This is a genomic window from Singulisphaera rosea (assembly GCF_054877945.1).
The window spans coordinates 1-230,686 of record NZ_JBTYIP020000010.1 but is presented as its reverse complement, the minus strand read 5'-3'; the positions used below and the strand labels follow the sequence as shown (position 1 = coordinate 230,686).

Sequence of the window (230,686 nt, the reverse complement as noted above, 5' to 3'; positions counted from 1 at the left end):
CGGCGCGGTCTTCGGCCGGGAGGTCGGCCTGGAGGAATCGCTCGTAGCTGCGGGTCTGGATCTCGGTCAGGTCGGGGACGGGGAACACATCATAGATCCGGCCGAAATTCCGTTGGTTGGCCGGGGTGATCCGACGCACGGTCGTCGCGGTGGGCATGAGCTCACGCTCCTCAAGGGGAGATGGGTGGGCGCCGGGGCCGGCCAGGCCGATCGGTCACGGTTGCCCCGCCGGGCGACCGTGCCGGTGAGGAGGATTATCTCCGCCGCCGGCGCGCCTAGACACCCCAGAGGCCGGCCAAGAGGCCGCCGTCCGGGGCGGTTGCGATCGTGGTCCGCGGCAAGCGACCTGCTCGAGGCCGGTGACCGGCTGAAGAAGGACGCCGTCGCGTTCAAGGTGACGGGTGCGTTGCGTTGCGGGTCCGGGTGACGAATCGGGACATCTCCCGACGGATTTCGGTGCGGCCGGACCGGCGAGAGAAACGGGGGGCGGCCCGAAGGGCACTCTCTCGGCCGATCCAAACGACCCTCGGGTTCGGGGCGAGGTTCGAAAGCGGGCCCGGGCCCTCGTTGAGGGCCCAGGTCTCTAACGTCCATCATCTCCGACCGGAGGTGTCGATGCAAACCGAAATCGCCAGGGGAGATAATCCCGTACTTGGCCGAGATCCTCGGCTTACTTGATCTTGACGGTGGCGCCCGCCTCTTCGAGTTCCTTCTTGAGCTTGTTGGCATCGTCCTTCGAGACGCCGGTCTTGACGGCCTTCGGAGCGGCCTCGACCGCGTCCTTGGCCTCCTTGAGGCCCAGGCCGGTGGCGGCGCGGACGACCTTGATGACGTTGATCTTGTTGGCGCCGATCGCTTCGAGGACGACGTCGAACTCGGTCTGCTCGGCGACCGGCTCGGCCGGGCCGGCGGCGGCAGCGACCGGACCGGCGACGACGGCGGCGGCGGCCGGCTTGATGCCGTGCACGACTTCGAGGTAGTCGCCCAGTGACTTGGCCTCGAGGACGGTCAGCTTGACGATCGAGTCACCCAGGGTCTTGATGTTGTCGGCGAAGCTCGCGGTCTCGGCGGTGGCCATGATCTTCAGATCCTTTCCTTACGCGGCGTCCGGGGCGATGGTTCGGTTCGTTCGGGCGCCCCGACGTGACGAAATTTGTTGGGTTCAGTGACGGAACGACAATGACGGTCTCGCGCCACCGCCCCCGGCACCTCGCCGGCGGGCGTTTCCTACAATGAAAGGGACCCTGACGGGGTCGGCGCTACGGGTTCACCACGGATCAGGCCTCGGCGTCGGGCGCCGGAGTTTCGGCATCGGCTGCCGGGGCCTCGGCGTCGCCTGTCGGCGCGCCCTCGGACAGGGTCTTCAGTTGGCTCATGAGGCCACCCGCGGGCGCATTGGCCAGCGAGACGATCCGCTGCGCCGGGGCGAGCGCCAGGGCCACAACTCGGCCGATCAAGGCCTCGCGGCTCGGGAGCTTGGTGATGTCCTCGACCTGGGACGGCCCGATCACGACGCCGTCGACGGCGCCCCCCTTGATCTCGGGCTTCTTGAGGGTCTTGACCTGGGTCGAGATCTCCTTCGCCAGCTCCGCGACGCCGTCGCCGCCCCAGACGGCGACCGACGGGCCTTCGAGGAACTTCGCCAGGCCATCCATCCCCATCTCCGTGAAGATGCGGCGGGCCAGCGTGTTCTTCAAGGTCCGGATCTTGATCGACTTCTTCCGCAGGTCCATCCGAAACTTGTGCTCGGCGACCGCGTCCAACCCTTTCAGGTCGAGGATCAGCACGGACCGGCTCCCGTCCAGGTCGGTACGGAGCTGATCCATCATCATTTCTTTGACGTATTTGCTCATGATTGCATCCGGTCCCTCAACGGGCGTTGGACGGTCACGCCTGGACCCGGATGCCCGGGCTCATGGTGGCCGAGATGGTGACCGACCGCAGGTACGTCCCCTTGGCGGCCGCCGGCTTGACCGTGCGCAAATGGTTCAAGAACGCGGTGATGTTCTCGAGGAGATCCGAGTCGGAGAAGCTGAGCTTCCCGACCGGGGCCGCCACGTTCCCGCCCTTGTCGTTGCGGAACTCGATCTTGCCCGCCTTGAACTCGCGGACGCCCGCCGTGATGTCGGTGGTCACTGTGCCCGAGCGGGGCGACGGCATCAGACCTCGGGGGCCGAGGAGCCGGCCGAGCGGGCCGACGACGCCCATCATGTCGGGCGTGGCCAGCGCGACATCGAAGTCGAGGAATCCTCCCTTGATCTTCGCCGCCAGGTCGTCGCCGCCGACGATGTCGGCACCGGCCGCCGTCGCCTTCTCGGCGTTCTCGCCCTGGGCGAAGACGGCGACCCGCACGGTCTTGCCGATGCCGTGGGGCAAGGCCACCGAGCCTCGGACGTTCTGGTCGCTCTGCCGAGGGTCGATGCCGAGGTTCGTGGACACCTCGACCGTCTGGTTGAATTTGGTCGTCCCGAACGTCTTCAACTGGCGGATTGCATCCGCCAGAGGGATCGGGTCGACCGTCTTGACCTTATCGCGCAAGGCGCGATACCGTTTCGATTGAGACGCCAAAGGTCGCGCTCCTTTCCGGAGGCTGCCGCCGTCGATGTCCCGTTTCACCTCGATCGTCGCGAGGTCCCGGCGGGCGGTCGCGCCAGGTCGGGGAGAGGTTCTTCCATCGGGAGGCCCGGGGTACAAAGCCCCCGTCGCATCACCCAAGGGTCGAGCCTGGATTGTAGTGATCTGCATTGCGGGACGGCGAAAACGGTGTCCCATACCAAACGCTCGCCAGCCAGTTAGCCGAGCAAGGCTTACCGATGGCGAAAGGTTGTCAGCCCTTGATGTCGATCCCCATGCTCCGGGCCGTGCCCGCGATAATGCGGCAGGCGTGCTCGATGTCGCGGGCGTTGAGGTCGGCGAACTTCGTCTCGGCGATCTTCTTTACCTGGTCGGGGGTGACGCTGCCGACCTTCGTCTTGTGCGGTTCGGGGGAACCCGAGGCGACGCCGGCCGTCTGCTTGAGGAGGATGGCGGCGGGCGGGCTCTTCGTGATGAACTCGAACGAGCGATCGGAGTAGATCGTGATTTCGATGGGGATGATGGTCCCCTTCATCTCCTTGGTCCGTTCGTTGAATTGCATCACGAACTGACCGATATTCACTCCGTGCTGGCCGAGGGCCGGGCCGACGGGGGGGGCGGGAGTCGCCTGACCTCCGGGGCACTGGAGCTTCACCTTCGCCGTCATCACCTTGGCCATCGCCTACTCTCCAGCGCGGGTGCGGATCCGCTTCTCGATTGATTTCCGGGAACGTCGCTCTCGACCGGGGTTCGCTCGGAGGAACCACGTCGGCCTCGACGAGCGGATTGGTCTCAACGGCCCCCGAAACTCCGACAGGGAGTTGGGGGCCTTTCGTCGGGGGCCTGTCGATCCGGTTAGAGCCGTTCGACCTGCCAGTATTCGAGGTCAACCGGCGTCGGCCGGTTGAAGATAATCAGCATGACTTTGACGAGGCCTCGGGCCTCGATGACTTCCTCGACGCTCCCCTCGAAGTTTTCGAAGGGGCCGTCCTTGATCTTGACACGATCCCCCCGCTCGACGTCGATCCGGACCTTGTTCGGTGGGGCGGTCTCCTCGCCGGTGCCGAGCATCTGCTCGACTTCCGTCGCGGTCATCTTGGTCGGAGTCCCGTGGGCTCCGACGAAGTCGCCGACCCCGGGGGTCTCGCGCACCGTGAACCAGGTTTTCTCGTTGAGCTCCATCTCGACCATGATGTAGCCGGGGTAGGTCTTCCGCTTGACCGTCTTCCGCTTGTTGTTGCGGATCTCGGTGAAGTTCTCGGTCGGGACCACGATCCGACCGAAGTAGGATTGCAGACCTTGGATCTTCACCCGCCGCTCGAGGGCGTCGCGGATCGTATCCTCGCGTGAGCTCTGCACCTTCAGGACGTACCAGACCAGCTCGGGGGCCGGCTCGTCGTCATCCGAAGGGGGAGGCGAGGCCGGGGTCGGAGGGGGCGTTGGTACCGTCGGGGCCGCGGCGACGGGCGCATGCGGCGCCGGCTCGTCGAGCCGGCCGCCGTCGGGCGTCTGTTCCTCGACTTCGAAATCCGGAACCTCGCCCATCGATGCGTCGTCAGACGCGGACGGATCGACCGGACTCTCGTCCTCGAGGCTGGAAGGGAGGGCCGGGTCGGGGATCTCGTTGCTCGGATGACTCATGCGACGCCACGCGGTGGAAGGAGATCAGCCCAAAAGGGAGGACAACGACTGAGGACGGGGTTGGCGAGCATCGCCCTTTGCGACTCGAAGGATCCGACCCACTCCGTGATCGGATCCCGCATTGAATTCGCAGGGGCGCAGGAAGGTCGAACGCGGAGCCGACTCAGCCCGCATTCGAACCGAAGGCGCCACCTCCGCCGAATTTCAAAACGCCGAGCAACTGGAGGAGGTTTGAGCAGAGCCAGTCGACGCCAAACAGGTAGACCGACATGAGGACGACGGTCACGAGCACCACCGAGGTCGCGCGATAAAGATCTTCGCGGCTCGTCCACGAAACCTTGTTCATCTCGGCTTCGGTGGCAATCAGGAATTCGACGAAGGGCGGGTACTGGACCAGCCGGAAGATCAACCAGCCGAAGACAAGGCCGAGGGCGGTCGGGATGCCGAACCGGGTCATCGGCGTGTTGGACATCAGGATTTCGTAGAGCCGCCAGAGGCCGAGGGCGACAACGATCCCAAGTCCGGCCGCCGTGTAGATCCGGGCGTACCGCCCTTGCATCGGCTTGTACAGACTTGCGCGGAACAGATTCGCCAGGAAGAGGGCAAAATCCTTTTGGCGCTTGGAACCCCCGACCGATCCCCCCTTCGAGGGCTTTGGCGCCTTTGACGCCGGCACTCCGTCTTTGACTTTGCCCATGGCCTCATCTCTCGCAGTGCAAAGGATACGGAATACGTCACGCGTCGTCGATCGACTGCGCCTGGCGAGCCAGCCCGAAGGAGACCGAGACGTAGAGGTCGGACTTGCCGAACGATTCGGGAGGGGCCGTCGAGGAGGAAATCCGGAGGAAGGATCGAATCAACTCGGGCAGCGAAGGAGCACGAGCGGAGGGAATCGAACCCCCAACCGCCGGTTTTGGAGACCGGTGCTCTACCAATTGAGCTACGCTCGTAGCGAACGTGCCCCCGGGTTGACTCGAACCTCCCGCGGATGACTTCGGTCGGTCGACCGCGACACCAATCAAAGGGACGGCCCGGCGGGGCAAACTCGCCGCCAACCGGGTCCGGTCGTCACTACACGCCGAATTCCGTCACTTCTTCCGCGATTCCTTGTGCGCCGTGTGTTTCCGCTCACGCCGGCAATACTTCTTCAGCTCGAGGCGGTCGGCCCCCCGCGTTTCCTTCTGGGTCCGGTAATTCCGATCCCCGCACGAGGTGCATTCCAGCCACACATATTCACGCATCAGACCGCTCCCGCACCGGGATCATACACGCACGGCGAGGCCCCATCAACGTCCCGAGGCGCGGCCTTTCCGCCTCGATGCGAGGGGGAAGGGCCGCACCCAATTCGGACGACGCGGCGATGGGGGCCGGGCCGGGGCGACCGGCGGCGCCCCGTTTGATCAAGTCAGATTACAGGAGAATCTTGGTCACGACGCCGGCACCGACGGTCTTGCCACCTTCGCGGATGGCGAACCGGAGGTTCTCTTCCATGGCGATCGGCGTGTGCAGCTCGACGGTCATCTTGATGTTGTCGCCGGGCATGCACATTTCGGCTTCGCTGTTGTCTTCCGACAGCAGGTTCAGCACCGAGCCGGTCACGTCGGTCGTCCGGAAGTAGAACTGCGGACGATACCCCTTGAAGAACGGGGTATGGCGGCCACCTTCGTCTTTCGAGAGGACGTAGACCTCGGCCTCGAACTTCGTGTGCGGGGTGATCGAGCCCGGCTTGCAGATGACCTGGCCACGCTCGAGGTCGGTCTTTTCCACGCCGCGGAGGAGCACACCGACGTTGTCGCCGGCCTGGCCCTGGTCGAGCGTCTTCTGGAACATCTCGACGCCGGTGATGGTCGTCATCTTGTTCGAGTTGAAGCCGACGATCTCGACCTGGTCACCGACCTTGACGATACCGCGCTCGATCTTGCCGGTACCGACCGTTCCGCGACCCTTGATCGAGAACACGTCTTCGATCGGCATCAGGAACGGCTTATCGATCGCCCGAACCGGGTCCGGGATGTAGTCGTCCATCGCCTTGACGAGGTCGAGGATCGGCTTGGCCGACGCCGGGTCGGTCGGGTTCTCGTAGGCGGGGCGGCTGCAGCCGCGGACGATCGGGATCTCGTCGCCGGGGAACTTGTAGTGGGTGAGCAGCTCGCGGAGCTCGAGCTCGACCAACTCCAGCAGCTCTTCGTCGTCGACGAGGTCGATCTTGTTGAGGAAGACGACCAGGGCGGGGACGCCGACCTGACGGGCGAGGAGGATGTGCTCTCGGGTCTGCGGCATCGGGCCGTCGGCGGCCGAGACGACGAGGATCGCCCCGTCCATCTGGGCGGCACCCGTGATCATGTTCTTGATGTAGTCCGCGTGGCCCGGGCAGTCGATGTGGGCGTAGTGGCGCTTGTCGCTCTCGTACTCGACGTGCGAGACGGCGATGGTCACCGTCTTGTTGGCATCGCGGACGGTCCCGCCCTTGGCGATGTCGGCGTAATCTTTCTTCTTCGCATGGCCATTGGCGGCCAAGACCGACAGGAGGGCGGCCGTCAGCGTCGTCTTGCCGTGGTCGATGTGCCCAATCGTGCCCACGTTGACGTGTGGTTTAGTCCTGGTGAACGTTTCCTTAGCCATTGCTCAACGCCTTACGGCATCCCTGGGTTCGATTGGCGGGGACCCGCCCGAGCCGCCCCACACGCCACGTCAACTGGGTCGAATCCGGGCGGGGATCCCAACGGCCTGGGGCTGACCCCTGGGTCCAACACACCACCCGAACTTGGGCCGCGCCCAAAAGCTACCGCTGGGACTTGAACCCAGGACCTCGTCCTTACCAAGGACGCGCTCTACCAACTGAGCTACGGCAGCAACTGCTTCGTCTGGCGAGATCGACGGGTCTTCGAGCGTGTCGACTTCCCTGAGTCGGCGATTCTCGTTCAAGGCCATCGGATGACCCCTCTCCCCGCGATTCTCCCCTTTATGTTTCGTGCTCCTGGCCTTTTCTCGAAGCCGGTCTCCTAAGTCGTCACTTTCGCGTGTCGTCTCCGTTACCGAGCGCCAGGTCCGAGAGCGGGTGATGGGAATCGAACCCACGTAGCCTGCTTGGAAGGCAGGTACTCTACCATTGAGTTACACCCGCGAGGGTCCGACCCTGGCCGCACCTGGGTGTTCGGCCCTGGCCGGGCGGATCGTCGGAGACTCGTCCCGCGACCCGATCAACTCTCCTGACCTCGCGTTCAGCTTTCGAGGCCGATGCTCTCCTCGGCGATCATGGATCTTCCTGCGACGGACGGTTTGAGGAGTGGGTGGAGCAGGATTCGAACCTGCGAAGGCATAGCCACCAGATTTACAGTCTGGCCCCTTTAGCCACTTGGGTATCCACCCGTGACTGGTTCGGAAAGCGTCCACCGGACCCGCGAAGTGCCGCATATGCATGCGAAGGCTTCAAGCAGGGTCCGTAGCTCCACTCCCGAAGCCGACAGAACAGAGCTGGCGGTGAGAGTCGAACTCACAACCGTCGGTTTACAAAACCGGTGCTCTGCCGGTTGAGCTACGCCAGCGTTCACGAGGCCGTGAAATTCCCAACTATAGCGGCGGAAGTTTTTCGTGCAAGGGATCTTTCCGCCTTCCGGTGGAATTTCCCGACGTCCGCAGTTCGTTGGAGTAGACACGGCGCGTTACCAGCCGGTTCGTCGCAATCCCAAGGTTCGCCAGCGAAGATGACCGCGTTCGGCCGGGGTACCCGATGTGGGAAACCACCGGTGGGACGCGGTCAAAGCAAGGCGGCTGCCCTTGGGGAGCGCCACGTGGATTATCCTAACCTTTCGCGGTCGGGTTCGGCAAGAGGATCGTGGCGAAAATAGCGGCGGAACTCTCCGAGTGGGAGCGAGGGTCCCGTTTCAGAGCATCGGGAGGTCGAGCTTCTCCTCGATGGCGATTTTGCGGAGCTTCTCCTGGGCCCGAGATTCGATCTGCCGGACGCGTTCCTTGGTGATCCCGAGCTCTCGGCCGAGTTGTTCGAGGGTCTGCTCCCCTGCCCCGTTGATGCCGTAGCGGCTGATGATGATCCGACGCTCGCGCTCGTCGAGGCGGCCGAGCATCCCTTTTACGGCTTCCTGGTTCCGCTTCTGGGCGGACTCGTATTCGTGCTCGTCGATCCGGGTGTCGGCGGCGGCCTCGAACATCTCTTCGTGGCCGGTGACGAATCGGTCGCGGCGGTAGTTCTCCTCGGGGATGGTGCGGGCGAAGTTCTTCATGATCGCCCAGCTCGCGTACGTGCTGAATTTGTTGCCGCGGGCGTAGTCGAACTTCTCGACCGCGCGAATCAGCGACATATTTCCATCACTGACGAGCTCGAAGAAGTTGTTTGATGGGCCGACGTGCCGCTTGGCAATCGAGACGACCAGCCGGAGGTTGGCTCGGATGATCTGGTTCTTGACGGCGAGGGCATCTTCCTGGAGCCGCTCGATCTCGTCGAGGTCGGTGGTCTTGGCACGGGCCGGGTCGATCTGCTCGCGGAGCTGGTTCGCGAGGAATTTGAGAAAGTTCATCTTCCGGAAGAGGTGGGCTTCCTGTTCGCGGCCCAGGAGTGGGACCTCGTAAAGGCTGGAGAGATAAGGGGGCAGGCCCTTCGGGGCCTTGGTCTTGCGCGGGGCCTTGCCGTCGGCGGGCTCGGGCATCGGCCCGAGGATCGTCGGCCGGGCGGCGGGGTCGTCGAAGGTCGCGTGCGCCATGTACTCGAGCTTCACGCTCAGGATTCGGAGCGCCCGCATCTCGTTGATGACCCGGTAGACGCTCGACCGTGTGCGGCCGAACTGGCCGGAGAGGACCTCGGCGGAGACCCCTCGGCGGTGGAGCCGGTAGATCTGGCCTTTCGCTTCGTCGTCGAGCGGGCCCGCCGTCGGGGGGAAGATGGCGCGGTCGGGATGCTCGCGGTCGTAGGCCTTGAGCGTGTAGCGGATGGCTTCCGTGGAGCGTTCCATTTTCCGAGCGATCCTCCGGGAGATCTCGACGAGCCCCCCTTGGCTGGCTTGTGCCATGCGGCGGGCGCGACGGACGATCTCGTCTCGCTCCGCGTCGGTCAGTTGTCGGAAACGAGTCCCGCGGTCGACTTGCTCGCGGTGTGCGTTGACGAAACGCGCGACGCTCGATTCGAGGAACCCGACCTTGGTCCGCCCGTCGATCACGAACCGGCGGGCGACGAGCCCTTGTCGTCGCCAGCGGGTGACCGTCCGCGTCGAGACGTTGAAGCGCTGGCTGACGGCGTCGACGGTCAGGACCGGCTCGGTGGCCTGCTCGGCGGTCTGGCCGACCGTCCCCGAGAGGTCTTCGATGAACAGGCGGAGGTCGTGGCGGATCCCGTTGCCGTCGAGCAACAGTTCCGGGGACGTCTCCGGTCGGTATCCCTTGATCCGATACCAGAGATACTCATAGGGATAGTGGCCGTCGGGGCGGATCTCGCCGAGCAGCGTCTCCGCCCGCTCGATCTGTTGAAGGCGTTCTTCCCTCGGCGCGAACCGAGCTTGTTGTTCCTTCAACTGCTTCAACGCGGGATGGCAATAGTTGCTTCCCATCCTCGACACTCTCCTCGCGATCGAGCCACCACGTTTCGACGTCGAGACCACCCTATTCCGGAATCGGAAATTCTCCGTTCCGCACGACGTAAAGACCCGTTTATCCACCCCTTGCAACGCCGGTAAGGATCCTACGAATCAACTAGGCCCGGTGGGACAGGTCTTGTTCGTCGAATTTACGCAATCTTCCTAGCCATTAGACGTCCGAGGTGTTGACAAGGTTCATTCCCACTCCTAGGAGCAAACTCGATGCCCGAGATGACGCGTCTTTGGAATCGCCTCGATTGCCCGTCGATTTTCGCAACGAGGCGAGGCTTGGCCGCGGTCCTGGGCCGTCTTTTTCGGCAGGGACTGCCCGGGAGTCGAGAATCGAGGCGAACGAGGCCTGCGGGATCGGGTCGAGTGCTCGGGTTGAGTGGGCCGTCTCACTTTTGAGACGTCGCTCCCTGCCTCGAAATCGCGCGAGCCCGAGCCTGAGGATGTGGGGGGGCGCGATTCGGGGCCGTTGGGCTTTCCCCGGATGTCGACGAACGGGAGAGGAGTGTCGGAGCGAGAGTTGGACGAGGCCTCGCTCCTCGACGAGCGGGGGCCTTCGAGATCGATCGGTCTGCTTCGTGAATTTTTTTGTCGACGGGGGGGGAATGCGATATAGTGAGTTTATCGCCAGATCGGGCCCGCGTTGCTCGATGTCGGTGAAGCGCCGCGTGATTTAGGACCTTGCCGCACAACGGCGGCTGCGACCCGACCTCTTGTTGCTTCTCTCGGAGACGCGACCGGAGAACGATTGGACGGTCGTCAGTCCGGTTGTTACGCATCCGAGCCCGACCCTCCTGAGCCCTATCCCGGGGTGGAGGAGGGTCGGGTTGGCTTTTGCTGGGACGCACGACCTGTTGTCTTTCCAACCTCGACACGAGGGCGAGCCTGACCTGGCGCGGTCCTGCTGTTGGGGGGTCGTCGTCTCGCTGGTCGCCTTGATGCCCGCCTTGACGGCGATCTGGTGGGTCCCCTGGTTCATCACCCAGGACGGCCCTGCCCACCTGTACAACTCGCACATCATCGAACGCTCGTTCGACCCCAATTCGCCCTTCCGCGACTATTACCGGGTGCGCTGGGATCCCCTCCCCAACTGGACGGGTCACCTGGCGATGGTGGGGTTGCTCAAGGCTTTGCACGAGCCGAGGCTGGCCGATCGCGTCATGACATCGGCGACCCTCGTCGGCTTCGCCGCGTCGATCCTCTGGCTCCGCTGGCGTGTCGCGGGCTGGCGAGGGATGCCGGCGGCCGGGCTCCTGGCGGCCATTCTCTCGTTGAATGTGACCTGGCTCCTGGGGTTCACGAGCTTCTTGCTCGGCGCCTGCCTCTTCCCCATCACGCTCGGCGTCTGGTGGTCGTTCCGCGACCGTTTCGGGCCGAAGCGGATCGCCATACTCTGGTTCCTCGTCATCCTCGGGTATTTCTCCCACCTGGTGAGCCTGGGGCTGACCGTCGCCGGCCTGATGATCCTGGCGCTTGGCTCGCCCCGAGAGGCGCGATGGGCCCGGGTCAAGGGGACTGCGCTCGGCCTCATCCCGCTGATCCCGCTCGGCATGATGTATGTCGTGCTCTCCCGACAAGGGGGGCGGATGCAGCCGCAGTGGCAGTTCTTGACCCCGCCGCTGGTGGCCCGGGCCTGGTTCAAGCAACTGGGCTGGGTCGACCCGATCTCGCTAGCGAGCAAGGTCATCCTGCCGTTCCTGGACTCCCCGAGCCTCTGGTGGGCGTGCTTGACCCCCGTTCTCTGGCTCGGGATCGCGCTCGTGCTGGCGTCGGCCTCGACGCGTTGGAATCTGCGATCCGACGACCGGCGGGGGTGGGCGATCCTGGCGGCCTTGCTGATGCTGGGCGGTCTGCTTGGCCCCGACACCTTGGGGGCCAGCCATGGCCACTACCTGCCGCAGCGGATCGTCCTGTTCGGCCTGGTGGCGCTCGTCCCGTTCCTCAACCTCGAGCTGAAGGGCTGGACGTCGATCGGGTGCGTGGTCGCGTTGATCTTGGCCGTGACGGTGCAGTCGGGCTTCGTCTGGGAGTACGCCGTCGCTTCGAACAACGTGGCGAGCGACGTCATGGCGGCCAAAGGCGCGGTGGGCAAGGGGCAGCGGATCGCGACGCTCCTGACCCTGACCCGGGGGCGTTTCCGCGCCAATCCCGTGCTGCACGCCGACAACCTGCTCGGCATCGGCACCGGGAACATCGTCTGGTCCAACTACGAGACGAGGTACTACTACTTCCCCGTCCAGTTCCTCAAGGACGAAGGGAAGCGGCCGGGGGCCGCCGACCTGGAGTGGATCGCGCTCCACGACATGCCCATGGATGCGGAGGAGCGGGTTTCGCGCTGGGCCTCGTTGATCGGGACCCACCTCGACGAGATCGACATGGTCGTGGCCTGGGGAGATGACACCGAATTCGTCCGGGTCAATCGGCGTTGGTTCGAAGACCCCGTGGTTTGGGGACAGATCCGGATCCTCCGGAAACGGGACGAGCCCGCCGGGGGATTGCGGCGAGGCTCGACCACGGGCACTATGGAGCCCCCCGACGTCAAGCTGGAGTGATCACCACGGAGGACTGCGTCGATGCGCGGAGCGAAGGGGCCAATCCTCGGATGGGCGGTTGCGTGCGCCGTCCTTCTGGCATCCACACCGGCCTGGGCCTCGGAGCCGAAGCCCGAGGACAGCCGGACCTTCCGGCCGACCGTCCTGATTCGCAAGGGGCGAGCCCAGGGTAGTGGCACCATCGTCTCCTCGGCCGCGAATGAGACGCTCGTCCTGACGGCCGCGCACGTGGTGGTCGAGCCCGGGCCGCTGTCAGTGGAGCTCCATCGCTACAATCTCGGCGTCGAGCGTTCCCGGAGGCCCGAGACCTGGCCTCGCTCGGTCCCGGCCGAGGTCGAGGCCTCGGACCGCGCCTCCGACCTCGCGGTCGTGCGGATCCGGGGGATGATCGCCCTGCCCTACGTCGCGCGGATCACCCCGGCCACGGACGCCCCGGCGCAGGGGACCGCCGTCACGTCGGTCGGGATCGACCTCGGGACCCACCTGAGCTCCTGGACGACCGAGATCCGCAACGTCGAGCGGTTCGCGATGGAGGGGGGCGGCGCCGAGCGTCAGTTCCTGGTGACGGCCAGGGCCCCGGAACACGGGCGTTCCGGAGGGGGCCTCTTCCTCGGCAACGGCGAGTTGATCGGCGTCTGCATCGGCCGCGCCGAGATCGTCAAAGGGCGGCAGTCGGGCATCTTCGCGTCGACCGCCAGCATCCGCCGCCTGCTCCACGAGAGCGACCTCGAAGCCGTGGTCGCCAATCCCAAGGGGCCCGTCCGGCGCACCCCGATCACCGCCACGCGGTCCCGCCCCTCTCGATGACGAGCCGCCTTCGGGGCCGAACCGACGCCTCGGATCGCTCGTATCAAAATCAAGTGGGGCTGTGATCGCCCTCGGGCCTTCGCCGGGCGTGCTTGTCAAAACCCGGCGATTGCTTCACAATATCAGCGAGTGACGGCGGAGGAATTCGCCCCTTCGGCCCGGCGCTCGACGCTTCGTGCGACGAGCGAGCAGACTCGCGAGGCGACGCAGCTCCGTTCTTGGGAGGAAGACCCTTGGCCAGCAGCAATCCCGCGTTCTCGAACGCGACGTTCGGCAATTTCGAGCGCGTATACGGCGGCACCCGGAGCACGGTCATGACCGTCCAGGGGACGGTCGGCAAGACCTTCGCACTCCTGGGCATCCTCTCGGCGACCGCGATCTGGTCGTGGAACGCCACATCGCAAGGCGAGCTCCAGCAGGCCGTCTTCCCCGGCGCCATGATCGGCGGGTTCATCCTCGCCATGATCACGATGTTCAAGCCCAGTTGGGCCCCCTGGACCGCGCCCGTGTACGCGGCCTTCGAGGGCGTCTTCCTGGGCATGCTCTCCTACATCATCGAGCACAAGCTCGGCAAGGCCTACCCGGGCATCGCCATCCAGGCGGTCTCGATGACCTGCGGCACGCTCTTCTGCATGCTCTTCGCGTATGGCTCGGGCCTGATCCGAGTGACCGAGAAGTTGAAGGCGGGCATCATCGCCGCGACCGGCGCGCTCTGCCTCGTCTACTTCATCTCGTTCCTCGTCGGCATGTTCGGCTACAACGTGCCGTTCATCCGAGGCGCCAACCCGATCAGCATCGGCTTCAGCGTCCTCGTCGTCGGCCTGGCCGCCTTCAACCTGCTGCTCGACTTCGACTTCATCGAGCATGGTGCCGAAGCGCAGGCGCCCAAGTACATGGAGTGGTACGGGGCCTTCGGCCTGATCGTCACCCTCGTGTGGCTCTACCTGGAAATCCTCCAGTTGCTCCGGAAGCTCCAGGACCGCCGCTGAGCTTCGGGCAAAGCACCGCAACCCGTTTAGACGAGCCACCGGCCCCACGCGGGCCGGTGGCTCGTTTCGTTGGAGCGGAGTAATTACGATTTCGTGATGCCATTTAATAAATGGATTGAAATGGTTTTATGATTTTCCGAAAGGCCGGGGTGTCGCAGGGAGCAGGCCGTCGTCCCCGGAGTAGGCGGAACCTCCTGTCTCACGTCCGGGGTGACCGTGATCCGTTCTCCGATATTTGTGTAAGAGTCATATCGAAGACATTGGCCCGTTGAAGGGTCGCCAGGAGCGCGTTACCCTAGTTGCTCGGGCGCGGGCCGGACCGCGGTCCGCCCGGGGCGGCGGTCGTCGACGCCCCCGGCGAACTCTGCTCGCCGGCCTCGGCCGCCGACTACTCAGGGCCCCTCGCCCGGCGCTGCGATCGACCTCTGTCCGGGACCAAGACGCCCCAAGGTCTAAACGCCGATGAAGAGATCCGCACCCCTGATTTTGGCCCCACTTGCCCTGGCGGGCGCCCTCTCCTGGGCGGACGGCTCGGCCGGTCCCGGCCAGGCCCTCGCCCAGTCCAGCCCCCGCCCGACATCCGCGGCAACCCGGGACGACGCCCGGGCGGCGGACCGGGCTGCGATTCGTGACTCCCTGCGTGCGTTCGCCAAGGCGTACGACGCCGGGGACGTCAAGGCCCTCGCCGCCCTGTTTACCGACGACGCTGAGAGTGTTGACAAGGACGGGGGCGTGGTCGAGGGACGCGCGGCGATCACTTCGCAGTTCGCCCAGATCTTCGCCTCCGACCCGGGGGGCAAGATCGCCCTCGACGTCGACTCGCTCCGGTTCCTCGGCGCCGACGTCGCCAAGGAGGAAGGCCGCTGTACCATCACGCCCGGCAGCGGCGGGGGCCGGCCTGAGACCGATCGTTATACCGTGCTATACGTCCGACAGGGCGGCCGGTGGCTCCAGTCCTACGTCCGGGAGTATGCCGGCCACGAGCCAAGCCCCCACGAGCGGTTGAAGGACCTCGAGTGGCTCGTAGGCGAGTGGGTCGACGAGAACCCCGACGCGGTCATGGCCACGGCCTGCCGGTGGTCGGACGACGGCAACTTCCTGCTGCGGACCTACCAGATCAAGGTGGCCGGCCATCTCGCCCTGTCGGGCGTGCAGCGGGTCGGCTGGGACCCGGCCAGCGGCCAGCTCAAGTCGTGGGTTTTCGACTCGCAGGGGGGGACGAGCGAGGGACTCTGGTCCCGCGACGGAGACAACTGGGTTGTCAAACTCTCGGGGCCGCTGCAGGGCGGCAAGACGTTCTCCGAGACGAACGTCTTCACCCGGGTCAACAAGGACCTGATCCGGTGGAAGTCGACCGACCGCACGGTCGCCGGCCACGTCGCCCCCGATCTCGGGGTGTTCGTCATCGCCCGCAAGCCCCCCGCGCCGCAGTCCGGGTCACACAACCAGCCGGTCACCCCAACACCTACCCCGAGGCCGCAATGAACTCTTCCAACCTGAGGCTGGCGTTCGTGGCGATCCTGACCGTGGGCTGGACCGCCCCCGCGGCGCTGGCCGGCCGCGGCGGGTTCCACGGCGGCATGAACGGCATGCCCCCCGGCATGAGCAGTCGAGGGGGGGGGATGAGTCCCGGCATGGGGGCGTCCGGCATGAATGGCATGCCTCCCGGCATGAGCAGCCGAGGGGGGATGAGCCCCGGCATGAGGTCGTCCGGCATGAACGGGATGCCCCCGGGCATGGGCAGCCGCGGCTACAATCCCGGTGCGGGACGCTCCGGCATGAATGGGATGCCGCCCGGGTCTTCCAGCCGCGGGGGGCAGGGCGCCAACGAGTATAAGGGCCCGGCCGGTGGCACCACCTACCGCGGCCCCGACGGAGGCGCCGCCTACCAAGGCCCCGGCGGCAACACCGCCTACCGAGGGCCGAACGGCGGGACGGGCGTCGACAACCGCAACGGCTACGGCGGTTACGGTTACGGCTGGGGCGGTCACGGCTGGGCGAACCCGTACAACTCGGGCTGGTACCACGGCGGCTGGAACACCAACTACGGCGGATACGGATACGGCACCGGCTACCCGATGGCCGGCTACGGCATGGGCGGCTGGGGCTACAGCCCGATGATGGGCGGCATGGGCGGCGCGGGCTACTCCAACCCGTACTACGCGGCGGCCGGGGGAGGGCAAGGCCAGGGCGCGGATCAGGCCCAAGCCCAGGGCTCGCCCGACTACTCGCAGCCGATCGACACCTCGACCCCGCCCCCTCAGAACTCGGCCACCGATCTCGCGGTGACGACGTTCGACCAGTCCCGGGCTGCGTTCAAGGCGGGAGACTCCAGCCAGGCGCTGTCGCTTTGCGACAAGGCGCTGGGCATGCTGCCGAACGACCCGACGATGCACGAGTTCCGGTCCCTGGTCCTGTTCGCGCTGGGCCGCTACGACGAGTCGGCCGGGACGATCTACGCGGTGCTCTCGGCGGGACCCGGATGGGACTGGACGACGATGGTGGGCCTTTATCCTGACGTCGACACCTACACTCAGCAGCTCCGCGCCCTGGAGGCGCACAGCCGCCAGAACGTGAACGCGGCGTCGGACCACCTCCTGCTGGGGTATCACTACCAGGTCCAGGGGTTCAACGCCCCCGCGGCCGAGCAGTTCCGGCTGGCGTCGAAGCTCCAGCCGGCGGACACGCTCGCGGCCGGGCTCGCCGCGTCCCTTTCGAAGGACAAAGCGGCCGCCCCGGCGGCCGACCCCGCCGCGGCCCCGGCCCCCGATTACAAGCTCGCGGGCACGTGGTCCGCGACCCCGGCCCAGGGTGCCTCCGTCGCCTTTAGCGTCCAGGACGACGGGCAGTTCACCTGGAAGGTCACCGTGAACGGGAAGTCGCACGAACTGACGGGCACGTCCACCTACACCGACCGCCAGCTCAAGCTGGAGAGCCAGGGCAACCCGCCGCTGGAAGGCCAGGTGACCTGGAAGGACGACGCCCACTTCCTATTCAAGGCGACGGCCGGCGGCCCGCAGGACCCCGGGCTAAGCTTCTCGAAGTAATCAGCCGCGCGGGTCGGCGGTTGGCGCCCCGGCCCGCCTTCCTGATGCCTCGCGTCAAGGCAAGGGGTCCGCGTCCGACAGCCATTCCCGCCGAAGCCCTTTCATAGGGGACGCCCGTGGCGGGTCCAGTCGTCGCCCAGGGCCGCGAGGCGGTGGACCAGCGGGAGGGCGAACGCAGCCGTCTTGCCGATACGGGTCGCTGCATGGCCGATCAGGTCACGCCACTGGGGCCGTGGGACGTCCGCCTCCCAATGGATCGGGGTCGGCACCCGTAGCCTAACTCGGAGGGCGTCCTTTGGAGGCTGTCTGAGTATTAGGCCCTAAAGTCCACAACCCCTTGGCGTTGATGGGCTTGCGGAATTTGAGCTTATTTTGGACAGTTCCTTTGTTGGCAAGGATTTACGTCGATTCGGAAGCGAATACTCGGACAGACTCCTAGCAGACGGGGATCCAGGCCCGGCACCGTAAACGGGCCCCCGGCTCCCGCGAGACTCAGACACGCCATCCCTCCCCCTCCGATCGAGCTCACCCCCGTCGTGACGCGCGATGCCGGGAGGAGGGGCCCAGGCTGAACGAGACTACAAACGGGTTCCGAACCCCGGAGCCGCGCGCCTCCCGGGCCGAGGTCAGGCCCCGGACCGCCGCCGGCACCGACACGAGCTTCTCGCGCGTATTGATCTGCCCGGGGCGAAGATCCCAAGGGCGTTCGGCCCTCGATTCGACCGGCCTTCGGAACGGACCCTATCGCGCATGGTGATATGTATGTAGATATTATAATAATATGATATGTTGTCAATTAAAAATGGTATCATCCAGTACCTGCTCCGGTCGACGATACCGAAGCAAGAACCGGCAGTTGCTGGACCTTGAGGCTGGCTCAGATGGGAGGCGAGTCCCGGCCGCCGCGTAGGACTCCGGATCACGACCTATGCTGGAGTGAAACCAGGCGGTTGATTCCCCTCGCGGTCGAGGCCAGGGACTCCGTCGGTCACCATGGAGTCGAGGCTGATGGCTGAACTTGCCCAGGAGAACGGGTGCTCGGTCGAAGCCGGGCCGGGCCTCTTGCAGGCCGCCTCGGCGGTCCCCGACAAGCCCGAGCCCTACCAGGGGCCGGAGCGACGGAAGAAGTTCCGCCCAGGCCGCCCGGTCGACCTGGCCTCGACCGGGCTCAACTCGGCGAAGCTCGAGGCGCTGATTCTCAAGCTCCTACTGGCCGACGGGCTCGCCACGGGCCGGACCATCTCCGCGCGGCTAGGCCTGCCCTTCGCTTTACTCATCGACGAGCTGCAACGGCTCCAGAAGCAGAAGCTGGTGACCTACACCAACGTCGCCGACATGGGCGATTACGAGTATATCCTGACCGAGGGTGGCCGGGCCCGCGGCCGCGAATATATCCAGGAGTGCGCCTACATCGGCGAGGCCCCTGTCTCCTACGAGGACTACCTGGCGGCCGTCAACGCGCAGACGATCGCGAACGAGCATCCCCAGGAGGCCGACCTCCGCCGGGCCTTCTCCGACCTGCTGATCTCCGACGAGATGCTCCGGATCCTCGGCCCGGCGATCAACTCGGGCCGGGGGATGTTCCTCTACGGGGCGCCCGGTAACGGCAAGACCAGCGTGGCCGAGCGGATCACCCGGTGCTTCGGCGAGTCGATCTGGATCCCACGGGCAATCGACATGTGCGGCCAGCTCGTCAAGCTGTTCGACCCCTCGGTCCACGAGATCGTGGCGAGCCAGGGTGAGGGGCCCTTCCGCCGGAGCGAGGACGACGGCCGGTGGGTTGAGATCCGCCGGCCCACCCTCGTCGTCGGAGGCGAGCTGACCCTGGACCAATTGGAGATCCGCCACGACCCGATCTCTCGGATCAGCGAGGCCTCGCTCCAGATGAAGTCGAACAACGGTACCCTCCTGATCGACGACTTCGGTCGCCAGAGGATGCAGCCGGTCGAGCTACTCAACCGGATGATTATCCCACTGGAAAAGCGGTATGACTTCCAGACGTTGAACAACGGACAGAATATCAAGATCCCCTTCGACCAGCTCACCCTCTTCTCGACCAACCTCGAGCCCAAGCACCTCGTCGACGACGCCTTCCTCCGGCGGATCCCCTACAAGATCCATGTGACCGACCCGGATGAGACGATGTTCAAGAAACTGATAAAGCTGGTCGCGCCCAAGCTCGGGTTCGACTCGCTGTCGGACGACCCGGTCGACTACCTGATCGAGCACCATTACCGGCGGGCCGGCCGCTGCTTCCGGAGCTGCCAGCCTCGGGACCTGCTACTCCAGGCTAGGAACTACTGTCTGTACAACGGCCTGCCGATCCAGCTGAACCGTGATGTCGTCGACTTCTCGGTCGGCTGCTACTTCACCACGATGTAAACTAGATCAGGCCCGGTAACCCGGCCACCTGACAATCCCGCCGGGCAGAGCGCCGGTGCACTTGAGTTCAAGTGGTCGTAGGGACGCGCGATCAAGTTGCTCGGGCTGGAATCATGTCGGACGAGCGTTCAACGGCGGGATTGATCCTGGTGAGTGACTCACGCGTTCTGGAATTGCACGCGTCGGTCCGACAAACCGACGCGGTTTCGGTCTTCTGTCGAGCATCCATTCGTCAGGTGGTCAATTAACTCGTCACGGATAGCCTGGATCTCGTTTGTTTGTTGAGTTGTCCAAATAAAGGTATCGATGGAAAGCCTGTAGTGCGTTGCTTTGGCTACGATTCCGTTGTGACCGCGGTGGATGTTAGCGCGGCGTGAGCTTCGGCCAGTCGATCTCGACTCCTTGGGCGATGAGGAAGGACTGGAACTCCTCGAGCCTCGCCGGGGTGTTGCGGATGGCCCTGGGGGTGAGCTTGCGGTTGAGGGAGAAGGTGGCGAGGAGGCCGGCGGCCTCGCCGATGGCCCATTCGACGGGGTGGAGGCGGTAGCAGCCGTTGGTGACGTGGGTCACGCCGAGGTTCTTGCAGGCGGGCAGGAGGTTTTCGACGCGCCTGGGGATCAAGGACCCGAGCGGGATCTGGAACGGGAGCGAGCTGACGTCGATGTAGTTGTCGCCGCCGGAGCTCGGGTGGAGGTCGATGCGGTAGCTGCCGATGCCGACGGAGTCGGGGAACCGCTCGGCGGTGACGTCTTGTCGGCCGAGGGCCTTGCGGCGGGCCTCGGTGCCGACGTGGCGTTCGAGGACGGTGAACTCGGCGCGGATCCGTCGGGACTCGCGGATATACGGGTGCTTGGCGAGGCCGTCGGCGGTGCCGACGAGGTCGGGACGGAGCCGTAGGCCTTTCCAGCCGGTGCCGCCGTCGGGTCGGGGGAACTCGGTCTGGAGCCAGTAGAGGAGGGAGAGGCTCAACTGCTTGGCTCGGGCGATGTGTCGATCGGCCTCTTCGGGGGTGACGCCGATCAGGTTGCCCAGCCAGTAGTCGTTCTGGGGCCAGTTGACGAGGGTGGTCCCGCCGGAGTAGGTCCCGGGGAGGAAGTTGCGCGGGTCGGCGATGCGGCGGTAGACCCAGAAGCCCTTGCCCGCACCCCTCGGGTCGAACTCGAGCGGCCGGCCTTTGAGCGTCACCGGGTTGGTCGCCTCTGGGCCGAGCAGCTTGCCCGGCCAGGGGGGAGTGAGCTTCGGCACGTACTCGCGCCAGAAGTCGTACTCGGCGGGGCGGTCGATCGTGTGGTCTTCGCCGTCGAGGTAGTCGGCGGCGAAGCAACAGGTGAAGGATTGCTGATTTTCTGGCTGCGCGACCTCGGGTGCCTTCTCGTCGCCCGTCTCGCTCTTGGCCTCGAACCCGGTGACGAACTCGACCCCCGCCAGGGGGAGGAGGTCGCCGAGCTCGGTCGCGTCGAGGATGTACGGGGCGACGAGCACGCGCTCGTCCCGGGTTTTGAGGTCGCGGACGGTGATGCTCCGGACGCGGTCTCCGTCGGCGTCGGCGCGGAGGGGGGCGTGCTCGAGGAGGACGGAGAGCTTGCCGGCGGAGGCGAAGGGGGCGAGGAGCTCGGTCAGGACCGCGAGCGCGACCCTCGGCTCGTGGCAGAGCTTGGAGACGCTGCCGTTCCCGGGGTTGAGGTCGCGACGGGCCAGGGCTTCGGCGGTGAGGGGATAGTGGTGGCGATAGTAGTCGCGGATCCCGCGGCGGAGCTCGAAGTAGGAGACGTTGCCGCCGAACTTCTCGATCCAGGGGTGTTCGTCGGGGGGCACGGCCTGCTGGGTGAGCTGGCCGCCGATCCAGTCGGTCGGCTCGGTGATGACGACCGTTTTTCCACGCCGGAGTGCCGCCAGGGCCGCGGCGCAGCCCCCGAGGCCGCCGCCCGCGATCACCAGGTCGGCCGCGATCTCTTTCGAGGTCGCGGCGAGGGCGACCGGGAGCCCCGCCCTCGCGGCGAGCATGCCGGCCAGGCCCACGCCACAGTTTTCGAGGAATGTTCGCCGACGCATATTAGCAAGCCCCTTCGGCAAGGTGACGCGGGCCTCGAGGGCGGCTGGCCCTCCAGGCGTCCGATTCCGTCCACCTCGTGAGGGTATGTGTCGACTGGGCCCGATGCAAGGACCTTGGCGAGGGCGAACGGCCTCAAGAAGACGACCAACGGCTCAGGGGCGCTTGGGCGAGGGCAAGGAGGAGGCGTTGCGGGCGGAGAGGGTGGTGTCGATCAGGAGTTGGTCGCCGGCGACGTCTTCCCAGGCGAAGAACTTGAAGTTCTGGCGGCCGGGGCTCTGGCCGTCCTGGACGACAAAGAGGCCGCGAGGGAAGAGGGAGGAGGTACGCTCGTTGGTGACGTCGATGCCGTCGGTTTCGGCGACGTCGTCGAAGGGCCCGGCCTTAGGGTCGATGGTGAGGACGTGGGCGTGGGATCCGCCGCGGTCATAGACGTGGAAGGTGTTCGTCCCCTGGCTCGAGGCGATGAGGTAGCCTTTGCCGCCCGGGGCGTAGTAGAGGGCAAGCCCTTCGACGTCATCGGCCAGGCCGTGATCGCCGACCTTGGCGACGAGCGTTCGGGAATCGCCGGAGTCGGGCTCGGCGCCGTATTCCCAGATCCCGACGTTTTCTTCGCCGATGTACAGGCGGCCGAGCTCGCGGTCGGCGACGCATCCCTCGGACTGGGAGCCGACGGCGAAGGCTCGGACCTTCGTGGCCTTGATCGAGCCGTCCGAGCCTTCGAGGCGGTACTGTTCGACCTTGCCGTCGTGGTCGGTGACGATGGCGTACTCGGCGCCATTGCGGGGGCTGCGGTAGGTACAGAGGCCGTAGGCGTCCTCGCCGCCGAAGGTCGCGAAGGTGCGGGCGGGGCCGAGCTCGGCGACATGGCCCGAGGTGGGGTCGATCGTCCAGACCTTGACCCCCGCCCTGCCCTTCCCGGCGCGGGTGCTCGCGACGGCGAGGTCGACGACCTTGTCGCCGAGCCGGAACCCATAGATCAGGTCGACGTTGTTCGGCCGAGAGTCCGTTGAGAGGATCTGTACCTGGCGGCCTTCGAGGGAGTAGACGTGGAGTCCTCCCTTCTTGTTGCTGCCGAGCACGAGGCTCCTGGCCGGGTCGTTGGGGTGGATCCAGATCGCCGGGTCATCGGCGGCGTCGCCGTCGCTGGGGACCGGGTCGGTCTGGGCTTTCGGTGCGGGGGTGGCGGGGGCGACCTCGCCCGACTGCCCTCCGGCCGCAACCGCCTGCCGCCCCGGGGAGAGCGAGGCGAGGACGACGAGGGCGACCGGCAGGATCAGGCGACGAGGGTCGAAGGGCGAGGTCATGGAGGCGATCCTTTGAGGCTCAGAGCCAGTCCCGAATCTCGGTTTTCCGAGGAGTCGGGTTTCCGCGGGAGTCGGCGTCGACGTCTCGCGGGCGAGGGGTCGACAGAGTCGACGGTGTCGGAAACCCGGCCTTGAAGAAAAAGCCGGGTTTCGGGGCAGGCACTCAGTAGGAGTCGGCCGAGATGACTTCGCCGCCGCCGATGGAGCCGAGGGCTCGCCAGGTCAGGCCGTCGACGGTGCTCTTGACGAAGCGGACGCTGCCGTCGCCGAAGAGCGAGTTGACGCCGCCGGGGTGATAGCTCCGGGCGGTGATCGCCGCGTAGGTCGGGCCGCCGTTGTTCTCGTCGATCGAGTCGAGGTCGTAGTCCTGCGCCGGGGTGCCGACGAGGGTGCGGGTGTTGGGCGGGAGGGCGGTCGTGAAGCCGTCGTAGCAGGCCGAGCCGATCGACCATTTGGCGTGGGCGCTGTCGACCTTGCAACCGATCGACACCGACGCGGCGATGATCGCAGCCGACGCGGTGGGGGTCGGGATGTTGTTCGGGTCGTTCAGGCCCGGCAGGGTCCCGCCGCTGCCGTTCGCGAAGCACGACTTGAGGATAGGCTGGTAGGCCTTCACCTCGGCGGCGACCACGGTGTTGCTCAGGCCGTCGGAGAAGGCGGCGTAGGGTCGGCTGATGTTCACGCAGAAGGCGTTGCGATTGGGCATGGCGCCGACGCCGCCGAAGACGTACCAGTCGCCGACGTTCCAGCCGTAGTTCGACACGCCGAACGCCTTGCCGGGCGTCCCGTTGGGGGCGGGGTTGATCTCGCTCGGGCAGATCAGGTACTTGATCGTCGTGTAGCTGACGGTCGTGTTGGTCGCGTCGCTGTACTTCAGGCTGAAGTTCATCGAGTTGTAGAGCGGCCCCAGCTCCATGTATGGGGCCAAGCGGGCGCTGACGCCCCACGAGGTGTACGAGGTCGGCTGCTTGTTGCCCACCTGCTTCATCGTCTGCTGGGGAGGCAGGGCGCCGTTGCCGCTCTCGTAGTTCGCGAGGCCGAGCCCGAGCTGCTTGAGGTTGTTGGTGCACTGGATCCGACGCGCGGCCTCTCGGGCCGACTGGACGGCGGGGAGGAGCAACGCGATCAGGACGGCGATGATCGCGATCACCACGAGGAGCTCGATCAGGGTGAACGCCGGACGTCGGACGGTGGGGGGGGAAAGTCTCATCGGCTGGGGGCCTCGACAGTGGGTTCGGTCGGGAGAGGCCGACCCCTTCGCAAACGTGCGGGAGATCCGGTCGCCCGAAATCGTGAGGCGAGGACGATAACGGAACTCCAACGGTGTCCCGGCAAAGGAATGAAGGGGATTTCATGAAATCGTGGCCACGGTGACGAGAGTTACCCGGGAAGGGGCAGAGATGGGGTGTGTGGCCTCTGGCCAGCGACAGAAGAGGGTCTTCCGCTTGGCGTGTGAAACGCAAACGCGAGGCGCTCGAGGCTGCGGTATTCCGGGAGGGGTCGGCGAAGACAGTGGCAGAAACCCGACTTTGAAGAAAAAGTCGGGTTTCAAAAGACTTCTCGCTTCTACGTATCTGGCGAGCGCCTACAAAACTTCTCCTCAAATGGTCGTCGGTCGGGTAACTTCGATCGGGCCCGCTTTCTAGGAAGTTCGGGCCGGCGTCGGGCGATCGCTCGAAAGACTTTCCAACGTCAAGAGATCCACCCCATGACAAGGTCCTGGATCATCGGCTCCAAGCCCGAGAGCGACCTGGTGGTGAACCAGCCGGCGGTTTCGGGGCAGCATTGTCGACTCACTCAAGACGACGCCGGTTTCGTGCTGGAAGACCTGCAATCGACCAACGGGACCTTCGTCAACGGGAGCCGAATCACAGGGGCGGTGCGGATCTCGAGCGGTGACCGGGTCACGCTCGGGCTATCCGCTCCGATGCCCTGGCCTGAGGACCAGGCGTCGGGCGCCCAGGGAGCTGCCTCGCGGTTCCCGGCCCTGACGTTCCGAGGCGAGCAGATGCTGGTCGGGCGGGTCGAGAGTTGCGACCGGGTGTTCAACTTCCCGATGGTCTCGAGCAAGCACGCGCGGTTTGTGCGTTTTGGGGATCAGATCCTCGTCGAAGATGTCGGCTCCGCGAACGGGACGTTCGTCAACGGCCAGCAGATCGCGAGGCCGACGCCGGTGCGGCCCGGGGACCTGATCAGCCTGGGAAGCTACACCGTCGTCTTTGCCATCGAGCCGTTGCCTGCGGTCCCGGCGGAGAAGCCGGTCGCCGCGACCGCCGTGATCCCCGCGGTCACCCCGTTCGGGAACTCGTCGCCCTTCTCGACGACACTCCCCCGGCCGTCGGAGGTCTCCCACGTTGCACTGCAACCCGAAGTGAGGGCGGGAGGCTTCGTCGGAGAGCTCACCGAGACGTTGCGGGCCCCCGTTCGGCTCGCGGTGCTGCTCGGGCAGGCGCCGTTGATGGCCCTGGTCTTGGTGGCGGTGCTTCGCGTCGATTCCCGAGGGCTGGCGACTCCCGAAGGCTGGGCCTCGGCGTCGGCCTCGGTGGCGGCGATCCTGTTCTGGCTCAGCCTGGCGGCGGTCTGGTTCGGGTTGTCCGACGCGATCCTCGGGACCACGCTCGGCGCTCCGGCGAAGGGCCGGGACGACGTCGGGCCGCGGGGGGCCGGGGTCGCTCGGGTCCTGGCACGATTCGCGGCTTTCGGGGGGCTCTGCGTCGTCCAGTGCCTCCTGGCGTGGGCGATCGTGTCGTTCGGGGCGGGCCTGGAGGGGGCCGGTCTTCCGTCGCTCGTCCTCCTCGTCCTGGCCTCGGTCGTGGGGCTGGCCCTCGGGCTGGTGGTCGTCGAGCTCGCCCCCACCCCGGCGCTCGCCTGGGCGTTCCTGCCGGTCGCCATGTTGCCCCTCTGGCTCCTCGGCGGCCAGGCGAAGGCCCTTCCCGAAATGGCCTCGTGGGCGAGGGTCGTCGCCAATGCCCTCCCCTCACGCTGGGCTTTCGAGGGTTTGCTGCTGCTCGAGTCGGAGCGGCATCGACCGCCCGCATCGGTGGCGACGACGCCATCGGCTCCGATGCCGGAGCAAGACCTCGCCGAGGGCTATTTCCCGGCGGAAGTCGACCGGATGGGGGTGAGGGCGTCGGTCATCGCCCTGGCGGCGATGTTCATCGGGCTGACCGCTTCCGCCGCGTTCATTTCTGAGGAAGCTGCAGGGTCGCGGCGAAGTCCTTGAGCTCGGCCAGGCGCTTTCGCGCCGCGGTGTGGGCCCGGAAATGATTGTCGACCAGGGAAGGGGTCGGTTCGCCGGGGATATCGGCCTTCGGGGGGGAAAGTTGCCGCCCCGAGGCGAAGCCGTTGTCCTGGGCGTATCGCTCGAATTTCCGGAGGAAGGCCAGGGAGTCGTGCCGGCTCCGGTCGAGGTCACGCATCATGTGGCGAAAGACCCAGGCATCGGCCCCGTATTCGAGCTTGTCCGGGTAGCCGAACGAGACGAGGAGATAGAACTGGGGGAGGGTCCCGAGCCCCCGCTTCTTCTCCTCGGCGTTGCTGGTCGCCACGCGCTGGATCGCGTGCCGGAGGTCGACGTGGGCGATCTCGTGGCCGAGGACGAACTCGAGCGCATAGTCCTCGTCTTCGCCGAGCAGGTTGAAGAGCCCTCGGCAGAGGTAGACATAACCGCCCGGGAACGAGAAGGCGTTCACCGCCTCGGAGTCGAGGAGGGTGAAGGAGTAGTCGATCTCGTTTCGTGACCGTTTCTTGAGCAACGGGCGGGCGACGTCCTCAACGCGCTGCTCCATGGCCCCGTTCTCCCATTTCCGGTTGTAGGTCAGGACCATGCGGTGGAGTTCCTGACCGAGCCGGCGTTCCTGCTCGACGCTGAGCTTGGCAAGGTCCAGGGTGTCGGCCCAGACGAATGCGGGGTCGGGCCCTTTGGGGGCGTCGGGCCCGGGGGCGGGTCGAGGGAGGCCTTTGGGGATGGTGTCGGCCGGATTGGCCGCGACCGCGGTTGGTGTCGGCCGGGTCGTCGAGGGTGCCGGGGGAGCGGGCGGCGGAGGCGGAAGGATCGGGACGTCCTTCGTCTTCGCGAGGTCGAGGACGGCGGGTGATTCGGAGGGCCTCGGCATGAGGGCTTGGGCCGGGGGCGTTGGCTCGCGCCCGGCGATCGTCGGCAAGGGCTCGGGGGGGGCGTTGGGAGTGCGGGCCGCGAGCCTTTCGCGGCGGCGGTCGCGACGATAGGCGTCCCCTTCGCTGTGGACGACCCAGGCCGTTGCGGCCACGTAGAGGAGGCCGACCACGGCGGCGATGAAGTATCGGCTCATGTCAGATCGATCCGGCTGGGTTCGTGTCGCTCTGGCGTTCGAGCTCGGTTATGGAGGTCCTGGTTGCGGAGATCGTCGGCCCTCAACGCTGGGGCCCACCATTCCCCGAGCTGGACACGAGGTCGAGCTGCTGCTTCATCTTCTCGTAGAGCTTGGGATACATCTCGCGTTCCGCCCCGATCGCGGCGACGCCGAACCGGAGGTTGTATTTCTGCATGAAAACCATGAGGTCATGAACCTTTGTTCCCGAATATCGGTCGATCTCGCCCAACATCTTCTCGATGTCGTGGATCTTGAAGTTCTCCTTCGCGTCCGTCAGCGTCTTGAGGTAGTTCTTCGCCTCGAGGTAGACCTTATCCCGGCTCGGCGGATTCACCTCGTCGAGCTTCAAGCTCAGTTCCTTCACGGCGAGCTCGACCTGGAGAATCGCGTTGTGCGAGAGCTTCCCGTCGAGCTGCTGGTCGAGGGCGTCGTCCAGCGCCCGTTCGTACTGCCGGCGTTCGCGGGCGAACGCGGCGTCCCGAAATCCGACCGGCCAGGCGTTCTTGCCCTTGTTGGCGAGCCGACGCATCGAGAACGTCGCGTCCTTGGGCCCGTAGAAGAACGGGATTTCGCGGATCATCTCGCCGGGGAGGTCGACGGGGAGGATGCGGAACGCCGAGTCTGCGATCTGGGGGCTGAGCAACTGCGTCATCACGTCGTTGAGGGCGTCGCCCTTCTCGAGGTCGTTATCGGTCGGATTCTCTCGGATCCGTTTGAGGATCTCTTCATAGTTTTCCAACTGACGGGCCGCCTTCTCGGCGCGATGGATCGCGTTCTCTCGGTTCTCGTTCTTCGCGACGTTCCAGATGTATTCATTCAAGCGGATCGAGGTGTCGACGTTGATCGAGTCCGCGACCGCCGCGTTGTACAGGAAGCTGCCGGCACCCTGGAGGAATATCCCCTGACCTCTGAGGATATCCCCCTGGGCTGTCGATCCTCCGCCGAAGATGAACATCTGGGCCGAGGCGGACTCCGCCGACAGGAGGAAAAGGGTCAGCCCGGCCAGGATTCTCGAAACCGTCGGATCCACGGTCGTCACCCTCGTATGGAATAGGGCCCCCGGTGATCGACCGAGGAGCTGTTCCCTCTCGCCCCGAGATTCTACGCGACGTGAGGTCCGGGACAAGCGGTGCCCCTGCCCCTGCCCCCTGCCCTCACGGATAGACCCGCTTCGGCTTCGGCATCTCGACCGGTGGGAGGGCGTTGTCCCGGACGGCCTGGTTGACCATCCGTCCCATCATGTTCTCGAACGCATTCCAACGCGCGTCGCTCATCTGACGTGTCTGGCTTTCGAGCAGATCCTTGAACTGGTTGGCGATGTGCTGCACCCGCTCCGGCTGTGCCCAGTCCTCGGCCTTGCCCTCGCCGCTCGCTTCGCCTTGGTCCGACGAGAAGGTCAGGGTCGAGTAGACAATCCTGCGCCTCTTCTTGTTGTTTCCGAGGGTCACGACCTTCGGGCCGATATTGGTGAGGAACTCGAACCCGATGATCCGGCTCGACAACGCGTTCGATGCCGACCCCTCTCGGGGGGTGATTCCGAGCGTCACGATCGCGACGTTGTTACCCCAGTTCGGCGAGGACGTCGGCATCTCCGTCGTCTGGCGTACCGCGCCCCTGCGGATGAGGTGTTCCGCCAACGCCGGGTCCAGGTCGAGCACGAAAGACTTGGACCGCTGGGTGACGATCTGCGGTTGATTGTTGCGGTATTGAAGATCCAGCCTCCCCTCGCAGATGGGGAGGAGGAACGTCCCGTCGGGTTGGCGTGAGACGGCGTTGCTGATGCAATAGGACTGGCTCAGGACGACCTTCTGATTGGCGAACGACTGCGGCGATTTGATCACCTTATCCAGGGGAGTGATGCCCTTGGCCGGTTTCAAGGGAGGCATCGGGATGCCGGCCGTTGCCGGCCCGGCGAGCCGACCCGTCGCTGGGCCGGGAGGCAACCCGCCGGGGGAAGGGAGGATCGCCTTGGCCAACTCCGCGATCGGCCTCCCGAACTCCTTGCGCGGGTCGCCCTTCATCGCGTTGATGGGAGCGGGTGTCTGGGCATTCCCCTCGTCCGGGGCCGGAGCGGGGCTGTCCTGAGCTTCCGGGGCCGTTGCGGGCGACCCGTTGGCGACGAGCTCGGCGCTCGTCGGCTCGTCGGCCGGTTTCGGCTCCGCCTCCGGGGTTGCGCCGGCCGGCGGGCGAGGTGGCATCGGTTTCGGGAGGGGCGAGGTTTCGGGTTTCGTCGGGAGGCGCGGGGCGGCCGCGATCGGCGGGATGGCCGGCGGAGCCTTCGCGTCGACCTTCTCGCCGCCCTTGCCCATGAACAGGAAGATCCCCACGCCCAGGACCACAACCGAGCCCGCGACCGATCCGGCAACGGCGATCCAGGGGAAGGACGACGCCCCCTCCTTCGCCGCCGGATGGACCGAGCCGCCGAGGTCGATGAACGTCGGAAGTTCTTCATTCGCCCGGCCTGAGCCGCGGCCCAGCCCGGGTTGCTCGACCATCGTGGCGGCAGGCCGTCTGATGCCGGGTTGTTCGACCATCGTGGCGCCGGGCCGCGTGATACCGGGCTGTTCGACCATCGTCGCCGCGGGTCGTTTGACCGCGGGTTGCTCGACCATCGTGGCGGCGGGCCGTTTGACTCCCGGCTGCTCGACCATCGTCCCCGACGAACGGGGGGCCGCGGGGGCGACCGGGTATTCGTCGGAAAGGCGAATCGCTCCGAAGGAGCCCGACTCGACGGTCGGTAGATCCTGACCCGAGGGGGCTGGGGCGGCGGTGGTGAGGTCGTCACGGGGAATGCTGATCGGGGCCTTGCACGCGCGGCAGGGCAGGCTCCGACCCGAGCGCCGGAGCTTCTCGTAATCCGGAGGGGAAATCGCGTGACTCTTCTCGCACGCCGGGCAACGGAACCGGGTTCGCTCCGGTTGGCCGGCGAACCCTGCTCCGATCGCGGCGTTGATGGCGTTCGCGAGGGCGACGCAGCTCCCGTATCGGTCCTTCGGATCCTTCGCCAGGCCCTTGAGCACGGCTTGCGAGAGGGGGGCGGGGATCCAGGAGCAGAGCTCGTTCAAGGCCGGGGACGGCCTGGTCGTGTGGAGCACGAGGACCTTGGTCGTGACGTCGTCCTCGAAAGGCCGACGGCCGCTGAGCATCTCGAAGACCGTCACGGCCAGGGCGTACTGGTCGACCCGGCCGTCGAACGCTTCCCCCATGATGAGCTCGGGGGCCATGTACTCGGCGGTCCCGACCACCATCCCGGCACCTGTTCTCGAAGCCCGGGTCTTCGCGTTCGAGTCGGCCGAGGACGCCATGACCTTGACCACGCCGAAGTCGCCGAGGAAGGGGTGCCCCTGGGCGTCGAAGAGGATGTTCCCCGGCTTGACGTCGCGGTGGACGAACCCCTGGGAGTGGACGTAGTCGAGCGCCGAGGCGATCCCCCCGACCCACTTCGACACCTCCCTCGGGTCGGCCGCGCCGAAGCTCCCGCCGGGACCAGCCGTGCGGCGGTCTTCCAGGGTCCGCCCGGGCAGGAACTGCATCACCGCGAACGGCAGGCCGCCCCAGTCGCCGACGTCGGAAATTTTGACGATATAAGGGTGCGATAATTTGACGAGCGAGCGGATCTCGTCCTTGAATCGCCGGGAAAACTCGGGGTCGTTGAGCATCGAGGCGAGCGGGACCTTGATCACCACGTCCGCATCGATGTTCTGGTCCCGGGCGCGATAGACCGAGCCCATCCCCCCTTCGCCCAGCTTCGCGGTGATCAAGTACCTGCCGTTCGCGAGGGCCGACCCGATCCAACCTGGTGTCTCGATTGCCATCGGCGGCTCCCTTGATCACGGGGCGTGAGATCTAACCTACGAAGAGGGGCGTACCTGCGCGGACGAGCCGTCGATCGATGGGGGGTGGTCCGGAGCCGCTGCACGTCCACCGTTCTCGAGGAGGATTCCCTCGAGGTGCGAAGGCGACTGGTACATGACTTTATCGCATCCCTGTCTCGAGGATGTATACTAACGATCCCAACCGAATGTCGTGAAGGAGAAAATGACAAAATTCGACGTTTCCGACTCTGGATCCCACAGATGGACGACGTCGGGGACGACAGACGAATCGCCCAAGGCCGTTCGCCAGCCGGTGGTTCGGCCCTCCGCCACGCGGCAGGCGCATCGGCCCGGGGACGCAACGCTTTGTCGAACTTTCACGCCTGAGAATGTCAGGGCTTAACACGAAACCCGGTTCATTGCGGGACGCCGGGTCTCGGATCAGACATTCATCGGAATCCGGCGCCGCCCATCCCTCCCATGCCGCCCATCCCACCTCCGCCGATGGGCTCTTCTTTCAGGCTTCCGGAGAGGAACTTGGGAGGAGGGAGGTCGCGGGCATACTCGAGCCGGAACTCGTAGTTCACGTCGATCATCTTGTCGCCGATGGCCCCTTGCGGGACGTCGATGTCCCAGCGCAACAGGTTGTCCATCCGGCCGCTACGCCCGTAGATCGCGTCGGTGCTCAGCGGTGTCGATGTACGGACCAGGTTGACGGCGGCCGACTCGCCCTGGGGCTTGGGGAGTCGATCCCAGAGTCGCACCTTGACCGGCGCTGGGCGGTAATTCCGGAGCGCGATCCGGAACTCATAGGTGAGGATCTGGTTCCCGCCCTGGATGATCCGGGTCTTGTTGAGGAGCCTTCGGCTGACCTGGAGTTGGGGATCGACCCCGAAGCCGGCGATGAAGGGCTCGCCGGCGGCCACGAGGGGGAGCCGCATCCGGCCGAGGAAGTCGCCGCCTGAGTAGATCGTGGCCTCGCCGGGCAGGAGCACGAACTCGCTGGTATTCGTCAGCTTGGCCAGGCGATAGACCCGAGGGGTTAATACAGGGGCGGCCTGTGCGTAGAACTCGGCCGGCAGCTCAAATCGGGCGACCTCGAGCGACTGCGGATCCTGACGCGACGGGATGCCGAGGTGGTCTCCGATGGGATAGGTGACGCTGGGGGTGTCCCGCTCGTCCGAGGCCGGGCCCGAGTTTGGACCGTCTCCGACGCGCAACTCCTGAGACTGGTCGTCGGCGGCCAGGTAGTTGAGGGTTTCGCCCGCCGCGCCCGGTTCGAGCTCTGACACGGACTCTCGCCGGCGCCGACGGAGGATCGGGGACTCGTGTTCCTCGCCGTCCGTCTCATCGGCCTGAGACATGGAGATCACCTTGACGACGCCCCCCTTGACCCGATAGGTCAGGCCGAGCTGCCCGAGGGCCAGGTCGAACGAGGTCTTCAGTGGGACTCGCGCCAGGTCGATGCTCATGGGCGACGTCATGGTCTTCTCCGCCTCCTGCAACCCGATGGGGTCGACATAGATCGGGATCCCTTCGGGAAAGGACTGGCTCGAAGTGACGGAACGGATATATTTGATCACGTCTTCGAGCGGCGTGTCATTCGGAAATTTCATGTCGATTGGGCTTTCCAACACGGCGATGATGTGCTGTGACCCCTCGTCTTTCGCGTCGGCCGGTTGGGGGGATGTGGCATTCGCGATGGCCATCTTGAGAGGGAGGAGCTCGGGTGGGGCGGCGTCGAGCGTGGGGCGGGCGGTGGAGAGGGTGAGCCGGACGTCGGTCCAGGGCTCGCCCGACTGCTGGGACACCTCGGCGAGGTAATCGACACGGACGGGGGCGTTGTCGGCCCCGGCCCGAAAGCGATACTTCGGCGTCCAGGTCGAGGAGTTGACGAGGTAGCCTAGCCGGACCGTGCCCGCCTCTCGCCGCGCCTTCTGTACCACGATCACGGCGTCGCGTTCGGTCCGGCTCGATCCGGCCGACAACTCGTTGAGTTGCCTCTCGGCGAACTCGACCGCCTCGGTGTTGGCCTGGAGCTTCTGCTGGAGGTCGACCTCGGCCTTCGCCATCTCGTCGCGATGTTCAAAGACGAACTGGCTGAGCGAGAGGATGGCCTCGCTATCGAGCCGGCCCTTCTCGGTCAGGCCCGTGAGTGCCGAGCCCGTGAACCCTTCGAGCTTCTCGAGGTACAGCAGGTCCTTTCGTCGGACGTCGAGCTCCTTTTGGAGCCGCTCGGCATCGAGGTGGAGTGTCTTGATCTGGTCCTCTTTGGCCCGCACCTCCCGCCGGGTGTCATGTTTGACTGCCCGGGTCCGGAACTGCGTGCTGAGCACGCGAAGACCGTCGGCCCCCTCGGTGAAGAGCGAGGTCTCGACGACCTGAGGTGGGAGAGGCGTGACGACCAGCTCGACGGTTCCCTCCCCTTCGGGAACATCCACCGCGCGAGTCACCAGGGCCTGGCCCTGGTAGATGGTCACCGCGACGACTTTGCTGTTCGCCGAAGGCCGGGACGAGGACTCGGCTGCGGCTTTGACGTTCTCGGTCACAGGACTAACGGGCGTCGATTTCGGATCCGGTCCGGCCTGCGCGCAGGCCAGGCCAGCCACCAGCCAAAGGGAGGCGGTCATACTTCGTCCTCTCTCCAGAAGAAAGAGTCTGTGGGAATCGGACGAAGCCCGCGAGCGTTCGAGTCCTTGATCAATCCGTGTCCTGCTTGACGAGCCGTGCGACGTGTTTATTCGGATGGGGCAAGGCGGGCCTCGGTCTTTTCGCACCGAGGCCCGGCCCCCGACGACATCAACGGTTTCTCGGGGAGTCCACTCGCTTCGCCAGGAAGTCCCGGATCAGCCGGGCGATCGTCTCCCCGTCTTCTTCCAGGGCGAAGTGGCCCGTGTCGAGCAGGTGGAAGTCCACATCCTTGAGGTCTCGGCGGTAGGGGTGTGCCCCTGCGGCCGGGAAAATCGCGTCGTTCTTGCCCCAGACGATCAGCGTCGGGGGCTGGTGCTTGCGGAAGTAGGCCTGCCACTCGGGATAGCGCGTCGGGTTCGACCCGTAGCTGAACAGCAGGGCCAGTTGGATCTCGGCGTTGCCGGGGCGGTCCAGGAGCGGCTGGTCCACGTTCCAGTTGTCCGGGCTGATCGCCTCGGGGTTGCGGACGCCGTTGAGGTACTGCCACTTCGTCGCCTCGAGGCTCACGAACTTCCGCAAGGGGGCGGCGTTCGCGTCGGTCCGGTCTTTCCAGTATGCCTTGACCGGCACCCAGAAGTCGTTGGCGATCCCTTCGTCGTACGCGTTGCCGTTCTGGACGATCAGGGCTGTGACACGCTCGGGGTGCTTCGCCGCCAGTCGGTAGCCGACCGGGGCCCCGTAATCCTGCACGTAGAGGGCATAGCTGGACAGGCCGACCTTCTCGACGAAGGCGTCGATGACACCGGCCAGGTTGTCGAAAGTGTATTCAAATTTGTCGATTGATGGAGCCGAGCTGTTACCGAAGCCGGGATAGTCGGGGGCGACGACGTGGAATCGGTCGGCCAGGGCCGGGATGAGGTTGCGGAACATATGCGACGATGTCGGGAAGCCGTGCAGCAGCAGGAGCGTCGGGGCGTCCTTCGGCCCCGCCTCCCGATAGAAGAGATCCAGCCCGTTGACCTTCACGGTGCGGTGGAGCACCTGGGTTGGTGACGTCGGAGTCGGCCGATCGTCGGCCCTCGAGGGGCTCGTGCCCGCCGTGGCCACGACCATCGCCGTCACGATCATTGCGGCCTTGTAGACACCCATCACAACGTCTCCTCGCGTTCGGCCCGAGTCGTCCGATCCCACCCTCCCGCCACGTTGGCGGAGTTGGTTTGGTGAGGTGGCCACGATCGGGAAAAATACAGAAAGGTCTGTATGTTTGCGGTCCCAAAAAAAATGCAACGACGCAACGTCGTGCGAGAAACTGCCACGGACGGAAGACGAGAATCTTTTAGCCACGGATGGAACACGGATGGAACACGGATAAATCAAGGGATCGGAGAATTTATCAACGGATGACGCAGATGGGCACAGATTGGAAAATAATAAAAAAACATAATGTGACGAATTTTCTATGTGTGTCGGTTTGTGTTGTCTGTTGATTTTCTTCCTTCTTCGGCTTATCCGTGTTTCATCAGGGGCTAAAAAATTCCTCGCTTTTCTCCCCGGTGGCGGTCACCTGTCCGTGGATTCGGATACCAGCCTTAGGGCGGCGTCTCGGGCCACGTCGGCCGGTTCGGACGAGCCCTGGAGCACGGCGGTGACGATCGCTCCTTCGATCAGCATGGCCACGGCCGGGGCGAATTGCGCCGCTGCCCTGCCCAGCGATTCCTCGATGAACCCGGCGAGGAATGCACGGAACCGCTGTTTGTGTTGTCGAGCGAAGGCGAAGCCGGGGTGGGCCGGGTCGGCCAGTTCGACCGAGGCGTTGATGAAGGCGCATCCCCGGAACGTCGGCGTCTCGAACCATTCCTTGAGCGCCCCGAAGAGAGTGCCGATCCGCCCGCCTTCGGCCTGGGCGTTCCTCTCGATCGCCTCGGTGAACCACGCCGTGAATTGCACTTCCCGAAACAGGAGGACGGCCAGGATGAGGTCGTCTTTGGACCGGAAGTGCGAGTACAAGGTCATCTTGGCGACCCCGGACTCGGCGATGATCCGGTCGATTCCGACGGCCCGCGTCCCCTCGGCGTAGAACAGACGGTCGGCGGTGTCGAGGATGCGCTGCTTGGCATCGGATATCGTCTTGGTGCGTCCCATGCCGCAATATTACAGACAGGTCTGTATAGAGTCAAGAATTATTACCAACCTGGCACCAGGCCGTACTTCGATCTCGAGATTCAACCCCCTCGGCTAGGGCGGGTGTTCTCAACCACGCGGCGACATCGATCGGGACGAGGAAGGGGCCGGCTGATCTCGTGATATCTGATTCCAAGGGCCGGTCGGAACCCAATGCGGCTTGCTTGGAGACCGTCGAGACGGCTCAGGGAGGGCAAATCGCCGAGGAAGAGATTCGCCGACGGCTTTGCCTCGACGGGTCGAGGCCATGCCGGTGCTCGAACGGTACGACGACCCGGAGGATGAGCCAGAAGTGGGTCAGGCTGCCTGCCAGGACAAACAGGTGGAACAGCTCATGGGGCCCGAAGAGTTCCGGCAGGAGGACCGGCCAGCGGAGTAGGTTGAACACCGCCCCCACGCTGTAGAGCAGCCCACCGACGACGAGCGGCCGCAAGTCGCGGTGCGACACGACCCGAGCCAGTTCGGCGTAGCAGGCGATGCTACCCCAACCCATCGCCAGGTACACCGCGGTGCCCAGGGGTGTCGGCAGCGGCAGGCCCAGCGCCAGCAGGGTTGAGGCGACGGCGGCGACGAGCCAGACGGTAACCAACGTGGTTCGTTGCCACCTGCCTCGCAGCAGGCACCAGGCCAGCGGTGTGTAACTACCGGCGATCAGGAGGAAGATCCCGATGCGGTCCAGGCGGTCGAAGACGGCGAGCCGATCTGGAGGGAGGTGGAGGCCATGGTAGAGGGTACTGGCCGCATAGCAGAAGGCGAGGCACAGGCCGAAGGCGAGCAGGCTCAGCCGCTTGCCCGCGCGGCGACCGACGCTCCGGCGCCAGAGGATGACGATACCGAGTATGGCCATCAACAGGCCGGTGAAGTGCGTCCAGGAGCTTACGGGTTCACGGAGATTGAAGAAGTCCACCTGGCCTCATCCGAAGAGCGACGAATGACGGGTCGAGGGATCGAGACGACCTGGCAGGATGGGTCTCCGAGATCGCCGGACCATCCAGGGGAGGATCCTTCCGACGGCCCTGCCCTGACGAAGCCATGGTGGTGCCAGGATCCGGGCCGGCCGCCTCGAGCGATTTGCCTACCTGCCCTCGGGCGTTGCCATAGTCCGAGCCGACTTCGCTCGGTCGGCCTCCGGCCCCGAAGTTCGCCGTTCGAGGACGGTGTTGAAACGCGGCGTGGCGTGAATCGAGGGGGGATCGTTAGTCGGAATCCGACGAGCTGGCGACCTTGGACCCGGCTTGCTCGGGAACTTGCGGATCCTGATGCCCGGGAACGGGAGCCTTCGGTGGCTTTTCCTTCGGCTTTGGCGGGTCGGACTGCTTGACGGCACACTGCGGATGGATGCCCGCCGTTGAGTAGACGACCTCATGGCAGACCGGGCAGCGCACCCTCGTTGTGGGCGGGTTGACCGGGTTGTGGTAATGCCTTGGATTCATCGAGGATGACTCATGGGTGTGGTCACGCCGGTCCTGGTATCGAGGACGCAGGCCCGACGAGGGCCGGAGCCCTTTCGCTGTCCGAGGTCCGTCTCCGGTCACTCACCACCACGGGAGCGGCGGGACTTCCCGGCCCGAGAGTGCATGTCCTCCGACGGCTCCTGCCGTCCGAGCGGCTTCCACGAGAGTTGGACGAGCGCCCGTCCGGTGGCCGGATCGGTCGACTCGAGGTCGGTCACTCCGGTGAGCGAGATCACGATGGAATCGCCCCCCCTGATGTAGTTTGGCGGCTGCCCCGGCCGGGACGTCGAGTGGGCGAACAGGATGGTATCACCGGCCTGGAGCGTTGCGTCGGAGGGCAACGGTACAACCGTCTCACACCTACGACCCTGTTCGAAGTCGGCGATTTGCTGCTCATCGACCGGGTAGATGTGCATCAGGGAGCTCTCATGTGTAGTGGGGTCCGGCCGAGAACATCCGGCATCACCTCAACAGGATCGGCGCATGAGGGCACGGGCCGATGGCGGACGAGCAACGTCCGCCCCGGCACGGCCCGGGCGACAACTCCCGTCCGGATCCGATGTTCAAAGGCCGGCGGGCGATGGACCACGTCGGCGAGATCGACGACGTGGATCCTCGACTTGGCATCAGCAGGAGAATCGAAGGCGCACGGCCTGCGATGCCCGTAATCTCTACCGATGATCAAGAGGGGCGAGCGATCAATACCGACCGCCGCCACCACCACCACCGTAGCCACCACCACCGGTGCGACGGCCGCCGCCGCCACCGCCACCACCGCCGTAGCCGCCACCACCGCCGCCGCCCGAGCGGGCTTCACGGGGCTTGGCCTCGTTGACCGTCAGATTCCGGCCGTCGTGGTCACGACCGTTGAGGGCTTGGATGGCCGCCTGCGCCTCGGCGTCCGAGCCCATCTCCACGAAGCCGAATCCCTTCGAGCGGTTGGTGTCTCGATCGACGATAACTTGGGCGCTCTGTACCGTCCCGAAAGGCGCGAACAGTGCCTCGAGATCGGTTTCGCTGACGTTGTAGGTGAGGTTCCCGACATACAGTTTTTTGGACAAACTCGGCTCCGCGGCGAAATGGCGGCGACCCGCAAGGTGCTTTCCGGGTCGAGAAGAAAGGTAGGCTCGGGGTGAGCCCGTCGGGCGGGAGAGGCGAGGGAGGATAGCAGCGACGGGTTCAATTTGAGCCAGACGGTGCAGCTCGATCGACAGACCAACCAACAAAAGAGTAGCAAAGAATGGAAACGATGTATAGGAAAATCGCGACGATCTCTTCGAGTCTCGGCAACCCGACGCCTGTTCGTGGCCATTACCTGTTGGGAAGACAATCATTTCGGTGATTTGCGACTGGCGGAGAATACGGATGCCTGGACTGGAGAGTGTCATGCTCAGCGACGTCCGGACCCTATTCGCTTCGGGGGCGATCGGCGGGCTGCCCGACGGGCAACTCCTGTCCCGCTTCGCATCTCGGGCCGGCGAGGACTCGGAGGCCGCGTTCACCGCCTTGGTCCAGAGGCATGGTCCGATGGTCCTTCGCGCGTGCCGGGGCCTCCTCCGCGACGAGCACGCGGCGCAGGATGCCTTTCAGGCCACGTTCCTCGTCCTGGCTCGCAAAGCCTCGCAACTCTGGGTTCACGACTCGCTGGGCCCTTGGCTGCACGGCGTCGCCTGTCGCCTCGCCCGAGATGCGCGCAAGGCCGAGATGCGTCGCCGGGTTCGCGAGGGCAAAGTCGCCGCCTTGGCGGTCGAAGCCTCGGTCGTCGACCATCGAGCGATCGACGACGCCGACCTCGTGGCGATCCTGCACGAGGAAATCGACCGCCTGACGGCGGCCTACCGCGTCGTGGTCGTGCTCTGCGACCTGGAGGGCCATACCCTTGAAAGCGCGGCCCACGAACTGAGATGCCCCGTCGGGACGGTCAAGAGCCGTCGCGCCCGCGCCCGAGACCAACTCCGGGCCCGCCTGTCCGACCGCGGCCTGGCCCCTTCGGCCAGTCTGGTCGTTGCGACCCTGGCCGCCGAGACAAAGGCGGCGATGCCGGAAACCCTCGTGGCTTCGACGACTCGGGCCGCCTTGCACGTTGCCTGCGGTCGGTCGATGGTCTGGGGCATCTCGGCGACCGTGGCCAAGGTGCTTCAACGGCTCCGGTGGGGACTGGCTCCGGCCGGGTTCCGCGCCGTCGCTCCTATGTGGTTCACCACGGCGGTGGCGGTCGGCGGGCTGGTGTACGGTGCCCGATTCGCGAAGGACGGTCTGGGTCCGGCTCCGGGGATCGACAAGGAGAAACGCCCCGCTGTTGCGGCCGCCCCCGCGGCCCCCGCTCGTCCTGGTCTCGACCGTCATGGCGACCCCCTCCCCCCGGGCGTACGGCTGCGATTGGGGACCGTGCAGGCCCGGCAAAGTTCGACCATCGTCGACCTCGCCTTCACCCCAGACGGCAAGGCCCTGATCTCCGGTTCCGAGGACGGGACGATCGTGATCCGCGACCCGGTCTCTGGACGGCCCTCGAGGCACATCGACGCCGCCGTGGGCGCCCTTCGCTCGGTCGTGCTCTCGCGTGATGGCAAGTCCGTTGCGACGGCCGGCTTCACCTTCGACCGCGCCCGACGTCAAACCTTCCATGAATGGAAGGTCTTCGACTTCGCCACGGGCCGGCGTCTAGCGCACGCCGAGTGGGGCGACGAGCCGGATGATATCTGGTCGCTGGCGATGTCACCTGATGGGAAACGCCTCGCGACCGGGGGGGGCACTGGCGTCATGCGGCTCTGGGACATCGATACCGGGAAGGAACGGCTCAAGCTCAAGCTCGGCCAGGTTGATGTCCACGCCCTTGCGTTCTCGCCCGATGGCGCGACGCTCGCCGCGTGCAGCCGCGATGGAAGCGGGAACAACAACCGAATCCATCTCATCGACCTGGCTCGCGGCGGTGAGGTCCGCGCCCTGAGTGGGCACGATCGCCCGACCCGAGCTCTCGCCTATTCCCCCGACGGAAAGATCCTCGCCTCCGCGGCCGAGGAGCCGACGATTATCCTTTGGGATGCCGTCTCCGGTCGTGAGCTGCGCCGGCTCGATGGGGGCAACTCGTATCAGGGCAGCCTGGCGTTCTCCCCGGATGGATCGTCGCTGGCGACGCTGGGCAGCAGTGTTGGAGGCTCGGTCTTGACGGTGTGGGAAACCGCCACGGGACGTCAACTGCAGAGGGTCGAGTCATCTCAGGGCTGGTATTGTCGCGTCGCCTTCTCGCCCGACGGCAAGACGATTGCTTCCGACAGCCAGATGGTGCTTCATCTCTGGGACCTCGCTACCGGCCGCGATCGTCTCGCCCTTCCTGACGCTCACGAACAGAGCGTGACCCGGTTGCTCTGCGTCGATGGCGGGAAGACTCTGATCACGGGAAGCGACGACGGCACGGCCCGCGTCTGGGATCTCACGACCGGCCGGCAACGATCGGTCATGCGGCACACGGGGTGGGTCCGGGCCTTGGCCCTCTCGCCCGATGGGCGGTCACTGGCCACAGGGGCCGGGTCTCCCGGGCGCGGGGTGCATCTCTGGGACGTTGCCACCGGGCGACTTCGGTGGTGGGCCAACCCGAACCGATCCACGCCGCCCGCGGCCCTGACGTTTGCGAAGGATGGGGCGACACTTTTGACCCTATGGCGTGACGGCTCGGCCCGACGGTTCGAGGTGGTGACCGGGCGCGAGCTCGACGCCGAAGCTCCCAAACTGTCGATCGAGAAGGACCCGATGTTCGGCGAAAACCTGGTGGAGAGGGCCCAGTATTCCCCTGACGGGACGACGCTCGCCGTATCCGGAATGATGGGGTCGGAGGTCTCGGTCGTCGACGTCGAGACCGGCAAGCCTTTATTCCACGAGCGGGCGCGGACCCTTGCCTTCTCACAGGATAGCAAGACTCTTCTGGTCTCCACGCACGTGTCATCCAGGACCGAGATGGTCGACGGCAGGACACACATCGGTCAGGGAGTAGGGATTCTTCGCCTGCTCGACGCGGCGACCGGCCGCCATCGTCTCGAAATCAAGCGGCCCGACTCGAGCCTCGGTTCCGCAGCCCTCTCGCCCGATGGGACCCTCTTGGCCGTCGCTATGACGGAGGACAAGGCGTCACCTGTGATCAGGTTGTTCGACACGGCGGACGGTCGAGAGCGGTTCGTCCTCCGAGGCCACGATGGTTTCGTGAGCAAGCTGGTCTTCACCCCCGACGGCCGCAGCCTGATCTCCAGCTCGCGTGATACGACGGTGCTCGTCTGGGATGTGCCGAAGATGCCCTGACGATTTGAGTCTCCTGGATCGCCGGCCCGTCGGCCCGTTCTGTGGGCCGACGACGCGTTGGTCATACTGTTAAAATTAATTGTAAGATGTGATGTTATTTTCTCTCGTTCCCACGGTCCCCGTGGGAATGCCGTCTTGCACGCTCTGCGTGCCGTGACACGGACCTCCAAGTCTCGCCGTCTGAGGAAGTCACCTGCCCCGGCTGGCTCGAAACGCATCGAACGGAATCTGCCGATGTCGCGATCGAACCCGAGATCACATCAGGAATTCGGTCGATCGATTCTGCCGCTTCGGGTCGGATGAAAGCTTCTCCGTCGGGGGCTTTCCAAGGTCGACCGGGAAGACGCGGAGCGTCGAAGACGGCATTCCCACAGGGACCGTGGGAACGAGAAATCCATTGTTGTGAAGTTATGGGTAGTAAGTGGCGGAGACCGCGGGGATGAGAAATTTAACGATCATGACTTGAGGGAAATGGGTCGAAAATCTCGACAAATCGAGGCCCCTGGTATCCGTCGCGATCGACGTGGTCGAGGAACATGGCCAGGGGGCGGACGAAGTAGCCGCGATCGGGGAGGGCCTCGTAGACGACGAGGGGCTCGTCGGTCTCGGAGTGTTTGGCTTCGAAGAGGACGCGGTAGAGTCCGCCCTTGAAGTGGCGGTAGGTCCGGCCGGGGTGGGCCGTTCGGTCGGGCACGGGGCTCCTCCGGAAATCGACGAGGGGGCGAGGCGTTTGGCTGTCGGGCCGGGGATTACTCGCCGAGTTGCTTGCGAAGGGCCAGGGCTTCGGGGTGCTCGGGGTCTTCTTTGAGGATGGTGTCGAGGGTGGCCTTGGCGGCGTCGCGCTGCTGGTTTTCGGACTGGGCCTTGGCGAGGCGGACCTTGAGGTCGTTGGGCTTCTTGATCTTGAGCTCGAGGGCGGTCTGGTATTCCTCGATGGCCTTGGGGTACTGCTTGCGGCCGGCGAGGGCGTCGGCGAGGAAGGCGTGGTTGGCGGGGTCGTAGACGTTGACATAGAGGCATTCCATGGCCCACTTCTCGGCCTGCTCGGGCTGGTTGGCGGCGAGGTGGCGCTCGGCCAGGGCCTTGCGGACGTCGAGGTCGTCGGCGTCGTTGTCGGCGATCATGGCGAGGTCGGCCAGGAACTTGGCGTTGTCCTTCTTGCGGAGGTGGACGCGGGCGAGGCCGGCGATCCACTTGGTGTTCACCGGGTCGTCCTTGCGGGCGAGCTCGTAGAGCCGCTCGGCTTCGTCCAGTTTGCCGGCCTTCAACTGGAGCTCGGCGAGGAGGTCGACGACTCGCTCGTTGGGCTTCTCGGGGTCGAGTGCCGGCTCGATGATGGCGAGGGCAGCCTCGGAGTCGCCGAGGACCCGGTTCAGGATCTGCGCCTTCACGTAGCTCGCCAGGGGGTGGTGGGGCTTGAGCTTCAGGGCCTTGTCGGCGAGGGGGCGGGCGTCCTTGTAGGCGCGGCGGGCGAAGTGCTCGTAGGCCATCTTCGCGTTCAGGTCGGGGTCGTCGGGCTTCTCCTTGAGCATCCGCTCGAGCTGCGAGAACTTGACCGGCTTCTCCTCGCTGACGCGGGTGCGGATGGTCTTGATCACCTCGTCGAGGTAGGCGAGGTAGCCGGTCTCGAAGTCGGGCTTGGCGACGTGGAAGCAGGCGTCGATCGCCCGGTCGGTGGTCAGCCCACGCCGGTAGGCGGCGAGCATCTTGATCAGGGCGTCGGGGCCGAACCGCTTGAGCATGTACCGGGCGTAGAGTTGGGCCTGGCAGTAGGCCATCTGGCGGTCGTCAGCCTCCTTGGGGCGGATGAACCCGAGGTTGATCGTGTCGAGGTTCAGCAGGCCGTTCCTGGAGGGGACTCGCGCCAGCAGGAGCTTGTTCCACTCCTGCGGACGAGGGAAGTCCTCGCTCTCGACGGCGAGGGCCTCGGTGTACCAGTGGGGGATGTTGAACTCGGTCTGCTGCAAGGTGATGACGTGGACGATCTCGTGTTTAAGCACGCGAGCCCAGTTGAACGGCTTGTTGGTGGCCCGGGGGCTGGCGAGCGCGACGACCTTGCCGGTGCAGGCGCCGACGGTCGGGATGAACGGCAGGCCGATGGTCCGGCCGCTGAACCACTGGTGGTTCTTGAGGATCTCGACTTTGGTCAATGACGGCGGGCTGTAGCCGAACCGCGAGGTCAGCTCGCCGTGGATCGACTCGAGGTAGCGGCCCATGTACTTGCCGAGGAGTTGGTCTTGCGCCGGGTCGACCAGGACGCTGTAGTGCTCGGTCTCGATGGGCCGATAGGTGGCCATGTGCTTGAGCACTTTCATCATGTTGTCGGCGCGGACGTTGAACGGGTCGGCGGCGAAGGCGGCATTGAAGAGGTCGCGGGCCTCGGTCTCGCGGCCGATCTGCATGTAGAGCATGCCGAGCCCGATCGGGGCGTCGGCACGCTTGGGGTCGGCGGTCATGGCGAGGAGGAAGGCCCGCTCGGCCGCGTGGTACTTCCGGCGGTCGGAGAGGCGTTCGGCCAGGGCGGCGTAGAAGGTGGCCGGGCGGGGGTTGCTGGCCAGGGCGATCGCCTCGGCGGCCGTCGCCCCGACGGGGTCGACCAGGAGCCGGCACGACGCCGCTAGTCTCGCGAGCGCGTCCTCGTCGCGAGGGTTCTCGGCGACGGCCTTCTTCGAGGCGGTCAGGGCGTCGGCGAAGCGCTCGTCGGAGATGTTCAGGTCGGCGAGGAGGACCTGGGCGGGGGCGTACGTCGGGTTGATCTCCAGGGCCCGCTCGGCCTTCGTCCGCCCCGGGGCGAGCTTGTACCCCTGGAGGTCGGCCTGGCCGAGGGTGACGAGGACCTCGGCGGCCCTCGGGTTGATCTGGAGGGCCCGCGTCAGCTCCTTGATCGCCGAGGCTTCGTTGGTCCCTGAGAGGAACAGCCGTCCCTCGAGCCAGGGGGCTTGCCAGCAGTGTGGGTCGGCCCGGAGGGCCCCTTCGTAGATCTCGTTGATGACGTCGTTGAGCGAGTCGCTCAACTCGTCGCCCCGGGCCAGGGCCCGGTAGTAGCGTTCGGAGGCCTGCCCGACGATGAGGAGGGCCTCGGCGTCCTTGGTGATCGCGGCGTTCTGGTCGTTGTAGCGGTCGACGAACCACTTCCAGGCCTGGACGGCCTTGTCGTGCTCCCCCTTGGCCTCGAGCAGGCGGGCCTCGACCCAGCGCGCCGGGATGTGGTCGGGGGAGGTTTTGAGGGCCCGTCGTGCGAAGTCCTCGGCGTCTTTCCAGTCCCCCTTCGCGAATCGGAGGTCGGCGAGCTTGGCCGCAAGGTCGGCGTTCTCGGGCTGTGCGTCGAGGGCCTTGCGGAGTCCCTCGACGGCCTTCACCCCCTCGCCCTGGCTCGCGAGTGCGTCGGCCAGGCCGAGGGCGGCGCGGGTCCGGGAGGGGGCGTCGAGCGCATCGGCCCCTTTGAGGACCGACTCGTAGGCCTCTTGCGCCTCGGCGTATCGGCCGTTCTGCCAGAGCCTTCGGGCCTCGTCGAGCGGGGAGGCGCCCGGGGCCAGGGTCACGAGCCAGCCGATCAAAATCGCGCGAAACATACCCACCTCCTGTTTTCCCCACGCTAACATAGGTGGTATAGGAATTGAACCACCGAGGCGCGGGCAAAGTCGTGGGTTCCGGACGAGGTCGAGCGATGTCCAACAGCGGCCCCCAGTATCGTTTGGTGGTGTTCGAGTCGGTGGACGACCCGCAGGGGGTCCGCGACCTCTTCTGCAAGGTGACGGGGATCCACCCGACCGACGCGATGCAGTGGATTGCCAAGGTGCCGGGCACCTGGCCGAAGCCCCTGTCCGAGGCCGAGACGCGGACGCTGCTCGACGGGCTGTATGAGTTCGGTGTGGCGGCCGAGGCGTGGCGGCTCGACCAGTTCCCCGACATCGTCCCCCCACGCAACGTCCACGACGCCGCCTGCGAGGCCGAGGGGTTCCGCGTCAAGGGGCTCCGGGGCGAGCCGACCCACTGGGCCCCCTGGGACCGGATCGAGCTCGTCTGCGCCGGCAAGATCGACACCGAGGACGAGTTCCGCGGGATCAAGCCGCCGACCTGGACCTCGGCCTTGACGATGGGCCTCCAGGCCCTGTCGCTCCGCCCCTCGAAGCTCCCCGCTCGACAGGGACGGGCCATGCGGATCCCCCGCGACGCCGTCGGCGAGGTGATCATCGTCCGACGCGACCCACGCGTCGCCTTCCGGGTCGTCGAGAACCGGATGAACTACGCCTATCTCGGCAATCGCCTGAGCACGTCGGCCGCCGAGAATTTCCCCGTCCTCGTCGCCGACCTTTGCGCCAGGGCCGTCGATGCCTACATCGCCCCCTCCACCCGGTCGCTCCTCGAGCGCCGAGAAACCGGCGAGTACCTCTTCGCCAGCTCGCAGGCGCTGCTGGATTATTCGACCCACCGCCTGCTCTGGAGCTGGTATCGCCGCGACCGGGATGCGGGACGGTCGACCTCATCTTGATGTCAACCTGATCGGGAACGTGTCCCCGTAATCGTCCGGCGATTGACTCTTTTCGACGGACACGTTTATCTTGAAGCGATTGCTGGGAACGTGCGGCTCCGCCACGTGAACCAAAGCCACGGGGGTCGATTCGAAGTCATGTCCCGAGACAAGGAACTTAAGGCGTTCGCGGCGCTGGCGATCTTCGTCATCGGCGGCCTGATGGCCTGGAGCGCCGACAAAGGGCCGGACGGGACTCCCACGGCCGTCCTCGAGCGAGTCGCACCTCGGATCCATGAAGAAGATTCGCTCGACCCGGATATGGGGCCGGGCGAGGCTGGCGACCGGGACCGCACCGGATTGGCCCGAGGGCCGTCGAAGACTCGCGGCACCGAGGCCGACACACCATCGTCGGCCACGTCCAAACCCCGGGAGCGCGAGGTCGAGGCCGGCGATGGCCGGCCGAAGGCCCGCGAGAAGGCGAAGACACGGGCCTCTGCCCCGGTCTATTCGACCGCCGAGCTCTCGCCCAGGGTCGCCGCGAAGGTCGACGCGATCCTGGACTATCTCCGCGAGAACGACGAGCCGATGCGCGGCTATGTCGGGGGGCGGACGTACGAGAACCGGTCGCGTGACCTACCCTTGAGAGGGGCGGACGGAATTTCGATCCGCTACCGAGAGTGGGACGTCAACCCGAAGGTCCGGGGCCAGAACCGGGGCGCGGAGCGCCTCGTCACGGGCTCGGACGGGAGCGCGTACTACACCAAGGACCACTACCGAACCTTCCTGCGAGTCCGCTGAAACCGATGGACCTCGAGCGTCTGCTCCGCCCCGACAGCCCCTGGATGCACCGGCTCACGACGAGCGAGTCGGACCTCTGCGACCTCGCCACATCCCTCGAGCGCCCCGGCCCTCCCCGCGTGGTGGCCCGGGTGATCCGGGGGACCAAGGCGCGGACGACCCCCGCCCTGTTCGACGAGGTTGCCGCGGCGCTCCAGTTCCCCTTCTATTTCGGCGAAAACTGGGACGCGTTCGATGAGTGCATCCACGACCTCGACTGGCTGTCCGCCGACGTCGTCCTCCTCCTCATCGCCAACGCCGAGGCTCTCCTCGACCAGGAGCCTTCCGAGGACCTAGGAATCTTCCTGAAAATCCTCGAAGACGCGGCCCAGGAACCAGTCCGCGGCGAGGGCTGGCTCTCGAAGCCTCCGCACCGACTCCGGGTCCTCGTCCACTGCACGGCGACGCACCAGTCGACCCTCTCGCGACGACTCCAGGCGATCGGGGGCTCCTGAGTCGAAACCGAGATGATCGCGGGGCGGTTCCCTCGAGCGAGACCTTGTGATCAACGTATGCATTGTTGATGCTGTTCGGCGCGGCTGGCCGGCCTGGCCAGCGGCGAGGGAACCGCTCTGCCCCTGGGGCTTTGCGGAATTGACAGGCCCGTCGCGGACACACTAGAGTCTTGGGGGTATCCCGAAGGGGCCCGCTCGCCCAATCACTCGCCCGTCACCATGTTGCGAGACGCCTTGGCGTTCGGGGCCGGCGGGGCGGCCCGCTCGGGCGTGAGGCTGACTTCGAGGAGCTCAAGGATGGCTGATTTCCTCAAGGGGTGCTGGCGGGGGATAGCGGCCCTCGCGATCGCGACGACAGCCCTGGGGGCGGAGGCCCCGACGTCGTTGCGCGAGTCGGCCCGGCCGACCGAGGCGACGCGGGTGCGCATCGCCTTGAAAGCCCAAGGGCAGTACCAGCCGGCCCCGCCACCCGGCGCCTCGCCCAAGGCCGAGAAGCCGAAGCCCCTCTCCCTGAAGGTCGAGACGCGGTTCGACTTCGCCGAGCGGGTCGTCAAGGTCGACGAGGATGGCCGGGCGTCCCGGGCGGTCCGCCAGGTGGTCCAGGCGGCCTCGGCGATCAACGGGGAGATCCGCCCGACGGGAGCGGTGCTCCGGCCCGAGGTCATGCGGCTCGTCGCCGAGCCGAGGGGCAAGGGCGTCTTCGTGTTCAGCCCGGGCGGGCCGCTCACCCGAGGCGAGCTCGAGCTCGTGCAAGGACCCGGCGACCCCTTGACCCTCGCGGCCCTCCTGCCCCTCAAACGGGTCACGAAGGGGAGCACCTGGCGCGTCGGCGACGAGGCCGCGAGGGCCCTGAGCGCCTACGATGCCCTCGCCGTCAACCTGCTCGAGGCGACCTTAGAGTCGATCGATGAGGCCTCGGCCAAGGTCCGGCTCGAGGGCGAGATCCGGGGCGCGGCGCTCGGCGGCGAGGGGAGCATGACTTGCAAGGGGACGTTCACGTTCGACCGCAAGGCCGGCCGAATCTCCTCGCTGACCCTCGATCGCCAGGAGGCTCGCAAGCCCGGTCCGGTCGAGGCGGGTTTGGACATGAAGAGCACCCTGACCGTGACCCGCGACCCGGTCGCCATGCCGGACGCTCTCACGGACAAGGCCCTGGCCGGTGTCGCGACCGACCCCGACCCTTCGCTCGAGCTCCTTGTGTTGATCTCGCCGAACGGCAAGTACACCGTGCGGCACGACCGGGACTGGCATACCTACTGGGATGACAGCCGGCAGACGGTCTTGAAACGCCTCGACCAGGGGGCCGTCGTGGCCCAGTGCAACCTCGCGCTTGGGCCGAACGCGGGGAAAGGCCGGCACCAGGACCTCGAACAGTTCCGCTCCGACCTCCGCCGCGCGCTCGGGAAGCGGTTCTCGGAATTCGTCGGCGTCGGCGAGGTCGACGGCGACCCGGCGGGGGGCTTCCGATACAAGGTGGGGGCCCGGGGCCACGAGGGCGAGCTCGGGGTGATCTGGGACTATTACCTTGTGGCCAGCCCCGAGGGAGACCAGTTGCTCGCCACGTTCACCCTGACCGAAGACCAGGCCAAGGCCTTCGGCGACCAGGATCTTCGCGTGATCGGCTCGCTGCGCTGGAAGGACGCCGACGCGACGTCCCCGAAGCCTTGACCTTGAGCCCTCGCCAAATCCCCCTAGACCTCAGCCGCGCATCCAGGAGGCGTACGAACATGTGGCGGGACCGAATCCGGGTCGTGACGTTCGGTGTGGGGCTCACGTTGGCCTTGGGGGGCAGCCCGACCCCCGCCGGGGCCCAGGGTCCTGCCGAGGCGAAGGCCGAAGGGCCCCAGTCTCCCGGGACCGACCTCGCCATGCGGTTCCAGTTCGTCGAGCGTTACGGGACCGACGACCTGACGAAGCCCGAGGCCATCGGCCAGTATCGCGTGGCCATCCGCGACACGATCAAGGTCCGGACCGAGCGGCCTCAGGGGGCGCCCGAACAGAGCGAGTTCTCGGCCCAAACGATCTACGCCGAGCGCGCGGCGAAGATCGGGGGCGGCGGCGTGGTCCAGGCCGCGATCCGGAGTTACGAGGCCCTCCGCCTGAATCCCGACCCCATGCCCAAACGCAAGGGCAACCGCCCGCTCGAGGGGCTGACCCTCTGGTATCAGTCGAATCCCGACGGAGACCCCCGGATCCTGAGCCTTACCGAGGGGCGGGGGCTGAGGGAGGAAGAGGCGACCTACACGAGTCGTCACGTCTTCATGCCCAACCTGGTCGCGGTCTTGCCGATGCTCCCGATCCGGATCGGCGACCGATGGAGCCTGTCGAGGCCGGCCGCTCGGGCGCTCCTGGGCGAGGTCGGGAATCGGGGCACCTCGCTCGTGGCGCAGCTCGAGGGGATCCACCAGGCGGCCAAGGGGACCGACTGGGAGGCGATCATGACCATCAACGGCCATGCGACCCTCTCGGTGGGCGACACCGGCGTGAACGCCCGGATCGTCTTCACCTTCGCCCCGCCGGCCCCGCCCGCCGAAGGGGAAGAGGTCAAGCCCCGCGACGCCGGCAAGCCCCAGCTCGCCCTCGGGGCGATCACCGAGCTCCGGATGGCGACCTCGGTGGCGACCCCCCTGCCCGAGAGCCAGGGCCGCTTCAAGAAGTACACCACGAGGGAGGTGTTCCTCGCCCGCCAACTCGCCCCCTCGGCTGCCCCGCTCGCGATCCCCGACACCCCGCCGACGCCCACCGAGGAGAACTCGTGGCTAACCTACGACGACCCCCAAGGGGCCTTCCACTTCCGCCACCCGCAAGACCTCCGGCTCGGCCCGCAAACTAACGACGATATGGTCGAGCTGCTCAGGAACCGGTCGGCGGCCGGCCCCGATCGGGTCGTCCTCCTCCGACAGCACCGCACCGGCGACACCGTCGCCGACAAGCAGAATCGCAACCCCGACTTCCTCGCCAAGACCATCGAGGAACGTTGGAAGTCCTACGACATCCTCCGAGGGCCCGCCGGCTGGCTCCCCGACGCCGATTGGGCCCCGTCCAAGATGAAGGTCTACCGGATGAGCCTGGCGCTCCGCGGCGCCGGCGCCGCCTCCAAGCGCGACGCTCGCATCCACGACGACAACTATCTCGTCCTGTTCGGCCGTGACGACAGCATCGTCGTCGAGAGCTCCACCATCCAGGACCCCCCCTCCCCCTTCCGCGCCGAGGTCGAGGCCATCATCAAGACCGTCCAGCTCGGCCCCATCACGACCAAGCCCAGCGCGAACGCCCCTCGCCGATGAGGGGCCTGGAATCCGCGTGTGACGCAAGGTAAATGTCTCTTACTCGGGTATCGCAAGATCATCGCGAATGCCTGGACGATCCGAGGATGTTTCGTCAATAAATTATGTTGAATTGTTGGTTTTTTGCCTCCGCGTAACGATGTCCGGCCGCTTGGGAGCCGCTTCGGCCCGCTGGGAGCGGAAGCCGTCCCTCGGCCGGCCCTTTCATCGCCCGACGGGTGAGGAGGCGCTGGCGAACTTGCCGGCCGTGGTCGGGGGAGGCGGGGCCGGTTTCGGGGCGCCGAGCTGGTGGAGGGTCAGGAGGGCGTAGCTGGTCACGATGACCGGGGAACGGCTGTTGGGGTCGGGGGATTCGGCGGGGTTGGTCCAGCTCACGTCCGGGTTCTGGCGGTCGGTCAGCCGGCGAGCTCGGCTCGCCAGTCGTGGGCGAGGCCCCGACGATCTTGGATGTGGTCGTAACCGAGGGCGGGGGGGACCCTGGGTTTGGTTGGCTCGGGGAGTCAGTCGGTGTCGTAACTGAGGACCTCGCCGCCGGCGATGGTGCTGACGCCCCACCATCGTTCCGGTTCGATGCGGTCGGTGATGAAGCGGACCGAGCCATCCATGAGTCCGAGATTCACGCCCCCCGGATGGAAGGAACTGGCCCCGACGCAGACCGTGGAATACTCGACGGGTTGGGTCTCGCCCTTGAACATGCACGCGTTCTGGTTTGGCGTCATGATGTGGGAGTAGCCTCCCCCCTGGGCGGCGTAGTCCGTGCCCCAGATCTGGCCCTTGTGGTCGAAGTCGGCAAGCGTCCGGCTCGACTGGCAGGCGTTCCGGAAGGTGGCGAGGGGGACGATGACGTCCTTGGCCGGCGCCGGCATGGGCATCCGGTAGACCTGGTTCGGGCCGCTGGACGTGGTCCCGTTCCGGCCTCGGACCATCTCGGACCAGAGGGCCGTGTTGGAGATCCCGTCGGTGACGTCCGCGAAGCTGACGGTGGTCGCGAGGCCCGCAACGCTCGCCACATTCGCGGCACCCATGAAGTAGGCCGGGCCGTCGAACCGCCCGCCGCGGTTGGTCGGGGTCGTGCCGAGGTTGTTGGGGTAGCTCGTGTAGCCGATCTGACGCTGGCCGGCGCCGGTCACCTCCTGCATCCCGCACGGCACGTTGCCGTCCGACGGACAAAGGAAGGTGGCAATGATCGTGGTCAGGTTCGTCGCGTTCGTCGTCGCTTCCTGAAAGAACGACATGTTGATCGAATGATAGAGGGCGGCCTGCTCCAGGAAGGGTAGGATTCGGACCTTCATGCTGAAGTTGTTCGAGCCGACCCCTCCCGTCGAGGCTGCGGGGGGTAACGACTGATAAACGTCGTGATAGCCCTGGACCCCGAGCCCGAGCTGCTTGAGGTTGTTGACGCACTGCACGCGCCTCGACGCCTCGCGCGCCGACTGGACGGCGGGCAACAGCAAGCCGAGCAACAGCCCGATGATCGCGATGACGACCATCAGCTCGATCAACGTGAACGCACGCGAGGACGTCCGGATCGGGGGGGATGTCGTCATCGTCGGCTCCTCGAACAGCGTGAGCGGACAACCTTGCTTCGGAGAAGCAATCGAATATTATGACAATTGTAGGATGAGGGGCTGTGTTCGTCAATCCGGGGAGGATTCACCGCAAAAGCACAAGGGGTATAAATAGTAACGAGAAAGCAGTTGATTTTTAATTATTTTTGAATTCCTCTTTGTGCCCTTCGTGCCTTTGTGGTGAATCCTCCCCCGTATCCCTGGAGACACGTCGGGATTACCCGTCTGTTCGAGCGGCGAGCGAGGCGGCAACCTCGCCCGCGAGCCGTGCGTTGGCGACGATCAGGGATCGGTTGGCGATCAGGGCGCGGCCGCCGGTGGCCTGGCGGATCCGACCGAGGAGGAAGGGGGTGACCGCCTTGCCGGTGATGCTTTGGGCGCGGGCGTCCTCGAGTGCGACATCGATGGCGGTTTGCATGAGTTCGGGGTCGAGGGCGACGGGATCGGGGACGGGCTGGGCGAGGACGATCGCGCCGGGGAGCTTGAGGTTTCGGTGGGCCTGGACGAGGGAGGCGGCCTCGTCGGGGGAGTCGACGCGTGCTTCGAGGGGGAGGCCGCACGACCGGGTCAGGAACGCGGGCATCTCGTCGGTCCGGTATCCGACGACGGGCACGCCGCGGGTTTCCAGGGCGTCGAGGGTCGCGGGGATGTCGAGGATCGACTTGACGCCGGAGCAGACCACGAGGGCCCCGTCGGCTCGGGCGAGCTCGTCGAGGTCATTCGAGATGTCGAAGGTCGTGGCCGCGTCGCGGTGGACGCCCCCCAGGCCGCCGGTCGCCATCACGCCGATCCCCCGGCTCCGGGCGATCCAGAGCGTCGCCGAGACGGTCGTGGCGGCGTCGATCCTACGCGCGACGGCCATCCCCAGGTCGCGGCGCCCGGCTTTGAGGAAGTTCCCTTCGTGAGCCAGGCGCTCGAGCTCCGAGGCCGAGAGGCCGATGCGGATCCGGCCGTCGAGCACGGCGATCGTCGCGGGGGTCGCCCCTCCGAGGCGGACGGCGTCTTCGGACTCTCGGGCCGTCTCCAGGTTGTCGGGCCAGGGCAACCCTTGCGCCACGAGGGTCGACTCCAGGGCGACCACCGCGTCTCCGCGGGCCAGGGCGTCGCCAACGTCCGGGGCGATCTCATAGAAGGGTCCCATCGTTCTGACCTCGGGAGTTCGGCGGATTTTCGATCCATGCGAGAGGGACGACATCGTCGGATGCGACGGTTTTGCCGTCAAGAAATCGTCGCCTGGAGGGGGATTTTGCGAGGGGAAGTGGCACTTTTGACGCCGAAGGTCGTACATGATCGCGTATAATGCGGCGAAGGCTTCGCGCGGGGACCCGACGATCTGGACAATGCGAGTAATCCTGGATGTCCTTCAAGGCCCTCGCCAGGGCCGCACGTTCGTCTTCGACCGGCACGACACGTTCATCGTGGGGCGGTCGCGCTTCGTCCATTGTCCGATGCCCGAGGACTCGGCGCTTTCTCGCGATCATTTCCTGATCGAGATCAACCCGCCCCGTTGCGAGATCCGCGACCTCGGCAGCACGAACGGGACGTACGTCAACGAGCGGCGGATCGACCGGGCCCGACTCAATTCGGGCGACCGGATCGCGGCCGGGCAGAGCATCTTCCGGGTCCGGGTGGAGGCGTCGGCCAACAACGCCTCGGACGAGACGGCGGAGCGCCGGACGGAGACGATCCAGGTCGTCCCCGTCGCGACGATCAAGTGTTCGAGCTGCGGGATGCTCGCGCCTGCGGGGATCGACATCGTCTGCGGCACGAACCCCGAGGTCGGCGAGCCGGTCGACTGGCTCTGCGATCTCTGCAAGTCCGAGGCGACCTCGCTTCCGCAGCCGGTCCCCCACTACACGACGCTCCGCGAGCTCGGCCGGGGGGCGATGGGGGTCGTGTATCAGGCCCGGCACAACCAGACGGGGAAGATGGTCGCGCTCAAGCTGATCGTCCCCGAATCGGCCGCCGCGCGCTCGGCGGTCGAGCGGTTCCTCCGCGAGATGTCGGTCATCAGCCAGTTGAAGCACCCGAACATCGTGGAGTGGCTCGAGCAAGGGATGACCCGAGGGCAGTTCTGGTTCGCCATGGAGTACGTCGCCGGCTCGAACCTGGAGGCGCTCGCGAACGCCGAGCCGGGTCGCTACCCGATCAACCAGGCGTGCCGGATGGTCTGCCAGATCCTCAAGGGGCTCGAGCAGGCGCACCGGATGGGCTTCGTCCACCGCGATATCAAGCCCGAGAACATCCTGATCGGTCGGCACCGCGGCGGCCTGGTCGCCAAGATCTCCGACTTCGGGCTCGCCAAGAGCTTCCGAGGGCTCGGGCTGTCGGGCCTGACCTTCTCGGGGGAGATGCGGGGGACGGTCCCGTTCATGCCCCCGGAGCAGATGCTCGACTTCAAGACGGTGCTCCCCTCGGGCGACCTGTACGCGACCGCGGCGACGCTCTATTTCTTGCTCACGAGTCAATTCATCTACGACCAGGTGGCCGACGGCGGCGACCTGATCCGGACGCTCCTGGAAGAGCCCCCCGTGCCGGTCCAGAGCCGCCGAGCCGACATCCCCAACGGCCTCGCCGCCGTCCTCAAGAAGTGCCTGGCCCGTGACCCGAACGACCGATACCCGACCGCCCTGGCGATGCGACAGGCGTTGCGGCCCTTTTGCTAGAGCGAATCACACTTGGGTCGCACCCCTCAGGCGATTCCCGAAGGGGCTCTTACAAGCCCGAAGCGCCAGCGAGTGAATCCTCTTCAATTTCTGCGAGAGGGATTCACTCGCTGGCGCTTCGGGCTTGTATTATCGACGGGCGCAAATCGAGTGCTCACCGCTCCAGCGAGCGGCTCAACGCGACGACGACCGGAGGCCGGTTAGGGCGGGGATCCAGGTCGAGAAGATCGCGCCGATGAAGAAGTACCCCAAGAGGCTTATCGCAAGCGGCTCGTTCTTCCACGGGCTGGCATTGCCGAGCAGGACGAGGCTCAGGGCGGGGAGGCCCAGGAGCGCGATCACGGCGGTGCAGGCGGCCATGATCTGTCGCGGTCGACCCTCGTCTTGCTGGAAGGTCACGGCGAGCGGCATGAGCAGGACGCCGAAATAGCCCATACCTACGGAAGCCTGGGGTGCTCGGAAGATGAGGTAGGCGACGAAGCAGAACACGGCGACCCCGAAGCAAGCGCCGATCCAATTCGACTCGACGCGTTGCTCTCGCGAGAGGGCCAGCCTGCCGAACTTGTTGAATCGAAGGAGCAGGTTGAACAGGGGGCTCGAGAGCCAGGTCAGGATCAGGAAGGCGAAGAGTAGGGCCGAGAGCGGGATCAAGATCGGCGCCAGCTTGGGATTGTCCCGTGCGATCCCGTTCAGCAGCCTCCGTCCAAAGACGAAGCCGAAGACGAAGACCCACTGCGCCGTCTGGCCTTGCCTTCCCATCCAGAGGAAGAAGCGGAGCATGATCCGGTAGACGAGGTGCCGGGCCTTGAGGGACTCGACGATGCCGACCCTCGCCCATTCGAGCTCGGGGTCGAGCCGGAGCGCCTCGCGGAAGTGTTCGAGTGCCAGGGTGTGGTTGCCCTGGTGCAAGAGGGCCCAGCCCTGGTTGGCGTGGGTCAGGGCGTTCTCGGGGTCGTCGGCGAGGGCCGAGCCGAGGGCCTGGGCCGCCTCGTCCTTGCGACCGAGCTGGACCAGGGCCATGGCGCGGAGGTTGATGCAGCCGTTGTTCTCGGGGTCGAGGGCCAGGCCTTGCTCGGCGGCCTCGAGCGCCTCGGTCCAGTTCCGGCGCTGGAAGGCGATGTTGGAGAGCTGGCCGAAGTAACCGGCCTCGTCGGGGTCGAGCTGGATCGCCTCGCGCGTGGCGGCTTCCGCCTCCTTGTACCGGTCGAGGTCGCAGAGGACGCGCCCGCGGACGTAGTGGTTGAATCCCTGGTCGGCCCCGAGCCGGATGGCCTCGTCGGCCTCCTTCAGGGCCTCGGCTTTCCGATCGCGCTCCGTCAGGCAGAGCGCGAGGAAGGCGTGCGCCAGCGGGTTGTCGGGGTCCTCGGCCAACTCCCGGCGGAATTCGCGGTCGGCGAGGTCGTAGCGGTTCTGGCTGTAGAGGAGATACCCTCGCTCGAAAGCTGTGCTCATCCGAGTTTCAGGTGCTTCAGGATCTCGTCGTAGATCCCGCCTTGGTTGGAGTAGAGGGCGTAGTTGCGGGCGGTCGAGAACCACTCCCGGGTGGAGGGCTTGACCGTCGACGCGGCGGCGAGCAGGTCCTTGGTCGTCAAGGGTCGAGGCACGCCGGCCTTCATGGCCTCGCGGAGCTTGGCCTCGACCGCGAGGTCGACGACCGCCTTGAGGTCGGCCCCCGAGAGCTGGTCGGTCTTCTTCGCGAGCTGCTCGTAGTCGATGTCTTGCACGGGCTTCCCTCGGCAGAGGAGCCGGAGGATCGCCGCGCGAGCGGGGGCGTCCGGGGGCGGGACGAAGAGGATGCGATCGAACCGGCCCGGCCGCCGGAAGGCGGAGTCGAGGTGCCAGGGGGCGTTGGTCGCGGCCAGGATGAGGACCCCGTCGTTCCTCGCGCCGATGCCGTCGAGCTCGGCCAGGAACTGGTTGATCAGTTGCCGGCCGCCGCTGGCCTTCATATCGGACCGGCTCGCCGCCAGGGCGTCGACCTCGTCGAAGAAGAGGACGCAGGGGGTGTTCTGCCTCGCCTGCTCGAACAGGGCGTGCAGGTTCCGCTCGCTGTTGCCGATCCACATCTCCAGCACGTCGTCGATGCCGACGGCGAGGAACCCGGCGTTGATCTCGCCGGCCGTGGCGCGGGCGAGGTAGGTCTTGCCGCATCCCGGGGGCCCGTAGAGGAGGATGCCGCCGCCGATCGCCTTGCCATACGCCCGATAGAGCTCGGGGTGGTTCAGCGGATGGATGATCTTCATCCGGATCTCGTCCTTGAGCGGCTCCATGCCGCCGACGTCGGCGAAGCCGAGTTCCGGACGCTCGATCTCGGCCGAAGGCCCGTCGCCGGGGGTGTCCCAGGACGCGCGTACGCGGCCTTCGGCCACCTCGCTCGTCTCGGGGTCGAACTCCCCTTGCGGCTCCTCGGCCGTGCGGATCCCCAGCCGGTCGGCCAGCTCGGAATCGACCGCCGAGGGGTCGGCCTCGATCCCTCGGTGGTACTGCTTCACGGCCTCGCGGACGTCTCCCGCGTGGAAGAGCAGCCGGGCGTAGAGGACGTTGGCGCGTCCCGGGGCGTCGGGTCGTCGGGCGACATCCTCGAGGATGACGACCGCCAGGGTGCTCTTCCCCTGGTGGAGGAAGGCGCCGGCCAGCCCGACCTTCAGCCCGACGTCGTCGGGCGCCAGCGCGAGGGCTTCGCGGAACTCGGCCTCGGCCAGGTCGGCGCGACCCAGCCCGAGCAAGCTCTCGGCCAGGTGCCGTCGCAGGGGGATGTTTTCCGGAGAGAGGCGCACCGCCTCCCGCAGGGTCTCGAGGGCGCGATCACCGGACACCGCGGTCTCCTGGGTTGCGGGAGGAGCATCGATGGCTGCAGGGGGCTTTACCGTAACGGAAGGAGAGTTTGGGCGTCAAGGCGGCCCGCGCCATCGAGCCAGGATTGCAAACACGTTTCTTGTGTCGCGGAAAGTGATCTCTCCGGCCCCATCCGTTTCTCCCACCACCTTCCTCGCTCCGACCTCAATCACTCCGCCTGACAGAGACGTTTATGGCCGGCGGCTATCGGGCTGGTCGACAGTGTCTGTTCGGCCGTCCATAGCGTGCCGCGAAAGCCCATGTCTGGGACCGGCCCCTTTCGTTCCGAGGCTCCCGGCTCGAGACCGAAGGTGGATGTTGCGACAACCGCGACCCCCGGCGAGGCCACTCCGCCCTGCCCTCCCCGAACGCCCCAGGATATCGAGTCGAGCTCGGCTTTGGTCTGGTGCTTTTTCTTCTTAATTTGACCTACACTTCATCGGATGCCTCTAAGGTCAAGGGCCGAGATCTGTCCCGGCCAGATCAGCGGACGTTGGTAGGGGCGAGCCCTTGCACGGTGGCATGTCGAACGAACGGCCGGGGTAGCACCTTGCAACCAGGGGTCCCGATGGTGATCGCGGGTTATCGGATCCTCAATCGGATCGGTTCGACCCCCGAGTGGGACCTCTTTCGCGCGGCGCATCCGGACGACCCGACCCCGCTCCTTCTGAAAGTGGCCTCGGACGCCGGCCCCGCTCGGGTCGCCCGGTTCCGGCGGGAGTACGCGGACCTGCGCTCGCTGGACATCCCCGGGGTCCTCGCCCCGTCGGGGTTCGTGGAAGGGCCTTCGGGGCCTGTCATGGTGTTCGAGGATTTCCCGGGTGTGACCCTCGAGTCGCTCGAAGGCCAAGGGCCCCTGGGCTTCCTCACCGGCTTGCGGGTCGCCTCCGACCTGGCGGGTGCGCTCGCCGGGATCCACGCGGCGCGCCGGGTCCACAACGATCTCCGGCCCGCCAATATCCTCGTCGCGCCGGGGGAGGTTCGCGCCTGCCTGATCGACATGAGCCAGGCCCTCGAGGAGGAGGAGGCTTCGCGCGGGGGGCCGGTCCAGGATTGGGCGTACCTGTCGCCCGAGCGGGCCTCGCGGACGGGTCGGCGGGTCGACGGCCGGTCCGACCTGTACCTCCTGGGGATGGTGCTCTACCAGATGCTGTCGGGCGACCTCCCGTACCGGGCGGGCGACCCGCTCGAGTGGGTCCATTGCCACGTCGCCCAGCCCCCTCGCCCGCTCTCGGAGGCGGCCCCGGCCGTCCCCCCGATCCTCGCCGAGCTCGTCATGAGGCTCCTGGCCAAGGACCCCGAGGACCGTTACCAGGGGGCCCTGGGGCTCCGGTTCGACCTCGAACGCTGCCGGGTGTCCTGGGAGGACTCCGGGGCGATCCCGCCGTTCACGCTCGGCACTCGCGATGTCTCCGATCGGCTCCGCGAGCCGGGTCATCTCTATGCGAGGCAGCGGGAGTCCCGGGAGCTGCTCGACGCGTACGAGCGGATGACGCGCACCGGCCGCCCCGTTCTGGCGCTCGTGTCGGGGTATTCGGGCATCGGCAAGTCGTCGCTGGTCCGAGGGTGGCAAGAGTCGATCGCCCGCCTCCCGGGTTCGTTCATCGCGGGCAAGTTCGACCAGTATCGCGGCGAGATCCCGTACGCGACGATCGCCGAGGCGTTCCGCGGCCTGGTCCAGCAGGTCGTCTCCGGCTCGGAAGAGGACGTCGCGCTCTGGTCCGGCCGGCTGGCCGAGGCCCTGGGCGGACACGGTCAGGTCATCGTCGATATCATCCCCCAGGTCGAATGGATCATCGGCAAGCCGCCGACGGTGCCGGAACTCCCCCCTTTGGAGGCGAGGAACCGCTTCAACCGGGCGTTCGACCAGTTCGTCGGGGTCTTCGCCCGACCGGGGTGCCCACTGGTGCTGTTCCTCGACGACTTGCAGTGGGCCGATGCTGCGACGCTCTCGCTGATCGAGCACCTGATTGTTCGCGACGGGCCGCGCCACCTCATGTTGGTGGGGACCTACCGCGACAACGAAGTCGGACTCGGGCATCCCCTCCGGGCGTTGCGAGACGCGATCGGCGAAGCGGCCACCGTCCTCGAGGTGACGCTACGCCCACTCGATGGCGATTCACTACGTCGGCTCGTGGCCGACACCCTGGGCTGCGGGCCGACGTCCGCCGAGCCCTTGGCGGCCTTGATCCTTCAGAAGACCGAGGGAAACCCATTTTTCGTCAATCAGTTCTTGCAGACGTTACGACGTGATGGTCTGCTCACGTTCGACCCGCAATGCGGCTGGCGGTGGGAGGTCGAGCGGATCCGGGCGGCGAACGTGACCGACAATGTCGTCGAGCTGATGGTCGGGCGGATCAACCGGTTGGCCCTGCCGACTCGCGAGGCGTTGAAGGTGGCGGCCTGCCTGGGGAATGCCTTCAACCTGGAGACCCTGGCGTTGATCTCCGGGCGGCCGGCCGAGGAGACCGCCGAGTCGCTCCGCCCGGCGCTCCGCGAAGGATTGTTGCTCGCGTCCGTCCCGGTCGGTGCCTCAGGTCGCGGCTTCGGCGAGGGAGGCCCGGCGCCATCGAGCCCCTGGGATGAACCGGGGGGCGACGAAGCCGGGACCCTCGGGTGGCTCCACGACCGGGTCCAGCAGGCGGCCTACTCGCTCATCGCCCCGGAGGATTTGCCCCACCTCCACCTCATGATCGGCCGCAACCTGCGCAACGGGACGCCCGCCGACCAACTCGGCGAACGGCTGTTCGACGTCGTCAACCACCTGAACGCCGGCGTCGGCCTGATCGCGGACAACGCCGAGCGGGTCGCCACCGCCGAGCTCAATCTCGCGGCCGGTCGGAGGGCCAAGGATTCCGCGGCCTATCAATCGGCGGCCGACTACCTCTCGGCTGCTCAGGAGCTCTTGTCCCCGGAAGGTTGGCGGACGGACTACGAGCTGGCCTACGCGATCGGCCTCGAGCGGGCCCGTTGCCTGTGGATGTGCGCCCGGTTCGAGGAGGCCGTCGGACTGATCGCCCTGTTGTCGACGCACGCGAAAGGGCCCGTCCATCGGGCCGAAGCCTACCGGATCCAGGTCGAGCTCGAGACCAATCGGGGCGACTACGGGAAGGCCGTGGGCATCGCCCTGGCGGCATGCTCGGAGCTCTTCGGGGTCGACCTCCCCGCGGGGTCGAGCCTCGATGCCCTCCGCGAAGCCGCGTGGCAGACCTGGGAAGAGCTGGGGGGACAACCCATCGAGGAGCTTGCACGGCTCCCCGTGATGGCCGACCCGGTCCACCGGTCGGCGGTCGCCCTGCTCTCCGCCGCCCTCCCCTCGGCCTATTATGATGACCCGAATCTGCACGACCTGCTCTGCTGTCGGATCGTCGCCTTGGGCCTGCGGCACGGCAACACCGATCAATCCTCGCACGGGTACGTGACCTTCGGTGCCACCCTCGGCAGGCTCTTCGGGCGTTGGGACCTCGCCCGACGGTTCGGCTCGCTGGCGAGGGAGCTGGTCGATTCTCGAGGCTTCTCCAGGGGGAAGGCCAGCGCTTACTACACGGCAGGGGTGTTCATCAACGGCCTGATCGAGCCGATCCGCGATGTCCTGCCGCTCGTCCAAACGGCCATCGACGCGGCCATCGAATACGGCGATCTGAACCACGCATGCTTCGGCGCCGAGGCGATGGTGATGTTCCGGCTCTTCGCGGGCGATCCACTCGACCGAGTGGCCGAGGAGGCGGAGCGTCAACTTCTGCTCACGCGACGTTCCCGGCACGAGGCCATGCACCGTTCGGTCCTCGAGATGGATCGGCTGATCCGGCGGCTCCGCGGGGTCGGGCCCGGGATTTGCACGATCAAAGAGTCGGCATCTCATGGGAGCTGGGCTGAGCCGGGACCACGGGGAGCAGAGGCGAGTGGTCGCCCTCCTCTGGTGGCTTTCAGCTATCAAACCTTGGTCCGATTCATGGCGGGAGACTTCGAACAGGCCGCCGCCGCCTCGCTCGACGCGGATCGCCTCGGCGCGATCGGCATCGATCTCCTCCAGGCTGAGCATTGCTTTTATGCGGCCATGTCGGTCGCGGCGGCCTTCGACCGCCTGCCGACAGACCAACGAGAGGACGCCCTCGAGCGGCTCCTCGGCTATCAGGAACGGTATCGAGAGTGGGAGACGCATGGGCCCGAGAATTTCGCGTCTCGATCCGCGTTGATCTCCGCGGAGATCGCGCGAATCCAGGGGCGAGAGATCGACGCGATCCGGCTGTACGAGCGGGCGGTCGTGTCGGCGAGGGGCCAGGGGTTCGCGAACATCGAGGGGATTGCGAACGAACGCGCCGCGGAGTTCCACGAGGCCCTGGGACTCGGGACCGCCGCCGATGCCTATCGTCAACACGCCCGGGCCTGCTACGCACGTTGGGGGGCCGTTGAGAAGGTGGCCCAACTCGACGCTCGCTACCCTCGGTTCGTCGATCCGACGTCCGAGGTCCGCTCCGCGGCCATCGGGGCCGGCTTCGAGCATCTCGACCTGCTGGCCGTCTTCAAGGCTTCCCAGGCGATCTCCGGCCGGATCGTGCTCGACGAGTTGATCGACACGATGCTTCGCAACGTGATTGAGTGTGCCGGGGCGCAGACCGGAGGCCTGATGCTCCTGCGCGACGGAGAGCCCGTGCTGACGGCCAGTGCCGAACAGGCCGAGCGGGAGGTGGTTGTCCGGATCGATCGGAAGGGGCAACCGGCTCGTTCCCTGCTGCCGGCGTCGATCCTGAACTACGTCCGGCGCACTCGAGAGCGGGTCATCCTCGCCGATGCCGGGGCCCCGAACCCGTTCTTCGGCGACGACCCCGCCGACCGACAAGTCCGGCCGAAGTCGGTCCTATGCCTGCCGATCGTCCGCCAAGCCAAGTTGTTGGGCCTCCTCTATCTCGAGAACAACCTGGTGGTGAATGCTTTCACGCCCGGACGGTTGGCGGTCCTGGACGTCCTGGCGACCCAGGCCGCGATCTCGCTGGAAAGTGCCCGCGTCTACGCCGAGCTCCAGGAAGAGAATCGCGAGAGAAAACGTGTCGAGGAGTCGCTCCGGGCCAGCGAGGCCCAATCCCGGGCGTTCTTCGAGTCGGCCGCGGTGGGCATCGGCCAGTCGGAACCGTCGACCGGCCGGATCCTCCGCGCCAACGACCGCCTCTGCGCGATCACCGGCTACTCACGCGACGAACTGTTGAGCATGTCGTTCCGCGAGATCACCCACCCGGAGGATCGCGAGCGCGATTTCGAGGGGTTCCAGAGGATGGTCCGGGGGGAGACGTCCGAATACCACATCGAGAAGCGCTACGTCCGCAAGGACGGTTCGATCACCTGGGTGAACGTCAGCGTCACCCTCGTCCGCGACGAGTCGGGGCAGCCGGTACGTTCGGTCGGCGTCGTGCTCGATGTGGCCGATCGCAAGCAGGCCGAGGCCGCACTCCACCGCCTGAACTCGCAGCTCGAAGAGCGGGTCACCCAGCGCACTCGGCAAGTCGAGGCGGCCAACCAGGAGCTCGCCCGTGCGAAAGAAGTGGCCGAGGCGGCGAGCCGGGCTAAGAGCGAGTTTCTCGCGAATATGAGCCACGAGGTCCGCACGCCCATGAACGGGATCATGGGCATGACGGAGCTCACCCTCGAGACCGAGCTCACTCGCGAGCAGCGCGAGTACCTGGACCTGGTCAAGTCGTCGGCACACTCGCTCCTCATCGTCATCAACGACATCCTCGACTTCTCGAAGATCGAGGCGGGGAAGATGCAGCTCGACGCCGTCGAGTTCGACCTCCGCGAGACCCTGGGGGCGGCCCTGAAGCTGCAAGCCCACCGCGCCTACGAACGAGGACTGGAGCTGGCCTGCCGGATCCGGCCCGAGGTCCCCGACGTGGTGGTGGGCGACCCCAACCGGATCCTCCAGGTCGTGACGAACCTGGTCGGCAACGCCGTCAAGTTCACCGAGCGTGGGGAGGTGCTCCTCGACGTCGCGCTCGAGGATGGATTCGCCGGCGAGATGACGCTCCACGTCACCGTGCGCGACACGGGGATCGGGATCCCGGCGGACAAGCAACGGGCCATCTTCGACGCGTTCACCCAGGCCGATAGCTCGACGACCCGCCGATTCGGGGGGACGGGGCTGGGCCTGACGATCTCCGCCCACCTCGTCCGGCTGATGGGGGGGCGGATCTGGGTGGAGAGCCAGGTTGGCCGGGGGAGCCGCTTCCACTTTACGGCGAAGCTCGGCGAGGCTGAGGTCTCCTCGGCGAGCACCGAGCCGGCCTGGCCTTCGTCGATCCGAGGACTCCCCGTCCTCCTGGTGGTCGAGAACGAGAGCAACCGGGTGCTCCTCGCGGAGATCCTGAGCCATTGGGGCATGCGGCAGTCGGTGGCCCCGGGGGGGGCCCAGGCGCTCTCGACCTTGAGTCTGGCCGCCGAGCAGCGCCGGCCTTTCGCGGTGGCGATCGTCGACGGCTCATTGCCGGGTGTCAACGGCCGCGAACTCGCCGCGCGGATCCGTAGCGAACGCTCGCTCGCCGAGACCGGATTGATCCTACTTACCCCAGCCGGGGGCAGCGACACCCTCCGAGGCCGGCTGCCCGGCGTCGGATTCCTCCAGAAGCCCGTCATGAGGTCGGACCTTCGCGAGGCCCTCCGGGTCGCCCTTCGGTTGCCGAACGGGTCGCCGCCCGCCCCGAAAGGGCCCGCCCGCCGATCGTCGGGAGGGTCGCGGGGCTTGCGGATCTTGCTGGCCGAGGATAGCCCCGTCAACCAGAAGGTCGTGGTCCGGCTCCTCCAACAGCACGGCTACCTCGTGACCGTCGCCAACGACGGCGCCGAGGCGGTGGGCCGCGTCGCCGAGCAGCCCTTCGACCTGGTGCTCATGGATGTCCACATGCCTCGGATGAACGGCTTCGAAGCGACCGCCGCGATCCGCGCGATGGACCGCGAGGCCGGGAGGCACACACCGATCGTCGCATTGACGGCCGACGCCATGAAAGGCGACCGCGAACTCTGCCTCGAGGCGGGGATGGACGGTTACGTCTCCAAGCCGATCCAGCGCGAAGACCTCTTCCGCGTGATCGCGGGACTCTGCTCCGAGTCCCGCGTTTGACCCATCTCCGTTGCGAGCGAAGCCGGACCAAGGTCCGCCGGGGCGACGATGCCCTCGGCGGCGAGGGCCCGCCTCAAAAATCCTCGCGTCCCGCGGAAAGAATCGTCGCGTTGCGGGTCATTACACTGGAATGACCCACGAGTGGCGAGCGGTCGGGGGGCGGATGGCGACCATCGATCCGGAATTCCTGGGCAAGGTGTTCGATGAGCACGCCCCCGCGCTGGTGCTCTACGCTCGGCAGTGGTGCGCGACGCCCGAGGACGTGGTCCAGGACGCCTTCGTGAAGCTGGCCAGGCTGCGGGACCTGCCCGAGCGGGTCCTCCCTTGGCTCTTCCGCGTCGTGAGGAACGCGGCGATGAACGCGGGCCGGGATGCCCGGAGCCGCAGGAGGCTTGAGGCGCGGTCCTCGGGCGCCGCCTGGTTCTCGTCGGACGACGAGCGGATCGACGCCGACCACGCCACGGCCCTGCTCGCCGAACTGGACGCGGAGACCCGCGAGGTCATCATCGCCCGGTTCTGGGGCGGCCTCAAGTTCGAGGAAATCGCTCGCCTGCAAGGCTGTTCCGTCACCACCGCACACCGAAGGTATCAGGCAGGATTGACCCTGCTCAACGAGAGGCTCGAAGGCCGATGGACACGTCAGGATTCGACCCCCAGCGCGACCTGAATGACCTGGAACGCCCGCTTGCTCGACTCCGGCCGGCCTCGGTCGGCCTGAGCCGGGAGCGGATGCTCTTCGAGGCCGGACGCGCCTCGGCCTCTGCCGAGCACCGACGATCGGCCCTCGCCTTCACCTCCGCCGCGTTGTCGGTGGCCGTCGTCGTCCTGGGTGGCGTCCTCATCCATGAGCGTTCCCGTCGGCAGGCCCTCGAGCTCGAGCTTGCCGCGCTTTCCAAGCCTCCCACCCCCAGCAGGCTCGGGCAGGACTCTCCTCCGCCGGTCCTGATGGCGTCGGCCGTGGAGGCCTCGGACAGCTACCTCATGCTCAGCCGACGGATCCAGGCCGAGGGGATCGAGGAGCGGAGCCCCTCCGCGGCCGCCAACCCGTCGGACCCTCCTCAGCCGGGCCCGAATCCTGTAATCGCCCCGACCCGCGTCCGAGACGCATACCCCTCGTTCGAGTTCTGACCTCGATCCTCGGTACCCGCCTTAGGGCCGCCAATCCGTCGACGTGCCGCGGCACGGACGTTCGTCGTCCGTACGCGTCGAATCCCGTTCGTCCTGATAATTCGATGTTTTTACGGAGAAAATGTGATGCAAATGAGAGTGCGAATGAGTTTCGCGTTGTCGATCCTCGGATTGATCGCCGGGTCGCCGGCCGTCGAGGTTTGGGGAGCTCCACCGAAGCCCAAGGAGTTGACCATCCATCCGTCGCCAGCCCCGTCCGCGGCGCTGGGCCACAGGCTGCTTCCGCTGGAGTCAGAGCTCAACCCCGGGGATGCCGCGCCGATCTATCTGCGGCTGACCGGCGAAGTTCTCCCCGAGAAGCTTCGCGAGCTGGGAGACAAGCCGAAGGCCTGGCTCGATCTCCCCCTCGAGACTTTCCCCGTGGCGGAGGCGCGGGCGTTCGTCAACGGCTGGGCTTCGAGGATCGAACAGGTCGAGTTTGGTGCGAGGAGGCAGACCTGCGACTGGAACTATACTTTGCCCGAAGAGAGGGACCACTCCCCGGAGATCCTGCTTCCCGACATCCAGATGATGCGGACCTGGGCGCGACTCCTGGCGCTCAAGGCTCGGGTCGAGATCGTCGAGAAGAAATTCGACGACGCCGCCCGGACGATCGAGACGGGGATCGCCTTCAGCCGGCACCTGAACAATGGGCCCTTCTTGATCAATTCGCTGGTCGGAATGGCCTCCGCCCACGTGCTGCTCGAAGTGGTCGCCGAGTTCGTGGCCCAGCCCGGGGCGCCGAACCTGTACTGGTCGTTGACGGACCTGCCCCGCCCCCTGATCCCCATCCGAGGCGCCCTGGCCCACGAGTACAAGCTCTGCGAGTGGCTTCTCCCCGAGATGACGGACCTCGATCGTGAGCGCACCCCGGCCGAATGGGCGTCGAGGGTCGCCAGGCTTCACGCTCGGCTCCTCGACATCCGGGCCAGGTACAAGCTCGAAGACGTGGCCAAGCAAGGCGAGACCCTGGCGGCCTTCCGCGAGTGGGTCCTGCCGGGGGCCCGTGAATACCTCAAGACACGCCTCGGCAAGCTCGACGGCCTGAACGATGACCAGATGATCCTGCTCTTCTACGGCCGGCGGTTCCACGAGCTTTACGACGACAACTTCAAGGCGGCGACGCTCCCCTTCCCCGAAGCCGAGTTCTTCCACAACCAGGCTTCGCGCCGTCTTTCCGAGGAGAAGGATGGTCCGCTGTGGGTGTTTAGTCGTCTCTTCCCGGCCGTCATCTCCGGCCATCGGGCCGAAGTTGTGCTCGACCGCAAGGTCGCCGCACTCCGGACCATCGAGGCGTTGCGGCTACACGCCGGCGTGAAGGGCCAGCTTCCCAACTCACTCGACGAAGTGGACGTGAAGCTCGCCCCGGTTCCGCCCGATCCGTACTCCGGCAAGCCGTTTGAGTATCGCCTCGAAAACCTTGGCGCGACCCTCATCGGCCCCGCTCCCCAAGATGCCTTCCGGCTCGAATATCGGCTTACGCTCACGAAGTGAGTCGGCCGAATCGAACGCTCGGGTCGCCGGGTGGCGGATGCTGATCGTCGGCTTCCGCCCTCCGAGCTTCGCTGCCAGCCTGGCCTGGCAACCTCTGTCGCGTTTACCGTTCGTCTCGGGTCATCGCGTAGCGTTGATCGCCGCGAGCCCTCCGGTCGAGGTGAGGTTGACGGCTGCGAGGCTGGCGGGATTCATGGGTTTCTCGGCGTCCTGAACGAGTGAGCTATGCTTAAATGTGGCCGGGCCGGTGGGCAAGCCGGTTTGGGTCGATACCTTCGCGCTCCGAGCGGCGATTGCCACGAGGGGCCACCCGGGCTGGGCTTCGGAGCCGGATCGGGGTGGGCTTGACCGGTTCATCGCCACCGAGGGCGAGGGGGTTGACGATCAACGGGGCGTTGGCATTCGCAACGGAGATCGAGGGCGAAGGAGACGTCTTCTTTGAGTCCGAGGTCTCGAGGTTCGCGGGGGAGTTGTTCGTCGGGGGAAGCGCCGGGGCGTTGGGGATCGCGATGGCTTTGGTGGTGCCGGTGATGAAGATCGTGCCCTGGGCGTCGGCATTCAGGCTGGTCGACAAGCCGTTCACGATGATTTGATACTGCTTGCCCGGTTGGAGGTCGACCAGGAGCTGGCTCGTTGGCAGGGTTCCGGCGAGCGTGTAGGAGATCGTCGAGATCGTCGCCGGGAGCACCCCGGACTTGCCGAAGAGGACGAGTGCGCCTCCCATCTCCGCCCCTTCCATCATGCCGTCAGCGCTCTTCACTTTCACCGCGGGTGCCATGCTCTTGGCAGACGAGGGGGACGTCTGGAACACGGTGGTGTAGTCTACGTTCAGAGCCGCGGTGGTATTGTTGGTGTCGACTTCGTAGAACGGGTGGGGATCGTAGCCGACGGGGTTGATGAGGTTCCCTTTGCCGTCGCGCTGGGTGTTGAAGGCGTGGAGGGTGGTGGTCAGGGCGGAGTCCGAGAACGTCTCTCCGAAGAGCTTGCTCGAGCCGACCTGTTCGACGAACGTGTTGCCCGAGACCGTTGGCGCATTCAGGAAGACGACGAATGATCTCTTAGAAAAGTGGATCTTACCTCTGGGAGTTCCAGGACTCAAGGATTGCCCAGGCGATCCCTTCGGGGCGGCCTTTACGGGAAAACCTTCTGAACTGGATGAAAGCCGAGAGGATGGAGGCCGGAGGATTGGCGGGGACGGCGATGGAGGCGACGCTGGGGATGTTGGGCAATGCTGAAGCCACCCGGATCCTTGAGGAGGGTGAGAAGCTGATCGCGAAGGCCAAGGAAAAGGGCGAGGACGAGGACGAGGAGGCCCTCGGTCGGCGGGTGCTCGCGGAGGCCGTCCAGACGCAGATCGACCCCATGAAGAAGAACTACGCCAAACAGGCGGCGGAATTGGCCGAGAAACGTCTGCAACGGGATGCGGCCGAGAAGCCGTTCCTCATGGCCAAGTGAGCGTCATTCGAGGGCGCTGCCTCGCCGACTTCTTGGCGACGACCTCGACGAAGTGGAGCCTGTCGCGGCCCTCTGGCCCGACTTGGTCAGCCTCGTCTACCGTGACAGCCCCCGTCGAGCGAGAGCGGATTTCTCTCGCATTACATACGGAAAATCTCATCCTCACGGGAAATACTATTATTTGTTTTAAGTTGTGAAAGATCAATCGCTTAATCCCGCGGGGACCGTGGGAATGAGACATGAATCCCCGATGATGAACGCTGCTGAAGTCTAGAGGTCCTTGGCGAACGCGAGTTTTGCCCCGATTTGTGGGTACTGGATCACGGGGACCGTGGGAACGAGCGTGTGACTCGCTTACGATCGCGCGTCAGTCACACTCAGATGGGCGTGTGCCATGCGAGCGAGATCCGCTCCAGGGAGAAACGACGAGGCGGAACGCGATCTCGCGCGGTTCCGTGCCATGCTCGCCCGAAGGCGATCGCTACCTGGAATTGGTGATCACCCTTGGCAAGGCGCGGGCCACTCGGCTGGCTCGTGACGGTTCAGGCTGTGGACGTGCCCTTGACCTCGACCTCGACCGGGACGGCGACCCGGACGGCGCCCGGGAGGATCTCGACCTCGACGGGGGTCTCGCCGATGATTTCGCCGTCGGCCTGGACCGGTAGGGGATGCTTCGTGGAGATAACCACTCGGTGCGTGACGGCGAGGTATCGGACGTTCGGGTTCCGCTTATGCTGGCCGAGGAGGACGTGCCAGAAGATCCCGAGGTAGTGCCAGACTGTCCGGGCGCGGACGACACAGACGTCGAGTCGGCCGTCGTCGGGCTCGATACCTGGCCCCCAACGGAACGGAGGCTGGCCGAGGATCCCGCTGTTGGCGATCACGATCTGCGAGGCCCTCGGGCGGGTCGACTTCCCGTCGGCCTCGAGCGTGAAGGGCCGAGGCTGGAACCCGAAGAGGTTCCGGAAGGCGGTCCAGAGGTAGGCGACGCGGCCGAACCGACGCTTCGACTCGCGGTCGGTGTCCCGGATCATGATCGCGTCGATGCCGATGCCGACCTGGGTGAAGTAGCAAGATCCGGCGACCCGCATCGCATCGATCGCCTTGATGTCGAAGGGCCCCGCCACGAGCCGGCAGGCTCCTTCGTGGTCGACCGGGATCCCCAACTCGCGGGCCAGCACGTTCGCCGTGCCGAGCGGGATGATCCCCAGCGGCGTCTCTGTCCCGACCAGGCCGTTCGCGACCGCCGAGACGGTGCCGTCGCCACCGGCGGCGACCACCAGGTTGAAGCCCCGATCGATCGCCCCGTGGACTAATTCTGAAATCGATTCGTCTTTGTGGGTTTCGTGGATCTCGCAGAGGGCGTCGGAGGTCTCTCTGTCCTCGCCCTCGCCGGAGAAGAGCCGGCCGAGGATGTCGCGCAGCTCGTCCGTGGTGCCCCGGCCCGCGGCCGGGTTCAGGATCACGAAGGCCCTTCGCGTCCGGGTCGTCGAGAGGCTTGTCAAAGGACACTCCCATGCGAGATCAATGGGTGATGGGGGGGACCGCATCAGGCCCGCGAGGGCGCGTACGCCTTGGCAATCCTCAACGGCTCACGGTGCCGTCGGCGAGCGGCAAGCGAAATCCTGTGGCCTTATCCGTTTCGGCCCCAGTTTCGGCGCCGGCCTTGCTTTCAGCAAGGACCAGCTCGATGTCCTGCAAAACCGAGTCCGCCGTGAGGAATTCGAGGTTGTAGATCTCGCGTTCCCGCCCGAGGGGATCGACCAGGAAAATCCTGGACGGGTGGTCGAGCACGCCGGTCGGTCCGACCTTCGCCCACATCCCCCAGTCGGCCAGGGTCTTGTTCAAGGTCTCGGCCGGACCGGTGAGGAAGTGCCAGGCCGCGAGGTCCGCGCGGTGGAGCCTGGCATAGTTGTCGAGCACCTCGGGCGTGTCCCTCGTGGGGTCGAGGCTGATCGAGACGAACTCGACGTCGGTCCCCCAGCGATGGCCCTTCTGGAGTGCCGTCTGGATCCGACCGAGGCTGAAGGTCGTGGCCGGGCAGGTCCCGGTGCAGGTGGTGTAGACGAAGCTGACGAGCACGGCCTTCCCTCGCAGGCGGGCGAGGTCGAACGGGTTCTTCGACGAGTCGGTGAGGTTGACGGCGGGGGCCGGCCCGATGTCGGCGAGCCGGCTCTTCTTCGGGGACGCGTCCGAGCGAGGACCTCGACGACGTGCCTCAAGGAACTCATTCCAGAGCTGATCCACGCTCGTTCCCGTCAATTCTTTGAACGTGGCCTCGGTGCAGGTCCCTTTGCGGAGGGCCTGGTTGAGCTCGTCGATGATCCCCTTCCGCTTCGACTCCTCGAGCCAGGCGAGGAGGGAGGCCGCGGGTTGATAGCCGTTGCGGTAGCTCGACCGTTTCGGGTCGAATCGCCGCCCGCCCGACTTCGGCTCGAACTCCCAGTAGCGGATGTAGTCGGCGATACCCTCGACGACCCAACTGGGGCGGTACTCCGGGTACGACTGCACGACATGGACGAGCTCGTGGATGACCATGCCGAAGTCGTCCGGATGCTCCTGGACCCATTTGGCGCTGATCTCGATCTTCGACCCCGAGGTGCCCGCGACACCGTCCATGTCCTTCTTGAACGCGAGCGTCACCGACCTGGGAGGACGGAAGCCGTCCGTCTCGAGCATCTCGGTGATCTTCGGATACCAGGTCTCGCAGAGGGACTTGGCCTTCTCACCCCAGGCCGTCAGCTCGGGGACCTCGGAGACATCCAGTCTGACCCGCACCGCCGGCGCCTTCGGGTCGTCGGCCCGGGCCGACTTGCCTGGGCCGAGGTTTGATCCGAGGAGGAGAGCGAAGATGAGAACGTTGCGACCTCGAGCCATGTTGTTTCCTCTTGGGAGGGCGTCTGCGCGTGACCCCGACACTCCGTCCGGGACCCCGTGATCGCCTGGCGTCGCGACCTCCCCTGCCCTCGTCCATTCGTTCGGCAGGGGATCAAGACGCTCCGAGATCTCCGATCGTAACCACGAGCGAACGCTCCCGAAACACCAATCGACTCGTCCTTCGCCCCGGCCGGGCGGCGACGAGAGTTGCTCACGCCTACGTTCGCGAGCCCGGGTCGAGGGATGCGTGTCGTGAGAATCGTCGAGAAAATGCGTTACTGAAACGGAAGGGTTCCAGGGAAGCCGACTCGGGTTTGATTCCTGTTCGCGGACGCTTCCGGTGACGATAATCAAAGAAGCGGTCGTTGGTCCGTGCGACGACATTCCCGGCCTCCGCCGTTCGGGACGCATGCCATGGTGGATCATGACCAACGCTTCAAGTCGCTCCTGAAGACCTTCTTCGGCGAGTTCTTCGAGACGTTCTTCCCGGTCTAGGCCGACCGATTCGACTTCTCGAGCGTCGACCGGCTCGAGCAGGAGGTCTTCACCGACCCCCCGCGAGGGGAGCGTCGGTCCCTGGATCTCGTCGCCCGGATGTCCCTGCGGCCTGGCGTGCCCCCTCCCGTGGCGACGTCGGCCCCCGTGCCGGATCGCTGCTTGACCTTGATCCACGTCGAGATCGAGTCGCAGGACACCGTGGCGCCGTTGCGTCCTCGGATGCTCTCGTATTACGAGCAACTCCGCCGCCAGCACGGGTTGCCGGTGTTGCCCATCGCGTTGTACCTTCGGGTGGGGCTGGACGGAGTCGGGTGGGACGTCTACGAAGAAATGTACCGGGACCATCGGCTGGTCTCCTTCACGTATGCCTACGTAGGATTGCCGGCGCTCGATGGCGAGGAATACGTGTCCGGCCCCCACCTACTCGGCGTGGCGCTGACGGCCTTGATGCGGGTGCCAGCATCTCGTCGGGCGTTGGTCCACGCGGAGGCGTTGCAGCGTCTGGCGGAGGCGCGAGAGAATGACTACCGCCGCTATCTCCTGCTGGATTGTCTGGAGGCCTACGCCAGTCTTGACGATGTGCAGGCGGAAGAGTTGCAAACGCTACTACGGACCGAGCCGTATCAGGAGGCCCAAGCCATGGCGATGACGACGTTCGAGAAGGGCCAAGAGCAAGGCGAACGAGGCTTGCTCCGGAAGCAGCTCGAGGCCCGTTTCGGTCCGCTGAACCCTGGGGTCTGTCAACGCCTCGACAAGCTGGACGTCGAGAAATTCGAGGCAATAGCGCTGGCCGTGTTGACGGCGAGGTCGCTCCAGGAATTGGGTTTGGAGGATGTCTGACGGGACCTCCCCCTGGACTGGCCGGACGAGGTGCAGGCGGTAGAGTTGCAAACGCTAGTGCGGACCGATCGCTATCGGGGGCCCAAGCCGTGGCGATGACGACGTTCGATCGGGGTTTCCAGCAAGGCTTCCAGCAAGGCCAACGAACCTTACTCCGGAAGCAACTCGAGGCCCGATTCGGTCCGCTAAACCCTGGGGTCATCCAACTCCTTGACGATCTGGGCCCCGAGAAACTCGAATCGTTGGCGGTTGCGATTCTGACGGCAGAGTCATTCCATGAATTGAATTTCAAAACGTGAATGATTTTGGAATGTTTGAATTGCGTGGCGTGGGTGTCCTTGCCGATCGATGGCAGTACCGTCGAGGCATATGGATTCCGGGGCAACTCAAATCGGCAAACGAAGTTGATGCTCACCCCCGGTGTGGTTCCCGAAAGACGAGAGGGTCACGCCGAGTAGCCGGATTCCTTTGCTGACGGGGAAGAGTGGCTCGAGGAGCGCGAAGGCGATGGCCTCGATGACGCTTTGGGTCGCGATCGGAGCGTCTTCCGTACAACTTCGGGTGACCTGCTGGAAGTCCGCGTACTTGACCTTGAGCGTAACCGTGCGTCCCCGGAGTATGGATTCCTCGCAGTGGGCCCACGCCTTGGCGATGAGGGGGGCGAGCGCCTTCTTCGCTTCATCGAGGGTGATGAGATCCACAGGGAACGTCGTCTCGGCTCCGACCGACTTGCGAATGCGATCGGCGCAGACCGGGCGTTCGTCGATCCCTCGCGCGAGGGCGTAGAAGTAGGAGCCGGCCTTTCCGAAGTGCTGCTGGAGGAAGCTCAGGGTCCGGGCTTTGAGGTCGCCTCCGTGATGGATTCCGAGGTGCTCCATCTTGTCTCGAGTCACGGGGCCGATTCCGTGAAACCGTCCGACGGGCAGGTCTTCGATGTAGCGCGGGCCCATCGTTGGTGTGATGACGAAGAGGCCGTCGGGTTTTCGCTCGTCCGACGCCATCTTGGCGAGGAACTTGTTATAAGAGACGCCCGCGGACGCGGTCAGCTTGGTTTCCGAGCGGATCGCGTCCCGAATCCGCTCCGCGACCTCGGTCGCCGAGGCGACGGCCTTCAGGTTCTCGGTGACGTCGAGGTAGGCTTCATCGAGCGAGAGTGGCTCAATGATCGGTGTATACGCGGCGAAAATCTCCCGGATCTGATGCGATACGGCCCGATAGACCTCGAACCTCGGCCTCACGAAGATGAGGTCCGGACACTTCCGCTTGGCGGTCACCGACGGCATCGCCGACCTGACCCCGAACTTGCGGGCCTCGTAGCTCGCCGCCGCCACGACGCCGCGCTCGCGTGAGCCGCCGACCGCGACGGGCTTGCCCCGGAGTTCGGGGTTGTCACGCTGCTCCACGGACGCGTAAAACGCGTCCATGTCGATATGAATGATCTTACGCCGACGAGCAGGCTTGACTACTCCCGGCAGGTCGAGCGTGGTACTACCTCGTTCCCAACTCTCTTGCTCCGGCACCGCCATCTCGCCAAGAGGCCGCGAGGCCACCCTCACTGATCAACCCGCTCGTGTCGTTGCACCTGCCAATGAATCTACCTGACGAGTGGTCGTGCGTATACCGAAATTCTCTGTGGCGGCGCCCGGTTGTGTCGTAGGTTCCTTGTTTGGTTGTTGCACAGTCTTGCCGGCGTCACGGACTGACGGTGGGGAATCGCTCCGGTCTCTGCGCCCGTCGACGCAGCAGAAGATTGTCTGTTCCAGCCTTCCGTCGGAATTCATGGGAACGAGGCGGATCCGAAATCGGTGTCGGCTTGTATCCTTGAAGCCGATTCTGGTCGCAGATTCGACTACCGACGTCGCGGTAGGAGTCCTTACCTGCGAACTCGATCCTCCAGCGCCCATCAGAGACTCAATCCAAGGCGTTCGTGTAGGCCTCGACCAGGAGTTGCCGCACGTCGTCGGGGTTGGCACTACGCATAAACTCGTTGGAGAGTTTGGAAAACCAAGCAGAGTCGCAGATGTGCTTGGTCGCCGCCGCCTCGTCCGCGATGTTTCGGGGTGGATCAGGAATGAAGTCATTACGAAACCGATGCTTCAATTCCGCCACCAAATCTCGGCACGCGGCCCACCAGGTCAGGCGTCTTGCCGCGGCGGCAAGGAGATCTTCGATCTGGGACACCGATCGTTTGAGGTTATTCAAGGCACAAGCCGCGAGAGCGGAAGGATCGAGCAGGTAGTTCTCGATCTCGTGGACAGGCAAGACGAATGTGCGAAACGTCTTGCCCGGGGTAAACCAATGGTTCCGGTTCGTCGGACGGAAGTCTCGATCGAGCAGGCCGAACACGGTGGGAAGGCCAGCGTTCTCGGCGTCCTTGACGGCGGCATGAACTCCTTCATTACCCCCAGCGATGAAGAACGCAACGGCCGGGTTGTCGTTCCATACCACGGAAAGGTAGGAGCGGGTAAGCTCGTCCTCGACCCAGAGGTTAATCGTCCCGCGGTACAGAGAGGCACGGGCGACGTCGCGGGGCATTCGGGGATCACGCCTCGGCGCCGACGGGCCGCCAGAGTCGAGCCCGCGGGTCGTCTTCGGGGACCAAGACGTGACGCTCGTACGACCGAGCTGCGTCGTCGATCTCGGGCGAGTGGGTGGGTGGCGACGATGAACTGGGCCTTCGGTTGGAGTCGGATCAGGCTCCGCAGGATTGGCCGGTGCCATTGCGGATCGAGGTGCAGTTCGGGCTCGTCGATGAACACGATCCCTTCGCGGTCGTCGTTCAACACCAGGGCCGCCAGGAACAGGAAGGGCTCCAATTGCCCCGCGCTGAGATAATCGACTTCCAGCCGTTCTGAGCCAGGCCGATCGTAGAAGAGCTCGAAGGCACCGATGCCTTCTTGGTCGGACTCGACAAGATCAACGACAAATTTCCCCGGGGCTTCGGTGTAGAAGTCGGCCCACGCCCGGTTGATCGACTCCATCCAGTCGTAGTATTGCTCGAGCAGGTTTTGCTGACGGCCTGGAAAAGAGGCCGACGGCCCGGCTTGCCCGGCCCCCCTTCGGTCCCACGACAAGGTTGTCGCCGCCGGCCGCGATCAGGGCCGCTTCGAGGACAGCCGTCTTACCGGAACCGTTCGGACCCGCGAGCACGACGAGTTGATTGGGGTGGCCGTCGGGACCGCGAAAATCGAGGTCGAGTTGGTCGATCCCCCGGAAATCCCGGATCGAAAGCGAGGCTAACGCAAGAGAGGGGGACGCCACGGGAATTTCCTCGCGAGTGTAGGAATGAGACGTGGCTGGATTGCCAGCTTACAACTCGCAACCTTTTCTTGGCCTAACATATCCGGCGTGATTGAGGCGATCCGTCGTGGGCGGGCAGAGAATGCTCGCCCCCTTTCAACCGCGACCCTTCGCACTTCTCGTCGTTGCCGGAATGGGTCGGCACGAATGGCCCGACGGTGCGAAACGGGACGTTGGTGACTGGGAGCAAGCCGGTTGCGTTCATCAGTCGACGGGGCGAGTTCGGAGGCCCTGCACGAGGTGCCGTCGAGGCGTGTGCCGATGGGCAACCGCGACATGCTCGGCCGGGTCGCCGGGATATACTTCAAGTCGGGGAGGGCCGCCCCCCCGGTCTTGAAACTTGCTATCCGCGACAGTGGGCGCCATTCGCCGCCAGGCTCCCGCACCGGTTGCGGATCGACTCGGGCATGCTCTCCGCGATCTTCGCGCCAAAGCCTATCAATTGATCAGCATATCGTGACCTCTTGCTGGACCGGTCGGGAGATGGTTGAGGTCGACGTTGAAGAACGGGTCGACCTTCATCCCGTCGGGGCCGATGTGGACGAGGCGGATCCAGAAGCGGCCGGCGTGGTCGAGGGTGCTCAAAAGGGAGTTGGTGACGTACATCCGCTTCCCGTCGAACGTGTTGTGCATCATGTTCGGCTGGACGCCCGGGGAGACGGTGCTGACGAGCTTGGGGGCGTCGGGGTCGGCGACGTCCCACTGCTGGAGGAGGTTGTCGCCGAAGCAACTGACGAAGAGGTAGCGGTCGTCCGGGCTCTGGCGGAGGTCGGCGGGGAGGGCGCCCGTGCTCGCGACTTTCTTGAACTCATACGAGCCCTCGGGCCGGGCTCGGAACATCCAGATCGAATTGTCGAGGGCGCAGTTGGTGAACCCGTAGTTGTTCTCCGGCTTGAGGCTCCAGCGCACCTCGAGCGGGGCCAGGCCAGCCTTGGCGACCTGGAGCGGCTTTCGGGCCCTGAAGTCCCAGATGACCATCTCGCTGCCGAAGTCCTTCAGGTCCATCTGCGCCAGGGGTTTCTTGTAGTTCCGCAATGGGGTGAAGCTGCTCGAGACCATCCGGTTGAGGCCGGGCTTGATCGCCACGTCGTAGCCGTAGGGGGCCTCGCTCGGGTTGTCGAGGCGGCGGATGAACTTGCCGTCGTTGGTGAACTCGGCCATCCCCGCGGGGAGTCCGCCATCGGCCGCGCCCAGGAAGTTGATCAGCATCCGGCCCGGTAGCGCGTAATAGGTGTGCGGGCCCGAGAGCCCTGTCTCGGCGGGGATCTGCTCGAGAACCTTCTCGACCCGTGGCTTCGCCGGGTCGGTGGCGACGTCGAGGATCCAGATCCGGCTCGAGAAGAGACTTCCCGCCCAGATCCGCGTCCGGTCGTCGGTGAACCCCCAGTGGTGCGTCTCGTTCCCCTTGCTACCGAGGTCGACGGTGGTCGTGATCGACCCGTACGTCGGGCTATCCGGGTTGACGTCCACCACGGCGACGAAGTCGTTGTCCTTGGCGTCGGCGTCGACGCAAAGGACATACAGGTACTTCTCGGCGCGATCCAGCCGCTTGACGAAGGGCGAGAGGCACGTCTCGGCCATGGCGAACGCCGGCGTCAGGGAAAGGACGAGGGCGCCGAGACAGAGACCGAGACCGCGGTGGCTTGGCATCGAGAATTCCTCCGTGCGACCTGAGGGGGGCTGTCCGACCTCGTGCTTGACGTCAAACCCGGAGAACGTTCGTCAATGGCCGGACGCGAAGGCCGTCGGGCCTTGTTGCGTCGTCGGCTTCTTTCCGGCGCGAGCCGACCCGGGCTCGCCCTATCATCCCCGCCTCGCTCGGGACGAATCAAGGGTTTGCCGCCTCTCCCCGCGCGACCGTCGGTTTCCAGGGCCAGCGTGGGGGCCCCAGGAGGAATGCCCCGAGCACAGAGACGCCGAAGAGGGTGTATGCCACCGTGAAGACCCAGGGTTCCCCCTGGAAGAAGATGAGCCGATGAGCCCAGTATCCGATGAAGGCCCCCGGATAGGTCTCCTGCCCCGCGAGCCGCCGCAGGTGATTCTCCAGCACCGTGAGCGGGCACATCACCCCGACCAGCGCCTGGGCCGCCACGACGCCGATCGCCGCCAGGTGGAGCACGCGAAACCAGAAGTTCCGCACCCATCCCCAGCCAAGGACCAATCCCAGCACGATCGCCCCCATGCCGAGGACCACAAAGGCCACGAAGAACGTGTGGACCACCACCACGATGTCCGCCAAGATGCGTGCCCAGAGCATGCCGACCTCCTGCCTGTCTCTTGTTAGTTCGAAGGAGTCCTTTCCCGAAGACTGGGCATTTGTCGGGAAGTCGTGCCATGCGGATTGGAAAAGATCCAAAAGACCTAGGGCTTTCGAATCATCGGTCCCGTAACGCCCGATGCTCAGGAGTAAACGCATAGGCAGGCCGCGGGACTGGGGAAAGGCGGAGAGAGGAGTTCGTGGCTGGATTACGAGTAATAGATTTCTGGGGGCCTCGGCTTCCCGGTACGGGACAACCCGTCCGGGAAGAAATCATCGCCCCTTGGCTCGCTCTTGAAGATCAGCCAATGGCACAGGAACTGGAAGTACGCCTCGAAGCTATCGAATACCTGACGTTGTCTGATGTCCTCGACCGTCCAGTGCTCGCTATCGGGGGTGGCTTGGTCGAACTCATTGTGATGGATGATGATGAGCGGGTAGTCGCCGGATCGGTCGGGTCGGCTCGTGTCCAGACAGAGTTCGCTCAATCCCGCGGGGCCGTAGGTCAAAGGGATCAGCCAAGGCTTCGTCCGGTATGGCGGACGTTCCTGCCGGAGGACGCACCATTCGAGCCACTCCAGCGGATAACGGGGATCGATGTCGGGGAGGATCCCTTCGTAGAGATCCATGCCGAGGAGTGACTTGAAACGGAGATATTCCTTGAACACGGGGGGAAGGGACGCACCCACGAATTTCTCAAATCCGGCGACCATCCTCTCCGTGATCGGGCTGTCGACCGGTATCCAGGGTGCTTCGCCATTGGCGTCGGGGGGGCCGGCAATCATTTGCTGCGGAGGGCCCTCGAACTGGAAGCCGAGCATTCGGCCTGCGAAGTTTAGCTCCTCTACGCTCAGGATCACCGTAGCAGGTTTGTAGAAACTGGACCTCAGGAAGAGATCCAGAAAGGTCGGAATATTAAGTTTCATAGCACCCAATCGCCAGACATCCGTGAAACGCTCTTTTCGCCTTTATGCGAAGATCTCGTGAGCGACTCGCCCAGAAACGTCGGTGAGGCGGAAGTCTCGGCCGGCGTAGCGGTAGGTCAGTCGTTCGTGGTCGAGGCCCAGGAGGTGGAGGAGGGTCGCATGGAGGTCATGGATGTGCATTTTCTGGTCGACGGCGTAGTATCCGTACTCGTCGGTGGCCCCGTAGTGGAAGCCCGGTTTGACGCCGCCGCCGGCGAGCCACATGGTGAAGCCTTCGGGGTTGTGGTCGCGGCCGTCGGTGCCCTGGGCGGTCGGGGTCCGGCCGAATTCGCCTCCCCAGAGGACGAGCGTTTCGTCGAGGAGCCCACGCGCTTTTAAGTCTTTCAACAACGCGGCGATCGGCTGGTCGACCTCGCGGGAGTTCTTGGTGTGGCCCTTCTTGAGCTCGCTGTGCTGGTCCCACTGCACGAACGCGTCGCTATGAGTGGCCTGCACGAACCGGACCCCGCGTTCGGAGAAGCGTCGTGCGAGGAGGCACTGACGGCCGAAATTCGCCGTGACGGGGTCGTCGAGGCCGTAGGCCTTGCGGGTGGCGGGAGCCTCGTCGGAGATGTCCTCGATCTCGGGCATCTCGGTCTGCATGCGGAAGGCCAGCTCGAACGACTCGAGTCGTCCTTCGAGGGCCTGGTCGGCCCCACCCTGGGCGAGGTGGTCGCGGTTCACCTCTGCGAGCATGTCGAGCTGGAGGCGCTGGAGGTTCGGCGTGATGTGGCTGTTCTTGATGTAGCTGACGCGGGCCTTGTCCGCGGGGATGCTGGCATTCCCCAGGGGGGTGCCCTGGTAGGGGGCGGGCAAGAAGGCCGAGCCCCAGTTCTTGACGCCGCCGTGGGCGAGGGTCGGGCAGATGGTGATGAAGCCGGGCAGGTTGGCGTTCTCGGTGCCGAGGCCGTAGGTGAGCCAGGAGCCCATGCTCGGGCGGACGAAGTTGTCGCTCCCCGTGTGGAGCTTCAGGAGGGCCCCGCCGTGTGCGGCGTTGGTCCCGTGCAGCGAGTGGAGGAAGCAGAGGTCGTCGACGCAGGTCGCCACATGGGGGAACAACTCGCTGACCCAGCTCCCGCTCTCGCCATACCGTTTGAATTTCCAAGGGGAGCCGAGGAGCTTGCCGGTCTCGGCGAACTGGACCCTCGGCTTCGCGAACGGGAGGGGCTTGCCGTCGTCGCGCTGGAGGGATGGCTTGTAGTCGAACGTGTCGATGTGCGACGGGCCTCCTGTCATGAACAGGAAGATCACCCGCTTGGCCCTGGGGGCGAAATGGGGCGATCGGGGGGCCAGCGGATCGGGGGCCGGTACGGCGACCGCCCCAGGGGCTCGCGACTCCCCGGCCAACATCGCGGCCATCGCGAGGGAGCCGAAGCCCGCCGCGCAATCCTGGAGCATCCGGCGTCGGGAGGGCAATCGGGTGGGGGCTTGCATGGCCAGAGTCTCCCGTCTCCGCGTTATCGGATGTAGATAAACTCGTTTGAGGCTACGACAATCTGACAGTAAGCCTGCCAGGCAAGCCGCCGTCCCTTGGCCTCGTCCCCTTCCTCCGGACCCGCCGCAGTCGTGTAGCGATCGACGAATGCCAGGGCCTTGCCGGTTTCGAGGTCCGTCGGCGGTCGCCCGTAGGCTTCCGCGAAGAGAATCCCGACCCGCCCGGCGTCGTCCAGGTCCCCTCGGTCGAGCACGCGACGGGCTAATTGCCCGGCGACGTCGTGGACGAGGTCGCTGTTCATCATGAACAGCGATTGCAAGGCGACCGTCGTCACGGCCCGGTTCCCGCTCATCACGGTCGGGTCGGAGAAGTCGAAGAGCTGAAAGACGTCGTAGACGTTGTTCCGGATGACCGGGAGGTAGACCGCCCGGCGCTTCGAGTCGTAGCGAGTGTGGTCGAGGGACGTGTGGTCGAAGAGGTAGTCGCGGTTCTTGACGTGGAGGACGGGCCCTCGCATCGTCGGATCGAGGCTTCCACCGACGGCCAGGAGGGCGTCGCGGATCTCCTCGGCCTCGAGCCGTCGAGGGTCCCAGCGCCAGCGGAGCCGGTTTTCTGGGTCGACCTGCATCGCCTTCGGGTCGTGAGTACTCCCTTCCTGGTAGGTGCTCGAGAGCATGATGAGGCGGTGCATGGCCTTGATCGACCATCCCCCTTCCACGAACCGGAGTGCCAGCCAGTCGAGGAGCGCCGGGTTGGCCGGCCGCTCCCCGATCGTGCCGAAGTTGTCGGGGGTCAGAACCAGGCCCTGGCCGAAGTGCCAGCGCCAGATTCGGTTGACCATGACCCGAGCGGTGAGGGGGTGGGAGCCGTCGACCAGCCAACGCGCCAGCTCCAGGCGTCCGCTCCGTTCCTTGTCGATCGTCGTCTTCGACGAGGTGAGGACGGTCGGGAACCGCCTCGGGACTTCGTCACCCAGGGTCAGGTGGTTGCCTCGGATCTGGATCCTGGCCGCGACGGCCTTGCCCTCCTTGACCCCCATGATCGTCGGCATCTCGGGCGCTGTCTTTTCCAACTCGGCCAGGGCGTCGCGGAGCTTCTTGAGCTCGGCCTTCGTCGCCTCGGGGTAGAGCGACTCGGGCATCTCCGGGAGTTTACCTCCCGCTTTCGGCTCGGCCTTGAGACGGTCGTTTGCCTGACCGACGACGCGTTCGATCTCGGCTTTGCGTGCCTTCACGGCCGCTTCGTGCTCGGCCAGGCGGGCCTTGTCCTGTTCGGTGGGGGCTGGGTACTCGTGCCACTTCGCGAGCTTGGTGAACGACTCCATCGTCCGGGTGCTCTGGAAGATGCCCGACAGCCCGTAATAGTCGGCGGTGGAGATTGGGTCGAACTTATGGTCGTGGCAGCGGGCACAGCCGAGGGTCAGGCCCATGAAGGCCCGACCGACCGTGTCGATCTGCTCGTCGACGATGTCCATCTCCATCTTCTTCTCGTCGACCTCCGCCAGCACTTTCGGACCGAGCGACAGGAACCCGGTTGCGATCCAGCGCTCACGGGTCTCGGCCTCCGAGGCCCCCGAGGAGAGGAGGTCGCCGGCCAACTGTTCGAGGAGGAACCGGTCATACGGCTTGTCGGCGTTCATCGAGGCGATGACATAGTCGCGATACCGCCAGGCGTTTCCATAGGCGGTGTTCTCGTCCAGGCCGTTCGAGTCGGAGTATCGGGCGACGTCGAGCCAGTGCCTCCCCCAACGCTCGCCGTACCGGGGCGAGGCGAGGAGCCGGTCGATGACCTTGGCGAAGGCGTCCGTCGAGCGATCCGCCAGGAACGCCTCCACGTCTTCGGGAGTAGGCGGGAGCCCGGTCAGGTCGAAGGTGGCGCGTCGGATCAAGGTCCGCTTGTCGGTGTGTGGGGCCGGCCGAAGCCCCTGCTTTTCGAGCCCGGCGAGGGTGAATCGATCGAGCGTGGACGTCGGCCAGGTGGTGTCCACGACCTCGGGGGTGGCCGGCTCCATCGGCGCTTTGAACGCCCAGAACGCCTTGCCTCGTTCGAGGTCGATCCCCCGCGACGATGTGGCGGACGTCGCCCCGGTCCTCGGGTCGGGGGCCCCCATCGCGACCCAGCGGGTCAGCAACGCGACCTCGCGGTCGGGGAGCTTCCCCTTCGGGGGCATCTTCAAGTCGTCCTTGTACCGGACGGCTTCGATCAAGAGGCTCTTGTCCGGGGCTCCGGGCTCGATCGAAGTCCCGAGGTCGCCCCCCTTCTCCCACCCCGCCTTCGTATCGAGCGATAATCCGCCCTGGATCTTCTTGGCCTGGGTCGAGTGGCACGAGTAGCAGCGCTCGACCAGGATCGGGCGGATGTTCTTTTCGAAGAAGGCGATGCCCTCGGCATCGGTCGGCCCGGCCAGGGTCGGGCTGGCGAGCCCCAGTCCCAGGAGGATCGCCAGGGCGAGGCTTCCTAAACGGACCAGGGCCCCGTCCCCTCGCGGCAAATCAAGCTCGGTTCCCAGTGAACGCACCTTGAATACCTCATGAGCTGAACCGAGGACTGTCCAGGGCGGGATGATCCGGGGTGGCGAAGTCGGGCGGTGGACGACGCCAATCCGTCGCGTCGGGGCTCTGGAGAGTTTGTGGCGACCCCTGCGAGAAAGCCGGGAGGCAGGAGAGATCCTCAGGGCCTTGATCGCCACGTTTTAGCATTTCCCAAGAGGGTGAAGTTTGCAAGTCTCGTGTTCGTTGTCATTCTGGAACGCCGTCGTTTCAAACGCTTAAACGTATGCGGGGGGCATGGCCAATCAGATCCTTCAATTCAAGGAATTCAACCCCACGGAATTGAGGATCTCCCGCGAGTTCCTCCAGCGGAAGTCCTTGGCGACCCGGCTCGGGCGTCCCGCATCACACTGCACGGCAGGGCCGGCCGGGAACGTTCGCGCGCGAGTGAATGGGGATCAAGCTCGGTTGATGGAATCGCTCAGGCGAGGAGGCGGCCCGACGCGCCGTCTGCGGCGTGGCAGACGTGGATATCGGGGAGCATGCCCGTTCGCTGTGCATAGCCCTGGCGGACGGATTCGGCGAAGACGTCGGCTCGGGCGGAGTCGACGAGGTTGACGGTGCAACCGGCCCATCCGGCTCCCGAGAGCTTGCCTCCGAGGAAGCCGGGGGCCCCCTCGGCGGCCTCGATGAGGGCATCCAGGGCCTTGGAACTGTTCTCGAAGTCGTCCCGGCTCGAGGCGTGCGACTCCGACATCAAGCGACCGAAGCCCGCCAGGTTGCCCCGACGGAGGGCCTCGGCCCCGCGTCGGACGCGATCATTCTCGGTGAGGACGTGACGGGCCCGGCGCCTTGCGACCGGGTCGAGGTCATCCCAGACCGACGCGAGGTCGTCCAGCGAGATGTCGCGGAGCCAGGAGGCGGCCTCCGGGCCTCGCTTGGCCTGGAAATAGGCCACGACTTTTTCGCACTCGAGCCGTCTTTGATTGTACATCCCGTCGGCGAGCTGTCGCGACGTCTTCGAGTCGCAGACGATGATCGCCGGCGCGGGGTTGCCGAGGGGAAGCCGCTCGTACGCGAGGTCGCGGCAGTCGAGGCTGAGGGCGAAACCCGCGCGGCCGAAGAGGACCGAGAACTGGTCGAGGAGTCCCGACTGGACGCCGACATACGCGTTCTCGCTCCGTCGGAGCGTCTTCGCCAGTGCCATGCGCGCCGAGTCGTCGAGGTCGACACCTTGGCCTACTCCTCCGCCGAGCAAGCCCGCCGCGTTCAGGAACATGGCGAGCGAAGCCTGCAAGCTCGCGGAGCTCGAGAGCCCCGCACCGAGCGGCACGTCGCCGGCAATCACGGCGTCGAATCCAGCCGAGAATCTCCCCTCCCGAGCTTCTTTCAGGGCCCAGACGACACCGCGGACATACCGGCCCCACGACCCCGACTCATCGGCCCCCAGGTCATCGAGATCGAAGTGGTCACCTTGCGCGAAGTTCACCGAACGAGCCCGACAGACGCGCCCGGACGCGGCTCGGCCAACCACCACCGTCACACGGTCGATGGCCGCCGCGAGGACGAGCCCACCGTTATAGTCCGTGTGATTCCCCAGCAACTCCACCCGCGCCGGCGCCTGGGCGTACGCCGTCGGCTCGCCACCAAAGGCCGCCTGAAACGACTCGAGGGATAGGTGCTGGATGGGAGACAGGGCCATTCCGATACCAGGGAGTAGGCAGTAGGCAGTAAACAGTAGATCGGAAAATGGGAGACGTTAAAGGGCGCTTGGTCGTCGTTGTTAAGTGCTCAATTAAAGTAGAAATTGTTTGCCAGTACTCATTAGATCTTCAGTGGACGAAAGTAGGCCGTTGATTTGGAAGGTGTATGAGCAATTGAAAGCCGGTGTTGTATGAGTAAGAAATCGCTAGATTTGGAAGGGTCGTTGGGTGCAGGAAGCAAAATGGCAGAAGATTGTGATGAAAGGTCAGCCAACTCGTGTCGGAGGATTTGTGTGACTAGAAAGAGGTTGTGGTCAAGAGAGACACAGGATTCAATGCACGACCATGCGGACAGTAGACGGAAACTCCGGCGAGACGCCGACAGTAGACAGTAGTTGCGGATCCCGGTGAGAATCGGTCCCTCATCGCAAGCGACGGCAACCGGGGAGTTCCGAAGGGCTCCCTAACCTCCCCTTTCCGACTGCTGTCTACTGTCTACTGCCTACTGTCTACTCCCGATGTCTACTGCCTACTCAAGCCATCGCCGTTCGTCCCGCGGCCTTGAGCAGGGCGGCGGCCTTGTCGGTCGCTTCCCAGGTGAACTCGGGCTCGGATCGACCGAAGTGGCCGCCGGAGGCGGTCTTGCGGTAGATCGGGCGGCGCAGGTCGAGGTGACGGATGATGCCGGCCGGGGTCAGCGGGAAGGTCTTGCGGACGAGCTCGGCGATCTCCGCGTCGGGGATCTGGCCGGTCCCTTCGGTGTCGACGTGGATGCTGACCGGCTCGGACACGCCGATGGCGTAGGCGAGCTGGATCTCGCAGCGCTCGGCCAGGCCGGAGGCGACGATGTTCTTGGCCACGTAGCGGGCCATGTAGGCGGCCGAGCGGTCGACCTTCGTGGGATCCTTGCCGCTGAAGGCGCCGCCGCCGTGACGACCTCGGCCGCCGTAGGTGTCGACGATGATCTTCCGGCCCGTGACGCCGGAGTCGCCGTGCGGGCCGCCGACCACGAAGTTGCCGGTCGGGTTGATGTGGAGGATCAGCTTGGCGTCGACCAGCTCGGGCGGCAGAACCGGCAGGATGACCTCATTCTTGACCCGCTCGACGATCTCGGCGTGCGAGACGCCGGGGTCGTGCTGCGTCGAGACGACGACCGTGTTGATCCGGACCGGGGTCGCCCCTTCATACTCGACGGTCACCTGACTCTTCGAGTCGGGCCGGAGCCAGGGGATCGTGCCGTTCTGGCGCAGTTCGGTGATCCGGTTGATGATCCGGTGCGACAGGGCGATCGGCAGCGGCATGAACTCCGGCGTCTCGTTGCACGCGTAGCCGAACATCATCCCCTGGTCGCCGGCACCGATGTCCTTGCCCTTCTCGCTGTTCTCGTCGACGCCCTGGGCGATGTCGGGCGACTGCTTGCCCAGCGCGACCAGGACCGCGCAGGTCGTGGCGTCGAAGCCCATCTCGCTCGAGGTGTACCCGATGTCGCGCACAACCTGGCGGACGATCGTCGGATAGTCGATCAGCGCCGTGGTCGTGATCTCGCCCGCGAGGCAGACCAGCCCGGTCGTCAGCAGGCTCTCGCAAGCGACGCGGGCGGTCGGATCCTGCGCCAGGATCGCGTCCAGGATCCCGTCGGAGATCTGGTCCGCCATCTTGTCGGGATGGCCCATCGAGACAGATTCACTGGTAAATAAATAGCGGTCTGGTTGAGACACGTAAGGTCCTTTCGTCTCCACGGTGGCGTGGAAAATCTTCCCAATCATCGGCAGGGCTGGCCATCCCTCCCAAACCCGGCGCATTCGAGCGGAAATTCTACCAAAGTGATTCGGGAGAATGTAAGAGGCGCCGCAGCCGTCATAATCGGCAGGGCTCGCAATCGCGCCGGAAGGCCGCGATTCGGGTGGGAATGAACAGATCTCGAGGTTGGTTGCGTTCGTTCGGAAGGTTCGCGGGCCACTTCCTTGCCAAGGTCTGCTGATCCTCGCAAGGATCGGACGGGTCGGCTCGGGGACCCGCAAGTATCGACGGGGTGTTGCCTCAGTTGCTGGGCAGACGAGGCATCGGCGCCTCGCGATCACGCGGGCCCAGGGTTGTCGATGCGTTAAGATCGACCGTCCAGGGCCTGAGCATGTTCCCGATTTTATAATGACTATGCGGGCGTTGCCTAGGGGGTGGCGAGGAATCGACGCCCTTCGCGGTCCGGCTTCGGGACGACTCAGGCCGGTCGACCCGCGTGCTCGGGTTGGGCCTTGTGGATCTCGGCGGCGATCCCGAACGAGTGGACGCGCGCCTGGTGGTCGAAGATCTGGCCGGTGAGGATGAGCTCGTCGGCATCCGTTGCGGCGACGATCGCCTGGAGCTCTCGGCGCACCGTCTCGGGCGACCCGACGGCGGAGACTCGGGTCATCCGGTGGATGTGCGCCCGCTCGGCGGAGCTCCAGAGTTCGTCGATGTCCTCGACGGGCGAAGGCAGCGGGCCGGGGCGGCCGCGGATGAGGTTGAGGAAGGCTTGCTGGAGCGACGTGAAGAGGCGACGGGCCTCCTCGTCGGTCTCGGCGGCGAAGACGTTCACGCCGACCATCACTCGAGGTACTTCGAGCGATTCCGAGGGCTTGAAATAGCGGCGATACAGAGCGAGTGCCGCGTCGAGGTAGTCCGGCGCGAAGTGGGAGGCGAACGCGAACGGCAGACCCAACTCGGCCGCGAGGCGGGCGCTGAAGTCGCTCGAGCCGAGCAGCCAGATCGGGACGTCGAGCCCTTCGCCGGGGACTGCGCGGACGGCCTGGCCGGGGGCCGCGGGGCGGAAGTACGACTGGAGCTCGAGCAGGTCCTCGGGGAAGGTGTCGCCGCTCCCTCCTGACTTCCGGCGGAGGGCGTACGCTGTCCTCTGATCGCCGCCGGGGGCTCGTCCCAGCCCGAGGTCGATCCGGCCGGGGTAGAGGGCCTCGAGCGTGCCGAACTGCTCGGCGATCACCAGGGGGGCGTGGTTCGGCAGCATGATCCCGCCGGACCCGACCCGGATCTTCGACGTCCCCCCCGCGATGTGGCCGATCACGACCGAGGTCGCCGCGCTGGCGATCCCCTGGATGTTGTGGTGCTCGGCCACCCAGTATCGCTGGTATCCCCACGCCTCGGCGTGTTGGGCCAGGTCGAGCGAGTTCCGGAAGGCCTGCGAGACCGACCCCCCCTCGCAAATCGGGGCGAGGTCCAGGACCGAAAACGGGACGTCGGCGAGGTCTTTCATCCGAATCGCTCCGGGGACCGAGGCTCCCGCCCTTGAGGGTGGGCCTCAGCACCGGCCGCCCAACTTTGGCGACGCGGCCGTCACCCCGATTATAGGGAGGGCGACCAAGGGACCGCGTCGACATCGAGGTGGCGTCCCGCGTTACTTCGCAGGGGAGGCCTCGGGTGGAGCGGCGGTGATCGTCCCGGCCCTGGCCTCCGCGAAGTCCAGGAGCCGTCCGGGATCACGCTCGCCCCGAGGGTTCCCGCCGGGCTCGAAGAGGATGGTCAGGTCGGCGACGTCGCGATCGAGACGTCCGACGATGAAGGCCGAATTCAAAGGGTCGAGGCACTTGTTCGAGGACGAGAGCCGGTATCCCTCGGGAAGCCAGGTCGAGGTGTCCGGGAACCGGACGGCGATCGAGACCTCGCACTCGGGCAGCCCGAGGACCTCGAATCTCCCCCGTCGATCGACCTCCGCCCGGAGCAGGCCCGGGGCGCCCTCGGTCGAGGCCATGACCGTGGTCTTCGCGGGGATCGCCTTCCCGTCCGAGAACACGACCCGGCCTGCGAGCCGACGCCCTGCCCTGACTTCGAGATCCCCGAGCTCCACGGTCGTCCCGTCGGTGCCGCTCTTGAAGCGTCGAGGGACGAAGGCCCCCTGGTCCTTGAAGCTCCCCGTGGTCGCTGCCAGCGACATCGCCCTGGCGGCCCCCGCGTGGGGGAAGAGGAATCGGCCCTGGGCGTCGGTCCTGGTCTCCAGGTAGATCGGGGATCCCTCCCAGTCTCCGGCGGCTTGCTGGAGCGTGATGGGGATGTCCGCGACCGGCTTGCCGTCCCGAGCCAATCGGCCTTTGACGGCGACCCCAACCCCCAGCCTGAGAGGGCGAGGGACTAGCCCCGACGACTCGATCCGAAACAACGCCGCCGCCAGCCCCTCGGCCTCGACGCGAACCCAGAAATGATCAATGAGAACCTTTTCAATAGTGAACGCGAACTCCCCCTTGGGGCCGGTCCTGATGCGTTTCTCGCGAGAGGAGACGTCTTGCGGCACGAGCCAAGCACCTGGCACCGGATCGCCGTTCGTCCCGACGACCTTGCCCTTGACGGCCACATCGCGGTGGATTGGCGGGGGCTCGGATCGGCTGCTCGCAATCGGCCTCGAGGGCTTGGAACGAGGGAGGCCGAACTGATCCTCCAACGCCCCCTCGAGGTCATCTCGCCCTTCGAATTTCCCGACGAGCGTTCCGTCCGTGGCGATCACGAAGGTCGAGGGCCAATTCAAGATCTCATAGGTCTCCGCCGAACGTCCCGAGCCTTTCTGGCCCAGGCCGCCACCAACGGGGAGGGGCCTTGAGCGGGCCTGGGGCTGGTCGATCAGCACGCGGAAGGGTAGGTCGGCACCTCCCCAATGGGCTCGCTGGATCGGCTCAATGGCCTTTCGGTAGTCCTCGGCCGAGGTGATCGAGCCGTCGTGTAGCGCGAGGATCACCAGATGCTTGTCCTTGAATCTTTTGTGTAACTCCATCAGGAGAGACATCCTCTCGATGCAAGGGCCACTCCAGGCGGCCCAGAAATCGAGGACGACCACCTCGCCGCGGAAGTCGGCCAGGTTGACCGGCCTCCCTTCGAGGTTGGTGGCGTCGATCTTCGCCGCGGACTGGCCGATCATCCGGAGGCTCGCAAAACTCTCGAGCGTGATGTCGGGGAGCTCGAGCGGAGCCTCACCGGGGGAGACTTCGATGTCGACCGAGCGTTGCAACGTCAACGATTCGAAGCCGATCCTGTAGCGACCGGCCGGGAGTCGGGTTTCGAGGCGGCGCTTCACGTGGTCGGGCTCGTTGGCATTCGGATCGGGCAGGATCCAGTCCTGCCACTCCTCACGGGCCTCGCCCGTCGCATCCAAGCGAGTTGCGAACCAACGCAGGGAAACCTTCGGGTCGTCCCTGGGGGCCTCGATGACCCGAGTCTGGACGAGTCGCGTCGGCTGGAGGGCGATATCGAGCGGCTTTCCCGGGTCACTGGTCGGGACGACCTGAATCGCCTGGAGGGTGAAGTCGGGCGAGGCGAAGTGGAGCTTGGTCCGGTTGCTGCCGAAGCGCGGGAAGACGCAGGTGAAACGGCCTTCGGCGTCGGTACGGTCGGCATTCTGGTTCCCGGGCAAGGAGCTCATCCACCAGCTCCCCTTGGCGACTCGGATGCTGTACGGGCTGTTGAGTTTGGCGGCTTCCTCCTCGGAGAGGGCCCCTCCCCCGCTCAGCACGATCCCCTCCCAGGGTCGGATGTCGTCGGGGCTGATCGGTCGCCACGCGCCGTTCGGGGATCGGGCCTCGAAATACTTCCCGATGCGGCCGGGAGGGATGACGACCCCCTTCGCGTCGCGGAACGGCTCCGGACGCTCGCGGATGTCCTCCGGCCGAGGGGATTCCCAGGTATCGTTGAGCCGCCGAGGGCTGCTTCCGATCCAGGCCTTGGCGAGGGGACGACCTTTGTCGTCCCGGACGATCCCTCGCACCGTGATCGACTCTGGAGAGCCGGGCATCGTTGGTTTTGCAGTGGGCTCGGGTGCGACGGCCAGCACCTTCTTCGCAGCCACCTGATTGGGAGCAGGCGCATCTGACTCGGATCGTGCCAGCGCGGCCGCGCCGGCGAGCGCAAGGGCGACGAGCAGCGTCGTTGCCAGGGCGGCGCCCAGATTGAGGAGTTTCATCGTCCGCAAGACCTCCCACGCGAGGCCGGCGGATGCCGGCGACGCGCCGGCCTTGACGGCCTCGCTCCCTCGGATGGTGAATTGGACGGCGGCCCTGGTCGTCGCCTCGATCCACGACGGAGGCATGGCCGTCGCCGTCGAGGAGGAGAGACCCAGCCCGAGGGCCCCGGAGGCCGGGGCGATGCCCCGGGCGGTCAGGCGCACCTTGAGCTTGGCCCGGCCTCGGGCCAGCCGGCTCTGGACGGTCCCGAGCGGGATGCGGAGCTGTGCGGCGGCCTGCTCCTGGGTCAGGCCCTCGAGGTCGCAGAGGACGACGGGGCCTCGGAACGGTTCCGGGAGTCGGCCCAACTCCTCGTGGAGTTCGGCCCAGCGGTCGGGGTCGAGATCGGCTTGGCGGTCCATTCGTCCTGCCGCGATCTCGCCGCCTCGGCGCTCGTTGACCCGCCGCCGGGCCGTCGCAACCCGAGACTTGGCCGCGACGCGGAGCGCAACGCCATGCAGCCAGGCCCCGACCGACTCGCGTCTGCCGATCGAGTGGGCGCGAAGCGCCAGGACCAGGAACGTGGCCTGTGCGGCATCCTGGGCTGCGTGCTCGTCTCCGAGGACACGCCGGCAGGCCCGCAGGACCATCCCGCCGTGGCGGTCGACGATCGCCGCGAACGCTGCCTCGCCAAACGTCTCTTGCCGGGGGCGATCGGCGAACCGGCCGAGCAACTCTCCGTCGGTCAGGCCAGAGCCCGAACCCCCTTGTTGGAAGAGGGCCTCGACCTGCTTGAGGACGCTCATCGTCGCCTTGTTCGCCATCAATCCCAACCCTCACTTCGTCGTCATTTGCACGAGAGTGCCCGGTGGGCCCCCGATTATTCCCGGAATCTTCGAATTCCGAGATCCGCAGGGTTTCGAGAGAGGCGCTAGCCTCGCTCCGGGTCGATTGGAAAGACCCCTCGCCCTCGGACGAGGGACCGGGGAGAATGGACGACGTCGCCACCTCGGAGGGACCTCGACCCCGGAGTTAGGCTCGCGACTAGGTTTGGACATGGCTAGAAGCGTTTTCAACACGGATGAACTGCGGCTGAGGAGCCTCTTGGGATGTCAGGGATTGACGCCTTGATTCGCGAGGGCGTGGGCACTCGTCAGGATCAGCCACCCGCGTCGGCCGAGACGGACTCGGGGGATGGGTTCTCGGCCTGGGTCCTGCGGGGACCGCTCGCCTTGTCCTTGCTCGGGCTCGTCGCGGTCCAGCTTGCGACGTGGGTCCCGCACTACCTCACCTGGCCATTCTGGGCGGATCACGACGTCCACGGGACGATGGCCCGGGCCTGGGATCTCGGGAGGTTGCCTTACCGCGACATGCGGTGCAATAACTTTCCCGGCTCGATCTATCTCTTCTGGGCGCTGGGGAAGGTGGCCGGCTGGGGGCGGACCGTCCCCTTCTATGCCTTCGATGCGGGGTTGCTGATCGCGCTCGGCCTGTCGCTCTTCGCCTGGAGCCGGGCCCGGATCGGGGCGATCGTGCCGGGGTTGGTCGGGTACCTCACCTTCCTGAGCTATTACCTGGGGCTGGACTATGCCCATACCGGCCAGAAGGACTGGCACGGGCCCTGCTTCGCCGTCCTGGGCCTGCTGGCCGCGGAGGGGTGGAGGGGCCGTGCCGGGCGCCTGGCCTCGGCCCTCGCCTTCGCCCTGGCGGTGACCTTCCGACCCCAGACGGTGCTGTTCCTGCCGGCGCTCGTGCTGGCGGTCGACGAGTCGGCGCGTCGGCCGGGAGGGCCGTGGGCGGACACGGCCCGGGCGCTCGTGGAGTGGGCCGTCGCCTTCGTCGTCTTTCTCGCCCTCGCGTTCCTCCCGCTCGTGCTGGCGGGGGTCGTCCCCGACTTCGTGCGCGGGCTCCGGCTGGTCGGTTATGGGAGCCGGTATAACCAGGTCACGGTGTCCAGGGCGTTGACCGGCTGGTTCTTCCAGGTCATGCCGATGCGCCTCGCTTTTGTCCCCGCGGCCCTCCTGATCCTCGGCCGGTCGGCCGGCACCTCGATGAGGAGGATGGCCCTGACCTGGGGGACGGCCCTGGCGGGAGTCACCTTGTACAAGCCGTTGAGCCCGTTCCCGCACTCGTACCTGGACATCCCCTTGACGCTGGTCTGGTCGATCAGCCTGACCGCCGTCGCGTCGCTGGTCCTGACGTTGCGGCGGCCGTCGCCTTCGCTCCAGTTGGTGGCGATCCTGACGATCCTCTCCCTGGGGACGACGATCCGCCCGTACAACTGCATCCTGGGTGGGGCCTGGCGAGCGATCGCGATCCTCCGCCAGGGCGGGATCCCCGAAGCTCCGCCCTACGGCTATCGGGCGGGGACTGTCGCAACCTCGGCGTACTATCCCTGGCGCGATTACCGGGCTGTCCTGAACTATCTCAGGGAAACGACCTTGCCCGCGACCCGCGTGGCCAACGTCCTCAAAGGGGATCCGGCACTCACCGCGTCCGTCGACCGACCTTCGGCGTTCCCGGCCGAGTCCTTGGCGTGGCTCCGCATGGTAAACGCCGAGGATCAGCCCCGATTTGCCGAGGCCTTGCGGCAATGTCCCGACTCGGTCGTCGTCTGGTCGCCCGGCGAGGTCGGTCCCGACCCGACCTTCGACATCGGTTTGATCGAGCAGACGGTCCGGGCGCATTATCAACCCGAGGCCAAATTCGGGGCCATCGAAGTCTGGCGAAGGAAGGGCGAGGCGCGTCCCGGGGCTCCGTCGCCTCACGATCGACTCGGAGCCCGTAGGCGAATTCGCGAAGGCGATCTGGTGCACGAGGAGGGTTGACGGGAGGTCCGGAATGCTCCCCGCCCGCCGTTCCCTGCCCTATCTTCGGACGGTCCGAACGTCCCGGCCGACCGTGCCGGGCCCCGGATCGGCCGCGAGTCGAGCTCACTCCCGTCGAGAACGGCTCGAGGATCGTCGGCCTGACCTCGACGCCGGATCGGGCTTCGGAGCCGGGTTCAAATGGGCCTCGAGCGTCTCGATGAAGCCGTCGAGGTATCGGCGCTTGGATGGCTTGAAGATCATCAACCACCAGCGCTGCCGCCCGCGCTTGGCCTCTTCGAGCCAGTACAAGACCCGGTCGGGGCTTGCCTTCGCGATGACCCATTCCGCTTTGAGCTGGCCTTTTAATTTGTGCGACATCGCACCCTCATCCTCGATGGAGTCCGAGCCTTAAGGATTCGTCGCTAAGTGAGTGACCGAGAGACGAGGTGCCCTGCCGATTCCACCCGTGACGATGACGCGACGGACGGAGCCGGACTCACCGAATGGTTCAACAGACGGAATCCGGTGTGGGGCGAAACTTAATCGTATTCGCAACCAATCCGGGTGTCCATAGAAATGTCATAATCCTTAATGCCGGCCAAGTCCATGCCGCATTGCTCAGGCTACGTGGAGCCCCTGCCGCGCGGCTCGTCGAAGCTGTCCTGAAAATGGACGGACAGCTGCCGAGGTTTGTCGCTTCCCCGGGCCGATCCTCAGGGAATGGCCGAGAGGGTCACGCAAACATAGGAGAACCCCGCCACCAAGATGATCGCCGAACCGATCCGTTGGAGCGTGATCGAAGGCGATATGTCCTCGACACCGAATGTCCTCGACACCGATGCTGAAGCCGAGGATCGCCAGGAGGATCATCGGCTTCGGCAGGCCCTGCAGGAGATCGAGCAGGCCTCCGGCGAAGCCCATCCCGTGAAAGAGCCCGAGGACGAAGGCCGCAGCCAGTCGGCTTCGACCTCGGGAAGAGTCCGGCCTGAACAGGTTCTGGATCGCCACGAAGACGATGCTCCCCGCGATCACCGGCTCGACGACCCATTCCGGGACGCGTATGAGATCCAGGGCCGTCAGCGTCAAGGTGATCGAGTGGGCCAGCGTGATGGCCGTGACGACCTTCACCAAGTCTCAGAGTGTCTTCGCGGCCGAGGACAAGGAGGCTGATGAACAGGAGGTGGTCGTACCCGCTCTGGATGTGTTGGACGCCTCGACCGAAAAAGGTCGCGAGCACCGAGAGCATCCCCGACCAATCCCTTGGTTGCGTTGGGGCTTGGGAGGTCGTCGGTTCGCTGCCGAGGGCAAAGTCCAGCCGGTACGACGATTGATCGAGATCACGATCCTGGGTGACGATGCGGATGCCTGGATCGCGTGGGCGCAGGCAGTTCACCAGATAGACGGCGATCTCGGCCTGGTGATGATTCTCGATCATCGGCCGGTGCTCGAGTGCGCCGGGAGGCACTTCCGCCTCGAATTCGATCAGGCGGATAAGGCTGGGATCAGAAATGTGGGAATGAAAGACGATCCGCAGATGGCGCCGATGGACTCGGGTGAAATCGGGGAGGTCTTGCGTTTCCTCTGTGGTAAGCGGCATCCGCTGTGGATAAGCGTTTCTTGTGGTGCTCGTGTTGTTGTTGTTGTTGTTGTTGTTGTTGTTGTTGTGAGAAGCCGAGGATTGAAGTGACACGGGTTTGAGGTGGGCTGATAAAATATATTAAACCTCTGAACTGAGACGAGAGTATCCAAAATTAAGATTGTCGAGGTCCGCGAGCCGGCCAGATCCGCCCGGTTGTTTACCTCGGCCGCATCCAGGATAATCCTCGTCTCGCAAATCGATTCTTCCAGGATCCCCGAGGCCGAGACATGGCACACATTGCCCTGCCCGAAGGCGCCCCCGGTATTATCGGCCCGATGGCCGCCTATCCCGAGACTGCGAAGCACCTGAACAATCTGGCCGAGGTCCTGCTCCGAAGCCCGTCTTCCCTGACATCTGCCGAGCGCGAGACGATCGCGGCGTATGTCTCGGCGGGCAACGAATGCCGATTCTGCTGCCAGTCCCACGCCGCGGCCGCGCGGGCCCATTTCGGCGAGCAACGCAACGTGGTCGACCAGGTCCTTGCCGAAGGGGTCGACGCTCCGGTTTCGCCCAAGCTGAAGGCCTTGCTCACCATCGCCGACAAGGTCCGGCGCGACGGCCGTCTGGTCCAGCCCGAGGACGTCGAACGCGCAAGGGCCGAAGGTGCGGACGACCGGGCGATCCACGACACGGTCCTCATCGCCGCGGCGTTCTGCATGTTCAATAGATACGTGGATGGATTAGGGACTTGGTCGCCCGAGGAACCCTCGGCTTACGTCGAGTCGGGGATTCGCCTGGCCGAGGATGGGTACGCGAAGTTTGACTTCAGCAAGATCAAGGGCGAGTGGCCGGCGGAGTAGACCTGGCGGAGGCTCGGGGGAAATCCGGCTCGGGATGAACGGGATTTCCCCCGAAAACTAATCACGCTCGCGTGCGGCGAGGACGGTCGCGTGGCGAAGCCCTTGATCGGCGACCGAGACCGCTCTCACGCCGGGGACCCACTCCGTGATGAGTCGGGTGGAGACGTGGCCCGGGGGCATCTCGAGGAAGAGGCTTGCCCCGAGCTCGCGCGTGACTTCGAGGGCGTCGTACCAGCGGACCGGATGGGCGACGCCGGTCGCGAGGTCCTGGCGAATGGCCTCGGCGTCGTGGAGCGGGCGGGCGCCTCGATTGCTCACGTACGGGATCGACGGCGGCTTGAAAGGCAGCTTCGCCAAACGTTCCCCGAGGCGATCCGCGACGGGCTGGAGCAGCGGGCAATGCGATGGGACTTCGACGGACAGACGCTCGGCGCGGCGCGCACCTGCCTGACGAGCGGCGGCCGTCGCCTTCGCGAGCGCCGCGTCGCTCCCGGCGACGACGATCTGCCGAGGGGTGTTGACGTTGGAAAGGTAGACCGGGAGCTCGCCCGTCCGGATCGGTTCGAGGATGCTTTCCACGCGAGCCTCGTCGAGCCCCTCGATGGCCGCGAGGCCATAACCGCTCGGGAAGGCCTCCTCCATCAGCTCGCCTCGCGCGCAGACGAGCGGAAGGGCATCGTGGAAGGAGAGCGTGCCGCAGAGGACCGCGGCGGCGAAGGCGCCGATCGACATGCCGACGACGGCGTCGGGACGGACCTGTTCGGCCATCAGGGCCCGGGCCGTGGCGACGCCCGCGATCAGTAGTGCGGGCTGCATGACGGCCGTCGAGTGTAGCGCTTCCGCGGTGTCGAAAGAATTGACGTTGATGCCGAGGACGTCGCTCGCCTCCTCGATCGTCCGCGAGACTTCGGCATGTCGAGGGAGTTGATGGAGGAAGCCCTCGCTTTGCGCCCCCTGCCCCGGGAACACGAAGGCGATCGTCATGACACCCCCCAAAAGACAACGCGCGGGCCCGCGACCCAGGGATCGACCATAAGCAGAGGACCGTCCGGCGTGCGCACGAGCACCCGCGCCGGCATCGTGGCGAGTTCCGCGAGGGAGACTCCGCCACTCGGCGTCTCGAGAAGCACGTCGACCCGGGCCGGGGCGGCGGCCTCGGCCAGCGCGGCCCGCAGGTCGATGACTTCGACGGGCCCAAGCCGGTGGCCCTGCCAGAGAATCAAGTCGAGGTCACTGGAAGACGTCGCCGTCGCCACTCCAGTCGCGATTTCGAAGCCGACGCTGCCGCCAGGGCCCCACCGATTCCCTCGCCTCGTCAGGATCGACGCCACTCGGTCCAGCGCGGCGAGTGCCGGCGCCTCGGCCTTACGCCCTCGCGCGATCGTGCGTCGCCGGTCGGTCAACTCCTCGGGAGACAGCCGCTCGGCGATCTCGGCGACCGCCAGCCAGGCGGCGAATCGTTCCTGGCGGGCCTGGCCGCGTACGCCGACGGGCAGCAGGCCGTCACGGGCATGGTCGCGGCGGACGACCACCCAGGGGGCCCGCTTCAGGGCGGCCTCGACCCATGACGGCTGCGGCACATCCGCCTTCAGAGCGATCGGCTCTCGCAGCCGGATCAGGTCATGAGTCTTGGGGAGGAGGCCGGGCCTCATGGTGCGTCCCATTGCTCGGCCAATCGCTTCCGGACCTCGATCGAGGCCGCGCGATTAACCTTCGCCTCGGCGTTGTCCAGCCGGCTGGTCAGGTCGCCGGGAGCGTTGCGGATGTCGGCGATCGCCGAGATCACCCGCTCCTTGACCTTCGCGACCTGGGCGGCCATCGGGGTGTCCGCGTCGATCCCGGCGATGAGCTCGTGAAGCAAGCCGAGCTTGGCGAACTGCCGGACGTCGTACGCCATCGGGATGACGATCTTGCCGAGTTCGTCGAGTTCCTCGACCGTCCGCCGAGTGACCCTCGCCGCCGATTCCTTGCGCATCGCCTGGATGACGACCCCGGGATCATCCAGCGCCAGCAGCCGGTGGGCCTGATCGCCATGCGCGAGGAGGCCTCCGGATAGGGCCGTGCCGACGATCAGCGCGACGACGGGATGGCCCGCCATCCGGGCCGTCGCATAGGCGTCCGCGGCCGCGGCGAGGGACAGGTGGATTCCCAGGAGTGCCTCGATGCGCCCGTAAGCCTGGCTCTGGACGTCGACGATGGCGACGATCGGGCGTTTGATTCCTGATCGATCGGCGGCGATTGCTTCGCGGACTTGATGGGCGAGCCCCCACCCCTCCTCGAGTCCGAGCTCGCCGTGCCGGGCACGGGGAAAGCGATTCCGAGGGTCTGGCACGATGGCGAGGAGCCTTACCCGCTCGCCTCCCCAGGTCGCATCGGCGACGGCCACGCTCTCCAGGCCGGCGTCGACAAGAGGTGCACCTTCTGCCAATGCCTGGAACCACGTCCGACCTCGGTTCGAAGGCGGTGTCGTGGTGCTCATGACGTCTCTCCGATTGGCCAGAGTCGCCGCAGCGCGGGCCCGTCCGGCGGCGCCGCCGGGTCAATTTTCGCCAGGCGGCTCCTGAACTCCTCAACCCGCTCGCTCCGGTGCCGGGCGGGAACGCCTCGGGCCGCCAGGGCCCGGATGGCCTGCCGCAGGGCTACGGAGTCGTCCTCGATCAGCGCATCGGCAAACCCGGTCTCGTATCGCTGCTCGCCGCCGATCAGGCTCCAGATCAGGTGCTTGTCGCTGGCGTCGAGCTCGTCGATGCCGGCCTCCTGTTCGATCACTTCGGGCCCGTTCAATTCGAGCCGTGCCTGCGGGAACATGACCAGATAGCTGCACAAACCGGCGGCGATCGACATCCCGCCGAAACAACCGACCATGCCGGTGATGACGCCGATAACCGGCACGAGCCGGCGCAGCGCGATGATCTCGGCGTGGATCTCGGCCACCGCGGCCTCGCCGAGATTGGCCTCCTGGAGCCGGACGCCTCCCGTCTCGAGCAGCAGCACCGGAAGGATCGGCTTGCCGGCTTCGCAGTCTCGGCGGGCGAGCGCGAGGGCGGCCGCGATCTTGCTGGCGGAGACTTCCCCCATGCCGCCCCCCTGGAACGCCCCCTCGATCGCCATGATCACGGCGGGTCGGCCGGAGAACATCCCGCGCGCGATGATGACGCCGTCATCCGACTCGGGCACGACCCCCTGGAGCGGCAGCCAGGGGGATTCCAAGCGGTCGAACGGCCCGAGCAGCTCGCGGAAGCTGCCGGGATCGAGGAGAGCTTGCGCCCGCTCGCGGGCCCGCTTCTCGATGACGCTCTGGCGCGACAGGAATCGTTCGCGGATCGCCCTCGTGGCCGGGTTATCGCCGCGATTGGTGTCCATCATGAACGCACCTCCTCCGCGGCCTGTTCGAGCCGGAGCGTCACGGTCCCGGGCGTCGCCCCGAAGTCGTTGATCTCGATCCTCGCCGCATACTCGAAGCGAGAAAAGAAGCGGTCGAGGACCGCCTTCCAGACCTGGCCATAGCCGTCGACGCTGGTCCTCACCCGGACCTGCGCATTCGATCGGTCGGAAGGCTCGATCAGCACCTCCAGGTCGCCGGAGCCGACGACGCCCACGTGAGCCCGACGCGTCAAGGGCTGCTTCGATTCGTATTCATAATTCAGTGTTTCCATGAGGGTGCTCCTATCGCGATCCTCGTCCGAGTCGATCGAGGAAAAGGGTGACCGCCAGCAGGTCGGCGCTCCCGCCCGGCGAAGCCCACAGGGACATGAGTTCGTCATGCAGCCGTTGCAGGCGCCCGATGCCGGCCGGCGTCGCCGTCCCGCCCGCGTCGAGGACGGCCCGAGCACCCGTCTTGGCCGCGTTCAGCGCCTCGAGGCCGCCGCGATGGAGCAGGCAGGTGTCGTCGAGGCGGGACATGATGGCCATGAGGGCGTCGAGCCTCGCGCGGTCTTCGGGTACCCCACGAGCACGTGCCGCGCAGAGTGTCGGGTGGCCGACGTGGATCGCATGCGGGAAACCCGCCTGCGCCTCGCTTCGAGCACCGCCCGCGCCGAATCTTAGGCGGACCCGCTCGCCGTGGCTCGACGGCAGGGGCGGAGCCAACCTGTCCGGCAGGCGTGCGAGGTCGGCCGCCGCGGTCGCGATGCTCGTAGGATTCGTCTCCGAACGGTGCCTGGCGGTGGCGGCGACCAGCAAGCCGAGCGCCCAGATCGCGCCTCGGTGCGCATTGCTGCCGCCGGTTTCCGTCAGCATCCGCCGTTCCATGTCGCGTCCAATCCGCCCGATCTGTTCGCGAAGCCGCAGCGGGGATCTCTCGAAAGCGGCCGCCCTCGCGATTTCGGCGAACCCGCTCTCCAGGCATCGGGCGGATCGTCGCAGCCGCGCCAGGTCGAGATCGTGATGAGCCCCGTTACCCCTGAGGTCGACGAGCGCCGGCTTCGGCGTCAGCTCGGCTTCTTCGATGAGGACGGAGACGGCCAGGGTCGACAGATTCGCCGCGCAGAGATCGCGCTCGTCGATCTCGTGAACAACGTGGACCTGGCTGATTCTCTCAAGGAGCGGACTCATGAGCGTTCACCAACTCCGGAACCTTGGAGGCGGTTGGTAGAGCCCGCCGGACCAGGCCACGAGGTCGTCGATGCTTCGCGCCGCCAGGAGGCTTCGCCGGGCGTCGGTCCGCCGGATCCCCAGGTCTTCGGGAGTCGCCACGACGCCTCGTGAGCGCAACTCGGCGGTGCGCTCTTTGTCGGCTCGCAAGCCGATGTCGGTAACGCCGGCGATGCTCGCGATGGCCGCCTTGCGTTCCTCCAGGCTCTCGGTCTTGCACAGGTAGGCGATGCCCTCCTCGGTCACGACGTGCGTGACGTCGTCGCCGTAGATCATCACCGGCGCGATCGCCATCCCCGCCTTCTTGCCGACCGCGATCGCGTCCAGGGTGTCGACGATCGACTGTTGGCCCCCTTTGTGGAAGGTCTCCACCACCTGGACGACGAGCTTGCGTCCCCGCGCGGTGTCGCCGGTTTTCGGGATCATGTCGAGCCAGGCGGGGCTGGGGTGTCGGCGGCCTCGTGCGTCGCTGCCCATGTTGGGGGCGCCCCCGAAGCCGGCGAGCCGCCCCCGAGTGACGGTCGAGGAATTCCCCTCGGCGTCCATCTGGAGCGTGGATCCGATGAACAGGTCGACCCCATACTGCCCGGCGAGTTGCGCGAGCACGCGGTTCGACCGCAAGCTGCCGTCACGCCCCGTGAAGAACACGTCCGGGCGGGCGCGGGTGTAGTCTGCCATCCCCACCTCGCTGCCGAAGCAGACGACACTTTCCACCCACCCGCTCTCGATCGCGGGGATGAGGGTGGGGTGCGGGTTCAGGACCCAGTTGCGGCAGATCTTGCCGCGCAGGCCGAGACTCTCGCCGTACGTCGGGAGCAGCAGCTCGATCGCGGCGGTGTCGAAGCCGATCCCGTGGTTGAGCGTGGTCACGCCGTGGCGCTCGTAGATCCCCCGGATCACCATCATGGCGATCAGGATCTGCACCTCGCTGATCAGCCTCGGGTCGCGAGTGAACAAAGGCTCGACCTGGAAGGGTCGGTCCGCGGTGACGACGACATCGACCCAGGACGCCGGGATGTCCACGCGCGGCAGCTCGTCCACGACCTCGTTGACCTGCACGACGACCACCCCGTCGTGGAACGCCGTCGCCTCGACGATGGTCGGCGTGTCCTCCGTGTTCGGCCCGGTGTAGAGGTTCCCCTGCTTGTCGGCCTGCTCCGCACAGACCAGCGCCACGTCGGGCATCAGGTCCACGAACATCCGTGCATACAGCTCGACATAGGTGTGAATGGCCCCGAGCTCGAGCGTCCCGTCCTCGAGCGCCTGAGCCAGACGAACGCTCTGGGGGCCGGCGAAACAACAATCGACCTTGCGGGCGATCCCGCGCTCGAACAGCGTCAAGTGCTCCGGCCGGCTGATGCTCGAGATCAGGAGATGCAGGTCATGAATCTTCGTCGGATCGACCTTGACCAGCGAGCGCGAGAGGAAGTCGGCCTGCTTCTGGTTGTCACCCTCCAGGGCGATGGCGTCGCCGGGTTCGAGGAGCGTCTGCAATGCCTCGACGATCGCCCCAGATTCCAGGAATGGTCCCTTCATCCACGGAGCGACCCTCGCCAGGCGAGCCGCCTTCCTCGCCCTCCGTCGCGACCAGTGCTCGGCCTGGCCTGTGGACTGAACGGGAGTCGTCATCCTGGTCTCCTTCTGCCACGGTGTTGCCGCAACCAGGCTGGACGAGCTGAGGCGGCCTCTCGTCAGAATCGGATAAACCCGGGCCCGACAGGGATCTGCCACGGATGGAAGACGAGACATTTTAGCCACGGATGAAACACGGATGGAACACGGATGAGATGAAGAAAGAGAACGATCAACAGATGACGCAGATGGACGCAGAAAATTAATTTGACTATCTGGTGAGTTTTATCGAATTTCCAATCCGTGTCCATCTGCGCCATCTGTTGATAAATTCTTCGATCCTTTGATTCATCCGTGTTCCATCCGTGTTCCATCCGTGGCCAAAAAATCCTTCGCCCGTCCGTGGCGGATCCAGGCTCGATCCATGACGAGTCGAATTGGGTGTTGGAGAGTCACGAAGAGGATAACTTCCCCGTACCCCCGACGGTCCGGAGTTTTCCTCGGCCGGGATGTTCATGGGGTCCAACTGTGCTGGATTCCTCCCCAAACATTTCGGCCTTGGGGAACCCGGTGTACTGAAGGTGGTTGGCGATGAAGTTGGATGTGCCGTTTTATTCCCAACGCGTCGGACTCCCCAAGCCTCCCCCGGTCGATGACCCGGACGGGTGTTGGTACGCGTGTGCCAAGATGATTGGAACCTACCATGAGGGCACGTGGGCCAGCAAACGCGTCGGCGTGCCGGAACTCACCAACCCCGACGGCTCCCATCAGGCGCTCGGGCGACTTCCGGACGGCCGCGACGGGTACAACGTGTTGCTCAAGAACGAAAAGCTGGCGGAGCTCATCGCGCCGCCGAATCCCACGGTCGACGACTTCACGGGGCTGCTCCAGGACAATGGCCCGATCCTGTTTTTCTGGTGGTCCGTCAACTACGCCACGAAAGTCGGGTATTATCACGCGTCGGTGTTGGTGGGAACGATGAGCGGCGACGGCCTCCGGGAGGTCATCTTCCACGACCCCGCCCTCGGTCCCGACCAGACCATGTCGGTTCCCACGTTGCAATCCCTGCGCCAGGCCGGCAGCGGCCGTCAGGCCCTGGCCGCTCGCGTCAAGGGGACGATCCCGCAGAAGAAGGCCGATATCCAGGGCGCGACGCTGGGATAATCCGAAGGGGATCGCCCAATCCCTTGGTATTCGTTCCGCGACCGAAGACAACGTCGAGGAGCCGGATCATACTTGCGTCCCCGAGGCTACAACGGGAAACCCTCTACGTGCTTGATGCTCGCGGGCGGATCGTCTCCACCCGCGAGCCTCGGCCTTCACCCGGCCCCCGATTCGCCCTAATCCGCGGCGCCACCGAGTGTGTCTGGGCCGTGCGCTCGGATGTCGCCGACGAACTGGCGGAAACGCTCTCCGACTTTGCTCGGAGGGAAGAGCCCTCAGGACATTGGGAACGGCCGCCCACGTTCGCCGGCGAGTATCAGGCAGCGCTAGGCAGCCGCCCCGTGTGGTGGGGCCCGGCGTTCGAGTTTCCCGATCCACTCCGAGCGGTCGGGGACGCCGAAGAGATCCACGCCGAGTCCCGGCTTGATCCGCACTTCACGGGTTGGGTCGCGGGCGAGTTCGCGGCCGGGGCCTCGCCGGTTCTGGCCGTCCTTGAAAATAACGTCCCGGTGAGCGTCTGCTTCTGCTCCCGTCGTTCCGACACCGCCGCCGAGGCGGGTCTCGACACGGCCCCTGCCTACCGGCGTCGAGGCTACGCCCTCCGCGTGACCGCCGCCTGGGCCGACGCCGTGCGTTCTTCGGGGCGCATCCCCCTCTTCAGCACATCCTGGGAGAATGCAGGATCTCTGGGAGTTGCTCGGGCGCTGGGACTTCGGGTCTACGCCACGGACTGGAGTGTCGCATGAGTCGGGGTTTCTGGACAATCCTCGCCGATCTCCACCAATCTCTCACCGTGCGGACTCTTCACCACAAAGTCACAAGGTCACAAAGGGGAAAGCTCCGAGAGGTTTGTTTTTGTATCGGTTGGTTTTCATTCTATTTGCAGAATAAATTATGGTTAAATTGTGATTTGTATTGTTCTTGTGCTTGGTTGGCTTCGGCGAAGGTTCTCGATCCCGAGGGCTCGAGAGGCCGGCGGAGATGAAGCCGAATTTAGGGAGACGTCGCGGACTCGCTGGGGCAGGCGCCTAAAATACCGAGTCCGGCTCATGTTGCCGAGCGATTGCCTTCGCTGGCATCGAGCTGACGGGGAAGCTGCACCATGATCTCGCGATTCGTACTGGCCGCCGCCTTGCTCGCGCCGGTCGTCACCTTGGCCGGAGCTCCAACGGATTCCGACTCCGGGCGATGGCTCTTGGCGTTGTCGAAGGCCGACCACTCCATGGCGGTCGTGGACCCGGCGACGTTGAAGGTCCTGACGCGGGTTCCCGTCGGGCCGGATCCGCACGAGATCGTCGCCTCGGCGGACGGGACGCGGGCCTACGTCTCGAACATGGGCTTTGGCGCCAAGACTTACCACGAAATCAACGTGATCGACCTCGTCGAGAAGAAGGCCCTGCCGAACCTCGACACGGGCGCCCTGACCGCCCCCCACGGGCTGGCCTTCGCCGGCGGGAAGCTCTGGTTTACGGCCCAGGGAGCGAAGGCTGTCGGCCGCATCGACCCGGCGACCGGCCTTGTCGAATGGATCATGGGGACGGGCCAGAACTGGACCCACATGATCCACGTCTTCCCCGGCGAGACGCGAATCTGCACGACCAACGCCAGGTCCGCCACGGTCAGCATCCTGGACTACGTCCAGGTCCAACCGCCCAGGCCGCCGGCCGGTGTCGTACCTCCCGGTGCAGGCCCGGGCTCGCGGCCAGGAGGCGCCTCGTTTCCAAGGATGGGGCCTTCCATGGAATGGGTCCAGTCCGTCATCCCTGCCGGGCCGGGCGTGGAGGGTTTCGACGTGACACCGGACGGTAAAGAACTCTGGGGCGCGAACGCCCAGGACGGGACGATCTCCATCATCGACCCCGCAGCGAAGAAGGCGCTGGCGACTCTCGACGCCCGGGTCGAAGGTGCCAACCGCCTGAAGATCACGCCGGACGGCAAGCGAGCCCTCGTCTCGAGCATTCGAAGCGGCGAACTGGCGGTTTTCGACACAGTGACTCGGGCGGAGGTGAAGCGGCTGAAACTCGGCCGAGGCGCGTCCGGCATCCTGATCGAGCCCGAAGGCGGCCGCGCCTTCGTCGCCTGCGGCCCGGATGACCGCGTCGCCGTGCTAGACCTCCGGACGCTGGAGGTCACCGGGACCCTTGACGTCGGCGGAAATCCCGACGGCCTCGCCTGGGCTTACCGTCCTTCGCGGTGAAACGTCCCCCCTCGACCCGGCCGCTACGCGATGCGTCTCGTGCGGCCGGGATTGGGGGTTGCTTAGATAGGAGTTACGCAGTAGTGTTCACCTGCCCGTTGATTTCGATCGGTTGGGCCGCTCCGGAAACAGCCTGGAAATCCCAAAGGTCGCAAGCTCTCCATCGGATGGGCCGATTTTCATGAACGAACGTCCACTACTGCGTAACTCCTATTAGATTAGAAATAGAGTTTCGAACTACCGCGTTACTCCTCGAATTCACATAGAGCCTTCATTGGGCGGACGTGGTGTTTTCCTGTTTTTGAGATCAACAAGATTTTGTTATTTTGTCTCTGCTTCTTTGTCGACGTTGGTGATTTCGTCTCTCTTCGAGGTCCGTTGCATGGTTTCTGGATCGACATTGAAGCTTGTCGTAGTTTCCTTGGAGTAGAGTTTTCCCTCCTTCAATTCCATGACGGTTTGACTATCCGAGGTGGCCGGCTCGAATCTGCCTTCTTTGCCGAAATAGTCCCCATATCCTACGTTTGTGTTTGTGATGATTAGTCGGTCGCCCTTGAGTTCGATGCGAACTAAACTTGTATACCCTGTGGGATTTGTGAGCGAGTTGGCCAGGCCACGCAAGCTTCCGAGTAGACGTCCTGTGCTTTTTCGGATTGTTAATTCATATCGTGAGGCGAGCACACGATCCTCATGCCGTCCCGGCCCTGTTCGCTTGCCTTCTTTGTCGAGATCGAAGATCGTTTGCTTGATCACAAATAGCACGTCGAATGAAAAGCTTTCTGATGTTTCTTGAAGGTTTGTATAGATGGTCTGGCGTACAAATTCCGTCTCTAGCGTATTGTTGGCCATCTTGACCGTGCTGCGGTGCTCCAGTTTCCTTCCTATTACATTCTTCTTCAAGAAGGCAACGACATCCTCCTTCTCGGCTGCTAATGTACGTCCTTCAAAGGCGAGCAGTACCGCGACGAACCACGCTAATCGCGACCGGAAAGAATTCAGGGTTCGCATGAAAAAATCCTCCTGTTCGATGCTTGTTTTTGCCAGGACTGGAAACTCTTCGTGGATGAAATTCGCAATGGATCGTACCAAAGGCATCTTGGTCGCCGCTAGGGGATACCAGAAACGATTGATAGGAGGTGAGCCGGAAATAGCGTTCAGGGAGCGTTGTCTTGATTACGCCGATGTAATCGGCCACTTTCTCACGTCCTGAGAAGGTCCGGCGGTATGCCTTCAATCCGCCGATCAGGAGCTACACGGTACTTCGACGACGATACGCATCCTTGTCGGATTTGCTCGAAGTTCGTCGTGATGGCGGACGACAAGGACACTGCCTGCGGCGGTTGTGGTCAGTTCTTGATCTCGGTAGCGAGCCAGGCCTTCAGCTCTTTCTGGAGGTCTCGTGCGAGTTGGGGGTGTTCGGCGAAGGCGTTGCGGCGCTCGGCGGGGTCGGTTTCGACGTCGAAAAGCTCGGGGCGGCTGTCGTTGGTGATGACGAGTTTGTAGCGGCCTCGCATTGCGGCGAGCTGGTTGCTGCCTTCGCTCCGCCACTCCCAGAAGAGGGTGCGTTCGGGGAGCGGGGTTTTGCCGGTCCAGAAGGGGGAGAGGTTCAGGCCGTCGACGCGCCAGGCGGGGTCGGGGGTTCCTCCGGCGATGGACAGGAGGGTGGGGAAGACGTCGGTCATGTGGACGACGTCTTGAGAGACCGCCCCGGCGGGGATGTGGCCGGGCCAGGAGGCGATGGCGGGGACGCGGATGCCCCCTTCCCAGAGGGTCCGCTTCTGGCCGCGGAAGGGTTTGTTGCTGTCGTGGAAGTTGCTCGTGCCGAGGTTGCCCGACTCGAACGTGGCGCCGTGGTCGCTGGTGAAGACGATGAGCGTGTTGTCGGCCAGGCCGAGCTCGTCGAGCGCGGTCAGGATCCGGCCGACGTTCTTGTCGAGGCGGGTGACCATCGCCGCGTAGGTGGCTCGGAGGGGGCGTGAGGGGTCGGCCTCGGGGAATTTGCCCTTGTGGAGGGCGACTTCTTCGGGAGGGGCCTCGATGTTGAAGTGGGCGTTGATGAATGGGACGTAGAGGAAGAACGGGGATTCCTTGTGGCGCTTGAGGAAGTCGACGGCGTGGTCGGCGAAGAGGTCGTCGGAGTGGCCCGAGACGGGCTTGAGCTCGCGGCCGTGCCAGAGGTTCTCGGGGAATTTCTCCCAGGCGTGTCGCGCGTCGGTGAAGCCGAAGAACTCGTCGAACCCCTGGTCCATGGGGTGGACGTAGTCGGTCTGGCCCTCGCGGGGCTGGCCGTGGTGCCACTTGCCGAAGAGGGCGGTGGCGTAGCCCTTGGCCTTTAAGGCCTCGGCGATCGTGACCTCGCTCGCGGGGAGGTCCTCGTTGTTGCCGGAGACGCCGTCGTGGATCGGATACTTGCCGGTCAAGAGAGCGGCGCGGCTCGGGGCGCAGACGACCGCCGCGGTGTAGAACCGTCTGAAGATCGTCCCTCGAGCACCGAGCCGGTCGAGGTTCGGGGTCGACCACTCGGTCCGGCCGTTGAACCCGACGTCTCCCCAGCCCAGGTCGTCGGCCAGGATGAAGACGATGTTCGGTCGGGGCTCGGCGGCCGGGGCGGGCGACGCGGCGAGGCCGGCCAGCGCCAGCATGAGCACGAGGGAGGGAACATGGCGGTATGTCATGGCGAGGCGGTCGCTCCTCGAGGCGGGGTCGTCCGCTTTCGGGACGATCGTCCTGGACCCGTCGGGCCCACTCTACAAAAGAGGTTTGGGGCGGGCTATAGTGACGCTTTCCGAACCTCGGCCCGGGTCGCTCGCCGACGGTTGCGGACTCGGGGCCGACACGCAGTACGATTCCAGTCCAGGGGGAACGAGACGATGAGTCAGCGGAAGTTGCGGGTGGGGATGGTCGGCGGCGGCGGACCGTCCAACTTCTTCGGGGCGCCGCACCGCCGCGCGATCCTGCTGGACAACTCGGCCGAGCTGACCGCGGGGGCCCTGCGGAGCAAGGCCGACGAGTCGATCGAGGCGGCCCGAGAGCTGTACTTCACCCGCGGCTATGGCAGTTGGCAGGATTTGATCGCGGGCGAGACGGCCCTGGGCGAAGAGAAGATCGACTACGTGACGATCGTCACGCCCAACGACGCCCACTTCGGCCCGGCCGACGCCGCGTCGGCGGCGGGGATCGGCGTCCTCTGCGAGAAGCCCCTGACCACTACGCTCGACGAGGCCCGTCGGCTCCACGCCACGGTCGCGGCGCGGAACACGCCGTTCGTCGTCGCCTACACCTACACCGGGTTCCCCATGGTCATGCTCGCCCGAGAGCTGATCAAGGACGGGGCCATCGGCGAGGTCCGCAAGGTCGAGGCGTGGTATCCGCAGGGGTGGCTCGCGACCAAGCTCGAGTCCGAAGGGCAGAAGCAGGCGTCGTGGCGCGTCGACCCCTCCAAGGCGGGGGCCTCGGGCTGCGGCGGCGACATCGGCACGCATGCCTATGAGTTCGTCCGGTTCGTCGCCGGTCGCCAGGCGACCCGAGTCCGAGGCCGGCTCAAGACCTTCGTCCCGGGCCGGGCGCTCGACGACGACTTCACGGTCCTGGCCGAGCTCGACAACGGCGGTATCGCCACCATCGCCGCCTCGCAGATCACGATCGGGGCCCAGAACGACAACGGCTTCCGCGTCAGCGGGACGAGCGGGACCCTCGAGTGGTCGATCACCGATCACAACGTCCTGAAGCACTACTCCGGCGGCCAGCCGCTGAAGCTTTATCGCCTGGGCGCCGAATACGGCTACATCCCCGGCTCGATCAAGCCCTACGTCCGCGTCCCCTCCGGCCACCCCGAAGGGTTCCACGAGGCGCTCGCCAACCTCCACCGTACCCTCGAGTGGACCATCCGCGAACGGCGAGGGGAGAAGGTCCCCAAGCCCTTCGAACACCCCGGGATCGTCGACGGGGTCGCCGGCATGGCGTTCGTCGAAGCCGCGGTCGCCAGCTCGAATCAAGACGGGGCCTGGGTCGAGATCCCCAAGCTCGGTTGATTTGGACTCAGGGAGGCCGTTTGTTTAGAAACCCGGTTTTTTCTTAAAAACCGGGTTTCTGACGCCGTCAACGCTGCTTACCCGTGGCGGGACGTTGAGGCCTTCCGCTTTCAGAAACCCGGTCTTTAAGAAAAACCGGGTTTCAGGATCAGTTCCTCCCGTCGTGACGACTGCTCGAACCGGAGATCAGGGAATGGCCGGGAAAGACCCCTTGGTGCGGTTCAGCGTCGCGATCGGCGGCGAGTTGCTCCAGAAGTTCGACCAGTACCGCGAGCAGCACCACTACCCCAACCGCAGCGAGGCGGTCCGGGGCCTGATGCGCGACGCCCTGATCGAAGAGGTGGTCACGAAGGATGACAGCGACGCGATGGGGGTCGTCACGCTCATCTACGACCACCACGCCGGCCGGATCTCCGAACGCCTGACGGAGCTCCAGCACATGCACCTGGACAGCGTGCTGACGACCACCCACGTCCACCTCGACGCCAGGCGATGCCTCGAGGTCATCCTCCTCCGCGGCTCCGCCAAGATCGTCCGCGAGCTGGCCGACAGCCTCATCGGGACCAAGGGGGTCGAGACCGGCCGCCTCGTCCTCGCGTCGGCCGCGCCGGTCGCTGATGGACACGGCCATTCCCACGATCATGGCCCGGGTGGCCACCACCACCATCACCATTGAGGCCTTCCCTACGATCCCACGCGAGCGGGATCGATCCGAGGAGGATTATTTCATGGATGGATTCAAGGCATTTGTGATGGTCGCGTATGTGTCCCTGGGCTTATTCATCGCGGCGCTCGCGGTCCCGATGATCCGGCGCCGGGTGGGCCCGAACCGCTGGTACGGGTTCCGGGTCCCCAGGACCCTGGCGGACCCCAGGGTCTGGTACGAGGCGAACGCGTACGCCGGGCGCTGCATGTGCGGGTTCGGGGTCGCGATGAGTCTGATCTGCCTCTTGCTCTACTTCGTGCCGGGCCTCGACCCGCTCATTTATTCGATGTCATGCCTGATGGTCTGCCTGCTCGGGTCCGCGGTGAGCGTGACGTTGAGCCTGAACTACCTCGGCCGGATCCCGAAGTAAGAACCTGTCCTGAAACACGTTTTTTTCCGAAAACGGGTTGGTTCATGGTGTGAAATGAGTTTTGAGGATCTGTACCTGGGTGCCACGGGTACCGTCTTCGGACGCCGTGCGGACCCGACCCGGCTCACCGCCTCGATCCTCTTTCGCTCCGTGAGTTAGCCGGGTTTCCGAGAGGGGAAGGGGTCGACGATACGCCGAGGGGGCGGCGACATTGACCGCGTCAGAAACCCGATTTCGAAGGGAAAATCGGGTTTCGGGACAGACGCGAAGGAGACTCAGTCGCCCGAGCGCCAGATCCGGACGGTCCCCTCGTGGCTGGCGGTGGCGAGGGTCTTGCCGTCGTCGGAGAAGGCGACGGCGTTGACGCGGTCCTTGTGGCCTTCGAGGCGGAGGACTTCGCGGGCGGTGACCGGATCCCAGAGGACGACGGCGGCGTCGGATCCGCCCGAGGCGAGCGAGAGTCCGCGCGCGTCGAAGGCCAACGAGAAGACGCCGACCGCCTTGTGGGCCCGGATCGGGGTGACCCTCCCGGAGGCGAGGTGGCGGAGGAAGATGCTCCCCTGCTCGTCGCCGATCGCGAGGGTTTCGCCGTCGGGCGAGAACGCGACCGCCTGGACCGCCTGACCGTCCCGGAAGCTGCTGGCGGCCCGGCCGGTCTTCAACTCCCAGACGAAGGTCTTCGAGTCGTTCCCCCCCGAGGCGATCCAACGACCGTCGGGGGAGAAGGCGACGCAGCGGACCTTCGCGGCGTGTCCGCGAAAGGTCCGGACGAGGGAGTGGTTGGCGAGGTTCCAGACCCGGATGACGTCGTCGGACTCGGCCGACGCGACCCACTGGCCGTCGGGGGAGACGGCGATGTCGCGGACTTCCGACGCCCCCCCCGACAGGGTTGTGGTGGCTGCCTGGGAAGCGACGTCCCAGAGCTTGATGGTGCCGTCGAGGCTCCCCGTCACCAGGGTCCGGCCGTCGGGCGTGAAGGCGACGGAGACGACCGTCGCGGTGTGGCCTCGAAGGACGCCGATGGCCTTGCCGGTCGCCGCCTCCCAGAGCCGCGCCGAGTGGTCGTTCGAGCCGGTCGCGAGGATCTGCCCCCCGGGCGAGAAGGCCGTGGCCCACACCTCGTCGGCGTGTCCGAAGATCTCGTCACGTTCGGGGGGAGGCTCGAGGTGCCAGATCCAGGCCCGGGCGTTCTGGCAGCCGAGGACGACGTCGCGGCCATCAGGACTGAAGGCCAACTCGCCCACGCTGTACGCGGGGAGGTGTCGGGTCCCCTCAACCCGGCCCGTGGCGACGTCCCAGACGCAGATCTCGTTACCCGCCTTCCCCACGCCCGCGACCCGTCGGCCGTCTCTGGAGAGGGCCATGCCGTAGTCGATGTGCGAGTTCAGGTCCTGGGCGAGCACCTTCGAGGACTCGGTCGGAACGTCCCAGATCCGGACCGTCCCCTCTTCGCCCGAGGTCGCCAGGGTCCGGCCGTCGGCCGAGAGGGCGACCATCACCGGCCGGTGCCCTTCCGCGCGGAGGTGGGTGATCCGGGGCGACGAGCCCGCTCGCGAGAAGTCGGCGACGGTGATCGGGGCAGACTCGGACTTGAGCGTCCAGGCGAGCAGGTTGACGTTCGCCGCCGAGGCGATCGAGCTGATGTCGGCCGGCAGCTCGTCGGCGTCCCAGTGGTGTTGGTTCTTGTCCGTGTCGACCACCTGCAAGGTCGAGGGCTTGCCCGAGGTGACGAAGACCAGCCTCCCATCCGCGAGGAAGGCGAGCCCGGTGACCCGCCCTCCTCCGAGGGGCAGGAGCACCGGCGGCTTGGCGAGCGCGGCGTCCCGGTCGAGCCAGACCTCGCCGGGCCGGTCGGTCGCCCAGGCGATCCGCTTGCCGTCGGCGGATGTCGCGACCAGGGTCGCGGGCCTGGCGACGAGCCGGCCTTCGATCCGGCCGGCGCCGACGTCCCAGGCCCAGAGGTTCAGCTCATCGTCGGTGGAAACGGCGCCCCAGCCTCCGCCACTCGCGGAGGGGAAGGTCCTGACGTTCCCGGCCCGCTGCCCGTGGACGAGCGAGATCTCGCGGTTGGCCCGCCGCCAGAGGTAGTGCCAGGAGAACTCCCGGAGGTCGCGCTCGCCGGGGTGCGGGATCTGGTCTTCCAGGTCCTGGATCGCCCGCTCGGGTTGGCCGGCCTTCTCGAGCCTGCGGGCCTCGAGCAGCGTCTGGTCATACAGGTGCCGGCGCACGACCCAGCTTTCGCGTGCGACCCTCGCCCGCTCGTCCTCGACCTGCCTGGCGTACTTGCGGTTCTCCTCGAGGGCCTCGCGCAACGCGTGGTTGGCCCGCTGGAGCATGAAGTCGTGCCAGATGCCCCCGGCGACCAGGCAGATCGTGACCAGGAGGCTCGTCACCGCGAAGGCCGCCTCGGCGGGCCGTCGCCTGGACCATCGGGCGATCCGGCCCAGGGGGGTGATCGGCCTGGCGAGGACGGGCTCGCCGTCGCAGAACCGCTTGAGGTCGTCGGCCAGGTCCTGGGCCGAGGCGTAGCGCCCCGCCGGATTCTTGGCCATCGCCTTCTGGACGATCGTCTCGAGGTCGACCGGGATCGTCGGGATCAGTTGGCGAAGCGGGCGAGGGTCCTCGCGCGTGATCCGGAGCAGGAGCGCGGTGTGCGAGACCTCGGGGAATGCCGGGACCAGCGAGAAGAGCTCATACAGAGTGGCGCCGAGCGAATAGACGTCGGTCCGGTGGTCGATCACGCCCTTCCCTGCCGAGAACTGCTCGGGGCTCATGTAACGGAGGGTGCCGACGAGGTCTCCGGTCGTCGTCAGCGTCGGGTTCCCTTGGACGCGGGCCATGCCGAAGTCGGCGACCCAGAGGTGCGCCCGGCGGTCGACCATGAGGTTCGAAGGTTTGATGTCGCGGTGGATCACGCCGTTGCGGTGCGCGTGTTCCATCGCCTCCGCCGCCTGGATGCCGATCCGGGCCGACGCCCGGAAGTAGGCCTGGTCGCGGATTCCGGGCTTCGCGCCCGACGAACCCGACGGAGTGTGAGGCTCCTTGCCGAAGAAGACCTCCGGCAGCGCACGGCCATCATCCCCGAAAGGTTTCCGGTCGACCTCCGAACCGGGCTCCTCGAGGTGGCGCAGCTCTCGGATGACCCTCGCCAGGCTCGAGCCGTCGACGAGCTGCATCGTGTAGTAGGGACGGCTGTGCTCGACCTCGATGGCGAAGAGGGGGACGATGTTCGGGTGGTTCAGGCTCCCGGCGACCTGGGCTTCCAGTTGGAACCGCATCAGTTGCCGAGGGTCGAGCGCCTCGCCGTCGTGGAGGACCTTCAGCGCGACCCGGCGAGGGACCGAGATCTCCTCGGCCTCGTACACGACACCCATACCGCCCCGGCCGACCTCGCGGATGATCCGGAAGTCGTCGAACCGGGGCCGCGTCCGCCCCGTCGAAGGGGGGCCGGGCTCCCCCTGCCCTTCTCCCTCCGCTTCCGTCGAGGGCCCGCTCGACGTCTCCAGGTCGGCCAGCATGGCGACCGTGCGGAAGAGTCGGCGCATGTCCTCGGCTCGTTCGGAGTGCTGGCGGATGAACTCCTCGACGTCGACGCTCTCGCCGTTTTCGATCCGCTCGACGATCCCGGCCACCTGCTCCGCCAGGACCGAGTCGACATCATCCGGCACCGGCGACGACGTGCGTCGCGGCTTCATGAGCTCACCCCTCCGACAACGTCCAGGGCCCGCGCCGACTGATGCCCTCGTCGCGTCCATCGCGGGGTCCGGGACTGGGGGACGGATTCCGAACCTACCAGACCTTCGATGCCGTCGGGGGTGTCGGCTCGCGTCGGCTTGCTCATGACAGAAGTCTACTCCATCATCCGACCGCACACCCAAAGGAATCTGATGGCCAACACCGGGTTCCCGGGCGCCGAGGCGACCGGATGAGGCCACCTCGAGACGGGACGGCTCCGGACGTGTTGACCGAGGCCGGGGGCGGCGCCATGATTTGATAAGGTCTTGAGGCCGAGGCCGTCACTTCGGAGCTCGTTTGCGCGATGACCGTCAGCCTGCCCAGTTACGCCACACTCTCTGCCATGATCACGCCGGCGATCTTCCTGACCGCCAACGGTTCCCTGATCATCTCGACGTCGAACCGGATGTCCCGCGTGGTCGATCGCATCCGCGTCCTCAACGACCTGGGCGACAAGCTCTGCCGGGGAGCGAGCGACCTCGATTACCCCAAGGACCGCTTGGCCCACGTCCATGACCAGCTCGACCGCCTGGTGTTGCGGGGCGACCGCATCCGGTTCGCGCTGACGGCGCTCTACCTCGCGTTCGGGGCGTTCGTCGGGACGAGCCTCGCCCTGGCCCTGGACGTCTGGCTCGAGAATCGCCTGGTGGCCGTCCCGACCGCCACGGCCGTCCTGGGGGTCATCCTGATGCTGGTGGCCTGCGTGAACCTCGTGCGCGAGGCGTTCGAGGCCCTGCGGAGCAACCGGCTCGAGATCCGCTTCTTTCGCGAACTCCACTCGCGTCGCAAGTCCGAGGGGACGGGCTGCTTCGAGGGCAACTGAACACCCTCCGGCGGGCCCCGGCGATGGCGCCTCGCCGCGTTCGCGACCCTGCATCCCGACGCTCGACCGATCGGAGGCTAGCGGTCCGGAGATGTGAGCCGGTTTCGAAAAAGCGAATGCAAAAATGGAAAATGACGATTCGGCGGGGTACACTCTTTATTAAAATACGATCGACTCAAGACGTAACGGAACGCGGTTGAACCGGACCGTCCGTCGCGTACGCCCGCGATTGCCTTTCCCCTTTGATTTCGGCCTCGTTGACGAGACACCCTGCCCATGGCACGCAAGGCCAAACGCGCGACCTATGCGCCCCGGTTGGAAGTCCTCGAGATCCGCGCTCTGCTCAGCGCGGACACGGGGACTGAGCTGTTCGTCCGCTTCAAGGCCGACGCTCCCCAGTCGAGCGTCCAAACCGCCTTGACCACGCTGCAGGCGACCGTGGTGGAGTCGTTCCCCGACGGGCCGAGCGTCATCGCGTTGGGTGCGGGGGTCGACTCGACCCGGGCGCTCCAGTGGCTCCAGGCCGACCCCTACGTCCTCTATGCCGAGGACGACGGGACGATCCAGGAGACGGACGTCACGCCGAACAACCCGAATTATAATCAACAGTATGGGCTGACCCAGATCGACGCCCCCGCGGCCTGGAGCGTGACCCAGGGGAGCTCCTCGGTGATCGTCGCGGTGCTCGACACCGGGCTCGACCTGAGCAACCCGGCCTTCGCGGGTCGGCTCTGGGTCAACCCGACGGCCGGGTCAGACGGCTACTCGGGCGACGTCAACGGCTGGAATTTCGTCTCGAACAACAGCAACGTCCAGGACAACGACGGCCACGGCACGCACGTCACGGGCATCCTCGCGGCGACCGGCAACAACGGGATCGGGGTCGCGGGGGTCGACTGGAACGCCCGGATCATGGTGGTGAAGGTCCTGGACTCGGCCGGCAACGGCTCGACGAGCAACGCGATCGCGGGGATCTACTTCGCCGCGCAGCACGGGGCCCGGGTCATCAACGCGAGCTGGGGAGGCGGCACCTACTCCGCGGCCCTGGCCGACGCGATCGCCTACGCCGGATCCCTCGGCACCGTGTTCGTAACCGCGGCGGGCAACGACGGCGTCAACAGCGACGTCAAGCCGTCGTACCCCGGTTCCTACAACCTCCCCAACGAGATCGTGGTCGCGGCCGTCGATTCCTCGGGGAACCTGGCGAGCTTCTCCGACTACGGGGCCAGCAGCGTCACCCTCGCCGCGCCCGGCGTCAACATCCTGAGCACCGTCCCCGGCGGCTTCGGCACCCTCTCCGGGACCTCGATGGCGACCCCGTATGTCTCCGGGGTCGTCTCCCTGGTCGTCGGGCTCCATCCCGAGTGGACGGCGATCCAGGTCGTGGAGCACATCAAGTCGACCGTGAAGGCCGCCCCCGCGCTCGCCGGCAAGACCTCCACCGGAGGGATCGTGGACGCCGCGAACGCAGTCCGGGCGGCGGCGGCCACGCCGTCGAGCGGCAATAGCGCGGCGTCCCAGGAGACGACGCCCTATCAGGCGTTCCTCGTCCACATCGCCCAGTCGAGCCGTAAGGCCGCGCGGTTCCGTCGCCACGCTCCGGTCCCTCGACATCGATTCCCGAAGCGCGTCCGGTTCCCGAAGCGGTTCCTCCACCGTCGCGAGGTCGCGAACCTCGCCGTCCACCACCCGAACCCCACGCTGGTCCGGGCGGCGTCGTATCAAGAAATGGGTGGGCGTCAACTCGTTGGTACGCGGAACGCCTCGACCGACCACCCCTTCCTCGCCTTGCTCGAGAGCGGGATGTCGCGGTCGGATGTCGCCAATCACATCAGGGCGACGCTCGACACGAAGCACGCCCTGATCACCCACTGGGCCTTCAACCGTCGAGGCGGAGCCTGAGCGTCTACCCCGAACCCCGGTTTTTTTCTGAAAAGCCGGATTTCTGCCCTCTCGACGCCGATACCCTCTCCCCTGCATCTCGACGTCTGGCCCACGGAAACCCGGTTCTTAAGAAAAAACCGGGTTTCGGAACAGGCTCATCCATGCTCTTCTGGCCGAGCTGACCGCGTCCGACGGCGAGGACTCTACTCTTCCCCCGACGGGGGGGCGGCGGTATGATCTCGGTCCAACGGTGGGGAAGGACAAGCTCACGGAGGAGCGAGCCATGATCATCACGATGCGCCCCACGTCGCCGAGCCTCCGCGACGCCCTGGCGGTGGCCGAGCTGTTCGTCGGCGTCTTCCGGCGCGACCTGCTCGCCTTCTATCCCCAATGCGGGTTCGAGCCGGTCGATGGCGACCGTGTTCCGGTCAAGGTCAAGTCGGGCCCGGACTTCCATCTCGCCGAGGATCTCGAGGACCCGGACGGCTCGCTCCAGGTCGAGATGTTCGGCCGCCGGCATCGTTTGACCTCGCGGGGCGGCCGGTTCACGCCGCACGACCGTCGGATGATCCGCGCCATCGGGGCCGTCTTGGCGTTGCGCTACCACCACCTCTTCCAGGTGGCGCACGAGTCCCGGCTCGAGCTCTTCCGCGGCGGCTCGGAAGACCACTACGTGGCGGCCTTCATCGAGCCCTCGGCGTACGCGCCGGCGGCGGCCCGGCCGAGCCGGATCGCCTCGACGATCCTCACCCTGCGGACGGCCGCACTGTCCACCTACGAAAACCGCCGCGTCTCGACCGGGGCGCTCCTCCTCGGCCCGATCGACGACCCGGACCACCGGATTCCCGAGACGCCTCCGGATGCCCTCCCTTACGGCGTCGAGCTGACCGGGTTGAAGAGCATGCACCGGCTCTGCGACGGCCGTAGGACGCTCTTCCTCGTCGACCGCGAAGGGAAGCTCGCCGACATCATCGACGTCGACCGCTGGGCGGCCGAGGTCCCCGGCGCGGGGGGCTCCGTCGTCCCCTGTGCCCGCGCCTACACCTCGCACGCGAAGGCCACGCGGTCGGGCGGCCACGTCTGCCTCGTCCTGAGCCCGAACCAGGAAATCAAGCTCTTCCACGGCGGCCTCCAGTCGTTCGTGTTCGCCCACGGGCGCTGGCGGATCCACGACCCGGCCTCGAAGTTCGCGGTCTGGGAGGCGGCCACTTCCCAACCGAAGCTTGCCCGGGTCCTCTTCCAAACCGCCCTCGACCTCGCCGAGAGCCGCCAGGGCGGCCTCTTCGTCGTCGTCAACGACCCGGCCTCGGCCATCGGCCGCCTGGTCCCCCCGCACGATGTTTTGACCTCGGAAGTCCCCTGCGGCCCTCCCCCCGAGCTGACCCTGGACGACCCCCTGGCCCGCCGCGCCCTGCACTACCTCGCCCGGGGCCGCGACGTGACCGAACTTGCCCCGTCCGTCCTCGAAGCCCTCGGCGGCCTCGACGGCGCCCTCGTCACCGACCGCTCCGGCAAGCTCCTCGCGTTTGGTGCCATCCTCCGCCACGACGCCTCCAGCCTCCCCCCCACCGTCGCCGCCGAAGGCGCCCGCACCACCGCCGCCCTCGTCGCCAGCACCTTCGGCCCCGTCTTGAAAATCAGCGAAGACGGCGTCATCTCCTGCTTCCTGAACGGCTCCCGAGTCTGGGATCTCTGAACCGGCGATCCGCAGCCGAGGTAAATCCCGCAAGACCTGTCGAATCCCTGTCGATGGCAAAATCGCTGCCGTAGGGCCCGCGAGTTGCAGGGGAAGTGACGTCGAGAGCTTTCCTTGACTCCTTGCCGAGGGAAGCTCGGCCGCACCTCGACTCTGATCGATCGGTGTGGCCTGAGGATCTGACACGAACTCGGAACACTAGGGAGAATTCATCATGGATCGCCGCGAATTGCTGGGCGCCTTGGGAGCGGGTACGGTCGGTCTGGCCGCGATTTCGGCCAAGGCGGACGAGAAGAGTACCGACATGTGTTGTACCTTGGACAAGGTCCACGAGGCATGTCTCAAGGCGTGCTCCGACTGCGCCCAGGCCTGCGACATGACGTTCAACCACTGCTTCAAGGAAGTGGCCGCGGGCAAGAAGGAGCATGCCAAGTCGCTCAAGCTCGCCGCCGAATGCGCGGAGTTCTGCGGCCTCTCGGCGTGCATGATCGCCAAGCAGAGCTCCCTCATGGCCTACTCCTGCCACGCCTGCGCCGAGGCGTGCAAGACGACCGTGGCCGAGGTCTCGAAGTTCGACTCTCCCGAGATGAAGGCCGCCGCCGAGAAGCTTCGCGAGTGCGAACGGTCCTGCATGGCGATGGTCGCGCACATGAAGCACCAGGGCCACTCGCCTACCGCGAACTGACCCGCCGAGAGATCCGGATTTGCAAGATCGCACCGCACCGCCTTGATCAGGATCACGAGTCCTGGCCAAGGCGGTCTTGCGTTGGAGTCTATCTCAGCCGAACTGGTGGCGCCTCGCGGTTTGGGTTGATCCAAGATGAGCCAGGGAGACAGGCCCTACTGCGGTCGAGGGTCGGGGGCCTTGCCCGAGAACAGATACGGCATCTCCAGGTCATCGAGGCGAATGTCTCCGAAATCCTCGGCGAGCGATATGCTGAGCTTCCAACCGCCGTGTGGTGCCGAGATCACGAGCTCGCCGGCCTCGGGGGTTTCCCAGTAGGGAGCCCCCAGATAGATACTCTCGATCCATAGTTCGTCGTCAAAGCATGAGGGGTCGTCGATGTCCCAGCGCACGGACGAGACAGGGCCGACGGTAAGACGTGACTTCGCGATATAAAGCTGCGACGACTCCGGGCGATGGATTAAGCCGAGCTCCCAGCAATCGCGCTCGACGGCGATACTCAGTTTCTTGCCGCGTCGAGTCACTGCCGCCGCCGAGAATCGCCCGTCGTGAAGATACCCAGAGAGAAAATGCACATCGTGAACGAAGTTGGACCCGCCACGTGCTCGAAAATGGAGCCGGCTCACTCCGCCACGCTGAAACTGGGCCGAGAAATCGGGGAGCATCGACCTAGAACCTTTTGGAAAAAATAGCGTTATACGTTTGTTTTTAGATGATGCAATGGTTTAAGTGGGTAACAGACAAGAAAAGATCCGCAGATAACGCCGATGGACGCAGATGAATTTTTAGATTTTCAATGATTCCATCTGCGCCCATCGGCGTCATCTGCGGACAAGATTGCCTTCTCTTGTCCCTGTTCCATTCGCAGCGAACTTCAGCCTGATGCCGGATCGTTGATCATTTCCACGCGCCGAAGGCCGCGAAGACGCTGGTCTTGTGCAGGAGCTCGACCTGGCGGAACCCTACCTTGCGCAAGAGATCGAGCTGGTACATGAGCGGTCGGGGTGTGTCTTCCTGGGTGACGTAGGCGAAGACGTGGTCGCGATAGGCCTCGTCCTTCAAGCCGACGAGGTACTCGCCGTAGCGCCGCCACATCATCTCCTGGATCGCGGTCGAGGTGTGCTCGATCAGGTCGGAGATCCAGATCGATCCGCCGGGGCGGAGCGCCTTGAAGAACGTGGTGAAGACGGCCTCCCACTCTGCGTCGGTCCGGAGGTGGTGCAGCACCGCCGCGGCCACGATGACGTCGAAGCGGGCTTCGCCGAGGTCCAGGTCGCGGACGTCGCCCTGGAGGGTCTCGATGTGTCCTTTGGTCGCGGGCCGGAGGCGCTGCTCGGCGCGTTCGAGCATCGGGCGGCTCAGGTCGACCAGCGTAATGTTGAGGTCGGGGAGGCCTTGGAGGAGCTTGAGGCTGTAATTGCCCGCGCCGCAACCGATGTCGAGCAGGTCCGTCGCACCCGGGTTCGAGGCGGTCGCGGCCTGGGAGATCAACTCGAGGACGAGCGGAGCGTCGATCGTGGCCGACTGGCCGGTCTCCAGGTTGCTGAACCGCTCCACGTCGCTATCGAATCGGGCCCGGATTTGCTCAACGGTCGATTTCATGAGTGAGAGTCTCGCGCGTCCTGAGTTTGTGAACGGGGCTGCGCCGGGACGAGACACGGCCGAGTCCGCCGAGGTTCGGTGGCCTCGGCCGTCGCCTCGTTCACGGCACCGCAAACCCTGATGGGGTCAAGACGCCGGCCCGAGGACGGCGGTGACGGGGTAATGGTCGGATGGCACGCGACCATCTCGCGACGTGTGGTCGATCGCGGCGTCCTTTACCGTCCACTCCTTCGAGCAGCCGATCCAGTCCATGCGAGCGCCCGAGGTTGACCCCGCCTTGAAATCCTGGAACGTTCCTTCACCCCTGGCTTTTGTAGGATGGGCGACCCGGTAGGTGTCGCGGAGCCCCTCGACGAAAATGGCCTGATGTGGTGGCGTCCCTTCGCCCGTGTTGAAGTCGCCGGTCAGGATGACGCGAGCCCCTTTCTCGAGATCGGCGATCTTCCGGCGGATGAGGCGGGCGGACTCCAGGCGGGCGCGATGGCCCCGGTGGTCGAAGTGGGTGTTGAAGTAGACGATCGGAGCCGCGTCCGGAGCACTCTTGTCGCGAAGCTTGACCCAAGTCACCATGCGGGTCAAAGAACTGTCCCAACTCTTGCTCCCCGGAATCTCCGGCGTTTCGCTCAGCCAGAAGTGCCCGCCGTCCACCTTCTCGAAGCGTGATTCTCGATAGAAGATCGCCGCCATTTCTCCGGCGTCTTTGCCGTCGTCCCTGCCGACGGCGACCACGCCGTAGCCCTTGAGCCCTGCCACCAAGTAGTCACGCTGCCCGGCGAGCGTCTCCTGCGTCCCCAGGAGGTCGGGATCGAAGGTTTTGATCGTCTCGACAAGGAAGGTCTTTCGCTTGTCCCACGCGTTTTCTCCGTCGTCGGCGGTGCCGTAGCGGATGTTGAAACTCATCACCCGCACGTCGGACTGCTCCACCGAATGTAACGCGACGAGGACAAGAAGGGTCGAGATCATGGCGGCTCCCTGAGGTAGAAGGCTGCCCAAGCCTAAAACATCGTGGGGAGATTGTCACGGGAGCAGTGAAATCGCCGTTGGCCCTACCATGCAATACGATCGGATGAAGTCGCACGGTCGCGGCCGGGGGGCGTCACGAGGTCTGCTGGACCCATTGGCTCCGCCAGCCCGGAGCCTCGAATGGGTCCGCGAAATACTGCGTCTCGTGCACGACCCTGCCTTCGTGGAACTCCATAATGCTCACCGTGTAGGTTGGTCGTCCCTGGTAGGTGATTATGTATTCGGTGATCCAGAGATTACCGTTACCGAGGATTCTCCTGACGTTGAAACCTGAAGGCTTGCCGGGATGATGGCTTCGCAATGACTGCAAATTCACTCGCCCGATGATTCGCTCGCCCGACTGAGGGTATTCGCAGACGGCATCGTCTGAGTAGATCTCGTGTTCCGCGTCGATATCTCCGATCGCCGAAGCGTGCCAGTGTTCGTTGAGTGCCTCGCGGGTTCGGTCCTCTTGCACGAATCGCCTCCAAGTACGGGCTACTGCAATTTCCGGTTGGGTCGCGCACGTCGGAGGGAAACGGGGACTGGCTCCCGGCCCGCTCGGTCCTGGTCCTTTGCGGCTCGACGGCGAGGCCGGGGGCCTGTCCCCATTTCCCGGGCCTGCGGAGTCCGCCGCGGCGGAAGGGGGAGAGGCACCTGCGCTTCGCTTCCGAGCCGGTTCCCGTTCCGCCTCCGCCGAACGGGGCCGGCGGTCCGGCTCGACGTCCCTTCAACGATCGATCAAACGATCTCCTGGATCACCTTCCCCTCGACGAACGTGAGCCGTTCGTCGCGGCCGAGGTGGGGGTAGGTCAGGCGGTGCTGGTCGAGGCCGAGTTGGTGGAGGATCGTGGTGTGGATGTCGCGGAAGTGGTAGGGGCGTTCGATGGCGCGGAGGCCGATGGCGTCGGTGGCGCCGACGACCTGGCCGCCCTTGATGCCACCGCCGGCCATCCACATGGAGAACCCAAGGTTGTGGTGGTCGCGGCCTCGGCCGGATTCGGCCTCGGGGGAGCGGCCGAATTCGCCGCCCCAGACGACGAGGGTGCTGTCGAGGAGCCCTCGGCGTTTTAAGTCCTTGAGGAGGCCGGCGACGGGCTTGTCGGTCTCGGCGGCCTTGCGCAGGTGGTTTTCCTCGACGTCGCTGTGGGCGTCCCACTGGAGGTTGCCGGTGCCGCCGCCGGAGACGACGCAGACGAATCGCACGCCGTTCTCGACGAGCTTGCGCGCGAGCAGGCAGCGGCGGCCGTAGTCGTGGGTCGGCTCGACGCCGATGCCGTAGAGGTCTCGGGTTTCTTGCGGCTCGCGTGCGATGTCGAGTACCTCGGGGGCCTCGGTCTGCATCTTGAACGCGAGGTCATACGCGTTGATCCGCGCGGAGAACTCGTGGTCGGCGGGGTCGAGCGTGGCCTCGTTCAACTCGCGGATGAGCCGGAGCGTGCGCCCGCGCTGGTCGATTTGGACCCCTTCGGGGGGCTTGAGGTTGAGGACCGGCCGGTCGCCGGGGCGGAACATCGCGGGCTGGTAGATCGCGGGGAGGAAGCCGTTGGTGTACATCGGCTGGCCGGCTTCGAGCGCACCTTTGGGGTCGGGCATGACCACGTAGGCCGGCAGCGATTGGCTCTCGGCCCCGAGGCCGTAGAGGATCCACGAGCCCATGCTGGGGAACCCGGGGACGAGCCTGCCGGTGAAGAGCTCGTACTGGGCGGCCGAGTGCACGACCATGTCGCCGTAGCAGGACCGGAGGACCGCGAGGTCGTCCACGCACTGGGAGGTGTGGGGGAAGAGGTCGGAGACCTCGATCCCGCTCTCGCCGTACTTGCGGAACGTCCGCTTCGTGCCGAGGAGCCGGGCGTTGGGCTGGATCGCCTGGTACTTGGCCTCGCCGAACTCCTTGGGCCGGCGCTGGCCTTCGAGCTTGTCCAGGAGGGGCTTGGGGTCGAAGGTCTCGAGGTGGCTCGGACCCCCCGCCATGAACAGGAAGATGACCGAGCGGGCCTTCGCCGCCTGATGCGGGAGCCTCGGCGCGAGCGGGTCGAGCGTCCCGGCGCGGACCTGCTCCTGCTCGAGGAGCGACGCCAGGGCGAGTCCCCCGAACCCGCAGAAGGCGTCTCGGATGAACTCCCGGCGCGTGCGAGTGGGGATGCTGTGGGGCGCGTGGTCAAGGGACATAGAGGAACCCGTTGAGGTTGAACAGGGCCAGCGCGAATTCCCGCAACGGCTGCTCGCGGACGAAGGCGACGGAGAGCGTACGCTCCTCCGCCGAGGGGGCTCGGCCGAGCGCGAGTCGGTAGCCGCATTCCACGACTCGGTCCGTATCTCCGCCGGACTCGGTCTCGAGGCGGCGGGCGAAGGCTTCGGCAAGGTCGTTGGATAGCCGGCCGTTGAGCATCTCGAGCGCCTGGGGGGCGTGGGTGCTCGAGACGCGTCGGCCGCAGGTCGTCGCCAAGGTAGGGGCGTCGAAGGTCTCGAGGAAGGGGAGCCGGAGGTTCCGCTTGGCGATCAGGTAGACCGAGCGCCGGTCGTGCTCGGTGGCTTCCCTGGCGACCTTCCACTGCGAGGGCTTGTACAGGAGCTGCACGAGCTCGGGGTCGACCGGCACCATCACGCTGGGCCCGCCCGCCTTCAGGTTCAAGCGGCCGGAGACGGCGAGCATGGCGTCGCGGATCTCTTCCGCGGAGAGCCTGCGCCGGTCGAACCGCCAGAGCGCGCGATTCTCCGGGTCGCTCTTCTCGGCCTCGTGGGCGAGGGGCGATCGGCTCGACTGCCCGTACGTCCGGCTCAGGACGAGCATGCGATGGATCGGCTTGAGTTTCCAGCCGTTCTCGACCAACGTGGCGGCGAGCCAGTCGAGGAGCTCGGGATGGCTGGGCCGCTCGCCGTGGGTGCCGAAGTCGTTGACGGTCTTCACGAGCCCCGCGCCGAAGTGGTACTGCCAGACCCGGTTGACGATGACCCGGGCGGTCAGGGGATGGCTCGGCTCCGTGAGCCATCGGGCGAGCCGAGTGCGCGGGTCGGGGACATCGGCGGGGAGCTCGGGGGTATCCTCGGAGAGGAGGACGCTGAGTGCGCGGGGGCCGACGGGTTCCCCTTTGTTCTCCCAGACGCCACGCTTGAGGACATGGATCGCCGTCCGACCTTTGGAGTCGTTGTGCGTGCTCGGGATGGTCGGGAGGGGCTCCGGCATCCGCTCTTCCAGGGCTTCGATCTCTTCGCCCAGGCGTTCGCGTTCCTTGCCTTCGGCACGCTTCGCCTGGCGCTTCAGGCGTTGCATGGCATCTTTGATCGTCTGGGATTTCTTCTCCCAGGCGGTCTTCTCGGCGTCCGGGGCGAGCACGATGTTGTGCTCCTCGGTCGCGGCGAGGAACGCCTGGAAGCGGTAGTAGTCTTTCTGGGAGATCGGCTCGAGCTTGTGGTTATGGCAGCGCGCACAGCCGAGGGTCAGGCCGAGGAATGTGCTGCCGATGACGTCGGTCCGCTCGGTGAGGACCTCGTTGCGGCTCAGGGCGATGTCGGGGTTGCCGGCGTTGCGACGGACCGGGCCGAGCCGGTGGAAGATCGAGGCGGTGAGGTGTTCCGGGTCGCGGGGGGCGATCTCGTCGCCGGCGACCTGCTCGACGACGAAGCGGTCGAAGGGCTTGTCGCGGTTGAGTGAGTCGATGACGTAGTCGCGGTATCGCCAGGCGTCCGGGAGGTGGCGGTCGTACTCGTACCCTTCGGTCTCGGCGAACCGCACGACGTCGAGCCAGTGCTGGGCCCAGCGTTCGCCATAGCGGGGGCTGTCCAGCAGCCGGTCGACGACTCGCTCGTCGGCGGACGGCGAGGGGTCATTGACGAACGCGTCGACCTCTTCGGGGGTCGGAGGGAGGCCGATCAGGTCGAACGAGACGCGGCGGATCCACTCCGTTCGGCTCGCCGCCGGGGCCGGGGTCCACTTGCGTCCTTCGAGCCCGGCCAGGATGAAGGCGTCGACCGGGTTCCGCACCCAGGAGGCGTCGGACACCGCGGGAGGGTCGACCTTCTTGACGGGTTGGAAGGCCCAGTGGGTGCGTCCGGGGTTCGACTCGTCCGGACCCTCGGGGCCTGCGGTCTCGCGCGGGTCCGGGGCGCCCATCCCGACCCAGGTCACGAAGTCGGCGATCGTTTGATCGGAGAGCTTCGGCTTGTCGGGGGGCATCTCCAGGCCGTCCTCATGCCGGAGGGCCTGGATGAGAAGACTCTCCGCCCCTTTGCCGAGGACGACGGCCGGCCCGGTGTCTCCCCCTTTGAGGATCGCCGCACGAGAGTCGAGCCGCAGGCCGCCACGCACCTTGCTTGCGCCGGCGGAATGGCATTCATAACACTGCCGTTCGAGGACCGGGGCGATCTTGTCGCGGAAGAACTTCGCACCCTCTCCTGGGTCGGGGTCCGCGGCGCGGCCTGCCGGGGCAAGCCAGGCGGCTCCGATCAGGGTGACTGCGAGGGACCAAATCGTCCGAATCGAGGCTGGACGGCTCACCCACTGCATTGCGGCGTCCCTTGGGCCGAGAGCCGAGAACATCCATCAACACACGCAGAGAGGTTTGGCGGGAGAGTGTTGGCGAGCGTTTCACTCACCATAATAGGTTTATCGGAACCGGAGAGAAATTACGAGACCCTTCGCGGAAGTCTCCGAGGTTCTTCCTGGAGGCGTTGTGTAAGGTTCACCACAAAGGCACAAAGCCACAATGGAATCCCACGAGAAGGTCCAAGGAGAACTCATTCTTTCGGGGCCCTTAACGCTTTGTGCCTTCGTGCCTTTGTGGTGAAGGGCTCTCCCGACGAGAGCGAGGTTCGGTTTTTTCTGGCGTTAAGCACTCTCGTGGAGCATCCTGGGGCGATCGGTCCTCTCAAAGGATCCTACGGCCCTCTCCACCCGTCGTCAGGAGGTTGACGTGCTTGCCCGGATCACCTTGTCCCTAGCCCTCGCCGCGTTGGTTGCGTCTGGTACGGCCTCGGCGGCCGAATTCCCGAGCTTCCGCACGCAAGAGATCGACCCGCACGTGGGGAACGTCTGCTACGCCGTGACCACGGCTGATGTGAACGGTGATGGGAAGCTCGACGTCGTCGCGGTCGCCGAGGACGCGGTGGTCTGGTACGCCAACCCGGGTTGGGAGAAGCACGTCCTGATCAAGAACGCCACGGAGCGCGACAACGTCTGTATTCAGGCTCGCGACATCGACGGCGACGGCAAGGTCGACTTCGCGCTCGGGGCAAGCTGGCAGCCGACGAACACCAAGACGGGCGGGACGCTCCAGTGGCTCAAACGCTCGGGCGAAGGCGATGCGCCCTGGAAAGTCTTGCCCATCGGAGCCGAGCCGACACTCCACCGGATCCGCTGGGGCGATGTGCTCGGGACGGGCAAGACCCAATTGGTGGTCGCCCCGCTCCAGGGCCGAGGGACGAAGGGGCCGGACTGGGGGGCGGGGTCGGGGGTGAGGATCCTTGTTTACTCGGTCCCCGACGACCCGACGAAGACCCCTTGGCCGGTCGAGGTCGCCGACGAGAGCCTGCACACGACGCATAACCTCCAGTTGATCGACTTCGACGGCGATGGTCGGGACGACATCGTGGTCGCGTCGTGGGAGGGGGTTTTCGTCCTGAAGCGTGACTCGAGCGGGCGCTGGTCGAAGACTCAGATCGGCTCGGGCAACCGCGAGTCGAAGCCGTTCAAAGGCTCGAGCGAAGTGAAGGTGGGACGCCTCGCCGACGGCTCGCGCTATGTCGCCACGATCGAGCCCTGGCATGGGTTCCAGGTCGTTGTCTACACCCCGCCCAAGCCCGGTTCTTCCTCAGCCGAGGGTCTCTGGGATCGCGCCGTCATCGACGAGCCCGTCCAGTGGGGCCACGCGGTCTGGTGTGCCGACGTCGACGGCGACGCCGACCAGGAGATCATCGTCGGCCAGCGCGACAAGAGCCAAGACCCCAAACGCACCCCGGCCGGTCCCGGCGTCCTGATCTACGACCCCACGCCCGGCTCCTCCCCGCTGACCTTCACCCGCCACGTCGTCGAAGACGGCGGAGTCGGCACCGAAGACCTCGTCGCCGCCGACCTCGACGGCGACGGCCGCAACGACCTCATCGCCGGGGGCCGCTCGACTCATAACGTCAGGATCTATTGGAATCGGGCGAAGTGAGGAGAGATGGGAGGCAAGAATGTCAGGGATTTTTATCAACAGATGACGCAGATGATCGCAGATTAAATGGAGAAAAGAGGGATGAATGGGATTAAAATTCATTCCCTCTTTTTATTTTAATATAAAGAATGAATCTATTGTTGAATTTGAATTTTATTTAATTTCATTCGTGTTCAATCCGTGGCTAAATCGTCTTCGTGTTTCATTCATGTCCCATCCGTGGCCAGGGAACCCATCCCTCCGATGAAAGCTATCGTCATCACCACCGTCGGCGGCCCCGAGGCCCTGGAGATTCGCGAAGTAGCCAAGCCCGAGCCCCGGGGTGAGCAGGTGCTCGTGCGGGTCAGGGCGTGCGGGTTGAACCGTGCGGATTTGATGCAGGCGCGGGGAAATTACCCGGCGCCTCAGGGAGTCCCGAAGGATATCCCCGGGCTCGAGTTTGCCGGCGAGGTCGAGGCGCTCGGGCCGGACGTGATCGGGACGCTCAAGGTGGGGGATCGCGTCTTCGGGATCGTCGGCGGGGGCGGGCAGGCGGAGTATGTCGTGAGCCACGAGCGGATGGTCGTGCCGGTGCCGGAGAACCTCGACTTCGTCCAGGCGGCGGCGGTCCCGGAGGTCTTCTACACGGCCCACGACGCACTCGAGACTCAGGCGGGGACTCGGGCCGGCGAGCGGGTCCTGATTCATGCCGTGGGGAGTGGCGTGGGCTCGGCGGCGGTGCAGATTGCGCGGGCGATGGGCTGCACCGTGCTCGGGACCTCTCGCACCGCGGAGAAGCTCCAGAAGGCCAAGGAACTCGGCCTCGACGTCGGGATCGACCCCACGGCCGAAGACTTCGCCGAAGCCGTCCGGCGCGAGACCGGCGGACACGGCGTCGACGTGGTCATCGACTTCCTCGGCGCCTCGGCCCTGGCGGGCAACCTCGAGTGCCTGGCGACTCGAGGGCGCCTGGTCGTGGTCGGATTGCTCGGCGGGGGGAAGGCGACGGTCGACCTGGCCGCGATCTTGCGGAACCGGATCAGCGTGGTGGGCACGACGCTCCGGGCTCGGCCCCTGGAGGAGAAGATCGCGGTGACCCGGCGCTTCGCCGACGGCGTCGTCCCCTGGCTCGAGCGCGGGCTGGTCCGACCGATCGTCGACTCAACCTTCGCCTTCGATGACTTCCGAGCGGCCCAGATGCGGGTCGAATCCAACCTGGGCTTCGGCAAGGTCATCCTGCGACTCTGACAGGCCGTCGGTCTTGAGCAGGCCGTCCTGGATCTCGAGCACGAGGTCGTCGGGGGTGATGAATCGTCGGTCGTGCGTGACCACAATCAGGGTGGTCTCGCGCTGGCGCTGGAGCCGGCGGAGGATCTTGTAGATCTCGTCGCCGGTCTTCGAGTCGAGCTCGCCGGTCGGCTCGTCGCCGAGGACGAGGATCGGGTCCTTGATCAGGGCGCGGGCGACCGCCACGCGCTGCTGCTCTCCCCCCGAGAGTTGGTATGGGCGGTGGTCGAGGCGATTGCCGAGCCCCACTTCCCTCAGGAGGTCGGCCGCCTTCTGCTTCAGCTCCGGCGTCAAGCCTCGAGGGAGGAAGGGGACGAGGACGTTCTCGACAGCCGTGAGGTTGCTGATCAGGTTGAACGACTGGAAGATGAAGCCGACGCGGTCGCGGCGGTAGGCGTTCTGCTCGGCCTCGTTCATCCGGGTGAGGTCCTGGCCTTCGACCAGGATCGACCCCGACGTCGGGCGATCGAGCGCCCCGAGCAAGTAGAGCAGCGAGCTCTTGCCCGACCCGGACGGCCCCACGATGAACGCGAATCGCCCCTTGGGCACGCGACAATGGATCCCTCGGAGCGCCTCGACCGAGCGGTCGCCGCTGCGATAGGACTTGTGTACGTCGACCACGTCTATCATCAAGGCACCCTGTTAGTCCGTCGAGCGATCCCGGCCCGGAGTCCCTGTGTCGCCGAAAGGCCCCGGCTCCGACCTTCGGCCCTTCGCGCCATCGCCGGCTTGTCGAGGTTCAGTGGGGGTGGGCCAGGCCCACCCGACGAGGAGTCAATTCGAGACATCCAATCCGATCAATGGGAACCGACCCGGATCGCATCCATCGGCACGAGCCGGGCGGCGCGCCAGGCGGGATACAGGCCGCCGAGCATGCCGGTGACGATCGAGAGGCAGATCCCCAGGCCGAGCAGCCACAGGGGGACATCCAGCCGCATCCCCCCCGAGATGAATTGATTCGCGATCGAGGTCCCGGCCAGCACGAGCACGCACCCGGCGATCCCCGAGAGCAGGCCGAGGTAGGCGCTCTCGAGCGTCACGAGCGTCAGGATGTTCCCCTGCGACCAGCCGTTCGTCCGGAGGACCCCGAACTCGATGAATCGTTCGGTCGTGCTCATCAGCATCGTGTTGATGATGCCCACGATCCCGACCAGGAGCGCGAGGCTGACGGTCATCATCAGGAACTTGTCGACCTGGCCCATCAGCGACCCGAAGTTGGTCATGAACTCGTTCATGCTCCGGGCGTCGACCTCGGGGTAGGCGTCTTCGATGGCCTTCGAGATGTCGTCGTTATGCCCCGGTTGGTTCGTCTCGACGTACATGCTCGAGACGTTCTCCTTCGAGAATCCGAGCAAATTCCTCGCCGAGTCGATGTCCATGACGATCACGACGTCGAGGAGCGGCGACCCTGTCTCGTAGATCCCGACGATCTTGAACGGCTTGCCCGCGATTTTCAGCTCGTCGCCGGGCTTCTTGGGCTTCCCCTTGGCGTCGGGGTATTCGAGGGCGATCTTGCGGCTGATGACGATGTTCGACTTCCCCTTGTCCTCCGGGACGAGGAATCGGCCCTCGCCACGCTCCTGGACTGCCTTGGGATACACCGCGCTCCTGAGATGGCGGTGGGCTTCGATGTCCTGCCCCTGGATCACGGGCTGATCCAGGAACGAGCCCATGCCCTTACCCTTGGCGAGCCTCTGGAACATGCCCATGCCCTCGAGCGGGGGGGCGATCTTCCAGATCTCGGGGGCGACGATTCGGACGCCGGGGATCGCCTGGACCTTCGCCACGAGGCTGGTGGGGAGGTCGCTGAGGACGGGGCTCGGCATGTTCTGCCGGACGACCATCAGCCCTTCGACGCGGCTCAAGGTGTCGCCCACCATGTTCCGCAGGCCTCGAGACACGCTGAACAGCCCCATGACCCCAAGGATCGGGACCGACAGGCCGATCAGGGCGAGCGCCGTGCGCAAAGGGCGGGTCATCAGGTTCCGCCAGGCAAACGATCCCATGGCTCCGTCCATCCCCTGCCAAAGACCGCAAAGCGTTGAGAACGTAACCTCGAGGCCGGTTTCGGCCCGGAAGGCGCTCTAATGAGGCATCAAACGAGGATTATAGCGATTCTGGCGATTCGGCCAAGGGGACTCCTTGAGGCCCCCTGCGCGATCCCGGCCCATCCTCGGCGTTGGCGGTCCGATCGACCCCGTTTCCCACCGCCCCGGGCGGGTTACAATCGACCGGCTGGTGACGGGACTCTGAACGAACACCGAAGACTCGAACGCAAGGGTGGGCAGGCCGATGAACGGGCAACGGTCGTTGGGCGTGGCCTCCGTCGCGGTGGCCTGGCTGCTGCTCGTCGCCGGCCTTGGCGAGGCCCGGGCGCAGCCGACGTTCACGGAGCCGGGGCGCTATCGTCCCGAACCCGACGAACGCCGGGCGATCGAAGGCCGGCTCGACGAGCTGGGGAAGGCGATCGCCGCGTTGCCCAGGGCCGAAGGGCCGCGAGGGCTCGACGCCCAGGCGGAGGTGGAGGTCTACCGTAAAGCCGGCACCTGGGCCCTCCGGCTCGGCGAGTTCTTCGACAAGAAGGACGTCGCCGCAACCCTCGACGTCCTCGCCCGAGGCCTCGAGCGGGCCAAGCTGGTGGCTCAGGGCAAACGCCCCTGGGTCGAAGGGACCGGGTCGCGGAGCCTCGGCTATCGTTCGAAAGTCGACGGCTCGGTCCAGCCTTACGCCGTGGTCGTCCCTGAAGGGCTGCTCACCGGCCAGGACCCCGAGCCTCGCGTCCGGCTCGACGTCGTCCTCCACGGCCGAGGGGCCACCCTGAACGAGGTCCGCTTCCTCAACTCGCACGACGGCAAACGCCCGCGTCCGGAGACCGAGACGGCCGGGATCACCCTCCACGTCTTCGGCCGAGGGAATAACGCCTACCGCTGGGCCGGGGAGGCCGACGTCTTCGAGGCCATCGAGGCCGTTAAACGGAACTACCCCATCGACCCGAGGCGTGTCGTCCTTCGCGGCTTTTCGATGGGAGGCGCCGGGGCCTGGCACCTCGGGCTGCACTTCCCGAGACTCTGGGCGTCCGTCGAGGCGGGGGCGGGGTTCTCCGAAACCCGCCGTTACGCCAAACTCGGCCCGCTGCCCGACGTCCAGGATCGGGCTTTACGTATCTACGACGCTGTTGACGTTGCCGGCAACGCCTTTAACGTTCCGATCGCCGGGTATGGCGGCGAGGACGACCCCCAGCGTCAGGCCGCGATCAACATCGAAGAGGCCCTGAAGGCCCTCGGCTACACGTTCAAGACCGAGGGGCTCGTGACTCGAGGCGAGACCCTCGACTATCTCCGCGTCGTCGGGGCCAAGATGGGGCACGCCGTCGACCCGGCGAGCGCGAAGATCCTCAAGGCCTTCCATGACGAGAATGCGGAGCAAGGGGTCGAGATTACCCCGCCGAGGATCCGGTTCACCGCCCCGACCTTGAAGTACAGCCAGGCCGCCTGGCTGGCGATCGAGCAGTTCCAGGACCACGGCAAGGCCGCGTCGGTGGACGCCGAGATCGTCGAGAAGCGCGTGGTCATCCACAAGGCCGAGAACGTGGCGATCCTGGGCGTCGAGCGGCATCTGGCCGAGTCGATCCGGCTCGGCGACCAGGAGTTCCCGCTCGAAGGGGCGGTCGGGGGGCTCCTTCCCTACGTCGACTTCCAGTTCACCGACGGCGGTTGGCGGTCGCTCGACTACGACGAGTCGCGCGCCTTCCAGGAGAACGTCGCCCGAGGCAAGCGCCGAGGCCTGCAAGGGCCGATCGACGACGCCTTCACCGGCCCCTTCCTCTGCGTCCGGGGGACGGCCAGGCCCTGGAACCCCCACGTCCAGCTCTGGGCCGAGGCCCGCCTCGAGCGCTTCGCCGACGAATGGAGGCGCTGGATGCGCGGCGAGATCCGGATCAAGGACGATACGCAGATCAACGACCAGGACATCGAGGAAAACAACCTCATCCTGTTCGGCGACCCCGGCTCGAACCGAGTCCTTGCGGAGATGCTCCAGGGACTTCCCCTGACCTGGACCCGGACGGACCTGACCTTCGCCGTCGAGTACCGCGCGGCCGACCACGCCCCGGTCCTGATCTCGCCGAATCCCCGGAACCCCCGGCGCTACGTCGTGCTCAACAGCGGCCACACGTTCGGGGCCAAGGAGTTCGCCGGGACCAACGCCCTGCTCTTCCCCCGGCTCGGCGACTACGCCGTCTTCCAGGTCGACCGGATGGGGGGCGAGGTGAAGACCTCCGGCTTCTTCGACGAGCGCTGGAAGCTGAAGACGAACGACAAGCCCACCCCGAAAACCGACTGACGAGGATCGCCATGGCCGCGACGACCGAGATCGGCAAGGCTCCGCCGGGGCCGAAGGGGAATTGGTGGACGGGCAACCTCCCCGCCTTCCGCCGCGACCGGCTCGGTTTCCTCACCGAGTGTGCCAAGACCTACGGCGACGTCGTCGCGATCCGGCTCGGGCCGAAGCGGATGATGGTCGTGAACCACCCGGACCTCGTCGAGGAGGTTCTGGTCACCAACAATCGCCAGTACATCAAGCACTTCGCCCTTCGGATGACCAAGTCGACTCTGGGCAACGGCCTGCTGACCAGCGAGGGCGACTTTTGGCGTCGGCAACGCCGGCTCTCGCAGCCGGCCTTCCACCGGGACCGGATCGCCTCGCACGCGGCGGTGATGGTCGCCTACACCGAGCGGATGCTCGAAGGGTGGGCGGACGGCCGGACGCTCGACATCCAGGCCGCGATGATGCAGGTGACCCTCGAGATCGTGGCGAAGACGCTCTTCGACGCCGACGTCTCGACCGACTCCGCCCACGCCAGCGAGGCGATGGAGACGGTCCTGAGGTGCTTCACAACCCGAGTCGACCGGCTCGTCCGGCTCCCCGAAGCGATTCCGACCCCCTCGAACCTCAGGCTTCGCCGCGCGGTCCGCAGACTCGACGACATCATCTTCGGGATCATCGACCGCCGCCGCTCGAGCGGCGAGGACCGCGGCGACTTACTCTCGATGCTCCTCCAGGCGCACGACGAGTCGGACGGCGTCGGGATGACCAACCGGCAGCTCCGCGACGAGGCGATGACCCTCTTCATGGCGGGCCACGAGACGACGGCCAACACGCTGAGCTGGGTCTGGTACCTCCTCTCGAAGCATCCCGAGGTCGAGGCCCGACTCCACGCCGAGCTCGACACTGTCCTTGGTGGCCGCTCCCCGACCCTGGACGACCTGCCGAAGTTGCCTTACGCCGAGAATGTCGTGAGCGAGACCTTGCGGCTCTACCCCACCGTCTGGATCCTGGGCCGCGAGGCGATCGAGCCGACCGAGGTCGGCGGCTATCACGTCCCCGTCGGGACGACCGTTTATATGAGCCAATGGGTCCTCCACCGGGACGGCCGGTTCTTCGACGACCCGCTGTCGTTCCGCCCCGAACGCTGGTCGGGCGGCCTGTCGAAGCGGATCCCGCGCTACGCCTATTTCCCCTTCGGCGGCGGCCCGAGGATCTGCATCGGCAACGCCTTCGCCATGATGGAGTCCGTCCTCCTCCTCGCCACGATCGCCCGGCGCTTCCGCCTCCGCCTCGCCCCCGAGGCCGTGGTCAAGCCCCTCCCCACGATGACCCTGCGGGCCGATGGGGGGATCTCGATGGTCATCGGCTCCCGACGCTGACGAGTCACCCTCGACTTGATTTTCGGCGGGTGGACAACGGGTTAGATGTCTTAGCCACGGATTGGGCACCGATAAAAATTGTTTTATTTTGAATAAATTCAATAAGAATTGTGTTTTGATACGCGTAAATCCGCGTCATCTGTTGAAAAATTGTCTTCTCTGGTCGGTATTTCAGTCGAACAGTTGCAGTTGGCGATTCCCCGGCGGCCGGAAGGACTCGGCCGAGAGCCCGAGTCGCTGCGCGTTCAGCCCGGCCTTCCGGCAGGCGGACTTGAACATCTGCGAGATTAAGGAGGCGAACTCCCCCTGCCCGTGCATCCGTGAGCCGAACTGGGGATCGTTGAGCCGGCCACCCCGGATCTCTCGGATTCGGTGTAGGATCTTGTCCTTCCGGTCGGGGAAATGGCGGCCGAGCCAGTCCTCGAACAGGGGCGCAACGGCGAGGGGGAGCCGGACCGTCGTGTATCCTGCATACTTCGCCCCGGCCTGCGCGGCGGCCGCGACGATCGCCGGGAGCTCGTGGTCGGTGAGACCGGGGATGACAGGCGCGACCATCACACCGACGGGGACACCTGCTTCGGCCAGGGCTTCGATCGCGGCGAGCCGGAGTTTCGGCGAGGACGTCCTCGGCTCGAGCTTCCGGGCGAGGGCGGCGTCGAGGGTCGTTACGGAGAGGAACACGGCGGACGCCCGGTATCCGGCCATCTCGGCGAGGATGTCGCGGTCCCGGGCCACCAGGCGGTTCTTGGTGATGATCGCGACCGGGTTGCGGAACTCGGCGAGCACCTCCAAGCAGCGTCGGGTCAGCTTGAGCCGGCGCTCGACCGGTTGGTACGCGTCGGTGACGCCGCTCAGCGCGACGACCTGCGGGCGCCAACGCGGGGAGGCTAATTCGCGACGGAGCAACGCAGGGGCGTCCTCCTTGACCAGGATCTGGGTCTCGAAGTCGAGGCCGGCCGAATACCCGAGGAATTCATGGGTCGGGCGAGCATAACAATAAATACATCCGTGTTCACATCCTCGGTATGGGTTAACGCTTGTCTCGAAACCGACGTCCGGGCTGTCGTTCCTGGCGATGGCGGTGCGCGTCGCGTCCTTCAAGAAGCGAGTCGTGGGACGGGGATGCTCGTCGTCGGGGTCGTCCCCGTCGGGGTCGACCTCGTGCCAACTCCGCTCGAACCGATTGGGCGGGTTGCCCGCCGCCCCTCGCCCGTGGATAGTGCCCCGCTCGTCGCGCATCACCGTTCCTCCTTTTGACGCAGTGCAGCATACAAAAGTTCAGGAAACGATGCGCCGGGTCGGCGGAGGGCGGGCGCCTGGGAAAGGCGAGGTCCGCGACGGATTGCTCGGGTCGACTCTCCAACCTGGCGCGGTCTTGGTCGGAGGATGGCTGAATATTTGGGGACGTGCCGAACCTGCCCATAGATTGAGGACAGGACACTTCCCCTGCTCGGCGGCGGGCGTTGGGGGATTTGAAGTCGTGCTGAGTCGATCAGACCAGCGGTTGCGTCGACAAGTCCGAAACGCCCGCGAGTGGATCCTCCTCGAGTTCTTGCGATCGATTCACTCGCTGCGCTTCGGGTTGGTAAGAGGTTGCCCGGGGGATGGAATCATGGCCCGCCGGGCTGTGTCGATTTCGCCCGAGCGGCACAACGCACAGGAGCGGCGAGGAAAGGGATCCCCGCCGCTCCTGACTTGGTTTCTCAAGGGATCGCCCGTCGGCGATGGTTAGCTCGCGGCCTCGTCGTTCGAAGCCTCGGGCGAGGGCGTCGGTTCGGGGGCGGTGGTGGCCTCCGGGGCGGGTTGGCCCTCGGGCGGGGCACTTCCGCCTTCGGGCACGGGGTCATCGACGCGGGCCTGCCAGAGCTGCTTGAGCTGGCCGAAGGTGCGGAGCGGGACGCTGCCGGAGAGGGCATCCTTCGACAACGGCGGCGGGGGCGGGGCCGGCTTCGAGGGCTTGCTGGGCTGGGGTCGGGGGGCCTGGGCCCGCTCGAATCGGCCGGGGCCGGACTGCGGGGAGCGCGGGCCGCCTCGACCGGGACCTCCACCACCAGGACGGTATCCACCGCCCCCTTCGGAGCCTCGACCCGGTGGTCGTTCAGGACGACGCGAGGGGGGACCGCCCGAGGATGACCCGGCGCCGACGGATTGCGATGGGGGCGGGGCCGTGCCTTCGCGGCGCGGGGGTCGGCCGGATCCGCCACCTCGCCCCTCGCGTGCCTCCGCGGGGCCGCCGCGACGGCCACCACCGCCACCACCGCCACCACCACCACCGCCGCCCTGCTGCGCCCCTCGAGGACGCTCGGTGCCGGGCTTGACCATCGTCAGGGAGACCCGCTTCCGTTCGTGGTCGACCCCCATGACCCAGGCGGTGACCACGTCGCCGACGCTCACCACGTCGTGCGGGCTCTTGATGTAGCGGTTGGCGAGCTGGCTGATGTGCACCAAGCCCGAGTCCTTCAGGCCGATGTCGACGAAGGCGCCGAAGTCGACCACGTTCAGGACGGTCCCCTTCAACTCCATGCCGGCGGTGAGGTCCTCGAGCTTGAGGACCCCCTTCTTGAAGATCGGCTTGGGCAGGTCTTCGCGGGGGTCGCGCTCGGGCCTGGCCAGGGCCTCGAAGATGTCGTGGAGGGTCGGCTCTCCGACCTCGAGCTCGCGGGCCAACGTGGGGAGGTCGGCCTCGTTGAGCTTCTCATGGAGCGCGGGGAGTTGTTCGCGTTCGCGGACGATCTCCGGCGCGAAGCCGAGCTTCTCGAGGACTCGGGTCGCGACCGCGTAGCTCTCGGGGTGGATCCAGGTGCGGTCGAGCGGGTTCTCGCTCTCGCGGATCTTGAGGAAGCCGGCCGCCTGGGTATACGTGGCCGGGCCGACCCCCTCGACCTGGAGCAGTTGCTCTCGGCCGGTGAACGGGCCCTTCTCCTTGCGGTGATCGACCACGCGCCTGGCGGTCAACTGATTCAAGCCCGACACGTGCCGCAGGAGCGGGACGCTGGCCGTGTTCAGGTCGACGCCGACGAAGTTCACGCAACTGGCGATGACCGACTCGAGCGATTCCTTGAGCTGCTTCGAGTTGATGTCGTGCTGATAGAGCCCGACCCCGATGCTCTGAGGTTCGATCTTGACGAGCTCCGAGAGCGGATCCTGGAGTCGTCGGCCGATCGAGATCGTGCCTCGTAATGTGGCGTCGAAGTCGGGGAACTCCTCGCGACCGACCGGGCTGGCCGAGTAGACGCTGGCGCCGGCTTCGTTGACGATCACGTAGGTCAGTTGCGAGAGCAGTGGGTCGGCCGCGTGGGGCTTCGGCGGCATCGGCGCGGCCTTGGGCTTCGGCGGCCGGGGCTGTTGCGGGGCTTTGGCCTTCTTCGGCGGGGCGGGGGCCTGGGCGGTTGCCACGACTTCGGGGCCAGCCTCGGCGGCAGGCGATTCGGCCGCCGCTTCGGCGTCGGCCGCCTCCGCGGCGGGCGCGGGCGTCTCCGGGATGGACGTGGCTGCGGCCTCAACGGCGCCGCCTTCGAACGCTGTGGCCGGGTCCGGCGTGGAAGCCTCAGGCGAGGGGGCCTCCGCAATCACCTGCGGCTCAGGCGCTGCGTCCACTCCCGGCTCCGTGACGGGGTTCTGCGTGACTTCCGTCGACTCGAGCAAGTCCGCTTTCTTCGCCTCGGCTTCGGGCGTCGCGGCCTCGCCGGTCGAGGACGCCGGAGGTTCCTGTGGCGTTTCGGTCTCCGGGGTCGGTTCGACGTCCGAAGGGGCTGAATCCGGGGCCCCGCCCGAGATCGGCGGCAGGGCCTCCTCCGGCGCCTCGGCCTCGGAGGCTGTCGGCTCGGCCTTGGTTTCGGCTTCGTGTCCCGCGGAAGCGGACGCCTCGACTTCGGCCTCGTGTTCGTGTCCCGCGGAAGCGGACGCCTCGACTTCGGCTCCGTGTTCGTGTTCCGCGGAAGCGGACGCCTCGTCTTCAGCTTCGTGTTCGTGTCCCGCGGAAGCGGACGCCTCGTCTTCAGCTTCGTGTTCGTGTTCCGCGGGGACGGAGGTCGCCGGGGCCGCGGTCGCCGCGCCCGGGAAAGCGGTCGAGCCCGGGTTCTGGTGGAAGTAGGTCCCCTCGGCGATGACCTCGGCGACGAGCTCCTCGGTCTCTCGGCAGGCGCTTTGGCTTCCGATCGCGATTACGCCGACCTGGTGCCGGCCGACGAGGTCTTTGAGGAAGACCTTGGCCTCGGAGCGGCGGTTCTGGGGCGGATGCGGGTGGATGACCCCGTGTTCGAGGATGTTGCCGAGCCCGTCGAGCACCGCGACCTTGCAGCCGGTCCGGAACCCGGGGTCGATCGCGAGGACGACCTGCTTGGGGATCGGCGGCTGGAGCAGGAGGCTTCGGAGGTTGCGGGCGAAGACGTCGACCGCGTGGCGTTCGGCCAGCTCGGTCAGGTCGCGGCGAACTTCACGCTCCATACTCGGCAGGAGGAGCCGGTCGAGCGCGTCGACGGCCGACGCCCGGAAGAAGTCGGAGTGCGGGTGGTCTTCCAGCGGCAAAGGTCCGAAGGTCGCCCCTTCGAGATCAGGCCGCGAGACCTCGATCTTGACCTTGAGCGGGCCTTCCTTGTCGCCTCGGTTGATCGCCAGGACCCGGTGCGGCGGGATGTGCGCGATCGGCTCGGAATAGGCGAAGTAGTCGCGGTACTCGAGCCCCTGCCCTTCGGGGATGTCGGCCTTGCTCGTGACGATCTTGCCGGTCTTCCAGACGACCCGGCGGACCGCGTCTCGGACCGCGGCGATTTCGCTGATCGCCTCAGCTAAGATATGCCCGACCCCCTCGAGGACCTTCTCGGGGGTCTCGAGCTCTTTCTCCGGATTGACGAACTCTTGCGCGGCGGCCGGCAGGTCCGTCAGCGTCTCGTCCCGGTTCCAGATCCGCAGCGCGAGGGGCTCGAGCCCTCGGTCGCGCGCCTCCGACGCCTTGGTCTTCTTTTTCGGCTTGAACGGCAGGTAGAGGTCTTCGAGCCGTTTGGGGTTGTCGGCCTGGCGGATCGCCTGGGCGAGCTCTTCGCTCAGCTTCCCCTGGGCTTCGATCGTCTTGAGGATCGTCTCCTTCCGCTCGGCGAGCTCGCGGAGACGTCCGACCCGAAGCTGGATCTCCCGGATCGCCACCTCGTTCAGATTTCCGGTCCGCTCCTTGCGGTAGCGGGTGATGAACGGCACCGTGTTGCCCTCGTCGAGCAACTGGACGACGCTCTCCACCTGCACGCGCCGGATCTGCAAGTCCTGCGCGATCCGGCCCAGGTCGACCTGAATCGGGGTGTCCATGGAGGCTATGCACCTAGATGAGATAAGGACGGCGACGACAAGGCGGATCGAGGGTCCGCCACCGCGTCCGAAGGTCGCGGTACGAGCGCGCGGAGCAATACCGTCGGAAACAGATCGCACAATCTAGAGCATCGAACAGCCGGCTGTCAAGCGACTTCAACACTTCGCACCCGTACCGTAAGCCCTCACCTGTCGACACTTCTGGAAGCTGGGTTGATTTGGAAAAACTGGGTAATCTCTCGCGTGGATTCTCGCCTCGAAAGGCCCCGCTCCCGCGGCGGATCCGCCGGGAAAACCTTCGCATTTCGTAGGAAATCCTGAAACCGGGGACGAGGATGATGAGTATTATGGCGAAGCTTTGATTTAACAAAAATCCAGAAGATTATCTGGCCACGGATTGAACACGGATAAGAAGAAACAAAATTAGAGTTGGATGATTTGTTTGATTCGTTGTTTTGAATGATTCGTGATCGCTCTTATGACTGAATTTCGATCTGTGGCTCGATCGCTTCCCTACCTCTCTCACTGGGATGATCTCCATGAAGACCTGGGTTTTTGCCGCCGTGTTCTTCGCCCCGGCCGCCGTGGCGCCGGCGATCGCCGACGAGAAGGCCCCTGCCCCTAAGGGGGACCTGGCCAAACTTCAGGGGGCCTGGACGGGCCAGATCGGGCCCGACAAGGAGATTGGGGTTCGCCTCGTGTTCAAAGGGGCCGACGTGACGCTCGTCATGTCCCGCCCCGGCGAGAAGCCCTTCGAGACGACCGGGGAGATCACGATCGACGACCAGGCCAAGCCGTTCAAGACGATCGACTGGCGGAAGTTCGCCAAGCCCGACGGCGGCGACCTCGGCGAGAACAAGAGCATCTACGAGTTCGAGGACGCCGACACCCTCAAGGTCTGCAGCGGCGGGCCCGACAACGATCGCCCGACCGAGTTCAAGGCCGGCGAAGACGGCCATACCCACCTCCTCGTACTCAAGCGGGACAAGGCGAAGGACAACGAGAAGGAAAAGGCGGCGTCCACCGAAGCCCCGAGAGGAGACCTCGCCAAGTTCCAGGGGAAGTGGACGACGAAGGTCGGCCCCAACAAAGACTTCGTCCTGAGCCTGGTCATCAAAGGGAACGTCGTGACCCTCTCGGGCACGACAGGGGAAGGCGAGGACTTCGCGCTCAAGGGTGAGATGAAGTTGGACGAGGCCGCGAAGAAGAAGTCCCTCGACTGGGTCAACTTCAAGGGACCCCAGGGCCGCGACCTGCCCGACAACCTCGCCCTCTACGAGATCAAGGACGCCGACACGATCGAGGTCTGCAGCGGCGGCCCCGGCAACGAGCGCCCCACCGAGTTCAAAGAGGGCGAAGGTGGCCCGCCTCACATCGTCATCTTGAAGCGCATGAAGGACTGATCGCCCTCCCGGCACCAGCACCAAGACAATGATGCCGGGAAGAAGGTTCGGACCTCCGCGAGTTGCGGGATGCTCGGTTCGATCCCGACGTCATTCGCAACCTCTCGCCCATCCGGGGACCCGAGTCATCGGGCCCCGGAGGAGCCGAGGAACCTCAGATGGCTCAACGTCTCTTGGCGAGGTCGAGGAAGACGATGCTCGAGGGGTTGCCGACGGCGGCGTAGTGGCCGGTGAAGCGGAGCGCACCCGTTGCCATGTCGACCTGGAAGACGGCGACGTTGTCGCCCCGCTGGTTGCAGCAGTAGAGGAACCGGCCGGTGGGGTCGAAGTTGAAGCTGCGCGGGTAGTTCCCCCGCGTCCATTCGTCGGCGACCGGCGAGAGCTCGCCGTTCGGGCCGACGGCGAAGATCCCGATGCTGTCGTGGAGCCGGTTGCCGGCGTAGACGAATCGACCGTCGGGCGAGACGAGGACCCCGGAGCAGAAGTTGCTGCCGGCGAACCCGGGCGGGAGCGTCGAGATCGTCTGCCTGGCGGACAGCTTGCCCCCTTCGGCGTCGTAGTCGAAGAGGACGAGCGTCGAGGCCTCCTCCTGGATCGAATACAGCCAGCGCCCGTTCGGGTGGAAGTGGACGTGTCGGGGACCGTCACCGGCCGGCAATGTGACCGAGGCCGGGTCGTTCGGGGTCAGCTTTCCGGCCTGGGCGTCGAACTTCCAGACGTAGATCCGGTCCAGGGCGAGGTCGACGTGGAGCACGTACCGCCCCGAGGGGTCGGCGTGGATCATGTGCGCGTGGGTCCGGTCGTGCCCGCTGAACGCGAAGCTTCCTTTCGGGGCGTTGGTCGCCCTGGCGGGCCCGATCGTGCCGGCGTCCTCCTTCACGTCGGAGGGGCCGCCGAGGCGGCCGTCGGTCAGGATCGGCAGCACGGCCACCGCCCCGCCGAAATAGTTGGCGACCAGCAGGAATCGCCCCGACGGGTGGATATTCACATAGGTCGGCCCGGCGCCTCCGGAGGGGGCTTCGCCGAGCAGGGTCAGCGTCCCGTCCGCCTTGTCGACGGCGAACGTGCTGATCGTGCCTTCCTTGGTGTTCCCGACGCGTGCCGTCTCGTTGGCGGAATAGAGCCGGGTGCCGTCGGCGTTCAGCACGACGCAGCTCGGGCTCGTGCCCATCTCGACGAGGCCAGCGGGCGTCAACGCCCCGCTGGTGCGGTCGACCTGGAAGAGATGGATCCCCCGGCCGTTGCCGGGGGGCAGGTCGACCTGGGTGGCCAGCACGTCGCGCAGCGGCGAGCTGAAGGTGCCGACGTACGCCACGAGCGGCGCCTCGGCCCCTTCCGCAATCGCCCGGGTCGCCCCGAGGGCGAGCGGGGAGATTCCTGCCAGGGCGGCGGAGGTCTTCAGGAAGGATCGCCGGGAATGTTCGATGGGAGTCATGGTTTTGAAGTCGTCTCGCCCGTCGCCTTTGGTTCGTCCTTGGTGACCGGCCGGCGGAACCCCCGCTCGACCTCGTCCTTCGGGTCGGTGGACACCGGCCCGTCCCGCCAGAGCCACCGCATCATCTCCGGCAGGATCGCCCCGCCGAACTTCTGCCCGTGGTTGTTCATGCCCCACGAGTAGTTCAGGTCGTAGCCCTTCTCCGTCAGGGCCTTCATGAGCCGGACGTTCTGGTGGAACCAGTCGCGTTTCTCGTCGTACCGGCCGTCCTTGCGCAGGCCTCGGTTGTCGTTGCGGCCGTCGCAGAGGTAGATGCGGATCGGCTTCTTCGGGGCCTCCCGGACCTTCTCCGGGTAGACGTGCCCGCCCCGGAGGTTGACGAAGCTGCCGACGTTGCTCAGCACCTTGCGGAAGTGGTCGGGCCGCTCCCAGGCGACCGTGAACGCCGCGATCGCCCCCGAGCTCGAACCGCCGATCCCGTGCATCTCGGGGTCATTGGCGATGTTGTAGTCCTTCGCGAGCGCGGGCATCAGTTCCTCGGTGATGACCCGGGCGTATCGGTCGTCGAGCGAGTTGTACTCGGTCGGCCGGTTGGTGTCGCGGTCTCCCCAGTTCTTGGGCGTCGGCTCGGGCTGGTCGGGGCGCCGGCCGGGGTTGATGAAGACCCCGATCATGACCGGGATCTCGCGCCGGTAGATCAGGTTATCCATCACGTTCTGCGCCCGCATGTCCCCTTGCTCATCCTTGAATGCCTGGCCGTCCTGGAAGACCATGAGCGCGGCGGGGACGGCCGGGTCGTACTGGGCGGGCACGTAGACCCAGTACGTGTGCTGCGTCCCCGGGTACGCCTGGCTGGGGAGTGTGAAGGGTCCGCGGATCTCCCCCTTCGGCACCCCATCCTGCGGCAGCGAGTCGGGCCCGAGCCGGTACTGGGAGTCGGGACCCGGGACTCGCGGGGCGGGCGCCTGTCCCATCGCCTGGGCGAGGGCCATCATGACCACCGCCGCCGATCCCGCACCGATGGCCTGGGCGATCACCTTCTTCATCCGACGCCTCCCGAACCGGTCGGAACCCCGAACACCGACCGGACGACGCCCGCACGGCTCCCGATCGGGTGGCTGGAGTCGCGGCGAAGCCACGTTCTCCCCGAAGCACACGTTATGCGACCGGCCGGCCCATCGCAAGCGGCGGTGCCCGCGCGAGTCGGGAGGGCCAGGCCGTCTGGGGAGCCCTCGTCCCTCTTCGTCAGGCTCGTAGCGATTCGGGTTCGCCAGGAAGACAACAGGGACCTTCTGTTGAAGGTTTCAAATAATGTAAATAGGATGGCTCTGGCGAGGATAGGCGGCGTTCTCCACGAGAGCAGCGAGATCGCCCCGACGGGGCCCCTCGCGGACGGAGCATGCCTTACACGACGTCGTCGGGAGCGGTACGGTCGAGGGCCTGGATGTCCCCCCTACGAGACGAGGGTGCCACGAGCTTCCGCCAGCTTCCTGAGTAGGGCGATCTGGCCGGCATGATAGGCCATGTGCTGGGCCGCGCCTCGGATCATGTGGGCCGTCGAATAGGGCTTGCCCGCGACGGTCTCGCCGAGCGTCGCCTCGTCCAACCCTGCCAACACCTCGACGAGCCGGGCATGCTGCCGGTCCAATTCCTCCAACGCCTCCGCCCAGGCTTCCGGACGAGACTCGGTCGCGGCCGGGAAATCGCCGTTGGCGGGGGCCTCGATCGCTCGACGCTCGGTGATCCGGTCGGCGACGACCCCGTCCCAGGCCGCCAGGTGAGCCACCAAGGCCCAGATGCTGTGAGCGTTGGGGATGGGGCGCGCGTAAGCGATCTCGGCGGTCACGCCGTCGAGGACCTTCCGAAGCGGCGGACCGTGCCAGGCATCACCGTCGTAGGCGCGGCGGAGGTCGTCGAGGTCGTGTCCTTGCACGGCGTCATGCTCCCGTGGCGTGGTCGTCATTCGTCTTCCTTGGGTACCAAATAGTCGGCGACGACACCGATCGGACAGATCGCGGGTCTCCTGGCCCCAGACCCGATGTCGAACCAGTTGGCTTCCATGGGCGGCAGCCCGGGCTCGTCGCCGAGGGGGGTTAACCGGAGGAGGAATCCCACGTAGGTCGGCTGTTCGGAGTCGTAGTCCGCCTCCACGTCTTCCCATTCGTCATCGTGGCCTGGGTCGGATTCGAGGTCGTCGGCGCACTCGTTGCGGAGCCAGAGTGGGAAGGGTTGGCCCGGACGTGTTCGGCGGAAGTACGAGCCGATCGGTTCGGGCGAACCGGCCATGTTCAGGCAGTAGGTGCCGTTGATGCCGTGGAAGTAGGTGTAAAGCTCGGCCAGGTAGACCGCCGGGGGCACGTCGAGGAAGCGGCTGAACTCCTCCATATCCTCGCCCCACAGGTACTCCGGCCCGCCGCCGATGACGGCAAGCCGACCGTCGGGGATCCGAAGCTTGTGGCGGGTGCAGCCGACCCACTCCGCCCGCTCCTGGTCGTTGAGCGGTTCGTCGAGCACGACGCGGATGATGAACGGGTCATCCTGGACCAACTGGAACGGCAGGAACACGCCATCCTTGATGGCCTGGAGCCATTCCTCGTCCTCGGCGTCGACCGATGAATAATCCCCGCCGCAGAGGCCTGCGGAGGTGATCATGAATCCCGTTGCCTCGTTATAGACTTCCAGGTCGGTGCGGCTCATGGTAACGCCTCCTCGGGGGGGGAGTCGGGATTAGCATTGCAGGTCCGCGAACCGCTCCTCCTCGTCTGCCCAAGTCCGCAACACGTGGCTTCGTCGCCTCGATCGCCTCCAGGAGGTCCTTCTCAACCGTGAATCGGATGAAGGGTGAGCTGCCGCGCCCATGGAGCTTATCAGCGGCTGTGGGCGGGTTGCAAACGGGCCGCCTGCCTTCTCGAGGTCGTCGCGAGATGCCCGGTCGCGCGAACCTTGTTAGAATGAAATGGGTCGGAGTGGCGGGACGAGTCGACGAGGAGGTCCGTGGTGGGATTGGCAGAATCAGAGCGGAGCGGCGGGACGACGGCATTCGCGGTCTTGGTGGCGCTGAGTGTCTCGCACCTGCTCAACGACACGATCCAATCCCTAATCTCGGCCGTCTACCCGGTGCTGAAGGAGTCCTACTCCCTTTCGTACACGCAGATCGGGCTCATCACGCTCGCGTTCCAATGCACCTCCTCGCTCCTCCAGCCGATCGTCGGGCAGTACACGGACCGACGCCCTCTCCCGTTTTCGCTCGTCGTGGGCATGGGCGTCACCCTCACCGGGTTGTTGCTCTTGTCGGTCGCCGATCGGTTCCCGGTCATGTTGCTTGCGGCGGCCCTCGTCGGCGTCGGCTCGGCGGTGTTCCACCCCGAGGCGTCGCGGATGGCCCGGATGGCGTCAGGCGGGCGGCACGGCTTCGCCCAGTCCCTGTTCCAGGTCGGCGGGAACGGCGGCTCCGCCCTCGGCCCGCTGCTGGCGGCGTTCGTCGTGGTCCCTTGGGGCCAGCGCAGCCTGGCGTGGTTCTCCGTCGCGGCGCTCGTGGCGATGGTCATCCTCACGCGGGTCGGGTTCTGGTACCGGGCCCACCTGGCCGAGCGATCGACGAGGAAGGCCGTTGCCGTGGCCTCGCCGCTTTCGCCGCGAAGGGTCGCGTTCTCGGTCGGTATCCTGCTCTGCCTGGTTTTCTCGAAATACTTCTACCTGGCGAGCCTGACCAGCTACTACACCTTGTACCTCATCGACACGTTCGAGATCGGGGCTGCGGATGCCCAACTCCGGCTGTTCGTGTTCCTCGGGGCGGTGGCGGCCGGCACGTTCCTCGGCGGCCCGGTCGGCGACCGCATCGGCTTCAAGGCCGTGATCTGGGGGTCGATCCTCGGCGTGCTCCCGTTCACGCTCGCCCTGCCTTACGTGGACCTGTTCTGGACGACCGTTCTGACGATCCCGATCGGCCTGATCCTGGCGTCGGCCTTCTCCGCGATCATGGTTTATGCCCAACAATTGATGCCGACCCGCGTCGGCACGGTCGCCGGGCTCTTCTTCGGGTTCGCGTTCGGCGTCGGCGGGGCCGGCGCCGCGGTCCTGGGGTGGCTGGCGGACCAGACTAGCATTGCGTACGTCTACCACGTGTGCGCGTACCTGCCGATGATCGGGCTCCTGACGGCCTTTCTTCCGAACATCCGACGCCACGCCTGAGGACTTGACCGCGCCGCAACAATCCCCTTGAAACTCTCCGCGATCGACCCTACGCGCTTCGACCCCTACATCCCCACGGAAGACTCGAACCTTGCGCGCAAAACAATCCGGCCTGTTCGTGATCTCCCTGCTCGGGGCCTTGAGCGTCGTCAGCCCGTTCGCCATCGACATGTACCTCCCGGCGTTCCCGGAGTTGGCGAAGGGGTTCGGGGTCGCGAGCACGACCGTGGCGCTGACGCTGTCGAGCTACTTCATCGGGCTGGCCGCCGGGCAGGTCGTCTACGGTCCCCTGCTCGACCGGTTCGGGCGTAAGCCACCGCTGGCGGTCGGGCTGAGCCTATTTGTCCTCGCGTCGATTGGCTGCGCGTTCGCCCCGGACGTGTATACCCTGATTGGTTTGCGGTTCGTGCAAGCGTTGGGCGGTTGCGTGGCCCAGGTCGCCTCGGTGGCGATGGTGCGGGACTTCTTCCCCCGCGACGAGGCCGCTCGGGTCCTGAGCCGGCTGTTCCTGTTCATCGCCGTCTCTCCCCTGCTCGCCCCGACCGTCGGCACCTTGGTGATCCGACTCGGCGGGTGGCCGGCCGCGTTCCTCGTCCTCGCCGGCGTGGTGACCGGCATCCTCGTGCTGGTCCTCACCCTCCTCCCCGAGGGTCACACGCCGGACTCGGGGATCTCCCTACGGCCCGGCCCGATCGTGGCCGAGTACCTCTCGATCCTGCGTCACCCGAGGTTCCACACCTACGCCGGAGCCGGTGCATTCTCATTCGCCGGCCTGTTCACATTCGTCGCCGGCTCCCCGATCCTGTTCATGGACGGGTTCGGTGTGAGCGGACGGACCTACAGCATGATCTTCGCCCTGCTCGCCGGCGGCTTCATCACCGCCAGCCAGGTGAACGTGGTCCTGCTCCGCCGGGCCTCGAGCGAGGCCCTGTTCCTCCGCTTCCTGATCGCGCAAGTCATCTTCGGCGCGATCTTCCTCGCCGGCACCTGGGCCGACGTCCTGGGACTTCCGGGGACTCTCGCCGTCCTGTTCTGCTTCCTGTGCTGCGTCGGGATCACGAACCCGAACGCATCCGCCCTCTCCATCGCGCCCTTCACCCGCAACGCCGGGAGTGCGTCGGCCCTCCTCGGCTTCTTCCAACTCGGCACCGGCGCCGTCATCTCCACGGCCATCGGCGCCGCCAGCCCCGAGGACCGCGTCCCCATCGTCGCGATCTTCGGCGTCACCGCCGCCATCGGCCTGACGATCCTCCTCACCGGCCGGAAACGCGCCGAGGCCAGCCCCGTCACCGAGCATCCGCTGCCGACGATGGACTCTGACCAAGACGGCGGCAGCAACGACCTCGATGCGTCCGAAGTCGGTCGCTGCCAGGTCGGGGCGGGGTGATTGCACCGGGAATCAAACCGTTTGTGTGTGTGTCATTTGGGTAGGCGGTAGGCCCTCCGCGAACATTGGTGGGCATGGATCTTATTTGTGTTTATGTTGAGCCGGTGACTCCTCCAGATCCCTGAGTGCGGCGATCGAGTTTCCGGTCCTGCCGCGTCTGGTCGATCACGGCGTCTATCTCAGGGTGATCCGCCCAGCCCTCGGCGGACCGGAGGATGCCTTCGCTCGAGGGCTTTGGCTTAGTTACGACGGTGACCTGGAGCTCGACCTCCTGCCCATCGGGGAGGCCGAGTTCTTCGTCGAGTTCGATGGTCTTGCCGTGGACGACGCCATGTGCGTGTTTGATTGTCACGAGACATCTCTCTTTTTAGCGTTTTCCTCGGGTCGCGCGATCATCGTAGGTGCTTGGTAGGCTCGAAATCCAGTGACGGAGCCTGGTAGCAATGCTGGCTCAATGTGAGGCCATGACCAAATCGCGTTCCCGGCTGTATTGCCGCGGCGAGCGGCCCATGACGCGTTTGAAGGCGGTACTGAAGGCGCTCTCGGACTCGTAGCCGAGAGACTGTGAGATGACGGAGATGGAATCGCCGGAGTTCTTCAGGCGATCCCCGGCCAGGAGCATTCGCCAGCGGGTCAGGTAGTCGATGGGGGTCGAGCCTACGGTCTCCTTGAATCTGGCTGCGAAGCCCGACCGCGACATGCCGACGCGCTCGGCCAGCTCTTGCAGGGTCCAGGGGTGGGCGGGTTCGCCGTGCATGGCGTTGATGGCCGGGCCGATCTGCTCGTCGGCGAGGGCGAAGAGCCAGCCGACGCCGCCGTTGAGGCCGTCCGCGAGGTGGGCACGGAGCGCCTGGACCAGCATCAGGTGGGTGAGGTGCTGGACGACCAGGAAACTGCCGGGCTGGGGCTCGCGGAGTTCCCCCATCATCCGCTCGAGGGACCAGCGGAGGGCCAGTTTGTCGGCCTCCTTCTTGATATGGACGATCGGCGGGAGCATCCCGAGCAGGATGCTGGCGTGGTTCCGCTCGAGGCCGAAGTAGCCCCCGACGCCGGAGACGTCCCCTCCCCCGTTCCAGACGGAGATGCCACCGTTGAGCGGCCTCTTATGTATCGCCTTGAAGTCGACGGGCGGCAGGGCGAGGTCGCTCGTCAGGCGGAACGGCCGACCTAGCGGGAGGAGGAAACAATCGCCCGCCTTGAGGTGCACCGCCTTGGCAACGCCCTCGACGACGAGCCAGCACTGACCGGAAACAATCGCATAGCACTTGATGCCGTCGTGCTCGGGGAACTGGAGCGACCAGTCTCCGCCCACGTCGAAGCCGCCGAACATGGTGTTCTGCGGCTTCAGGAGCGAGAGCACGCCCGAGAGCGGGTCCATGACAGGATTCCTCTTGGACGATCGCGAAGATTATTTGGACTCTGGAGCATAGATCGTATCAGATCAAAAGCCTACCCTGTCAACATGGGACCGAAAGTCGGATCCTACAAGGAGGCGTTCTGATGCGTGTATTCGTCACAGGTGCGACGGGCTTCATCGGTACCGAGGTCGTGCGAGACCTCATCGAGGCGGGGCACTCGGTGCTGGGCCTCAGCCGTTCGGACAAGGGGGCGGAGGCACTCGCCGCCGCAGGGGCCGAGGTGCACCGGGGAGACCTCGAGGACCTCGACAGCCTGCGGAGCGGGGCGTCGGCGGCGGACGGGGTGATCCACCTCGGGTTCATCCACGACTTCTCGAGGTTCGAGGAGGTCTGCGCCGCGGACCGGCGGGCGATTGAGGCGATGGGCGAGGCGCTCGCCGGTTCGGAGCGTCCGTTCGTCATCACGTCCGGCACCGGGATGGGGACCAAGGTACCCGGCCAGCCCTCGACGGAGGACCATTTCGACCCCCACCACCCGAACCCTCGGGCGGGTTCGGAGATCGCGGCGGAGGCGGTCGCGACGAAGGGCTTACGCGTGACGGTGGTACGGCTGCCGCAGGTCCACAACACGGAGAAGCAAGGCCTCGTCACGCCGACGATCGCCGTCTCCCGCGAGAAGGGCGTCTCGGCGTACGTCGGCGACGGGCTCAACCGCTGGCCCGCGGTCCACGTCCTCGACGCCGCGCCCGTCTACCGCCTGGCCCTCGAGAAGGGGCCGAATCGGGCACGATATAACGCGGTCGCCGAGGAGGGTGTGACCGCCAAGGCGATCGCGGAGGCCATCGGCCGCGGTCTGAAAATACCGGTCGTCTCCCTCTCGCCCGAGGAGGCCGCCGGTCATTTCGGCTGGATGGCGTTCTTCGCCGGGTTGGACATGCCCGCGTCCAGCGCCCTGACGCAGGAGCGTCTGGGATGGCGACCGACGCAGAAGGCCGGGATGATCGAGGACCTCGACCACATGGACTGGGCCGCGGTCTGAGAATATCCCCACGCGTAAATGATTGGCCAGGACGCGGGGTACTCTTGCCCCGCTTCCGAGGCTCTAGGGCGGGGTTGCGCCGAAGCGCAGCCCGTCGATGAGGAGGTCGACCATGCGACGCGCGTGGTCGGGTCCGACGTCGTGGCCTGGCGTGCAGAGTGCCGCGACTGCCCGCAGCAGGTCGTAGGGCTCGACACCTCGGCGCACCTTGCCCGCCGCGGCGGCCGCTTCCAGGAGGGATTGGAATGCGGGGAGGAGCCGCTCCTGGAAGTAGGCCGGCAACGCACTATAGGCCGGATCGCCCGAGTGCAGGGCCGCGGCGAGTCCGCGTTTCGCGGAGATGAAGTCGACGTATCGCCGGATCCAAAAGGTCAGGGCTTCGCCCGGGTCGTGCTCGGCCGCCACGGCCGCGGCGGCGTCCGCGCAGGCGTCGACCTCGCGACGGAAGACCCCCACGATCAGGTCCGAACGCTGGGGGAAATGGCGGTAGATCGTCCCGATGCCGACGCCCGCCTTCTCGGCGATCTCTCGGACCGGGGCGTCCACACCTGAGGCGAGGAACACCGCCTTCGCCGCCTCGAGCAACGCATCGACGTTGCGCCGGGCATCCGCACGCAGAGGACGCTCCGATCGACCATGCGACACCGAACCGTCCCCCTGCCCCTCTTGCTTGTCGCTCACCTTGGCTCCCTTGACAAACGGAACATTGTTCCGAATATTACCGGAACACGGTTCCGCCTGGCTTCCGTTTTAGCACAGCCTGGCGGCCTTGGCCACACGGTCGAGCTTGAAAGGAGGCGTCTATGCAGCAGGATAAGCCCGTCGCCCTGGTCACGGGGGCCAACCAAGGGATCGGACTTCAGGTCGCGAAGGATCTGGTGGCGCACGGCTTCACCGTCCTGGTCGGGTCGCGAAACCTGGAGCGTGGAGAGGTCGCGGCCAAGGGACTCGGGCCGGGGGCGCACGCGATCCAGTTGGACGTCACGGACAAGGATTCCATCGCCGCCGCGGCGAGGCGTGTCCGCGACGAGTTCGGCCGGCTTGACGTGCTCGTCAACAACGCGGCCATCGCGCATACGGGCGAGCAAGGTGTGACCATCGAGACCTACCCGAAGGTGTTTGCCGCGAGCGTCGTCACTCTCGATGACGTGCGCGCGGTGTTCGAGACGAACGTGTTCGGCGTCCTCGCCGTTTACCAGGCGATGCTGCCGATCCTGCGCGAGACCCCGGGGGCCCGGATCGTCAACGTGTCGAGCGGGGCCGGCTCGCTGACGCTGCACTCGGACCCGGCCTTCCCCTATCGTCCCGGGTTCACTCCGCTCTACCACGCATCCAAGACGGCCCTCAACGCCATGACGCTGGCCATGGCGATCGAGCTCGAGTCGACCGGGATCAAGGTCAACGCCGTCTCTCCGGGCTCGACCAAGACGAACCTCAACAACTACGAGGGCGAGGCCACCGTCGAGGAGGGCGCCCGCGAGATCGTGCGTGTGGCACTACTTGGCCACGACGGCCCGACGGGAACGTTCACTCACGTGACACTCGGGAACCTCCCGTGGTGAAGGCGTTGCCAGGCCTTTGACTCGCTCACAATTCACAAGTGCGTACCCACCTATTAGAGAAAGAAAAGACCATGCAAGACAAGCGCGTTGCCCTCGTCACGGGGGCTAACAAGGGAATCGGACTCCAGATCGCGAAGGATCTGGCGGCGCACGGGCTCACGGTGCTCGTCGGATCTCGCGACCTGGCGCGTGGGGAAGAAGCGGCCAGGACGATCGCCGGGGATGCCCACGCCATCCAACTCGACGTCACGGACCAGGCTTCGATCGCCGCCGCGGCGAAGCGCATCTGCGAGGAGTTCGGTCGCCTGGACGTGCTCGTGAATAACGCGGGCATCGCCTTTGCCGGGGCGCCGGGGACAACGTTCGAGGAGCGAATGAAGACAAACGCCCCGAGCACGGGGTCGATCGACAATATGCGTGCGGTCTTCGAGACCAACGTGTTCGGCGTCGCGGCCGTCACGCAAGCGATGCTTCCGCTCCTCCTCGAGGCGCCTGCGGGGCGCATCGTGAACGTGGGGAGCTCCGCCGGCTCGCTGGCGAATGGATCGGACCCGACCTGGGAGCATCGCCGGGTGTTCGGCCTCGCCTACAGCCCCTCGAAGACGGCCCTGCACGCCGTCACCTTGGCCTTCGCGAACGAGCTGGAGGCGACGAACATCAAGGTCAACATCGCCTGCCCGGGCTACACGGCGACCGACCTCAACGACCACCGAGGCACGCGCACCGTCGAGCAGGGCGCTCGCGAAGCGGTCCGGCTCGCGCTCCTCGGCCCGGACGGGCCGACGGGGACGTTCTCGGACGAGGACGGGCGGGTTCGTTGGTGATCCGGCGAACTTTTCCCTGCGCCTGACATTCAATATCAAACTCTTCACGACAAAGGCACAATGACACAAAGGGGGAGGATTCCTGGGGGACGATATCCCCTTGGACCTCCACTCGATGTTCCCCTGGGCAGTCGAACATGGAGCAGGAACCGCAAGAAGCCGTGACCGAACGCGGTCACGCTGGATAGCATCTTGATCGGATGTTTGGGGAAGATGATAACCTGATCAACGGCCAACGCGGCGGTCGTGGTTGATTGAAGTGAGGCCCCAGGCCATGATGCTGAACATCGACGTGATCTCGGACGTGATCTGCCCGTGGTGCTTCATCGGGAAGCGTCGTCTGGAGAAGGCCCTGGCCGGTCGCCTCGCCACGGTTCGCTGGCATCCGTTCCAGCTCAACCCGGACATGCCCCGCGAGGGGATCGACCGGCGATCGTACCGCATCCAGAAGTTCGGAAGCTGGGAGCGTTCCCAAGGACTCGACGCCCAGGTCGCCGCCGCGGGACGCGACGAGGGAATCGCGTTCCACTTCGACAAGATGGCCCGTACTCCCAACACCCTCGATGCCCACCGACTGATCTGGCTCGCCGGCGAACGCGGCATGCAGGACGCGGTGGTTGGGGCACTATTCCTGGCCTACTTCACCGATGGCCGCGACCTGTCCGACCGGGCAACACTCGCAGACATCGCGGCCGACGCCGGACTCGACCCGACCGAGGTGGATGAACTGCTCGAGGGCAACAAGGGATTGGACGTCGTGCGGGCGGCTGAGGAACAGGGCCGCAGACTTGGCGTGTCGGGCGTCCCATTCTTCGTGGTCAACGGTCAAGTGGCACTCTCGGGCGCCCAGCCACCGGAGCTGTTCCGGCAAGCGTTCGAGCAATTGGGCGAAGCGGCTAGCCTCGGGAAATCTTGCGAGCTCGATCCGGAGAGCGGTGAGCGGATGAGTTGAGAGCCGGTCGCAGCAGTCGCGAGGATATTGAAACGCCTTCAGTTGTTTATGTAAAAGGGTCAAAAATTATTGGTTCAGGAGCTACGCGGTTGGTATTCTGGGCGGCTTGGACTCGACGCAAGTCGTCATGTCTTTTCGGATTTGCCCGCCGACAAATTGCCCAGACTTCCAACCGCGTAATTCCTATTGTTCTGACGGATCGCACGCATTTGGAGTGCCGGGTATCGGGCCAGCGACGGCTTCGTCATCCCTGCCTGGCCGCGGGGAGCATCACGTCGACGGGTCCGGTCGCGAGGGGACATCGCCTCGACTGTCGTCGTCGGCGCCCAGCCCCAGCCGGATCGCTCAGGGCCGGCCCTTTCCGGACTCCTCGCGGCGAGCTTGGCCTTCAGGCCATCGGCGAGGGCGCGAACGCGGTGCCCGGCCGGGCCCGAGTCGCCGGCTTCGCCGCGCGAGCACCCATACCGCCCCGGGACACCGGGTGCGAGATCGCAGTGGATCACCTCGATGGCTCGTTGGACTTGATCGGGATCTGGACCTCGAAAAATTGCTTCTTCTCAGGGGTGAACGGGCTATTGTAGATCATCGTCCGGACCGGGCCCGTCACACGATAGTCCTTGCCCTTGGCGGTCAGCCATGCGTTTATCCACGCCTTGGCTTCACCGACTCGTCCCTCGGTCGCTTGGCCGCGAAGGCCGAGGGTCACCATGGTGTGTTCCCCAATGTCCTGCACCTTGACCTTCTCTCCGCCGAGCTTCCCTTGTTGAGTGTTGCGGTAGAGGAATCCCATGCTGACCTTTCGGGACCCCGCGCCGTTGCCATCGGCGTAGTCCATTTCCACAGGGGCGGTCATGCTAATGCCCCTCGACGCGATGTGCCCAAAGAGCACCATGAACGCGCCGTCATCACCGCCGCCGGAGGTGTCGGTCTTCGCGACCCGGTAGGCAGGGTATTTCTGGATCCCGATCTCGCCGATCGGTCGCGGCTTCGGGAATCCGTCGGGGAGCGGTGATTCCTCGATGACCTCGAATTCCAGGATCCCGATCGCCTCCTCAACCGCCGTCCTCCACCGCTCGAGGAGCTTGCTCGGATCGGTGTCGTTCGAATTCCTGGCGCTACGGAAGGCCTCTTCGACCAGGACGTTCTCGGGTCGCTCCTTCGAAACCTCCTCGGCCGCACGGCGAAGCGCGTCGATCTGCCTCGAAGGCCCATCCACTTCGCGGGACTGCTCCTGGGCCCGCTTCAAGAGATCCGCGACCGCGGCCCGCGGACGGGCCTCCCCCTTCTCGCCCGCCAGGGCCATCGACGCTGCGAGGGCCGTCAAACCGATCGCGAATCTTGATGGTCGAATGGGCATGTGGTGGTCCTTATGGTGTGAGCGAATGGCCATCTACTGGACGGTCCCGAGGACGGGCAGCCTGGCTCGCGAGGAGACGACCACGCCCCCCGGCTTTTCCACCGTGACGGCGAACAGATAAGGATCGCGGACCTTCAGGGCCGCGCGGATGGGGACGAGGACCTCGCCCTGGGATGAGATGTCGAACACGCCTCCGTCGATCGGCGTCTTCTCGTCTTGGTTCCTGTCGAAGATCCAGAGCTGATACTGCTCGACGCTCGCCTTGTTGACGGGCATACCCCGAAAACTCAGGAATCCCCGCTGCTGGCTCGTGCTCCAGTCGACTTCCCCGCTCACGCCCGAGAACGGCGTGGGCCCATCAGACCAATCGGCCCGGATCAAGTCGGTGGCAGTGGCCAGGAGCTGGTTTCTCGATTCCACGATGCTCATCGGGGCCGTCTCCCGTACTCCGAATCGACCGGCTGACATCAGCGACGTGGCGGTGATCACCATGCAGGCCGCCGAAATGAGCCACGGCGCCCACAAGGCCAACGCGAAGTGCCGGCCGCGGTCGCGGGGCAAACCGGGGATCATACCCTTCGCGGACGTCAGGTCATTGAGTGCATCCTTGCGAATCTTCTCGCGGAGATGACTCGGCATCGGCATAGGGACGGCTCTCGACCAGGTAGAGTCTAGCTCGCCGATCAGGTCCTCGAAGGGCCGCAGGGCAGCCAATCCGGCACGGCCTAGTGACTCGTATTCCGCCTGCTCCTCTTCGGTCAGGCCAAACAGCAGGTCGGCGATGAGCAATTCTTCCCGGATTCGTTCCTCATCGGATTCTTGTTGCTCGCTCATCGGGGGACCGCCTCTTTCGGCGATATGTGGCCCGATCGCATGCAGTGATGTAACTGCATCAGGCCTCTCCTGATGAGCGTCTTGACCGTACCGAGGGGAGCCTCCAGCCTCGTGGCGATGTTCGACTGGCTCAGCCCGGAATACACGGAGAGTTCGATCGCCTGCCGCTCTCGGTCCCTGAGTTTTCGCATGCAGTCTTTGATCCGCATCCCTTCTTCGGCCAACTCGAGCGGCGATTCCGGAGCGGGGCCGGTCGTCTCGGTGGTTGACTCGACCATCGGGAACGTTTTGACACAGCGGGATGCACGCCTCCTGCGGTCGATCAGGCGTCTTCGGGCCAGCGTTGAGACGAAACCGACTTCGGTCCCCACATCCTCACGGAACCGCCACGCATTCCGCCAAAGGTCCATAAAAATCTCCTGGGCTGCGTCCTCGGCGTCCTCGACCGATGGGGAGAGGCGGCAAGCCAGGGACCAAACGAGGCCTCCATAACGGGCGATGCAATCGTCGACCGCCTGCGGGTTGCCGCGGGCGATGCGGACCAGGATGGGAACCTGCAAGTGTTCAGCCCTCGCGATGGACGGAGAACAAAGGGGCCGCGTCGCGCGGCCCCTCAGGCGGGTCCTCTCGGTCTGTCCTACTCGGGGAGGATCACCGAGTCAATCACATGGATCACGCCGTTGCTGGCTTTGATGTCGGTCTTGGTGACTTCCGCATCGCCAACCTTGACCTTGCCGTCATGCACGGAGATTTTTACCGAAGACCCCTGCAAGGTCTTGGCCGACTTCAGCTTCACCACGTCCTTGGCCATGACCTTGCCGGAGACGACATGATACTTGAGGATGGCGGTCAGCTTCTTCTTGTTTTCAGGCTTGAGCAGCGACTCGACCGTCCCCTTGGGGAGCTTGGCGAACGCCTCGTCCGTGGGGGCGAAGACGGTGTAAGGGCCCTTGCCTTTCAGCGCATCGACCAGATCGGCGGCCCCGAGGGCCGCGGCGAGTGTCTTGAAGTCGCCGGCGGCGACCGCTGTGTCCACGATATCCTTGGGAGTGTCGTCGGCGCGAGCCGTGGTGATAAGGCACGCGATCGCCAGGGTACAGAGGGAACCGGTCACGGACTTCATGGTGAAGACATCCTGGGAAAGGAGGGAGAACCGAGCTACGCTTGAATCTGCCGCGGCATGCGAGGCCAATCGCCTCGAGCATAGACTTCGCTCAATTCCTCGGATCGGATTCAAAATTCGTCCCGGCCTCTTTCCCACAACGTCACTTCGAATCGGGGGAGATCGCAACTGGCCGGGAAGATACGGACGGAAAATCGCCGTCAAGTCAACGGGAGGAGGCGGGTACAAGCTGATGGCCACCGCACCGCTCGAGTGGGCGATGAGGTGTTCACCCTCGGGGCGGCCGCGAGGACAAAGTTGTCGCGGCTTCGATCTCGTGCGTTCCGCGGCCCTTCAATCGCCGATCGACGTCCAACGGCGCTAACCATTCGTAGGCTCGGGCACCACGACGATTACCATCGCGTTAGGGTCACTTGCCGTGCCCCAATCGATTCCAAAGGGCCTGACCCATCAGCACTTCCTCGGGATCCTCGCCGGGATCGACCCCCTGCTCGGCTCTCCCACCGGCTACGAACTCGTCATGGATAACTCGCCCATTGCACGTAAGCGTCCGAGATAGTCAGGCTCCGGGTTCGCATGCCGGCGCGGGCCGCTATCTGTCGGAGACCACGGACTCGGCGGGGCAACGCCACGCAAATGACAGCACTATGAGTGCAGAAGGCTGTCCTTCCGCACCCTTGGCGAGCCGAATTTCGCTCGGCGTAAGTCTTGTGTCGTTCTGGAAATGCGAGAGGCGGGAGTCGAACCCGCACACCTTTCGGTACAGGAACCTAAATCCTGCGCGTCTGCCAGTTCCGCCACTCTCGCGGGTGCCCGACGGGTTGGGATGCACCCGGATTTTAATCGAAGACGCGGGCCTGGTCCACCGAGGGGCGGGGATTGGAAGCGATTTCGATGTTAGGGAGCGGGCGTGGGATGGGGACTTGTTTCGGTGACAGTCGGGCGGCATGATCGTTCGGCGGTTCGAGCCCGGAAGGGCGGGCACGGAGAGACTGATGAGGGCGGGACGAGGAGGGTATGGCGCGCGACTTGATTTTGACGTGCAACCTCAGCCCGGGCGACGTCGTGATGATGACGGCCGCGGTTAGGGACCTCCACCTGGCGTATCCGGGGCAGTTCCGGACGGATGTCCGCTCGCCGGCCGGGGAACTCTGGGAGAATAACCCGTATCTGAGCGCACTCTGCGAGGATGATCCGGGCGTCGAAGTCATCCCGATGGAGTATGAGCTGATCCATCAGAGCAACGAAGGGCCGTACCACTTCATCCACGGCTATGTCCGGCATCTCGAGGAAGTCCTCGGGCTGAGGATCCCGGTGACGCACTTCAAGGGGGACATCCACGTCACCGACCTCGAAAAATCCTGGATGAGCCAGGTCGAGGAAGACCCGATCGGTTGGCGAGAGGATTTCTGGATCCTCGTGGCGGGGGGGAAGTACGACTTCACCGCCAAGTGGTGGGACCCGGCGCGGTATCAGGAGGTCGTCGACCACTTCGCCGGTCGGATTCAGTTCGTGCAGTGCGGCGAAGGCGGGCATTGGCATACGAAGCTGCGGGGGGTCATCGACCTCGTCGGGAAGACGGAGGTCCGGCAGTTCGTCCGCTTGATGTACCACGCCGTCGGGGTCGTCTGCCCGGTCACGTTCGCCATGCACCTGGCGGCGGCCGTCGAGGTCAAGCCGGGGCGACCGAGGAACCGGGCGTGTGTGGTCGTCGCCGGAGGTCGCGAGCCCTCGCAGTGGGAGAAGTACGGACACCACCGCTTCCTCGAGACCAACGGTGCCCTGCTCTGCTGCGACAACGGCGGATGCTGGAAGTCGCGCTGCCAACCCATCGGTGACGGCGACGAGAAGGATTTGCCCGAGAACCTCTGCCTCATGCCGACGCAGGTCGCGCCGGATCTCGTGATCCCCGAGTGCATGAACCTCATCGAGGCGAGCGACGTTATTCGGGCGATCGAGCTGTACTATCGGGGTGGGGCCCTGCAATACCTCGACGGCGAATAAGGATCGGGAGGTATTCACCACAAAGGCACAAAGAACACAAAGGTTAGAATTCGAGGTTGGGAAAACTTGTGAAGGAATGCAAACGTTATGGTTTTGTGCCTTTGCGGTGACTCGGGCACAAGGTTGGATGGATCGGGCCCGTCGATGGGGCGTCGCCTCTCGGCGACCTCGTCCCAAGGGCCGGATGTTACGGGGCGGGCTCCTCGCGTCGGAAGCTGGCGGTCCGGATGTTGGGGAGTCCGGTCGGGCCTCGACGGATGGCGTCTTCGACGTTGGAGACACGCTCGAGGCGGTGGCCTTCGAAGAGGCGAGCCAGGGACTCGAGGGAGAAGTAGTGGAGGTGTTCGCCCGGCTTGTAGTGCTTCCAGGCCCGGTCGTCGGGGAACGAGGGCGGGGTCTGGGGGAGCGAGACGAGGATGAGCCGGGCCCGGCGCGAGAGAGCATGGACGGGGGCGAGGTCTTCGAAGTGCTCGAGGGAGTCGAAGAAGGTGACGACGTCCCAGGTGTCGTCGCCGTCCAGGGGACGCTCCCGGACGCCGACGTCGACGCCGTGGAGGTCGTTGCCGAAGGCGTCGAAGCCGGATTCTCGGGCCATCCGGACGAAGTCCCCCGCGCCGTGGCCGACGTCGAGGAGACGGCCGGTCTCGACGTGGGCCTTGAGGTAGCCGAGGCGCAGGCAGGTCATGGCGAGGCGCGGGTAGGCCTCGTAGGTCTTGAGGTACTTCGCGTCGTAGGGTACGGCGGGGGTCGCGTCGCGCTGGTAGACGTGGCCGCAGGTGTGGCAACGGGCGAGGTCGTCGTGGTCGGAGAGGTCGCCCCCCCTACAGATTGGGCACATCGGCCTCTCCTTTGAGGATCCGGATCACACAGAGGGCGACCGACTCGGGGGTGACCCTCGTGTTGATGAGCTTCCAGCGGCCGAGCACGGCGGCCCGCTCCTCGGCGGCCCAGCCCCCCATGAAGGCCGTGATCGCGGCCTCGGGCTCCTCGACCAGGGCCCAAACCTTCGACTCTCGCTGCGGGTCGAGGAAGTGGAAGGGGACCATCGACTTCCAGAGGGTGAGCATCGGGAGGTCCGGGATCGTCGAGCCGACGAGCATCGGGCCCGTCGGGACCGTGATCAAAAGCTGTGAACGTGCGAGGATGTGATAGAGCGACCCGCCGTCGCAGGGGAGGAAGCCGTAGACGGACCGGACGTTGGGCCGGTGGCCCTCGGCGGTCTCGCCGGCGGGGGCGTAGTCGAGGCTGATGTATTTGAACCGGCCGGGGAAGACGCGGTCGACGATGTCGACCATCGCGAGGGCCTCGCGTTGATCGTCGCCGAAGTTCTTTTCCGCGTCGGTATGCCCCGCGCGGGCGAAGGTGATCAACTCCCGGTCGGGGAGCCAGCGATCCAGGACGGCGTCGACCATCGGCTTGCCCGCGAGGTCGGGGGCGACGTGGTAGCGGGGGACGGACGTGGCCGGGGGGAGCGGCAGGCCCATCTCGGCGATGTTCCTCCGCCCTTTGACGAAGCCCCTGGGGTCGTCGTACGGCAGGTCGGGCTCGAACAGCCCGTAGTGGTAGACGAACGACTCGCCGACTCCGAGGTCGAGGCCCAGGGCGTCGAAGTGGTCGACGAACGACGGGGCATCGACCAGGCCGAGGTTGTTCGCGTTGGTGCCGCCGGCGTAGAGCGGGGTGACCCAGGGGCTCTCGTGGAAGAGCGAGGCGTAGGCGTTGACGGAGCTGCTGAAGAAGACCTTGCCGAAGCGTGCGGCGAGGGGTTCGAAGCACGGGGAGTAGAAGACGTTGTCCCCGAGGCCGTGCCTGGAGACCACGGTCAGCGACTCCCTCGGCTCTTTCAACAGCCAGGCGACGGCGGCGGCCGAGCCGCCGACCGGGATGAATCTCGTCATCGGAACCTTCGCCCTCATCGCGCGGGTGTGAGGACCCCGAGCCCCCGGAAGTGGGGGACGTAGTCGTAGGTGAAGCGGAACTCCCGGCAGAACCAACCGACGGCCCTGGGTAAGTGCGGGGCTTCGTTGTCGATGTCGTCGATCAGGATGACGCCAGCGGGGCTGAGGCAGGCCTTGGCCCGGACCAGGTCCGTGAACGCGCCGGCGAAGGTGTGGCAGCCGTCGACGTGGAAGAGGTCGACCTGGGAGATGCCCAGGTCGTCGGACTCCTGGGTGTCCATGGCGTTGAACTCGGAGGCGACCCCGAGGCCGTCGCACAACGCCCGGGCGACCCGAGTGCTCCCGGGCTCGTACGACTCGTTGTCGAACGAGTAGATTTTCAATTCATCCGGGGGCCGTTGCGAGAGGGATCCGAGTATTAAACTTTTAAGCGAATATCCGAAACGCGTGCCTATTTCGGCGATCGTTCTCGGCCGATAGTGGCGGGCCAGGAGATAGTACCAGAGGTAGTAGTCGCGGCCCTGGAGGTAGTCGGCATCCTCGTCGCATCCCTGGAGGTGTTCGCCGAGGATCGCGCGGTCGGTGAGGCTGGTCTCGTCGCGGAGGGCGGCGAGGGCCCGGGCGAGGCGCCCCGCGTTGGGAGTTTCGGGCATGGTCGGGCACGTACTCGAGTTGGTCTGGATCGGAAGGTTTGGATTGAAGGACACCACCCGCCCCGATCGGCGGTTGAGCCGGCGAGGACGGGAGTGACCGACCGCGTTGTCCGTCGTGAGGAGAGGTCGCGAGGATCGCGAAGTCAACCGATAGGGGGCCCGGGAGGCCGATCGTCGTGAAAGGACTCGATCCTCCCGAGCGGACGCACGAGCCGGAGTTGGCCTGGGACGCGAGCGTCTTGCGTATGATATAGACAAGAGGGCTCTGTGGGAATCTCAGAATCGTGACGGAGAGATCGTTCGAAAACGAGCGAATGGCGCAACCTGTCGGACGGCTCGATCGTCGAACCGCCTGGAAGTTCGCCGCACTCGGTGGCATAATTGCCTATGCCACCCTCCCCTCTCCTGGCCGGACCCTTCTGTTCTGGAATTGATGGAGCGATTGATGAGTGCCGATTCCAAAAGCTCACTCGCAGCCACCTCGAGCTCTTCGCTGTCCGGACCCCGCCCCTCCTCACCGGCATCCCTCCGCGTGGCGTTGGTGAGCTCGTCGTCGTCGAACCCGATGCCGTCGTCGCGATCGTCGTCGAAGAAATCCTCTTCGAGTTCGACGACGGGGGTCGGTACCTCGAGCTCCTCGGGGACAGGGCACTTTCTGCTTGGAGCTGCCCGCGTGGCGTTGGTGAGCTCGTCGTCGTCGAACCCGATGCCGTCGTCGTCGCGATCGTCGTCGAAGAAATCCTCTTCGAGTTCGACGACGGGGGTCGGTACCTCGAGCTCCTCGGGGACAGGGATTTTCGGGAAAAAGGTCTAGAGAAGTCGTCGAGACAAAGACATGCCATCCCGCGCTCGAGCCGCGTGGCTCTGTGAGTCATTTACACAAGCATGCAATGCCCCGGCATCGGGCGAAGGAGGCTGAAGTCGATCCGTAAGTGACGCAGATTGACGTAGATGAATTGAGAGTGATCACGTTTTTCTATTCGCGTCAATCCTCGCTATCTGCGGGGATACCTGCCGTTGTTTGCCCGCAGTCCATCCGGTGACGACTCGAGCACGGTGACCAGGGCCGTTGGATCGTTAGGGGCGATGGCTTCGGGCCAGCCGGAATCCCGCGACGCGCTCTCGCTGATCCGGGGGATCATTGAATCGTTGTGACGAGCGAACCGTCCTCGGGAGGTGGTGAAGGGCACCACCGCGGATGATGCGACGCAAATTGGCGGTGACCTCTAAGGCGTCTTCGACGTCCACCCAGACGTCTTCGGACGGAGGATCCATCGAATGGTGACCGGAGTTCTCCTGGCACCATTCGGCGACGTTGCCATGCATGTCGAAAAGTCCGAAGGCATTGGGCAACAGCGAGCCGACCGGACGCGGAGGCGTCTGGGAGGGCTGGGCGTGATTGGCGTAACGGTCGAGTAGCTCGTCCGAGTCGCCATAGCATCGACTCAGGATCGAACCGGCCCGGCAGGCGTACTCCCACTCGGCTTCGGTCGGCAGTCGGTAGCCTGTTCGTTTGAGGTAATCCGGGGCGAGGTGCATGCCCGGCCCGAATCCTCCCCCGTCGTCCGGCTCGTAGCACCACTCGTCGGACGGGATCCCTTCTTGCTGACTGAGCCAGTTACAGTACCTCGCGGCCTCGAACCAGGTTACGGTGGTGATCGGCCGATCGGGTGTGTTCTCGAGCGATCGTGTAAAGGGCTTGCGGAGGTCGGGCTCGTGGTCGAGGAACGGGAGGAACTGGCTGACCGTCACCTCGGTTGCGGCGATGTCGTACCCTCGAGGGATGCGGACCTTCTGAGGGCCTTCGCTCGTACTTCTCGCCAGGGCCTCGAACCCGTCCGGTCGAGACCCCATCACGAATTCGACCGGTCCGGACAGGACGACGAATGTCTGGTCGAGGCGGTTGACGTACCACTGTCGCCCCCTCTCGGGGTTCCCGCTCCCCAAAGCGTGCTCGATCTCGTGGACCTTGGTGTTCTCCTTCCAGAGGCGCAGCAGGCGTCCCGAGGCGGCGTGGACCGGGGCATTGCGGTGGTTGCGGAAGAGTGTAGGAAGCCTTTCGTCGAGCTGCCGTCGCAATGCCGGCGGGAAGGCCTCTCGATCGAAGCCGCCTAGGCTGAGCAGCAGCGCCTCGTGGATCGTGTCGTCGGTCTCGGTGAGGGCGCGGTCGGCCAAAGCCCCGGGATTGGCCCCCATCGGGCCAAGGCGATCGATCAGGAAGCTCCGGGTCCGAGGCGTCGGGCTGCCCTTCAGGAGCGGCCAGAGCTGGTCCGACCTGCCCATTCGAAAGAGGGCGATCGCGAGGTTTGCTGCCCGAGAGGCCTCGGCATCCGACGTGTCCGCACCTCGTTGCTCGGTCGCGCGAGCGAATGCCGATTCGAGTGCCATGATGGCCTCGGCTTCGTGCTTGCGGAGCGCTTCGAAGATGATGGGGAAGGTGTTGGGGGGGGACTCGGCAAGTGCGTCGGTGAGTTTGTCAGGCAGGTCGCTCGCGTAGTCGGCGAGGATCTGGGCCGTCACTTGTCGGGCGATCTCGTGCGATGGAGCGTGGTCGCGATAGAAGGTGGTGAGGGAGGGGATGAGCCGTGCCTTAAGCGGCCTCAAGGCTTCGACCCAGTGTGGGACGTGGAGCGCGGGTTGCACGACCAGTCGTTCGGTTACCTCCGAGATGTGCCCGTCCCAAAGGTCGCTTTCCGGTGCGTAGTTCGCCAGTGCGACGGCGGCCCGGAACCGACGGTTCGGGTCGCGGGAGGAAGGTTTGAGCTCGTCCCAGAGTCGAGAGGTGAACTTCGACCAATGGGGCCGAAGTGCTTTGAGGATAACTCGGAATGGTTCGGGGTCGGCGTTCAGGAGACGATCGTAGAGGGGGTTGACCTGGCCTTCGGGGTCGTCGGGGAGGAGGGCGAGCCGGACGTGGAGGTCGCTGGGAGGATTCGATTCAAGCGAACGAAGGGCCGTTTTCAGGAGTGGGTTTACATAGGTCCGGTCGTCGTCGATCTCGTCGACGATGTCGGGGACCTGGTCGATCCTCGCGGTGTTCAGGCGTTGAATGAGCTCTCCCGCGTGCGTGGCCTGTTGCTCGCGAGCGGAACGTTCGAAGAGTTGCTGGGTGACGAGGCCCAGGACCAGGAGGACGAACAGGACAACGCCCGTGTGGGTCAAGTGCCGCTTGCGGGCGGCGATCATCACGCGACGTTCGGCGGCGGTCCACTTCTGCCGGGACGTGACGGACAGGATGTCGAGCCATTCCAGGAGCGACGGCAGTTGCTTCGGCTCGGGCTTGGCACCCCAGAGTGCGGAACGTTCGGAGAGCCGCAGCTCGGCTCGTCCTTGCCGCGACTCGTTCTTTTTGCGCTCGAGCCAATCCCGGATCGACGGCACGAGATAGTCGTGGGTGAGCTGATAGAATCGCTCGGCGTCGGGAGTGGTCCTCGACGAGTCGTTGGAGTCTCGGCCCTCCAGCGCGATGGGGGTCAGGAGCCGGGTCCGGCCGTCGAGGATCCGCATCAAGGCCCGGAAGTCCTCGGGCGTGTGAGTGTATCCGGAAGCCTCGAGGAGCTCGGTCCGTGAGCGACGGTGCCCTTTGATCTCGGCGCCAGGGCCGGGGAGCAGCGTGGTGAGCACAGCGCGTGCGGCCTCCTCGTGGAGGCGGTGCTCGGGAGGGGCGGTGGGCGCCGAGAAGGTCTCTTCGAGGAAAGTGGTGCCGGCCCCGACGGCCCCGCCGAGCCGATCGAGGGTCTCGGGGACCCAGGGCTTCCCCTTGATCATCTCGGCGAAGAGGGCGAGGCGGACCGGGATGATTTTCCCCTCTTCCGCCAGCGCGGCGATGGCGTCGTCGAGGAAGCGGGACTGGTCGGGCGAGAGGGCGTCGATGTTGGTGGGGATTGCCCCGAAGGCTCCGCCCAGGGTTGCCAGGACCTTGTGGGCGTGCGGCAGGTGGAAGCGGTCGACCGCGGCGGCGTTGCGGCCATCCTCGATCCGGACCTCCAACTCCTTCATGAACCTCGAGGTGGCCATCCAGAAGTCATCACGAATTAAAACGATGGTCTGGAGCCGGATCCCGTCGCATTGCCGGAGGGCGCGGACGAGCCCGGTCTCCTGACGTTCCCGGTTCGTGTGGAGCCACTGCTCGAACTGGTCGAGGACGATGAGGACCTTGGAGCCGGGCGAGGACGGGGTGCTCCGTCGGATCGTTGCCAGCGTCTCGGCCAGCTCGAGGCCCGTGTCGAGGCCGGGGACCTCCCCGCGCAAGCGGGCGAGGAGGCGTGCTTCGAGGTCCTCGCCGGTCGCCTCCAGGTAGACCGGGATGATCCGGGGGTCGAGCCGGGGGATCAGGCCCGCCTTGACCAGCGACGACTTGCCACAGCCCGAGGGGCCGTAGATCAGTCCGATGGGGAGGGCTTCCTGGGCGGAGGTCTCCTCGACACGGACCTTCCAGAATCGGATCGCTTCCGCCATCCCATGACGGTCGCGAGGCCCGGGCAGGAACTCGAGGAACGCCTCGGCATCATGTTTGTCGAACGACCGCAGGCCCTTGGGCTCGAACCCGGCGAGCACGCTCGGTGTGCGCGGATGGGGAACGGGCGGAGCCTGGCCGGAAGATTCTCTCGCTCGAAACTGCTCGACGAACCATCGGAGATCCTCGGCGAACTCCCGGGCGGTGGCGTATCGGTCGAGCGTCCAACGCTCGAGGGCGCGCATGTTGATCCGCTCGAGCGCATCGGGGATCGTGTTGACGAGCTGGCGGGGTGGCCGGGCGTCATAGGTCGCGATCCGCTCCATGATCACTCGGCGTTCGGCCTTGCCGAAGGGGTGCTGCCCGGTCAGGAGCTCGTAGAGGATTACGCCGAGGCTGAAGACATCGGTGCGGCCGGTGACCCGGTGCCCCTCGCCGCTGGCCTGCTCCGGACTCATGTAGGCCGGGGTCCCGGCGTACGGGGCCCCTTTGCCGAAGTCCTCGTCCTTCAGGGCCAGGCCGAAGTCGGTCAGGTGGGGTTTGCCCTCGAGGTCGATGAGGAGGTTGCTCGGCTTGACGTCGCGATGGACCAGGCCTTTTTGGTGCGCGTGGTGGAGCGCCTCGGCGACGGTGGCGGTCAGCTCGGCGATCCGCACGAACTCCGAGCTGGGCCGGCCCAACTCGGCCGCCAGGCTCGTCCCCTCGATGGCCTTCGAGATGATGAAGCAGAACCCGTCGTCAGTCCGACCCGCGTCGTAGACGGTCACGATGTAGGGGTGGTCGACCCTCGCCTGGGCCCTGGCTTCTTCGAGGTAGGCGTCGACGTTCCCGAGCTCCAAGACTCGGAACGGGTGGAGGATCTTGACCGCCACCTGCCGTTGCAGCAGGTCATCCTGCGCGAGGAAGACCCTGCCGAAACCTCCCGAGCCCAGGGGTTTGATCAGCCGGTATCGGCCGATCGATGAGGGAACCGGGCTGGTCAACGCCTGAGTCGATTCCGAAACGTCCTCGGTCGTCTCGATCGGTGACCGAGGTGTCATCGCAGCGTCACGCTCGGTCTCCTCGGTCTGGGACACCGGGAAGACCTCGGGGATGGGCCGATTGTGGAGCTCGAGGTGTTGGGGGGCGACCGCGTCCACGAAGAGAATCCCTTCGGAGTCCTCGGCGACTTCGGTCGACTCGATCGAGGCTGGCGGAGTGGTCGACTCGGCCTCCGTTGGGGCGAGATCCGTCACCTCGGGGTCGTCCGATGGCGGACGAGGTCCGGGCGAGAGCGTTGGCTGGGTCTCGTCGGTGTGACCTGCGCGAAAGGACGCCACTTCAGGCGGGAAGGCCTCTCCGTCATGGCCGTTGAACCGCGGGGAGAATTCCGCGTCGTCTGCTACTCCCCGAGGCGAGGCCATGACCACGTCCCTCCGTCGCGACTTCCGCGCGAATCCGATCGCCGGTTCCCTCGTTGAAAATCCCACAACTGAATGAGGACTGTGGGTTTTGGCGCGGAGACCGACATTATAGTCGGGCGATCGGCATTTGTCGCGAGTCCGCAATTGTCCCGAGCTCTGGCGTGACGCCTATAGCCTTTGAGCGTCAATCCGCCCCACTTCGGGACCGCCGGGGGCGATTTATTGAGAAAGTCCGATCGGTGGGCTTGTCGGTGGACACTATCTGGGGATTGCGGGAACGAACAGGGACGAAGGAGGCAGGACCCTTGGTGAGTCGACACTCCGGTGAGCTGGCGAGGGACCTCGACACCTTGATCCGTTTGGGGACTTCGGTTGGGCTGACCGACGCGCAGCTCCTCGAACGGTTCGTGCTGCGGGAGAGCGAAGCGTCCGAGCTCGCGTTCGAGGCGCTCGTCCAGAGGCACGGGCCGATGGTCTGGCAAGTCTGCCGCGAGGCCTTGGGCCACGCGACGGATGCCGAGGACGCGTTCCAGGCCACCTTTTTACTCCTGGTGCGACGGGCCGGCTCAATCCGAAAGCGCGAGTCGTTGTCGAGTTGGCTCTACGGCGTCGCGCTCCGCGTGGCGGCCTGCGCCGTCACGGCCGACTCGCGGCGGAGGGCCAGGGAACGGAAAGCTGTCGAGTCGGCCTCGAGGTCCTCGGAAGAGGAGCTGGACGCCGACTCGAAGGCGGCCCTCCGAGAAGAGGTCGGCCGACTACCCGAGAAGTATCGGGTCCCCGTCGTGCTCTGCTACCTCGAGGGCTTGACGCATGAGCGGGCTGCCGAGCAACTCGGTTGTCCAGTCGGCACCGTCCGAAGCCGGCTCGCCGGGGCCCGGGAACGACTCCGGACCCGACTCGCAAAGCGAGGGCTCGCCTCTTCCGCGGGCGTGCTCGTGGCGGGCCTCGGAGCCGAAGCCGCGAACGTGCCCGAGGCGCTCGCCTGGTCCACGGTACGGGCCGTCTGCGGAGCTTCCGTCCCAGGCGTTTCGGCCGCGGCTGTGAACCTGACCAGAGCAGTTTCCAAGGAGATGTTCATGTCCACGATGAAGTCGACGGTGATGGGACTCCTGGCGGTCGCTACCCTCTCCGGGGTCGTGGCGGTCGCGGGTCAGAGGTTGAAGGCCAATGACCGTGGAGACGGGACGTCGCCCAAGACGTCCGCTCGTTTTGGGGCCGTAAAGGCCAAGTCCGAAACCTCCGACTTGCCCGGGCCCCAGCCGATCAAGCCGGGTGACCTCTTACTCATCGAAGTGCTCGATGCCCTGCCTGCCCGGCCGATTGGTGGCGAACGCCTGGTCCGACCTGACGGGACAATCAGCCTGGGATTCTATGGGGACCTGAGGTTAGCCGGGCTGACGCGGGATCAGGCCAAGGTCGCGGTGGTCAACCATCTTCGCGAATATCTCAACGAAGAGGCTTTGGGCTTGGTCAACTTTGATACGGCCGGGAATCAAGTCAAGGTTGAACCGGTCAATAGTGCGAGGGTATTCGTGGACGACTCGGTAGGTCTGCTGAAAGAGGCCCGGATGGGCGATGCGGTGGAACGGAAGCTCGATCGGATCCTCGACGCACTGGGCGAAAAGAGCGAGGGGGATGTCCGCCCTGCCACGTCGCGCGTCGCGGATCTCGACCGTCGCCTGAGGGACCACGAACGTCGGCTGAAGCAACTGGAACATACCCTCGAGAAGGTGCTCAAGGCTTTGGAGAACGAGGATCACCAGGAGATGCGATAGGGCCTCGGGACCCTCCTTCCTGCGGGGCGGGCCATTCAGGAGGGGTTTCGTCGAACCGGTTTCAGTTCCTCGAGAGTCTTGAGAACGTGCCCAAGGGTTTGCTCGACACGCTCCAGTCGACGTTCCTGATCGGACGAGGGTTTGATGGGGGCCGAGTCGGTGCGAGGGGGCGTTAAACCTTGCTCGGTACTGACATCCTGAGAAGGCTCGGCGAAGTCTTTCGCGGCCCGATTCAGGTGTTCCAATCGCGTCGTGTATTTCGTGTCCAACTCGAGAAGTGCGGCCTGGAGGGCTTCTCGACGGGCGCGGATCTGGTGTTCAAGCCGAGAGAGCGTCTCCCTCGCTTGCAGGCGATCATTTCGCTCGATTTGCTTGGTAGCGAGCCGAAGCTGAGTCTCGAGTTCTTCGCTAGCCGGAGGCTCGATTGTGGGGGCCGGAGGTGAGATCTCTTCGGGCGTTCGATAGAGGGACGACAGCCCGTTTCGATCGAGGATCGTGTAGATGGAGTCCAACGTCGCGTAAAGGCCGACGTCACCCTTGGGCTCGGCGAAGTTGCAGACGCCGGCAAGGTTCCCGCCGATCGAAAACAGGCCTCCGCCGCTTCGACCTTGCGCGGGGGCCCCGGAGCACTCGATGGCTTCGTACACCGGGTTATCGGCCAGCCCCTTGGTGAGAGGGTTCCGGACTGTGGTCCCCCAGAAGGTCGCGTCGCCCCCTAACGAACAGCCCATCGTTATCATCGGCATCCCTGGGGTCGGGGACCACTTCCATGACTTGGGCATGATGGGTGAGGCTGGAATGTTCCTGTGGGGGCGGGGGAGCCGGACCAAGGCGACATCGCGGGCGAAATCATAGTCGATAAGTTTGCCGGGAGTCGAACCGCCGACCGAATGGACCAGGCCGCGGGGGGTGCTGCCGCCGATCATCTGCTCCGCCAACCATCCGGCGGGCTTGTCTACACTGTTGGGCAGAGGTTCGACCTCCCCGCCGAAGAGTGTGACCGAGATCGCATGCGGAAACTCGGCTGGCGGGACCTGTAATCGATTTTGAAGTTTGAAAGCGTGGGCGCACGTTAAAACAATCGACTCGCCGTTGCGAGTGTCGATGACGGTACCCGTGGCGTATCCGACCCCAGTTTCATTCAGAACGCTGAGTCGGACGACGGACTGCCACAGGGGCGCGTTATGCTTCTCCTCGCGTGCGATGCTGACGAGCGAGGTTGTTTGTGAGTCTTCGGCCGTCTTTGGCGGTGCGACAGCCGGGGTTTCCGGCCCCGCTGCGTCCGCGGGCCGACTATGGCCCAGCGACGAGAACGCCAGCATCCCGAGGCCCGCGACTGCGACCGCGGCGCTTGCCTTGATCTTGAAAAGGATCATTTGCGAAAGCACTCCTTTGGCGAGGGTGAGGACCGGACCCGAGATCGTCCCGATCGTGGGTGTCCCGGCCGCGAATCGAGTCGCGGCCCGAGATGTGAGCTCGACGAGCGCCGACGGGACCAGGGCCCCGGGGGCGTGCGTGGAAAAGGTGCATGAGGCGGCGAGGGCGGCGGATGGGGCCAGGCCTCGTCGGACGAGGCGTGACTTCAGGCGGTCGCGGGCTCGGGCCATCCGGCTCTTGACCGTGCCGACGGGGAGGCCGAGTTCTCGCGCAGCGTCCTCGCAGGAGTGGCCTTCGAGGTAGCAGAGGACCATCGGCGCCCGATGTCGCTCGGGCAACCGCCCGACCTCTTCGGCGAGGATCGACGATAGGTCGTCCTGGCCAACGGGCCAGGCCAACGTCGTCGAGGCCTCGGCCCGCTTCACCTCGTGGCGACGTCGACGGGCCTGAGAAGCCCGGGAGACGCACGAGACCCGACGTGCTACCCCGCAGAGCCAGCTCCCCACCGAGTCGTTGTGCCGGATCGAGCCCGAGCGGCGTGCGAGGACCAGGAAGGTGGCCTGGAACGCGTCCTCGGCGTCGTGCGTATCGCGGAGGATCCCCCGGCAGACGCGGAGGACCATCGGCCCGTGACGCTCCACCAGGGCAGCGAAGGCTAGCTCGGCCGCCTCGTCGCGTCCTTTGGAAAACCGCTCGAGCAACTGCCCGTCCGACATCCCCGCGGCGCCTCCGACGCCAAAGAGCGTCCGGACGTGCCGCACGACCGCCTCCTGATGAGCACTCGACAACGGATCATCCTCCTCGACGTCTCGTCTTTTCCTCAAGTCAGTGTAACGGGATGGCCGACCGGTTCCGTTTTTCCGTCAGGAGGTCGTCCCGATCGTCGGTCGGCGATCGGGTCGACTCGGAGATGCCGCGGAGTTTGTCGGTTGTAGTGGTCCTGAGGAATGGTCGCAACGCCCGAGGTGGGGGACCACTGAAGTGCCCTTGGGGGAAGTCCGAATTCTCTTAGAGGAAGGCCGGCCGGAGTGCGCCGGGCGAAGTTCCGTCGGCGAGGAGGTTGTGATGCGAGAAGGACTCTCGAGGGGCGTTCGGTCGGCCCCCGCGGGGATCGGGGCACTAGGCCTCGTCCTGATTCTGACCTCGGTGCCCGCGTTCGGGCAGATCCCGCAGCCCGAGGTCTCCGACATCCACAAGCGAAGCGGGTTGATCTCGCGGTTCGTGCCGATCGACTCGCACCTCCCCCCCGACCCCCGGCGCGACAACTACTACGACACGCGCTTCGGTGACCACCCCGACACGAAGCACCCCAACAGCGTGAAGGGGGGCGGCCTCTACGGGAAATACTGGAAGGCCCACTGCACCGCGAGCGTCTACCCTTACTTCCTCGGCAGCCCCGGCCAGGGGACGATCGGCCCGGACTGCCAACCCTGGCCCCGGCCGCTCCGCTTCTTCCAGAACGTGATCCGCCCGTTCCGACCGGTCGGCATGTACTATGACCAGGGCTCGTTCGTGCCGCTGCACGACCTCGACCCCTTCGTGCCCGGCCCCGGCCCCTACCCGATCCCCTGGTACTACACCGGCCCCCGCGGAGGCTGAGGCCACCGCGATCGGTCCCCTTGCTGAGCCTCATCACGACGACGCCCGCCCCTGGAATTCAGGTGCGGGCGTCGTCGGCGTTGGTACCCCGTCGGAAAACGGGATTCCGGTCCCTCGTTGCGGTCCGCTCGGCGCTTTGTTACCGTGAGACGCATCGAGTCCATTGATGATTGATGGAATGTCGTCGCCCCGCCACGTCGGCGGGCCGCGTGCGTCGTCGCATGACGTCCGCCCCCAACCCGTACGCCTCCGGGGGTCGTTCCCCGGCAAGGCCTTGCCGTCGCTTCACACTGAGGTGCAACCGCCCATGGCCACAGTAAGACGTGCGTTCACGCTCATCGAGCTGCTCGTGGTAATCGCGATCATCGCGGTCCTGATCGCCCTGCTCTTGCCGGCCGTCCAGGCGGCGCGCGAGGCTGCCCGTCGGATCCAATGTGTGAACAATTGTAAGCAATTAGGGCTGGCCGTGCATAATTACCATAGCGCCCAGGGGAGCCTCCCGCCGGGGCGGATCTGGAAGTCGGGCCAGTTCGGGTGCGGCTACAACTTCTTCCAGTGCCAGGACACGAGCTGGTTCGTGTTGATGCTCCCCGAGTTCGAGCAGCAGCCGCTCGCCAACGCGTTCAACTATATGCTCGGCGTCGGCGGTCCGCTCAAGCCGCTGCCGCTCGGGTTCTTCGCCAATAGCACCGTCACGGCGACCAAGATGAACGTGTTCCAGTGTCCCAGCGACCGCTCGGTCACGTTTCAGATCACCCCGCAATATCAAGGGGGAGTGCTGAGCGGCCCGATCGCCTCGAAGGGCAACTACGTCGCGAGTTGGGGCAACACCCAGTGGGACCAGATGGCGGTGACGGTCAACGGCGTGACCTACCAGAACCTCCCGTCTGCGTTCGGGCACAGCGGCCAGGTCTCATTCGCGTCGATTACCGACGGGCTGAGCACCACCGCCTTCATGGCCGAGGTGCTCCAGGGGTCGCAGTACGACGTCCGTGGGGTGATCTGGCAGAGCATTGCCGGCGGCAGCCACTTCATGAGCCGCCTCACCCCGAACAAGCCGAACGACCTCTACGGCACCCCCGTGACCGGCGACGCCTTGAACCAGACGATCTTCTGCACCAACGAGCCGGTCCTCGGCCTCCCTTGTGTCGGCGGCATCGGCGACAGGGCCGCCTACGCGGGAGCCCGCAGCCATCACCCCGGCGGTGTCAACGTCCTGTTCGGCGACGGATCCGTCCGTTTCGTCAAGGACTCGATCAACGGCCCGATCTGGATGGCCCTCAACTCGATCTCGGCCGGCGAGGTCATCAGCTCCGACGCCTATTGAATGATGTGGCGGCGTGGAGTGTACCGGAAGCCGGCATGTGGACAAGTGTATTTGTAGGGTGGGCACTGCCCACCGTCGCTGGGAAAGGCCGGCGGGCAGTGCCCACCCTACAAAACACTTGTTCCGAACACGCTACATGGGGCAAGCCCCGTTTCGGGACCGACGTTCAATCCTGGCGGGTGGCCCCGCGAGTGCCGGCGTAGAACCCAAAGCGGTCCTTGATGACCTCGTGGCCGGGTTTGGGGGTCGCGTAGACCCAGGCGACGTCGCGCACCGTCTTCCCGTCGGGACCGACGAAATCGACCCAGTGGCAGGTCCCTTTGTACGGACAGGTATAAGTCCGTTCCGTCACCCGGAGCACCGACGCGTCGACCGCGTCGGGGGCGAAGTACAGGTTCCCTTCGTACGAGAGGGTGGCGCTGCCGAGTTCCCCTTGTGCCAGCGGGGTTCCCGAAGTCTTTTCCCTGATGACGACTCCCATGATCCCGTCCTCCCCTCGACGGATGGCCGTATGGAGTGCTGACGCGGCCTCGGTCCGTCGAGGGGATTGTAGGCGTTACCCGGCGATCGAGAAGGGCCAGGCCGTCGAACGGTCTCAGTCGGGGTCGGTCTTGCCGGTCAGGGCAAAGCTGAGGTGGTGGGCGGCGTGGAGGCAGTGGAGGCCGGTCCAGGCGTCGCGATCGAGCACGCCGAAGAGAGGATGTTCGGCGAGGGGATCCGACGTCGTGAGGAAATAGGCGATCGTGGCGCGCAGGGCTTCGGCCTCGGCGCGGTCGTCGTGGTCGGATTTCGGGATGAGCGACTTCGCCGTCTTCATCCCGGCGGGTATCCGGCGGGTCTTCAGGAGCCTTCGCAGCACGATCGGCCCGACCGTCCTGCGGATCAGCCAGGGGGCGTTCATGCCGTAGCCCTCGACCGAGCCCTGGATCGACTTCGTGAGGTGGTGGCAGATCTGCCCGAGGGTCCATACACCCGCGGGGGAATAGCCCTCATTGAGGAGACGGTCGACCTCGGGCATGACTCGGTCGAGGCTGGCAAAGCTCAAGGTACGGCGTTCGGCCATCGGTCGGTCTCTCGGGTTCGGGCGGGTTGCTCGGGGGTCAACTCCCCGCCGCCTTGCGCAGGAGCGCGATTTCCTTGTCGCGGCGAAGCGTGCGGATGGTGGCCTCGTCCCATTCGAGCTCTTCATTCTCGAGCCAGTCGATCGCCCGAAGGCGGTCGGCCTCGGAGATCGGGACGCCGAACTCGGCGTGGCGGACGACGACGCCGGCGAAGGCGAGGCGCTCGACTTCGTCCCAGTCTTCGAACGGGGTCCCCACCGCCTCGCGTAAGGCGTCGAGTGCGGCGGCGAGCGTCTCGGGGCTGGCGAGCTTCGCCTGGATCTGGTCGAAAGACAGGGCGTTGCGGTCGTCCATCAGGTCGTCGTAGGCCGCCCCGTGGACGTGGTCGAACCCCGCGTCGAGGGCGTCGGACGCGTCGTCATTCTCGAAGCTCTTCACGCCCCAGTGGCCCATCGTGGAGGTCCTTCCATTCCGGATCGTCCGGCGTTATGACTTTCGACCCAGCGGCAGGCCGAGGCGGCCTCGGCTCGTCGTCGACGGCCCGACGGCGTCGCCGTGCGTCCCGAACGCGGCGAGGCCGACGGGACGGCAATTCACGTAGATCGACTCGACGCGGTCGCGGGGGACGAGGTAGGCCTCGTGGTAGATCCCGAAGTCGTCCCTCGTGCGCATCCGCTCCATCGCCGCGCGCCACCATTCCGAGTGCGGCGGCCGGTGCGACCATGCGTCCAACGACTCGAAGCTCCGCCAGTATTGCAGGACACCGAAGTGTCCGCGACCGATGAGGAACCGTTCCGAGTGCAGCAGTCCCGCGTCCGAGGCCATCGCCTCGTCGGCCGACCGGTCGATGGCGCGTGCCAGCGTCCTCGCGTAGAGCAAGCCCCTCAGGCCTCGCGTCTGGATTCCCAGGCGCACCAGGCAGAGTTCGGTGACCGTCTCGGGCAACTTGGCGATGATCCGTTGCATGGCGTCTCTTGCCGGGATCGATCGTGACTCGGAACGAGTGGAAGCAGCCCGCCCCGACTCGGGGACACAACGGCCTTCCCGGAGCTTGCCTCGCGAATGACGCCGAGGCCCCGCGTTGACAGCCCGAGGCCCGCATCGTCACACGAGCGGGTGGGCCGAGGACATCAGGGCCTTGAGGCGGGCGGGCGGTGCCACGAACGTGGGGAGTGCGACCGGGGTCAGGGCGATCATCTCGGCGGGGGTGAGGACCCGGCCGTCGATCGTGCCGAACGAGCCGCCGGCCTCGGCGACGATGACCGTGCCGGCGACGACGTCGTGGGCGGCCTCGCCGAGGAACGTGCAGGCCTGGAGCCGGTTGGCGGCGACGAACGTCATCTCGCAGCAGGCGCTGCCGAGGTCGCGGAGGCGGCCGGGCAGCGATCGCGTGTCGACCGCGCGGAGGGCATTGGTGCCGACGCAGACGTTGTCCTGGTTGTGGAAGACCTCGGCGTCGCGGATCTCGAGGCGCTCGCCGTCGCGCCAGGCCCCCTGCCCCTTCGTGGCCCAGAACAACTCGCCGAGCGGGGGGATTGCGATCACGCCGAGGACGGGTTCGCCCGCGTCCACGAGGCCGATGCTGATCGCCCAGAGGGGGAGCCCATGCACCATGTTCCCCGTGCCGTCGATCGGGTCGATCGACCACCATCGCGCCCCTTGGCCGCCGGTCGACTCATATTCCTCGCCGGTCAATCGATCGTCGGGGAACCGGGCCCCGAGCCGTTCGCGGATCAGGCGTTCGAGGTCCTTGTCGAGGTCGGTCACGAAGCTGAGATTTGCCTTCTCCCGGGGCGTCACTCGCTTCGATCGCGACAGCGCCACCGCGGCGGCTTCGGTCGCGAGCTCCTTCACGAAATCCAACTCGGCGGCTAAACTCGGCACGTGGTCCATCCCCAAATTTGTCCGTCGGGTCCGAGGCGAGGTCGGCCCTCCAAGGGTATGCCAACGCCTCGGGCGCACGCAAGGTCGCTTCGACGTTGGCATGCGGTTCGCAATGTCGGGCAAGGCGATCACCCGACTGGTCTCGGGCGATCGAGGAGATAGAATGAACGGACCGGGAACGGCCTCCCCCCCCAAGCCAAAGGGGTCGTGACCGTCGAGACTGCCCGCGATCCGGGCCGTGTTTCGGGCCGGCTTGGGTCGCGGGGAACGGGCGGCCGTCACGGATTGGAAGGCCGCCCTCTACGATTTCCTCCCCTTTAATGATTCGAATGGCCCCAAAGGGGCCTGCGGTTTGCACGGAACTGATCTACCTAGGTTGCTGATTCGCATGCCGATTCGTCTTGATAAGTTCGTCGCCGATCGGTTCGGCCTCTCGCGTCGCAAGGCCCAGGATGCCGTGCGCAACGGCCGCGTCGACGTGGCGGGCGACCGTTGCGACGAGCCCGGGCGCGAGGTCGAGGCCGATACCCCCGTCGAATACTTCCCGAACCGTCCCAAGGCCCGAGTCGTGGCGGGCCGGCTCCGCGTCTTGTACGAGGACCGACACGTCCTGATCGCCGACAAGCCGGCCGGCCTGCTGAGCCAACCGACTCCCGAGCGCGAACGCGATACCCTGGTGGAACGGGCGAGTCGATACCTGGCGATCCGCCACGGCAACCCCCGACCTTATGTTGGCGTCGTCCATCGGCTCGACAAGAATACGTCGGGGGCGCTCGCCCTGGCCCGGTCTCACGAGGCGGTCCGGGCGTTCCAGGCCCTCTTCCGCGAGCACAACATCGACCGGCAATACCTCGCCGTCGTCGAGGGGAGGCCCGAGCGGGACCAGGGGACGATCGACCTCCCGCTGATGACCAACCGTGTCGACCTCCGGCGAGGCGTCGCGCGTTGGCCCGACCAGGGCAAGGTGGCGATCACCCACTATCGCGTGATCGAGACGTTCGGCCCCGTCGGGAGCCTCGTCGCCTGCTGGCTCGAGACCGGGCGGACCCACCAGATCCGCATCCACCTCGCCGAGATCGGCCATCCCGTCGTGGGCGACCCCGTCTACCGCCCACGCAATCGCCCGCGCTCGAAGGCGCAGTTCCACCGCCAGGCCCTCCACGCCCAGACGCTCGGCTTCGAACACCCCCTCACCGGGCAGGTCGTCAAGGTCGAGGCCCCGGTTCCCGCCGACCTCGACGCCCTGATCGTCGACCTCCGCAATCGCTATGGGATCCGAGGTGCGGGGGGGTAACTCTATCTCTGTTACCCGGCTTCGGGAGCGGATCGCACTCGGGTTGCATCCACCAGACGGGATCTCACGAAAGACCTCTTACAGGCCCGAAGCGCAAGCGAGTGAATCTTCCTCGATCTCTTGGGCGAAGATTCACTCGCTTGCGCCTCGGGCTTGTACTAGCGAGAGACCACTCAAAGGTTGACGGCGCTAGCGGCGGGGGTCGACCTTATTCGCCGGCCTTCTCAGCCTCGGACTTGCCTTTGGCCTTCGCTTTCTCGGCCTCGGGCTTGTCTTTGTCCTTGGCTTTCTCCACCGGCTTCTCGAAGACGATGATGTGCTGCCAGGGGAGGAACTCGAAGTTCTCCTTGAACGCGAACCCTTGCGGCTCGAGTTCGCGGCGGACCTGGGCGAGGGTCATCTTGTGTTCGGGGCGGATGGGGACTTCCGGGTCCTCGCCTCGGAACTCGACCAGGACGAGGCGGCCGCCGGGCTTCAGAGACTTGCGCAGGCCCTGGAGGGTGGCTTCGGGATCGACGCATTCGTGGTAGACGTCGACCATCAGGATCAGGTCCACCTTCCCCTCGGGGAGCTTGGGGTCGGTGGCCGTGCAGCGGACCGGCCGGATGTTCTTGATCCCGGCGTCCCTGGCGTTGTCGGCCAGGGCGCGGAGCATTTCGGGCTGGACGTCGGTGGAGAGGACGAGGCCCGTCGGGCCGACCCGGCGGGCCATGCGAATGCTGGTATAGCCGACCCCCGCACCGACGTCGGCGACGGTCTCGCCCCGGCGGATCTTCAAGGCGTCGAGCATCGCCTCGGGCTGTTCTTCCTGCTCGCGCTCGGGTCGCACGAGCCAGTCCGCACCCCCCTCGAACGACATGACCGGCGCGATCACCCGGCCCATGTACGTCCCTGGCCCGTCGGAGCGTGCTCGACGTACGGGCCTGGCTTTTGCCTTTGCCTTGACCTTCGGTTTTGCTTCAGGTTTCGGTCCCGCGGTCGGCCCAGGAGCGTCCTGCGCCACCAGCGTCCCCGAAACGATCCAGAGCATGGCCAGGGTCAGTGGCCCGAGTCGATGGCGTCGCGGCATGTCATGCTCCTTCGGCGAACAGGCGTGGCCGACGTGACGCCCATCGACATCCATCAGTCGCGGAAGGCGTAGTTCACGATGCACCATAGGGCCTGCACCCCGTCCTTCCAGCCGATCTTCTTCCCCTCGCGATAATCGCGGCCGTTGTAGCTGACGGGGATCTCGTAGATCCGGCAGCGACGCGCGGGCCGGCCATCGATCGCAGGGACCTCGAATCGCGCGACCTTCGCCGTCACTTCGGGCTCGAAGCCGAAGCGGTTGCTCTTCAAGGTGATGTTCTGGATCACCTCGCGACGGAAGACCTTGTAACAGACTTCCATGTCGGTCAGGTTCAGGTCGGTGAAGATGTTCGACAGCAAGGTGAGGAACCGGTTCCCCTGCGAGTGCCAGAAGTGGAGGACCCGGTGGGACTCGCCGATGAACCGCGATCCGTAGACCACGTCGGCCTTCCCCTCGATGATCGGCTGGAGGAGTTGAGGATACTGCGAGGGGTCGTATTCGAGGTCGGCGTCCTGGACGATGACGATCTGGCCGGTCGCGTGCTTGAACCCGGTGCGGAGTGCCGCGCCCTTGCCTTGGTTCTTCTCGTGGTAGACGACGGTGAGGTCGCTATTCTCGGCCGCGAGGGTCTTCAATCGGTCGGCGGTCCCGTCGGTCGAGCAATCATCGACGAGGATGATCTGCTTCCGAATGGGGACTTCGCGGACCTGCCTGAGGAGCTCGTGGATCGTGTTTCGTTCGTTGTAGACCGGGATAACGACCGAGAGCACGAGGTCGTCAGGGATTCGATAGATCCCCCACTGCCGGCAAACCCCCTCGCCGAGGTTGCGGAGGAGCCACTCACGTCGCTCTCGAACATCGTCGGGAGGGAGCGGGGCGTGGAAATCGTCGTTCGAAGATGTCATGGAAGTAGGACTGGAAGACATCGAGACGAGGTCCTTCGGGCCCGAGACTCATACCGGCCAACCAACGTCTTATACGGGCGACCTGGAAACGCGGAGTATAAACGGACGCCCCGCGCCTGGCTAGTAGCCTGAGGATTTCACACCCCGGTGCCACGACGCGTTGCAAGGACGCATCGGAGGGGCGAAACACAGTGGTCCATCCCGGCGTCGCGACGCTGGGATGGACCATGTGGGGCACTCGGCCCCGGTTCTTGTAGCCGCGACGGGCAAGGTCCGCCCGACGACGAAATAACCCTAGCTCACATCGGGGGAGCAGGAGCCGGGGCGGGAGCGGGCTCGGTCGTGGGGGCGGGAGCCGGGGCCGGGGTCGTTTCAGCCGGGGCGGGAGCCGGGGCCGGCGGGGTTTCCGGGGCCGTGCTCGGGGCGGGAGCCGGGGCCGGCGGGGGCTCGGTCGCGGCGGGCTTGGCGGCCTCAGGAGCGGCCGGGGTCATCATCGGAGCGGGGGCCGGGGTCCAGGTCGACTGGCCGGTGGGGAACGCCTGGCCCGAGGCGATCGCGCCATCATAGACCGGGGTGTAGCTGCCATAGACGGCCGGAGCATAGCTCGCGCCCATGCTATAGCAGGAGCTGCTGTAGCAGCTCGAGTAGGTGTAGCCGCTGTCGTAGCACGCGGAGTGGTGCTTGCGGCGACCGAACAGGCCGCCGAACAGCCCGCACTTGTGCTTGGCGCTGTAGCAGGACGAATAGCCCGAGCTGTAGCAGGCCGAGTAGCAAGAGCTGTAGCACGACGAGCTGTAGCAGGACGAGCTGTAGCAGGCGGGTGCCACGTAGCTGCTGTAGCACTGCGACGAGGAGAGCACCGGGCTGCTATAGCAGGCTTCCACCGGGGCGCTGCTGTAGCAGGAGCTGTAACAAGACGACGCGTAGCACGACGAGTAGCACGTCGGCGCGTAAACGGGCGCACACGACTTGTGATGGCAGCCCACGCCGCTCAGGGCCATCAGCAAAACAATCGTTCCCTGCATCGCATTTCTCCAAGGTGCTTTGGCAATCGATCGAACGGGAGCCGCAACAACGTGAGACGCTCATCGATTTTCGATCGGGTGTTCTGAGGTCCCTGCTCGCCCCGATGAGCGGATCGCCCTCTTCCTAATCTGACAGGTCGCCAAACCGCCGACAACCGCTACGGTTCGCTCATGTACCGCAAATTCTAATACACGGACGCCCTCCGTGCAATCACTTCGATGTCAAAATGGCGGAAATGCGGGTATTGCTGAGATTGAAACGAAACTGCGGGTTCTTTTCGGCGGATCGCATCGGCAACCTGTCTGGCTGGGGGGCACGGACGCGGGTAGGATCGGGGCGGGATTTCGGCCGGAAGGACCCGAGCCGCCCCGTTCTCCTGCCTGGTCTCAAGCCACCCGATCATCGATCGAGGGAAGGGGTGACACGTTGGGAGGCAGTAAAGCTAGCAAGTCTGATGCCATTGTCGGGATTGGGAAGCTCTGGCAAACTTGGCCGGTTTGGGCGCGTCAACTGGCTTCGGCCGCCCTGCTCTTCCATATCGTGGCCATCCTGGCCGGGGCCTTGGCGGCGCCGCCTTCGTCCCTCCTGGAACGCGAGGTGGCAGGGTTCTTCGCCACGTACCATGAGGTGATCGATCAGGGCTACTCCTACCGCTACTACGCCCCCGAACCCGGCCCGACGCCGATCGCGATCGCGCAGGTCCGGTTCTCCGACGGGCGGCCGGAGGTTTCCATCCGGCTCCCGGATCGCGGGACGTTCCCGAGGCTGCGCTACCAGCGCCAATTAGCCCTGGCGAACCACCTGGCGACCGACTTCGCCACCGCTCGAGAAATGACGGGCGACGGTTCGAAGAGCCATTGGGCTCGCTCTTACGCCCGACATCTCGCGAAAGCCCATCCGGGCTCCGTCGAGGTCTCTCTGTATTTGCAGTCGCACCTGATCCCCGATCCCGAGCGGATCCGTGCGTCGCTCGCGGAAACCGGTGCGTCGCGGGTCGACCTCGACTCCGAAGACTTCTACACGGCCCGCGAGCGGATTGGAGTGTACCCGTGCGACGCCTTGTAATCGGGCCGGTGACCTATGCCTCGGAACTCGTCTCGGGGCTCGTGCGAGGTTGGAACGAATTCTTCTTCACCCCTGCCGACCCGACGCCCCTGGGTGTGATCCGCGTCGTCGTCGGGCTGCTTTCGCTCTGGAGCCTGGGGGTCTACGGGCTCGACCTCGATGCCTTCTTCGGCAACGGAGGCTGGGCCGATCCCGAGGTCGTCCGATTCGTCCACAAGAATCAGTCGCCGTCGGCCTGGTCGTTCTGGCTCCTGGTGCCCGATGGCCTGCTTCGCCCCGTATGGTTGGCGTGCATGGCGGCGCTCGTCCTCTTCACGGTCGGCCTGGGGAGTCGGGTCACCTCGGTTCTCGCCTGGGTGATCGTCGTGTCGACGTCGAGGCGCGTCCCCGTGGCGCTCTTCGGGTTCGACCAGGTCGTCGCGACCTGGCTTTTCTACCTGGCGGTGACGGGGGCGAGCGGCCGGTCGGTCTCGCTCGACCGGTTCCTCTCGCGCTACCGCCAGGCGCGGGCTGGCGTGTCGAGGAGGAGGCCTGACGGGCGTTGGCCGGTCACCTCGGGGGTTCCCGAGCCATCGGTCTCGGCCAACCTGGCGCTTCGGCTCATCCAACTCCACCTGGCCTTGATCTACGGGATGGCCGGCCTGGCGAAGCTCCAGGGACAAGGTTGGTGGTCTGGGATGGCGATCTGGGGGGTGCTCGCCTCGGCCGAATTCCGGCCGTTCGACCTCACCTGGCTTGTCGCCTACCCATGGCTCCTGAACGTGCTGACCCACGGGAGCCTGGCCCTGGAACTAGGCTACCCGGTGCTGGTCTGGGGACGCCTGCTCCGGCCTCTGATCCTGGCCTCGGTGGTGATGCTCCACGTCGGGATCGCGCTGACGGCGGGGCTGACCGAGTTCGGGTTGGTGATGATCGCGGGCAACCTGGCATTCGTCTCGGGCCCCTGGCTGCGAGGCCTCGTCGGGGGCGGGGGCGAGCCTTCGGTTCGCGTACTCTACGACGGGGCCTGCCCGAGGTGCCGGGCCTCGATGGCCTTGATCACCGCGGGAGACCCCGACCGGAGGATCGAGCCCGTGGACCTCACGGCCGTCGACGTCTCTACGATCCACCCGGGCCTGACCAAGGCCGCGTGCCTCGAGGCGATGCACACGGTCCGATACGACGGCCAGGTCGCGGCCGGCTTCGACGCCGTGCTCGTGGTGGGACGCCGGGCGCCACTCTTCTGGCCCTTGGCCCTGGTCGGCTCGCTCCCCGGCATTTCCTGGGTGGGGCATCGCGTCTACAATAAGGTTGCGGCCACGCGGCCCCGCGATGTCCCCTGTACCGACGACATCTGCGGCATCCATCCCGCCTCCTCGGCGGCCGGTCGCGAGAGAGCGCACTCATGATTTTCGACCCGACCCCGGCCGACGAGGGCTTCTCCCCACGTCGGCTTTTCGTTTTCGAACCCGGCTGGAAGGTCGGGATGAAGGTCGGGAGCGTCCGCGAATTCTGTTATAAGATGGCACCCGGGCAAGACTTCTATCACCGCCTTGGCGATGGTGAGATCTACCTGCAACGGGGTGACGAACGGATTTGCCTCGCCTGCGCCGAGCGAAACGGCATCCTGGCCTATGGCCCGAAGGGACTTCGTGACCCCCAGAACGCACTCGGATTCGACGTCGAAGGGAGCGACCTCGACGTCGGGCCGGGGGCGACTGGCCAGGCCGATTGAACCCGCCTCTCCCGGTCATGCCCTCGCGTTCGCCACCCCCCTTATGCGACAATCAACACATCGGAGGTCAAGATTCGGGCCGGATCGAAAGGGGCCATCCCTTCTCGATTGATCCGGGCAGGGGTCTTATCTTGACTTCTCTGGTCGAAATGGGGATCATTTCTGCGATCGAGCGCGAAAGGTACCGATGAGCGTTTCGTCGAAGTGTTACTACGCCATTCGGGCGATCTACGCCCTGTCTGAACATCCGGGCCCCGAGCCGATGAAGATCGCCGAGATCGCGGAGCGGGAGCTGATCCCGATCCGGTTCCTCGAGGTGATCCTGGGGCAACTCAAAGGGGGCGGGTTCGTCCAGAGTCGTCGAGGTGCCGAGGGCGGGTATCGGTTGGCCCGGGCGGCGGATTCATTGACCATCGGGGAGATCATGCGGTATATCGACGGCCCGATCGCCCCGGTCGATTGCGTCAGCCTCTCGCGTCAGAAGGAGTGCGACTTCCACGGGGAGTGCCACTTCTTCGGCTTCTGGGGCCGAGTTCGGCAAGCGATCTCGGACGTGGTCGACCGGACGACCTTCGCCGACATGATCCGGGAGAATCGCGAACGGAAGCGCGGCTATGTCGGCGACTGGATCATCTGAAGGAACGTCGAGATTGCGACGATGCGGGCGTCATCGGGAGGCCCAGGGCCTCCTCGATCACCCGCCCCTCGCGGGGCCGACAGGCGTTTCGCAAGGTCCGGGATGGTTGCAGGCGTCGCCGAGAATGGGCGGGAGACCTGGCTTGAGCGGGGACCATCCCGCGCTTCGAGCGAGGCCCGAGGCCCGGTCGCCCCTGCCCGAAGCGCGGTGACGGTTGACGTCGTTGTCCCGTCGAGACGGTCGAGACACTCTTGCTGATACGTATGAGCCAGACTGAAATCCATCCCCCCACGCTCCATTCCTGGTCTCGGCGAATTCTCCTCCTCGCGGTCGGCGTCCTGTCGACCGCGGCGGGATGTAGTACGTCCGCGAAGGGCGATAAGGGAGGGGTCGACACGTTGACGATCGGGGCCTACTCGGTCGTGCGTGAGGCCTTCCGCGAAGGGATCCTCCCGGCGTTCGCCGCCCACTGGAAGCAGGAGACCGGGCGCGTCGTCCGGTTCGAGGAGTCGTACAACGGCTCGGGCGCCCAGAGTCGCGCGATCGTCTCGGGCTTCGACGCCGACGTCGCGGTGCTCTCGCTCGAAGGGGATGTCACCCGGTTGGTCAAGGCCGGGCTCGTCGACGAGGCGTGGAAGAAGGGCCCCGACAAAGGGCTCATCACCCGGAGCCTGGTCGTGCTCGGGGTCCGCCCGGGGAACCCTCGGCAGATCCACGACTGGGAGGACCTGACGAAGCCGGGTGTCTCCGTCCTCTACCCCGACCCGAAGACCTCCGGCGGGGCTCGTTGGAACATCAACGCGATCTTCGGCGCGGGGCTGCTGGAGAAGGATCGGAAGAAGCCCGACCTCGAAGCCGCCCGCACCTTGCTCTCTCGGGTCCAGGCGAACGTGGTCAACATGGACTCCTCGGGACGCCAGAGCATGGCGACCTTCGAGCGAGGGACGGGCGACGTGGTCGTCACCTACGAGAACGAAGTCCTCCTCCAGGCCAAGATGAAGAAGATCGAGGCGCCGTACGTGATCCCTCCGGCCACGCTGTTGATCGAGGGGCCCGCGGCGATCGTGGACTCGTCGGTGAAGCGGCACGGCAACCGGGCGGTGGCGGAGTCGTTCCTGGCGTTCCTCCGGAGCAAGGAAGCGCAGCGGATTTTCGCCGAGTTCGGCTTCCGGCCGCTCGACTCCAAGCTCGAGCCCGCCGGCAGGGCCCCCCTGCCCTCCCGGCTGTTCACGATGAAGGACCTGGGGGGCTGGTCCAAGATCAATAAAGATGTCTACGATTCGGGCGGGGTCTGGGACTCGCTCTTCACTCGCAAGCGGGGAGAGACTCCGTGAGCCGACCGAGGTCGGGACAGGCCCCTCTGGGCGAGTTGGTGATCCGCGCGGCCTCGCTCTTCTACCTCGGGCTGATGGTGGTCCTCCCCCTGGCGGCCCTGGGACTCCGGGCCGCGGAGCCGGGCGCCGCGGCTTTCTGGAAGGCGATAACCAACCCCTTCGCCTGGCACGCGCTGAAGCTGACGTTCATCACCGCCGGGGTCATGGTGCTCATCAACGCGGTGACCGGCACGGCGACCGCCTGGGTCATGGTGCGGCACTCGTTCCCGGGCAAGAAGATCATGGACGCGCTGATCGACCTGCCGTTCGCCGTGCCGACGGTGGTGACCGGCCTGATGCTGGTCGCGCTGTATGGGCCGTCGAGCGTCCTCGGGACGTTCCTCGGTCGTCATGGCCTGTCGGTGATCTACCAGCAACCGGGGATCGTGCTCGCCTTGCTGTTCGTCTCCTACCCATTCGTCATCCGGAGCGTGCAACCGGTGCTCCTCGAGCTCGACCGCGCCGAGGAGGAGGCCGCCGCGACGCTCGGGGCCGACGCCTTCACGACCTTCCGGCGGGTCACGTTCCCGACGCTCTGGCCCTCGATCTTGACCGGCACGGCCCTGGCCTTCAGCCGGGCCCTGGGGGAGTTCGGCAGCGTGGTGATGGTCGCCGGCAACCGGCCGCTCGCGACCAAGACCGGCCCGATGTACATCTTCGGCGAGATCGAGAGCGGCAATCCCCATGGCGCGATGGTCGTCTCGGTCGTCCTGCTCGCCTGCTCCCTCGCGATCCTCATCATCCTGAACCGGCTCCAACGCCAAGGGGGGCGCACCAATGGCCGATGAGCTCGCCTCCGAGCCTTACATCCTCACGCGACGCCGGGGGACCCCCTGGGGACAGCGGCTCTTGACGATCGCCGTCGTCGGCTGGTTCGTCATCCTGATCCTGGTCCCCGCGCTCGCCCTGGTCCGAGGGGCATTCGCCCGAGGGATCACCCCGTTCCTCGGCGCCCTGGCCGCCCCCGAGGCGCGGCAGGCGTTCTCGCTGACGATCGGCATCACGATCCTGGCCACCGTGATCAACACGATCTTCGGCCTGGCCTTCGCGATCGTCCTCGTCCGGCAGGATTTCTGGGGCAAGTCGCTGGTCGACGGGCTGGTCGATCTCCCCTTCGCCGTCTCGCCGATCGTCGCCGGGCTGATGCTGATCGTCGTCTACGGCGGCCAGGGGTGGCTCGGGCGCTGGCTCGAGCCGATGGGGATCCAGGTGACTTATGCCTGGCCCGGCATGCTCCTCGCCACGATCTTCGTGACGCTCCCCTTCGTCGTCCGCGAGGTTGTGCCGGTGCTCCGGGAGTTCGGGGTCGACCAGGAAGAGGTCGCCTATACCCTGGGCGCGGGCCGTTGGCGGACCTTCTGGTGCGTGACCCTCCCCTCGATCCGCTGGGGCCTGGCCTACGGCATCACGCTGACCATCGCCCGCTCGCTCGGCGAGTTCGGGGCGCTGCTCGTGGTCTCGGGCAACATCATCGGCCGGACCCAGACCGCCACGCTCTACGTCCACGACGGCATCGAGAGCTTCGACAACGAAGGTGCCTACGCCGCCAGCGTCCTCCTCGCGGGGATCTCATTCGTCATGCTGATTGGCATGGAACTGCTCCGGAAGCGCGTCGATTCGCATGAGAAACCGGAGTGAAGCGGGGAGCGAACACCATTCACCACAAAGGTATAAAGACACAAATGTAAAATAAAGAACTTTTTAATGTAAAAAGTTTTGAACAATTGGCTTTTAAATTCTTGGTTTTCTTCCATTGTGTCTTTGTGCCTTTGTGGTGAATACCCTCCCCCTCCCCCTAACGCCGAACCGGTCGGGAGATAAGACCGTGAGTATCGTGGTGAAGAATCTCTCGAAGCGGTTCGGGCAGTTCCAGGCCGTGGACGGGGTCTCGTTCGAGGTTCCGGCGGGGCAGCTCGTGGCGCTGTTGGGTCCGTCGGGGTCGGGGAAGAGCACGATTTTGAGGATCATTGCGGGGCTCGAGCCGGCGGACACGGGGGACGTCGAGCTGACGGGCGAAGACGCGACGCACGTGCCGACGCAGCATCGGGGCGTCGGGTTCGTCTTCCAGCACTATGCGTTGTTCCGCCATATGACGATCCGTCAGAACGTGGCGTTCGGCCTCGAGGTCTTCAAGCCCCGCCCCTCGGCCGGCGAGATTCGCGAGCGTGTCGACGAGCTCTTGAAGCTTGTTCAACTCTTCGGCTACGCCGAGCGTTACCCGTCGCAGCTCTCGGGCGGGCAGCGGCAGCGGGTCGCATTGGCTCGGGCGTTGGCCCCCCGTCCCAAGGTCCTCCTCCTCGACGAGCCCTTCGGCGCCCTCGACGCCAAGGTCCGCGAGGAGCTCCGCTCGTGGCTCCGCAAGCTCCACGATGAGGTCCACGTCACCAGCCTCTTCGTGACCCACGACCAGCAGGAGGCGTTCGAGGTCGCCGATCAGGTCGTGGTCCTGAACCGCGGGAAGGTCGAGCAGATGGGCCCGCCGCAGGATCTCTACGAGCATCCGGCGAGCCCGTTCGTGACCGCCTTCCTCGGTTCGGTCAACGTCCTCCGCGCCGAGACGGTGCTGGGGATGGATCTGGGCGAAGAAGACCCGTTACCCCTCGACGTCCCCGGCGATAAGGGCGAGGCCGGGGCGGTCTACGTCCGTCCCCACGACTTCGAAATCACCCGGGTGCGCGACGGTCGTCCCGCCTGGTCGGCGAGGATCCGCAAGCTCATCCCCCTGGGGGGCCTCGTCCGCCTGGATCTCACCCTCCTCGACGGCACCAACATCAACGTCCAGCTCACCCGCGAACGCTCGCTCCAACTCGCCCTCGTCGAGGGCGAAGACATCTTCGTCTCGCCCAAAGACTGGAAAGTTTTCCACGAGTCCAAGGGGTTCGTCGAGAACTACGTGATCTGACGACTGCCGGTATTGTCGCTCCCGACAAGGCGTTTCGGCTCCAGGGACGAAATCCGTGTTTCCCGTCCTCTCCGCCCGAAGCGGTCCGAATCGCCCGCGTCGAGGTTCAGGACAATCGTGCATGGCGGCTCGCCGATTGCCTATGCCATGTCGTAGTCGGAGATGGCGGAGAGGCGGAGGTCGTTGAGCCGGGCATCGGTCGGGATCATGTAGACTTTCTGATTTCATGGCCCCGCCCAGAGCGTACGTGTCCTTCAAGAGGCTGGCCTCGCGATCGAAGACGTGCAAAAATGTCGGTGGCCCTGCCGACACCCTCAGCAGGATACTTACGGGCGAGATCGATCGATGGGCTCGTTGCTCCCTCCCGAGCCGGCCGACACCAATGGTCTCCTCCACGCCGCTGCGCTCGGTGATCAGGCTGCGTTGCACAGCCTGCTGGAGCGCCATCGCGAGCGGCTTCGACGCATGGTGGCGTTGCGCCTGGACCCGAAGGTCGCCGTGAGGGTGGATGCGTCCGACGTCATCCAGGAGGCGTTTGTTGATGCCGCGCGGAAGCTCGCCGACTATGAGCGAGAGCGGCCGCTGCCGTTCTACCCCTGGCTCTACCGACTGGCGGCGGAGCGACTCGTGGCGGCCCACCGCCAGCATCGGTGCGCCTCTCGGAGTGTCGGTCGCGAGCAACATGTCTTCGCCCGGCCGGACGACTCGGCCCACTTGCTGGTCGATCGCCTGGTCACGGCGGATCTGACGCCGAGGCATCACCTCATCCGCGAGGAACGTCGGGAGCGTGTTCACGAAGCTCTGGGTCGGTTGTCGCCGACCGACCGTGAGATCCTCGTGATGCGATACCTGGAAGACCTGACGTTCCCGGAGATCGCCGGCATCCTGGACATCACCGAGAGCGCGGGCAAGATGCGGCACCTACGGGCGATCGAGCGAGTCCGCTCCGTCCTGGCCGACGACTCGGGATCAGCGTCATGAGTGAGGTCGACGATACGGCACAGGACGACGACATCGAGCTCTCGGAGCTCGTCGCCAAGATCGCCGAGCGTTTGCAGCAGGGGGAATCCATCCACCCTGAGGAATACGGCAGTCACGCCAAGGCGATTCGAGCTCTCCTGCCCACGATCCAGTTGATGGCCGAACTGCCCGGAGGAGCGGCGACACTTCCCGGTAAGATCGGACTCCTCGGTGATTTTCAGCTCCTCCGCGAAGTCAGCCGGGGCGGCATGGGCATCGTTTACGAAGCCGTCCAGATCTCACTTCGCCGGCACGTCGCCCTCAAGGTCCTGCCGAATGCCTCGGCGGTCGACCCTCGACTGCTCCAACGCTTCCAGGTCGAGGCCCAGGCCGCCGCCGGCCTCAACCACCCGCACATCGTCCCGGTCTTCGCCATGGGGACGGCGGATGGCGTTCCGTATTATGCGATGAAGTTCATCGACGGCCGAGACCTGGCCAGGGTGATCCGGCAGTCTCGGCTCGAGCCATCGCTCGACGGCAACGTCGACTCCCGCGAGCCGATCACTCCCACAACGAGCTCCGGCGAGAGGAGCTCATACGCAAGGGACGTGGCGCGAATCGCCAAACAGGCGGCCGAGGCGCTGGACCATGCCCACGCCAACGACGTTGTCCATCGCGACATCAAGCCCTCCAACTTGATGATCGACAACGCGGGCGAACTCTGGATCACCGACTTCGGCCTGGCCCGGGTCCTTGGAGGACTGGACCTCTCCCGCACGGGTGAGGCCCTGGGGACGCCCAGGTTCATGAGCCCGGAGCAGGCGCTCGGTCGGCGCGTCCCGCTCGACGGCCGGACCGATATCTACTCTCTCGGCGTCACCATCTACGAGTTGTTAACCCTCCACCCAGCCTTCGAATCGGATGATCGTCTCGAACTCCTCCGCCGTATCGCGCACGACGAGCCGATCCCGCCGAGGACGCTCGACCCGAGGATCCCGATCGACCTGGAGACCATCATCCTGAAGGCGATGGCCAAGGCGCCGGCCGACCGCTACGCCACGGCTGCCGACCTGGCCGCCGACCTGGGTCGGTTCCTCGAGAATCGGCCTGTCCTTGCACGTCGGCCAAGCGTCGCGGACCTCGGGGCGAAATGGCTGTGGAGGCATCGGTCGGCGGTCGCCACCCTGGTAGGAGTGATTGGATTGATCGCCGGGGTCGTGGCGTATGCCGGCTGGCAACATAACGCCGTGCTCCGCCGCCACAACGCTGCGCTCAAGGCCGAGGTTTCGCGAGCCGATCGCTTCGCCGCGAATGCCGAACGACTCCGGCGAGTCGCAGGGCGCCATGTTTATGCGTCAACCCTTCGTCTTGCCGGCGAGGCCGTGGAAAGCCGGCGCTTCGAGACGGCCCAGGACCTGCTCGACTCCATTCGAAACGACTCCGGCGGAGACGCCTGGCGCGGGTTTGCGTGGCCCTACCTCAACCGCCTTGCCCGGCGTGAGCTCGTCCGGCTTCCCGAGTCAGAGACGTGGATGCATAGCATGTCCGTGTCCCAGGATGGGCACACAATCGCATGTCATAATTCGGATTCGGCGATCGTCATCTGGGATGTACCCTCGGAGCGACCTCGCTGCAAGATCGCGGAGCCGGGTGCCGCCTACTGGGAGCCACGCCTGACGCACGACGGCCGGATCCTTGTCGCGAGGCGCGAATCGCCGTCGATGAGCGGTGGGGAGCTTGGGATCTGGGATGCGACCACGGGGACGCTCCGGGCCGTTCGGAACGTGGGCGAAATCCCGCCGGGAGGTCGACTCGATCTTCCGAGAACGATCCATTTCCTGGACCGCGAACGCCTGGTCGCGCATGTCAGCAAGGCCGTTGCGGGACGTGAATCGGTCCGGATCTGGGCCCTCGATTTCGACTCGAAGAACGATCGGCCGCGAGTGGAACTGGCGGGGGTGGACGCGGCAGCTTTTGCTCCCGAGGGCCCATTCTTCGCCACCCGACTCGGTAATCAATCGAGGCTGCACGACATCGCGACCGGCGCCGTCGCGCGGGAGTATCCCGGCGAGTTCGAAGGAGGCGGATCGATGGCCTTCTCGCCGGATGGCCGTCAACTCGCCGTCGCGTCGCGAAAGGACGGGATCGTCGTTCGCGATGTGAACCAGGGGAACATCCACGCGCGCTATGATGTCCGTGTCCCGATCGTCTCGCTGCAATTCGACCGGGTGGGCAACACGCTCGCCGCGGTGGACGTTGATGGAAAAGTTCACCTGTGCCATCGAACTTCGGGCGAAGTCCGTGTGATCGGTTCCAAGCACTCGGGTCGTCAGCGAGTGCAGGTTTTGCTCGACTTCTCACCCGATGGCAACTTTCTGGCCCTGAATTCGGGCGGCGATCAGGGCGAGCTCGAGCGGATGTACTTCTGGGACGTGAAATCCGCCCGTCGGCTCCGGCCCATGCCGACATCGCATGCGGCCGGGCAGCCCACGTTCGTCCCCGACGGGCGTTCCCTGATCGTGAACGCGGGCCCTTCGCCGAGAATCTGGCACGTCTTCCCGACTCCCGACCCTCCTCAGCCTTCGGGTCACAGAGCCACCGAAGCCTGGTCGCTTGCTTACTCAGCCGATGGGAAAATCCTCGCGACCGGAGCCGACGACACCGGCGGGGACCCGCAGACGATCAAGCTGTGGAAGCCGAACACCGGTGAGCTCATTCGCGGCTGGCAGGCCGGCGAAGGAACGGTTGCCTCGCTGGCAATTTCCCCCGATGGCCGAACCCTGGCTTCCGGACACCTTTCCGACCAGGACAGCATTCGGCTCTGGGAGATCCCGACCGGGAGACGTCTGGGCACTCTTCCCGGTCACAAGAACTGGGTCCGGACGCTGGCGTTCAGCCCCGACGGTCGAATGCTCGCCAGCGCGGGCGGGCATTCGGGAGATCCGAGTGAAGATCTTTTTATTCGATTGTGGAGTGTCGCCGAGAAACGTTGCCTCCGTCAAATGGAAGGACATGGCAGCAGCGTGCGCTCGGTCGCGTTCTCGCCGAACGGTCTGACCCTTGCCTCGGCGGGTAACGAAGGGATGGTGAGACTCTGGGAGACGAAGACGGGGCGGACGCTGAAGATCGAGCATAACCTTGACCCTGCCGTCGCACTCGCGTTCGCCCCGGACGGCGCAACCCTCGCGGTGGCGAACCAGCGCGGAATCCTCACCATTCGCGACTCGGCCACCCTGTCCGTCCTCAAGACCATCCGACACGAAAGCAGCGAGGCCTTGCTCGATCTGGCCTTTACCCCCGATGGCCGCTCGCTGGCGACCTGCGGTCGGTCGGACTCGATCTGGCTCTGGGACACGCTCACCGGCGAGGCGTTGCTGTCCCTGAAGGGACACAAGGGCTACGTCAGCAGCCTCGCGTTCGCCCCCGACGGCTCATCACTCGCCTCGTGCAGCCATGACGGCGAGGTCAAACTCTGGCGAACCAGGACCGGGCCGTGACGGAAACCCCGTGGCGCGGGGGGCCTTTGCCTGCAATAGGATCCGCCACGTGTCGAGCCAAGGACCTTTTAGCCACGGATGAAACACGGATAAATCAGGGGATCGGAGAATTTATCAACAGATGACGCAGATGGACACGGATTGGAAATTCAGTAAATTCCTTGGAATTATTGAATAAATTATCTGTGTAAATCTGTAGTATCTGTTGATCGTTCTCCTTCTGCGTTTTATCCGTGTTCCATCCGTGGCAAAAAGTTTCTCGTCCTGCTTCCGCATCAAAATCTCGCCCGATGCTATATCATTGGTTTTGAATTCTAATGTGTGGTGCCTTCGGCGAGCCCGGCGAAGGCGGCCCGGCAGCGTTCGAGATCGGCGCGGGATTCGGCCTTGCCGGCCAGGTTCTTTGCTTCGTCCGGGTCGTCGGCCAGATCGTAGAGCTCTTCGCGCCCGTCGATCGCGTGGATATAGAGCTTGCCTTGGTCGAGCAGTGAGACTTTGGAGGCCGAGAGCGAGGAATCGACCTGGCCCTCGGCGTGGTGGTGGGCGTCGTGGGATTGGAGGGAAACCTCCGAGACGATCGGCTCGGTGGCCTCGTGGAGGTTCCTCCTCGAAGGATCCCAGAATCGGGCGAGCGAGCGTCCCGGGAACGGCGAGCCGGCCGAGACGCCGACGCGGTCGACGATGGTCGCCGCCAGGTCCCGGAGGCTGACCGGCTCGGCAACGACGGAGCCCTTGGCGGGGCTCGAGGGGTCGATCACCATCAGCGGGACATGCACCTCGTGGCGGTACAGGCTCTTTCCGTGCAGGTAGACGCCGTGTTCGCCGAACCCTTCGCCGTGGTCGGCCGCGATGACGACCACGGTCTCCTTCAACACGCCGCGTTTGTCGAGCTCGTTGAAGAGCACGCCGATCTGTTCGTCGAGATAGGCGATGCAGTCGTCGTAGGCGTCTTTGATGAGTGTGAGCTCATGAGGCGAGGTAACCTTCTTGTCCTGGCGGAACCAGGCGCGGATCGTCTCGTGATCGGCGGCCGACTCGGGCTTGAGCCCGAAGTTCCGGCCGAAATGCGCGGGGGTCTGATAAGGGTCGTGGGCGTCGATGTAGTTGAGGAAGGCGAAGAACGGCCGCTTTTCATCACGCTTCGAGAGCCAGCCGAGGAATCGGTCGTTGACTCGTTCGGCGTCCTTGATTCGGTCGGCCCGGCCAGGCCGGACCTTGTAGGTCCCGCCGGTGACACGGATCAGCCTCCCGAGCGACGAGCATCGGAGGGCCTCGCCGGGCGAGATCGCCAGGTCGTGCTCGTAGGAATCCTCGTAGTGAGCAAAGCCTCGGCCCAGTCCCGTCCAAGTGTTGCAGAAATAGGTGTTCCCGACGAACCCCGCGGTCGCGTACCCGTTCCTCGACAGAAACTCCGCCAGGGTGGGATAGGTCGTGTCGAGCGGCCGATCCGAACCGATGTTCAACTCATGCGGCCAGCGCCCTGTGAACATCGACGAGTGCGAAGGGAACGTCCACGGGGCCGCCGACCTCGCCTCGTTGAAGAGGGTTCCTCGCTGCGCCAGCCTCGACAGATTGGGTGTCGTCTCTCGAGGGTAGCCGTACAGGCTCAAGTGGTCGGCGCGAACCGTGTCCATGATGACCATGATCACGTTCTTACGGTTCGAAGTCGGGCTTGCCGACGGAGACAAGGCGTCGGCCCCCCCCTTCTCGATCGTCTGGTAAGAGAAGGCCATGAGCACCAGGACGATGACCGCGAAGACCGGCGACGAGAGCCTGACGACACCCTGGAATCGACGGCCGCCGACCCCGAGTCGGGGTGCGATCCGGCTGGCCAGGCCGAGGGCCAGCCCGACCGAAGCGATCATGTACAGCCCTTGGAAGATCAGGAGCAGGGAGAATCCGGTCAGGAAGGTGAAGCCGAAGCTCGAGACGCGTCGGGCCCATGCCGGCCGGAAGGCCGCGAGGACGGCCAGCGGGATTCCGCAGGTCAAGAAGAGGCCGAGGTCGGTCAGCGGGGTGATCCAGAGGAAGTGCCGGTTCATCTGGAGGGCCCGGAGGGCCGTGGGGTCGAAGAACGCATGCCTCGCGAGCAGGGTCGTCACCTCAAGCAGGCCCGTGAGCATGCCAAACCATCCGGCGAGGGCCATCACCCGGACCGGCCCGACCCCGAGGACCTCTGGAACCGGAGGGCGGCCCTGGCTGGGGAGAGCCCGTCGCGAGCCGGCCAGGCTCCTCTCTCTGATCGCGGTCATGGTCATTTGCCTGCGTCTCCAAAAGGCTCAGGCCGTAGACACGACCAGGCCGTCGATGGCGGCGAGGGACGCCCGGCCCGCCTCGCCTCGCGGCGATGGTCCAGCCTCTCGAATGAGGCCCGGATCCCTGGCGTGCGGGGCCTGCCATGGGAAACGACCCGTGAAAGTCCCATTACGGTTTGTAATGGTCTATTCACTTGTCGGAATTTATAGGTGTTTCGTGGCCCCGAGGTTGCGGCGACGATCGGCCGGGGAACCTTGCGGGGTCACGCGGTCGACAACGTCGCTCTCCCCTGAGTCCCTCCGAAGAGCCGACGCGCGGGCTCGGTGGGCTCACGGGCGTGGGGCGAGGAAGTCCGGGGACGCGGCAACTCCGATGTCGCGTCGTCGAGGGGACGCGCCGGATCTCAGCAAACGAGGCGGCAGAGTTGCGGGAGGACGCTGCGTCGGGACGCTATCGGAGGAGTGAGCGAACGCCCCGGCCCGGCCCGATCGGGCTCGAGCGGATTCGACCGTTCGTCGGCGATGAGTAGCGAGGGTTTGAATCGTGCGAGGTGGGGACGGAGCGCGATCGTTTCGTCGACCTGCAACTCGTTGGCGCTCGCGTCGGCCAGGATCATGACGGGCCAGGCTGAGCCTTCATCCAGCCCATCGCCATCGGAATCGTCGTCCAGGCCTATGTCCGCTCCTGGATCCGAAAGATCCAGGACGTTGAAGATTTGAGAGAAGGCGAATTCGGGCTCGAAGGGGTTCGAGATCACGTCGAGCTCGATCCCGAAGATCGCGAGCGCGATGAACAGGGATCGAACGATCGCACCCGACCGGCGCGAGATCCTATTCATGATCGGGACCTCTCGTCGACAACACCCGAGCACCAAGTTGGCCCGGCACTTCCCTCGGAAATCCTCGTCGCACACCCCGACGTCATCGATGATGTCGAGATGCCAGCGGGCGGTTACGCGAAGGGGCGGCCGGATCCTTCCGGCGAGGATCCCCTCGGCGACTCGATGAGACGCGGGATCTTAGAAGGATCCGCCTTTTCTGTCTGCGCAGCATTCCTCCGAAAAATGCACGGATGCAGGAAGATTTCGGCGGTCGGGTCGAGCCGGGAGAGGGGCGCGGCCAGGAGCACGCGACCGGCACCGGGTCGGCGGTTGATCGATCCAGCGTTCCGGATCGCCCTTTGGCGTTAATCATCGGCCGGAGGAACGTGGAATCTGTTTGGAAATGTTCCTGATTTTCGATTAACGCGGTGTTGAAATGGGGGATGCACCGCCAACGTTCGAAAGCTTTCGAAGAAATCGCGTTGAATGTTCAATTCTCGCTCCCACGATCCCCGTGGGAATGCCGGCTTTTGAGGCTCCGCGTCCCTTTCCACAGGCCTTGGAGTGCCGCCATACCATGCGGATGCGAGACGATTCCGCTCAGGCCGCCCACGTGGGAGAGGGATCGAATCGGGACTCCTGTCGTGGCCCCGCCCGCAGTGCGATGGTGCCGATCGCGTGGTGATGCGCCGTCCGTCCTCGGGGCGGGCTCCATTGGCGCCACGGCATGTCTCGCGGGAATTGGCTGAGGGGTGGGCGGCCTCTTTGGCCATACACCTTGAGGAGGGCCGGGGCGTCGTCGTTGACGAGGTTCCTATCATAATTCCTTGAGCGCGCGAGTGTTCCTCCGATACGTCGGGGGTGGAACGATGCGCTTCGCGGTGAATCGCAGGCCCTTTGGGGACGAGTTGGTCTCGTAGATCGACGTCGAGGCCTCTTTCGGCCGGGCCGGCTCGTCAGCGATTCCCTGTGGATTTCGATCATCATCTTGGGCCTCACTTCACGGAGAATCTCTCCGAAGCCTGGCCCGGCGCATGACTTCAATGGAGAGTCGGCTTCAAGCCGGACTCGCCCGAACTCACGATGGCGGGATTGGTCCGGCGACCTGAGTGCCGCCGATCCCTCGTGAAATGTCGAGGCGGTTCGGCGTGGAGGTTTGATCGGATGAGTCAGGAGCTGAGACTATCGGCGGGCCTTCAAGCGGATCGCCGCCTTTCGGCCGATCCAATCGACGATGCAACCATGACCTATCTGGGTTCGAGTGTACCAGCGGGACCGATCCGTTCCCCTAAATATGCCTCCGAGTTACTCCCGCTGGTCTACGATGAGTTACGCAGGCTCGCCGCGGCGCGTATGGCGATTGAAGCGCCCGGTCGTACCCTCCAGGCGACCGCCCTGGTCCACGAGGCCTACCTCCGCCTGGTGGGCCCGTCCGACGAACGGTGCTGGGAGAACCGCGGCCACTTCTTTGCCGCCGCGGCCGAGGCGATGCGTCGCATCCTGGTCGAGGCCGCCCGTCGCAAGGGCCGCCTTCGTCACGGCGGCGGTCGCCAGCGGGTTGAATTGGCCGATCTCCCGGCCTCCATCCCGGGAGACGACCTGCTCGCCCTGGACGACGCCTTGACCCGGTTGGCTGAGCGAGACCCCGGCAGGGCCGCGCTCGTCGAGCTCCGCTTCTTCGCCGGGCTGACCATCCCCCAGGCAGCGGCCGCCCTCGGGATCTCGGTCGCCACCGCCGAGCGTCGTTGGGCGTTCGCCCGCTCCTGGCTGCACGCCGAGATCAACGGCCCGGTCCAGGCGGGCTCGGCCCCGGGGTGAGCGGTCAATCGGCCGGCCGTCGTACCCCCCTGAGTTTGGACTCGTCGAGGCTCCAGGATCGACCCGCGCGGAGTGATCCATGACCGACTTGCCCGCCGTCGAGGCGGTCTTCTCCGCCGCACTCACCCTGTCCGATCCCGCCTCGCGCGAGGCCTACCTGGACCGGGCCTGCCGCGACGCCCCGGGCCTGCGGTCCGCGGTCGAGCGGCTGCTCGACGCCCACATGGACCTCGGCAACTTCCTCGAGCCGGTCCGGACGATCCCCGACGAACGGATTGGAGGGATCGGGTCGGCCGCCTTGGGATCGGGTCTCGGCCCGGGTAGCCTCCTGGCCGGCCGGTACGAGCTGATCGAGCCCATCGGCGAGGGCGGGATGGGCACGGTCTGGACGGCCCGCCAGATCGAGCCGGTCTGCCGGATCGTCGCCGTCAAGTTGATCAAGGCGGGGATGATCGGCCGGCAGGTACTCGCCCGCTTCGAGGCCGAGCGGCAGGCCCTCGCCCTGATGGACCACCCCAATATCGCCAAGGTCCTCGACGGCGGCGAGACGCCCGACGGCTGGCCCTTCCTGGTCATGGAACGGGTCGAAGGCGTCCCGATCACCCGCTTCTGCGACGAGCGACGGCTCACCTTGCGCGAGCGGCTGGCGCTGTTCGACCCGGTCTGCCGGGCGATCCAGCATGCCCACCAGAAGGGGGTCATCCACCGCGACATCAAGCCGAACAACGTCCTGGTGGCGATGTACGACGGCCGGCCTGAGCCCAAAGTGATCGACTTCGGCGTCGCCAAGGCCGCCGAGCCGTCGACTGTCGAAGAGACGCTGGCGACCGGATTCGGGTCGATGGTCGGCACCCCCGAGTATATGAGCCCGGAGCAGGCCGCATTCCGCAACCGGGACGTCGACACCCGGTCGGACGTCTACGCGCTCGGCGTGCTCCTCTACGAGCTGCTGGCCGGCAGCCCGCCGATATCTCGGGTGGATCCGGGGCGGTCGGGGCTGCTGGAGTTCCTCCGGGTGGTCCGCGAGGAAGAGCCGCCGAGTCCCAGCCGGAAGCTGAGCAACCCGGATACCCTGCCTGGCCTGGCCGCAGCCCGCGGGACCGCGCCGAATCGGCTGGTGGCCCTGGTCCGCGGGGAGTTGGACTGGATCGCGATGAAGGCCTTGGAGAAGGATCGCGCCCGCCGCTACGAGTCGGCCGGCGGGCTGGCGACGGACGTGCAACGCTACCTGGCCGGTGATTCGGTCCTGGCGGCGCCGCCGCGCTTCGGCTACCGGTTTCGCAAGCTCGTGCGGCGCCACCGGGGCCCGGTGGCGGCGTCGGCACTGGTCCTCCTGGCCTTGATCGCCGGCGGCATCGGGACGACCTGGGGTTTGCTCCGGGCGGAGCGCGAGCGGGCGAAGGCGATCGACGCGGCCGTCGACGAGGCCAGGGCCCATCGCGAGATCGCGCTGGGGCAGGCCGAGCTGGCGATGGATCAGGGGCGTGCCCTCTGCGAGCAGGGAGAGCTGGGCCAGGGGATGCTCTGGCTATCGGCCAGCCTCCGGCTGGCCATCGAGGCCCGGGACCTTGGGCTCGAGCGGGCTGCCCGCATCAACCTGGCCGAATGGTGGGCCCGACTCGGTCGCCCCCTGGCACGGTTGAAGGCCCGCTCGCCGGCCCTGGAACTGGCCTTCCGGCCGGACGGCTCGGCCCTGGTCGCCCGGGGTGAGGACGGGGCCTCGCAGTCCTGGGAGACCGGCTCCTGGCGGGCGATAGCTCCGCCGACGGTCGCCGACGGGACACGCCCGCCGGTCGATGGAGCCGGGACCGCAACCGCCCTGAGCCGCGACGGCTCCACGCTCGTCTCCGGGGGCGAGGACGGAACGGTCATCTATCGCGACGCCCGGTCGGGTCGGCCCCTCGGGCCTCCCTTGCCGCTCGGCTCGCCCGTGCTCAAGGTCGCCTTCCTGGGCGATGGCCACCGGGTCGTGGTGATGACCGACGACGGCCGGGTCCACTCCTGGGATGGGTCGTCGCGGATCGCGGCCCTCCCCCCCGAGGGCACGGCGGTCGAGTGCCTTGCGATCTCGCCCTGTGGCGAGCGGCTCGCCACCGGGACCGAGGGGGGCACGGTCCGCCTCTGGGACGCGGCGACGTTCCGCCTGGGCGGGCCGACCTTCAAGCTCGACGTGGCGGTGCGGTCCCTGGCCTTCCGGCCGGACGGCCGGGCCCTGGCCGTCGGGCTTGAGGACGGGTCGATCCCGGTCTGGGAAGTGCCTTTGTCCGGACCGATCGCCCCGCCGAGGTCGGCCCTCGGGCCGGTCCGAGCCCTGGCCTTCGGACGAGACGGCGAGCATCTCCTGGTGGTGGGGGACGGAGAGCATGAGCGTTGGCACTCCGACCGGGGCGCCGAGTGGGCGAAGACGAGGGGCTGCCGACGAACTCGAGACGTCGACCGGTCGTCGACGGTTGTGCGCCGGGGGGCAAAGGGCGTCGCGACGGTCAGCCCGGACGGAAAGCTGATCGCCTCGGCGAATGAAAGCACTCCCACCGGCCAATGCCTCCGACTGCTCGACGCCGAGTCCGGGGCGGTCGTGGGCGAACAATACGGCCGCGACGGCCCGATCGAGGGCCTCGTCTTCAGCCCCGATTCTCGCTTTCTCCTGAGCTGGAGGGCCGCGTCCGGGACGGCCTCCCTCCTGCCGGTCGGGGGGCCGGGGCCGGCCCGACCGCTTGCCCGCATGCTTGGCGTCGCCGTCCAACATGCCGCCTTCAGCCCCGACGGGACAGTCGTCCTGCTCGGCTGCCGGGACGGCAAGGCCCGGCTCTGGGACCTGACACGCGACGTCGAAGTCGGGGCCCCCACCCGCCCCTCCCACGCATTTCCGATCACGGCCGTCGCCTTCGAGCCTCGGGGCCCGAGGATGGCGACCGGGTGCCACGCCGGCACAGTCCGCCTCTGGGACCGCGGAAGCGGTGCCCTGCTCTGCGACGTGCGGGGGAACGCGGGTGAGGTCACGGCCGTCGCCTTCAGTCCCGACGGAGCGACCCTGCTGACGGCGAGCCTCGACGGCTCGGCGCGGTTCTGGGACGTCGCTACCGGCCGCCAGCTCGGCCCGGCGCTGCGCCACTCCGACGCCGTCCTCACTGTGACCTTCCACCCGGACGGCCGGAGCGCCGCGACGGGGACGAGGGACGGGGCCGTCTGGCGATGGCGCGTGCCGACTGCGCCCATGGAGGGGGATCCGGAATTGATCGACCGGCGGGTCGCCCCGTGCGTCCGCGGCTTCGCCGATCATCCGATCGGCCACGGCCCTCGCCGACGGGTCCTCGCCTTGCAAGGACAACCGGGCCGCGAGGTGAATGCCTCGCCTTGACGTCGATGCACCTTGATGTCGTCATCCCGAGATCGGGTCAACGGCGTCGGCATGTCCCCGACCCTCCTCATTGCCCTGGCGGGGGATGCTACCGTCCCGTCCGCGATCCCCCGCGCGATCCCGAGCTGACCCGGGGCGATCGGGCGCCGCGCGGGGCAAGACTGGCCTCCCGCGGTCGGCGAGGGAAAAACCCTCGCGGATGAGGGGTTTCTCCGCCGCCCGTCGCATTGAGCCTGGAGGCCCGGACACGTCTCATTTCGGGGGCCGCATCGAGCTCATCGGGGGCGACTTCTTCGAGTTGGTCCCGGGCAGCGACCTCGACGTCATGAGGTGGATCATCCACGACGGGGACGATCGGCGTGCCCTGACGATTCTGCGCAACGGCCGCCGGGCGATCGCCCAGAGCCTCCTCCGCCTGGTCGAGTCGCTGTCGCGCGTCGATGGCGAGTCGCCCTTCGGCCCATTTGGCGATCTACATGTGCTCGTCATTGACGGCGGCCAGGACCAAGGTGATGGCGGATTGGGCCCAACGGAGGTCGGCCCGATCCTTCGGGGCACGGGGCCACGGCCCGCGTCGGATCACGGACTCGATGCCCTCGCGGCATCTTTCCCCATTTTCGAGCAGACTGAGGAACGATCGATGAAACGCATCGGAATCTTGAGCTTCGCTTCGCCGGGCCACTATTATCCCATCACCGCCCTGGGGCGCCGCCTCCAGTCCAGGGGGCACGAGGTCATCTACTTCCAGGTCGCCGACCTCGAGTCGCCGATCCGTGCGGCGGGCCTGGGGTTCCGCCAGATCGGCCGGGGGGATTTCCCTCGAGGCTCGATCCGGGCGCTGGACGAAGAAGGCGGTAAGCTCGACGGCCTGGCCGCCCTGCGATTCGGGCTCCGTCGCATCAGTCGAAACGCGGCGATGCTCTTCCGCGACGCCCCCGCCGCGATCCTCGCCGAAGGGGTCGAGGCGCTCATCGTCGACCAGGTCGAGATGGCGGGTGGGACCGTGGCCGATCGCCTGGGCCTGCCGTACGTCAGCGTCGCGGCCGCGCTGCCGCTGAATCTCGACGCGGGCGTCCCGCCCATCTATTTCCCGTGGCCGCATCGGGTCGGGCTCGCGGCCCGCCTCCGGAATCAGGTCGGGAATGCGCACATGGAATGGGTCGGATCGGCGATCCTCCGCCAGATCAACCGGCAACGGCGGGCGTGGGGGCTGCCCGCGGTCCGGGGTATGAACTCGCTGTTTTCGGGCTTGGCCCAGGTCGCCCAACTACCCGCCGCGTTGGAGATGCCGGGGCGTGCCTTGCCGCCCGGCTTCCGCCACACCGGCCCCTGGACGGATCCGGAGGCGCGGGCCGTGGTGGACTTCCCCTGGGATCGCCTCGACCCGGGCCGGCCCCTGGTCTACGCCTCGATGGGCACGCTCCAGAATCGGCTCGTGCGCCCCTACCGGCTCATCGCCGAGGCCTGCGCGGCGACGGACATGCAGTTGGTGATCTCGCTCGGCGGCGGCCAGGACCCGTCGACGCTCGGTGACCTGCCGGGCGACCCGATCGTGGTCGGGTACGCGCCGCAGTTGGAGTTGATCCGGCGGGCGTCCCTGACGATCTGCCACGGTGGGCTCAACACGACCCTCGAATCCCTCGAGCAAGGGGTTCCCCTGGTCGTGTTGCCGGTCGCCTACGACCAACCCGGTGTCGGGGCCCGCGTCGAGCTCGCCGGCGTCGGCCGGTCGATCCCCATCGGGACGTTGACCATCGGCCGGCTCGGCGCGGCCATCGTCGAGATCCTCGACAAACCGTCGTATCGCGAACGAGCGGCCGCGCTCCGCTCGCGGATCGAGGCCGAGGATGGCCTGAATCGTGCCGCAACCGCGATCGAGGAGGCGTTCGATAAGGCTCGCGAGCCCCGATTCAAGACCTCGCTCATCCCCACGCACGGGCAAGTCAGCCGGTTGTGATGCTCCCACCGCTTCGGTTTCCAAAAGGAAGGGCTTTATACGAAAGGAGAGTGGACGATGAGTCGCGAATCTCGCTCGACGGCGGCGGTTGTCGCCATATTAGCCTTGTTCGTCCTGGTCGTCGGCATCGCCGGCTCCCGAGGCGCCGTGGCCCGGCCGTTGGGAGGGAGTACGGTACGATGCAGCGAGGCCGGGGCCGTCGTCAAGGCCCGCATCAAGCTGTCTCGGCAGGCGCTCGACGCGATCCGCCGCGGGGAGCGGGATGGGGCGTCCGCCCTCAGGACGCGCGCGGAGGTGTACCGCTGGTCGCGCCGATTGCTGGGCGACCGGCTCTACGCGAGCTCCTCCGACGACGAGCCCCGTGTCACCGACCCGGAGGCGTACTTCGCCCTCTCGGCCTCTCGCAACAACCCCGAGCGCATTGCCGCCTTCGAGGAACACTTCCAACGGATGGAGCGATTGGAATCCAGCATGCGGCCCCTCTGCGAGCGGAGGATCCTCACGGCGCTCGAATTCCTCGAGGTCCAGGCCTACCGGCTCGAGGGCGAACTCTGGCTGGCGCGCGAGCGTGCCAAGGAGTCAGGGAGCCTGCCGGGGCCCGGGATCGGCCACTGATGGGCCAAGCCCTCGGCCGACTGGAGCCGCGGCCTCACGCCTCGCGGCGGGGGGAGCGAGGAGATCCTCCTTGCAAACCCCGTCGGGGGGCGACATCCTCAAGATGTGCCCGGGTCGTCGATCCGTCGCCGGATCGGCGAGTCGTCTCGAGGCTCGACGAATAAGACCGCCTGCCCGTGGTCGACCGTGGTTGCTTGGGGAACCCAATCGCATGCGCACCGAGATGTCGCTTGGTCCGTCGGTCAGACGGCATGGGATTGGCCTCCTCGCCTTGAGCCTTGCCTTGCTCGGGTGCGGGGAGCAAGCCTCCTTCGAATCGGCGCACGTCGCGGCCCGCAACTTTTCCGAGGCCCCCGCGACACCGGCCGCCTCGCAGGCTCCGGGCGAGGTGGCGGCCGTCGCTGGGAAGATGGCGAACCCCGGAGACGTGGCCAAGCCGGCCATGCCGAGGAAGATCATCTACACGGCCGACGTGACGCTCGTCGTCGAGAGCGTCGCAAAGACGGGCGACAAGCTGGCCGAGTTGGTCAAGTCGAGCAATGGTTATCTTTCGAATACCGACATTCAAAGTTATACGCAACAAAGGCAGACGGCGACGTGGAAGATCCGCGTGCCGGCCGACCGGTTCGACGCCTTCCTGGCCGCGGTGGGAAAGCTGGGTGAGCTCCAGCAGAACCGGGTGAATTCCGACGACGTGAGCCAGGAATACTACGATCTGGAGGCGCGGATCGCGAACAAGCAACGTGAGGAATCGCGGCTCCAGAAGCACCTGGCCGATTCCACGGGCAAACTCGAGGACATCCTGGCCGTCGAGCGGGAACTGAGCCGAGTCCGGGGCGAGATCGAGCAGATGCAGGGTCGGCTCCGGTTTCTGGCCAGTCAGACCGCGATGAGCACCGTCACGATCAGCGCGACCGAAGTCCGGGACTTCGTCCCGCCGGCCTCACCCGCCTTCACCACCCAGATCGGCCGGGCCTTCGCCCGATCGGTCGCCCAACTGGTTGAGTTCGGGGAGTGGCTGGTCCTGGCCATCGTGTCGATCACGCCTTGGATCCCGCTCATTCTCGTCGCTCTCCTCATCCTCCGAGTGCTGATGTCGAGGGCCGGCCGTCGTTGATGACGATCCGATCCCTCGTGTTGGCGGGAAGGATTCCTCCAGGGGAACTCGATGGAAGCCTTGACCGAACCTCGCACTCGAACCTGGCGGCGACGATTGCGACCGTTCCTGGGCGTCCGGGCCCTGATGGCGCTCGTCCTGGGACTTGGCGTCTGGATGGGTGGGTATGTGCAGAGTGTCCGGACCCAGCAGGCCGCCGTGGTCGCGATCCGCAAGGCTCATGGCTCAGTGACCTACGACTGGGAGTGGGGCCGGACCAACCCCCACATCATCGACCAGAACGCGAGGCCGCAACCGCCGAGGTGGTTCGCGGAGAGAGTCGGGGTCGATTACGTCGGCAACGTCGTCGGGGTGGACCTCTTGCCGCAACGGGTCGGTGACCCGTCTCGCGCGAACGACGAGACGATGGTCCATGTGGGACGACTTGGCCATTTGGAAGCCCTGTCCCTCAACCAGACCGCCGTCACCGACGAGGGGCTTGCGCGGCTCGAAGGGCTGACCAGCTTGCAGTCGCTCGGCCTCATCGAGACGCCGATCGGTGACGACGGTCTCGCCCACCTCCTGGGCCTGAGCCGGCTCAGGACGCTCAGCGTCGCGGGCACCCGAGTGACCGACGAGGGGGTGCGGGAGCTGGAACGTGCGTTGCCCCAACTCCAGGTCTTTAGGGAGGAGGATATGGTCGATTCCGCGGCCTCGGCCCGGGCGCTCAAGGACCTGGCCTTTGCGAGGTCGCGGCCGGTCCGACTGGCGTGCCTCGTCCTGGCCCGACGCGCCGGCCTCATGGCCACTCGGGGCGATGGGGCCGAGCTGGTCGCCACGGCCGACGCCGTCTGCTCGCTCGAGACGGACAACCCGACGAGCCTGATCCGGGTAGCTCGTGCCTGCGCGGCCAGCCTCCGCGCCATCGACGACATCCGCGAGTCGGCCCTCTCGCCCGACGAGCGGCAGGCCGTCCGCAAGCGTTGCGAGGACCGTGGCCTCGCTGCGCTGGCCCACGCCGTCGATCTCGGCTATTCGAGCATCCAGACCCTCGAGGAAGAGAATCTCCGGCCGCTCGATGAGCACCCTGAGTATCCGAAGCTCCTCGAGACCGCGAGACGGAAGGCGGTCTCTGGGGCCAAGTGAGCGAGGGGCTTCGTCCATGCCCTCAGGACCCCCGGGCCAGATCCGAGGAGGTGGGTGGCCCGATCAGGGGCCGTCGGGGAGGGTGAATGCGAACTCATACGAATGAACCCCGTCGGCGATGAGGATGCTCATCGCGCCGGCGAGGCCGGCGAACTCGCCGGTGCCGGAGTCGGGGACGACCGTGATCGTCAGTTGGGGCGTCCCGCGATTCATGACCCCGGTGTGCTGGAGCACGAATGTCCCGCGCCGGCCGAGGAGCGTCCCCTCGACCCTCTCGATCGCCACGTATCCCGCCGACCCTTTGACCTCGGTCCCCGCCGCCAGCATCTGGCCCTTGCTGATCGCCTCGAGATCACCACGGAACTGCTTATCGATGAGCCGCCTCCCGATGGCGGCCCCCCCGCCCCCTTCATCCGGCGGTCGAGCCGACAACTTGACCTCGAACGTTCCCCCGGCCGTACTTGCCATCGCTGTCTTTCGCTCCAGGTCGCCTCGGATTTCCAGATGGAATACCATCAAACGAATTCTTTAATCAAAATAAAATTGATGATCTCTTCGGATTTTTTATCTGGGATTATCTGCGTTATCTGTTGATGAGTAAGTCTTTTTTTGATCCATGCGTCATCCCTGGCCAGGGAATACCGACGACCCAAGATCCGGTCGTTGCAAAAGAGGCCGGTCGGACCGTTGTTTACGTCCGACCGGCCTCGAGTGTCAATCACTGAAAGGCTTACGTCACTTCGCCCCCACCTCGGCCTCGGCGGGCCCGGAGGGGGGGAGAGGGTTGCCTTCGGGGTCGAGGACGTTGATGACCTTGGCGTAGGGGAGCGACTTCAGGCCGGGCTCGACCTTGGAACGGTCGCCGACGATCAAAATCGTCATGTGCTTGGGGTCGAGATATTTCTGGGCGACTCGGTCGACGTCACCCTTGGTCACGGCCTCGACCTTGGACTGATACGTCGTGAAGTAATCCGGCGGGAGGTCGTAGATGACGAGCCCGGCGATGGCGCCGGCGACGCCGAAGGTGGTCTCGAACCGGCTGGGGAAGCCCTTGATGGTCCGGTCCTTGGCGAACGCGAGCTCGGCGTCGGTCGCGGGGCGGGCGCCGGCGATGCCCTCGACTTCCTTGATCAGTTCGACGAGGGCTTCCTTGGTGACATCCGTCTTCACCGACCCGCCGGCCTCGAACGGGCCGGGGCCGATCCGGAAAGCGAAGTGCGAGCGGGCCCCGTAGGTGTAGCCCTTGTCCTCGCGGAGGTTCAGGTTGATCCGGCTCGAGAACTGGCCCCCCAGGATCGCGTTCATGATCGAGAGCGGGAAGTAGTCGGGCGTGCTGCGGGGCGGCCCGACCAGACCGACGGCGAGGACCGACTGGGCCGCGGCCGGCTTGTCGACGAGGTAAATCGTCAGGGGCTTCGACGAGGGGGGTTCGGGGAGGGCCGCCTTCGGGGCGGTCCCCGCTTTCCAGGACGTGAGGGCCTTCTCGAGCAACGCGGTGACGGCGTCGGGGGTCGTGTCCCCCACGACGATCAGGCTCGCGTTGTTGGGCAGGAACAGCGACTTGTGGAAGTCGACGACGTCGTCTCGGGTGAGCGACTTGACCGACTTCGGCGTCCCGAGGTCGGGGCGGCCATAAGGATGCTCTTGTCCGTAGAGGAGTCGGGGGAAGACGACGCCGGAGATCCCCTCGGCTCGGTCGAGCCTCGCCTTGAGGGCGTTCAGCCGCTGGCCGCGGAGTCGCTCCAGCTCCTTCTGGGGGAAGGCCGGGTTCAGGAGGACGTCGGTGTAGATCTCGAGCGCCTTCTCCGTGTGCTTGGTCAGCGTGGTGAGGGAGAGCGTCGAATCTTCGAGATCCCCTTCGGCGTCGACCGACGCGCCGATCTCGGAGAGGGCCCCGGCCAGTTGGAGGCTGTCGCGGGTTTTCGTCCCCTCGGTGAGGAGGCTGGCCATCATCGAGGCGAGGCCTTCCTTGCCGGCCGGGACGAGCGACTCACCCCCCTTGACGACCAGGTTGAGCGTGAGGATCGGCAGCTCGTGCCGCTCGGCGATCAGGACCTCGAGGCCGTTGGAGAGCTTCCGACGCGCGACGGACGGGGGCGTGAAGCTCGGGGTCGGCCCGATCTTGGGCATCACCTTGCGGTCGAAGGTATCCTTGACCTCGGCGATCTTCGGGTTGACCAGCGGGGCCTGCGCCGAGCGGTCGACCGTGGCCTCGGGAGCTCGCGCGGTCGGCTTGCCGGGGACGACCTCGAGGCGGATCCGGTTCGCGGTCAGGTACTGCTTGGCGACGCGCTTGACGTCCTCGGGCGTGACCTTGAAGAGCTTGACCATCTCGGCCTTGTAGGCGAGCGGGTCGTCGAACTCGACGTTGTAGTTGTTGAGGTAATCGGCCTTGGTGCCGGCCGATTGCAGGCCGATGATCAGGCTGCTTTCCTGGCTGTTCTGCGCCTTGATGACTTCTTCGAGGGTCGGCCCTTCGGTCTTGAGCCGTTCGATCTCGGCGTCGGCGAGCTTGACGAGGCTGTCGAGGGTCTGGCCGGGCCGGGCGTAGATGGTGACGTCGAACTCGCCCGCGAGGACGCTCGCGGGGTGCCCCGCCGAGACGCGGGCGGCGAGTTGTCGGTCGTACATCAGGGCGCGGAAGAGGCGGTTCTCCTTGTCGATCCCGCCGAGGACCATCGAAAGGACGTCGAGTGCCTGCTCATCGGCGTCGCCGCGCGGGCCGGTCGGCCAGACGAACTGGACCCTCGGGAGCGTGACCTGGTCGGTCAGCGAGAGGGACTTCGGCCCCGACAGGACCGGGACGCTCGGCGCGAGCTTCGCGACCTCGGGGCCCCTGGGCAGCGGGCCGAAATACTTCGCGACGAGCGCCTTGGTCGCGGCCGGATCGAGGTCGCCCGCGATGCAGAGGCTCGCGTTGTTGGGGCTGTAATAGGTCTTGAAGAACGACGAGACGTCCTCCAGGCTCGCGGCCGAGAGGTCCGCCATCGACCCGATCACGCTGTGGTGGTAGGGGTGATCGGCCGGATAGAGCAGCTCGAGCAGGGCCTCGGGCGCCTGGCCGTAGGGGACGTTGTCGTAGCGCTGCCGACGCTCGTTCTTGACGACGTCTCGCTGATTGTCGAGCTTGGCCTGGGTCAGGGCGGGCAGCAGGAAACCCATCCGGTCCGACTCTTCCCAGAGCGCGAGCTCGAGGGCGTTGCTCGGGATGTTCTCGTAGTAGTTGGTGCGGTCGGTCGAGGTGCTGCCGTTGATTTGGGCGCCGATCTTCTCGAGCGGGCCGAAGTATTCGTCGTCGTTGTTCTTCGACCCCTGGAACATCAGGTGTTCGAACAGGTGGGCGAACCCGGTGCGTCCCGTCTTCTCGTTCTTCGAGCCGACCTTGTACCAGATGTTGACGCCGACGACGGGCGTGGTGTGGTCTTCGTGGAGGATGACCTGCAAGCCGTTCGGCAGGGTGTACTTCTCGACCTTGAGGTCGGGAATTTGGGGCGTCCGCTCGTCGGCCCGGGCCGCAGGGGTGAGGAAGGCCGCGGCGGCCGTCGCCGCCAGAACGAATGAGGGAATGCCGAGCCGCATGGGGGCGTCGCTCCGTCTAGGTGATTCGATCGTCCGGCAAAGCACCGTTCTAACCATAACCCGAGGCGCCCGTCCAGAGAACGGCCGAGCCCTTCGCGGGGATTGCCTCGCGATTCAAGGGGTTTGCGAGGACCCTGGCCCCTTGCTATCCCGGGCGAGCAGAGCCTTCAAGTCGTGGATCTCGGCTGTCAGACGATCGAGCTTCGCGAGGATCTCGGAGTGGTTCCGCTCGCCGAGCCTCGGGTTCTTCCCCTCGATCGCAAAGCTCCCCCCCGGCTCGAGCGTGCAACGCTCGACCTCCTCAAGCGACCCGAACCCCTGGCGGTGGAGCACCGCCAACAGCTCCGACTCCGTCACCAACTCCCTCGCCAGGGCCTTCGGGAGCAGCTTGCCGTGCGCGATCAGCACGGTCGACTCCCCCTCCAGGAGCTGGTCGAGCCTCCGATGCCCAAAAAGGAACCGGACCGTCAGGTAGTTCACCGAGAGGAGCGAAAACGCCCCGATCAACCCCCCCGTCACCGAGTTATCCTCGCCGATGATCGCGTTCTGCACCGTGTTCGAAAGCGACAGCAGCACCACGAGGTCGAACGGGTTGAGCTGAGCCAACTCCCGCTTGCCGAAGACCCGGAGGCCGATCACGAGGAAGAAATAGACGATCACCGGCCGGATGATCTTCTCCGACAATGGGATCGCCAGATGGAACATCTCAAGCCAATCAGAAGCGGCCCAGATCGCCATGGATGAACTCAAGTCGTCATCTCCCCCCTCCGCTGTTCCCCTGCGCGAGCCTAAAGCCACGAGTCATCGCAGATCACTAGCCGTAAGCCCCGTGTCGGCCGGATCAGATTGCCTTGATTTCTTCAGGACTAACGCCGACTGAGAGCGTCACCAGCCCCCATTCGTCCTGGGTGAGGTTGCCGAACAGGTCTGACCAGATCAGATCTTGCTTCGCTTTCAATCGCTTGCCCTCGAACTTGCGGCTCACGACGACGACGTGAACATTTTCATCGTGGCCATCGGAGACATCGACGAAATCCTCACCGTCGTGGAAATAACCATGTTTAAGGACTTCGCGGATTTTCTGCTTCAGGAGCACGTCAGCCATTGTAAGACACTCCTTTATGTGTTGTTCTCGATCCACCGCAATAGACTTTCAACGGCCTCGAGAAAGCCCTCCGCGTCGTCTCGGTTGGATAGGTCTGCGGAGTAACGCCAGGCGGGGACCCATCGATTGACGGTATTGAAGGCGAGCCAAAGCTCTGGGATTTGCTTGAGCCTATGCTTTGCCTTGGTTAAATCGATCAGGAGTTCGAGTTGGTGGGTGAAAATTGTTGAATTCGCCGTAAGCAGGTTTTGTCGTCGAAGCTCGAAATCCAGGTCGCTCGAAGTAAGGCAGTTGTCAATTCTCATCAGTTTGATTTTGAGCAGACATTCGATTGCATAGCCGGCCAAATACATCGCCCCGCGCCGGCGAACGGCATTGAAAAGGGCACGGGCATCGTCCATCCGATGCCGACTGGCCTTGGCCTGTTCGCTCACACCTTGAAACCGGATCCTGGCCATATGCCACCTGTGTACTGCTACGTTAAGATCTTATATGACGGATCATATTCGGATCGCATCTCCACGAACCTCTCCGAACGACCACTTATAAGCCCGAAGTGTCCGCGAGTGAATCCTGACGCAGGCAATCGAGGAGGATTCACTCACGCACGCTTCGGGCTTGTCTCAGTATGTTGCCACCCGGTTGTCAAGAGCTTTAGGCAATGACCTTGAGTTTTCGGAGCCTCTCGACGGCCAGGTCCAGTGTGGCGTCGCGTTTGCAGAAGCAGAAGCGGATGTAACGGCGGCCGAGGGCCTTGTCGTTGAAGAAGCTCGAGCCGGGGACGGTGGCGACGCCGAGGTCGCGGACGAGGTGGCGGGCGAAGGCGACGTCGTCGGTGGCGCCGAAGGCCTCGATGTCGGCCATGACGTAGTAGGCGCCGTGGGGGGGCTCGAGGCCGAAGCCGATGTCGATCAGGGCCGAGCAGAGGCGGTCGCGACGAGCTTGGTAGTCGGCGGCGAGCTTGCCGTAGTAGTCGCGGGGCATCCGGTACGCGAAGGCGCCGGCCTCCTGGAGCGGGGCGGCGGCCCCGATGGAGACGTAGTCGTGGACCTGGCGGAACGCATGGGTCAGCACGGGAGGCGCGAGGATCGTGCCGACGCGCCAGCCGGTCACCGAGTAGGTCTTCGACATCCCGCCGACGGTCACGGCCCGCTCGCGCATCCCGTCGAGGCTCGCCAGGGCGACGTGCGGGCGGCCGTCGTAGACGATGTGTTCATAGATCTCGTCGGTGACGGCGATGACGTCCCACTTCCGGCAGAGCGCGGCGACGGCCTCGAGGTCCTCGCGCGAGAAGACGGTGCCGGTGGGGTTGTTCGGGTTGCAGAGGATGATCGCCTTGGTGCGGTCGTTGAACGCCTTGGCGAGCTCGTCGAGGTCGAACGTCCAGCCGGGGGGCCGCAATGGGACGAACCGAGGGGTTGCCCCCGCGAGGACGCAGTCGGGCCAGTAGTTCTCGTAGAAGGGCTGCGAGAGGATGACCTCGTCGCCGGGGTTGATCATCGAGAGGAGCGCGACGAGCATCGCCTCGGTGCTGCCGCAGGTCACGGTGATCTCGGTCTCGGGGTCGACCGTCAGGCCCAGGTGCCAGGCCGCGTGCTCGGCGATCGCCTGGCGGAGACCCTTTGCCCCCCAGGTGATCGCGTATTGGTTGACGTCGGCTTCGATGGCCCGGCAGGCCGCTGCCTTCAACTCGGCGGGGGCGGGGAAATCGGGCATCCCCTGGGCGAGGTTGACCGCGTTGTGCTTGGCCGCCTCGATCGACATGCCTCGGATCACGCTCTCGGTGAACCGTGACGCCTTCTGGGAGAGCAAGGGATGCTGCATCGTTTCGAATCGGGGGTTGGGGTGTGGAAGCGACGATCATGCGGAGAGGAGGAGGCGCGTCCGGCACGCGACGAGATCCGAGGGCTTCGAGTCGACCGGGCCCGACGATTATTCTCGCCGAGGACGGCGACTCCTCGCAACGCCGGACTGACCGGGCCGTCCCCGACAATCGGCCGAATCGTTGCAAGCCTTGCGGAGCGACTTGGGTGTCGTAATCGGGTTCCGAATCAACGGCGGCCGGCTTGAGACGTGGCCGATAAGTTGACTCGGCAGGGAGGCGCCCGGCGCGTCGAGTTCCCATTTGAGGCGGATCCTCGGGCGGGACTCGGAAGGAGCGGACGCCGATCGGAATCCCGAATAGCCGCGGTCTCGGACGTTCGACCGCGGTGATTCGATGGCCTGCCGACGCGGGTAGGGAGCTGGAGCTCGGCGTCATTCGCTGCGGCCCGACCCCGAACCGCTCAGGATCAACGCCTCGCGACGCCCCTTCGGGGTTGCGCCGGGGGTCAGGGAGGGTGTGCGGATGTCGGACGATCGCAAGGATGGACGTTGGGAAATCCGGGCTCTGGCCTGCCTGACCGCCGGTCGGGTAGACCTTCGGGATATTACCAAACGTGTCGCGACGCTCTGCCGTGATTCGGTTCGCGAAATGCGAAGGTTCGGGGCCGGCCTTTCGAGGTGGCACGCCCTGGGGTTGGCCACCACGGCCGACGAGGCCCGCCGGAACCGGCGATCCTTCCGCCCGGCCGTGGCGGGAGGGAGTCTCGAGGCCCGCTACCTCTTGACGTCCCTGCCCGGGAGCTACTTCCTGAAGCACCCCAGTGCGGCGGTTGCCTTCAAGGCCAATAACCCGCAGCAATTCTCCGCCGGGGCCTCTCGGCCCGCCGTCACCCGCTACCCTCGCGGCGGCGTGTCGATCCAGACCGCCCACGGCGGCCAGAGCGTGATCGTGGCCACGGCCGAGGGCCACTTCAAGATCAGCCTGACGCAGTTCATCCAGCCCTCGGGCGAGGGGACGACGTCCTCGAGCTCTTCGGGCAACGTCCCCGGCACCCAGACACCGATCCAGGGCCAGATCCCCGGCTCGAGCGTGGTCCAGCCGATCGGCACCGTGCGTGCCTACAAGATGGCCGGTGGTAAGATCGGCATCATCGTCGACGGCTCGACGACCCAGACCGAGCTCGACATCAGCCCCCTGCCCTTCCCCCAGCGCAAGGGCTATGCCCACAGCTTCGCCTACGGTCAGTCGAGCCAGTCCCACGTCCTGAACGTGGGCCAGATCACGATCAACACCGGTGAGATCTCGGCGATCCTCGGCTACCACACGGCCGACCTCTCAGGCCCCTTGACCGCGAACGGTGCGACCGCCATCGACCGGATCGCCTTCCAGGACCTCCTGCCGGGGGCCTCGATCACGACCGGCAGCGACCTCAACACGCTCGACGTACTCAATGCGGTCGACCTCTCGGGAGGCCCGGGGATCTCGATCGGGCGCGACCTGAACTTGCTCAACGTCGGTCAGAACCTCTCCCTCACCAACGGCTCCAGCCTGATTGTCGGCCGGTTCCTCGGCACGACCCCGCAGCCCCCCAAGGGCACGGCGACGGGCTCGAACCTCATCGCCACGAACCAGGCCCTCGTCGGCACCGGGACGTCCACGACCGTCCCCTCGCTGTCGGGCTATGTCCAGGGAAACCTCATCATCGGCACGGGCAGCACGTTCACGGTCGCCAGTGGGATCGCCAACAGCTCGGTGACCGGCGGTACGGCGCTCACGCCCTCGGTCTTCCTCATCAACGGCAACGTGCAAGCGACCTCGGCTTCGCAGATCGCGATCCCGAACATCGCCGCCGCCACGTCCTTCACCGCCGGCGCCAACTTCGTCGCCCGGAACGGGTTCAACGTCTCCGGTCCCTGACCTTCGCCTTGAGGCCTCGGCCGGAAGCGCGCGATCCCTCGACCACGACCCTTTGAGGACCGTGGTCGAGGGATTCGTCGTTGTGCCTGCGAGGATTCGAGAGGTGGATGTCGGTCGCGGCCGACGTCAGCTCGTGATCCCCTTGGTCAGGTGCATGAACGCGGTCTCGAGGTTGATCTCGTCTTCCTTGAAGAGCGTCAGCGCGTAGCCCTGTTCGATCAGGCGGCTCGCGAGGTAGCTGTACTGGGTGACCCCTTCGTTCATCTTGACGATGAGGACGCCGTTCTTGTCCTGGACCGATTCCACCTCGGGCTGGCTCTCGAGGAGGTTGGCGGCGTCGGTCAGGCGCTCGGCGACCGCGATGTTCAGCACGATGTCGGCGCGGACCTGCTTCATCACGTTGGCGACGGTGTCGTTGATCATCAAGACGCCCTGCTCGATGATCCCGATCTTGTTGCAGATGTCGGCGAGCTCGGGAAGGATGTGGCTCGACACGAGGATGGTCTTGCCCATCGCTCGCAGCTCTTTCAAGAGGGCGCGGATCTCGATGCGGGCGCGGGGGTCGAGCCCCGACGCGGGCTCGTCCAGCAGGAGGACCTGCGGGTCGTGCAGGAGCACCCGCGCGAGGCCGAGCCGCTGCGTCATCCCGCGCGAGAGGCTGGTCACCAGGGCGTCACGCTTGTAGGTCAGGTCGACCAGCTCGAGCACCTCCTCGCAGATCTTCTTGCGGGCCGCCCCCTTGATGCGGTAGGCGGCGGCGAAGAACTCGAGGTACTCGATGACCTTCATGTCGTCGTAGACGCCGAAGAAGTCGGGCATGTAGCCGATCGCCCGGCGGATATCCTTGGCCCCCGTGTAGATCGAGTAGCCGCAGACGGTGGCCTCGCCCCACGACGGGTTCAGCAAGGTCGCCAGGATCCGCATCGTCGTGGTCTTGCCCGCGCCGTTGGGGCCGATGAACCCGTAGACGTCTCCCTGGTCGAGCGTCAGGTTCAGCCGGTTCAGGGCGTACAGGTCGCCGTACATCTTCGTCAGGTCGTGCGTCTCGATCATGGATCTGCCTTGATGTGAAGCGTGTGCGACACGCGGGATCGACCCGGGGATCTTCGTCGAAGGTTATTGAGGGATCTTCGGCCGATCGGACGAGGGCCGGTCACGTCGGCGGCCGGCCTCCGCCGCCGACGTCCGGTCTCGGGGTCACGGCTTCTCGTCCGACCCCTTCTTCAAAGGGAGGAGGACGCGGAGGATCGTGGTCTGGTCGACCGAGGGAGGGCTCGCGGCGTTCTCGAGGACGAGCTTGGAGGCCGGGCGTTCGATCCTGGCGACCAGCATCGGGCGGTCGAGCGGCAGCAGCCCCGTCAGGTCGAGGTCGTGGAGCGGGTTGCTCGAGAGTGCGTTCTGAGTCGTCGAGGTCGTCCCGGCGTCGTGGAACATCAGGTCGAGCAACAGGTTGGCACGGTTGATGGTCGGCCGGTCGGAGTTCCAGGGCTGGAGGGCGGCCGAGGTCTGGGCGATCGCCTTGAGGTGGCCGGAGAGCTGGCGCTCCTGGCTCAACTCGACCTGGATGGTCGCGCCGGGGTCGACCTTGCCCAGGATGTAAACCTCCTTGTTGAACGCGAGCAGCGTGTCGTGGAGGGTGATGCCGGAGCGGTTGACGACGGTCCCTTCGAGCCGGTCGGGGCCTGCGGGCTTCAGGTCGGTTTCGATGAGAGGGGTGCTCGGCCCGGGCCCGAACCAGCGGGCGCTCAGGCACTTTGTGCTCCAGATCGGGACGCGGACGTCCGCGAGCGTCTCGGCCGAGCCCGGAGGCTGGTATTCATACCCGCCGCTGGAGAAGCTCATCTGGCTGCCGCCCATCCCCCCGAACCCCGACTCGGGGACTCCGAACCACGAGAGCATCAGCTCGGTGCCGGGCGGGAGCTTGGGAGCGGGGCCATCCTCTTTCGGGAGCTCGCGATCCACGGGCAACGGGACGACGGAGATGGTGTAGTCGCGGTTCTGCGGGCTGAAGACGTCGAAGAACGTGGTCCCCCGAATCAGGCCGGCCGCCGGGACGACGTTGTCGGGGCCGGGCCCCTGCACCACGTCGATGATGTCGACCTTATTGACCCGCAGCACGTTCCCCTTGATCACGTAGGCGGCGTAGTAGGCCAGGAGACTCACCGAGATCACGATCACGGGGAAGGTGATCCAGGTCAGCTCCATGCGTTTGAGGACCTTCTTCAGGAAGAGGTAGTCGCCGGGCCCGATCAGCAGGATGTAGAGGAAGATGAAGAAGGCGACCCAGCCGAAGGAGATGAGCTTGACCCCCTGGAACTGCTCGAGCGACTGGCGGAGCACGCTCGCGAGGTCGCTCGAGCCCGACTGGTAGATTCGCCTCGGGGCATTTCCGGTCGAATCGGAAGTCTCACTCCCCTGGCGGCGAAGGTCCAGGGCGCGGACCCAGAAGAGCGGTCGGTCTTCCCACTTGGCGAAGGGGCGTTGGTCGACGTCGAGGGCGATGAGGGTGACCCGGCCGAAGCCATGGGCCCCCCGGACCACGAGCGGGGCGCCGAGGGCGGTGCTGAGGATCTTGCCACCGCGGGCCTCGATCCCTTCGAGCTTCGCGATCATGACCGGCGGCGAACCCGGCGGGGTGATCGGCTTGGTCGCCCCGGCGGTGAAGGTCTCGAGCGAGCCGAGGTCGGTGACTCGCTCCTGGCCGGCGGGGACCGCCGGGAGGAGCGGCCCGATCACGCTGTCTCGCACTTGCTGCCAGTTGGACCCGACCGCGACGACGAGGTGACCGCCCCGCTGGACCCAGTCGGCGATCGCCCGACCCCGAAGCGTATCGAGCGACGACATGACCTCGCGGTCGTTGGTGTCGAGCACGATCGCCCGAGCCGCGTCGTAACCGAACCAGCGTCCCGGTAGGTAGCCCCCCGCGACGTCGATCCGCGCCACGGTGATCTGACCCGGCGAATTCTTGTCCCCGCCGAAGCCCGGGAGGCTCGGGATCATATCGACCCCCTGGGGATTGCCCAGGGTCAGCAACAACGACTCGTCGCCTCGGAGGGGGAGCCCCTCGAACTTGGCGAGCGACGTCCCGGTAATCCTTGGCGTCCGGAGTCGGCGGGCCGGGTCGATCAGGCGGACCCCGAAGTCATGGTCGATCGTCCCCGGCCGAACATAGGCCGTCAGCCGTCGGCTCTCGTTCGGCGCGAGGTCGATGGCCTGTTGCACGAGGGTCATCGTGCCGTCGTCGTCGGGGACCGTCAGCTCCATCGTCCCCGAGAACCGCTCGGCGCCGGCCCGGAGCTGGACCCAGACGGGGGTCCAGTTCCCGAGCTTGTAGACGTTGTTCAGGCTGTTGTTGGCGAAGCCGACCCGGAAGTTCTCCACCTCGATCGGCGGCTTCGTCGGGGCACCCCAGGCCATGCCTTGCAGCATCAGGAAGCCGGCGCACACCGTCGCCAGCGGCCAACGTCTCGGGCGAAAATGCATGATGCGAATCCCTTGTCGAGCCAATCGATTCGGTCGAGACGGTCGGCCGTCGAGCTATTGCTTTGTCCGCTTGGGCTTCCGGCAATTCAAGGCTTCTCGGACGGGTCGCAGACGCAGGGTGAGGTCCCGCAGCCCGGGCAAGAGTGCCCGTATTTCTTCGCCACGGCGGTCTCGAGGTCGATCCCGCGAATGTTCGCCAAGGTCACCAGCCAGGCCAGCACGTCGGCCATCTCCAGGGCGAGCTCCTCCTGGGTGCCCGACCGCAAGGCGGTGGCCAACTCGCCGAACTCCTCGGTCAACCAGAGGAACGTGGCGGCGTCGCCCCTCGCCTCATCCTTCGCGCCGTACATCTCGCGGATCTGTCGCTGCAAGGCTCCGATCGTCAGGCTACCCGTCCGTTGTTCGTTCATAGGCCTACGATCTTACAAAAGTCGGTCACCCGAATGCAAATCCTCGTTCCCTCGCCCCGGACGATATCTCCAGGCTTCCAGACCCCCATAAGATTCGCCCACGAGCGATCCGAAAGCCAGTGGGTAGGCCCATCTCCATCAAAACTCCATCGCGCTTGCCCTCCGCCCCCCTGCGCTTCCCCCGAGTCGATCGAGTCATCCCCCAACGCCCGCGTTACGACCGAGCGTGCGAGCCCTCGCTCGGGACCACGCCCCAAACCTCGACGTGATCCCGACCCGAGCTCGGTGACTATAGGAGTGGCGGCAGGGATTCCGGCGACGAAGGCCCCAGGATGAGGGTTGCTCCGCGTCGGGCGCGATGGCCCCCCTTCCCGCGGAATCGATCGGCATGCCCGCCTCGATCGTCGGACGACTCGTGGTGATGAGCCTCGTGATTCCCGCGGGACGCGAAGCGGGGGAAAGCCCGGGGGTGGCCCGGCAGACCTGGCCCCCCCGGAGATCTGAAGCCATACGCTTTGGGGATGGCGACTCGGCGGGATGGCTTCAGGGTTTCCGCGGTTCGTCGAAAGGCGGCGGGAGGAGGTCGTGGACCGTCCGGACGAGCAGGTCTTCGGCCTCGGGGGCGAGGCGGGACGGCTGGCCGTACAGGACCATGGAGAAGTCGGCCTCGTATCCCCCTTCGTTCAGGACGCGTCGCGAGGCGACGTAGCAGCGGGCATCGTCGGTGTATGCGGACACCCAGAGGCGGTTGGCGTCGATCTCCCACTTGAGCCGGAGCGCGTAGTCGATCACGACCTCGCCGCCGAGGAAGATCATGGCGAGGTCGCCGTCGAAGCACCAGGTCCGCACCGGATAGGGGATGGTCCGGGCGAGAGACTCGCCGCGATCGAGCTGGGCGATCAGCTTCCGGGCAAGGTAGCCTTCGGAGCCGGGCCGTTTGGTCTGGAGTTCCAAAGTCTTGCGAGTCGGCGGCGTCTCCAGCGGCAGTTCGATCGGACGGAGGCGTGCGGCGATCCGGCCGCTCAAGGACTTGAGCGGGGTCTTCAACAGACGAGCGACCTCAAGGGCGATCTCCGCCCCGTGTCGGCGGGCATCCTCCACCTTCCCGGCAGGCTGGGGGCCCGAGTCCCCCGCGCAGCCGATGATCGCGAGCGCGAGGGCCCCGGGCGTCTGGGTTTCGATCTCCTCGCAGGCGAAGCCGGCCCAATCGCCGCAGATCTTGTTGAACTCGCCCCCCATGCTCGTGCAGTGGCAGGCGTAGCCGAAGACGACCGCCCGGACCTTGCCCGACGGGTCGGTCACGCTCAACATCGGCAGGCTCTGGTCCACGGGGCCGTTCGGGTTGAGCCCGAAGCCGACCCAACGCCCGTCCTTCAACACGCGCCGATTGCCCGCGAACCCGACATGCCCCTGCCCCCACGCAAGCCGGCCGGGCGAGAGGTCCTCCAGGGCTTTCAGGGCCACCTTCTCGATGGCCTCGGTCAGTTCGCGAGTGTAGCGGCCGATCCGGGTCACCTGATCGGCGGGGAGGTCGCCCAGGAGCGTGTCCGACGCCGTGCTCAAGAACGGTCCGGAGTGGGTATGCGACGCACAGATGACGATCCGTTCCCGCTTCAAGCCTTTCTTGGCCTTCAAATTCGCCGCGACCTCCTCCGTGATCCGTGACTGGATGGCGACGTTGTCCACCGAGATGATCAGGGCCGGCCCGCCTTCGGCCTCGTCGGCCCCGATCGCCAGCGCCCTGGCCTTGAGCCGGTTGACGATCCCGTCCGACTCGGTCGTGCGGCTCCCGTAGCCCGCCAGGCGGATCGGGTACTCGGGGGTGATGTCGACCACGGCGACGCCGAAGGGCCGGAGCGCCTGGGCCGGTTCCTCTCCCTGCGCCGTCGAGGCGACGAGGATCGTGAAGCAGACGAGGCGGGATGCGAAGGCCAAACGCATTGCGAGGATCCTCGAGGGAGTGAGAGCCGAGGGAGGGCGTCGCGGGCCGCCTTGCCGGCGGGCGTCGTCTCGATTCGATCGGGGCGTGATCGGGCCGAGGTTCGATCCGAGTGTTCACCTCGCCGCCGGCGACGACCCGGATGATGCCAGGAAAACGATCAGGTCGGCAAGGTCCTGGGGCGAGAGGCCGTCTTCCAGGCCCTCGGGCATGAGGGACCGGCCCGAACCGCTCATGGCCTCGATCTGGGAGCGCAGGAGGACCTCCTCCTTGCCTTCCTGGAGCCGCAAGGTGACCGCGTTGGCGGTCTCGGCGGCGATCAGGCCGGACAGGACCCGGCCGTCGACGGTCGCGACCGTGAAGCCGGCGTACTTCATCTCCAACGCCCGGTTGGGGTCGAGGATCGCGGTCAGGAGGGCCTCGGGGGACTTGTCGGTCAACGCGGCGAGGTCGGGCCCGACCTCCGATCCGCTCCCCCCGAACCGGTGGCAGGACGCACACCGATTCTTGAAGAGCGTCGAGCCGGCCTCGACCTTGCCGGCCAAGGTCAGCGCGGGCCGATAGGCTTCGAGGACCTGACGACGAGAGGAGTCGGGGCGGGCAAACAGGGCGTCCGCCCTCGACCGGATCCGGCCGTCGCGGTGGGCCACGAGCCGCTGTCGGCTCGCGGGATCGAGGTCGGCCGAGGCAACTCGGCCGTCCTCGATCGCGGAGAGGAGGTCGCCGGTCCACGATTCTCGGGTGAGCAAGGCCCCGAGGATCGCGCCTCGGACCTGGGGCGAGTCGCGCTTCCAGGACTCGAGCAAGAGGGAGGGCACGCGACGATCCGCGCTCCGGGTGAGGGCGGCCACGGTCTCCTGCTGGAGCGGCACGGGGAGTTGGGGCCGGAGCAACCCGACGAGCAGGTCGAGGTCGTCGGCACTCGCGGCCTGCCTGGCGAGGAGCCGGACCGCGAGGATCCGCCCCGAAAGGTCGGCCGACTCGTCGCGGACCGTCGCGCGGGCGGCCTCGCGAAGCGGCTCGGACGCCCGATCCATCTCGCGGTCGCCCTCGGAGTCGGGTACGCGATTGCGGACGTCAAGTAGTTGCGTAAGTACGACGTACTGCCAAGGTGAAAAGCGTCCGTCAGGTCGCGAGGACGTCGAGGCGGCCCGACCGAGGACGTCCACCGCGTCTCGGCCGAGGGTCGACGCCGCCAGCGTGACGAGCGGCCCGACGAGCTCGAGGTCGGTCTTCTCGCCCCCCTTGCCGCAGAGTTCCGCCACGAGCGTGGCCGCGTGAGGGACGGCCGAGCTGAGGACGGCGGCCCGCGTCCAAGGATCGTTGCCCTCACGCCTGGCCAGGGCCACGAGCGTCTCGCCCCCTCGGCGATCGGTCCAATCGCCCATCGCGAGCGCGACCTGGAGCCGGACCCGAGCGTCGGCGTCCTCGGCCAAACCTCGCACGGAGTCCGCGACTCGAGGGAATCGGGCCAGCATCGACCGGGTCGCCTCGACCGCGCCTCGCCTGACTTCGGGGTGGCCGTCGCCGAGCAACCGGAGGGCCGTCGCCTCGTCGAGGCCACCCAGCCCGGCGAGCGTCCAGAGGGCCTGTATCTTGGCCTTGGCTCGGTTCGTCTTCGCGGCGAGCGTACGGAGCGGGACGACGGATGCCGGGTCCGCCCGCTCCAGGAGAAGTCGCTGGGCGGTGTCGCGTTGCCAGCCGTTCGGGCTGTCGAGCGCGGCGACGAGTCCCTGGAGATCGAGCCGGTCGAGACGAAGGATTGGACGTGTCGCCTTGCCGGTCGGTCGTACCCGGTAGATCCGGCCTTGGTCGCCGCCGGCGCGGAGGTCGATCCGACGCTCCCAGTCGTCGGGGATCCACTCGGGGTGCTCGATCACCGCGCGGTACATGTCGGCGACCCAAAGGGCGCCGTCGGGCCCGATCTTGAGCATCGTCGGACGGAACCAGGGGTCGGCGGACGCGAGGAATTCGCGGCCCGACTCACCCGGCCCCCTGCGGCCTTTGAACGTCGAGCCGTCGGGCTCGAGCACCATGCGGTGCACCAGGTTGTGGACCGGCTCGCTGACGAACAGGCTGCGCTCGAACTCGGGACCGAAGAGGTCGTCGCGATACGGCGTGGGGCTGTTGGCCGACGTGGCGTGATTGGCCGTCCAGGGCTCGTTGAACCGGGGGACGGTCTTGCTCGCCGGGTAGAGCCGGGTGTCGGGCTCGAGCATGTGCTTGGGGTCGGGGGGGGCGAAGTGCGGGTTGCGGCGGAGGTCGGCTTCCGAGAGCACGAAGTGCCAGGCCCAGTTGGGATTGTTATTGCCGAACCAGTGGCCCCAATCGTCCCGGTGCCGGCCGAATTGGGTCTGGCCGCTCTCGGTTTCGAACGCGCCGGTGTCGGGGCGGAAGCGGAAATCGCGGCCGTTGATCGGGATCGACTTGCCCGTCTTCGAGGATCGGACGGTGCCGCCGCTGTCGCCGTTGGCGCCATGGATCCAGCCGTCGAGGCCGTATTCGAAGCCGTTGACGCGGTGCTGCTGGTTCCCCTCGACGAAGCCCGAGTAGAGGACCTCGCGAGCGTCGGCCTTCCCGTCGCCGTCGCGGTCCTCGGCATAGAAGATCTCGGGGGCACACGCGACGATCACCCCCTTGCGCCAGGGTATGACCCCGGTCGGGAAGGCGAGCCCGTCGAGGAAGACCGTCGCCGCATCGTACCGGCCGTCGCCGTCGCGGTCCTCGAGCACGCGCACCTGCCCGCCAGGCTTCCCTTTGCCGTCGATGCCGAGGGGATAGTCCCCCATCTCGACGACCCAGAGCCGTCCGTCGGCCCCCCAGTCGATGGCGATCGGGTCCTTCACGAGTGGCTCGCTCGCCGCCAACTCGACCGTGAACCCGGGCTCGACCCGGATCGAGCGGAGCGAGGCCTCGGGAGTCAACCCTCCCGGATCGTCCGCATGCACGACCGGACCGAAAGCCGTCGCGAGGAGGCAGAACCCGACGGACCGTCTTGCGAGGCGAAGGATCATGAGCGGCTATCCTCGAACCATGCGTGGTACGTCACGAATCGCGGCGAGAGGGCCGAGTCCGCGCCGGTTGCAACGGAGGGGGGAGCGTTCGGCCGACACCGTCTCCCCCTCCGACGCGGCGAGCTCGCGGCATCAGTGGTCGCGACGCGCCGCCTGGCGCCCTTCGGAGCGAACTCTCTCAATAGGAGTCGGCGCTGATGACCTCGCCCCCTTTGGTGGAGGAGAGCGCCTGGTAGACGTTGATGTTGATCGAGTTCTTGATGAACTTGACGCTGCCGTCGGAGAAGCCGACGTTGACGCCGCCGGGATGCTTGCTGCGCGCCGCCATGGCCATCCCGAGTCCGGAGAAGACGCCGTTGCTGTTGACCGTGACGGTCGCCCCCGTGCAAGGCGGGTTCGTGGCGATCGGGTTGCAATAGCTCTGGTCCTGCACGACGTCCGGCGACGACGAGTTCGGGGCCAGGAGCCCGGTGAACTGGGATCCGTACGCCCACCACGAGAATCCCCTCACGTCGAACCCCTGCCCGACGAGGAGCTCCGACGTCAGCATCGTGTTGCTCAACCCGTCGGTGATCGTCGCGAAACTGAAGGTCCCCTGGACGCTCGCCGGGAACCCCTGGAGGGGCGATCCCATGTCGGAGAAGGGAGCCCCGAGGAACGGGATCGTGACGCCGTTGTACAGGAACTGGTTGGGCTGGTTCACGATCGTGTTGCCGAAGTTGACGACGTAGTTCTGCGACGTGACGGCCCCGACCCCGATGAGCCCATGGCCGTTCGGGTCGCTCGGGCAGTAATACGCACTGACGCGACTCGAGGTGACCGTCGTGTTCGGGGGCCCGCTGTACGTGAAGATCCCGCTCGCGGGGTTCTTGTCGTTCGCCGAGGAATTCCACGAATTATATAAATTCGATTGCTCGATTTGCGGGAGGATATACACGAGCCAGGTCCCGTAGCAGCATCCTTTGACGCCGGGGGGCAGGCTCCCCTGCTGCTCGTGGTAGTTGTGCATGGCCAGCGTGATCTGCTTCAGGTTGTTGACGCATTGCATGCGCCTCGCCGCTTCGCGGGCCGCCTGGACGGCCGGCAGGAGCAGAGCGATGAGGACGGCGATGATCGCGATGACGACGAGGAGCTCGATGAGCGTGAAGCCCTTCCGGCGGTGTCCCATGACCAATCACTCCCAATGATCGAGATATGAACCGAGGGATTCCTTGAGGCGTTTCCCAGGCGCCGTCGACCGGCCCGCTCGGGGACCGACGAATCGAGGCGGATTCGGGGAGAGGGAGGATGCTCGGGGCGAGGACGCCCTCATTTCGAACGGAGCTCGAATGTCAATTCATTGCGGTGACCTCCCTTGATCTCCGCCTTGAGGGTCGACTTCGAGTTATACTTCTCGGGGATCATCTCCCTGGCCAGGACCAGGCCGCCCCCCGGGGCCGCGGGGGCATCCGGCGCCCCGGCGTCGCCCTTCGACTTCGCGTCGCGCCGCTTGCCCGCGGAGATGGCGACCCGGTAGTTCCCGGGGATCAGCCCCACGTCGACGGGGATCGAGAACTGACCCTCCCGGATCGCGCTCCCGCCCTCGACGGCCGCCCCCGTGGTATCGGCGGCGGTCGGGTTGAACCGGATCGAGCCATTGGCGACCGGCTCCCCGTCCAACGTGACGACGCCCCAGACCGCCTCGCGCGGCAATGAGTCGCCCGAGCCCCAGCACCCCGGCACGGCCGAGGCCGTACCGAGGAGGAACGCACAAGCCCAGAGTCGCGGATGTTGGCGCCCAGTCATTCCCGCACCTCACCGGTTCCAAGGATCGAAGCCCTATCGCGGCCGCCCTCGAGACGCGCCGGCCCTCGGCCGACGTATCCCTATACTTTCAAAAGCGCTGCGATCTGGAATGCACAGATCCGTGAAGAGATTCGGCGATCCATCGCGATGCGAAGGCGCGGCCGTCACCCGGATCGGTGCAAGGGTGGGACACAGGTCGTTCGACCTGCTCTCAGGAGGGAATCGCACGGAGTGTGAACTGACTTTGTCGGACGAGGAGACGGGTCGGCGAAGGGGTCGTCGGAGGATGTTTATCCCCCTTGGGAAGCATTCGTTGGAGTCTCGGCCCGGCCGATCAGTGAGGGGGCGGGAAGCCCTCGTGCGTGGGCGCGCCGAGGATGTCTTTGAGCCGGCGCAAGACGCGAGATTTGGTCTTACGGATGGAGGTCGCCGTGACCCCGAGGCCCTCGGCGAGGACGGCAGGCGCCTGACTCTCGACCGTGACCCGCCAGAAGATCTGCCAGGTCCTTTCCTCGAACTCCATGGAATTGTCTGAAGGAGCCCCTCTCTCGGCTCGCCAATCGCCAGGACGATTGCCGGGGAGCGTTCTTCGAGGCACGCTTCAGGAGCCTGGCGACCCTCGATGAGGAGTCGCTCCTGGCCACCTGTGCCTACATCGACCTCAACCCGTTCGCGGCCGGCCTCGTCCACGTCCCCGAGGCGGGTCCGCACACTTCGGTCAAGCAACGCGTCGACCACGTCAAGGCGCAGGAGCGGTGCGAGGACCTCGAGGCATCGCGTCACGGTCGCGTGGTGGGGTCGGAGGCGTCTTCGGGCCTGGAGGAGTCCCTCTGGCTGTGCCTTGTCGAGGATCGTCGGCCGTTGGATTCGTCCCGAGAGCGGATGCTCGAGGGGTTCCCGCTGGGCAGCTATCTGCTCCTGGTCGATGACACACACGTCCCGGCTCTTCCGGGAGGGTAAGGCGATAGTGGCCCGCGAGGTGTCCGAGATCCTCGATCGGTTGGGGTCGAGCGTGGGGACCTGGCAAACACGGCTCGGAGGCTTCAGGAAGGGTCGGCTGCTGGGGCGATTCCTGGCATCGAGCCGGTCTCGTCTCGAGGAGGTCGCGGCTCGTCTGGGCCTGGGTCGTGTGGCGAACCTCAAAGGTTGCCCCGCCGTCTGAGGTCCGGCCCGAAGCCGAGCCCGACCCGCTCCATCATCGGTAAAGTCACGTCCTGCACGCCCGCGTCGTGGGAACAATGAGTGCAACCGAGTTCGTGTGGGGCTAATTACTGTCAAGAATTACATTTACGATATGCCGATGTAGACCGCGAAGCGTGTCACCCACCACGGAACCCGCCGAGGAGCCGACGGCCTTGGCCGGATCGTCCACCACTTTTCCGGCTGATTCCCGGCGTGCGTAAGTGGCCAATCCAGCGAACCGCAGGATACTATTCGGTCTAAGAATCCCGGTTCCCGGCCGTCTATCCGGTATCGCTCTGCTTCACGCACTCTCCCCGGGGGTTACCATGTCCAGGATCACAGCGGGCTTACTACTGACTATCCTTGCCGTCTCGTCCCCTCGGGAGGCGTCGGCGTTGATCACCGGCGGCACCGGCAATACCTCGCTCCGCGACCCCGGTTGGCCCACTGGCGCGGCTGCGATCTTCAACCACGCCGGCCGCATCGCCTGGTGGGAGGGCCCGCCCTTCGGTGGCGGCCAGTGGCATGCCGAGTGCCGGGGCGACGTGAAGGCCCTGAACGCCGTCTTGGCCGATTTCGCCAAGATCGACGTGAAAAGCAGGCGAATCGTCGTCCATGATGGCGTCGGCCATTCATTTTGGCTGGCCCCGAACCAAGAGCCGGAAAAGCTCGCGGCCGCGAAGATCGACTGGTCGTTTACGGTCTGGGTGCCGGCCAATTGGGAGCAGCTCCGCAAGCTGCCTCCCGATCTGAACCCGACGGGCCACGGGGAAACCTCGCCGCCCTCGCAGGTCGACGTCTACACCGCCGGCATCGACTGGGGCGCCGTGACCGTTCCTGCGGAGATCGAAGTCGTAGATAATCGCCTGGTGGCCCACGGCTTCACGGCGGACGACGGGGCGGTGCTGGAGGGCAAGGTCACCGACCTGGCGACTGGACAGCCCCTGGCAGCCACCATGCGACTCCAGCGGGTCGAGCCGCAGCAGAAGAGTGGTTATCTCTACCCGGCCGGGGCCGAGGCCAGATCGGACGCCCAGGGGCGCTGGGTCCTGAAGAAGGCCCCGGCGGGCTGGGTCCGCGTCGTCGTCGAGGCGGATGGCTTTGTGCCTCGCGTCGCCGGCAATGCCCGGCTCGACGACCAGCCGCGCTGGCAGTCATACGACATCGGCTTGGTCCGCTCCGCCCCCGTCACGGGCCGTGTTATCGACGAGGACGGGAGGCCGATGGCGGATGTCGACGTACGGTTCGGCAACGTCCAGGCCGTGTCCGGTGGAAAGTACCAGTCTCCGTCGGAGTATGAATTCAGAACCGACGCCGACGGACGCTTTCGGGCCGAGCCGATTCCGGCCGGAACGGCTTCGATCTGGGTCCACAAAGCGGGTTATTACGGTCCCGGCCTGGGCCAGCCCGTCAAGTCACCGGAGACGAACGTCGAGATCCGCATGAAGAAAGCTGGAAGCGTCCAGGTCACCGTGGATTTCGGAGGGAAGAAGCGAACGGGTGATTATGTGGTGAAGATCTCGCCGGAAGGCGGCGAAGTGGTTGGCTCCTACGGCGGCTCGGGGAACATCGACGCGAAGGACCAGTTGAATTTCGCAATCATGCCGCCGGGTCGTTACATCCTGACCGGGCGTCCGAACCCGGGCTCGGACGGTGAAGAAGCGGGGCCGGTCACGATCGACGTAAAGGGCGGCCAGTCGGAGGCGATCACGCTGAAGGCAAAGTGAAACGCATTTCCCACTCGGCCTTCTTCCGGGCGAAGAGCGGCGGTGGCAGAGTTTGCAAATTATGACCTCGGACGGCGTGTAAACACCGGAAGCCGGGCAGGCTTCCCTACCCGGCCTTCGGTTGTGGGTGCGATGTCTGCCGCTCGAGGCGGGTGCAATGTTTGACTCGGCGTCGCCGTGACGGTGATGTGACGACGGAGGAGTCCCTTCGTATGGAGAAGCGATATAGTCTCCCTCTCGCCCGAGTGGTCCACAGCCTGCGGAGCGGCGTAGCGAAGTCATGAGATGAATATACGAATGTAATTGAATTGAACGTCTGGATCTGTTGGGGCCTGGGTGGGCCACTACCCAGGTCTACCCGGTCATAAGTCGCCGCCGAGTCGACAGGCGATTGAAAGACCAAAGGAGTGGCCCCCGCGAAGCGGCTCAGTTCAACGGGATTGTACATCGAAGGGCCGGCAACGGCTGGAGGAAAGCCATGGCGCGCCCCGGCCCTCCGGATACAACTCTCTTCATCGGTTGCGGCTATGCCGCGTCGAGATAAAATGGCAACAACTTCTATCTTCTTTTTTATTCAGTTATTCCCCATGTATTGGTTTACAGCTTCCTTTAGCGTATTTTGGCTGCCGCCGGGTTCAGCAATTCGTTTATTTACATCAAGACTAGAAACGTTGAAACCATATTCGACGTCATCGAAATAAAGAACACCTCCCCGGGTTTGCGCAACTACAAAAACGAATTCGTCTCCTGCCTGGTCCGATCGGCGAATGACAGCCTTCCAAGGAATAACCTTGTATTGATCGAAGATTCTCCTTTCAGACTCGTTCAATTCGTCGTACTGCTCCTCGTAGAGTGCAGAAAATTCGTCATCCTCAATTGGCTCCCACGATTGCATCAAGTATCTCCTAAACACTGAATCACCGACCGGCTGGAAGCCGGGGGGTTCAACAGTCGGCTTCAAGCCCGACTGAAGCAGGCCTACGTCACTCACCGTCGACCCTGAAATCCCCGTCGTCCTTCGTCACATCCTGGGTCCGAGGCGTGATGCCTCGAGGTCTTCGCACCGCCCCTGGTCCTTGACGTGGTCGACCCGCTCCTTGATCGACGTGTGCGGGCTCGCCTCGGGGACGTCGACGAGGCCCGCCGCGACCGGGTTGATGTCGATGTAAGCACAGGTCGCCAGGAGCGACTCCTCATCGAGGATTCCGACGCTTTTGAAGCGCGATTCGAAGAACGCTCCCCGGCAATCGTCCTGGCGATTGGCGAGCCGAGAGAGGGGTTCCTTC

The 230,686-nt window shown here is 65.9% G+C and carries 181 protein-coding genes, 6 tRNA genes and 1 pseudogene (1 of these 188 cut by a window edge); 70 read left to right on the top strand and 118 right to left on the bottom strand.

Translation table 11 applies throughout. The features are described 5' to 3' along the window. The 16 genes from rpoB to ACYOEI_RS18855 form a co-directional block, all read right to left on the bottom strand. Positions 1-157, bottom strand: the start of a protein-coding gene (gene rpoB / locus ACYOEI_RS18930) for a DNA-directed RNA polymerase subunit beta (RefSeq protein ID WP_462851106.1). It extends 3,554 nt beyond the left edge of the window; only the first 157 of its 3,711 coding nucleotides appear in the window; the start codon lies at positions 155-157; the stop codon falls past the left edge of the window. A gap of 513 nt (positions 158-670) precedes the next feature. Then, complete coding sequence (gene rplL / locus ACYOEI_RS18925) at positions 671-1,078, bottom strand: 50S ribosomal protein L7/L12 (RefSeq protein WP_462851105.1); 408 nt, start codon at positions 1,076-1,078, stop codon at positions 671-673. A 199-nt stretch (positions 1,079-1,277) separates the two neighbouring features. Continuing rightward, entirely contained in the window at positions 1,278-1,853 is a 576-nt protein-coding gene (gene rplJ / locus ACYOEI_RS18920; RefSeq protein ID WP_462851104.1) for a 50S ribosomal protein L10, read from the bottom strand. Positions 1,854-1,887: 34 nt separating this feature from the next. Next, positions 1,888-2,568: a 50S ribosomal protein L1 gene (gene rplA, locus ACYOEI_RS18915; protein ID WP_462851103.1), complete on the bottom strand. Its 681-nt coding sequence runs from the start codon at positions 2,566-2,568 to the stop codon at positions 1,888-1,890. 259 nt (positions 2,569-2,827) lie between these two features. Beyond that, positions 2,828-3,253, bottom strand: coding sequence for a 50S ribosomal protein L11 (rplK, locus tag ACYOEI_RS18910; protein ID WP_462851102.1), 426 nt, complete (start codon positions 3,251-3,253; stop codon positions 2,828-2,830). A gap of 176 nt (positions 3,254-3,429) precedes the next feature. Next, on the bottom strand, positions 3,430-4,215 hold the full coding sequence (nusG, locus tag ACYOEI_RS18905; RefSeq protein ID WP_462851101.1) for a transcription termination/antitermination protein NusG: 786 nt from the start codon (positions 4,213-4,215) through the stop codon (positions 3,430-3,432). Between the two features lie 163 nt (positions 4,216-4,378). Beyond that, the gene (gene secE, locus ACYOEI_RS18900) at positions 4,379-4,912 is read right to left on the bottom strand and encodes a preprotein translocase subunit SecE (RefSeq protein WP_462851100.1); all 534 of its coding nucleotides are present in this window, start codon (positions 4,910-4,912) and stop codon (positions 4,379-4,381) included. Positions 4,913-4,949: 37 nt separating this feature from the next. Further along, on the bottom strand, positions 4,950-5,075 hold the full coding sequence (locus tag ACYOEI_RS18895) for a hypothetical protein (RefSeq protein WP_462851099.1): 126 nt from the start codon (positions 5,073-5,075) through the stop codon (positions 4,950-4,952). Between the two features lie 17 nt (positions 5,076-5,092). Next, positions 5,093-5,165, bottom strand: a tRNA-Trp gene (locus ACYOEI_RS18890). 138 nt (positions 5,166-5,303) lie between these two features. Further along, the gene (gene rpmG, locus ACYOEI_RS18885) at positions 5,304-5,456 is read right to left on the bottom strand and encodes a 50S ribosomal protein L33 (protein WP_462851098.1); all 153 of its coding nucleotides are present in this window, start codon (positions 5,454-5,456) and stop codon (positions 5,304-5,306) included. A gap of 169 nt (positions 5,457-5,625) precedes the next feature. Continuing rightward, positions 5,626-6,837, bottom strand: a complete 1,212-nt coding sequence (gene tuf, locus ACYOEI_RS18880) for an elongation factor Tu (protein WP_462851097.1) — start codon at positions 6,835-6,837, stop codon at positions 5,626-5,628. Between the two features lie 158 nt (positions 6,838-6,995). Then, positions 6,996-7,068 (bottom strand) — tRNA-Thr (locus ACYOEI_RS18875). Positions 7,069-7,268: 200 nt separating this feature from the next. Then, positions 7,269-7,339: transfer RNA gene (locus ACYOEI_RS18870), tRNA-Gly, on the bottom strand. Positions 7,340-7,502: 163 nt separating this feature from the next. After that, positions 7,503-7,584, bottom strand: a tRNA-Tyr gene (locus tag ACYOEI_RS18865). 103 nt (positions 7,585-7,687) lie between these two features. Then, positions 7,688-7,760 (bottom strand) — tRNA-Thr (locus ACYOEI_RS18860). Between the two features lie 339 nt (positions 7,761-8,099). After that, entirely contained in the window at positions 8,100-9,773 is a 1,674-nt protein-coding gene (locus tag ACYOEI_RS18855) for a sigma-70 family RNA polymerase sigma factor (RefSeq protein WP_462851096.1), read from the bottom strand. An 863-nt stretch (positions 9,774-10,636) separates the two neighbouring features. Between ACYOEI_RS18855 and ACYOEI_RS18850 the strand changes: the two genes are divergently transcribed. The 5 genes from ACYOEI_RS18850 (at position 10,637) to ACYOEI_RS18830 (ending at position 17,204) form a co-directional block, all read left to right on the top strand. Continuing rightward, a complete protein-coding gene (locus ACYOEI_RS18850) occupies positions 10,637-12,361 on the top strand; it encodes a metal-dependent hydrolase (protein ID WP_462851095.1) in 1,725 nt (574 codons plus the stop codon). A 21-nt stretch (positions 12,362-12,382) separates the two neighbouring features. Continuing rightward, positions 12,383-13,168 carry a S1 family peptidase gene (locus ACYOEI_RS18845; RefSeq protein WP_462851094.1) on the top strand — a complete coding sequence of 262 codons (786 nt, stop codon included), beginning with the start codon at positions 12,383-12,385 and terminating at the stop codon, positions 13,166-13,168. A gap of 233 nt (positions 13,169-13,401) precedes the next feature. Next, a complete protein-coding gene (locus tag ACYOEI_RS18840) occupies positions 13,402-14,157 on the top strand; it encodes a Bax inhibitor-1/YccA family protein (RefSeq protein WP_462851093.1) in 756 nt (251 codons plus the stop codon). Between the two features lie 462 nt (positions 14,158-14,619). Continuing rightward, positions 14,620-15,642: a YybH family protein gene (locus ACYOEI_RS18835; RefSeq protein ID WP_462851092.1), complete on the top strand. Its 1,023-nt coding sequence runs from the start codon at positions 14,620-14,622 to the stop codon at positions 15,640-15,642. Beyond that, the gene (locus ACYOEI_RS18830; protein ID WP_462851091.1) at positions 15,639-17,204 is read left to right on the top strand and encodes a tetratricopeptide repeat protein; all 1,566 of its coding nucleotides are present in this window, start codon (positions 15,639-15,641) and stop codon (positions 17,202-17,204) included. The genes ACYOEI_RS18835 and ACYOEI_RS18830 overlap by 4 nt, the downstream gene beginning before the upstream one ends. Before the next feature lie 101 nt (positions 17,205-17,305). Here ACYOEI_RS18830 and ACYOEI_RS18825 read toward each other — a convergent pair whose 3' ends face one another. Further along, entirely contained in the window at positions 17,306-17,473 is a 168-nt protein-coding gene (locus ACYOEI_RS18825) for a DEAD/DEAH box helicase family protein (protein ID WP_462851090.1), read from the bottom strand. Positions 17,474-18,212: 739 nt separating this feature from the next. Between ACYOEI_RS18825 and ACYOEI_RS18820 the strand changes: the two genes are divergently transcribed. Further along, positions 18,213-19,586, top strand: a complete 1,374-nt coding sequence (locus ACYOEI_RS18820; protein WP_462851089.1) for an AAA family ATPase — start codon at positions 18,213-18,215, stop codon at positions 19,584-19,586. Between the two features lie 363 nt (positions 19,587-19,949). On the opposite strand, the gene ACYOEI_RS18815 is transcribed toward ACYOEI_RS18820, so the two are convergent. The 3 genes from ACYOEI_RS18815 to ACYOEI_RS18805 all read right to left on the bottom strand — a co-directional run bounded on the left by ACYOEI_RS18815 (position 19,950) and on the right by ACYOEI_RS18805 (position 24,153). Continuing rightward, positions 19,950-21,638, bottom strand: coding sequence for an FAD-dependent oxidoreductase (locus tag ACYOEI_RS18815; RefSeq protein WP_462851088.1), 1,689 nt, complete (start codon positions 21,636-21,638; stop codon positions 19,950-19,952). A 153-nt stretch (positions 21,639-21,791) separates the two neighbouring features. Then, positions 21,792-22,943, bottom strand: coding sequence for a phytase (locus tag ACYOEI_RS18810; protein WP_462851087.1), 1,152 nt, complete (start codon positions 22,941-22,943; stop codon positions 21,792-21,794). A gap of 163 nt (positions 22,944-23,106) precedes the next feature. Beyond that, positions 23,107-24,153 (bottom strand): DUF1559 family PulG-like putative transporter, encoded by a 1,047-nt coding sequence (locus ACYOEI_RS18805; RefSeq protein ID WP_462851086.1) that lies wholly within the window; start codon positions 24,151-24,153, stop codon positions 23,107-23,109. A 498-nt stretch (positions 24,154-24,651) separates the two neighbouring features. Here ACYOEI_RS18805 and ACYOEI_RS18800 point away from each other — a divergent pair, with 498 nt between their 5' ends. Then, positions 24,652-26,166 carry an FHA domain-containing protein gene (locus ACYOEI_RS18800; protein ID WP_462851085.1) on the top strand — a complete coding sequence of 505 codons (1,515 nt, stop codon included), beginning with the start codon at positions 24,652-24,654 and terminating at the stop codon, positions 26,164-26,166. Here ACYOEI_RS18800 and ACYOEI_RS18795 read toward each other — a convergent pair. The 10 genes from ACYOEI_RS18795 to ACYOEI_RS18750 form a co-directional block, all read right to left on the bottom strand. Next, positions 26,126-27,253, bottom strand: coding sequence for a M48 family metalloprotease (locus ACYOEI_RS18795; protein WP_462851084.1), 1,128 nt, complete (start codon positions 27,251-27,253; stop codon positions 26,126-26,128). The two genes, ACYOEI_RS18800 and ACYOEI_RS18795, sit on opposite strands and share 41 nt — an antisense overlap. A gap of 82 nt (positions 27,254-27,335) precedes the next feature. Further along, positions 27,336-28,325: a hypothetical protein gene (locus ACYOEI_RS18790; RefSeq protein ID WP_462851083.1), complete on the bottom strand. Its 990-nt coding sequence runs from the start codon at positions 28,323-28,325 to the stop codon at positions 27,336-27,338. Between the two features lie 124 nt (positions 28,326-28,449). Further along, positions 28,450-31,110 (bottom strand): serine/threonine-protein kinase, encoded by a 2,661-nt coding sequence (locus ACYOEI_RS18785; RefSeq protein WP_462851082.1) that lies wholly within the window; start codon positions 31,108-31,110, stop codon positions 28,450-28,452. Between the two features lie 449 nt (positions 31,111-31,559). Then, positions 31,560-33,740, bottom strand: a complete 2,181-nt coding sequence (locus ACYOEI_RS18780; protein ID WP_462851081.1) for a mucoidy inhibitor MuiA family protein — start codon at positions 33,738-33,740, stop codon at positions 31,560-31,562. Positions 33,741-33,909: 169 nt separating this feature from the next. Beyond that, complete coding sequence (locus tag ACYOEI_RS18775; protein ID WP_462851080.1) at positions 33,910-34,890, bottom strand: alpha/beta fold hydrolase; 981 nt, start codon at positions 34,888-34,890, stop codon at positions 33,910-33,912. Positions 34,891-35,301: 411 nt separating this feature from the next. Continuing rightward, the gene (locus ACYOEI_RS18770; RefSeq protein ID WP_462851079.1) at positions 35,302-35,883 is read right to left on the bottom strand and encodes a TetR/AcrR family transcriptional regulator; all 582 of its coding nucleotides are present in this window, start codon (positions 35,881-35,883) and stop codon (positions 35,302-35,304) included. 223 nt (positions 35,884-36,106) lie between these two features. Next, positions 36,107-36,829, bottom strand: coding sequence for a PAQR family membrane homeostasis protein TrhA (gene trhA, locus ACYOEI_RS18765; protein WP_462851078.1), 723 nt, complete (start codon positions 36,827-36,829; stop codon positions 36,107-36,109). A 289-nt stretch (positions 36,830-37,118) separates the two neighbouring features. Continuing rightward, a complete protein-coding gene (locus ACYOEI_RS18760) occupies positions 37,119-37,355 on the bottom strand; it encodes a hypothetical protein (protein WP_462851077.1) in 237 nt (78 codons plus the stop codon). 98 nt (positions 37,356-37,453) lie between these two features. Beyond that, a complete protein-coding gene (locus ACYOEI_RS18755; protein WP_462851076.1) occupies positions 37,454-37,792 on the bottom strand; it encodes a hypothetical protein in 339 nt (112 codons plus the stop codon). A gap of 282 nt (positions 37,793-38,074) precedes the next feature. Further along, positions 38,075-38,437 (bottom strand): RNA-binding regulator, encoded by a 363-nt coding sequence (locus ACYOEI_RS18750; RefSeq protein WP_462851075.1) that lies wholly within the window; start codon positions 38,435-38,437, stop codon positions 38,075-38,077. Positions 38,438-38,741: 304 nt separating this feature from the next. On the opposite strand from ACYOEI_RS18750, the gene ACYOEI_RS18745 reads away from it, so the two are divergent. After that, positions 38,742-41,666 carry a sigma-70 family RNA polymerase sigma factor gene (locus ACYOEI_RS18745; protein ID WP_462851074.1) on the top strand — a complete coding sequence of 975 codons (2,925 nt, stop codon included), beginning with the start codon at positions 38,742-38,744 and terminating at the stop codon, positions 41,664-41,666. Between the two features lie 448 nt (positions 41,667-42,114). Here ACYOEI_RS18745 and ACYOEI_RS18740 read toward each other — a convergent pair whose 3' ends face one another. Next, positions 42,115-42,360, bottom strand: a complete 246-nt coding sequence (locus ACYOEI_RS18740) for a DUF1653 domain-containing protein (RefSeq protein WP_462851073.1) — start codon at positions 42,358-42,360, stop codon at positions 42,115-42,117. A 55-nt stretch (positions 42,361-42,415) separates the two neighbouring features. Then, positions 42,416-45,238: a tetratricopeptide repeat protein gene (locus ACYOEI_RS18735; protein WP_462851072.1), complete on the bottom strand. Its 2,823-nt coding sequence runs from the start codon at positions 45,236-45,238 to the stop codon at positions 42,416-42,418. A 95-nt stretch (positions 45,239-45,333) separates the two neighbouring features. Here ACYOEI_RS18735 and ACYOEI_RS18730 point away from each other — a divergent pair, with 95 nt between their 5' ends. The 5 genes from ACYOEI_RS18730 to ACYOEI_RS18710 all read left to right on the top strand — a co-directional run bounded on the left by ACYOEI_RS18730 (position 45,334) and on the right by ACYOEI_RS18710 (position 50,719). Continuing rightward, positions 45,334-46,158 carry a hypothetical protein gene (locus tag ACYOEI_RS18730; RefSeq protein WP_462851071.1) on the top strand — a complete coding sequence of 275 codons (825 nt, stop codon included), beginning with the start codon at positions 45,334-45,336 and terminating at the stop codon, positions 46,156-46,158. A gap of 138 nt (positions 46,159-46,296) precedes the next feature. Continuing rightward, positions 46,297-46,938, top strand: coding sequence for a ribonuclease domain-containing protein (locus ACYOEI_RS18725; protein ID WP_462851070.1), 642 nt, complete (start codon positions 46,297-46,299; stop codon positions 46,936-46,938). Positions 46,939-46,943: 5 nt separating this feature from the next. Beyond that, on the top strand, positions 46,944-47,432 hold the full coding sequence (locus ACYOEI_RS18720; RefSeq protein ID WP_462851069.1) for a barstar family protein: 489 nt from the start codon (positions 46,944-46,946) through the stop codon (positions 47,430-47,432). Positions 47,433-47,729: 297 nt separating this feature from the next. Beyond that, the gene (locus ACYOEI_RS18715) at positions 47,730-49,100 is read left to right on the top strand and encodes a hypothetical protein (RefSeq protein WP_462851068.1); all 1,371 of its coding nucleotides are present in this window, start codon (positions 47,730-47,732) and stop codon (positions 49,098-49,100) included. A 59-nt stretch (positions 49,101-49,159) separates the two neighbouring features. After that, on the top strand, positions 49,160-50,719 hold the full coding sequence (locus tag ACYOEI_RS18710) for a hypothetical protein (RefSeq protein ID WP_462851067.1): 1,560 nt from the start codon (positions 49,160-49,162) through the stop codon (positions 50,717-50,719). Between the two features lie 204 nt (positions 50,720-50,923). Here ACYOEI_RS18710 and ACYOEI_RS18705 read toward each other — a convergent pair whose 3' ends face one another. From ACYOEI_RS18705 to ACYOEI_RS18695, 3 genes are all read right to left on the bottom strand, one after another. Next, on the bottom strand, positions 50,924-51,094 hold the full coding sequence (locus ACYOEI_RS18705) for a hypothetical protein (RefSeq protein WP_462851066.1): 171 nt from the start codon (positions 51,092-51,094) through the stop codon (positions 50,924-50,926). A gap of 125 nt (positions 51,095-51,219) precedes the next feature. Continuing rightward, on the bottom strand, positions 51,220-52,266 hold the full coding sequence (locus ACYOEI_RS18700; RefSeq protein ID WP_462851065.1) for a DUF1559 family PulG-like putative transporter: 1,047 nt from the start codon (positions 52,264-52,266) through the stop codon (positions 51,220-51,222). A gap of 238 nt (positions 52,267-52,504) precedes the next feature. Continuing rightward, complete coding sequence (locus ACYOEI_RS18695) at positions 52,505-53,428, bottom strand: pseudouridine-5'-phosphate glycosidase (RefSeq protein ID WP_462851064.1); 924 nt, start codon at positions 53,426-53,428, stop codon at positions 52,505-52,507. A 199-nt stretch (positions 53,429-53,627) separates the two neighbouring features. Between ACYOEI_RS18695 and ACYOEI_RS18690 the strand changes: the two genes are divergently transcribed. Further along, positions 53,628-54,953 (top strand): protein kinase domain-containing protein, encoded by a 1,326-nt coding sequence (locus tag ACYOEI_RS18690; RefSeq protein WP_462851063.1) that lies wholly within the window; start codon positions 53,628-53,630, stop codon positions 54,951-54,953. Between the two features lie 174 nt (positions 54,954-55,127). On the opposite strand, the gene ACYOEI_RS18685 is transcribed toward ACYOEI_RS18690, so the two are convergent. Continuing rightward, positions 55,128-56,405 carry a tetratricopeptide repeat protein gene (locus tag ACYOEI_RS18685; protein WP_462851062.1) on the bottom strand — a complete coding sequence of 426 codons (1,278 nt, stop codon included), beginning with the start codon at positions 56,403-56,405 and terminating at the stop codon, positions 55,128-55,130. Beyond that, the gene (locus tag ACYOEI_RS18680; RefSeq protein ID WP_462851061.1) at positions 56,402-57,769 is read right to left on the bottom strand and encodes an AAA family ATPase; all 1,368 of its coding nucleotides are present in this window, start codon (positions 57,767-57,769) and stop codon (positions 56,402-56,404) included. Before ACYOEI_RS18680 ends, ACYOEI_RS18685 begins: the two co-directional genes overlap by 4 nt. A 536-nt stretch (positions 57,770-58,305) precedes the next feature. Between ACYOEI_RS18680 and ACYOEI_RS18675 the strand changes: the two genes are divergently transcribed. From ACYOEI_RS18675 to ACYOEI_RS18660, 4 genes are all read left to right on the top strand, one after another. After that, positions 58,306-64,896, top strand: coding sequence for a response regulator (locus tag ACYOEI_RS18675; RefSeq protein ID WP_462851060.1), 6,591 nt, complete (start codon positions 58,306-58,308; stop codon positions 64,894-64,896). Positions 64,897-65,059: 163 nt separating this feature from the next. Then, positions 65,060-65,563 (top strand): RNA polymerase sigma factor, encoded by a 504-nt coding sequence (locus ACYOEI_RS18670; RefSeq protein WP_462851059.1) that lies wholly within the window; start codon positions 65,060-65,062, stop codon positions 65,561-65,563. Next, positions 65,527-66,024 (top strand): hypothetical protein, encoded by a 498-nt coding sequence (locus ACYOEI_RS18665; protein WP_462851058.1) that lies wholly within the window; start codon positions 65,527-65,529, stop codon positions 66,022-66,024. The genes ACYOEI_RS18670 and ACYOEI_RS18665 overlap by 37 nt, the downstream gene beginning before the upstream one ends. Positions 66,025-66,168: 144 nt before the next feature. Further along, positions 66,169-67,557, top strand: coding sequence for a hypothetical protein (locus tag ACYOEI_RS18660; protein WP_462851057.1), 1,389 nt, complete (start codon positions 66,169-66,171; stop codon positions 67,555-67,557). A gap of 229 nt (positions 67,558-67,786) precedes the next feature. Here the strand turns inward: ACYOEI_RS18660 and ACYOEI_RS18655 are convergent, their stop codons facing one another. After that, on the bottom strand, positions 67,787-68,656 hold the full coding sequence (locus ACYOEI_RS18655; protein ID WP_462851056.1) for a hypothetical protein: 870 nt from the start codon (positions 68,654-68,656) through the stop codon (positions 67,787-67,789). A gap of 56 nt (positions 68,657-68,712) precedes the next feature. Here ACYOEI_RS18655 and ACYOEI_RS18650 point away from each other — a divergent pair, with 56 nt between their 5' ends. Further along, the gene (locus ACYOEI_RS18650; protein ID WP_462851055.1) at positions 68,713-69,012 is read left to right on the top strand and encodes a hypothetical protein; all 300 of its coding nucleotides are present in this window, start codon (positions 68,713-68,715) and stop codon (positions 69,010-69,012) included. Positions 69,013-69,554: 542 nt separating this feature from the next. On the opposite strand, the gene ACYOEI_RS18645 is transcribed toward ACYOEI_RS18650, so the two are convergent. After that, entirely contained in the window at positions 69,555-70,517 is a 963-nt protein-coding gene (locus tag ACYOEI_RS18645; protein WP_462851054.1) for a diacylglycerol/lipid kinase family protein, read from the bottom strand. A gap of 79 nt (positions 70,518-70,596) precedes the next feature. Beyond that, positions 70,597-71,889, bottom strand: a complete 1,293-nt coding sequence (locus ACYOEI_RS18640; protein WP_462851053.1) for a basic secretory protein-like protein — start codon at positions 71,887-71,889, stop codon at positions 70,597-70,599. Between the two features lie 372 nt (positions 71,890-72,261). Between ACYOEI_RS18640 and ACYOEI_RS18635 the strand changes: the two genes are divergently transcribed. The 3 genes from ACYOEI_RS18635 to ACYOEI_RS18625 all read left to right on the top strand — a co-directional run bounded on the left by ACYOEI_RS18635 (position 72,262) and on the right by ACYOEI_RS18625 (position 73,526). After that, on the top strand, positions 72,262-72,384 hold the full coding sequence (locus tag ACYOEI_RS18635) for a hypothetical protein (protein ID WP_462851052.1): 123 nt from the start codon (positions 72,262-72,264) through the stop codon (positions 72,382-72,384). A 99-nt stretch (positions 72,385-72,483) separates the two neighbouring features. Continuing rightward, positions 72,484-73,227, top strand: coding sequence for a DUF4351 domain-containing protein (locus ACYOEI_RS18630; RefSeq protein WP_462851051.1), 744 nt, complete (start codon positions 72,484-72,486; stop codon positions 73,225-73,227). 95 nt (positions 73,228-73,322) lie between these two features. After that, a complete protein-coding gene (locus ACYOEI_RS18625) occupies positions 73,323-73,526 on the top strand; it encodes a DUF4351 domain-containing protein (RefSeq protein WP_462851050.1) in 204 nt (67 codons plus the stop codon). Positions 73,527-73,613: 87 nt separating this feature from the next. On the opposite strand, the gene dinB is transcribed toward ACYOEI_RS18625, so the two are convergent. The 13 genes and pseudogenes from dinB to ACYOEI_RS18560 all read right to left on the bottom strand — a co-directional run bounded on the left by dinB (position 73,614) and on the right by ACYOEI_RS18560 (position 92,115). Continuing rightward, entirely contained in the window at positions 73,614-74,747 is a 1,134-nt protein-coding gene (gene dinB / locus ACYOEI_RS18620) for a DNA polymerase IV (protein WP_462851049.1), read from the bottom strand. Between the two features lie 391 nt (positions 74,748-75,138). Next, positions 75,139-75,762, bottom strand: coding sequence for a hypothetical protein (locus ACYOEI_RS18615; RefSeq protein ID WP_462851172.1), 624 nt, complete (start codon positions 75,760-75,762; stop codon positions 75,139-75,141). A gap of 176 nt (positions 75,763-75,938) precedes the next feature. Beyond that, a pseudogene (locus ACYOEI_RS18610) lies at positions 75,939-76,208 on the bottom strand (AAA family ATPase); the annotation flags it as partial. Continuing rightward, positions 76,144-76,488 carry an AAA family ATPase gene (locus tag ACYOEI_RS18605; RefSeq protein ID WP_462851048.1) on the bottom strand — a complete coding sequence of 115 codons (345 nt, stop codon included), beginning with the start codon at positions 76,486-76,488 and terminating at the stop codon, positions 76,144-76,146. The gene ACYOEI_RS18605 and the pseudogene ACYOEI_RS18610, both read right to left, overlap by 65 nt. A gap of 477 nt (positions 76,489-76,965) precedes the next feature. After that, positions 76,966-78,177, bottom strand: coding sequence for a selenium-binding protein SBP56-related protein (locus tag ACYOEI_RS18600; protein WP_462851047.1), 1,212 nt, complete (start codon positions 78,175-78,177; stop codon positions 76,966-76,968). Positions 78,178-78,355: 178 nt separating this feature from the next. Beyond that, the gene (locus ACYOEI_RS18595; protein WP_462851046.1) at positions 78,356-78,784 is read right to left on the bottom strand and encodes a DUF2784 domain-containing protein; all 429 of its coding nucleotides are present in this window, start codon (positions 78,782-78,784) and stop codon (positions 78,356-78,358) included. A 209-nt stretch (positions 78,785-78,993) separates the two neighbouring features. Further along, a complete protein-coding gene (locus ACYOEI_RS18590; RefSeq protein WP_462851045.1) occupies positions 78,994-79,710 on the bottom strand; it encodes an SMI1/KNR4 family protein in 717 nt (238 codons plus the stop codon). 42 nt (positions 79,711-79,752) lie between these two features. Further along, positions 79,753-81,183 carry a DUF1501 domain-containing protein gene (locus ACYOEI_RS18585; protein ID WP_462851044.1) on the bottom strand — a complete coding sequence of 477 codons (1,431 nt, stop codon included), beginning with the start codon at positions 81,181-81,183 and terminating at the stop codon, positions 79,753-79,755. A gap of 23 nt (positions 81,184-81,206) precedes the next feature. After that, complete coding sequence (locus ACYOEI_RS18580) at positions 81,207-83,702, bottom strand: PSD1 and planctomycete cytochrome C domain-containing protein (protein WP_462851043.1); 2,496 nt, start codon at positions 83,700-83,702, stop codon at positions 81,207-81,209. 452 nt (positions 83,703-84,154) lie between these two features. Next, positions 84,155-85,375: a galactokinase gene (gene galK / locus ACYOEI_RS18575; protein ID WP_462851042.1), complete on the bottom strand. Its 1,221-nt coding sequence runs from the start codon at positions 85,373-85,375 to the stop codon at positions 84,155-84,157. A gap of 534 nt (positions 85,376-85,909) precedes the next feature. After that, on the bottom strand, positions 85,910-87,049 hold the full coding sequence (metK, locus tag ACYOEI_RS18570) for a methionine adenosyltransferase (protein WP_462851041.1): 1,140 nt from the start codon (positions 87,047-87,049) through the stop codon (positions 85,910-85,912). 545 nt (positions 87,050-87,594) lie between these two features. Next, on the bottom strand, positions 87,595-88,623 hold the full coding sequence (locus tag ACYOEI_RS18565) for an LLM class flavin-dependent oxidoreductase (protein ID WP_462851040.1): 1,029 nt from the start codon (positions 88,621-88,623) through the stop codon (positions 87,595-87,597). Between the two features lie 141 nt (positions 88,624-88,764). After that, the gene (locus ACYOEI_RS18560; protein WP_462851039.1) at positions 88,765-92,115 is read right to left on the bottom strand and encodes a sigma-70 family RNA polymerase sigma factor; all 3,351 of its coding nucleotides are present in this window, start codon (positions 92,113-92,115) and stop codon (positions 88,765-88,767) included. Between the two features lie 285 nt (positions 92,116-92,400). Between ACYOEI_RS18560 and ACYOEI_RS18555 the strand changes: the two genes are divergently transcribed. After that, complete coding sequence (locus ACYOEI_RS18555; RefSeq protein ID WP_462851038.1) at positions 92,401-94,119, top strand: hypothetical protein; 1,719 nt, start codon at positions 92,401-92,403, stop codon at positions 94,117-94,119. 105 nt (positions 94,120-94,224) lie between these two features. Here the strand turns inward: ACYOEI_RS18555 and ACYOEI_RS18550 are convergent, their stop codons facing one another. Both ACYOEI_RS18550 and ACYOEI_RS18545 read right to left on the bottom strand, forming a co-directional pair. Then, positions 94,225-94,479, bottom strand: a complete 255-nt coding sequence (locus tag ACYOEI_RS18550) for a hypothetical protein (RefSeq protein ID WP_462851037.1) — start codon at positions 94,477-94,479, stop codon at positions 94,225-94,227. A gap of 240 nt (positions 94,480-94,719) precedes the next feature. Then, positions 94,720-95,229 (bottom strand): HupE/UreJ family protein, encoded by a 510-nt coding sequence (locus tag ACYOEI_RS18545; protein ID WP_462851169.1) that lies wholly within the window; start codon positions 95,227-95,229, stop codon positions 94,720-94,722. Between ACYOEI_RS18545 and ACYOEI_RS18540 the strand changes: the two genes are divergently transcribed. Beyond that, positions 95,210-95,788 (top strand): hypothetical protein, encoded by a 579-nt coding sequence (locus ACYOEI_RS18540; protein ID WP_462851036.1) that lies wholly within the window; start codon positions 95,210-95,212, stop codon positions 95,786-95,788. The two genes, ACYOEI_RS18545 and ACYOEI_RS18540, sit on opposite strands and share 20 nt — an antisense overlap. Before the next feature lie 179 nt (positions 95,789-95,967). Then, a complete protein-coding gene (locus ACYOEI_RS18535) occupies positions 95,968-96,540 on the top strand; it encodes a carboxymuconolactone decarboxylase family protein (RefSeq protein ID WP_462851035.1) in 573 nt (190 codons plus the stop codon). Positions 96,541-96,597: 57 nt separating this feature from the next. Here ACYOEI_RS18535 and mdcH read toward each other — a convergent pair whose 3' ends face one another. Genes mdcH through mdcA form a run of 7 tightly spaced genes read right to left on the bottom strand, consistent with a single transcriptional unit; the run spans position 96,598 to position 102,762 of the window. Beyond that, positions 96,598-97,524, bottom strand: a complete 927-nt coding sequence (mdcH, locus tag ACYOEI_RS18530; protein WP_462851034.1) for a malonate decarboxylase subunit epsilon — start codon at positions 97,522-97,524, stop codon at positions 96,598-96,600. Further along, positions 97,521-98,204, bottom strand: a complete 684-nt coding sequence (locus ACYOEI_RS18525; protein ID WP_462851033.1) for a malonate decarboxylase holo-ACP synthase — start codon at positions 98,202-98,204, stop codon at positions 97,521-97,523. The genes mdcH and ACYOEI_RS18525 overlap by 4 nt, the downstream gene beginning before the upstream one ends. Further along, positions 98,189-99,019 (bottom strand): biotin-independent malonate decarboxylase subunit gamma, encoded by an 831-nt coding sequence (mdcE, locus tag ACYOEI_RS18520; RefSeq protein WP_462851031.1) that lies wholly within the window; start codon positions 99,017-99,019, stop codon positions 98,189-98,191. Before mdcE ends, ACYOEI_RS18525 begins: the two co-directional genes overlap by 16 nt. Beyond that, entirely contained in the window at positions 99,016-99,903 is an 888-nt protein-coding gene (locus tag ACYOEI_RS18515) for a biotin-independent malonate decarboxylase subunit beta (RefSeq protein WP_462851168.1), read from the bottom strand. Before ACYOEI_RS18515 ends, mdcE begins: the two co-directional genes overlap by 4 nt. Next, positions 99,903-100,196 (bottom strand): malonate decarboxylase subunit delta, encoded by a 294-nt coding sequence (locus tag ACYOEI_RS18510; protein WP_462851030.1) that lies wholly within the window; start codon positions 100,194-100,196, stop codon positions 99,903-99,905. The genes ACYOEI_RS18515 and ACYOEI_RS18510 overlap by 1 nt, the downstream gene beginning before the upstream one ends. A 10-nt stretch (positions 100,197-100,206) precedes the next feature. Further along, complete coding sequence (locus ACYOEI_RS18505; RefSeq protein WP_462851029.1) at positions 100,207-101,094, bottom strand: triphosphoribosyl-dephospho-CoA synthase; 888 nt, start codon at positions 101,092-101,094, stop codon at positions 100,207-100,209. Positions 101,095-101,100: 6 nt separating this feature from the next. Continuing rightward, complete coding sequence (gene mdcA / locus ACYOEI_RS18500; protein WP_462851028.1) at positions 101,101-102,762, bottom strand: malonate decarboxylase subunit alpha; 1,662 nt, start codon at positions 102,760-102,762, stop codon at positions 101,101-101,103. A 534-nt stretch (positions 102,763-103,296) separates the two neighbouring features. Between mdcA and ACYOEI_RS18495 the strand changes: the two genes are divergently transcribed. The 3 genes from ACYOEI_RS18495 to ACYOEI_RS18485 all read left to right on the top strand — a co-directional run bounded on the left by ACYOEI_RS18495 (position 103,297) and on the right by ACYOEI_RS18485 (position 106,066). Further along, positions 103,297-103,869 (top strand): papain-like cysteine protease family protein, encoded by a 573-nt coding sequence (locus ACYOEI_RS18495; RefSeq protein ID WP_462851027.1) that lies wholly within the window; start codon positions 103,297-103,299, stop codon positions 103,867-103,869. 107 nt (positions 103,870-103,976) lie between these two features. Then, positions 103,977-104,615, top strand: coding sequence for a GNAT family N-acetyltransferase (locus tag ACYOEI_RS18490; protein WP_462851026.1), 639 nt, complete (start codon positions 103,977-103,979; stop codon positions 104,613-104,615). A 356-nt stretch (positions 104,616-104,971) separates the two neighbouring features. Continuing rightward, positions 104,972-106,066 (top strand): YncE family protein, encoded by a 1,095-nt coding sequence (locus ACYOEI_RS18485; protein ID WP_462851025.1) that lies wholly within the window; start codon positions 104,972-104,974, stop codon positions 106,064-106,066. 321 nt (positions 106,067-106,387) lie between these two features. Here ACYOEI_RS18485 and ACYOEI_RS18480 read toward each other — a convergent pair whose 3' ends face one another. Both ACYOEI_RS18480 and ACYOEI_RS18475 read right to left on the bottom strand, forming a co-directional pair. Continuing rightward, a complete protein-coding gene (locus ACYOEI_RS18480) occupies positions 106,388-107,074 on the bottom strand; it encodes a hypothetical protein (protein ID WP_462851024.1) in 687 nt (228 codons plus the stop codon). Positions 107,075-107,412: 338 nt separating this feature from the next. After that, positions 107,413-108,741: a sulfatase-like hydrolase/transferase gene (locus ACYOEI_RS18475; RefSeq protein WP_462851022.1), complete on the bottom strand. Its 1,329-nt coding sequence runs from the start codon at positions 108,739-108,741 to the stop codon at positions 107,413-107,415. A gap of 195 nt (positions 108,742-108,936) precedes the next feature. On the opposite strand from ACYOEI_RS18475, the gene ACYOEI_RS18470 reads away from it, so the two are divergent. The 3 genes from ACYOEI_RS18470 (at position 108,937) to ACYOEI_RS18460 (ending at position 111,173) form a co-directional block, all read left to right on the top strand. After that, the gene (locus tag ACYOEI_RS18470; protein ID WP_462851021.1) at positions 108,937-110,097 is read left to right on the top strand and encodes a Gfo/Idh/MocA family protein; all 1,161 of its coding nucleotides are present in this window, start codon (positions 108,937-108,939) and stop codon (positions 110,095-110,097) included. Between the two features lie 193 nt (positions 110,098-110,290). After that, the gene (gene nikR, locus ACYOEI_RS18465; RefSeq protein ID WP_462851020.1) at positions 110,291-110,773 is read left to right on the top strand and encodes a nickel-responsive transcriptional regulator NikR; all 483 of its coding nucleotides are present in this window, start codon (positions 110,291-110,293) and stop codon (positions 110,771-110,773) included. Between the two features lie 52 nt (positions 110,774-110,825). Continuing rightward, entirely contained in the window at positions 110,826-111,173 is a 348-nt protein-coding gene (locus ACYOEI_RS18460) for an SdpI family protein (protein WP_462851019.1), read from the top strand. A gap of 275 nt (positions 111,174-111,448) precedes the next feature. Here ACYOEI_RS18460 and ACYOEI_RS18455 read toward each other — a convergent pair whose 3' ends face one another. Next, positions 111,449-114,868, bottom strand: coding sequence for a protein kinase domain-containing protein (locus ACYOEI_RS18455; protein ID WP_462851018.1), 3,420 nt, complete (start codon positions 114,866-114,868; stop codon positions 111,449-111,451). 344 nt (positions 114,869-115,212) lie between these two features. Here ACYOEI_RS18455 and ACYOEI_RS18450 point away from each other — a divergent pair, with 344 nt between their 5' ends. The 4 genes from ACYOEI_RS18450 (at position 115,213) to ACYOEI_RS18435 (ending at position 119,996) form a co-directional block, all read left to right on the top strand. Continuing rightward, on the top strand, positions 115,213-115,731 hold the full coding sequence (locus ACYOEI_RS18450; RefSeq protein ID WP_462851017.1) for a DUF2721 domain-containing protein: 519 nt from the start codon (positions 115,213-115,215) through the stop codon (positions 115,729-115,731). A gap of 276 nt (positions 115,732-116,007) precedes the next feature. After that, positions 116,008-117,633 (top strand): S8 family peptidase, encoded by a 1,626-nt coding sequence (locus ACYOEI_RS18445; protein WP_462851016.1) that lies wholly within the window; start codon positions 116,008-116,010, stop codon positions 117,631-117,633. Positions 117,634-117,898: 265 nt separating this feature from the next. Continuing rightward, positions 117,899-119,311 carry a hypothetical protein gene (locus tag ACYOEI_RS18440; RefSeq protein ID WP_462851015.1) on the top strand — a complete coding sequence of 471 codons (1,413 nt, stop codon included), beginning with the start codon at positions 117,899-117,901 and terminating at the stop codon, positions 119,309-119,311. A gap of 214 nt (positions 119,312-119,525) precedes the next feature. Continuing rightward, complete coding sequence (locus tag ACYOEI_RS18435) at positions 119,526-119,996, top strand: four-helix bundle copper-binding protein (RefSeq protein WP_462851014.1); 471 nt, start codon at positions 119,526-119,528, stop codon at positions 119,994-119,996. A gap of 155 nt (positions 119,997-120,151) precedes the next feature. On the opposite strand, the gene ACYOEI_RS18430 is transcribed toward ACYOEI_RS18435, so the two are convergent. From ACYOEI_RS18430 to ACYOEI_RS18405, 6 genes are all read right to left on the bottom strand, one after another. Further along, positions 120,152-120,520: a hypothetical protein gene (locus ACYOEI_RS18430; protein ID WP_462851013.1), complete on the bottom strand. Its 369-nt coding sequence runs from the start codon at positions 120,518-120,520 to the stop codon at positions 120,152-120,154. 373 nt (positions 120,521-120,893) lie between these two features. After that, on the bottom strand, positions 120,894-121,598 hold the full coding sequence (locus tag ACYOEI_RS18425; RefSeq protein WP_462851012.1) for a class I SAM-dependent methyltransferase: 705 nt from the start codon (positions 121,596-121,598) through the stop codon (positions 120,894-120,896). A gap of 126 nt (positions 121,599-121,724) precedes the next feature. Continuing rightward, positions 121,725-122,561, bottom strand: coding sequence for an endonuclease/exonuclease/phosphatase family protein (locus tag ACYOEI_RS18420; RefSeq protein ID WP_462851011.1), 837 nt, complete (start codon positions 122,559-122,561; stop codon positions 121,725-121,727). A 133-nt stretch (positions 122,562-122,694) separates the two neighbouring features. Beyond that, positions 122,695-123,078, bottom strand: coding sequence for a nuclear transport factor 2 family protein (locus ACYOEI_RS18415; RefSeq protein ID WP_462851010.1), 384 nt, complete (start codon positions 123,076-123,078; stop codon positions 122,695-122,697). Between the two features lie 263 nt (positions 123,079-123,341). Then, positions 123,342-124,772, bottom strand: a complete 1,431-nt coding sequence (locus tag ACYOEI_RS18410; protein WP_462851009.1) for a DUF1501 domain-containing protein — start codon at positions 124,770-124,772, stop codon at positions 123,342-123,344. Next, positions 124,762-127,107, bottom strand: a complete 2,346-nt coding sequence (locus tag ACYOEI_RS18405) for a DUF1553 domain-containing protein (protein WP_462851008.1) — start codon at positions 127,105-127,107, stop codon at positions 124,762-124,764. Before ACYOEI_RS18405 ends, ACYOEI_RS18410 begins: the two co-directional genes overlap by 11 nt. A 406-nt stretch (positions 127,108-127,513) precedes the next feature. Here ACYOEI_RS18405 and ACYOEI_RS18400 point away from each other — a divergent pair, with 406 nt between their 5' ends. Both ACYOEI_RS18400 and ACYOEI_RS18395 read left to right on the top strand, forming a co-directional pair. Further along, positions 127,514-128,755, top strand: coding sequence for an FG-GAP repeat domain-containing protein (locus tag ACYOEI_RS18400; protein ID WP_462851007.1), 1,242 nt, complete (start codon positions 127,514-127,516; stop codon positions 128,753-128,755). Positions 128,756-128,998: 243 nt separating this feature from the next. Then, the gene (locus ACYOEI_RS18395) at positions 128,999-129,982 is read left to right on the top strand and encodes an NAD(P)H-quinone oxidoreductase (protein WP_462851006.1); all 984 of its coding nucleotides are present in this window, start codon (positions 128,999-129,001) and stop codon (positions 129,980-129,982) included. Here ACYOEI_RS18395 and ACYOEI_RS18390 read toward each other — a convergent pair. Together ACYOEI_RS18390 and ACYOEI_RS18385 are read right to left on the bottom strand one after the other, a co-directional pair. Continuing rightward, positions 129,896-130,651 (bottom strand): ABC transporter ATP-binding protein, encoded by a 756-nt coding sequence (locus ACYOEI_RS18390; RefSeq protein WP_462851005.1) that lies wholly within the window; start codon positions 130,649-130,651, stop codon positions 129,896-129,898. The two genes, ACYOEI_RS18395 and ACYOEI_RS18390, sit on opposite strands and share 87 nt — an antisense overlap. Before the next feature lie 167 nt (positions 130,652-130,818). Continuing rightward, on the bottom strand, positions 130,819-132,027 hold the full coding sequence (locus ACYOEI_RS18385) for an ABC transporter permease (protein WP_462851004.1): 1,209 nt from the start codon (positions 132,025-132,027) through the stop codon (positions 130,819-130,821). Between the two features lie 286 nt (positions 132,028-132,313). Here ACYOEI_RS18385 and ACYOEI_RS18380 point away from each other — a divergent pair, with 286 nt between their 5' ends. Beyond that, positions 132,314-134,362 (top strand): hypothetical protein, encoded by a 2,049-nt coding sequence (locus ACYOEI_RS18380; protein WP_462851003.1) that lies wholly within the window; start codon positions 132,314-132,316, stop codon positions 134,360-134,362. A gap of 11 nt (positions 134,363-134,373) precedes the next feature. Further along, positions 134,374-135,726: a cytochrome P450 gene (locus ACYOEI_RS18375; RefSeq protein WP_462851002.1), complete on the top strand. Its 1,353-nt coding sequence runs from the start codon at positions 134,374-134,376 to the stop codon at positions 135,724-135,726. Between the two features lie 171 nt (positions 135,727-135,897). On the opposite strand, the gene ACYOEI_RS18370 is transcribed toward ACYOEI_RS18375, so the two are convergent. Both ACYOEI_RS18370 and ACYOEI_RS18365 read right to left on the bottom strand, forming a co-directional pair. Continuing rightward, positions 135,898-136,965 carry a PA0069 family radical SAM protein gene (locus ACYOEI_RS18370; RefSeq protein WP_462851001.1) on the bottom strand — a complete coding sequence of 356 codons (1,068 nt, stop codon included), beginning with the start codon at positions 136,963-136,965 and terminating at the stop codon, positions 135,898-135,900. 489 nt (positions 136,966-137,454) lie between these two features. Next, the gene (locus tag ACYOEI_RS18365) at positions 137,455-141,024 is read right to left on the bottom strand and encodes a Tex-like N-terminal domain-containing protein (protein WP_462851000.1); all 3,570 of its coding nucleotides are present in this window, start codon (positions 141,022-141,024) and stop codon (positions 137,455-137,457) included. Between the two features lie 539 nt (positions 141,025-141,563). Here ACYOEI_RS18365 and ACYOEI_RS18360 point away from each other — a divergent pair. Next, positions 141,564-142,427 (top strand): TIGR03067 domain-containing protein, encoded by an 864-nt coding sequence (locus ACYOEI_RS18360; RefSeq protein ID WP_462850999.1) that lies wholly within the window; start codon positions 141,564-141,566, stop codon positions 142,425-142,427. 163 nt (positions 142,428-142,590) lie between these two features. On the opposite strand, the gene ACYOEI_RS18355 is transcribed toward ACYOEI_RS18360, so the two are convergent. The 4 genes from ACYOEI_RS18355 to ACYOEI_RS18340 form a co-directional block, all read right to left on the bottom strand. After that, positions 142,591-143,862: a lactonase family protein gene (locus ACYOEI_RS18355; protein WP_462850998.1), complete on the bottom strand. Its 1,272-nt coding sequence runs from the start codon at positions 143,860-143,862 to the stop codon at positions 142,591-142,593. Next, a complete protein-coding gene (locus tag ACYOEI_RS18350; RefSeq protein WP_462850997.1) occupies positions 143,859-144,908 on the bottom strand; it encodes an alpha/beta hydrolase in 1,050 nt (349 codons plus the stop codon). The genes ACYOEI_RS18355 and ACYOEI_RS18350 overlap by 4 nt, the downstream gene beginning before the upstream one ends. 407 nt (positions 144,909-145,315) lie before the next feature. Continuing rightward, a complete protein-coding gene (locus ACYOEI_RS18345) occupies positions 145,316-145,825 on the bottom strand; it encodes a DinB family protein (RefSeq protein ID WP_462850996.1) in 510 nt (169 codons plus the stop codon). Further along, positions 145,822-146,559 (bottom strand): hypothetical protein, encoded by a 738-nt coding sequence (locus tag ACYOEI_RS18340; protein WP_462850995.1) that lies wholly within the window; start codon positions 146,557-146,559, stop codon positions 145,822-145,824. The genes ACYOEI_RS18345 and ACYOEI_RS18340 overlap by 4 nt, the downstream gene beginning before the upstream one ends. 297 nt (positions 146,560-146,856) lie before the next feature. Here ACYOEI_RS18340 and ACYOEI_RS18335 point away from each other — a divergent pair, with 297 nt between their 5' ends. Together ACYOEI_RS18335 and ACYOEI_RS18330 are read left to right on the top strand one after the other, a co-directional pair. Continuing rightward, positions 146,857-148,053, top strand: coding sequence for an MFS transporter (locus ACYOEI_RS18335; protein ID WP_462850994.1), 1,197 nt, complete (start codon positions 146,857-146,859; stop codon positions 148,051-148,053). 91 nt (positions 148,054-148,144) lie between these two features. Continuing rightward, positions 148,145-149,440, top strand: coding sequence for a multidrug effflux MFS transporter (locus ACYOEI_RS18330; protein ID WP_462850993.1), 1,296 nt, complete (start codon positions 148,145-148,147; stop codon positions 149,438-149,440). Between the two features lie 91 nt (positions 149,441-149,531). Here the strand turns inward: ACYOEI_RS18330 and ACYOEI_RS18325 are convergent, their stop codons facing one another. Beyond that, a complete protein-coding gene (locus ACYOEI_RS18325) occupies positions 149,532-149,792 on the bottom strand; it encodes a hypothetical protein (RefSeq protein WP_462850992.1) in 261 nt (86 codons plus the stop codon). A gap of 99 nt (positions 149,793-149,891) precedes the next feature. Beyond that, positions 149,892-150,818: an AraC family transcriptional regulator gene (locus tag ACYOEI_RS18320; protein ID WP_462850991.1), complete on the bottom strand. Its 927-nt coding sequence runs from the start codon at positions 150,816-150,818 to the stop codon at positions 149,892-149,894. A 122-nt stretch (positions 150,819-150,940) separates the two neighbouring features. On the opposite strand from ACYOEI_RS18320, the gene ACYOEI_RS18315 reads away from it, so the two are divergent. Continuing rightward, a complete protein-coding gene (locus tag ACYOEI_RS18315; RefSeq protein ID WP_462850990.1) occupies positions 150,941-151,837 on the top strand; it encodes an SDR family oxidoreductase in 897 nt (298 codons plus the stop codon). A 63-nt stretch (positions 151,838-151,900) separates the two neighbouring features. On the opposite strand, the gene ACYOEI_RS18310 is transcribed toward ACYOEI_RS18315, so the two are convergent. After that, the gene (locus tag ACYOEI_RS18310; protein ID WP_462850989.1) at positions 151,901-152,518 is read right to left on the bottom strand and encodes a TetR/AcrR family transcriptional regulator; all 618 of its coding nucleotides are present in this window, start codon (positions 152,516-152,518) and stop codon (positions 151,901-151,903) included. Positions 152,519-152,640: 122 nt separating this feature from the next. Between ACYOEI_RS18310 and ACYOEI_RS18305 the strand changes: the two genes are divergently transcribed. From ACYOEI_RS18305 to ACYOEI_RS18295, 3 genes are all read left to right on the top strand, one after another. Further along, positions 152,641-153,399 carry an SDR family NAD(P)-dependent oxidoreductase gene (locus ACYOEI_RS18305; protein WP_462850988.1) on the top strand — a complete coding sequence of 253 codons (759 nt, stop codon included), beginning with the start codon at positions 152,641-152,643 and terminating at the stop codon, positions 153,397-153,399. 71 nt (positions 153,400-153,470) lie between these two features. Next, a complete protein-coding gene (locus ACYOEI_RS18300; protein WP_462850987.1) occupies positions 153,471-154,223 on the top strand; it encodes an SDR family oxidoreductase in 753 nt (250 codons plus the stop codon). Positions 154,224-154,497: 274 nt separating this feature from the next. Next, a complete protein-coding gene (locus ACYOEI_RS18295; protein ID WP_462850986.1) occupies positions 154,498-155,175 on the top strand; it encodes a DsbA family oxidoreductase in 678 nt (225 codons plus the stop codon). Positions 155,176-155,674: 499 nt separating this feature from the next. On the opposite strand, the gene ACYOEI_RS18290 is transcribed toward ACYOEI_RS18295, so the two are convergent. From ACYOEI_RS18290 to ACYOEI_RS18270, 5 genes are all read right to left on the bottom strand, one after another. Continuing rightward, entirely contained in the window at positions 155,675-156,532 is an 858-nt protein-coding gene (locus ACYOEI_RS18290; protein WP_462850985.1) for a heme-binding protein, read from the bottom strand. Between the two features lie 33 nt (positions 156,533-156,565). Next, the gene (locus ACYOEI_RS18285; RefSeq protein WP_462850984.1) at positions 156,566-157,366 is read right to left on the bottom strand and encodes an anti-sigma factor; all 801 of its coding nucleotides are present in this window, start codon (positions 157,364-157,366) and stop codon (positions 156,566-156,568) included. Further along, positions 157,363-157,926, bottom strand: coding sequence for a sigma-70 family RNA polymerase sigma factor (locus tag ACYOEI_RS18280; RefSeq protein ID WP_462850983.1), 564 nt, complete (start codon positions 157,924-157,926; stop codon positions 157,363-157,365). Before ACYOEI_RS18280 ends, ACYOEI_RS18285 begins: the two co-directional genes overlap by 4 nt. A gap of 77 nt (positions 157,927-158,003) precedes the next feature. Further along, on the bottom strand, positions 158,004-158,489 hold the full coding sequence (locus ACYOEI_RS18275; RefSeq protein ID WP_462850982.1) for a fasciclin domain-containing protein: 486 nt from the start codon (positions 158,487-158,489) through the stop codon (positions 158,004-158,006). 725 nt (positions 158,490-159,214) lie between these two features. Further along, positions 159,215-159,296: transfer RNA gene (locus ACYOEI_RS18270), tRNA-Leu, on the bottom strand. 210 nt (positions 159,297-159,506) lie between these two features. On the opposite strand from ACYOEI_RS18270, the gene ACYOEI_RS18265 reads away from it, so the two are divergent. After that, a complete protein-coding gene (locus ACYOEI_RS18265; RefSeq protein ID WP_462850981.1) occupies positions 159,507-160,493 on the top strand; it encodes a glycosyltransferase family 9 protein in 987 nt (328 codons plus the stop codon). A gap of 187 nt (positions 160,494-160,680) precedes the next feature. Here ACYOEI_RS18265 and ACYOEI_RS18260 read toward each other — a convergent pair whose 3' ends face one another. Genes ACYOEI_RS18260 through ACYOEI_RS18250 form a run of 3 tightly spaced genes read right to left on the bottom strand, consistent with a single transcriptional unit; the run spans position 160,681 to position 163,044 of the window. After that, positions 160,681-161,331, bottom strand: a complete 651-nt coding sequence (locus ACYOEI_RS18260) for a class I SAM-dependent methyltransferase (protein WP_462850980.1) — start codon at positions 161,329-161,331, stop codon at positions 160,681-160,683. Further along, positions 161,315-162,391, bottom strand: a complete 1,077-nt coding sequence (locus ACYOEI_RS18255; protein WP_462850979.1) for a hypothetical protein — start codon at positions 162,389-162,391, stop codon at positions 161,315-161,317. The genes ACYOEI_RS18260 and ACYOEI_RS18255 overlap by 17 nt, the downstream gene beginning before the upstream one ends. A gap of 14 nt (positions 162,392-162,405) precedes the next feature. Next, positions 162,406-163,044, bottom strand: coding sequence for a class I SAM-dependent methyltransferase (locus ACYOEI_RS18250; protein WP_462850978.1), 639 nt, complete (start codon positions 163,042-163,044; stop codon positions 162,406-162,408). Between the two features lie 387 nt (positions 163,045-163,431). Here ACYOEI_RS18250 and ACYOEI_RS18245 point away from each other — a divergent pair, with 387 nt between their 5' ends. Continuing rightward, complete coding sequence (locus ACYOEI_RS18245; RefSeq protein WP_462850977.1) at positions 163,432-163,914, top strand: hypothetical protein; 483 nt, start codon at positions 163,432-163,434, stop codon at positions 163,912-163,914. A gap of 207 nt (positions 163,915-164,121) precedes the next feature. Here ACYOEI_RS18245 and ACYOEI_RS18240 read toward each other — a convergent pair whose 3' ends face one another. Continuing rightward, a complete protein-coding gene (locus tag ACYOEI_RS18240; protein ID WP_462850976.1) occupies positions 164,122-168,903 on the bottom strand; it encodes a bifunctional serine/threonine-protein kinase/formylglycine-generating enzyme family protein in 4,782 nt (1,593 codons plus the stop codon). Between the two features lie 308 nt (positions 168,904-169,211). Here ACYOEI_RS18240 and ACYOEI_RS18235 point away from each other — a divergent pair, with 308 nt between their 5' ends. Beyond that, the gene (locus tag ACYOEI_RS18235) at positions 169,212-170,678 is read left to right on the top strand and encodes a sigma-70 family RNA polymerase sigma factor (RefSeq protein ID WP_462850975.1); all 1,467 of its coding nucleotides are present in this window, start codon (positions 169,212-169,214) and stop codon (positions 170,676-170,678) included. Between the two features lie 35 nt (positions 170,679-170,713). Here ACYOEI_RS18235 and ACYOEI_RS18230 read toward each other — a convergent pair whose 3' ends face one another. Beyond that, complete coding sequence (locus tag ACYOEI_RS18230) at positions 170,714-172,843, bottom strand: sigma-70 family RNA polymerase sigma factor (RefSeq protein ID WP_462850973.1); 2,130 nt, start codon at positions 172,841-172,843, stop codon at positions 170,714-170,716. Between the two features lie 277 nt (positions 172,844-173,120). On the opposite strand from ACYOEI_RS18230, the gene ACYOEI_RS18225 reads away from it, so the two are divergent. Together ACYOEI_RS18225 and ACYOEI_RS18220 are read left to right on the top strand one after the other, a co-directional pair. After that, a complete protein-coding gene (locus ACYOEI_RS18225; protein WP_462850972.1) occupies positions 173,121-173,654 on the top strand; it encodes a hypothetical protein in 534 nt (177 codons plus the stop codon). A 307-nt stretch (positions 173,655-173,961) separates the two neighbouring features. Next, positions 173,962-174,981, top strand: a complete 1,020-nt coding sequence (locus ACYOEI_RS18220) for a DUF1559 family PulG-like putative transporter (RefSeq protein WP_462850971.1) — start codon at positions 173,962-173,964, stop codon at positions 174,979-174,981. Positions 174,982-175,147: 166 nt separating this feature from the next. Here the strand turns inward: ACYOEI_RS18220 and ACYOEI_RS18215 are convergent, their stop codons facing one another. The 5 genes from ACYOEI_RS18215 to ACYOEI_RS18195 all read right to left on the bottom strand — a co-directional run bounded on the left by ACYOEI_RS18215 (position 175,148) and on the right by ACYOEI_RS18195 (position 177,935). Continuing rightward, positions 175,148-175,462 carry a DUF427 domain-containing protein gene (locus ACYOEI_RS18215; RefSeq protein ID WP_462850970.1) on the bottom strand — a complete coding sequence of 105 codons (315 nt, stop codon included), beginning with the start codon at positions 175,460-175,462 and terminating at the stop codon, positions 175,148-175,150. A 114-nt stretch (positions 175,463-175,576) separates the two neighbouring features. Next, positions 175,577-176,044, bottom strand: a complete 468-nt coding sequence (locus ACYOEI_RS18210; RefSeq protein ID WP_462850969.1) for a DUF1569 domain-containing protein — start codon at positions 176,042-176,044, stop codon at positions 175,577-175,579. A gap of 37 nt (positions 176,045-176,081) precedes the next feature. Next, positions 176,082-176,495, bottom strand: a complete 414-nt coding sequence (locus ACYOEI_RS18205) for a hypothetical protein (RefSeq protein ID WP_462850968.1) — start codon at positions 176,493-176,495, stop codon at positions 176,082-176,084. 33 nt (positions 176,496-176,528) lie between these two features. Then, positions 176,529-177,008 (bottom strand): phenylacetaldoxime dehydratase family protein, encoded by a 480-nt coding sequence (locus tag ACYOEI_RS18200; RefSeq protein ID WP_462850967.1) that lies wholly within the window; start codon positions 177,006-177,008, stop codon positions 176,529-176,531. 138 nt (positions 177,009-177,146) lie between these two features. Further along, positions 177,147-177,935: an inositol monophosphatase family protein gene (locus tag ACYOEI_RS18195; RefSeq protein ID WP_462850966.1), complete on the bottom strand. Its 789-nt coding sequence runs from the start codon at positions 177,933-177,935 to the stop codon at positions 177,147-177,149. A gap of 379 nt (positions 177,936-178,314) precedes the next feature. On the opposite strand from ACYOEI_RS18195, the gene ACYOEI_RS18190 reads away from it, so the two are divergent. Next, complete coding sequence (locus ACYOEI_RS18190) at positions 178,315-179,220, top strand: RluA family pseudouridine synthase (RefSeq protein WP_462850965.1); 906 nt, start codon at positions 178,315-178,317, stop codon at positions 179,218-179,220. 208 nt (positions 179,221-179,428) lie between these two features. Here the strand turns inward: ACYOEI_RS18190 and ACYOEI_RS18185 are convergent, their stop codons facing one another. The 3 genes from ACYOEI_RS18185 to ACYOEI_RS18175 all read right to left on the bottom strand — a co-directional run bounded on the left by ACYOEI_RS18185 (position 179,429) and on the right by ACYOEI_RS18175 (position 182,219). Beyond that, positions 179,429-180,289: a class I SAM-dependent methyltransferase gene (locus tag ACYOEI_RS18185; RefSeq protein ID WP_462850964.1), complete on the bottom strand. Its 861-nt coding sequence runs from the start codon at positions 180,287-180,289 to the stop codon at positions 179,429-179,431. A gap of 53 nt (positions 180,290-180,342) precedes the next feature. Then, positions 180,343-181,215: a glycosyltransferase family 2 protein gene (locus ACYOEI_RS18180; RefSeq protein ID WP_462850963.1), complete on the bottom strand. Its 873-nt coding sequence runs from the start codon at positions 181,213-181,215 to the stop codon at positions 180,343-180,345. A gap of 278 nt (positions 181,216-181,493) precedes the next feature. Next, positions 181,494-182,219: a hypothetical protein gene (locus ACYOEI_RS18175; protein ID WP_462850962.1), complete on the bottom strand. Its 726-nt coding sequence runs from the start codon at positions 182,217-182,219 to the stop codon at positions 181,494-181,496. A gap of 427 nt (positions 182,220-182,646) precedes the next feature. Between ACYOEI_RS18175 and ACYOEI_RS18170 the strand changes: the two genes are divergently transcribed. From ACYOEI_RS18170 to ACYOEI_RS18125, 10 genes are all read left to right on the top strand, one after another. Beyond that, complete coding sequence (locus ACYOEI_RS18170) at positions 182,647-183,285, top strand: hypothetical protein (RefSeq protein WP_462850961.1); 639 nt, start codon at positions 182,647-182,649, stop codon at positions 183,283-183,285. Beyond that, the gene (locus ACYOEI_RS18165) at positions 183,270-184,673 is read left to right on the top strand and encodes a DCC1-like thiol-disulfide oxidoreductase family protein (RefSeq protein ID WP_462850960.1); all 1,404 of its coding nucleotides are present in this window, start codon (positions 183,270-183,272) and stop codon (positions 184,671-184,673) included. The genes ACYOEI_RS18170 and ACYOEI_RS18165 overlap by 16 nt, the downstream gene beginning before the upstream one ends. Further along, positions 184,670-184,999, top strand: coding sequence for a hypothetical protein (locus ACYOEI_RS18160; RefSeq protein WP_462850959.1), 330 nt, complete (start codon positions 184,670-184,672; stop codon positions 184,997-184,999). Before ACYOEI_RS18165 ends, ACYOEI_RS18160 begins: the two co-directional genes overlap by 4 nt. A gap of 187 nt (positions 185,000-185,186) precedes the next feature. After that, complete coding sequence (locus tag ACYOEI_RS18155) at positions 185,187-185,636, top strand: RrF2 family transcriptional regulator (protein ID WP_462850958.1); 450 nt, start codon at positions 185,187-185,189, stop codon at positions 185,634-185,636. Between the two features lie 263 nt (positions 185,637-185,899). Beyond that, positions 185,900-186,970 (top strand): sulfate ABC transporter substrate-binding protein, encoded by a 1,071-nt coding sequence (locus tag ACYOEI_RS18150; protein WP_462850957.1) that lies wholly within the window; start codon positions 185,900-185,902, stop codon positions 186,968-186,970. Further along, positions 186,967-187,797 (top strand): sulfate ABC transporter permease subunit CysT, encoded by an 831-nt coding sequence (cysT, locus tag ACYOEI_RS18145; protein WP_462850956.1) that lies wholly within the window; start codon positions 186,967-186,969, stop codon positions 187,795-187,797. The genes ACYOEI_RS18150 and cysT overlap by 4 nt, the downstream gene beginning before the upstream one ends. Continuing rightward, positions 187,787-188,647 carry a sulfate ABC transporter permease gene (locus ACYOEI_RS18140; RefSeq protein ID WP_462850955.1) on the top strand — a complete coding sequence of 287 codons (861 nt, stop codon included), beginning with the start codon at positions 187,787-187,789 and terminating at the stop codon, positions 188,645-188,647. The genes cysT and ACYOEI_RS18140 overlap by 11 nt, the downstream gene beginning before the upstream one ends. 187 nt (positions 188,648-188,834) lie before the next feature. Continuing rightward, a complete protein-coding gene (locus ACYOEI_RS18135) occupies positions 188,835-189,911 on the top strand; it encodes a sulfate/molybdate ABC transporter ATP-binding protein (protein ID WP_462850954.1) in 1,077 nt (358 codons plus the stop codon). Positions 189,912-190,256: 345 nt separating this feature from the next. Continuing rightward, on the top strand, positions 190,257-190,892 hold the full coding sequence (locus ACYOEI_RS18130; protein ID WP_462850953.1) for an RNA polymerase sigma factor: 636 nt from the start codon (positions 190,257-190,259) through the stop codon (positions 190,890-190,892). Beyond that, the gene (locus tag ACYOEI_RS18125) at positions 190,889-194,368 is read left to right on the top strand and encodes a protein kinase domain-containing protein (protein ID WP_462850952.1); all 3,480 of its coding nucleotides are present in this window, start codon (positions 190,889-190,891) and stop codon (positions 194,366-194,368) included. The genes ACYOEI_RS18130 and ACYOEI_RS18125 overlap by 4 nt, the downstream gene beginning before the upstream one ends. A gap of 314 nt (positions 194,369-194,682) precedes the next feature. Here ACYOEI_RS18125 and ACYOEI_RS18120 read toward each other — a convergent pair whose 3' ends face one another. Both ACYOEI_RS18120 and ACYOEI_RS18115 read right to left on the bottom strand, forming a co-directional pair. Further along, positions 194,683-196,626 (bottom strand): sulfatase, encoded by a 1,944-nt coding sequence (locus ACYOEI_RS18120; RefSeq protein ID WP_462850951.1) that lies wholly within the window; start codon positions 196,624-196,626, stop codon positions 194,683-194,685. A gap of 401 nt (positions 196,627-197,027) precedes the next feature. Continuing rightward, the gene (locus ACYOEI_RS18115) at positions 197,028-197,462 is read right to left on the bottom strand and encodes a hypothetical protein (RefSeq protein ID WP_462850950.1); all 435 of its coding nucleotides are present in this window, start codon (positions 197,460-197,462) and stop codon (positions 197,028-197,030) included. 1,224 nt (positions 197,463-198,686) lie between these two features. Between ACYOEI_RS18115 and ACYOEI_RS18110 the strand changes: the two genes are divergently transcribed. The 6 genes from ACYOEI_RS18110 (at position 198,687) to ACYOEI_RS18085 (ending at position 207,434) form a co-directional block, all read left to right on the top strand. Continuing rightward, positions 198,687-199,262, top strand: coding sequence for an ECF-type sigma factor (locus ACYOEI_RS18110; RefSeq protein WP_462850949.1), 576 nt, complete (start codon positions 198,687-198,689; stop codon positions 199,260-199,262). 79 nt (positions 199,263-199,341) lie between these two features. Beyond that, positions 199,342-202,620 carry a WD40 repeat domain-containing serine/threonine protein kinase gene (locus tag ACYOEI_RS18105; RefSeq protein WP_462850948.1) on the top strand — a complete coding sequence of 1,093 codons (3,279 nt, stop codon included), beginning with the start codon at positions 199,342-199,344 and terminating at the stop codon, positions 202,618-202,620. Positions 202,621-202,819: 199 nt separating this feature from the next. Continuing rightward, positions 202,820-204,577 (top strand): glycosyltransferase, encoded by a 1,758-nt coding sequence (locus ACYOEI_RS18100; RefSeq protein ID WP_462850947.1) that lies wholly within the window; start codon positions 202,820-202,822, stop codon positions 204,575-204,577. A 57-nt stretch (positions 204,578-204,634) separates the two neighbouring features. Beyond that, positions 204,635-205,192 (top strand): hypothetical protein, encoded by a 558-nt coding sequence (locus tag ACYOEI_RS18095; protein WP_462850946.1) that lies wholly within the window; start codon positions 204,635-204,637, stop codon positions 205,190-205,192. 211 nt (positions 205,193-205,403) lie between these two features. Next, entirely contained in the window at positions 205,404-206,309 is a 906-nt protein-coding gene (locus ACYOEI_RS18090; RefSeq protein ID WP_462850945.1) for a DUF4349 domain-containing protein, read from the top strand. 51 nt (positions 206,310-206,360) lie between these two features. Further along, positions 206,361-207,434 carry a leucine-rich repeat domain-containing protein gene (locus tag ACYOEI_RS18085; protein ID WP_462850944.1) on the top strand — a complete coding sequence of 358 codons (1,074 nt, stop codon included), beginning with the start codon at positions 206,361-206,363 and terminating at the stop codon, positions 207,432-207,434. A gap of 63 nt (positions 207,435-207,497) precedes the next feature. Here ACYOEI_RS18085 and ACYOEI_RS18080 read toward each other — a convergent pair whose 3' ends face one another. From ACYOEI_RS18080 to ACYOEI_RS18055, 6 genes are all read right to left on the bottom strand, one after another. After that, complete coding sequence (locus ACYOEI_RS18080; protein ID WP_462850943.1) at positions 207,498-207,950, bottom strand: DUF3224 domain-containing protein; 453 nt, start codon at positions 207,948-207,950, stop codon at positions 207,498-207,500. 219 nt (positions 207,951-208,169) lie between these two features. Continuing rightward, entirely contained in the window at positions 208,170-211,013 is a 2,844-nt protein-coding gene (locus ACYOEI_RS18075; protein WP_462850942.1) for a M16 family metallopeptidase, read from the bottom strand. A gap of 114 nt (positions 211,014-211,127) precedes the next feature. After that, entirely contained in the window at positions 211,128-211,751 is a 624-nt protein-coding gene (locus tag ACYOEI_RS18070) for a DUF421 domain-containing protein (RefSeq protein WP_462851167.1), read from the bottom strand. A 103-nt stretch (positions 211,752-211,854) separates the two neighbouring features. Next, positions 211,855-212,118: a hypothetical protein gene (locus ACYOEI_RS18065; RefSeq protein ID WP_462850941.1), complete on the bottom strand. Its 264-nt coding sequence runs from the start codon at positions 212,116-212,118 to the stop codon at positions 211,855-211,857. Positions 212,119-212,132: 14 nt separating this feature from the next. Further along, entirely contained in the window at positions 212,133-212,552 is a 420-nt protein-coding gene (locus tag ACYOEI_RS18060; protein ID WP_462850940.1) for a HEPN domain-containing protein, read from the bottom strand. Between the two features lie 220 nt (positions 212,553-212,772). Then, positions 212,773-213,942 carry a pyridoxal phosphate-dependent aminotransferase gene (locus ACYOEI_RS18055; RefSeq protein ID WP_462850939.1) on the bottom strand — a complete coding sequence of 390 codons (1,170 nt, stop codon included), beginning with the start codon at positions 213,940-213,942 and terminating at the stop codon, positions 212,773-212,775. A gap of 523 nt (positions 213,943-214,465) precedes the next feature. Here ACYOEI_RS18055 and ACYOEI_RS18050 point away from each other — a divergent pair. Further along, the gene (locus tag ACYOEI_RS18050) at positions 214,466-215,860 is read left to right on the top strand and encodes a hypothetical protein (RefSeq protein WP_462850938.1); all 1,395 of its coding nucleotides are present in this window, start codon (positions 214,466-214,468) and stop codon (positions 215,858-215,860) included. Between the two features lie 126 nt (positions 215,861-215,986). Here ACYOEI_RS18050 and ACYOEI_RS18045 read toward each other — a convergent pair whose 3' ends face one another. The 8 genes from ACYOEI_RS18045 to ACYOEI_RS18010 all read right to left on the bottom strand — a co-directional run bounded on the left by ACYOEI_RS18045 (position 215,987) and on the right by ACYOEI_RS18010 (position 227,014). Further along, positions 215,987-216,913, bottom strand: a complete 927-nt coding sequence (locus ACYOEI_RS18045) for an ABC transporter ATP-binding protein (protein WP_462850936.1) — start codon at positions 216,911-216,913, stop codon at positions 215,987-215,989. 144 nt (positions 216,914-217,057) lie between these two features. Further along, positions 217,058-219,343, bottom strand: coding sequence for a hypothetical protein (locus tag ACYOEI_RS18040; protein ID WP_462850935.1), 2,286 nt, complete (start codon positions 219,341-219,343; stop codon positions 217,058-217,060). A gap of 86 nt (positions 219,344-219,429) precedes the next feature. Beyond that, positions 219,430-219,753 (bottom strand): MazG nucleotide pyrophosphohydrolase domain-containing protein, encoded by a 324-nt coding sequence (locus tag ACYOEI_RS18035; RefSeq protein WP_462850934.1) that lies wholly within the window; start codon positions 219,751-219,753, stop codon positions 219,430-219,432. Positions 219,754-220,296: 543 nt separating this feature from the next. After that, on the bottom strand, positions 220,297-221,694 hold the full coding sequence (locus tag ACYOEI_RS18030) for a neutral/alkaline non-lysosomal ceramidase N-terminal domain-containing protein (RefSeq protein ID WP_462850933.1): 1,398 nt from the start codon (positions 221,692-221,694) through the stop codon (positions 220,297-220,299). Positions 221,695-221,808: 114 nt separating this feature from the next. Next, the gene (locus ACYOEI_RS18025; RefSeq protein WP_462850932.1) at positions 221,809-224,706 is read right to left on the bottom strand and encodes a PVC-type heme-binding CxxCH protein; all 2,898 of its coding nucleotides are present in this window, start codon (positions 224,704-224,706) and stop codon (positions 221,809-221,811) included. A 178-nt stretch (positions 224,707-224,884) separates the two neighbouring features. After that, positions 224,885-225,874, bottom strand: a complete 990-nt coding sequence (locus ACYOEI_RS18020) for a DUF1559 family PulG-like putative transporter (protein ID WP_462850931.1) — start codon at positions 225,872-225,874, stop codon at positions 224,885-224,887. A 140-nt stretch (positions 225,875-226,014) separates the two neighbouring features. Beyond that, positions 226,015-226,491: a carboxypeptidase-like regulatory domain-containing protein gene (locus tag ACYOEI_RS18015; RefSeq protein WP_462850930.1), complete on the bottom strand. Its 477-nt coding sequence runs from the start codon at positions 226,489-226,491 to the stop codon at positions 226,015-226,017. Between the two features lie 334 nt (positions 226,492-226,825). Then, positions 226,826-227,014: a TrfB-related DNA-binding protein gene (locus tag ACYOEI_RS18010; protein ID WP_462850929.1), complete on the bottom strand. Its 189-nt coding sequence runs from the start codon at positions 227,012-227,014 to the stop codon at positions 226,826-226,828. A 985-nt stretch (positions 227,015-227,999) separates the two neighbouring features. On the opposite strand from ACYOEI_RS18010, the gene ACYOEI_RS18005 reads away from it, so the two are divergent. After that, positions 228,000-229,400 (top strand): carboxypeptidase regulatory-like domain-containing protein, encoded by a 1,401-nt coding sequence (locus ACYOEI_RS18005; protein ID WP_462850928.1) that lies wholly within the window; start codon positions 228,000-228,002, stop codon positions 229,398-229,400. Positions 229,401-229,974: 574 nt separating this feature from the next. Here the strand turns inward: ACYOEI_RS18005 and ACYOEI_RS18000 are convergent. Both ACYOEI_RS18000 and ACYOEI_RS17995 read right to left on the bottom strand, forming a co-directional pair. Then, a complete protein-coding gene (locus tag ACYOEI_RS18000; RefSeq protein ID WP_462850927.1) occupies positions 229,975-230,295 on the bottom strand; it encodes a hypothetical protein in 321 nt (106 codons plus the stop codon). A gap of 126 nt (positions 230,296-230,421) precedes the next feature. Beyond that, the coding region (locus ACYOEI_RS17995) for a transposase (protein ID WP_462850926.1) at positions 230,422-230,686 on the bottom strand (265 nt) is incomplete at its 5' end.

Excerpts from the sequence above, each read along its gene's own strand:
- ACYOEI_RS18220 (WP_462850971.1), top strand. The coding sequence starts at position 173,962 with ATGGCCACAGTAAGACGTGCGTTCACGCTCATCGAGCTGCTCGTGGTA.
- ACYOEI_RS18685 (WP_462851062.1), bottom strand. The coding sequence starts at position 56,405 with ATGAGCACAGCTTTCGAGCGAGGGTATCTCCTCTACAGCCAGAACCGC.
- ACYOEI_RS18365 (WP_462851000.1), bottom strand. The coding sequence starts at position 141,024 with ATGGACACCCCGATTCAGGTCGACCTGGGCCGGATCGCGCAGGACTTG.
- ACYOEI_RS18160 (WP_462850959.1), top strand. The coding sequence starts at position 184,670 with ATGATTTTCGACCCGACCCCGGCCGACGAGGGCTTCTCCCCACGTCGG.
- ACYOEI_RS18030 (WP_462850933.1), bottom strand. The coding sequence starts at position 221,694 with ATGCGTTTGGCCTTCGCATCCCGCCTCGTCTGCTTCACGATCCTCGTC.
- ACYOEI_RS18070 (WP_462851167.1), bottom strand. The coding sequence starts at position 211,751 with ATGGCGATCTGGGCCGCTTCTGATTGGCTTGAGATGTTCCATCTGGCG.
- ACYOEI_RS18735 (WP_462851072.1), bottom strand. The coding sequence starts at position 45,238 with ATGTTTCGCGCGATTTTGATCGGCTGGCTCGTGACCCTGGCCCCGGGC.
- ACYOEI_RS18855 (WP_462851096.1), bottom strand. The coding sequence starts at position 9,773 with ATGGGAAGCAACTATTGCCATCCCGCGTTGAAGCAGTTGAAGGAACAA.
- ACYOEI_RS18785 (WP_462851082.1), bottom strand. The coding sequence starts at position 31,110 with ATGGCAATCGAGACACCAGGTTGGATCGGGTCGGCCCTCGCGAACGGC.
- ACYOEI_RS18260 (WP_462850980.1), bottom strand. The coding sequence starts at position 161,331 with ATGTGCCCAATCTGTAGGGGGGGCGACCTCTCCGACCACGACGACCTC.
- ACYOEI_RS18725 (WP_462851070.1), top strand. The coding sequence starts at position 46,297 with ATGTCCCGAGACAAGGAACTTAAGGCGTTCGCGGCGCTGGCGATCTTC.
- ACYOEI_RS18115 (WP_462850950.1), bottom strand. The coding sequence starts at position 197,462 with ATGAATAGGATCTCGCGCCGGTCGGGTGCGATCGTTCGATCCCTGTTC.
- galK (WP_462851042.1), bottom strand. The coding sequence starts at position 85,375 with ATGGCCCTGTCTCCCATCCAGCACCTATCCCTCGAGTCGTTTCAGGCG.
- ACYOEI_RS18275 (WP_462850982.1), bottom strand. The coding sequence starts at position 158,489 with ATGAAGTCCGTGACCGGTTCCCTCTGTACCCTGGCGATCGCGTGCCTT.
- ACYOEI_RS18195 (WP_462850966.1), bottom strand. The coding sequence starts at position 177,935 with ATGGACCACGTGCCGAGTTTAGCCGCCGAGTTGGATTTCGTGAAGGAG.
- ACYOEI_RS18525 (WP_462851033.1), bottom strand. The coding sequence starts at position 98,204 with ATGGGACGCACCATGAGGCCCGGCCTCCTCCCCAAGACTCATGACCTG.
- ACYOEI_RS18375 (WP_462851002.1), top strand. The coding sequence starts at position 134,374 with ATGGCCGCGACGACCGAGATCGGCAAGGCTCCGCCGGGGCCGAAGGGG.
- ACYOEI_RS18510 (WP_462851030.1), bottom strand. The coding sequence starts at position 100,196 with ATGGAAACACTGAATTATGAATACGAATCGAAGCAGCCCTTGACGCGT.
- ACYOEI_RS18355 (WP_462850998.1), bottom strand. The coding sequence starts at position 143,862 with ATGACTCCCATCGAACATTCCCGGCGATCCTTCCTGAAGACCTCCGCC.
- ACYOEI_RS18055 (WP_462850939.1), bottom strand. The coding sequence starts at position 213,942 with ATGCAGCATCCCTTGCTCTCCCAGAAGGCGTCACGGTTCACCGAGAGC.
- ACYOEI_RS18300 (WP_462850987.1), top strand. The coding sequence starts at position 153,471 with ATGCAAGACAAGCGCGTTGCCCTCGTCACGGGGGCTAACAAGGGAATC.
- mdcH (WP_462851034.1), bottom strand. The coding sequence starts at position 97,524 with ATGACGATCGCCTTCGTGTTCCCGGGGCAGGGGGCGCAAAGCGAGGGC.
- ACYOEI_RS18210 (WP_462850969.1), bottom strand. The coding sequence starts at position 176,044 with ATGGCCGAACGCCGTACCTTGAGCTTTGCCAGCCTCGACCGAGTCATG.
- ACYOEI_RS18120 (WP_462850951.1), bottom strand. The coding sequence starts at position 196,626 with ATGACCATGACCGCGATCAGAGAGAGGAGCCTGGCCGGCTCGCGACGG.
- ACYOEI_RS18410 (WP_462851009.1), bottom strand. The coding sequence starts at position 124,772 with ATGTCCCTTGACCACGCGCCCCACAGCATCCCCACTCGCACGCGCCGG.
- ACYOEI_RS18540 (WP_462851036.1), top strand. The coding sequence starts at position 95,210 with ATGGCCGTGACGACCTTCACCAAGTCTCAGAGTGTCTTCGCGGCCGAG.
- mdcA (WP_462851028.1), bottom strand. The coding sequence starts at position 102,762 with ATGACGACTCCCGTTCAGTCCACAGGCCAGGCCGAGCACTGGTCGCGA.
- ACYOEI_RS18845 (WP_462851094.1), top strand. The coding sequence starts at position 12,383 with ATGCGCGGAGCGAAGGGGCCAATCCTCGGATGGGCGGTTGCGTGCGCC.
- ACYOEI_RS18015 (WP_462850930.1), bottom strand. The coding sequence starts at position 226,491 with ATGACTGGGCGCCAACATCCGCGACTCTGGGCTTGTGCGTTCCTCCTC.
- ACYOEI_RS18185 (WP_462850964.1), bottom strand. The coding sequence starts at position 180,289 with ATGCCGCGACGCCATCGACTCGGGCCACTGACCCTGGCCATGCTCTGG.
- ACYOEI_RS18560 (WP_462851039.1), bottom strand. The coding sequence starts at position 92,115 with ATGGCGAACAAGGCGACGATGAGCGTCCTCAAGCAGGTCGAGGCCCTC.
- ACYOEI_RS18745 (WP_462851074.1), top strand. The coding sequence starts at position 38,742 with ATGCCTGGACTGGAGAGTGTCATGCTCAGCGACGTCCGGACCCTATTC.
- ACYOEI_RS18455 (WP_462851018.1), bottom strand. The coding sequence starts at position 114,868 with ATGAAGCCGCGACGCACGTCGTCGCCGGTGCCGGATGATGTCGACTCG.
- ACYOEI_RS18140 (WP_462850955.1), top strand. The coding sequence starts at position 187,787 with ATGGCCGATGAGCTCGCCTCCGAGCCTTACATCCTCACGCGACGCCGG.
- ACYOEI_RS18485 (WP_462851025.1), top strand. The coding sequence starts at position 104,972 with ATGATCTCGCGATTCGTACTGGCCGCCGCCTTGCTCGCGCCGGTCGTC.
- ACYOEI_RS18285 (WP_462850984.1), bottom strand. The coding sequence starts at position 157,366 with ATGAGCGAGCAACAAGAATCCGATGAGGAACGAATCCGGGAAGAATTG.
- ACYOEI_RS18200 (WP_462850967.1), bottom strand. The coding sequence starts at position 177,008 with ATGCAACGGATCATCGCCAAGTTGCCCGAGACGGTCACCGAACTCTGC.
- ACYOEI_RS18640 (WP_462851053.1), bottom strand. The coding sequence starts at position 71,889 with ATGGCTCGAGGTCGCAACGTTCTCATCTTCGCTCTCCTCCTCGGATCA.
- ACYOEI_RS18720 (WP_462851069.1), top strand. The coding sequence starts at position 46,944 with ATGGACCTCGAGCGTCTGCTCCGCCCCGACAGCCCCTGGATGCACCGG.
- ACYOEI_RS18420 (WP_462851011.1), bottom strand. The coding sequence starts at position 122,561 with ATGATCTCGACCCTTCTTGTCCTCGTCGCGTTACATTCGGTGGAGCAG.
- ACYOEI_RS18450 (WP_462851017.1), top strand. The coding sequence starts at position 115,213 with ATGACCGTCAGCCTGCCCAGTTACGCCACACTCTCTGCCATGATCACG.
- ACYOEI_RS18590 (WP_462851045.1), bottom strand. The coding sequence starts at position 79,710 with ATGAAACTTAATATTCCGACCTTTCTGGATCTCTTCCTGAGGTCCAGT.
- secE (WP_462851100.1), bottom strand. The coding sequence starts at position 4,912 with ATGGGCAAAGTCAAAGACGGAGTGCCGGCGTCAAAGGCGCCAAAGCCC.
- ACYOEI_RS18075 (WP_462850942.1), bottom strand. The coding sequence starts at position 211,013 with ATGCGGCTCGGCATTCCCTCATTCGTTCTGGCGGCGACGGCCGCCGCG.
- ACYOEI_RS18005 (WP_462850928.1), top strand. The coding sequence starts at position 228,000 with ATGTCCAGGATCACAGCGGGCTTACTACTGACTATCCTTGCCGTCTCG.
- ACYOEI_RS18370 (WP_462851001.1), bottom strand. The coding sequence starts at position 136,965 with ATGCGCGACGAGCGGGGCACTATCCACGGGCGAGGGGCGGCGGGCAAC.
- ACYOEI_RS18095 (WP_462850946.1), top strand. The coding sequence starts at position 204,635 with ATGAGTCGCGAATCTCGCTCGACGGCGGCGGTTGTCGCCATATTAGCC.
- ACYOEI_RS18630 (WP_462851051.1), top strand. The coding sequence starts at position 72,484 with ATGTCCCTGCGGCCTGGCGTGCCCCCTCCCGTGGCGACGTCGGCCCCC.
- ACYOEI_RS18240 (WP_462850976.1), bottom strand. The coding sequence starts at position 168,903 with ATGGCCTCGCCTCGGGGAGTAGCAGACGACGCGGAATTCTCCCCGCGG.
- ACYOEI_RS18475 (WP_462851022.1), bottom strand. The coding sequence starts at position 108,741 with ATGACATACCGCCATGTTCCCTCCCTCGTGCTCATGCTGGCGCTGGCC.
- ACYOEI_RS18565 (WP_462851040.1), bottom strand. The coding sequence starts at position 88,623 with ATGAAAGACCTCGCCGACGTCCCGTTTTCGGTCCTGGACCTCGCCCCG.
- ACYOEI_RS18835 (WP_462851092.1), top strand. The coding sequence starts at position 14,620 with ATGAAGAGATCCGCACCCCTGATTTTGGCCCCACTTGCCCTGGCGGGC.
- ACYOEI_RS18350 (WP_462850997.1), bottom strand. The coding sequence starts at position 144,908 with ATGAAGAAGGTGATCGCCCAGGCCATCGGTGCGGGATCGGCGGCGGTG.
- metK (WP_462851041.1), bottom strand. The coding sequence starts at position 87,049 with ATGGGCCATCCCGACAAGATGGCGGACCAGATCTCCGACGGGATCCTG.
- ACYOEI_RS18550 (WP_462851037.1), bottom strand. The coding sequence starts at position 94,479 with ATGTCGCACAAATTAAAAGGCCAGCTCAAAGCGGAATGGGTCATCGCG.
- ACYOEI_RS18225 (WP_462850972.1), top strand. The coding sequence starts at position 173,121 with ATGCGAGAAGGACTCTCGAGGGGCGTTCGGTCGGCCCCCGCGGGGATC.
- ACYOEI_RS18670 (WP_462851059.1), top strand. The coding sequence starts at position 65,060 with ATGGCGACCATCGATCCGGAATTCCTGGGCAAGGTGTTCGATGAGCAC.
- ACYOEI_RS18460 (WP_462851019.1), top strand. The coding sequence starts at position 110,826 with ATGGATGGATTCAAGGCATTTGTGATGGTCGCGTATGTGTCCCTGGGC.
- ACYOEI_RS18505 (WP_462851029.1), bottom strand. The coding sequence starts at position 101,094 with ATGAGTCCGCTCCTTGAGAGAATCAGCCAGGTCCACGTTGTTCACGAG.
- ACYOEI_RS18110 (WP_462850949.1), top strand. The coding sequence starts at position 198,687 with ATGACCTATCTGGGTTCGAGTGTACCAGCGGGACCGATCCGTTCCCCT.
- ACYOEI_RS18820 (WP_462851089.1), top strand. The coding sequence starts at position 18,213 with ATGGCTGAACTTGCCCAGGAGAACGGGTGCTCGGTCGAAGCCGGGCCG.
- ACYOEI_RS18445 (WP_462851016.1), top strand. The coding sequence starts at position 116,008 with ATGGCACGCAAGGCCAAACGCGCGACCTATGCGCCCCGGTTGGAAGTC.
- ACYOEI_RS18595 (WP_462851046.1), bottom strand. The coding sequence starts at position 78,784 with ATGCTCTGGGCACGCATCTTGGCGGACATCGTGGTGGTGGTCCACACG.
- ACYOEI_RS18010 (WP_462850929.1), bottom strand. The coding sequence starts at position 227,014 with ATGGAGTTCGAGGAAAGGACCTGGCAGATCTTCTGGCGGGTCACGGTC.
- ACYOEI_RS18780 (WP_462851081.1), bottom strand. The coding sequence starts at position 33,740 with ATGACCGCCTCCCTTTGGCTGGTGGCTGGCCTGGCCTGCGCGCAGGCC.
- ACYOEI_RS18190 (WP_462850965.1), top strand. The coding sequence starts at position 178,315 with ATGCCGATTCGTCTTGATAAGTTCGTCGCCGATCGGTTCGGCCTCTCG.
- nusG (WP_462851101.1), bottom strand. The coding sequence starts at position 4,215 with ATGAGTCATCCGAGCAACGAGATCCCCGACCCGGCCCTCCCTTCCAGC.
- ACYOEI_RS18025 (WP_462850932.1), bottom strand. The coding sequence starts at position 224,706 with ATGATCCTTCGCCTCGCAAGACGGTCCGTCGGGTTCTGCCTCCTCGCG.
- rpmG (WP_462851098.1), bottom strand. The coding sequence starts at position 5,456 with ATGCGTGAATATGTGTGGCTGGAATGCACCTCGTGCGGGGATCGGAAT.
- ACYOEI_RS18295 (WP_462850986.1), top strand. The coding sequence starts at position 154,498 with ATGATGCTGAACATCGACGTGATCTCGGACGTGATCTGCCCGTGGTGC.
- ACYOEI_RS18065 (WP_462850941.1), bottom strand. The coding sequence starts at position 212,118 with ATGGCTGACGTGCTCCTGAAGCAGAAAATCCGCGAAGTCCTTAAACAT.
- ACYOEI_RS18130 (WP_462850953.1), top strand. The coding sequence starts at position 190,257 with ATGGGCTCGTTGCTCCCTCCCGAGCCGGCCGACACCAATGGTCTCCTC.
- ACYOEI_RS18380 (WP_462851003.1), top strand. The coding sequence starts at position 132,314 with ATGAACGGGCAACGGTCGTTGGGCGTGGCCTCCGTCGCGGTGGCCTGG.
- ACYOEI_RS18815 (WP_462851088.1), bottom strand. The coding sequence starts at position 21,638 with ATGCGTCGGCGAACATTCCTCGAAAACTGTGGCGTGGGCCTGGCCGGC.
- ACYOEI_RS18405 (WP_462851008.1), bottom strand. The coding sequence starts at position 127,107 with ATGCAGTGGGTGAGCCGTCCAGCCTCGATTCGGACGATTTGGTCCCTC.
- ACYOEI_RS18395 (WP_462851006.1), top strand. The coding sequence starts at position 128,999 with ATGAAAGCTATCGTCATCACCACCGTCGGCGGCCCCGAGGCCCTGGAG.
- ACYOEI_RS18085 (WP_462850944.1), top strand. The coding sequence starts at position 206,361 with ATGGAAGCCTTGACCGAACCTCGCACTCGAACCTGGCGGCGACGATTG.
- ACYOEI_RS18020 (WP_462850931.1), bottom strand. The coding sequence starts at position 225,874 with ATGGGACACCGCCGGAAGGGCTTCACGCTCATCGAGCTCCTCGTCGTC.
- ACYOEI_RS18695 (WP_462851064.1), bottom strand. The coding sequence starts at position 53,428 with ATGGGACCCTTCTATGAGATCGCCCCGGACGTTGGCGACGCCCTGGCC.
- ACYOEI_RS18480 (WP_462851024.1), bottom strand. The coding sequence starts at position 107,074 with ATGCGAACCCTGAATTCTTTCCGGTCGCGATTAGCGTGGTTCGTCGCG.
- ACYOEI_RS18770 (WP_462851079.1), bottom strand. The coding sequence starts at position 35,883 with ATGGGACGCACCAAGACGATATCCGATGCCAAGCAGCGCATCCTCGAC.
- ACYOEI_RS18320 (WP_462850991.1), bottom strand. The coding sequence starts at position 150,818 with ATGGACCCGCTCTCGGGCGTGCTCTCGCTCCTGAAGCCGCAGAACACC.
- ACYOEI_RS18250 (WP_462850978.1), bottom strand. The coding sequence starts at position 163,044 with ATGCCCGAAACTCCCAACGCGGGGCGCCTCGCCCGGGCCCTCGCCGCC.
- ACYOEI_RS18715 (WP_462851068.1), top strand. The coding sequence starts at position 47,730 with ATGGCTGATTTCCTCAAGGGGTGCTGGCGGGGGATAGCGGCCCTCGCG.
- ACYOEI_RS18265 (WP_462850981.1), top strand. The coding sequence starts at position 159,507 with ATGGCGCGCGACTTGATTTTGACGTGCAACCTCAGCCCGGGCGACGTC.
- ACYOEI_RS18080 (WP_462850943.1), bottom strand. The coding sequence starts at position 207,950 with ATGGTATTCCATCTGGAAATCCGAGGCGACCTGGAGCGAAAGACAGCG.
- ACYOEI_RS18800 (WP_462851085.1), top strand. The coding sequence starts at position 24,652 with ATGACAAGGTCCTGGATCATCGGCTCCAAGCCCGAGAGCGACCTGGTG.
- ACYOEI_RS18690 (WP_462851063.1), top strand. The coding sequence starts at position 53,628 with ATGCGAGTAATCCTGGATGTCCTTCAAGGCCCTCGCCAGGGCCGCACG.
- ACYOEI_RS18435 (WP_462851014.1), top strand. The coding sequence starts at position 119,526 with ATGGATCGCCGCGAATTGCTGGGCGCCTTGGGAGCGGGTACGGTCGGT.
- ACYOEI_RS18755 (WP_462851076.1), bottom strand. The coding sequence starts at position 37,792 with ATGCACATCTACCCGGTCGATGAGCAGCAAATCGCCGACTTCGAACAG.
- ACYOEI_RS18390 (WP_462851005.1), bottom strand. The coding sequence starts at position 130,651 with ATGATAGACGTGGTCGACGTACACAAGTCCTATCGCAGCGGCGACCGC.
- ACYOEI_RS18730 (WP_462851071.1), top strand. The coding sequence starts at position 45,334 with ATGTCCAACAGCGGCCCCCAGTATCGTTTGGTGGTGTTCGAGTCGGTG.
- rplJ (WP_462851104.1), bottom strand. The coding sequence starts at position 1,853 with ATGAGCAAATACGTCAAAGAAATGATGATGGATCAGCTCCGTACCGAC.
- ACYOEI_RS18535 (WP_462851035.1), top strand. The coding sequence starts at position 95,968 with ATGGCACACATTGCCCTGCCCGAAGGCGCCCCCGGTATTATCGGCCCG.
- ACYOEI_RS18795 (WP_462851084.1), bottom strand. The coding sequence starts at position 27,253 with ATGAGCCGATACTTCATCGCCGCCGTGGTCGGCCTCCTCTACGTGGCC.
- ACYOEI_RS18665 (WP_462851058.1), top strand. The coding sequence starts at position 65,527 with ATGGACACGTCAGGATTCGACCCCCAGCGCGACCTGAATGACCTGGAA.
- ACYOEI_RS18305 (WP_462850988.1), top strand. The coding sequence starts at position 152,641 with ATGCAGCAGGATAAGCCCGTCGCCCTGGTCACGGGGGCCAACCAAGGG.
- ACYOEI_RS18650 (WP_462851055.1), top strand. The coding sequence starts at position 68,713 with ATGAAAGCCGAGAGGATGGAGGCCGGAGGATTGGCGGGGACGGCGATG.
- ACYOEI_RS18255 (WP_462850979.1), bottom strand. The coding sequence starts at position 162,391 with ATGACGAGATTCATCCCGGTCGGCGGCTCGGCCGCCGCCGTCGCCTGG.
- ACYOEI_RS18345 (WP_462850996.1), bottom strand. The coding sequence starts at position 145,825 with ATGACGACCACGCCACGGGAGCATGACGCCGTGCAAGGACACGACCTC.
- ACYOEI_RS18125 (WP_462850952.1), top strand. The coding sequence starts at position 190,889 with ATGAGTGAGGTCGACGATACGGCACAGGACGACGACATCGAGCTCTCG.
- ACYOEI_RS18700 (WP_462851065.1), bottom strand. The coding sequence starts at position 52,266 with ATGACGACATCCCCCCCGATCCGGACGTCCTCGCGTGCGTTCACGTTG.
- ACYOEI_RS18155 (WP_462850958.1), top strand. The coding sequence starts at position 185,187 with ATGAGCGTTTCGTCGAAGTGTTACTACGCCATTCGGGCGATCTACGCC.
- rplL (WP_462851105.1), bottom strand. The coding sequence starts at position 1,078 with ATGGCCACCGCCGAGACCGCGAGCTTCGCCGACAACATCAAGACCCTG.
- ACYOEI_RS18290 (WP_462850985.1), bottom strand. The coding sequence starts at position 156,532 with ATGCCCATTCGACCATCAAGATTCGCGATCGGTTTGACGGCCCTCGCA.
- ACYOEI_RS18710 (WP_462851067.1), top strand. The coding sequence starts at position 49,160 with ATGTGGCGGGACCGAATCCGGGTCGTGACGTTCGGTGTGGGGCTCACG.
- tuf (WP_462851097.1), bottom strand. The coding sequence starts at position 6,837 with ATGGCTAAGGAAACGTTCACCAGGACTAAACCACACGTCAACGTGGGC.
- ACYOEI_RS18245 (WP_462850977.1), top strand. The coding sequence starts at position 163,432 with ATGCCACCCTCCCCTCTCCTGGCCGGACCCTTCTGTTCTGGAATTGAT.
- ACYOEI_RS18205 (WP_462850968.1), bottom strand. The coding sequence starts at position 176,495 with ATGGGCCACTGGGGCGTGAAGAGCTTCGAGAATGACGACGCGTCCGAC.
- mdcE (WP_462851031.1), bottom strand. The coding sequence starts at position 99,019 with ATGAGCACCACGACACCGCCTTCGAACCGAGGTCGGACGTGGTTCCAG.
- ACYOEI_RS18340 (WP_462850995.1), bottom strand. The coding sequence starts at position 146,559 with ATGAGCCGCACCGACCTGGAAGTCTATAACGAGGCAACGGGATTCATG.
- ACYOEI_RS18360 (WP_462850999.1), top strand. The coding sequence starts at position 141,564 with ATGAAGACCTGGGTTTTTGCCGCCGTGTTCTTCGCCCCGGCCGCCGTG.
- ACYOEI_RS18150 (WP_462850957.1), top strand. The coding sequence starts at position 185,900 with ATGAGCCAGACTGAAATCCATCCCCCCACGCTCCATTCCTGGTCTCGG.
- ACYOEI_RS18000 (WP_462850927.1), bottom strand. The coding sequence starts at position 230,295 with ATGCAATCGTGGGAGCCAATTGAGGATGACGAATTTTCTGCACTCTAC.
- ACYOEI_RS18600 (WP_462851047.1), bottom strand. The coding sequence starts at position 78,177 with ATGCCAAGCCACCGCGGTCTCGGTCTCTGTCTCGGCGCCCTCGTCCTT.
- ACYOEI_RS18315 (WP_462850990.1), top strand. The coding sequence starts at position 150,941 with ATGCGTGTATTCGTCACAGGTGCGACGGGCTTCATCGGTACCGAGGTC.
- ACYOEI_RS18775 (WP_462851080.1), bottom strand. The coding sequence starts at position 34,890 with ATGGGTGTCTACAAGGCCGCAATGATCGTGACGGCGATGGTCGTGGCC.
- ACYOEI_RS18515 (WP_462851168.1), bottom strand. The coding sequence starts at position 99,903 with ATGGACACCAATCGCGGCGATAACCCGGCCACGAGGGCGATCCGCGAA.
- ACYOEI_RS18810 (WP_462851087.1), bottom strand. The coding sequence starts at position 22,943 with ATGACCTCGCCCTTCGACCCTCGTCGCCTGATCCTGCCGGTCGCCCTC.
- ACYOEI_RS18050 (WP_462850938.1), top strand. The coding sequence starts at position 214,466 with ATGTCGGACGATCGCAAGGATGGACGTTGGGAAATCCGGGCTCTGGCC.
- ACYOEI_RS18440 (WP_462851015.1), top strand. The coding sequence starts at position 117,899 with ATGATCATCACGATGCGCCCCACGTCGCCGAGCCTCCGCGACGCCCTG.
- ACYOEI_RS18035 (WP_462850934.1), bottom strand. The coding sequence starts at position 219,753 with ATGAACGAACAACGGACGGGTAGCCTGACGATCGGAGCCTTGCAGCGA.
- ACYOEI_RS18615 (WP_462851172.1), bottom strand. The coding sequence starts at position 75,762 with ATGCCCCGCGACGTCGCCCGTGCCTCTCTGTACCGCGGGACGATTAAC.
- ACYOEI_RS18470 (WP_462851021.1), top strand. The coding sequence starts at position 108,937 with ATGAGTCAGCGGAAGTTGCGGGTGGGGATGGTCGGCGGCGGCGGACCG.
- ACYOEI_RS18045 (WP_462850936.1), bottom strand. The coding sequence starts at position 216,913 with ATGATCGAGACGCACGACCTGACGAAGATGTACGGCGACCTGTACGCC.
- ACYOEI_RS18100 (WP_462850947.1), top strand. The coding sequence starts at position 202,820 with ATGAGGGGTTTCTCCGCCGCCCGTCGCATTGAGCCTGGAGGCCCGGAC.
- ACYOEI_RS18830 (WP_462851091.1), top strand. The coding sequence starts at position 15,639 with ATGAACTCTTCCAACCTGAGGCTGGCGTTCGTGGCGATCCTGACCGTG.
- ACYOEI_RS18090 (WP_462850945.1), top strand. The coding sequence starts at position 205,404 with ATGCGCACCGAGATGTCGCTTGGTCCGTCGGTCAGACGGCATGGGATT.
- ACYOEI_RS18495 (WP_462851027.1), top strand. The coding sequence starts at position 103,297 with ATGAAGTTGGATGTGCCGTTTTATTCCCAACGCGTCGGACTCCCCAAG.
- ACYOEI_RS18175 (WP_462850962.1), bottom strand. The coding sequence starts at position 182,219 with ATGCAGGGAACGATTGTTTTGCTGATGGCCCTGAGCGGCGTGGGCTGC.
- ACYOEI_RS18555 (WP_462851038.1), top strand. The coding sequence starts at position 92,401 with ATGTCAGGGATTGACGCCTTGATTCGCGAGGGCGTGGGCACTCGTCAG.
- ACYOEI_RS18385 (WP_462851004.1), bottom strand. The coding sequence starts at position 132,027 with ATGGGATCGTTTGCCTGGCGGAACCTGATGACCCGCCCTTTGCGCACG.
- ACYOEI_RS18215 (WP_462850970.1), bottom strand. The coding sequence starts at position 175,462 with ATGGGAGTCGTCATCAGGGAAAAGACTTCGGGAACCCCGCTGGCACAA.
- ACYOEI_RS18625 (WP_462851050.1), top strand. The coding sequence starts at position 73,323 with ATGACGACGTTCGATCGGGGTTTCCAGCAAGGCTTCCAGCAAGGCCAA.
- ACYOEI_RS18425 (WP_462851012.1), bottom strand. The coding sequence starts at position 121,598 with ATGAAATCGACCGTTGAGCAAATCCGGGCCCGATTCGATAGCGACGTG.
- nikR (WP_462851020.1), top strand. The coding sequence starts at position 110,291 with ATGGCCGGGAAAGACCCCTTGGTGCGGTTCAGCGTCGCGATCGGCGGC.
- ACYOEI_RS18180 (WP_462850963.1), bottom strand. The coding sequence starts at position 181,215 with ATGTCTTCCAGTCCTACTTCCATGACATCTTCGAACGACGATTTCCAC.
- ACYOEI_RS18105 (WP_462850948.1), top strand. The coding sequence starts at position 199,342 with ATGACCGACTTGCCCGCCGTCGAGGCGGTCTTCTCCGCCGCACTCACC.
- ACYOEI_RS18040 (WP_462850935.1), bottom strand. The coding sequence starts at position 219,343 with ATGCATTTTCGCCCGAGACGTTGGCCGCTGGCGACGGTGTGCGCCGGC.
- ACYOEI_RS18660 (WP_462851057.1), top strand. The coding sequence starts at position 66,169 with ATGAGTTTCGCGTTGTCGATCCTCGGATTGATCGCCGGGTCGCCGGCC.
- rplK (WP_462851102.1), bottom strand. The coding sequence starts at position 3,253 with ATGGCCAAGGTGATGACGGCGAAGGTGAAGCTCCAGTGCCCCGGAGGT.
- ACYOEI_RS18585 (WP_462851044.1), bottom strand. The coding sequence starts at position 81,183 with ATGCAAGCCCCCACCCGATTGCCCTCCCGACGCCGGATGCTCCAGGAT.
- ACYOEI_RS18805 (WP_462851086.1), bottom strand. The coding sequence starts at position 24,153 with ATGAGACTTTCCCCCCCCACCGTCCGACGTCCGGCGTTCACCCTGATC.
- ACYOEI_RS18760 (WP_462851077.1), bottom strand. The coding sequence starts at position 37,355 with ATGAATCCAAGGCATTACCACAACCCGGTCAACCCGCCCACAACGAGG.